The organism is Sphingobacterium puteale, from assembly GCF_003627955.1.
In the GTDB taxonomy this organism is placed as follows: domain Bacteria; phylum Bacteroidota; class Bacteroidia; order Sphingobacteriales; family Sphingobacteriaceae; genus Sphingobacterium; species Sphingobacterium puteale.
Genome location: NZ_RBWS01000001.1, coordinates 288358 through 519043, shown reverse-complemented (window position 1 = coordinate 519043; position 230686 = coordinate 288358). Strand labels below are relative to the sequence as shown.

Below are 230686 nucleotides of genomic sequence, written 5' to 3'. Positions count from 1 at the left end.
TCAAATAATTGCCTATCGGCGATTTCTTTCTGAATTAGCAATTTGTCTTCCAAAGAGACTTGTGTCAGGGGATGATTGATGAAGGTCTCAATGGTCTGATAGGAAAGCTTGCGTTTTTTTAACTGTGATATTTCTAGATGCACTTCCATCCATAAGTCCAATAGCCCATAGATCGGCGATTGGGTTAGGGGATATCCGGTCGTAATATTGGGATTAACATCGGGTAGGCTTTGGAGCAAAGGAACTAACAGGTTCTCATCAGCCAATAAGATGGCTGAAGTTTGATCTGTGTTATTTTGCTTTTCGAGGATATCATAAAGCAATTTTGTCTGACTTATTTTTCCTGTACTCGCATATAGGTTTACTGTTGAGGTTCTATTCCCGATAATATTCGGACTGTCGCCTAATGCATTGACAAGTCCGGTCTGAAAGATATTTCGACGAATAAATAGGCCCGCTTCTTGCATGTTGTCCTCCAGATAGTAGGCATCTGCATCGAAGTAGAACAGCGCTTTCCCTTCTTCCTGCCATTTGCGGAATAATTTAGCCTCGGCTTTATTTAATGCATTGAAACCAACGAATAGGATCCGCTGAAAAGATGATGTAAAGTCCTGATTTGACGCCCTGCCCTCAACCAGGTCTCGATAGATTGTAGGATAATTGGTTTGACCTTCTGCTTTAAGCTTTTCTTTGAATCTCGTGTATAATAGGGGAAGTCTTTTCCATAATTGTAAAAAGCGTTCTTGTACATCGCTATGCCCCGCTATGGAAAATGATTGCCAAAACTGACGGATGAACCCCTGTTGCTCTGGCGTAAGATGTTGAAAAGCAATGTCAATTTTAGTGTTGTCATAAAGTTCCAGGTAAACCTGGTCGATCGGAACCAGATCATAATCCAGTTGTCCAAAGTCACTCAATATAATCTCCGCAATGGGATAGAATTCTTCTAAAGTCTCCGGCTGTTTTCCTTCCGCGGCCAAAAGGTCGTTATGGATTTTAAAGAGCTGAAAGAATTGTGCTAAGGCATTCGCGTCGGTATCGTTAGTTGATAATTTAAAGAATTCTTGTATGGTGAAAAATTGAGGGGACCAGATTGCCTGTCCGTAGACATCGGCAAGATGTTTTTTGAGGTACGTAATCGGGCGTTTATTGTTAAACACGATGGCAATCTCACTCAAATCGTTTCCAAAACGTTTTTGAATATCCGCCGCTACTAATTTTAAAAAGGCTGTCTGCATCGCGATTGTTTATTTTACTTCAATTAATTGATTTGATTTGGCATAATATAGATAGGCTTTAACATTGGTGTAGCCTAGGTTCACCAAGTTTTTTTTATAGTTATCTACCTGATATTTATGTCCGATGTAGTCTGTTTGCGTAAACTTAAAATCCAGTACAATTGTTTCTTCTTCGGAGGTGAAGACTTTGTCGGGGCGGATGGTTTCGCCTTTAGCGGTAATGATACTGGCTTCATTCCAGATTTTATATTTCCCGGTGAGCCACTGATTGATGGTTGGGTGGTGCCAGATCTGGTTGATTTCCTGCATCAGAAAGGGTTCCTCCTCTTTTGAGAGTATACCTTCTTGAATTAGCTGCCGTACTAATCTGGAGATATCTTTTTCTTGAGAAATCTGGGACATGATCTCGTGGGCCAATATCCCATACTGCGCTGCTTTCTCCAGCATCATGATGTCGTTGATCGTACGTGTACTGGATTTTTCTAAGGCCATTTCCAGTTCTTTGGAAATAGGGTAGTAGCTGAGTGAAATGATGTTGTTCCCTCGGATTTGATGATCTTTTTGTTTGATGGTCTGGTCGATCTTAACAGAGGTGCCTTCCAATGTAAATGGAGCGGAAGTTGAATCTAATACTTGATAAAGTATATCACTTATATACTCATCCTTGATATCATAGCCCGTAATTTCCCCCGTCTTCTTATCAACGGACTCTTTAAATAAAGGAGCTGTAATATAGAGATGTTCAATAGCACGGGTTGTCGCTACATAGAAGGTATTGAGCGCATCCATATAATTGAATAGCATTTCCTCAAAATACTGTTTGAAAAACACAGATTTTCCAACTGTTGCTGTATACTTTATAGGAATTTTTCCCAATTGGGCAAATGGCGTTTCATGGGTATCTATCCAAAAATCCCCATTGATCATGCCATCCAGATCCCAGGAACAGAACGGGAGCATGACAACATCATAGGCGAGCCCTTTTGATTTATGGATTGTCGTTACCTCAATCGCATTGATTTCTCCATTGGATGGCAGTACTGCACGATGACCATCTTCTTCCCAAAACTCCAGGAATTGAATGATTCCGCGTTCACCGTTGGAAGAGAAGCCCGATATCATATCTTTGAATGCCAGCAGGTAGGGCAGATGGATGTTTTGCTCGGTTGTGAAGCCATAGATTTCGATCAGTTTTTCTATGAGGTGAACCAATGGCTGTTTCTGCCAGGTTTCCCAGGAGTCGATCAGGGGATGGGGAAGAAAATCTTTCAGCGCACGGATGTCATTTGAAGCAAATGCTAGCCAAGCATTTTGACTGACTGTATTTTTCTGTAGGGTCTGATAGAGATAGACCATTTTTGCTTTGTGTATACTGTGTTTGTCCGAATTGTAAACGAGTGCTTTTAATGTTTCTATCAGCAAAAGAACAGCATCGTTGCCGGCCAGAACAAGCGCGTCGCCAGAGATGACCTCGAAGGTAAGATTTTGCTCTTTTTTGAAATCCATCAATTTTTGGATGACCAATTTGGCCTGCGCATTACTGCGGACAAGGATACCAATCTGTTTGGCATGATATCTCCCAGTAATAAACCATTCTTCTATTTTTGTACATAAAAACAGAAGCGATTCCTCAACGACCTGATTTCTTCTAAAGCGACCATCTGACACAGGGATATATGTTATTTCAATGGAGCCCAACTTGTCGAGGCTCCCCTTTTTGTGTGCAGGAATTTCCTGCTGACTGTTTTCGTAGGCTTTGATAAGCATGTTATCATTGCCTGAAGCGGCCCACCAACGTTTCCCATCTTCGTCTAAGTTTTCATCGACCTTTTTATTAAGAACCTCTTGCAAATGTTGAGGAATACTGCTAAAAAGATAATTGTTTAGCAGGATGATATTTGGAAGACTCCGAAAATTGGTGTCAAGGCTTCCGTTTTCAATAAAAGTGGTTTTGGCAGTTTCATCGAGGTGGAATGCATGACCAATTTGTTGTTCGACCTGATGGAGCAATATACGCCAATCTCCGTTTCGCCAACGGTATATACTTTGTTTGACATCGCCAACAATCAGATGTTCACTCAGGGTACCATTTGCATCTGCAAGTGCATTGATCAGTAGAGGGCTATAGTTTTTCCATTGGATACGTGAGGTGTCCTGAAATTCGTCAAATAAAAAATAATTGAAGCGATTGCCTATTTTTTCCCAGATAAATGTCGGATCGCTGTTCTCATCGATACCGAGTTTATTTAACAGGATCTGCGAATCTGAGATTAACTGTGCGCCGTTCTCCTTGCGCCACTGGGTGAGCAGGTCGCTCATTTCTTTGAGCAGGCGCAAGTAATAGAGATTGTTCTGCACTGCTTGGTAGGCAATATAAGCCGGTAGATTCTCCTGTAGCGTCTGAAAAGATTTTAGGACGGGAGCAAGTGCTGACAGAAGATCATGGCGTATATTTTTGTCAGTAGCTGTAAATGCGTCTTCATTGTCTATTAGCTGTACGTATTTGTCCAATATCTTGGCAATTTCGGAAGAACTTAGCTTGTCGGTCTTTTTACTGGTCTTGCTCGCCGAGATAATCTTGTTGCGTGATTTTCCCTTGAGTTCATTTTCACTGATGTTGAAGCTCTTAAACGTTTCACTGAAAGCTTCAATGGTCAGCGAAAGTGCTTCTGTGAAAGAATTTATTTTTTGTTCGATTTCCTGGTTCAGGAGATTGAAAACTTCTCTCGGATTGGCGGAATTAATATAGCTGTCAAACTCCTGGAAATTTTCAGAGAAAATAAGGTTGGCCAGTCCCATCAATTGTTGTCGATAGTTCCAGTTCTCATTTTTGGCTATTTTTTTCTCCGCATAGGCGATAATCCAATCGAGTAGGTCAGGTCGTTCATCCAGTAGCTGATTGAGCATAACTGTCAACTCATTTTTGACTTTATTGACATTCATCTCGATCTTATAGGCCGCATCGAGATTAAGCTCATAAGTGAATGCACGGATGACTTTTTGGGAAAAACCATCTATTGTACTTATTGTGAAATGGCTATAGTCATGTAAGATCTGGCGGTAGACGCGATGAGATTTCTCCTGGATTAGATAGGTGGTCCAATCGGGCTGCTGCTGCAGTAACAATTTTCTAAAATCTTCGATTTTAGGACCGGAGTCTCCGATAGCCAGGCCATGGAGTACAGTGAGTATGCGCTCTTTCATTTCCGCGGTGGCCTTGTTGGTAAATGTCACAGCCAATATCTCTTTGTAGCTATTTTCATTGGATAATAGTAAAGTGAGATAATGCAGTGTCAGGCTGAAGGTTTTTCCGGAACCGGCCGAAGCTTTAAGTATTTTTAATGGCGCAACAGATTTCATGGAATGAAGGTAAAAAGTAAAATGTGAATTGGCAAAAATGCCGAAGATTATTTTAACTGAGAAAATATACTTAATTTGCTTCTCATTTATTGACCAAATTATTGTTTTATGAAATATATAGTGGGCCTCCTTCTGTTATCATGCGCCTTTAATTATTCCTGTAAAAAAGATGGATCTGAGAAGGATAATACTCGACTCGTCTTATTTAGAAGTGCGACGCAGTTTAACTCAAATACAAGTCAAAGTAGCTATGAGTTTCAATATGATGTCCAAGGGCGGGTAACAAAAGTGAATGAGCAACAGTTCCATTATGGCACAAATGGGCGTGTAGATTATTCGCGTATTGCGCTACAGGATAAAACGGGCGGAATTGAACGGGAGAAAATCGTGCGTTTAAGTTATCATTGGGATGAACAGAATCGTCTGAAAAGTGTATTTGTTGACAGTTTGTATAATAAGAACTCGCCGATTAAAGATGGAATAAGCACCGGCGGCGCTGAATCGCTTATTAAAGATAAATTATTGACAAGCTATTCTTATACTTCGAACATGCCTGTACCTTCCAAAGTTGTCTATCGGAAACTGGAGAAATTCTATGAGCAAATAGGAGATGAGCAGGAGTTGACTTTTGCCTATAATGGCGATAATATCCAAAAACTGAAAAGCTTTCTATATTTCTCGCCGCTTTTGAATATTCCTGGAGACTCTAAACTTGAATTTACTTTATTCTCCTTTTTTCAATATTCCACTACAATAAATCCTCTTTATCCTATTTACAAACAAATGGGTTTTAATCCGATTGATATTAATCAGGTTGTATCCAAAAATTTAGAAAATTCTTTTTTCTCTACCTTGGTTCAGGGAAAGGCCAATCAGGAAATTCAGCCAGATTGGACAAAGAAAACAGCTGTAAAGATTACCTTAGGTGGTGACGGCAAAGCTAGTGCAATGAGTTATGTTGTTAAAGGGGATTTTGAAGATGCTAAGGATGTCATTTTCAGCGAAGTTTTATTAAATTATGTCTATGAATAGAAAAAAATAACTATCTTTGCATCCCCTCTAGTATGAAGCTCGGGGGATATGTTGAATACATAAAATAAAATTAAGAAATGGCAACTAAAATCAGATTGCAAAGACATGGTAAAAAAGGACGTCCTTTTTACCACGTAGTCGTAGCGGATTCTCGCGCTCCACGTGATGGTAAATTCATCGAACGTATTGGTTCTTACAACCCAAACACAAATCCTGCAACTATCGTTTTGGATTTCGAAAAAGCGTTGGATTGGATGAATAAAGGTGCTCAACCTACTGACACAGCTCGTGCTATCCTTTCTTACAAAGGTGTTCTTTACAAAAAACACTTACAAGGTGGTGTGAAAAAAGGTGCTTTTGACGAAACTGCTGCTGAAGCTAAATTCACTGCTTGGACTGAAGCTCAAGAAGCTAGAATCTCTGGTAAAAAAGATGGTTTAGCTCAATCTAAAGCTGATGCTAAAAAAGCTGCTTTAGCTGCTGAGGCGAAGAAAAAAGAAGAAAAAGCTGCTGCTGTAGCTGCTAAAAATGCTCCTGTAGCAGAAGAACCTGCTGCTGAAGAGACTGAAGCTCCTGCATCAGAAGAAACTGAAGGTTAATTCTTTCATAAAGTATTCGAGAAAGCCGACTCAATCTTGAGCCGGCTTTTTTTAATAAACTTGTTTATGGGCTAAAATGTGATGCTGATTGCGCTATGCTTAACTAGGAAGTGGGCCATACCATCATACCTTCATGCAAAAAAGTGAAAATTAAATAGATGCTCGATATATAGCCAAGCTGATAAAAAAAGCATCTCAATACTAATATCTCAATACGCAATACTACCAAATGACTGTCGATCAAAGTTTTTATATAGGCTATATCAGCAAAACGAGGGGCCTTAAAGGGGAAATGCAATTGTTTTTCGAATTTGAAGACTACGAAAGCCTGGATATGGACGTCGTTTTTCTGGAGGTCAACAAAAAGCTTGTGCCCTATTTTATCGATGCTATAAAACTGCAGAAAAATAGTACGGCTTACGTGACATTTGAAGATGTCGATCACATCGACAAGGCACAGGCGCTTGTCCGCAAAAAGGTTTATCTGCCCAATGATAAAATGCCAGAGCGGGATCCAGATGATTTTAGATATACGGATTTAATTGGTTTTTTGGTGATCGACGAAACTCATGGTGAACTGGGAGAAATTACGGATGTACAGGAATTTCCACAGCAATTCGTCGCTACAGTTGATATGAATGGTAAAGAAATGATGTTTCCACTATCCGATGACTTAATTTTAGGAATAGATGGTGAAGAAGAAATTATTGAAGTTGCATTGCCTGAAGGGCTAGTCGATCTCTATAAAGAATAAGAGAGACGGTCTTAGCTACTAAATCCGTTGTCCAGATCGGGATTTAGCGTATTTCTTGATTCGCGTAAATATTAACAAAACAGGTTCAAATTCCTAAGCGAAGTTTTGAACCTATTTTTGTTTCATCAGGTTGGGTCACAACAGTATTTGATTTTATTGGTAGAACTCACTTGTTAAAATGATCTGGTATATCCTACTTTGAGGGATTTTGAGTATATTGGTACTAAATAATCAATATATTGACCATTACTAAATGAGCCGGTTTGAGACCATTATTGATCCTTATTTTAACGATATTTTTGTCCTCCTGCGGTTTTTGGGGAAAGGATAAGCAGTTTCCTGACGGAAATTACCAGGTTATCTGCGGTTATACCAATGAGGTTTATTTAAAAGCCAAAGCCGATAATCCGCTAAATGTTGAGCCTGATGTCCGTTGTGATCACCCGCTTTATTATCGTTCCTTTCTTTCCCTTCGGGATAAAGAACATTTTGTCTTCGCCATAGACGATATCCTGTTGTATGGTAAATATACATTTAACGGAAGTAAGCTTGAGCTTATAGATGCTACAAAGGGAAAACTCTCCTTGGATATTATCCAGGTGAAAAAGGATTTTGTGCAGTTGAAAGGTGATTTCTCCGCGTTTAATTCCGCCCATTTGCCAAATACCGAGCGACTGTACATCAATTTCGAATTGGACAAGACACCCATTCGCGAGCAGCCCAGTAAATTTGATAGTGGAATCAATCTTTGGCGTAATATTCCAACAAGAGCTGAGAATGACCGGGAGATAAAGGAGCGTGCATTGAATTTTTTAGATTATTCGATTGCTTATTTTCAGCACATTTCTAATTCTGGCGTTCATCATGATTACAAGATAGACGGAGTTGAGTCGCCGATTACCTATGCCCAAAATGGAATTGTATTAAAGGCATGGGAAGATGTTCCTGTCTCCTGGAAGGAGCTGTTTTACAATGAGGAAAATGCATTGGTCGCCTATCAATATTTGCTAGCTGGATTTAAGTACGGACAAAAGGAGAAGTATAGTGTGACGGGGTTGCTGTTGATTACATTTTATTTGAAGAATTTACGTAACTCACTATCAACTTTGGGATAAATTACATCGATAAAGCCGGAAGCAAGACAGCTTTATCGATGTAATTTATAGATTTTCGAAAAATATTTTTGTTGTTTGGTTTTTTAAAACGATATTAGCAACGCTTATAGAGAAAGGCCGAGGGACTAGACCCAATGAAGCCTTAGCAACCTGTATTGTTCAAGGTGCTAAATTCTACCCTGCTCCATGTGGGAAAGATAAGTTACATGCAGATAGACATATCCTCGACTTGTGCGTTTCGATGTAAGCCAACCCAAACTTAAAACAGTTTTTTAATGAAGATTACCGATCATATCCAGAATGCTAAAGGAAAAACATTGTTTTCTTTTGAGCTATTGCCTCCTGCAAAGGGACAGGGCATCCAAAGTATTTTTAAAACAATGGATGAGCTGATGGAATTTAAACCACCTTTTATAGATGTAACTTATCATCGTGAAGATTACATCTATAAGGAACATGCTAGCGGGTTATTGGAGCGAGTATCCTATCGCAAAAGACCGGGAACAGTGGCGATATGTGCTGCTATCATGAATAAGTATAAGGTGGACGCTGTCCCGCATCTGATATGTGGAGGCTTTACCAAAGAGGAAACAGAAAATGCTTTGATTGACCTGAATTTCTTGGGTATTGACAATGTGCTGGTGCTGCGAGGCGATGCGCGCAAAGGAGATGCTGATTTTATTCCAACTGAAGGTGGTCATGCTTTTGCTACGGACCTATTGGAACAGGTCACAGATATGAATAAAGGGAAGTATCTCCACGAAGATATTATTACATCTGAAAAAACTGATTTTTGTATCGGAGTTGCCGGATATCCGGAGAAACATTTTGAATCACCTAATTTCAATACGGACTTTAAATATCTGAAGCAAAAAGTCGATATGGGGGCTGAATTTATCGTGACGCAGATGTTCTTTAATGTAGAAAAATACAAGGAATTTGTGACCAAATGCCGCGACAACGGAATTCATGTGCCTATTATTCCGGGGCTCAAACCTTTGACGACAAAAAAACAGCTGGTCACATTGCCACGAATTTTCCATTTGGATATTCCAGAGGAATTGAGTGATGCAGTTGCATCATGTAAAACCAATGCCGATGTGAGACAAGTCGGTGAAGAATGGCTTGTACAACAATGTCAGGAACTGATCAAATTTGGCGCGCCAGTGCTGCATTTTTATACTATGAGTAATCCCGGCCCAACCAAAAAGATCGTTGAAAAATTGGTCTAAAAATATAAATAGAGCGAGGGAAGAGTCCCTCGCTTTTTTATTAAAACTATAGTAGAAATACGTCTACGTCTCTATGAAACGATTTCCTGTTCATTCAATTGTTGCCTGTTGTACATGGCCGACGGAGGATGACATTACTTTCCCTTTAAAAGACTGTATTTCTCTTTCCGTTATAGAAGCAGCTTCCTCAGAAAAATATTTTTATTAAATCATGATGTTAAATAGTGTTAATTAACATTTTTAAATCGAGATAACTGTTTAATTTAAAGTACTAAAAGGAATAAAGATTTAGACCAATTGACCCTATGACGTACAATAAATTAAATACTCTATTCGGTTTGACCTGTGGCGTTATTGCCACGCTTGTCTACATTGCTACTGTTGAAAGGACCGTAAGCTGGTGGGACTGTGGTGAATTTATTGCCTGTGCCTACAAACTTGAGGTGGCTCATCAGCCTGGTGCACCCTTATTTTTGCTTATCCAGAATGTTTTTTCCAATCTCGCATTCGGTAATATCGGGAAGATAGCCTACTGGATGAATATTGGTTCGGCAATCTGTAGTGGTTTGACCGTGGCATTTCTGTTTTGGACAATCACTGCTATAGCCAAGAAAATTTTGAAGAAGCCACAACAGCCTACTTTTCCCTACTACCTACAGCTTTTCGCTGCAGGGACAGTCGGGGCAATGGCTTTCAGCTTCAGTGATACATTTTGGTATTCTGCTGTGGAATCTGAGGTATACGCGATGTCCTCGCTTTGTACGGCAGTGGTTTTTTGGGCAATTTTCAAATGGGAAGCGCGGGCGGATCAGCATGGAAGCGACCGCTGGTTGATTTTTATTGCTTTTGTTATGGGACTTTCGATCGGAGTGCACCTATTGAATCTGTTGGCTATTCCGGCCATAGCCATGGTGGTCTATTTTAAAAGGACTTCGCAAATTAATCTGAAAGGTGTTTTAACGGCATTCTTATTGGGCTTGTTGGTTTTGGCAGCAATTCTTTGGGGTGTCATTCAGTGGTTGGTAGCTTTTGCTTCAAAAATAGACCTGTTGTTTGTGAATTCGCTCGGACTGGGGTTTGGGGCTGGAATTCTTTTCTTATGCATACTTATCGGCGGTACTATTATATATGGCCTTTTTTATTCACATAGAAACCGGAAGTATACGTTAAATACGGCCTTATTGGCCTTTTGTTTTATTCTGTTTGGCTATAGTTCCTATACCATGGTATTGATCCGCGGTAAAGCGAATCCATCCCTCAATAATAATGCACCAGATAATGTCTTTTCGTTTTTGGGTTACTTGGGAAGGGAACAATACACACGGGAACCTTTGGTGAAAGGACCTTATTACGATTCGAAACCTGTGGACGTAGAAAGTAAAACCAGTTATCGGAAAGATGAGTCCAATTATACGGCATTTACACAGGTGGATAAGTATGATTTTGATCGAGAAACATTTTTTCCCCGTATTTATAGTCAGGATGCAAATCATCAAGCTTACTATAGAAGTTATCTCAAGTTAAAAGACGGTGAAAAGCCGCAGTTCTCTGATAACTTTAAGTTTTTCTTTCATTTTCAATTGGGAGAAATGTATGCACGTTATTTCTTATGGAATTTTGCAGGAAGACAGAATGATAAACAAGGTTATGGAACATATACCGATGGGAATTGGCTTTCAGGATTGAAACCATTGGACAATTGGCGCCTTGGCGGACAATATGACCTTCCTGAATCGCAACAAAATGATCCTAGCCGAAATACGTATTTTTTCCTGCCTTTATTATTGGGTTTAGCAGGAGCGATTTGGTTATACCGACACAATAAGCCCTACACCTTGGTGGTAACTATGTTATTCGTTTTCACGGGGATAGCGATTGTCGTGTATCTCAATCAAACTCCCTTGCAACCCCGTGAACGTGATTATGCTTACGCTGGATCCTTTTATGCTTTTGCTATTTGGATCGGACTTGGCACAATAGCATTGGTGCGCCTTTTTAAACGTGTCCTTCATACCCGGTATGCTTTGGCTACAGGGGTATCTTTTGCACTTTTGGGAGGACCGATGATTCTGGTACATCAAAACTGGGATGATCATAATCGTTCCGAAAAATCCCTGGCGCGGGATATTGCCCGCAATTACCTTGAAACCTGCGCGCCTAATGCGATTTTGTTTACCTATGGCGATCACGATACCTTTCCGTTATGGTATTTGCAGGAGGTGGAAGGTGTTCGTCCCGACGTAAGAATAGTTGTACTGAGTTACTTAACGGGTGATTGGTATATGCAGCAGGTTAAGAAACCAACTTATCAGGCTGCGGGACTTCCAATAAAGATACCTGCAGAAAAAACAAAAAAGGGTATTCGGGATTATATCCCTTTCGTGGATCGACAGTTGAATGCTGCAGTTGATGTTCAACAATTATTGCAATTTGTTACTTCCGATAATCCAGATTATAAAGTTCAGCTGAATTCGGGAAATCTGGAGAATTACTTTCCGTCCAAGAAGGTCAGACTCACTATTGATAAAGCCGAGGTGTTGAGAAAGAACGCCGTACCGGCCTATTTACAGCATGCAGTTGTTTCAACGATGGAATGGGAAATCCCCAGTGATCACTTAAGTCGATCAGATTTGACTTTGCTTTCCCTTCTTGAAAATAATCATTGGGATCGGCCGATCTATTTTTCAAATATGCTGCCCGGTGATATTAAACTGGGGCTGGATAAATATCTTGTCAATGAAGGATTTGCTTCAAGGCTGATGCCGGTCGCTGCCACCGATGACCAGCAGGCGACTGTTGGTGAAATACCTGCTTTGGTCAACGTAGAAGCATTATATGATAATATCATGCATAAATATCAGTGGGGAAATGTCAAAAATGTAAGTTATTTGGATACAGACTCCTTTCGCTTTACCAGTATGTATGCCCGGGATATTTTTGGAAAGACGGCCCGTTTGTTGTTGGAAAAAGGGCAGGTAAAGCAGGCTGGGAAAGTAGCTAAGAAAGCATATGACCAATTGCCGGATCGTGTATATGCAATGTCGGATGCGATTAACTATGCGGATATCATTGACAGCTTATACCGTTCTGGACAAGGACACCTGGCCGGAAATATCGTAGACAGAAATTTGAACTATGTTTCACAAAATATGGACTATTTACACCAATTGGTATTAGATAAAAAAAATCTGGGTTTTGAATGGAGCGATATGCAGACGGCATTGGACTCAGTCGATCGTTATCGAGATATCTTATTGGCAGCCAAAGATAGCAAACGACTGGCGCGTGTTGAGGGGCTTAGAAAGAAGTATCAGCAATGGTATGGCATAGAATAGAAATTCAGAGGCACCTTTGGTCGTCAGAAGGTGCCTCATTTTATATAGGGAGTTTAAAGAAATGCTAGAACTTCATGCCGAATCCGATCCCCAAAAGAAAAGGGTTAATATCAACTTTCGCCGGTATTGATAAGTTCGGGGCCAAGTTGGAAGCATCCACTTGAACATCGGTCTTCAAGAGAATATACTTAGCATCTAAATTCAGGAAATACTTTTCTGAAAGCTTGACATCAATACCGAGCTGTGTGGCAAATCCAAAAGCATTGTCATACTTTACGTTCTTGACCGTGGGGCCATCATTTACACTATAGAAAATTGTATAATTTATCCCTGCACCTACATAGGGCCTGAGGTCTCCATCCGGAAGAAAATGATATTGCGCTGTCAAGGTCGGAGGCAGGAGCCATACACTACCTAAATCTACATTTGCTGAGGGGTTCCCTCCAATGGCACTTAAGTCGGAACCAACGGTTTTGACATTGTGTTTTGTTGTTCCTAAAATCAGCTCTGCGGCGATATTTTTGGTAAAGAAATAAGTGAAATCTAGTTCTGGGATAAATTTTGTGTTGATCGCAATGTCGCCACCAATAGTGCTGATATTGGCCGACTCGTTGGGCATTACCGCGACTCCTCTAAGACGCATCTGCCAGCGTTGCTCAGGACTGTTCTGTGCCTGTAAACTTGAAGCACCGAGTGTAAGTGCAAAAGCAAGAAATAGTAACTTTTTCATGTCGTTAATGGTATTTGTTTGCTGTAAAACTATTTGTTTTAGGGCATTGAGTGAATGACGATAATCAAGTTAAAAACTGAATAAAATAATTTACAGCTTGGCAGGAAAGATGTACCTTTATCATTTGCTATTCTTCCAAATGTGGACAAGCAGTGTTGTCTGTGTATGTTTAAAAAGAGAGAGGACAGATTGGGGGGTAGGTTATTGTAAGATATAAAAAGTAAAAGGTCGGAATTGTTTCCGACCTTTTACTTTTTAGCGCTTGGTTTACTTAACCATTTTTCTTTACTTCTTTTCCCCAGGAATCTTTCAACGTCACTGTACGGTTAAAGACCAGATGTGCTGGAGTCGAATGTGTGTCTAACGTAAAGTAACCTAAACGTATAAATTGATATCCTTTACCAGGAGTAGCGTTCGCTAAGTCTGGCTCGATATAGGCACGTTCTACCACATGTAAACTTGCTGGATTGATAGATTCTTTGAAATCTTCAGCTGCTGCTGGATTTTCATCATTGAACAACCTGTCGTACAATCTTACTTCGGCTTCCTTTGCATGAGGAACAGAAATCCAATGGATTGTTCCTTTTACTTTTAGTCCGGAAGTATCCTCACCGGATTTAGAATTAGGGACATAAGTACAATGTACTTCTGTTACCTTTCCATTTTCATCTTTGACGAAATCGTTACAAGTAACGATGTAAGCGTGTTTTAGACGAACCGAAAGCCCAGGACCAAGACGGAAGAATTTTTTTGGGGCATCTTCCATAAAATCTTCTCGCTCTATCCATAGTTCCTTGGAAAAAGGTATGATCCTGTGGCCTTCACCACCTTCAACTTCGGGGTTATTTTCACCGACTAAATCTTCTACTTGGCCATCTTGATAATTTGTGATCACTAATTTAATCGGATCGAGCACAGCCATTCTACGCCAGGCGGTTTTGTTGAGATCCTCACGGATGCAGAATTCCAATAGACTGACGTCAATCATGTTTTCACGCTTTTGAACGCCGATCTTATCGCAGAAGTTACGAATACTCGCGGGAGTATATCCTCTTCTTCTCAAGCCAGAGATTGTTGGCATACGGGGGTCATCCCAGCTTTCAACAAACTTATCATTGACCAATTGCAATAGTTTACGTTTGCTCATGACCGTATATGTCATGTTTAAGCGTGCAAATTCATATTGTTTGGACGGGAAAATTTCCAGCTTTTCAATACACCAATCGTAAAGTGGGCGATGTGGAATAAATTCAAGTGTACAGATCGAATGTGTGATTTTCTCAATGGAATCCGATTGACCATGGGCAAAATCATACATAGGATAGATGCACCATTGATTTCCTGTTCGATGATGGTGGGCATGTTTGATGCGGTACAACAATGGATCACGTAGGTGCATATTTGGACTGGCCAAATCTATTTTTGCACGGAGCACTTTCTCACCATCCTTATATTTTCCTGCGCGCATATCTGCGAATAAGTCCAGATTTTCTGTTATAGACCGGTCGCGGTACGGCGTTGGAATACCAGGTTCTGTCGGCGTACCTTTTGCTGCCGCAATTTCTTCCGCGGTGCTATCATCCACGTAAGCAAGTCCTTTTTTTATAAGTTCAACAGCGTAGCCGTAAAGTGTTTCAAAGTAATCTGAAGTATATAATTCTTCTGCCCACTGGAATCCTAACCATTGAATATCTTTTTTGATGCTTTCAACATACTCGGTATCCTCAGTGACAGGATTAGTGTCGTCAAAACGTAGATTAGTCTTGCCATTATACTGCTGTGCTAATCCAAAATTTAAACAGATGGATTTGGCGTGACCAATGTGGAGGTAACCATTTGGTTCAGGAGGAAAACGTGTCAATACACGTCCGCCATGTTTTCCTGTACGAAGATCTTCTTCGACAATTTCCTCGATAAAATTTAATGATTTTTCTTCACTCATAATACAAAGTTAATTATTAGAAGCGAGATATTAGCTAGGATATGATAGATATTCAGCTTAGTCTGAGCAGGTAATCAATCGAAAAATACCCGCTATACTCACGACTGCTGGCGCAACGATGATGTGAAATAAAAAAGGGACGATCTTCGTCCCTTTTTACCGATTTGTTACTATTTGAAAGCGAATACCTTTCCAAGGGATTCATTGCTTGTAAAAGTACAACTTTGATCAATCAATTGACCTGTTCCGATATTGATTACCATACCATGCACGGCAAGTGCCTGGCCATTTTTCCATGCATTTTGGATGATGGATGTAGAACAAAGATTAAAAACCTGTTCTTTGACATTGAGTTCAACTAAGCGGTCTACTTTCTTTTCATTATCTTCGATACCATCAATCTCTTCGCTATGCAAACGGTATACATCTTTGATGTGACCAAGCCAGTTATCAATGATACCGTATTGATTGCGGCTTAAAGATGCGGCCACACCACCACAGCCATAGTGTCCAGCTACGATAACATGTTTTACTTTTAACACGTTGACGGCATAATCCAGTACACTCAATAAACTCATGTCTGAGTGGATGACCATATTGGCAATGTTGCGGTGTACAAAGACCTCCCCGGGTTTTGTACCAGTCAGTTCATTGGCCGGTACACGGCTGTCTGCACAACCAATCCAAAGAATTTCGGGATTTTGACCTTTTGCAAGTTGTTGGAAACGTCCTGTGGTATCATTTTTTACAAAATCCATCCACTCTTTGTTCCCTTTAATAATATTGTCAAATCCTATTTTTAAATCTTTATTTTCCATATTCTTTATTTGCCCAAAGGCGTTTTTTCAATTTTATATTAATACAAATTTCTAAATCTATTGTTCATTTGGAACAAATTATTTTTTATATACGACCTGTAAAAGCTCGATTTCCTTGCCTTTACTTTTTGCGTTCTGTTCGAAGTCCTTGATGACTTCAATCACGTCCTTGTCGATAAATTTGCTGAATGTCCCATCGATACGGATCTTACTGACTGATTTTGGCAAACTATACAGTTTCTGTTGGATAGGTACCTTATTCAGAAATGACACTTCCTCAGCTAATGTGATCACTGCCTTATCTTCTTCGTTGTCTTTTTCGATCTTATACTTAAAGGCATTTTTCATATTGGCCCGTAGGATATAGAATGTAGCCACTACGATTCCGATCCCAACACCCATTAATAGATCTGTCATTACAATAGCTACAATAGTCACGAAAAATGGAATGAATTGGTCCAGCCCTTTTCGATACATTGAAGTAAATAGACTCGGCTTAGCCAATTTATAGCCTGTGTGCAATAGAATGGCAGCAAGACATGCCAAAGGAATCATATTTAACATAGTCGGAATAGCCAACATGGCAACAAGTAGCCAAATACCATGCATGATGGCTGACTGTCTTGTCTTTCCGCCCGCATTGACATTGGCTGATGAGCGTACAATAACAGAGGTCAATGGCAAACCGCCCAAAAGTCCACTGGTCATATTCCCGATTCCTTGTGCGACTAGTTCACGGTTAGTCGGCGTATTACGTTTATAGGGGTCAATCTTGTCGACTGCTTCAATACTCAATAATGTTTCGAGACTGGCGATGATCGCAATGGTAAATGCAGCTATCCAAACATCCTTGTTGACAATCTGCGTGAAATCAGGTAAAGTGAACAAGCCTGTAAATTCAGCAAATGAGCCAACAATCGGAACAAGAACAAACTGTTTGTCAAGTAGCTGAAAGGAAGAGCCCTGAAAAAGATAGGCTAAGCCTACGCCAACGATCACAACAACCAATGGTGCTGGCACCTTATTCAATTTCGGAATCGCTGGCCAAAAAATTAAGATCGCTAAGGATAGGGCACAGATAATCAATGCGCCAAAATTGATGGCTGAGGCAATGGTGTCAAAATATGCCCCTATACCGTGTCCATTGTCCAATTCAAAAGCGTGTGTTTCGATTAATCCCAATGCCAAAGGGATTTGTTTCATAATAATGGTAATACCGATAGCGGCCAACATACCGACAATAACGGCGGAGGGGAAATAATTTCCGATCATACCCGCCTTTAAAATGCCAAGGATCACCTGGACCACACCTGCGATGACAACCGCAAGAAGGAAGGTTTCATAAGCGCCTAAGCTCTGAATTGCACCTAGAACAATAACTGTGAGACCTGCAGCCGGTCCACTTACACTGAGTGGTGATTTACTGATTGAAGCAACAACGATTCCACCAATTACACCAGTCAATAATCCTGCAAACAATGGCGCACCTGAGGCCATTGCAATTCCCAAACATAATGGAAGTGCCACCAAAAACACCACAACACTAGCAGGGAAATCATATTTTAAGTCTCTTTTCGAAAGTTTCAGAAAAGCCGACGTACGAGTTCCAAACATAAAATTTGTGTTTATCTGTATAATAAATTTTCTCAAAGCCGCCTATTGCGATAGCAATGGGTACCGATTGAAGGGCACTCGATGCTTTTGCATTGGCGTTATCAGGAAAAATCAATAAGAGGCCGCATACTGGGATTCAGCATGTGGATAATTTGAATACATCCCATAAGGATGTATTTATTAACAGTTAGGAGGCGGCGTTGGAACCGTAGGATGGAAAGCTAAAATGCTTTTCTCGTTTTTTAGGTAATTCTTTTGTTTTCCTTGGTTCTCAACTAGGATTGTTTCGAATACAATGGGTTCGTCAGTTTTTGTATTGAAAAATTTTGAGGCAGTCTCAAGCGTATCTGTGCTTGCGCCATTGTTGTTCTCGATTTCTATTTGTAAAACAATTTGAAGGATCGTGTTTTGATCTAAACTATTGGAAAAAATAGGCGATATAGAGATGGCCATCTTCGTAAAAAAGATGATCGCACATAAGAATGCTGCCACAAATCTAAATCTCTTATTTAACATTTTTTAGTACCTTTAATGATATTGTTTTACATGGTAAAAATAACAATTCTATGTTAATTTCAAATTAAAAGTACATAAAAAATGAAATTTGGCACGAAATTGTGACGAAAAGATTATTTTTTGGAAAATTTTCAATAGTGTTTATAAATTATAAATGTTAAGCCTTTTCTATGGCAAATAAAGAACAATTTATCGAGAAGGTTCAAGCTTCTTATAACCCCAAGGGGGCTTTTATATATTTGGGAGCTGGTATTTTGAATGGTGAAATTTTAGCCGAAGCAAGGGTCAATCTGGCGCTGAAGATGATGAATCGCCATGGACTGATTGCCGGTGCCACAGGAACAGGGAAAACGCGGACGCTTCAACTGATTGCTGAGCAGTTATCGGATGCCTCCGTGCCTGTATTTATGCTGGATGTAAAAGGCGATCTTTCTGGTCTTGCCGTTCCCGGTGTTACCAATCAAGCCTTACTGGATCGCGGAAATGCGGTCGGGATACCCTTTGAACCGGCAAGTTTTCCGGTAGAACTGTATTCACTGTCGGGCAACAAAGGAATTCCGATGCGGATTACGATAGGTGATTTTGGACCGGTCTTGTTGGGCCGGATTCTGGAGCTGAATGAAACACAGACCGGAGTTTTGGCGGCCATGTTTAAGTATGCCCAAGATCATCAGATGCCATTGATAGACTTTAATGATACCAAGAAATTATTAACCTATCTTTCTGATGGTCCCGGAAGTGAAGAGATCAAGAATGATTATGGGAAGATCAGTTCAGCAAGTTCGGGGACGATCCTGCGTAAGATCGTCGCTTTGGAACAACAGGGACTTGCCCATATCTTTGGTGAGAAGGAATTTGATATCAATGACTTATTTCAGAAAGTTGATGGCAAAGGTATGATCAGTTTGCTCAATATTTCCGATGTACAGGATCAGCCCGTGCTTTATTCGACATTTTTATTGAGCTTACTCGCCCAGCTATTTAAGAATATGCCCGAAGTAGGAGATCTGGACAAGCCCAAATTGGTGTTTTTCTTTGATGAGGCACACCTACTTTTCAACGGGGCTTCCAAAGCCTTTTTAACGCAAGTTGATCAGATTATCCGCCTTATCCGCTCCAAGGGTATCGGTGTGTTTTTCTGTACACAGTCTCCGACAGATGTTCCGGAATCCGTATTGGCGCAACTGGGAAACCGTGTACAACACGCTTTGCGGGCCTTTACACCCAATGATGCCGAAAATCTGAAAAAAACAGTTAAAACCTATCCCAAATCAGACTTTTATGAGATTGATCAGATTTTGACGTCTTTGGGTACCGGTCAGGCCTTAATTACTGTGCTGAATGATAAGGGTATTCCCACAGAGGTAGTGGCGACCCATTTGGTACCTGCCCGTGCTGTGATGGGGCCTGCAGACGATGTGACAATCAATCAGATTATTAATCAGTCAGACCTGAAGGTAAAATATCAGCAAAGACAGGAAAATCGTTCGGCGGCTGAGATGATCGACGAAAAAATGCAGGTCGTGCAACAGGAGGAACAGCGCGCAGCAGCGGAGAAAGAATCCGCCAAAGCCGCCAGGCCGACATCAAGAAGACAAACACCGTTGGAAGCCGCGCAGCGTACCGCGACAACGACGCTTGCACGAGAAGGGGTCAAGCTTTTGGGTAAATTGGCAACAGGGCTATTGAACGCATTCTTAAAGAAGAAATAATACTAATTTTTTGATAATTTTCGTTCCGATAAGCTATTTTTAGAAACTGATTGGTACTTAGCTAAATTTGCTATTAAGGGCAAATTTAGCTAAGTTTGCGGACGAAAAGAAGTTCTATTAACACAATTTAAATATGAGTAAACCAACCCTTTTGATTTTGGCAGCAGGAATGGCTAGCCGGTATGGTTCTTTAAAACAAGTAGATGGTTTTGGCCCACACGGCGAGACAATTATTGACTATTCAATCTATGATGCCATTCGCGCAGGATTTGGAAAAGTGGTATTCATTATTCGGGAAGAATTCCTGGAGAAGATGAAAGACGTTTTTGATAAAAAATTGGAAGGTAAAATAGAAGTAGACTACGCTTTTCAAGATTTTGATTTATCGAAATTCGGCGTGAATCACGTCATTGAAAGAACGAAACCTTGGGGCACAGCACATGCTGTCATGAGCGCTAAGGATAAGGTGAACGAACCATTCTGTGTGATCAATGCAGATGATTTCTATGGTTCGGATTCTTTTGACAAAATGGCTAAGTTTTTAACGACTGAAGTTTCAGACGAGCAGATGTCATTGATGGGCTTCCAGGTCGGAAATACAATGTCTGATTACGGGTATGTATCTCGCGGTGTCTGCGAAGTTAGTGCTTCTGGACATATGGAAAGTGTTACCGAGCGTACCAATATCTATTACAAAGGTGAGGGCGATGATCGTAAAATTGTTTATGAGGAAAATGGCGTTGAATACGATTTGGATCCACAGACGCGCGTATCGATGAACTTTTGGGGCTTTACACCAAAAATATTTGAAGTCGCGCAAGCGATGTTCCCTGCTTTTGTTGAGGAAAACAAAGAGAATTTAAAGGCAGAGTTCTTTATTCCTTCGGTTCCAGATTATATGGTGAAACATAAACTGGCGGATTTTAAAGTAATCCCTACTTCATCAAAATGGTTTGGAGTGACCTATAAGGAGGATAAACCTATCGTGCAGGAATCAATTTCTAAATTGGTTGCCGATGGTGTATATCCTGAGAAGTTATTTTAAAAGCTAGCAGAAATAGCTTATATTGAACCTGTGTTGGCAACAATACAGGTTTTTTTGTGCCTAATCGAGCAGATGTTGCGAATGGCAGTCGTGTTGTAGGAAATGGAAGAATTGGGGTGGCCAAGATTATACCCACATGTTGGATTATGATAAAAAATGAATGATTTAAATGAAAAAAATACTTAAGGTGTTAGGATACATTATTTTAGGAATTATAGGGTTTTGTGTTTTATATATTGTTGCTGAGTATTGTCTGTCCCGACTCTCCGCATCATCTAAAGAGATTTCTACAGATCAGACCATTCAGGTGTTTGTCAAATCCAATGGTGTACACACGGATATTGTGTTGCCGGTCGTTATGAAAGAGCTGGATTGGTCCAATGTGTTTCCTTATGCCAATACGGTCAGTAAAAAAACAGGCTATCAGTATATGGGGATAGGTTGGGGGGATAAGGGTTTTTATTTAGATACACCAGAATGGAAAGACCTTAAGGCATCTACGGCTTTTGTGGCAGCCTTTGGATTGGGCCAATCAGCAATACATGTCACCTACTATAATGCCATGCAAGAAAATGAGTTGTGTTTTGGGTATAAAATAAGTGAGGAACAATATCGCGCATTGGTAAAGTACATCTATGGCTCTTTGGATTTTCGTGAAGGTAAACCCATATTGGTCGAGACAGATGCACAGTATGACGATGCAGATGCCTTTTACGAAGCGAAGGGTGCTTATAGCATGTTCTATTCCTGTAATACCTGGACAAACAATGCGTTGAAAAAAGCAGCTATGCCAGCGGGAATCTGGGCGACACTGGACAAAGGTATATTGAGCCATTATCGTAAATAGTAACAGTCCATTTTTTCAGAAAAATAGATAAGCAGTTCTTTATTTTTCTGAAAAAATGGACTGTTCTTAAAAGAAAAAAGCTCCGGACATGTACATGTCTGGAGCTTTTGTTTTATCAGGAAAAGTGATTATTTCACTTCTTCGTAATCTACGTCAGTTACGTCATCACCACCTTGTTGGCTTCCGCCTTGTGCTTGACCAGCATCTCCTTGAGGTTGTTGTGCACCACCTTGAGAAGCTGCATACATCTCTTCAGAAGCTGCGTTCCAAGCATTTTGCAATTCTTCAGAAGCTGCATCAATATCAGCGAAGTTTTTAGCTTCATAAGCTGCTTTTAATTTTGTTAAGCCAGCTTCGATAGGAGCTTTCTTATCTGCTGAAATTTTGTCTCCATATTCTTTCAATTGTTTTTCAGTTGAGAAGATCAGGGCATCAGCTGCATTTACTTTGTCAGCTTCTTCTTTCATTTTTTTGTCAGCATCCGCATTTGCTTCAGCTTCTTCTTTCATGCGTTTGATTTCGTCATCAGATAAACCTGAAGATGCTTCAATACGGATGTTTTGCTCTTTGCCAGTTGCTTTATCTTTTGCTGACACTTTGATGATACCGTTGGCATCAATGTCAAAAGTAACTTCAATTTGAGGCACTCCACGAGGTGCAGGCGGGATATCGTTCAAATGGAAACGACCGATCGTACGGTTTTGGTTTGCCATTGGACGCTCACCCTGTAAGATGTGGATTTCCACAGATGGCTGGTTGTCCGAAGCTGTCGAGAATGTTTCCGATTTTTTAGTCGGGATAGTCGTATTTGCTTCAATCAATTTGGTCATCACACCACCCATTGTTTCAATACCCAAGGAAAGTGGCGTTACGTCCAATAATAGTACATCTTTTACTTCACCAGTCAATACACCACCTTGGATTGCAGCACCTAAAGCAACAACTTCGTCAGGGTTTACGCCTTTAGAAGGCTCTTTTCCGAAGAAAGCTTTTACCGCGTCAACAATTGCCGGGATACGTGTAGAACCACCTACTAAGATAATTTCGTCGATATCTGATTTGCTGAAACCGGCATTTTTCAAAGCAGACTCACAAGGAGCAATTGTTCTCTTGATCAAGTCAGCTGCCAAAGCCTCAAATTTAGCACGGGATAAAGTACGAACTAAGTGTTTTGGACCAGTTGCATCTGCCGTGATATATGGCAAGTTGATTTCAGTGGAAGTTGCACTTGATAATTCAATTTTCGCTTTTTCAGCAGCTTCTTTCAAACGTTGCAAGGCCATTGGGTCTTTTTTCAAGTCAAAGCCATTGTTTTCGTTTTTGAATTCTTCATTTAACCAGTTGATGATCACGTTATCGAAGTCATCACCACCAAGGTGTGTATCACCGTCAGTAGATTTTACTTCAAATACACCATCACCTAACTCTAACACAGAAACGTCATGTGTACCACCACCACAGTCAAACACAACGATTTTCATATCTTTATGTGCTTTATCCAAACCGTAAGCTAAAGCAGCGGCAGTAGGTTCGTTGATGATACGTTTAACAGATAAACCAGCGATTTCACCAGCTTCTTTTGTTGCTTGACGTTGCGCATCGTTGAAGTATGCAGGTACTGTAATGACAGCTTCTGTTACTTCTTGACCTAAGAAATCTTCAGCAGTTTTCTTCATTTTTTGAAGAATCATTGCAGAGATCTCTTGTGGTGTGTATTTACGGTCGTCAATTTCTACGCGCGGTGTATTGTTGTCACCTTTAACGATTTTATAAGGTACGTGTTCAGCTTCTTTTACGGCCTCATCATATGAAAGTCCCATAAAACGTTTAATAGAATAAATAGTTTTATGTGGATTAGTAATTGCCTGACGTTTAGCTGGGTCACCAACTTTACGTTCGCCACCTTCTACGAAAGCTACAATGGAAGGAGTGGTACGCTTACCTTCGTTATTCGTAATTACTACAGGCTCGTTACCTTCCATTACGGCAACACATGAGTTTGTAGTACCTAAGTCAATTCCTATAATTTTAGACATATCTTGTATTTTAATTTTTTACTTAATAAATTCTATCACTCTATTATCAACCCTTATGCCAATCCGAGTGTTTTGTAAAAAAATCACTATTTGTCATCAATTTGTCCTTAGGTACTGCCAAACTGACATTTTCAATAGACAAGTTGCTCCAAGATCCGTTTTTTTGCAGACTCATTTTGACGATTACGTGGCATATATCTGCCAAAGAGCGCCGAAAATTCCTCCAATTTCATCTGCTTTGATTTTTTGTCCCGCCAATCTGTGGGAACAAGATTATTGGTATAAGCGATATTTGTTGCCCAGTATTGGATGTGCATCTCAGGTATGACCAGCCCCAATATCATGCCCGGAAGACCATGGCTCAGGGCAGGACCTGCAGAGACCGGTATTTCTTCGGCATAGTAGGCAATCAGATAAAGGGAGTCTTTGGTAGCCCCATTTACTCTTCGGCAGTTGATGCCAGCAATATTGCGAAATTCCTCAGTAAAGCGCCAGGTGATGCTATCCAAGGTTTCGGAAAGCAAATATTTCTCGTCAATATCCAATTGAATGTCTGCTCTCCCGGCTTTTAAATCCTGATAGAGTACTTTTCCATTTTTACTGGCTCCGCCTCTGAGCATACCTCGTTGGGTTCCGCCGCCTCCACCACGCGAGCCGCCTTGATTTCTGCTGCCTCGGCCACCTGTAGTAATGCTTGGAGCTCGCATTTTGCCATCACCGTTCTGCTTTTCGGTACTTGTGCTCTCTTCAGGCATGAGTACGGTAGCATTCTCATCAAAGTATAGGTTCATTCGATCCGTGTGCGAGTCCGGCATCTTATCGAGGTGCTCCATAAAGCCCATGCCCCGATCCATCATTTTGGAGCTCATGTCATTGGACATTTGTCGCATGCGGGCTTTTGTATACGTCACCTTGTCAAAACTAATGGTCCCCCTATTGCCAAAATAAGCGTATTGTGCCTGGAGAGATAACCCGCTAAGACAGCATATAATAATGGTTAAATATGTTTTAATCATTGCTTTTTCCTAAATATTTATTAAAATCCCATTTGACGCCAACTAAAAAATACTGCGTCAATACCTGTTGGGTGGATTCCGAGTAATTGGTATCACTGCCATTACGACGTGTATTGTTAAACGTATTAAAGAGGTCAAAGGCTTTCAGGCTGACTGTCAGACTTTCGTCTTTCAATACCTTTTTCTCTAGTTCCAGGTTGGTATAAAATTGATTAATTGATTTCTTGTACAGTTTAGTAGGCCCAGTATAGCTATAGTAAATGTTCGTCATGATGTTAAATTTCTTCGGTAGAAAATACTTGATATAACCCGAAGCCCCACCTTCAAAATTAGTTGCGTTATATTGTGTGTTTATTGAATTTTGTTGTGCATTGAGGCCTGCATTCACCGAGAGGTCAAAATCAAATCCTTCTGAATTTTGCTCATTTAAACTCGATCCAAGGCTGAAAGAGGTGTTTTTTGAATTGTTTAGTAGAAACTCATCTTGGGATTGGCCGCTTTCAAATTTAGTGTAGCTATAACTATTGTTATAGCTGATGTTTGCACTTTTATTGAAGTTAATGCGACGGTTGGCCAGAGGTTGCATGTGATTGATGTTCAATCTGCCGTTCCAGTTCGATTTGCCGGATAAATTTTCATAGCTACTGATCTGAGCTGAGTTCTCCATGACCGTTGTTTTGTTCACAATTGGATTATTGACAAAAGAGAAATTCCCGTTCACGTTAATGTTGGTTCCCTTCAATAAGCTGAAGGCATTATAATTTGCCGAAATATTGTTGTTGACAGCCCGTTTGAGGTCTGGATTACCAATCTGTTGAAACAATGGGTTTGTTTGGGGCTGCAGTGGCTGTAGCTGATCAAATGAAGGAATGATATTCGAACTCTGGTAGGCCAGCCGGATATTTTTACTGTTTGAAATCCGGTAATTGGCATCGAAGTTTAGATTGTTGTCCCAAAAATTCCTTGAAAGGTTTATACCCCGGTCACTATCGCTTAACTTTTGATTTTTGTAGAATGTCCGGTTGGAGAGATTGACCTCAAATTTATCCTTTCGATAAGACAAATGCACATTGACGCCCTGATTGGTATTGTTGTCGATCTGATTTTTAGAGTATAACGAATCTTTCACATCAGTGGCCATGTCTTTTGATATCTGTTCATTCCTGTTGTTTGACTGATTGAAGCTGTAGCCCAAAGCTAAATTCATGGCATCATTTAGTCTGTTGTTGAAATTCAGTGAGGTAGAAAAGTTATTGCCTTTATTGTTAATACGTCGATTTTGGTTAATATCTGTCGTGTCGCTACTTTTATAGAGAATAGTTTTAGAATTTATCTTGCTGTCCGAAGTTGATTCATTATAGTTGTTGCCGACCATTAAATTTAATGAACTGCCAGCTTTGAGTCTTTTTCTATAATTCAGGCGAAAATTATTGCTCTGGCTCGATGTATTTGATTCATTTTTCTCCTTGAAGGAGCTAACTGAATCTCTTGCAGCATCTGTCGTGAAACTTTCTGACTCGCTAAAACTGAAATTATTTGACCAATTTCCGTTGGCTTGAAGTTCTATATTTTGGGTTGAATCCAGTCGCATGGAGAGATTGGATCTGACACCATTGCTTCTTGCGCTATTTTCGTTGTAATTTTTGCTATTTCGTTCTAAGATCGAGTTATCAGGGAGAATGTTTTTGTTGTAATCTTCCGACTGATTTTTGTTGCTGCTGTTATTGTAATTATAATTGGCATTTACCTTTAAAGCCTTTTTGAGAAACTGGTTTTCGTAGTTAGCGCCGAGAGATGTGTTCAGTGGTTGGCCGGTAATCTGGTTGTTCATCCGTAAAGAGCCTTCACGGCTATTGGAGCTTCCCATATTATTGTGATTGGCGGTGATGCCAATGCGTTCAGTCTGGTTGAATTTAGCTGCGAACAAGTTTCCGGCGTAGAGTTCTTTTGTTCCGCCTAATACTTCCGCATTTCCAAAGATACCCTTTCTGGCCTTTTCTTTTAATACGACATTGACTGTCTGAATACGAACACCGTCATCTATGCCCGAAAGTTCGGCCTCTTCTGATTTTTTCTCGTACAATTGCACTTTATCCACTGCATCGGCGCGGACATTCCGGATGGCAATTTTAGGGTCATAGCCAAAAAACTCTTCGCCATCGATAAAGACTTTCTGTACTGTTTTGCCCTGAGCGGTTATATTGCCGTCACCCGACACCGTGAAACCGGGCAATCTTCGAAAAAGATCTTCGAGTTTTGCATTTTTCTCGGTAGCGAAACTCGCCGCATCATATTCTATTGTGTCCCCTTTAAGTGTTATGGGTAATCGGCGTGTTATAATAACTTCCTCCAATACATTTCTTTGCGAATTTATTTTAATGTCGTTGAGATCAATGTCCTGATCTCTGACATCAATAGTGTCATTATAAAGTTCAAATTTGGGATAAGTAGCCAGAATTATATAGCTTCCCGGCTTGATGTTTTTGATCTGAAATTTTCCTTCTTCATTGGCTCTGTTAAAATAACGGAGCACGGAGTCTCTGTTTAGCAAGATGACCGAGGCATTGGTCAAAGGCTTATTGTCAGCTTTATCTAAAATCTTCCCCTTGATGCTCGTTTGGGAATAAGCGGTGCTGATTATGAAAATTAATAGAAATAATGGAATTAATCTTTTCATTTACTGGTTGTATCTGCCAAAGATAATTTAGTTAATTGTTAATAAGTGTGAAATCTTATGGGGGAATGTAAAATCTTTGGTATATAGAATTTTTGAGAAAGTTGGATCTAAAAATTACCTTTGCACAAAATTGATGTTATGACGTTCGAAAATTATTTGCAACAATTCGAAGATATATTGAATCATCCTGAAAATCACCCGACCTACCAGGATGACGAATATTATCAATACACTAAAATGAACTGGACAAGAATGGGGCGTTGGTTAAAACGTTTTGAGCCAAGCGAGGCGTTTCAGCAGTTTGTCAACACGATTTCGGAAAAACAACAATGGATCATTATTACTGAACCTTGGTGCGGCGATGCAGCACATTCCGTACCAATGCTTACCAAAATGGCCGCTCAAAATCCCAATATTACTGTCGATATCCAATTGCGAGATAGTGCTCCTTTTTTAATAGATTCGTATTTAACAAACGGCGGAAAATCAATCCCGATTCTAATCATTCGAAATCAGGAGGGTGCAGATTTGGCAGTCTGGGGACCCCGACCAAAGGGCTGTCAAGACCTATTCTTGAGCTTGAAGGAACAAGGAAAAGATTTCTCTGATATTAAAGAAGAGATTCAAAAATGGTACAACACGGATAAGGGAGTGGAGATCCAAAAAGAGATTCAGGCACTTTTGCAGAAATAGAAGATTAGTGCCAAAAAAGGCGGTGCCGAAAATGCTTAGTCCAGGGAGTAAGCAGATACTTTATTGCCCGTTGCCTTTCGTTTCCAGTAAGGCAACAATTTTATTAAATCCTTTTTTTCTTGCGTGCTCAACCGGGGTTATGCCTTCATGGTCGGCGATATTTTTATCGCTGTTGGCGTCCAGTAGTATCTGGACAATATCCACATATTTTTGACTGCCATCCCCAAGTATGATTGCCTCCAACAATCCGGTCCAGCCTAATCTATTTATATGGTCTATAGGGAACCCTTTTGTATTAGCCAATAGTCTTACAGTCTCCACATGACCGCGTTCGCAGGCCGGAATAAGTGCTGTACCATTGTACCGATTGAAAATCTTGAAATCCGCACCGTGATCGAGGTAAAGTTTAACTAGTTCAGTATAGCCCGAAGCACCAGCATATAGGAATGGACTATTTAGGATATTGTCCTGAAGGTTGACGTTTGCTCCATGCGCAAGAAGCAATTTTGCCATGGCTAGATCTTTCTTTTCAGTTGCAACTAATAATAGCGGCTTGGAATCATTCCCTTTTTGGTTTGCATCGGCGCCAGCTTCCAATAGTTTTTTTGCTATGGTAAGCTGTCCCTTCGAAACAGCTTCAACGATGTTGTTCTGCGTCATGTTGTCCTGATTTGTACTGTCTATACTTTGACATTGTACCTGTAGTGTCGAAAAAGATATAATGGTGAGTAGGATTATCTTGATATACAGTTTTTTCATCTGCTAGCTGTCTTAATGATCTTTTTAGCCCTCTTAGACTCTTCATGTAATTTTACCTATTACAAATTTAATCACCAACTGAGCTGTTGTTTTGTTAGATTTATATTGATTATTGTCAAATTTATACATAAATAAGAGCGTTAATGGTTGATAATGTTTAAATCAAACGAATAAAACATGAATATTGAAGAGTTAAGGGATTATTGCCTGTCCATTGGTCCGGTGGCAGAGGAGACACCATTTGGTCCAGATACGTTGGTATTTAAGGTGGGCGGCAAGATATTTTTATTGGTGGGGTTGGATCAGATCGACGGGTTACGATTCAATGTGAAATGTGATCCGGAGAAAGCTGTTGAACTCAGAGAGCGGTATGATCAAACCGTCTTACCCGGCTATCACATGAACAAAAAGCACTGGAACACCGTGATTGCTAACCGGGAATTGAACGACGGCGCATTGGAAGAGCTTATTTTGCATAGTTATAGCCTCATTGTTGAGAGCTTGCCTGCTAAAGTTAGACAGGAGCTTAACGGCGGTTAATAGCCACCCTTTAGCTGTAAAGAATTAGTTGCTTAGAAAGAAAAGGTGATCGAAATGACTTTTCTTGGACGCTATAATGGTAGCTTTGCGGTCATTTCAATGCATAATCAACAGCATTGGAAATATATTTACACTAATACTATTTTTTATGAAACAAAGACGAATTTACCCTTGGGTAATTTGTTTTATGCTACTTTTTACTCTGGGAAGTTGCATAAAAGAGGAGGCTCTGAATATGGAAGCTGATATTGTTGGGGTTCGTGCAGAGGATGATATTTTTCTGTTAAATCCGGTAATTACGAATAATCAGGTCACTATTTATCTTCAGCCTAATATTCATGATCTTGCAAAGTTGGATATGAAGTTTGATTTAACTCCGGGTGCTACTATTGAACTGTTGCAAGATTCTTTGGAAATGCCGGCCGGTGAAAAGGATGTTAATAAAGCCATAATAGATCAAATATTGAAGAACGGAGTATATTACAAAGTAATTTCACAAGATCAGCAGTTTGCGAAGAATTACCTCGTTAAGCTTGTTAAAACAGATGGCGGCTTTGTCCCGACGGAATACGGATTTGAAGATGTTTCGATTGATAAAGATGAGAAATATACCATTTTCTTTAATAAAATAGACGGGCAGGATTTTTATAACTGGGGTTCGGGGAATCCGAGTTTCTCACTTACGTTGAGTTTCGGAGGTGGAGTGAAAGAGCCAGAATCCTATCCGACGAAGACCACTACAGAAGCGCATTCTGGAGCGAAAGCGGCCTTATTAGAAACAAAACTCACCGGATCTTTTGGGGCAATGGTTAAAAAACCTATCGCAGCTGGGAATCTGTTTATAGGGTCATTCGATACAGGTCCCGTATTGACGGATCCACTGTCTGCAACGCAATTCGGTCTTCCTTTCAATCAGATTCCTTTGGCTTTAGAAGGGTATTATAAATATGCTCCGGGAGCGAATGTAACGGATGAAAATTTGAAACCTGTTAACATGAAGGATTCATGTGATATTTATGCGGTTTTCTATAACCGAAAAAAGCTAATGGCCGCTGAGCCAGATCCTAAAAAAAGGGTATCCTATTTGACAGGACATAATATTTTGAACGACCCGAGCATCGTTGCTGTCGCCCGACTTGAAAATGGAGGAGGAACAGGTGATAACGGCTTTGTGAAGTTTGTTTTGCCCTTTAAATACTCGGGTCCGGTGGTCGAATCTGATGTCACCAATTTGGATTACAGCATTGCTATTGTGATGTCATCAAGTAAATATGGTGATAATTTTATCGGTGCTGTTGGTAGTAAGTTGATCGTGGACGATCTCAAAATTGTAACGAAGAAATAATGAAAATTAACATATATATAGTTTTATTAGCCGTAATGGCTTCTATTCCAGCATTTATTCAAGCGCAGGAGATAGATTCTAGGGATGGTAAATTAGATGTTCAGGTCATGTTGGGTACCAAGATCGGAGGAGCAGCCCCTTTATCCTTGCCGAGAGAAATTCGGAAGATTAAAAGTTACAGCCCGAACGTTCCATTTTTTGTGGGCGCGAAAGCGAACTATCATATTGATTCCAAATGGGGAGTCGCGCTAGGCCTTACCTTTGAAGGTAAGGGAATGGATACGAAAGCGACAGTAAAAGGATATAAAACAACTTTTAATGCCGTCAATAATTCAAAAGATGAATTGAGAGGGTATTACACAGGAGACATAACCACTAAAATACATAATCTTTATCTATCTGTGCCCATTCAGGCAACCTATCAGTTTTCAAGCCGTTGGAATGTTCAAGCCGGTCCGTATATTTCTTTTGCCATAAAAAAGGAGTTCTATGGGGAAGCCTATAATGGCTATCTACGACATGAGCAACCTACAGGTGACAAGATTATTGTCGACAATGCCGATTATGATTTTAAAGAAAGTGTACGGAATATTGACATTGGACTAAGCTTGGGTACTCAATATACAGTTAATCGTAAATTTTTTGCGCTGGCCCAACTTGATTATGGTTTCAACAATATTATGAAAACTGGTTTTGAAAGTATCAGTTTTGGATTACACAATATATTTATGAACGTGGGAGTTGGTTACAGATTGAAATAATTTACAGTATAAAAAAAGCAGATCAACCGATCTGCTTTTTTTATGAAAAAAATCCAGCATGGGTGGATTTTGTTTGCCTTACATTTTCAGACCGATTTCTCTCAATCTTTCATCCAGATATTCACCTGCGGTATAATCTTCGTAGGCCTTTGGATGAGCTGCGTCGATACATGAGTCCAATGATGCCAAGCTCATCGAAGATTTTGGATGCAAAAAGAATGGTATCGAAAAGCGGGAAGTGCCCATTTTTTCACGCGGAGGATTGACTACGCGATGCGTTGTTGATTTAAGTTTATTGTTGGTCAAACGCTGCAACATGTCGCCTACGTTAATGACAATATCTTCTCCCTTTGCTTTGATGGGAAACCATTCGCCATCTTTTGTCAGGACTTCCAGGCCATCTGCGCTAGCACCGATTAATAGTGTAATCAGGTTGATGTCCTCATGCGCACCTGCACGTACAGCGTCAGGAGCCAATGCATCAGGATCCGTAATTGGAAAATAATGGATCGCACGCAAGATCGAGTTTCCATTAATTACAAATTTCTCAAAATAATTTTCTTCAAGATCCAGGTAAGTCGCAATTGCTTTTAGTAATTCACGCCCTGTGTCTTCTAGTTTTTTATATACTTCGGCCGTCACACCATTAAAGCGAGGTATTTCCTCGACCTCAGGGTTATCTGGAAAGTCAGCTTTCGAATATTCTTCACCAACGATTGTTTGACCACGTTGCCAGAATTCTTTTAGGTCTGGAGTTTTCGCATCTTTTGCTTTTTCTCTTCCCTTAGCCGTGTATCCACGTTGACCTGCAAGCTCAGGAAATTCATACTTTTCTTTTGTCTCCGTTGGTAAACCAAAAAATTCTGGGACGACCTGATATAATTCCTCAATTAATTCTTTCGATAAACCATGATTCGCAATCGTTACAAAGCCCGTTTCGTTAAAAGCCTTGCCAATATCTTGAATAAATTGATTTCGTTGTTCTTGGGTTCCTTGTGTATAATGTAACAAGTCCAAGCGCGGTATGTTTACTAAAGCCATACGATGTCAATATTGTTTAGGACAAATTTAACGCAATTAATTTTGAATATTGCACATTGGTTGTTAATAAAAGTTTTGTGTTTTTCTTTATTTGATTGTATTTCAGCTGTTAAAAGTTTTCCACATTTAGTTTGGTCATAAAAAAGCAAGAAAATTTGTCTCAGGAGGTTGCGGAAATAGAATTAACAAAATTTGCATTTTCAGGTTTGTTATTCTAATTCTTAACTAGTATATTTGTTATGCAAGCATAATAATAAAATCGCTTGTGATTACGCTATGAACCAAAATCAGACAATCGACTATTTTTTAAAAACAGGCTGGCAGACAATCGCCAATAAATATAATCAAATTGCTTCACAGTATGGTTTTACCCAGGCAGCGGGTTATATTTTAATCAATATCCACAAAGAGGGTACCCCTGTTTCTCAGATTGCGAATTTGACCGGAGTTAAAACAACTAGTTTGTCCCGGGTGTTGAATAATTTAGAGTCTTTGGGATTTATCTACCGGGAGACCAGTACAACGGATAAACGCTCTGTCAAAGTATACCTGACGGAATTGGGACGCGAAAAGAGAAGGATTGCCAAAGATGTGGTGCGCAATTTTAATCAATATCTCGCTGATAATTTTTCGGAAAATGAACGTGATCAATTGATTGCTTCTCTGGCTAAGCTCAATGAGTTGGCAACAAGTTATAAGGAAGAAGTAATCGTATAGAAGTTAAACCAAATGTACGAATGTGCATGATAAATATGTTATGATGAACAGAAATATTAGAAAAGTGGCAGTTCTCGGTTCGGGTGTTATGGGCTCGCGAATTGCTTGTCATTTTGCTAACATTGGTGTCGAAGTGCTGTTGCTGGATATTGTTCCGCGTGAACTGCTGCCTGCAGAACAAGCAAAAGGTCTAACGTTGGAGAGTAAGGCTGTTCGGGATCGGATTGTCAATACTTCGTTAGAAACAGCTTTAAAGACAAATCCTTCACCAATTTACAGCAAATCATTTGTAAAACGTATCAAAACAGGCAACTTTGAGGATAACCTCAAAGATATTGCCCAGGCTGACTGGATTATTGAGGTTGTTGTAGAACGCTTAGACATTAAGAAGTCTGTTTTTGATCGTATCGAACAGTTCCGTAAACCGGGGACATTGATTACTTCCAATACTTCTGGTATTCCTATTCATCTCATGACCGAGGGACGTAGTGAAGACTTTAAAGATCATTTCTGCGGTACACACTTTTTCAACCCGCCACGCTATCTACCTTTGTTGGAAGTAATACCTACACCGCACACGAAACCAGAAGTTGTTGATTTTGTCCTTCATTTCGGAGATAAGATGTTAGGCAAGACGGTTGTCTTGTGTAAGGATACCCCCGCATTTATCGGTAACCGAATCGGTGTTTATTCGATGCTTGCAGTGACCCATCTGGTCGAGCCTTTGGGTCTATCAGTGGAGGAAGTGGATAAATATACAGGCCCTGCAATGGGACATCCAAAATCGGCTACCTTCCGTACCGCGGATGTTGTCGGTCTCGATACATTGGTCAATGTCGCTAACGGTCTGGCACAGAATGCGCCTGAAGACGAGGCAAAAGGTGTCTTCCAGCTTCCGGCCTTTATCAGTAAGATGGTTGAAAACAAGTGGCTTGGGGAAAAGACAAAAAAAGGGTTTTATGAAAAGGTAAAAGCCGCTGATGGTAATTCTGAAATTCTTTCCTTAGATCTTAAAACATTAACATTTGGCTCGCAACAAAAAGTTAAATCTTCCACTTTAGAGGCGACCAAGCCAGTTGAAGATATCCGTAAACGGATGAAAGTCTATGAACAGGGGACAGACAAGGCGGCGGAGCTCTTCCGTGCCATGCATTATCCTTTATTTGAATATGTTTCACGCCGTGTCCCTGAAATCACAGATGATTTCTTCCGTATAGATGATGCCATGCGCGCTGGCTTTGGCTGGGAGCTTGGCCCATTTGAAGTATGGGATGCTTTAGGGGTGCGTGATACCCTGGCTAGGATCAAAGCTGAAGAGAAGCGTTTGCCCGGACAAGATGGCGAAGTAGCATCCTGGGTGCATGAAATGTTGGATTCGGGACATGAATCTTTCTATAAGATAGAAAATGGTGTTCGTCATTATTATGATATCACATCCAAATCCTATAAACCTATTCCGGGAACCGAAGATTTGATTGTATTGGATCATATCCGTGAAAGTAAAACGATCTGGAAGAATACCGGAGTTTCCATTATTGATCTCGGTGATGGAATCATCAATTGTGAGTTTCATACCAAAATGAATACCATCGGTGGCGATGTGATCCAGGGATTGAATAAAGCGATAGATCTTGCCGAAAAAGAATACCGAGGATTAGTTGTTTCCAATGATGGGAAGAATTTTTCCGCAGGAGCCAATATCGGAATGATTTTCATGATGGCCGTAGAGCAGGATTTTGATGAGTTAAATATGGCCGTTCGAGCCTTCCAAAATACTTCCATGCGCTTGCGTTATTCATCTATTCCAGTTGTGGTAGCACCATTCCAGATGACTTTGGGCGGAGGCTGTGAATTTTCGATGCATGCAGATTTTGTGCAGGCTCATGCCGAAACCTATATGGGCTTAGTAGAGCTGGGGGTAGGTGTTATCCCGGGGGGAGGTGGAACCAAAGAATTTACATTACGTGCTTCCGAAGAATTTAAAGATGACCAGATCGTTCAGAATACTTTAAAGGATAAATTCCTGACCATTGGTCAGGCGAAAGTATCGACCTCTGCTTACGAGGCCTATGAGCTGGGTTATCTACAGAAAGATAAGTTTGCAATTACGATGAACCGTGCACGTTTACTTGCTGACGCCAAAGCAAAGGCATTGGAGTTGGCGGATGAAGGCTACGTACAGCCTGCACCACGAAACGATATCAAAGTGTTGGGTAATCAAGGTTTAGGTATTGTGTATGTAGGTGCATCTTCGATGCGTGAAGGAAATTATATCTCCGACTATGACCGCAAAATCTCAGAAAAACTGGGTTGGGTAATGTGTGGTGGCAACCTGTCATCGCCAACAGAAGTATCCGAGCAGTATTTGTTGGATCTTGAGCGAAAAACATTCCTCGAACTCTGTGCTGAACGTAAAACACTTGAAAGAATTCAGTACATGTTGACAAAAGGAAAGCCTTTGCGGAATTAGTATTGGGTATTGAGTAATGAGTATTGAGCAATGCATAGGTTCCAAGAATTAAAAGTATGGCAAAAAGCAATGGACATGACTGTTCGCATTTATAGCTGTACAGAAAATCTTCCTAACACGGAGAAATTCGGATTGATATCCCAAATCAGGAGAAGTACAATCTCTATTTGTTCAAATATTGCTGAAGGTGCAGGTAGAAATACAAAAGGTGAGTTTATACAATTTCTTGGAATAGCAAATGGCTCTGCTTATGAGTTACAGACACAGATTGAATTGGCTTATCGACTGACATTTTTAAATAAAGAAATTAAAGATGGATTGGTTGCGGAAATCGAAGAAATTGAAAAAATGCTATACAATCTTATCAAGTCTTTAAAATGAATGATAATTGAGTGGTGGTACTCAATACTGAATACCCACTACTCACTACTAAAATAAAAACAATGGAAGCATACATAGTAGCAGGATTTCGTACAGCAGTAGGTAAAGCGCCTCGAGGAGGATTTCGCTTTATGCGGGCTGATGATTTAGCATCAGATGTGATTAAACATCTTGTGTCCACTGTGCCGAATTTAAATAAAGAAGATATAGATGATGTCATTGTCGGTAATGCGATGCCCGAGGCAGAACAGGGGCTGAACATGGCACGTTTTATTTCCCTAATGGGTTTAGATACAGATAAAGTGCCAGGGGTCACTGTCAATCGGTATTGTGCCTCTGGATTGGAGACGATCGCTACGGCGGTTGCAAAGATCAAAACAGGTATGGCCGATGTTATTATCGCCGGAGGTGTTGAAGTGATGTCAGGAATGCCTTTCGGAGGCTGGAAGATTGTTCCCAACCCTGTTGTCGCTAAAGAGCATCCCGATTGGTATTGGGGTATGGGGCTCACAGCGGAGGCTGTAGCAAAAGATTATAATGTATCCCGTGAAGATCAAGATGCCTTTGCACTGAAGTCCAATCAAAAGGCTGTTGCTGCAATTCAAAATGGCCATCTTAAAGATGGTATTGTGCCGATCACAGTCAAAGAGAACTATCTGAAAGATGGGAAGATCGCAACACGTGAATATGTTGTGGATACCGATGAAGGGCCTCGTGCAGATACATCGCTAGACGCTTTGGGTAAGCTGAAGCCTGTCTTCGCTGCTAACGGCTCAGTAACGGCAGGAAACTCTTCACAGACATCGGATGGCGCAGCATTTGTGCTGGTGATGTCTGAGGCTAAAGTGAAAGAATTAGGTGTTAAACCCATTGCTAAGCTGATCAGTTTTGCTGTTGCAGGGGTGCCGCCGCGCATCATGGGAATCGGACCGATCTACGCGATACCTAAAGCATTGAAACAGGCAGGACTTAAAAAAGAAGATATTGATCTGTTTGAATTGAATGAAGCATTTGCTTCCCAATCTTTGGCTGTTATTCGTGAACTGGGACTTGACGAAGAAAAAGTCAATGTCAATGGCGGGGCGATAGCTTTAGGGCATCCGCTTGGCTGTACAGGAGCGAAGCTGACCGTGCAGGTTTTGCATGAGCTGAAACGTCGTGGTAAAAAGTATGGTATGGTGACGATGTGTGTGGGAACAGGTCAGGGTGCGGCAGGTATTTTTGAACTATTGGACTAAGGAGCGTGCCTTAAAAAATCGGATAAAAAATATTATTCGCGGGTCGTTTAGCGAATAAAAGTATTAAAAAATAGTGTAAATCGGAGCGATCAATAACCAGCTGTCGGATTACACCATAAATCTAAATTAACAATGAGCGAGAATAAAACAATCAAAGGCGGTGAGTTCGTTATTAGAGAGACTCCCTATACAGCTATTTTTATTCCTGAAGAGTTTGATGAAGAGGCGAAAATGATTCGTCAGACCTGTTTGGATTTCTTAGATACCGAAGTATTAAATAAGCTTGATCGTATTGACGCACAGGAGGAGGGATTGATGCCTAGCCTGATGGATAAAGCCGGTGAGCTGGGGATGCTGGGTGTGTCGATTCCGGAAGAGTATGGTGGTTTTGGCAAGAACTTCAATACGTCGATGCTTGTAGCAGAGGCTGTAGGTGGAGGTTTTTCTTTCGCCGTTGCCTTATCTGCTCATACAGGTATTGGTACCTTGCCAATCCTTTATTATGGTAATGCGGAACAAAAAGCGAAATATATTCCCAAGCTCGCCACAGGCGAATGGAAGGCTTCCTATTGTCTGACGGAGCCAAATGCCGGATCGGATGCCAATTCGGGACGCACTTCCGCAAAACTAAATGCCGAAGGAACCCACTATCTGATCAACGGTCAAAAAATGTGGATTACCAATGGTGGATTTGCAGATATCTTTATTGTATTTGCAAAAATCGATGACGATAAAAACTTAACAGCATTTATCGTCGAAAAAGATTTTGGCGGGATCTCCATGAATCCCGAAGAACATAAATTGGGCATCAAGGGATCCTCTACACGCCAGATATTCTTTAATGACTGTCCTGTGCCTGTTGAAAACATGCTTTCAGAACGTGAAAACGGATTTAAGATCGCCGTAAATATCCTGAATATCGGCAGGATCAAACTGGGTGCAGCGACAAATGGTTCAGCGCGTATGGTGATCAATCATGCGGTTCAATATGCCAATGAACGTGTGCAGTTTAACTTGCCGATTTCTAAATTTGGTGCTATTCGCTATAAGTTGGCAGAGATGGCGACACGTCTATTTGCGGTGGAATCCGCATCCTATCGTGCGGGCCAAAATATTGATGATGCCTATGATGCATTGATTGCGGGCGGTATGGATGAAGCGAAAGCAAAATTGAAATCCGTGGAACAATTTGCGATCGAATGTGCGATTATCAAAGTATGGTGTTCAGAGATGCTGGACTATGTGGTGGATGAAGGAGTGCAGATCTATGGTGGAATGGGGTATTCGGCCGATGCGCCGATGGAGCGTGCTTATCGTGATTCACGGATCAACCGGATTTTCGAAGGTACCAATGAGGTGAACAGGCTACTTGTCGTAGATATGCTGTTAAAACGGGCCATGAAAGGTGAACTGGATCTGATGGGACCTGCGCAGGCGGTGGCAAGTGAACTATTGGCTATTCCTGACTTTGGGGAGGAAGATGATGCGCCATTTGCTGCAGAGAAGAAGATTATCGCCAACCTCAAGAAAGCAGGCCTGCTGATCGCTGGAGCTGCGGTTCAAAAGCTGATGATGTCACTTTCGAAAGAAGAAGAGATCCTAATGAATATTGCAGACATTATCGGTTACGTTTACATTGCAGAATCTGTACTGTTACGTGCAGAAAAGCTTGTGCATAACGGTTCCGAAAAAGCGCCATATGCGACCGATATGGCGAAGATCTATCTGTATGGCGCGATCGATAAAATCAATGCTGCGGGTAAAGAGGCTTTGTACTCCTTTGGTGAAGGTGATGAGTTGAATATGATGCTCGTTGGATTACGCAGGTTCACCAAAGCGCAACCATTTAACATTAAGGATGCACGCCAGCGAATAGCAAAAAAATTAATAGAAGAAAATAAATATTGTTTTTGATTGATAATGATTATTGGTTTTGGTTGTATGGCCGGAGAGAAATCTTCGGCCATTTTTGTGTTACAATAACCAAAAGTATCCGCAATTATAGTAAATTTAGCCTTTTAATACTGACCAATATATGGCATCGTCAAGATCATTTGCATTTACAGAAGACTGGGTAGTCGTCATTTTGGGACTCGCTACCATTTTTTTAGCACTTTCGGGTATTTTTGCGCCTGTACCTAATTTTTCCTGGGCTAATTCTTCCGAACTGGCCTCCACAATTTTTGATCCGGCCAATCTCAATAAGATTTTTCAGCAGTTTATCTTCGTCTTTGTGACAGGTATGCTGGGGGCATTTTTGCTCGGTAAATCCGTCAAACATCTGCTGATCGTATTTCCGGTGGTGTTTATTCTGACTGTATTTGCGTTGATATTAGCCGGTAATTCGACAGTGAAAGAATACAATCTCGAAGCTGTTATTTTTAGCTTGACGATCGGTTTGATCATCAGTAATTGCTTTAAGTTACCTGCTTGGTTTAAAGAAGCCCTGAGTACGGAACTGTATGTTAAGATCGGTTTGATCTTGCTGGGGACTACCGTTATCTTTGGCGATATTCTTAAAGCGGGCTCGCTGGGCCTTATCCAGGCTTTGGCTGTTGTGTTGTCGGTATGGTATTTTGCCTTTTGGATCTGTAAAAAAATGAAGATAGACAAGGAAATGTCACTGATGCTGTCCAGTGCGGTTTCCATTTGCGGTGTCTCTGCAGCCATCGCTACTTCCGGTGCGATTAAAGGTGATAGCAAAAAGCTCTCCTACGTGATTTCCCTAGTCTTGATCACCGCAATTCCAATGATGATTTTTATGCCCTATATGGCTGAATGGATGGGGTTGTCACAAGAGGTAACCGGTGCATGGTTAGGAGGTAGTATAGATACCACGGGAGCTGTTGTCGCGTCAGGTTCGCTTGTTGGAGAAGAAGCGTTAAAAATCAGTACAATTGTTAAATTCTCGCAGAATGTATTGCTGGGCCTTGCAGCATTTGCAATCAGTATTTATTGGACCTATGCAAAATCTGTGGATGATGAAACAAAACGCGATAAACCTACGCTAAAGATTATCTGGGAACGCTTTCCTAAATTTGTGCTTGGGTTTGTGTTTGCATCGCTATTATTTTCCTTTGTGATCTCCCCGGAAAAAGTGGATGCCGTTAAGGGAAGTCTGAAAAATTTACAAGGGCTCTGGTTTACCTTGGCATTTACTTCGATTGGTCTGGAAACCAATTTCAAAGATCTTTTTGTGCAGGATAACAAGAAACCTCTTTATGCGTTTTTGATCGCGCAGACTTTTAATGTCTTAGTGACCCTGTTGATCGCGTTGATATTGTTTCGATAATTTATAGATGAAAAAAATGAGTCGAATACTTTCGGAATTAAACAATATTTGTGTAAAAGTCTGCCATCCTTGGCGGACTTTTTTTGTTCTAAGCCTTTTTCATTTGATCGCTTCCGTGGGCAGTCATGTCGAATTCTTTCGGAGAAAATGCAAAATCATAGTTTTCTCGCTAACAACACGACCCTGATATCTGAATAAGATTATGTCGATTGTTTTGAAAAAGTGAAGCTAGGTAGCTAAAAAACATCTCATGTGCAGATAGGTATAGGGACGGTTTTTTAATTTTTTTATGTGTTTAATTCGCTGTTTATAGCATTTAAAGTGCTGTTAATGAATGTTTAGCTAGGGTGTTTGAAAAAATATTTATAAAATCTATCAAATTAGTAGTCTTTTAAAAAATATTTCTATATTTGTACGGTCGTCCTGATTTACAGTGAGTCATGAGGACTGGCAAAAAATGAGAATACTTAATTATGGAAAGAATGAAAAAAGATTACTTTTTAAAAACAAGCTTACAGATTACTTTATTGGAAGTAGTTTTTACTACCCTAGGAAATAGTGAAAAACGAATGTGTTGTTAAAATTTCTCTCTTACACTCTCTTATATTAGGAAAGGGAAGCCGAGGCTTCCCTTTTTAAACAAAGTTTTAACAATGAAACAAGTTCTATTGGCGTTGGCACTTGTTTATTTTTCACTATTAAACTGAATAAATTTATGAAAAAAAATGCTATTTTTCGAATTAGCGTCATTTTTAGCTTGCTTTTAGCGGCATCTTATCAGACTTACGCGCAAGTAGAAAATCCTAAACCCATTATAAATGCTTCATTAACAGGTACTGTGGTAGATGCGGTGACAAAAGAACCCCTACAGGGCGTAACTGTACAGCTTGAAGCAGTCACCCACCAGGTGAAGACCGATAGCAAAGGCGTATTTCAATTTGTCACTGGACAGAAACTACCTTTTTCACTGATTGTCTCCATTGTGGGCTATCAGACCCGGCGGATTGTTGTGGACCAGTCGCCTACCGTGATCGAACTGACCCCACGTCTGGAGGCCTTAGACCAAGTGGTCGTAACTGCCCGTAGACGCAAAGAGCAGTTGCAGGATGTACCTATTCCTGTTTCTATCATCCGTGGTGCGGCGCTGGAAGATGCCGGAGCTTTTAATGTCAATCGACTAAAAGAACTTGTTCCAACAGTACAGCTGTACTCTTCCAATGCGCGTAATACAACCCTGAACATTCGGGGCCTCGGTTCAACTTACGGCCTGACCAACGATGGGATAGATCCAGGTGTCGGATTCTATCTTGACGGTGTGTACATCGCACGGCCTGCGGCGACTTGGCTGGACTTTATTGATATTGACCAGATCGAAGTATTGCGCGGGCCACAGGGGACACTTTTTGGTAAAAATACCACTGCGGGGGCCTTTAACATTACTTCGCGGCTACCCCAATTTACACCTGAAGCTAATGTTGAAGTTAGCTATGGCAATCAGGGCTTTATTCAGGCAAAGACATCTATCTCCGGACCTCTGGCAAAAAATCTGGCTGCCCGGGCTTCTTTTTCGGGTACACAAAGGGATGGCAATCTTTTCAACGTCCACACCAATCGTAAGATCAATGATATCAATAACCTCGGATTCAGGGGGCAATTGTTGTTTACACCGACGGAAAATATCAAATTGGTGCTTTCGGGGGACGTTTCCTCCCAAAAGCCGGATGGGTATGGTTGGGCAGTTGCCGGTGTGGTCAACACTCAGCGGGCTGATTACCGGCAGTTTGATGCCATTATCAAAGATTTAGGCTATGAGCTGCCTTATAAAAGTGCATTTGAACGTAAGATCGACCTCGATACACAATCCAAAGCCGACAACAAACTGGGCGGTGTAGCGCTGAATGCTGATGTGAAGATTGGCGGAGGTACCTTGACATCTACTTCAGCCTGGCGAAAATGGACCTGGGTGCCACTCAATGACCGGGATTACTTAGGTCTTCCTGTTTATACTGTTTCCGCAGGTAATTCGGTGCATAACCAATGGTCGCAAGAATTTAGGTATTCTGGCAAAATCAGTGAGAAAGTGAGTGGTGTGGTCGGCTTATTCGGGCTGTGGCAGGACCTTGGTACTGATCCTGTGCATACAGAAGAGACGGGATCCGCATTCTGGCGCTTCCAGAAAAGCTCTACGAGCGCCCTATGGGAGACTCCAGGGTTATTTGACAATTTCGGCATTAAGACTGTATATGGAATCAAAAGTACAAGTTTAGCCGCTTATACACAGATTGACTGGGAGGTGACCTCCAAACTTCATATTTTACCCGGACTGCGCTATAACTACGACAAAAAGAAAGCAAACTACGATAGACAGACCTATGGTGGGCTACAGACATCCGATCCAGCGCTGTTGGCACTTAAAAATGGGGTCTATACCAACCAAACTTTTGATATAAACGCGGACGCGGATAATTTTTCAGGACAACTGTCTGCGAAATACCGTTTCAACCCCAAAATCAATGCTTATGCAACTTACTCCATCAGCTATAAGCCAATTGGAATCAATGTCGGTGGATTGCCAACAGCAAATGGTGCTGTGCTGCTAGATCTAGCTGAAGTAAAACCAGAAGCGGTTCGTCACAAAGAGTTGGGTGTGAAAACTAACCCAACACGCAACTCGATCCTTAACTTATCCGTTTACCAGACTGATATCAAAGATTATCAAACACAGGTACAAACGCCTGAACCAGGAGTGAATCGGGGCTACTTGGCCAATGCTGAGAAAGTACGTGTCAAAGGAGTGGAACTCGACGGTAACATTAACATTGGCCACTTTCTGCGGCTGAATGCCGCGCTGGCCTATACAGATGCGAAATACGTGAAATTTACAAATGCACCAGTTCCGCTGGAAGAAGTTGGTGGGCCACAGGCTTTCAAAGATATTTCGGGCGGAGTGCTTCCCGGAGTATCCAAATGGTCTTGGTCATTGGGAGGAGAAGTTAATCAAAGCGGCAAACTGATCGGTATCAATGGCTCGTACTTTTTGGGTGCTGATCTTTTCCATCGCTCCAAATTCTCTTCAAGCTCATCCCCGTCGCAATACCTGAACATTGATGCTTATACACTGCTGAATGCAAGACTAGGTTTTAGAGGGTCAAATGGTGTTTCGGTTTTTGTTTGGAGCAGAAATTTGACAAACAAAGATTACTATGAGCAACTACTGGCTGCGCCAGGTAGTTATGGTCAATATGCTGGAGTTGTAGCTGATCCGAGAACCTATGGCGTAACACTTCGCTACAATTGGAAACAGGGGAATTAAATCCGTAATTCATAAATATATTTTCATTGACCGTCTTTAATAATTTGGGGACGGTTTTTTTTGTGTCCAAAACAGGAGATAATGTCAATAGAAATTTTATTGGCGATAATTCTTGGGCCATGCTTGCTTTATTTATGGAAAACCGTATCTTAATTCATCATTAAGGTGAAAGATTTGCGCATGAACGAAAAAGAGCTATTACAACATTATAAAACAACAGGGGACCTGTCTGCGCTGGGGAAATTATATTCACCTTACATGTCCTTGCTTTATGGTGTATGCTTCAAGTACTTACAGGATCCTGATCGTAGCCAGGATGCGGTGATGCAGATTTTTGAAGAATTGATTCAAAAACTGCGTCATTATGAGGTCGATAATTTTAAAAGCTGGTTGCACGTATACAGCAAAAATTACTGTTTGATGCAATTGCGCAAAGACAAAAGAACGACACAGGTGGATATTGAGGATAATTTGTTTGAGAGCGAGCAGAAACTCAATATTGATGATGAATCAAAATGGGAAGAAAGGGATTTTGAAAAACTAGAAGGCTGCATGGAGACCTTAAATGAGGAACAGAAAGAATGTGTACGTTTGTTTTATCTGGAACAAAAGTGCTATAAAGATATTGCAGATTTAACAGGGTATGACCTGAATAAAGTCAAGAGTGCCATCCAGAATGGAAAACGCAATCTGAGAATCTGTATGGAAAGGAAAGAAAATGGAAAATAATTATCAGTTATCGCGAATTCATAATTACATCCATGGTCTGATGAGTAAGGAGGAAATGTTTCAGCTGGAAAAAGAAGCATTGGAAGATCCTTTTTTGCAGGATGCCATTGATGGGTACCGATTACAGAATGGAGTGGATGCAAGGCAATTGAGCTTGTTACAACAGCGACTCAATCGTCGGATCGAGAACACCATAGCGACCAGACACGCACAGTATTATACTTGGCAGCGTTTGGCCATAGGTGCGGCAGCTGGTGTTTTGTTTGTTGTCTTATTGGCGCTTCTATATTTTAAACATTTCAATGGTAAAGCCGAGCGGACAACAGATGTCACATTGAGTGAACCAGAAAACCTAGTGGCTATCGAGCCACTGTTGGATGGTGGTGATGCGACTCCCGTCGATGGATGGAAAGCCTTTGAACAATATTTGAACAATCAGGTGAAGGATGCTGGAAATGGAGGGGAGATTATTATTAATTTCAGGATTGGTAAAGATGGATTGCCAGAGCAGATTCGCGCGGAAGGCGCTCCTGATCAGGCTCTTGTGGACGAGGCAGTACGGCTTCTTCAGTCGGGTGGCAAATGGCAGGGAACAAAAGGCCGCTTGAAAATCACTTTTCCGCTGAAAGAGATGAAGAATTCTATCCAGTCGAATATCATCAAGCCGCCACATTGTTTTGGGATAGAAAAGAAGGATAGCCTATAATAGGTTATCCTTCTTTTCTATTTCACCTATCTGTATATGGGCTTTATATGCTGATAGGCAGAAAATACTTAAGATAAATCCAGTAACCGATTTCGCATCAATAGACTCGAGCCGATTAAACCGGCGTCTTCCCCAAGTGTAGAAATCTTAAATGAAGTATCCGTATTGACCAGATTCAACGAAAACTTGTTAATGGAGGAAAGAATCGGGAGTAAGATAATAGACTCTGTCGTCGCTATTTTCCCTCCGAGAATAACCAGTTCCGGATTAAAGAGATTAAGCAGAATTGCTATGCCCTTTCCAATTTTTTCTCCTGCCTTTGAGAGCAATTCAATCGCTAAAATATCATCGTTTTTAGCAGCACTTATAATATGCTGTAATTTAATATCATCTATCGAATTGACTTTTTCAGTGATGGATGAGGAGATGCCTTTTAGCAAAGCTTCTTTCATCTGCAGTGTTAGGGCGACACCAGAAGCTTCAGTTTCCAGGCAGCCTTTTTTTCCACAATGGCAGATGATATCATTGTTTAAGAAAGGCATGTGGCCAAATTCTCCCGCAAAACCTGATTTTCCTGAATAGAGGGCGCCATTGATAATAATACCCATTCCGATACCATCATCCAAGTTGATAAAAAGGATATTCTTTTCGTTTTCAACCACACCTTTCGCGTATTCTCCGAAAGCCATTGCTCTGGTGTCGTTTTCTACATAACCCGGTACGCCAAAACGTTGGGTCAGTACCTCCCGAAGTGGGGTAGAATGAAAATTAAAATAACTATAACTATTTCCACTTACATGATCCACACGGCCGGTAAGGTTTAACCCGATACTGACGATCTTATGCCTGTCATTGGCGTGTTTTTCGATAAAGGTGTCAATATGATGACACAATGATTCGAAGCAAGCTGGTGTATTTTGTAAATAAAATGGGATATCCCGTTCAATATGAACGATCTCTTCAACGAAATTCAAGATCGCAATATTAATATTGTGCCGATTTACTTCAACAGATAGGAAATAAGCGCTATTAGGATTTAGACCATAGATATTCGGTTTTCTTCCGACACCATTGAGTATCTTTCCATGGTCGATAACCAAACCCTCCGTGATCAATTCGTTGATGGTCTCATTGATCTTTGGGATGCTTGTCTTGGTTGCTTGAGATAATTCCGCAATGGTGCCTTTATTTTGAATAATCAGAAACGATAATATATCCCTTTTTAGCAATGCTGTTTTATATAGAACAGCATTATTGGTAATTAAATCTGACTTTAGGGGAGAGAAAATATCAATAATCGATTTCATTCTGCACGTGTTATTTTTACAATTATAGTAATTAATCTATAGATATGCTATAATTAATAGTTGTGTTGCTGTAAATTGAGCTAATATGTTTTATATTTTTTTAACAAAAGTGTTTTTATTAAAATATTTTAATAAAAACACTTTTGTTAATTCTTTTTTTTATTAATTTGCTTTTCGCATAGGGAACTTGATTAGTCTCGGTCCTTATGATGGATATGGACGAATTATAAATTATTATGGAAAAATATATAGACATTTATAGAGAATACTTGTTGGAAAATGTGGTGCCGTTCTGGCTGCGGAATTCACGTGATACTGTACATGGTGGTTTTTTTACCTGTTTGTTGCGTGATGGGCAGGTATTTGATACCGACAAATTTGTTTGGCTTCAGGCTCGTGAAATATGGACTTTTGCGATGTTGTATAATGAAGTTTCGCCAAAAAATGAATGGCTAGAGATGGCGGTACAAGGCGGGGAGTTTTTGATAGAACATGGACGTAATCCTTTAGGACACTGGTATTTTTCCTTGCGACGTGATGGAAAGCCATTAACTGAGGCCTATAGTATTTTTTCGGATTGCTTTGCTGCTATGGCATTTGCGCAGCTCCATAGAGCGACTGATATTGATGCTTATGCAGATGTTGCTACCTCAACATTTAATCACATCTTACAGCGAAAAGATAATCCTAAAGGGCAGTTTTCCAAGGGAGTAGCTGGAAGCCGTGATTTAAAAGGGTTTGCGCTACCTATGATTTTATGTAATCTGGTGCTCGAAATAGAGCATCTATTGCCAAAGGAAGTCGTTGAGAAAGTTTTAGAGGAGGGTGTCGGCGAGGTGATGGACATATTTTACCAGAAAGATTTGAAACTCATACTGGAGAATGTTTCACCAGAAGGTGACTTTATAGATTGTTTTGAAGGGCGACTTGTCAATCCGGGGCATGGGCTGGAAGCGATGTGGTTTGTCATGGACATAGCCCGTAGATGGGAAGATAAAGCACTTATTGAAAAGTGTGTTGAGATCAGTTTGGATATATTGGAATATGGATGGGATACGGAACATGGTGGAATTTTCTATTTTCGTGATATCAAAAATTTTCCACCTCAGCAATTGGAATGGGATCAGAAGCTGTGGTGGGTGCATTTAGAAGCATTAGTGGCTGTTTTTAAAGGCTACGAACTGAGTGGGGAACCACGTTGTCTGGAATGGGTGGAGCGATTGCATCTTTACATTTGGGATCATTTTGTGGATAAAGAACATGGGGAGATGTTTGGTTATCTTCAACGGAATGGAGATCCCTTGTTATATGCAAAAGGAGGGAAGTGGAAAGGTTTTTTTCATGTGCCACGTGCACTTTTTCAATTGTGGAAAACAGCCGAACGGATCCAGATGAATAAAGAATATATATAAGAAATAGCCTACTGACCAATTTATACTATTTATGAATAACCAACGATTATACTTAGGGGCACTGATTTGTTTAGGCGTCCTTTATTTTATGATGGGATTTGTGACTGTATTGAATGATACATTGGTTCCCTATTTTAAACAGGGCTTTCATTTGAATTATGCGCAATCCTCATTGGTGCAATTTTACTTTTACCTAACTTATGGTTTAGTGTCCATTCCTGCGGGGAAAATGCTGATGCGTATTGGGTATAAAAAAGGAATGATCATTGGATTTCTTTTAGCTTCTGTTGGTGCAATACTTTTTTTTCCTTCGGCCTTGCTCCATGAATACCATTTGTTTTTGTGTGCATTATTTGTTGTGGCAATAGGGATTGTGCTGTTGCAGGTATCTGCAAACCCATATATTACAGCTTTGGGGGCGCCAGAAACGGCGGCGGCTAGATTGACACTAATTCAGGGGATTGGTTCGCTTGGTACGACATTGGCACCTTTGTTTGGGGCGCATTTTATCCTGTCTAAGATTGAGGGAGCTGTCGATTCTTCACAGGCTCTTGTTGTTCCCTATTTGATGATTGCTCTGGTGCTGCTGCTGATAGCGATTGTAATATGGAGGCTTAAGCTTCCAGATGCTCAAATTAATGAGAGGCAAGCCCGGCTTTCGTTAGGGGATACTTTACGGCTGTATCCCAAACTTAAATTCGGCGTATTGGCATTATTCCTTTATGTGGGTGCTGAAGTTGCGATTGGAACATTTCTAACAAATTATACAGCAGATAGATTGGGTGTGTCGGAGTCCAGTGCGAATTATTTTGTCTCGTATTATTGGGGCGGGATGTTAATTGGAAGGCTGGTAGGGGCATTTTATCTACGTTATATTCAAGTCTCTAAACTGCTGATGATATTATCAGCGCTCGGATGTATTGCTGTACTTTTTTCGATTGCTACAGCTGGATTATGGTCAGTTTTGCTTCTCCTGTGCTGCGGGTTCTGTAACTCTGTGATGTTTGCGTCGATTTTTAGTCTGTCAATTGAGGGAATGGGTGAAAACGCTGGACAGGCTTCCGGTATTTTGTCAACCGCTATTACTGGTGGAGCCATACTTACCTACCTCCAGGGGAGCCTCAAAGATAGCTTAGGCTGGGAGACGGCCTTTATAATACCTGCATTGTGCTATCTAGGTATTTTCATCTATGCCCGGTTTGCGCATAGATACCAGTCAAAGTAGATTTTATTGATAAATTATTTTATTACTTCCTTTTTTTATTTTAATAAAAACCTTTGTTTTCTTTTTAATTTTTAAAAAAAATTAAAAAATACTTGCTTGTTTAAAAAATATATCTTTTATTTGAGTAATAAAAACCAATTATGCCTTTTCTAGGCAAACCGTTATGTATATGAACAAACCTGAATTAAATCAAACTAAAAGAGTTCTTTTTCAAGACTTTGTGAAAACTGTTTGGGTATTGCTGTTCGTGATGTGGATAAGTGCTGTATGGGGACAAAGCAATCTCATCACGATCAAAGGGACGGTCAAAGACGGATCAACAGCGCTGGCCGGGGTCAGTGTGAAGGTCAAGGAGAAAAGCACTGTCGCTACGCAGACAGATGCTAATGGGCGTTACAGTATTTCTGCACCAGCCAACGGACATTTAGTTTTTTCTATTGTCGGTTATGAGACAAAAGAAATTGCGATCAATGGTGACGCAGAAATTAATGTTACACTCGAAATGAGTAGTGGACAACTGGATGAGGTGGCAGTGGTTGCATTTGGTAAACAACGTAAATCAACGATGGTTGGTGCTGTTACAACGATAAATCCGAAGGAACTCAAGGGGCCTACAAGTAACCTGACCACCATGTTGGCGGGACGTGTAGCCGGCATGATCGCCTATCAGCGTAGCGGTGAGCCGGGTAGAGACAATGCTGATTTTTTTATTCGTGGTGTTAATAGTTTCGGAACTGGTAAAAGAAATCCGCTGATCTTAGTCAATGGAATTGAAACCGAACCCTATGAATTTTCTCGTGTACAGCCTGACGATATAGCTAGTTTTTCAATTTTAAAGGATGCGACAGCGGCAGCGCTATTTGGTGCGCGTGGCGCGAATGGGGTCATCCTTGTGTCTACCAAATCGGGTTTTGAAGGAAAAACCAAGTTCAATATTCGATACGAAAACTCTCTTTCCTCGAATACCCGAAATTTCAAGTTCGCAGATAACGTGACTTACATGAAGTTAATGAATGAGGCAAGTCTGACAAGATACCCTCAGCAGGCACCGGTTTTTACAAGGGAGGAGATTGATAAACGTATTCAGGGAGCAGACCCTTCTCTATATCCCAGCAATGATTGGATGGGACTCATGATCAAAGACAATACACTCAATAGTAGGTTGAATGCTAATGTCTCGGGTGGTGGTTCAAAAGCTACTTATTATCTTTCAGGTACTGCGAACGTAGATAATGGGATTCTAAAAACAATTGATCTGAACGGTTTTAATACAAATGTTAAAGCCCGGAATTTTGAACTACGCAGTGACGTGACGTTCAAAGCAACACCTACAACAGATATTAAGGTGCGTACAACAGGGCAATTTAGTGACTACAACGGGCCTATAGGCGGCGGTGCTGAGATATTCAATCGGATCCTATATGCCAATCCAGTCATGTTCCCCGCAATTTATCCCAGAGAATTTTCACCAAACGTAAAGCACCCATTATTTGGGAATAAATTTGTTAACGGTCAACCGGGGGTTTTCTATAATCAGCCCTATGCCTATGCGCTTTCGGGCTATTCCCAGACAAATACTTCTTTTGTTTTAGCGCAGCTTGAAATAAACCAGGATCTGAATTTTATTACCGAAGGCCTGAAAGCAAGAGTGATGGCTTATACCAAACGGCAAAGTTATTTCGGACTGGGGCGTTCCAATAGACCTTTTTATTATTCAGCGATCATCGATCCTGAAGAAGGATTTAGAGGTCTTCAATATTTAAATGAGGGACAAGGAAGTGAATGGTTGGTGTATAATCCCGGTGATAAAACGATCAATACCTTTAATTGGATTGAAGGAGCGATAAATTATGATAAGACCATTGCCGAGAAACATAATATTGGAGCTATGCTGGTTGGCTATATGAGCAATTATCTTGAAGGAAATGCGACAAAAGATGGAGAGCCATCATTGGAAAGATCATTGCCACGGCGTAATCTGAGTTTATCCGGACGATTTACCTATGGCTACGATAGCCGTTATCTCTTGGAGTTCAACTTTGGTTACAATGGTTCAGAACGCTTCTATAAAACTAACCGTTTTGGTTTTTTTCCATCCATTGGTGTTGCTTGGAATGCTGCTGAGGAGAAATTTCTCCGAGGGTTGAAAGATTCAGGTGGGCGTTTGAAACTGCGGGCTTCCTATGGTCTTGTTGGAAATGATCAGATCGGAGATACTGACGAACGCTTCTATTATATGTCCATCGTGAATATGAATGATGCTGGAAGGGGATATTCTTTTGGAACTAATTTCGAAGAGTCCAGAAGCGGAATCAGCGTAAACCGCTTTGCTAATAACCAGATCACTTGGGAAAAAGCATATAAAACGAATTTAGGACTGGAATTGGGCTTATTTAATAGTTTCAATATGGAGCTTGATTTCTTCCGCGAACGTCGGACAAATATTCTGGAATTGAGGGAAACTATTCCAAATAGCATGGGCTTGCCTGCAGCGATGAAAGCCAATATTGGCGAAGTTCAGGGACAGGGGCTGGATGCCACACTCGATTATTCAAAATCTTTTATGAATAACAGTTTCCTGACGCTAAAAGGAACATTTACCTATGCAAAGAATAAAATTATCAAGCGCGAAGATATCAATTACCCAGCGGGAACATTTAAATCCCGGATCGGTTATCCGATCAATCAGCGATTTGGTCTTATCGCTGAGCGCTATTTTGTGGATGACGAGGAAGTATCCAATTCGCCCAAACAGGAATTCGGGAATAATTATGGCGCAGGTGATCTCAAATACAGGGATGTGAATGGAGATGGGCGGATTACGCTATTGGATGAGGTGCCTATCGGATATCCCGAGGTCCCGGAAATTATCTATGGGTTTGGCTTTACCTACGGATATAAAGGTTTTGATATAAGTGCTTTTGCACAGGGATCAGCGCGCTCTTCCTTTTGGATACGCCCCTTTGACATCGCTCCTTTTTTATTCAATACAAAAGAGAAAATTCCAAATGGACAAACGGGACTGTTGCAGGCAATTGCCGATAGTCATTGGTCCGAGGAAAACCGGGATCTTTATGCTTTTTACCCAAGGCTTTCTTTAGAATCTATCTCAAACAACTATCAGACATCTACCTGGTGGATGCGAAATGGTGCATTTCTACGGGTCAAAAGTGTTGAATTGGGGTATAGGTTGCCTGATAAGCTTATGCAGCGTTACAAGATCAATAATCTAAGAGTATATGCAAATGGGCTGAACCTGTTTGCGATTAGTAAGTTTAAAATGTGGGATGTCGAGATGGGGGGACAAGGTGTGGGATATCCAATCCAGCGCGTGTTTAATTTAGGTGTCCAAATTGGGTTTTAATCTACAAATAAACATCAAAATGAGAAAATCTATTAAAAATATAACGAATAAATTTGTGATTGCATCATCAAAGCTGTTGTATGTAGTGGGGTTATCAATGAGCCTATCACTTTCCGGCTGTGTCAAAGATTATTTAGATGTTGTACCAGACAATATTGCAACAATCGATCATGCCTTCGCAAACCGCTATGAAGCCGAGCGGTATTTATATACCTGCTACTCTTGGTTGCCTAAAATTGAAGGACAAAGCATCTATTTTTTTGGAGCAGATGATGTCTGGACTTGGAGTTTTAACCACGAAAGTTATCAATGGCCCTGGCAGATCGCCATGGGACGGCAAAATGCATCGAATCCCTTAGTTGATGCTTGGAATGGTCAACGGTCAGGATATAGTTTCTTTAAAGCAATCCGTGATTGTAACGTCTTTATTGAGAACGTCTCAGATACACAGAAGATTTTGGATTTAAATCCACAGATACGGAAGCGCTGGATTGCGGAGGCCAAGGTGCTGAAAGCATACTATCATTTTTTTCTATTCAGGATGTATGGCCCCATTCCGATTGTGGATATGAACTTGCCAATGGATTCCCCGACAGAAGTTGTTCGGGTCAAACGAGAACCCGTCGACAAGATTGTGAATTATATCGCCGCCCTGTTGGACGAAGCGGCTCCGGATTTACCGACTTCAATTGAAAAAATGACTACAGAGGCAGGTCGCTTGACGCGAGCAGCCTGCCTTATGCTAAAAGCAAGAGCGTTGACTACGGCTGCAAGTCCTTTATTCAATGGTAATACCGATTTTGCCACCTTTAAAAATAAGGACGGGCAGAATCTCTTTCCAACTAGTTATTCGGAAGAAAAGTGGAAAAAAGCTGCTGATGCATGTTCGAAAGCATTGGATGTAGCTGTAGGCGTAAAACTCTATGAGTATACAAAAGAGATGAGCAATATGAGTAGTCATACCAAGAAACAACTCAATATTCGCGGTGCAGTTACCGAAAAATGGAATAGTGAATTGATTTGGGGGCGTTCTGGTAATATAAATTCAGCGAACCTACAGGAGAAAGCTGCTATTGACATGATGGATCCGAGTATTGGTAAGATGACTTACCAGGGATCCTATTTTTCGGTGACTCTGAATATGGTGGAACGTTTCTATAGTAATAATGGTATTCCAATCGATGAGGATAAAACATGGGATTACGCTGGTCGTTATGAGTTAAAAAAGGCAACGGATAAAGAGAAAGATTACCTGGAAAAAGAATATACCACGTCAGCTATGAATTTCAGCCGTGAACCCCGATTTTATGGTTCACTGGGGTTTGATGGCGGTCTATGGTTGCAGGAAACGACAGGTTCTGGCTATAAAAATTGGATGATTCACGGCAAATTTGGACAAAACCAGGCTAAACAACGTGAGATGTATTACAATGAAACCGGTTATTGGATCAAGAAATTAGTTGGGCTCAAATTTACGCCTACGAATACCGGCTATACAACAGAAGCCTACCCCTGGCCAGAAATGCGGCTGGCGGATCTCTACTTGCTTTATGCCGAATGTTTAAATGAAATTGGCAATGGCGATGATGCAATATACTACCTAGATATTATTCGACAGCGCGCTGGATTGAAAGGAGTCAAGGAGTCTTGGCAGAATTATTCAACTCGTCCCAATAAATTTGCGAGCAAAGATGGACTGCGTGAAATTATTCATCAGGAAAGGGAAATCGAGCTTGCATTTGAGGGGTCACGTTTGTGGGATCTGCGTCGTTGGAAGGAAGCTGCTTTATTCCAAAATAAACCAGTCAAAGGCTGGACGATCACCGGAAAACAAGATGTTGAATATTATAGGGCAAGAACATTATTTAGCCAGCAATTTATTGCGCCCAGAGACTACTTCTGGCCGATTGAAGAACAGGAATTGTATCGGAATAACAACTTGGTACAGAACCCTGGATGGTAATCTTAAAACGTATTTAACATGAAAAAAATTTATATACTCGTGTTTGGACTGATCAGCTTGGTCGGACAGGCCTGTAAAGAGGAATTTAATAGACCGCTAGAAGAAAATGGCTCTGCGACAGCAACTGTCAGTAACGTAACGGTCAAGAATACACCCGGAGGAGCCATCTTGACTTACAATCTACCGGGAGACGCTAATTTACTTTATGCGGTGGCCGAGGTCGAAACGAAAAACGGAAAAATGAGTTATTTTAAATCTTCCGCCTATAAAGATAAAATCGAAATCATTGGACTTCCAGATGAAAAGCCAAGAACGATTAAAGTATTTACAGTCAACAAAAGCGAGGTCAAATCCGCACCAGTTGAAGTTACAATCAACCCCTTGACACCACCTTATCTTCATGTGCTCAGAAATCTCAAAATGGCAGCAGACTTCGGAGGGGTGAATATTCAGTTTAAAAACGAAACAGAAGCCGATCTGGCTTTTACCTTAGAACGGCTAGAGCCTGATGGCAATTATAGGCGGGAGAAAGATTATTATAGTCGTCTCAAAGCTGGAAGTTATACCTTTCGTGGAATCGAAGCTGAAGAAGCCAAATTTGCGCTGTATGTACGTGACAGATGGGAGAATATATCAGATACGTTATATGCAACCCTAACACCTCTGTATGAGATGAAACTAGACAAATCAAAATTCAGAGACTTGACATTAGACGGCGATTCTTTTATTTACACAGATCAATGGCATATCGCAAAGCGCTATGCCTGGGATGATACCTGGTCTTCGGATTTTAATAATCCTTATGGTAATTGGCTGAATGTAACGACAAATGAACCTAATAATGGTCAACCTACACATATAACAATCGACCTTGGGGTGAAAGCCAAATTGAGCCGTTTTCGAATTAATCATTATTATCGATTTATTGATCGTGGGATGAAACGTTATGAAATTTGGGGACGGTCAGATCAGCCAAAAGACGGTAGCTGGGACGGCTGGACAAAAATGATCAGTTATGAACAGAAAAAACCTTCGGGACTTTCTGGAGAAAGTTATACAGCAGCGGATAAAGAAGTTTGGTTGGCCGGAGATAATGGTGATTTCCCAGCGGAGATTCCAGCTGTTCGTTATATACGTGTTAAATGCCTAGAGAATTGGGTCGGAACAACTAACCTGAACTTCGCAGAAATAACTTTCTGGGGAAGTGATAAATACTAATCGAAATGAGAGAAAGATATGTTTTCATAATGATTGCCCTACTGTTGGTTGCAGTGGGATGTTCTAAAATGGACGAGTATAAGAAATTTACTGATGGTAAAGAGCTGAATTATGCTGCAAAAAATGATACTCTAAAAATATTACCGGGCAATAACCGTTTGAAATTGACCTGGTGGGTAATAACGGACCCTAATGTCGTCCGGACAGTAATCTATATGAATAATAGAGCCGATTCTATTGTTCTGCCTGTAAAGAGGGAACCTGGAAAACAGAAATTTGAATATCTGATGGATCCACTCCCAGAGGGCAATTATAGTTTTGAGGTTGTAAACTTCAATAATCTGGGAAGTAGGTCTGTAGCTAGTTTTGTTTCCGGCAGAAGCTACGGTAATCGTTATAAAGAAACACTCTTGAATCGTAGTCTCCTGAATCATGAAATTCAAAATGATGAGTCTGTAAAAATTAACTGGGGCACAGCCGATGTTCAGAGCTATGGCGTCGATATTGAGTACACAGATAATAAAGATAAGCTGGTTAAAGTACGTCTTAAATCCGAAGCTAAAGACATCCGCTTAACGAACTACAAAAAAGGTAGCACTTTCCGTTATCAAACACTCTTTTTACCGGATACACTGTGTATTGATACGTTTCGAACAGATTGGGCTGAGGTTAAGCCTCTTTTTGATAAGCCTATGGATAAAGCGCTATTTAAAGCCGTGGTGCTGCCCGGAGACGCACCCATGGTACCCGGAGACGGCTATCGGATAGAAAATGCCTGGGATGGCGTTTGGCCTACCGAATGGGGAGATTATGGCAATTGGAGGAGTTTATCTTCTGATTTGAGGAGTAAAACCGAACCTGCGCGTGTCACATTTGATTTGGGAGAATCAGTACAATTAAGTCGGTTCCGGATCAATCATTATTGGCCTTATGAAAATCGAATGATGAAGCGTTATGAAATTTATGGTCGGGCCGATAAACCAACCAATGGTGACATGGCTGGCTGGACCAAACTCTATAATTTCGAGCGGACAGATCAGAGTGAGGCCGCTTGGCTAGCTGGTGATAATGGCAGTTTTAATACTACCCTGCCAGGAGTCCGTTATATCAGGATTGTTTGTTATGAAAATTATATGAATCCTGTGGAAACGGATATGGGATTCGCAGAAATTACATTTTGGAAATATTATTAATCATGATTATGAAAAATCTTTTGACGAATATTTTAAGTGCAATAAGTATTTTTATTTTTCTAGTTAGTTGTGGCAAGGACAACCCGTCCTTGCCAACTAAAGAAGAAGAAAAACCGGTAAAAGAGGTCAATCTGCCAGTCGCTTCACGGATCTCGGATCTCGCTTTGATTTATCATGGTGGCAGTGGACGTATTCCCTATACTCCGGATCAGATGAAACACTACGTGTTTCGGAATAATGCTGGCAAACCCGAATTTTTGTACGATAGCTTTCTCTTCCTCGAGATTTATACAACAATTAATGGACAATTATTCGATTTTGGTGTAGAAGGTGAAGGGCGAAAGGTTCCCGGTAAATCAGAATGGACCTGGCTCCTCGACGAGACCTTTGCCAAAGATAGAGGACCGGATGCCATTGAACGTACCATTGACAGTCTAGTACAGTTAGGCTATGCCCCGCCCACAAAAAGAAAAGTGGTATTTGCAATCCCTAATCCAATTTTTGGAAATAAGTCCTGGGGCATGATTGATAATAGGTCCATGGATCTTTCCAAATTAGAGGATCGCTTTAAAACGGCATCTTGGTATGTTAATCAGGTCGAGGAACGTTGGAAAAAGAAAAATTATAAATATATCGAATTGGTGGGATATTATTGGTTGCACGAGACAATAGATACCTTCAATCAGGATGATTTATTGGTGGATCAGGTAGGAACGCTGGTAAAAGGAATGAAGCGCGATTTCATCTGGGTACCTTATTACGGTGCACAGCGTGCACATGAGTGGAAAGAACAGGGATTCACCAAAGCTTATCAGCAGCCGAATTACTTTTTTGATCTGAATTCCCCAATGTCAATCCTGACAGGGGCAATAGATTTTGCCTTAAGATATAATATGGAACTAGAGTTTGAATACGATGGTCGGGTGAATCAAGATAGTTATCGCCAGAAATACTATGATTATATCGAAAAATTCGAGGAGAAAGGTGTCTGGAAAGACAAGCAGGTGGCCTATTACGATGGGGGGGGAGCTTGGTACAGCATGAGTATAAGTAAAGATGCAAACATGAAAGGAATGGTCAAATCGCTAGGTGATATTATTGTCAAACGCCAAAAGGATTTAAAATAATATAATTCATCTATTAAAAATAGATCAAATGAAAAGATACGATATAAACAGAGAGTATTTTATTCCCTTTCTCTTGACAATGCTTATGGTCGGTTCCGCTATGCTTGGGCATGCTCAGTCAAAGAAAAGCCTTCCTTCAATAAAACAAAGCTCAGATGTGGCCTTGATCTATCATGGGGGAAATCATCGTATCCCATACAATACCGCACAGATGAAACATTATGTTTATAGGGATCTTCATGGCAAGCCCGAATATCTCTTTGATAGCTTTCTGTTTCTGGAAATTACAACAACTTTAGATGGAAAGCAATATGACTATGGATGTGAGGTGCCCGGAAGGTCTATTCCGGGGAGAACCGAATGGGAGTGGCTCTTAGCAGAGACATTTGCACAGGGGCGTGGACCTGATGCAGTAGAATTAACTATAGATAGCTTGGTTAAACTGGGCTATCCTCCGCCAGCAAAACGTAGAGTCTATTTTGCACTTTCCAATCCTATATATGGGAATAAAAGTTGGGGAAAACTCAACGGAAAACAATTAGATATGACGCAAGTTGAAGATCGCCTCAATGCTGCAAAATGGTATGTCGAACAAATTGAGGCGAGGTGGAAACAGAAGAAATATAAGTATCTCGAACTGGCAGGTTTCTATTGGCTTCATGAGACCATAGATGTCGTTAATAAAGATGATATACTGATAAAAAAGGTTAGCAATTTTCTGAAAACTAAACAACATGACCTGATATGGATACCCTACAACTGGGCGGAAGGTGCGGATAAATGGAAGGAAATAGGCTTTACCAAAGCTTATCAGCAACCGAATTATTTTTTTGATCTGAAATCTGAATTGTGGATTTTACAGCACGCCATAGATTTCGCAAAAAAACATGAATTGGATCTTGAAATGGAATTTGATGACCGTGTTTCTGAGGAGGGATATCGTAAACATTTTTACGAATATCTTGATAAGTTTGCTCAAGGCGGTGTCTGGGAGACAAAAGAAGTTGCTTATTATGAAGGCGGTGGAGCCTGGTATCGTATGGCGATCAGTCAGGATCCAGAAATAAAAAAAATGACAAAAGCATTGGGAGATATCATAGTAAAAAGACAGTTGAAGCTAACAAATAAAAAAAATAAATGATGTTGTTGAAGCCTATTGCTGGAGCTTGCGTATCTCTGTTTTTGTTGTTTTCCTGTAAAACTCGGGCTACTAGTACCCATATTGAAGTCACTGGGGCGCCAGAGCGACAAGGCCTGACTGAAAAGCAATATATAAAGGTGGTCGGAGATCAGGCATATATCGGAGCAAAATTTGATAAAACCCAAGACATCACCATCCTATTTAGAAAATGTATGTTCAACGACCTGATGACTTTTTTTCAGATTGGTTTAGCAAATAATTCCAGTGCATTACCATCCAAAACACCCGAGCGCAAGCCTGATCAAATTTTAAATCTGACTACCTCAGACAATATTGGGCCGGTACTTATTCAAGGAGGTAGCTGGATCGGAGGAAATCATAGTTATCAGGAGACTGGAAAGTCCAAAACGGCAAAAACATTGTCCTATGCCTTTTATGCAGATGGCGAATTATTAAAAGCAGGAGATGAACGGTGGGCACAAGTTGTTACTGTTCGTGTAAAAAATGCATTGTATGATCCATTGCGACCTGGCCCGCAGTCCGATGGCGAACAGACGAGCTTGGATCATACCCTTATTTTGGAAGATGTTATATATACCATTTTGGGCGGAAGTATTCAGGTTGAGCTATCTCATAAATATCAAAGTAATGAAAAGCGCATAGTTGAGCGTTATTACGGAATGCAAAGCATGTTTGTCGGAGAAACAGATCTGATGACACCCAATGGACCTTTCTCAGACTTTCAACGGATTCCGGAAGACACTACTTTTTCCAAACGGGCTGGCCAGGATTTTAACCGGATAATAGAATTAAATAGTGTTACAGGGATTTGTCAATCTACATTTTTATACCCTGAACCAAAGCGATTCTTAGGTAAGGACAATAAAGCATTTATCAGAGCTTACGGTAAGTCTTACCACAATCTTTTGGCTTCCAAAGAAATAAAAAAGGGAGAATTTTTTAGCTGGTCAGGATTATATACATGGTTTCGACCTTTGACTAATAATCATAACTACCTTGCTTATTGTGGTAAAATGGAGGGAGAACAATTAATTTTTATCGATTGTAAATGCCCTTTCCAAGGGGAAATCGTTTTACCCAATTCCCTATTGAATAAAAAATATAGAATCTTATTTCTAGATCAGGGAATTGGTATACAAAAGAGTAAACAAGGGTTGAAAATGAAAGCGAAGCGAAATGGAAGTTTAATTTTGGCCTATAAGTAAGTATTAAAATATAATAACTATGAAATCAGTACTACTAGGGATATTTGGGATGTTGTCTTTATCGCTTCGGGCGCAGGATTTCATGCCTCTCGTTTCCTCAAAGACAAATTATATTACCGATCTAGCCCTGATTTATCAGGGCGGTATACATCGGCCTGATTGGAATCCTGAGCAGATAGCACATTATGTCTATAGAAAAGAGCGGGGAAAAGTTGATTTTTTATTTGACGGTTTTCTTTTTATCGAATTCAAAGACGGTAAAGGGAAAGACTATTCAATAGGATATGAAAAGGAACATACCGGAAAAAAAGAATGGGCTTGGTTGCTTGACCGCAATTTTGAAAAGCAAAAGGCAGTACCAGCACTGAATGAAGTATTAAAGGATCTCAGTAAGCAGGGGATCCGTCCTACGCAACGTCGCAAAGTTGTACTGACCCTTCCAGAACCTATTTTTGGACAACAAGATTGGGGAGAGCTTAATGGCAGGAAACTTTCGTTTACCAATGAAGATGATCGTTTTGATGCCTGTAAATGGTATATCGATACCGCATTGGCCTATTGGAAAAAATCACAATTAGACCAGTTAGATTTCGCTGGATTTTACTGGGTAGCCGAACAGAATTCAGATGGTCAACATCTTATCCCGCGCATTGCAGCATATATTAAGCAGAAAGGATTGAAATTCTATTGGATCCCCTACTGGAAAGCTGAAGGTCATGGTGATTGGCAAAAAGTGGGCTTTGATGCAGCCTATCAGCAGCCTAACCACTTTTTTGAAGAAAATATTCCAGACAGCCGTTTGGATGAAGCCTGTGACTTTGCTAAAGCTCATGGTATGGGTATGGAAATGGAATTTGATAGCCGTGTAGAACAAACTAATTTCGAAAAAAGGCTACAGGCCTATATAGACGCTTTTGAGAAACATGGTGTCCTCCAACATGCAGCAATGGCCTACTATGAAGGTGGAGATGCGATGATGAAACTGGCCGCGAGTGCCGATCCCAAAAATAGAGCAATTTACAAGAAAGTCGGTGACCTGATTGTTGAAAGGCAGAAAAAAGCAGATGAAATAAGAAAAGTAAAACCGAGAAAAACCAAATAGATACAAAAAATGAAGAAGTTATTTAACACCACCCTAGCTGTTCTTGTAATCCTTATTGCAATGCAGAATCTATGCGTGGCTCAACAAGGTAGAACCGTAAAAACAGCTACTGGAAAGCAGATCTCAACGCTCAGTAAATCAGAAAAAAAAGAAGGTTTTACCATGCTCTTTGATGGACGGAATTTTGATCAATGGATTCCATCTGAAGCCTATGATATCACCGCAGATGGTTTTATCCGTTCCAATCCTGAAAAAAAAGCCGGGACCAACCTCTATACGAAAGAGGAGTATGATAATTTCATCTACCGTTTTGAATTTAAATTGACGCCAGCTGCCAATAATGGAATCGGGATTCATGCCCCCTTGGAAGGTGACGCGGCTTATGTTGGCAAGGAGATCCAAGTCTTGGACAATGATGCGGATGTATACAAAGAGTTAGCCCCTTATCAGTACCATGGATCTGTTTATGGTATCATTCCTGCAAAAAGGGGAGCATTAAAACCGCTTGGCGAATGGAATCAGGAGGAGATCCGTGTTGATGGCTCAAAAATCAAAATAACATTAAACGGGCAGGTGATCGTGGATGGAGACCTAAAGGAAGCAACCAAAAATGGAACAATGGATAAATTGGATCATCCGGGGCTGAAACGTAGCAATGGACACATCGGCTTTTTGGGGCATGGATCTGAGGTCTTTTTTCGCAATATTCGGATAAAACGTTTATAAATCTATTATTTGCATGATCAGTATGAGACAAACTAAATGGTTGAAACTTTATGTTATTTTATGTTTTTGTGCCGGAACAGTATTTAGTGCTGTGGCACAACAAACTAAAACATCCAAAGATATATTGCTGTCCAAGACAGCATTGCGGGATAAAATAAAGGGAGGCTGGGCTGGACAGGTGATCGGCTGTACCTATGGTGGCCCCACAGAATTTCAATACCTAGGGCGAATGATTCCAGATACTGTACCTATTCCGTGGAATGATCAGGTTGTGTCGGGCTATTACGATAAGTTTCCGGGACTTTATGATGATATATACATGGATCTCACCTTTGTTGAAGTGATCGATAAACATGGCGTGGAAGCCCCAGCTACATATTTTGCGGAAGCTTTTGCCAATAAAGGTTATCAATTGTGGGCGGCAAACCAGATGGGGCGTTACAATGTTCTACAAGGATTGAAACCACCGAAGTCGGGGCATTGGACCAACAATCCCCACGCGGACGATATAGACTTTCAGATTGAATCCGATTTTATAGGACTTATGTATCCCGGCATGCCCGCTTCAGCGGCAAAATTGGCCGACAAAGTAGGGCATATTATGAATTATGGTGATGGTTGGTATGGTGGTGTATTTATTTCCACAATGTATACTTTGGCTTTTACATCCGCAGATGTTCCCACAATAATTGATCAGGCACTTACGGCAGTTCCTGCACAGAGTGATTTTCACAAATGTATTGCGGATATTATTAAATGGCATAAGCGATATCCGAATGACTGGCGGAAGACCTGGCAGGAGTGTGAGCAAAAATGGAGCAACGAAGTTGGCTCACCAGATGGTGTATTGGCTCCATATAATATTGATGCGAAAATAAATAGCGCTTATGTCGTGATCGGACTACTATACGGTGATGGTGATTTTTTTAAGAGCATCGATATCGCGACCCGATGCGGGCAGGATTCAGACTGTAATCCTTCAACCGTTGCAGGCATCCTAGGTACACTGTATGGCTATGATCAGATTCCGGAAAAATGGAAGTCGCCACTTAGGCCGGTTTTGGCTCGCAATTTCGATTTTACAAGCATCTCGTTAAACAACATCTACGATATAAGCTATCAGCATGCTCTCGCGATGATCAAAAAGCAAGGTGGACAGATTCAGACAGATGATGTCCTCATAAAAAAACAGCAAATCAAACCTGTGCGCTACGAAAAATCTTTTGAAGGACATTATCCTGTCAAGGTGGAGTCGTTATTGGGACAGCAATTAAAAGATACATACGAATACAATTTTGAAGGTATTGGCCTAGTGTTTCGAGCAAATGTAGACGGCCCTGATGATTATGAAGCCAAAGTTGCCTTTTCCATAGATGATCAGCTGATCGAAACAGCAACATTGCCTGCCAAGGAAATTAAGAGACGTTACGAAATGTTTTATAAATATCAGTTGTCCAATAGAAAACATAAACTCACAGCCAAGTGGCTTAATCCGAAAGAAGGCGTGCATATTAACATACATAGTGCAATTACTTATGGGAATAAACCTTTGCCGCTGTAATCTACAATTAGAATATGCGCCGGAGCTTCGTACTTGAGCGACAGCAAGGTTCTTTATAATGGAGCCATAAAATGATAATTTGTTTAGTGTACTGAACGATATTGTGTGTTTTGTTCACCGTATTAAACAAAATAACTAGTAAGGGCCCGAATGATTCGAGCCCTTAATAATTTTATCGCATGTTGCGGTGCCTTATTCTTCCCAACGAATTTTTTCTTCGATAGGCGTACGTACAGGTTCGCGTGCATCTGATTGATGATGTCCTAAATAAAACAGGCCGATACATTTTTGGTTCTCTTCCAGATTAAGGAAACCGCCCAAATGATTGATTAAGCCCGGTGTTGCCCAATAGCCACCGATATTCAACGAATGTGCAGCGAGCCACATATTTTCTACAGCGGCAGCAGTACAAGCCAATTCCTCCCATTCAGGGACTTCGCCTGTGTAATTGACGATAAGTGCAATGGCAACATTTGATTGTGTTGCTTTTTTGCCCATGGTGATCTCCGTCGCTTCCGTATATTTCTCCGCTGGTGTAACCGATTTATAGATGCGCGATAATTCAGTACCCAAACGTTGAAGTCCTTCTTTACGGAAGATCACAAAACGCCAAGGCTGTGTCCGTTTATGTGTTGGCGCAGCATTAGCTGCTTCTAAAATGCTAAGGATATCCTCTTTGCTTACTTCTTCTTGTGTAAATGAAGCTTGAAATACCGATCTTCTGTAGTGTATTGCTTTTAAAACGTCGTTTTTCATTAAAAATATGTTGATTTTAGAATGTACTTATGCTTTTTCTTCCCATAAAGATACAACATGCAAAATTGTTTTGACGGCTTTTTCCATATCTTGTGCTGATACCCATTCTTGCTTTCCATGAAATGCATGTCCACCCGCAAAGATATTGGGACACGGAAGGCCCATAAACGAAAGCCGTGACCCGTCCGTACCACCACGGATGCTTCGTCTTTCTGCGACCATCCCCGCTCTTGTAATCGCTTCCATACCGATCTCCATAATTTCGGGATGTTGATCCAGGACCTCTTTCATGTTGCGGTATTGCTCTTTTACAGTGAATGTATAGGTGCAATTTGGATAACACTCGACAATAGATTTTGCAATAGCTTCCAGTTCATCTTCATGTTTTTTCAGATTAGCTGTTGCATGATCTCGGATGATAAATTGGATTTCCGCTTTTTCAACCGATCCACTGATATGCACAGGATGTACAAAACCATCCTTCTTATTGGTGCTTTCCGGAGAAAGTCTGTCTTTCGGTAATGCATCGATGATGGCGCTTGCGATTTTAATCGCACTTTGCATTTTCCCTTTGGCAAAACCCGGGTGCACCGAGACGCCATGGATGGTTAAGGTTGCTCCATCGGCAGAGAATGTCTCATCTTCGATCGTACCGGCTTTTTCACCGTCCATGGTGTAGGCAAAATCTGCCGCCAGACGCTTTAAGTCTGCCTTATCAACCCCACGTCCGATTTCTTCGTCTGGTGTGAACAAGATCTTGATATCTCCATGTTTGATCTCTGGATGTTTCATCAATAGACGGGCTGCATCCATTATTTCGGCAATTCCAGCCTTATCGTCTGCCCCCAATAATGTTGTTCCGCTCGCCGTAATGACATCGTTTCCGATTTGATTGGCCAAGTCGGGATGTTCTGCATATTTGATCACAATGCTTGTATCATCAGGAAGTACCAGATCTTGGCCTTGGTAATTGTAGTGTACCAAAGGTTTGACATCTTTGCCCGAAGAATCCGGAGAGGTGTCCATATGAGAACAGAAACAGATAACTGGAACTTTCTTGGACGTATTGGAAGGGATGGTTGCATAGATGTAACCATTTTCATCCATAGCAGCATCCGAAATACCCAATGATAAGAGTTCTTCTACCAATAATTTGCCCAGATTTTTCTGTTTTTCGGTAGACGGACATGTCGGTGAATTTACATCAGATTGTGTGTCAATCTGTACGTAGCGTTGAAATCTCTCCGAAACTGAAAAGTCACTTATGTTATTAATCTCAAATGTGCTCATTTTTATCGCCCTAATATGATAAGGGTGACCAAATTTACAAATTCTAACGGGCTTCGGCCAAAAACAAACAAGACTTGTCAATAAACTGACAAGTCTTGTTTACTATGAGGTCATATTTCGCTACCCTCTTTGATCTCTTTTTGGCACTAACCATGGATTTAGCTTATTTTTTGTCGTCGGCGTAGCCAAATACTTTCTGCAGGATATTTGTATTTCTGCTTCCGCCGATATTGTTTCTGATTTTCGATTCCTGATCCGCTACTTTGATAAACAGACCATCTATGGCCTTTTGTGTAACATAAGCAGTCAGATTTGTTTCCACCTTATTGCCTAATGGCAAGTTATTATAGGCGCTGGTCAGCTGTGTCCAATATTGGTCAACATTGTTCACGCCCATTGCCGATTGAATAACCGGACTAAACTTGTTCGTTAATTCGGTAGATGTATTTGTTTTGAAAAATGTTGTTGCGGCATCTTGCTTACTACCCAATAGAATATTGGTCGCATCAGTGATGGTCATTTTAGACAGTGCATTTACGAATACTGGAGCGGCTTCTTTTACTGCACCCTCAGCGGCTCTGTTCATGCTTTGAATAAATTGATCACAAAGCTTGCCCATACCGACTGCACGAAGTGTTTTTTCTACTTTTTGAGCCTCTGCAGGCATCAAAATCTTTACTGCTGCATCACCTAAGAAGCCATCTTTTTTTGCCAGCGATTCAATACTCAGATTAAGACCGTTGCTTAAAGCCTGTTTGATACCCAATGAAGCATCTTTATTTGATAATGAAGCTAAAGGGTTCGATTTATTTGAACTTGAAGTCGAAGACCCGGTAGTTGAAGTATTCGTTGTTTTTGTGCTATCGGTTTGACCTTGGCTTGCCTTGTTCAAAGCCTCATTAATCTTTTTAAAGATCTGTGCTTCGCTGTTGTTGGAGTACAAAAGCCCCGAAACAAATAGGGTGCAATATAGTAATGGGAATTTCATCATGATATGTTTTACTGTCAAAATTAAGGATATCGACCGTTAATTTTTGTAAAAGTTTAAATTGTCGGCTATTATTTCCATGAGATTGTCCGTATCCGTAGTAAATGCGCCACAATCCCACTCTGCAACGAAGGTCCTACATTGTCGCGGCGCCTATTATCGAAAGGGAAGGGGCTAAAAGTAAAAACGCCCCAAAAGGGCATTTTTATTTGTTGGATTAAAGCAATTTTAATTTTATAGGACCTACTTCCATGAAAGTGTTGTCACAACAGGGAAGTGGTCAGAAGGAAATTTACTCATGTAAGTATCTGTCAGGATACCATATTTTTTTACCTGGAAAGGCTTTGTGATAAAAATATGATCAATACGGCCAGATGCCCTAAGACTTTTTCCCCAGCCGTTAAAGGAAGAGTTCGGCTCATATTTAAGCGGAGACAGTTCGTGTACATCGGTGACCACTTTACTGTTGGCGAGTGTAAAATAGGCTTCGTCTTTTTCATCCACATTGAAATCACCTGTTAAGATTAGCGGAAGATCCTTTGCAAATTCTTTTGCTTTGGCCAAAATCAATTTCGCGCTTTCTGTTCTCGCTGTACGTCCGATATGGTCAAAATGTGTGTTCATAAAAATAAAGCGCTTTTTATTGGCTTTATCTTCAAAAATCCCCCAGGTACAGATTCGAGGTAAGGCTGCATCCCAGCCTTTATTCGGATGTTCGGTATCTGTCGCTGAAAGCCAGAACGTACCGCTTTTTATGGCTTTGAACCGATTGGTATTGTAGTAAATTGCGGAGTGTTCACCCTCCTGTGCGCCGTCGTCGCGACCTACACCAACATAGTCGAATCCCGGAAGCAATATTTTTAGATCCTGAACCTGATCATGAAAGGCTTCCTGAACACCAAATAAATCAAAACCATGATACTTGATCAAATTTGTCAGGGGCACTTTACGGTCGGTCCACATATTACCACTATCTACGGTATTTCGTTGTCTTATATTGTATGTGGCTGCGATAAAATCCTGAGCATAGGAAAGGTATGATAAGCATAATGCCGCAGCGAGTATAAATAATTTTTTCATCTATATTAATTTGTTCTTCAGTTGTGATGAGACTATCAGATTTTATAATGGAATAATTATTTTGGAATACCTGAGCTTATCGGTGTATGGCTGCGTGGTATTCCGATTTTGTCCGTTGTTTAATCCCGAAGTTCATTTATATTCCCCATCTTGGGTCTCGTATCAATAAGCCATAGGCTAAACTTGTTCTATTCGACTTGTAGGAAATAAAGCGATCTTCAGTTTGTAATGTTGCTGATGATTTCGGGGATAACTTTATTTTTTCAATACCTGAAGCAACAATTCGGGTTCATCCGTTGTAATGAAATCGATCTTTTGTCCAATGAGATTGCTCATTTCTTCTTCGGTATTGACGGTCCAGGCATTCACTTTCATACCTAATTGATGTGCGTCCTGTAACCAGCTCGTATTCTTTTTGAAGACCGAAAAATGGTAGTCTAGGCCATTGACTCCTGCAGCATTCACATCAGCAGGTGATTTATCCCCATTTAGGTATTGGATATTTGCTTTTGGGGCGAGCTCATGAATCTTTTGACAAGCCTCGAAACTGAATGCGATATAATCTGTTATTTTCTCTGCTTTTAGATTTTTTACCATTTCAACAGACTTTGTTGCAGCCTCAAGCGTTCGTTCTACACCGAGTTTGTTTGTTTTTAACTCCAAGATCAGACGTAAGCCTTTTAACTTTTTTCCTGCTTTAATATACTCTTCCAATGTTGGGATAGATTCCCCATTCGGATGTTTTTTTGCTAGTAGTTCGGTGTACGTTGCCGTTGCGATGTCGATACCATAAAAATCATTGTCATGATTGACGACAAGGACGTTATCTTTCGTAAGGTGTACATCAAACTCAGATCCAAAAAGTTTAAGTTCATGTGCGGCTTTTAAAGAGGCAATGGAATTTTGAGGAAGATGACTGTTTTTCCATACCCCACGATGTGCAATTGCTTTGGTCTGTGCAAATAATGTTGTCGATGAAATGACCATAGCCAACGTCAGACAGCTAAAAATGTGTTTTTTCATATGTGTTAGTTTGAAAGCTGATTTTTACAGCATAAAAAAAAGTGGTACTTTTTATCCTGATTCACAAGATCTAAAATACCACTTTTATATTTAGTTATTGTTAACTGTAATTTATTTTTTACCATTCCATTCTGCCATGAACTCATCAAGGAATTCGAGCATATACCGGTGGCGGTGTTCAGCAATTCTTTTTGCAGCCTGTGTATTCATTTTATCTTTCAACAAGAGTAGTTTTTCGTAGAAGTGATTGATTGTCGGAGCTTCAGAATGTTTATAGGCTTCCTTATCTTTATATTCCTGTACGGGAATATTGGGGTTGTACATTTCCCGGCCTTTATTTCCGCCGAAACTAAATGCACGTGCAATACCTATCGCTCCAATGGCGTCCAGACGGTCGGCATCCTGTACAATTTCCATCTCTTTGGAATGAAAGGAGACCTCACCCAAACTTGCCTTGAAAGACATGTTAAAGATGATTTTTTTGACATGGTCAATAATTTCCGGGGAAATTTCCAGACTTGCCAAAAACTCTCCGGCAACGCGAGGGCCAATTGTTTCGTCACCGTCATGGAATTTGCTGTCCGCGATGTCGTGCAAGAGCGCGGCTAATTCGCAGACCATGACATCAGCTTCTTCATCTTCTAAAATTAACTTCGTATTGTTCCATACGCGTTGAATATGCGACCAATCATGGCCTGCTTCTGCAAATTTCAAACGATCTTGCACAAATGCGACTGTGCGTTCAATAATGTTATTCATACAATACTTTTGTTTTTTCGCGAGTACCCTCGTATAATTCGTATTCTAATAATCTACAATCTAATTTACCGTTATAAAATTCTATACGTCTGGACGCACGGAGTCCAATTTTCTTTGCTAGATCCGGATTACCTGTAAATATATAGCCTCTATAACCTTTGCACTCCTGTTTCATAAAATCACCCATACGTTTGTAGGTAATTTCCAACTTGGTATGCGTACCCAAACGTTCACCGTACTCTGGATTGAATAGGATGACACCACCTTCTTTAGGAACGTGTGTTTCGGCAAAATCGCATACTTCAAATGAAATTAATTGTTCCACACCTGCCGTTCGGGCATTCATTTTGGAAACGTTGATCGCTTCTTCGGAGATATCCGAAGCAATAATTTGAGGCGTTGCTTTTTTATTGATCTGATCTTTTAACAAGCGACGCTCCTGAAAGAAAACAGTTTCGTCATAACCGATGAAATGCATGAACGAGTAATTCATGCGCAGAAGTCCGGGTTTCCTGTTGGTAGCGATCAATGCCGCTTCAATGGCCAGTGTTCCGGATCCACACATCGGATTGACAAAAGCGGATACGCCATCCCATTTTGAAGCAAAAATTGTTGAGGCTGCTAAGGCCTCCAACATGGGAGCCTTGCCCGGAATCTTGCGGTAACCATGTTTGGCTAGTGTCTCGCCTGAGGTATCAAGGAAAATTTCAGCACGGTCATCCTTCCAATAGAGGTGTACGACGGCTTTGTTGTTTTCCGGACCAGAATTCGGGCGCATGCCTTTTTTTTCTTTAATACGATCCACAATCGCATCTTTCACCTTTACATTTGCAAATAGAGGCGTACTGATTGTTTCATTGTCCACATTAGAGCTTACCGAGAAATAGCCATCGAATTGAATCAGTTCTTCCCAGGCAATCGTGCTGAGCTCTTCGTAAAGCTCCGTGGGATTGTTGGCCGAAAATTCCTTTAACGAATATAGAATCTGCGAAGCGGTACGCAAGTTCAGATTGAGCTTGATCGTATCATTTACACTGACTTTCAATTCGACTCCAGTAGGAAAAGCTCTGACGATGTCAAAACCTAACTCTTTAACTTCCTGTTGCAAATACGGCGATAAGCGTTTATTGCACGTAATGATAACTTTATTGGGGGTGTTGAAAACTTCCATCATATTTTGTACAAAGTTAATTAAACTCTTCCTCAAAAATTGCTTAATTTTACGCTTTAATATTTATTTTTTTGATTATGGAAATTAGAGGAAAAGTACACGAGATAGGAGCGACACAACAAGTGACAGAATCATTCAAAAAACGTGATATGATTGTAGCTTATGCCGAAAACCCACAATTTGTTGAGTATATCCGTTTTGAATCAACACAAGACAGAACTTCAATTTTTGATAACCTGGCTATTGGCGAAGAGGTAGAGGTATCTTTTAATCTTCGTGGCCGTCCTTGGACAAATAAAGACGGCGTGACGACATATTTCAATTCATTGGTGGCATGGCGTGTTACAAAATTAGGGAATGCTGCACCGGCACCATCTTCTCCGGGGTATGCGGATATGCCTGCTCCCGTAGATTTGTCTGGCTCATCAGATGATGATGATTTGCCATTCTAGTCTGAAATAAGACATGCAATTCCTGTAGGCACATTATGCTATAAATTGATGACGTTTATAGCATGTATAGTCGTACAGCATACCATATAACTCGGACTGTCCAACGATTGGGCGGTCCTTTTTATTTCCCTTTTTCAGGGTATCCTACAATTTTAGAAAAACGATACCATTCCTATCAGCTTCATTTTTACTTTTTGAATACCGCTTCTTTTATTTTAACCACAATGCATTTTTTAGATTCGGATAAACATTTTCTTGGCGCCGAAATTGCTTGTTATCCGGTAGATTTAACTCAAAATAGCAGAAATATGAAATCATCCGTATTATTTATTTGCCTCGCAGCACTTTCTTTGAGCGCCTGCAATCAGACAAAAAAGGAAAATCAACAAGCGGTAGCGTCAGATTCATCCGATCATACAACGATGACAGCAGATACCACCCATACGTCTCAGAATTCTTTGGATTGGCCGGGCAAATACGAAGCAACAATTCCCTGTGCTGACTGTGAAGGTATCAAAACCAACATTACGTTAAAGAATGACAACACTTTCTCGATCGTAAGTGAATATATCAATAAGAACAGCAAAGTTGAGGATTCGGGTAAGGTAATGTGGCATGATAACGGTTCGGTTGTACATCTGACCGGCAAAGAAACCAACATGAAGTTAAAAGTGGGTGAAAATAAATTGATCGGGTTGGATCAGGATGGGAAGGAGATCGACGGCCCCAGTGCACACCTTTATGTCTATAATAAAGTCGAAGGCGAAAAATAAACACCAGATCAAATTGAACTAGCCGCTGACGTATTTCCCAAATGGAATCTTTCGCAGACAATAAGTCAACAGAGCACTTGAGAGCAGTGTGAGAATTGCCGCAACCGGAATTTTCCATAGCGTGGCTAAGGGAATGAGCGGATGGATATAGTTCAAAAATAGGATATGGCTTAAATAAATGCCAAAACTATGGATGTCGATAAATTCCCAGAATGCATTTAACCTTTCTGGGAGTTTTAAACATTGAACAAATACAAATAAAAAACCTGCACTTAATGCAATATTCGGCGACAGATAATTATATAGTGTGGGGTCAAATTCTCCCTTTTCGAGACTTAAACAATAGGTGCCCCAACCTGTAATCAGACAGCAGGCTATAAAGAACAACGTGCTCGACCATCTTAACTGGGGGAGTGGATAATTGTAGAGATAGTAACCCAAGACGAGATAACCCATGTAGCCTGTAAAGAAGGTTAGGTCAAAATTCGGAAGGTATACATTAAACCATTTGTTGCTGAAAAACAGCGAAGCAAACCACAGGCATAAAAAAATCTCAATTTCTCTTTTTGAACAGTTTCGGATCATTTTTCGCAAAAAAGGGATTGCTAGATAGAGCCCGATCAGCATGTAGAGGTACCATAGGTGTGCGTTGCTTCCTGACTTTAAGCGAATTAACACAATGTTAATAACTTGTGGAAAACCCACATACTCGAAATCGATGTATCGGATAAAATAATAGACCAGGTAGACAATGGTCCAAAAGATAAACGGTGGAATAATTTTAAACAGGCGCTTTTTATAGCATGTACCTGTATCTTCGTCTCTCTGCAAAAGCAATGCGCCCGAGATGATGACAAAGAGGGGGACGGCAAAACGGGAGAAGCTGTTGATCCAATTGGCATAATTCCAATCGAAAGAATCGAAATCATTGCTGTTTAAATAGCCCGAAGAAGAATGGATCAGGATAATCAAAAAGATCGCTATGATACGCAGTACACTGATGTAACTACTTCGGGCCATTTGATTTTTTTTAGTTGTTAACGCTTATTGTCGTAAACCTTGAGATAAAGCAAGGTCAACAGGGCGCCAATACTTGCCATACCCACACCCACCAGCGAAGGGGTATTGTAACCCATTTTTAATGTAATGGGAATTCCCCCTAAAAACGCACCGAGTGTATTGCCGAGATTAAATGCTGCTTGTCCGCCTGCGGCAGCTAATGTTGCAGCCTCTTTGGAGGCCCGAATTAACATCAGTTGTGTCGGCGAGCCGATAGTGAAGGATACCAAACCTGTAATAAAGGCCAGTGGATAGGCTGTCCAGCCTATCGGTGAGATAAAATACACCATAACCAGGCACAGTGCCATAGCAGAAAAACTGGCGATTGCTGCTTTTGTTGGCGAAATGGTATCGGCTAGTTTCCCGCCGATCAGATTGCCAAAAAACATCCCAACCCCAATCAATATCATAATCAGCGGCACACGGTCAGCCGGAACGCCGGAAACCTGTGTGGCCAAAGGAGCAATATAGCTGATCCAGGCAAATAATCCACCGGTACCGATCGCGATAATCGCCATGAGCAGCCAGGCGATTTTTTTGTTGAAAAAATTCAGCTGACTGAAGATATTATTTCCTTTAGAAGCTTCAATTTTTGGCATCCAGGCATATATTGCCGCGAAAGTAATCAGGCCCAGTATACTGATAATGCCATAAGTCAGGCGCCAGGAATAGTGATGACCGAGATAGGTGCCCAAGGGTACCCCCGCCAGATTGGCGATTGTCATACCTGTAAACATGATCGAGATGGCCTGGGCTTCTTTTCCTTTAGGAGCGAGTTTTGCGGCCACAACAGACCCAACACCAAAAAATGCGCCATGTGGGAGTCCAGCCATAAAACGCGAGAGACTGATCAGAAACTGTCCCGGCGCTATGCTGAATAAACCGTTGAAAATAAAAAAAAGGAGCATTAAAAAGAGTAAGACCTTTTTGGGAGGATATTTACCCGTAAATAAGACCAATGTAGGAGCGCCCACAACCACGCCTAGCGCATATAGGGCAATAAGGTGGGCCGCAGTAGGGATTTCGATCTGCAAATCCTTAGCAATGTCGGGCAAGATTCCCATCATCGTGAACTCCGTCATTCCGATGGCAAGTCCTCCAAAAGCTAAGGCAATTATTCCTTTGTTCATATGGATGGTTGGAAGTTGATAGGCAAAAGTAAAAATAAAAAACGGTTTATTACATGTTGATTTATCCATCGATGTAATAATCGCCTTTAGATGAGCCGATCGATCAAGATAAAGTAGAAGTAGACCCGCCAAAGGCTTGCATAGAGAACACAGATTAAGGAGCAAGGATTAAAGACGGTGCTCGTAAGTCGCTGGCTTGAACAAATAAAGTCTAATATCTCAATACTAATATCTCTTCTTAGGCACACAGGTGATATCCTTGGTCTTTCTGAGCACAATAGGACGTTGGTCAAACCGGCTTTCCAGTACTACAGAGTCAGTAGAATGATAGACTACTTTAAAACGCGGGATATATTGCCCCGAAAGATAGCAGCCTGAAATCTTCTGCTTGCCATTTTCTTTGGTATAAATACCGTCTACAATAATCGAGTCACCGCGCAGGACATAAATCCCTTTGGCGTGTTCCGTCCAGGCACCATTTTTATAACAGCTATCCGGGATTGTTTGCACCTTATTGTTTACGTGCATGGTGGCATAAACCGAATCACAGGTAAACTTAAACTCGGCCAATGTATATTGCAGCATTTGACTTTGTCCCGGAATACTGTCCTGTATCCATTCGCCCTGTAAAAATGAAGCCCCTTCACCCTGCATATCCGAATTGAATTTGCAAGCAGTAAAAAAGAAAAACATACCTATGGCAAAAGCCAATAGGTATGTTTTTGATGATATATTTTTTGTTGAAATTATTGCCACAGCTTATTTTAAACTTCCAACCATTTCTTCAGGTTTCACCCAAGCGTCAAAATCTTCGGGAGTCACATACCCCAAGCGTACGGCCTCTTCTTTAAGTGTAGTACCGTTTTTATGCGCTGTTTGAGCAATTTCAGCAGCTTTGTAATAACCAATTTTCGTGTTTAATGCAGTTACCAACATCAGTGAGTTGTCAACCAATTCTTTGATGCGTTTGTAGTTCGGCTCGATACCGGCAGCACAGTGCTCTTCAAAAGAAACACAGGCATCACCCAATAAACGTGCAGACTGTAAAAAGTTTGCTGCCATTAATGGCTTGAACACGTTCAATTCATAATGTCCCTGTGTACCGCCAATGGTGATGGCAACATCATTACCCATTACTTGTGCAGCCACCATTGTTAAGGCCTCACATTGCGTAGGGTTCACTTTGCCCGGCATGATAGATGATCCCGGTTCATTCTCTGGAATAAGGATCTCACCGATACCTGAGCGTGGGCCTGAAGCCAACATCCGGATATCATTTGCAATTTTATTCAATGAAACTGCCAATTGTTTCAATGCACCATGTGTTTCGACAATAGCGTCATGCGCGGCCAAAGCTTCAAATTTGTTTTCAGCCGTGACAAATGGAAGACCTGTAAATTCAGCGATGTATTTCGCAACAACCACATCATAACCATTTGGTGTGTTTAAGCCAGTACCTACTGCAGTACCACCTAATGCCAATTCGGATAGGTGGGAAAGTGTATTTTTTAAAGCTTTTAAACCATGGTTTAATTGAGCTACATAACCAGAAATCTCCTGACCCAATGTCAATGGCGTCGCATCCATTAAGTGTGTACGACCAATTTTAACCACATTTTTGAACTCTTCAGCTTTTTTGGCCAATGTATCGCGCAGTTTTTCCACACCAGGTATAGTTATTTCGGCAACAGCTTTATAAGCTGCAATATGCATTCCGGTAGGGAAGGTATCATTTGATGACTGTGATTTATTGACGTCATCATTTGCTTTCAATACAGGTTCACCTTCACCAATCTTATATCCAGCTAATACTTGAGCACGGTTTGCAACAACTTCGTTTACATTCATGTTGGATTGTGTGCCCGAACCAGTTTGCCAGATCACCAATGGGAATTGGTCGTCTAGTTTACCTGCAAGAATCTCATCACATACAGCTGCAATGGCATCACGTTTTTCAACAGGTAAAACACCCAATTCGTGGTTTGCATAGGCCGCTGCTTTTTTCAGGTAAGCAAAACCTGCAACGATCTCATGTGGCATAGAAGCTGCCGGTCCGATTTTGAAGTTGTTGCGTGAACGTTCCGTTTGTGCACCCCAGTATTTATCTGCAGGTACCTGAACTTCACCCATCGTATCTTTTTCAATTCTGAATGACATATTGTTTTGTATAAGTAAAACGTAAAAATTAATCGGTATGCGTGCATGGCACACAACATATCGATCACAAAGTTAACGGATAATACAGTAAAAAGTAAAAATTAAAAGGTAAAAATCAAAAATTGAAACAATTAGTAAGCCATCGGCTTGCAAAACCAAAATCTAAATACGCATTACTAAATACTAAATACTCAAAAACCAAGGCGTTTTGTCAAGGATTCATTCACATGATGAAATACTTGTTTTGGTTTTAATGTGCGCCAGGATAGTTCATTGAGTGCTCCTCCAAAATTGATGTAATAGTCGATATTCTGCTGTTGAAACTCTTGGACGACATGATCACGGAAGCCCACACCCGCAATCCAGCCATCGTCAATATCCTGGAACCACTCCTCGTAATAGGAGTCATCCGAAGAATGGAAATTCAACACATTCTCACCGACAAGAATAAAATATTTTATCCCCTGACTGATCATAACATCGATAAGTTCTCTTTTCAGTAACATAATGTCATTGTATATGGCATCATTCCACTCGCCGATCAATTCGATAATGCAATATTGTTTATTATAATCGACAAATAATACTTTCAGATAGAGGGTGAGCGACCCGAATTCATCCCATTGGGGATGCAGCAAAAAGTTGTAAATCTGTTTGTCGAAATCGAACTCGCTGTAGACCGTACCATAGAATGGTGATTGTTCGTCTTCTGCGGCGACATAATAGTCGCGCCAATTATAATAAGGTTCGATTTCGTGCATATTTTAAATTCCTTTCCAAGTCCAAACTAAAATAAATTTAAGCTTATTTGCAAGTTTCATGCATGTTATTTCGTGTTTTCTGACAATGCAGAAAGCACTAGTTTTTAATGATGAACAGTCAACGACAATTTTTTGTTTTTAATGTAAAATTCTGCAGCTGTGTACGGGTAAAACCGAATAAACTTGTTACTTTTGGGGGTAATTTCATGAACACACAAACACAGTTTATCTGTTTATAAACACTGGATTTTTCCTATGCAAAAGAGTATTAAGCGAAATATTTTTGTAGCTGCTACATATGCTGCAGTATTGCTTCTTGGCTTGCTGTTGGGACAAAATTATGCCGAAGAACAAGGGAGCAACCAGAAAAAAACCTTTTCCAGTTTAGGTTCCAACGGCAACTCAGACAAACTACAATACTTGATTCAGCTGATTTCCGAAAACTACGTAGACAATATCAGCATTGATACCGTGCAGGACGAAGCAATAGAGCACGTCGTCTCCCGTTTGGATCCTTTCTCCACCTTTTTACGGCCTAATCAGGTACTCGCTAAACAGGAGACTTTGGAAGGTTCCTTTGATGGGATAGGTGTGGAGTATTTTCGTTTAAAGGATACACTGCTGGTGGTGGGTATGGTCTCTGCGGGACCTGCCGAGAAAAGTGGCATGCGGATCGGTGATCGTATTCTAAAAATCGGAAACAAAGATCTGGCGGGGAAAAAGGTGCCCGAGGCGGAAATCGAAAAATTGATCCGTGGGAAGAAAGGAACTGCGGTACTTATTTCGATCCAGCGCGATGGACGTACTCTCGTTAATCCGCTGAAAGTCATTCGTGACCAGGTCAACGTTACCAGCTTGGATGCGTCTTATATGATCGCGCCTAAGACTGCTTATATCAAGATCCGTCGCTTTGGGCATAAGACCGCAGATGAATTTAAACAGTCGCTGATTGATATGCGTAAAAGCGGTGCTCAGGACTTAATCTTGGATCTAAGGAATAACGGTGGCGGATTTGTGCATACGGCCATAGACTTAGCTGGACAGTTTTTCAAAGAAAAGAGGCTGTTGATGTATACTGAAGGAGCCAATGAACAACGTCAGGATTATTACTCAGAGAAACCGGGTGAGTTTGGTGACGGGCGTGTTGTCATATTGATCAACGAAAGCACAGCATCAGCGAGTGAGATTCTGAGCGGTGCTTTACAGGATTTGGATCGGGCCACTGTCGTTGGAAGACGATCCTATGGAAAAGGCCTAGTGCAGGAACAGTTTGATTTCTCCGATGGGTCGGCTGTTAATCTGACTGTGGCACGTTATTATACGCCGCTTGGTAGGTGTATTCAACGTAAATATAGCCGTGCTAATTTTGATGCCGCAAAATACATGACCGGATTTGATCTCTGGACACTGGATACGGAATTTCGTCAAAAGGAGATGTTTACAACCAGCAAAGGAAAATTGGTTTTTGGCGGTGGGGGGATTTTACCCGATGTGAATATCCCGATTGACACCAATGAAACAAGTGCTAAGTATCGCGAGATCTTTCATTCCAATGCAATTGAGGAATTTGTGTACGATCGTTTTACAAAACATCTGCCGGCATATTCTATCGAAAACTTTATCAGTGGTTACCATTTGCCGGCTGCAGAGTTTAATTTATTTATCACCTTTCTGAATGCGCAGAAAAGGATTTCAGTTAACGCAAGTGAAGCAAAAAGTCTACATGATCTGATCCAGTCGGATATAGAAGCTTTGGTCGGACGATATTATTTTGGTCGGGAAGCCTATTACAAAATAAAAAACAGAAGGGATAAATTTATAGAAATAGGTCTTAAATCGCTAGGCTATCAGATGCCTAAGGTTTAAGCCGTAGATCTGACCATACCGGATAATGATCAGATAGCTTTTGTTTCACGACCTGATAATTCATGACCTCAAATTTGGGGCTGGCAAAGATATAGTCGATCTGAAAAATCGGCAAAAGAGCATGGTGTGTCACGCCCCATCCATTTCCTTTTTCTTTAAAGGCATTATACATGCCGCCCCCAATTAAATTTACAGAATAACTCATGGGTGTATCGTTAAAATCACCAACAGCAATGTAAGGATATTGACAATCATTCATGTGTTTTTTTAAGGAATGCGCCTGCTCACTGCGGAGCTCAAAGGCATTTTTTAGTTTTCTGCTCAGTCGACGGGTTGCCCTATTGTCGTTCTCATTCTTATTGGACAGGTTTTGGATAAACTCCTTGTCTTCATTCTGAAGAGCAAAAGAACGTAGATGGATATTGTAAATGCGAATTAGCGTATCCTGTTTTTTGATGTCCACATAGCATATTCGATTGATGCCGTAATCATTGTCACGGATTGTTCCGGAATCATAGATAGGAAATCTGGACAATACAGCCATGCCATAGGCTTCATAGTCATTTTTGGAACTAGGCTCAAAGAAGAAATAGTCGTAACCTAGTTTGTCCTTGAACTCCTCTGAAAATACATGTTTTCCTTTTATTTTACTGATATATTCCTGAAAGCAGATGACATCCGGTGAGATGCTATCTATGATACGCACGACGTCAGCCTTAAAGCTTTTTTTTTCATCATCGACCTTTTTGAACAAATGTGCATTGAAGGTCATGATGCGGAGCGTCCTTGTCTCGGGAGGCACTGGCGGATTTTCTTTGCGGATGTTCCAATGTTTGGTTAGAAATGGCCAGCCGATTAATATTGCGAACAGCGAATAAAGCGCAATTTTTCGTTTGCGAAGCAGCCAGTAACAGATAAAACCAATATTAACGAGCAGAATGGGGAGATAACCTAACCCCAGAAATGCGATGGGCCAAAAAGATTTCGGATTGATGAAAGTCGCTGAATAACTCATGAGCAAAGCAATGATCGCAAGCATATTCGCCAGAAACATTGTTTTGCTTATAAATCCCAGTTTTCTTCTTAAAAAAGTCCTTCTATCCATCAACCTTGTCGCCACTATTGCTTGCTCGAAAGAGCGTTTCTTTTTCATGGTGTGTCAGACTTTCGTAACCAGATACTGAAATCTTATCCAAGATGGCATCAATTTCATCCTGATTGGGTAAGTCATAACGATGTTTCCGATTTGTCGGTATATTATTGCCTACAACAACTTTCATTTTTGCAGGTCTTTTTTGTTTTTTCTGAAAAAGTGTAGACCAGTCCATTCCTGATCTGAGGGCATAGGTAAAAGCCATACCAAATAATACGACCGCAAAATATGAGATCGCTGCAGGTCTATTGCCAAGGGTGAAAAATAAAAACTCCAGTGCAAAATAGACAATGGCTACTATTTTTAATTTAACCGTACCAAAAAGCAACAGCCGTAATTCGTAGTTTGGCACCAAGGTTACAATTGCCGCAAGAACAGCCGCCAACGGATGGGCTCCGCCCATTAAATGCAAGCTTGTGGGGGGCGGTATCAACGTACCAAAGCCAACATATAAGGAGCTGCTGAGGAGCCATGAAGCGATATAAACAAAGAAAAACTGTCTCTTGTTTAAGAAGGTGAAGAATATTTGGCCAACCCAATATAGCCAAAGACTGTCAAAAATCAAGTTTAAAAGCTGTACATAGACAAAGTTGGATGAAATCAGTGACCAAGGTTGTGCTAAGAAGATCGAAAAATTGCTGGGTAAACTCAAATGCTGTACAATCGGCTGTAAAAAGCTTTGTGAGACAAGTTTCAGCTCAAAAAGAAGGTCCAGAAAATAGATGAGGACAAATAAACAAACCTGTATACTGATCACAACCGGAATCGGTGAACCGGTCTTATACGTTTGTCTCCAAAAATCTTTTAAACCAATGTTATTCATTACACACGCTATTAATAGATTCCCTTTCTAACCTTCCAGAATTTGAGCAGCAAATAACCGAACAATGCCCCGCCGACATGAGCCAAGTGGGCTACTGAATCTCCCGGTCTGGACAAGCTCATATAGATTTCGATCAAGATAAAGCCTCCGATCATATATTTCGCTTTAACTGGTACAGGAATAAACAAAAATTGAAGCGGTATGTTTGGAAAAAGGTATGCAAAAGCAAGCAACACCCCATACACTGCACCAGAAGCACCCAACATCGGTATTCTATACGTAAGGGCTTCATAGTTACCAGTATTTGATAAGCTAAGGATTTCATTACCACTCATTCCATGGAGTGGAAAAAAAGATCCTGTTGCCTGATATAACTGGATTCCATTGACTGCAGTATACAAAAACCAAGCTCCAATTCCAGAAATTAAATAAAAATTCAAAAAACGTTTGGGGCCAAGGACATGCTCGATCATTGGGCCAAACATCACCAAGGAAAACATATTGAAAAAAATATGGCCAAGATCAGCATGCATAAACATATGCGTGATGACCTGCCAGATTTTGAAAAAGGGTGAATCAGGATAATAAACCGGAAGATAAGCATCTGCAATAGGTACAAATTGTGATCCTAAAAAGAATATAATATTTACGATCAGTAAATTCTTGATAACGGGTGTCAATTGTTGAAACATATAGTTTTATCTTCTAGTTTTTACCAAATTTTTCTGCCAATTCCTGTAAGGTAAATGTTACGATCACGGGGTTGCCATAGATGGAAATATTCGGTGATTGGCAGGCAAAGAGCTTGTCAACCAGCTCGGCCATGGCCGTATTATCAAGCTGTGTGCCCGGTTTGATCGCTGCATTGCGGGCAAGACTTTTCGCCAGATTCTCCCTTTTTGACAGCTTGTACTCGGATTGATTATTCTTATAATCTTCCAATATCTTTTCAATCATTTTTATCTCATCAAAACCTGTCCCCAAGTCTGCTGGAATTCCGTCAATAATATAGGAATTTTTTCCAAATTCACGAATCTGAAATCCTAACCCATTGATGTCGTCCAATAAATCTTTCATCAATTCATTATCCGAAGGATTGAGATCTATTGTTTGCGGGAATAGACTTTGCTGGCTTAGACCCTTATGCTGATCGAGTTGTGCCAGAAACTGCTCAAATAAAATGCGTTCGTGCGCAGCCTGTTGGTCAATAAGGATAAAGCCTGAATGAATCTGTGAAACAATATACTTGTTGTGCAGCTGAAAAAACAATTTGGAGGAAGTTTTATCTTCCACCTGAATAGCCTGTGGGCGGTCCGTCTCCTGTTCTGAATTCGTATGGAGGGGGAGCTGTACAGACTCTTCCTTTTCCACGATTTCATATAATGAATCCCAATTGCTTGGTATTCCCCCGGTTTTTTTGGCAAAGCCTTCGGCATAGCTATCCGATCTGGAATAGGAAGATGTGGATTTGTCCGTATCAAAAGGGTTGAAGTCAGGATTGAAGGTGACTGTCGGAATAATAATCTCATCCAATGATTTCTTTGTGATCAGATTGGAGAAGCTGGTCTCCTGTTCGAAATCCAAAGAAGGCATGATATTATATCGTCCCAATGATCTTTTCACTGCTGAACGGATGATGGCGTAAATTGCTTTATCATCCTCGTATTTGATTTCAGTCTTTGTTGGATGTACATTGATATCAATACGGGCAGGATCTATATCAATAAACAACACATAAAAAGGGAAGGTCTCCGCCTGCATGATATCCTCGTACGCATTCATCACCGCATGGTGCAGGTAAGGGTCGCGAACAAAGCGTTTATTGACAAAGAAAAACTGTTCACCACGCGTTTTCTTCGCAAATTCAGGTTTACCGACAAAGCCTTCTACCTTGATAATGGAAGTATCCTCTTCTACAGGGACAAGGCGCTGGTTGTAATTGTTCCCGAAGATATGGACAATCCGTTGTTTCAGTGTTTCGGCAGGTAAGTGATAGATTTCATTCCCATCACTATGCAGTGAAAGGAAAATCTGTGGATTGGACAAAGCGATACGTTGAAATTCGTCAATGATATGACGCATTTCAACGGAGTTGCTCTTTAAGAAGTTCCTGCGAGCAGGAATGTTGTAAAAGAGATTTTTAACTAAAATATTTGTTCCAGCAGCGACAGCTTCTGGATATTGGTTGATAACTTTTGATCCTTCTATTTCGACTACAGTACCAAGTTCATCTTCGATACGGCGTGTTTTTAGTTCGACTTGTGCGATCGCGGCAATGGAGGCCATTGCTTCTCCACGGAAGCCCATGGTACGGATGGCAAATAAATCTTCTGCTTTGCGGATCTTTGAGGTCGCATGGCGTTCAAAGCAAAGACGGGCATCCGTTACACTCATTCCACAGCCATTGTCAATGACCTGGATCAACGACTTGCCTGCATCTTTAACAATAAGTTTGATTTTGTCAGCTCCAGCATCAATGGCATTCTCAATCAATTCTTTTATGGCAGACGCTGGCCGCTGCACCACTTCTCCCGCCGCAATCTGATTGGCAACATTATCTGGAAGTAATTGAATAATATCCGACATATAATACAAAGTTACGAAAAACCTTTATGAAATCTGCTGCTTAGCTCGTGTACCAAATTCAGTCAAAGAAAGGCCCGATCAGGTGTTATTTAAAATCTGCGCTAGGAGGTCATCCTGAAGCAGAGCATAGGCCGGACCGGATAAATGCATAAGAGCAAAAAAATACACAGCCTCAATAATGAATGCCTATTGCATCTCTAATTTTAAGAAACGTGCGGTTTCGCTTTTCTTGTTTTTAATTAAATTTTCCGGGGTTCCCTCAAATAATACCTGACCGCCCTCTTTTCCGCCTTCAGGACCGATATCAATCACCCAGTCAGCCGACTTCACAACATCCAGGTTGTGTTCGATAATCAACACGGTATTTCCCCGGTCTACCAATCGGTTGATTACGCCCATAAGCACGTTAACGTCCTCAAAATGAAGTCCTGTGGTGGGCTCGTCAAGAATGTAAAATGTATTTCCCGTATCTTTCTTGGAGAGTTCAGTAGCAAGTTTCACCCGTTGAGCCTCTCCGCCGGACAAGGTTGTAGACGATTGACCTAAGGTAATATAACCTAAACCTACATCTTGTAATGTTTTGATTTTTCTGTAAATACTCGGTACGTTTTCAAAAAAATCGACCGCATCATTGATGCTCATGTCCAGTACATCTGAAATAGATTTACCCTTGTAGCGTACTTCCAAAGTTTCTCGGTTATAACGCTTTCCGTGGCATGTTTCACAAGGAACCTGTACATCGGGCAGGAAGTTCATTTCAATTACTTTTAAGCCTGCACCCTGACAGGTTTCACAACGTCCACCTTTGACATTGAACGAAAACCGACCTGGTTTATAGCCCCTGATTTTTGCTTCGGGGAGCTGTACGAACAAGGTTCGTATATCGGAGAATACACCCGTATACGTCGAAGGGTTGGAACGTGGTGTACGGCCTATAGGACTTTGATCAATTTCAATAACTTTATCAATATGTTCCAGGCCTTCAATCTTTTTGAATGGAAGCGGGGTTGCTTTGGCCCGGAAGAAATGTTTATTCAGGATCGGGTAGAGCGTACCAGTGATTAAGCTGGATTTACCAGACCCCGAAACACCCGATACAACAATCAATTTGCCAAGCGGAAACGCTACGGTCAAGTTCTTGAGATTATGCCCTGTAGCGCCATGAAGCGTCAGTGTTTTGTGATTGCCTTCACGACGTTTTTCGGGAATTTTAACTTCTTTTTTCCCATTGAGATAAGCCGCGGTCAATGAGTCTGATTTTAAAATCTCCTTGGGCTGGCCCTCCGCAACAACAGTGCCGCCATGGACGCCGGCAGCAGGGCCCATGTCAATCACATAGTCGGCATGAAGGATCATGTCCTTATCATGCTCAACCACTAAAACCGAATTGCCAATATCACGCAAGTTTTTAAGCGCGTTGATAAGACGTTCATTGTCCCGCTGGTGTAGTCCGATACTTGGTTCATCCAAAATATAAAGCACATTGACCAGCTGTGAGCCGATCTGGGTCGCTAAACGGATCCGTTGTGCTTCGCCGCCTGATAATGTTTTGGCCGTACGATCCAGTGTCAGATAGTTTAAGCCTACATCCAATAGAAAGCCCAGACGAGCCCTTATTTCTTTAAGTATTTCGGTCGCAATGACCAGCTGGCGTTCGTCCAGTTTGCTTTCCACCTGATCGAACCATTCTTTTAATGCAGAAATATCGAGGGTTGATAATTCATGGATATTCTTGTCTGCGATCTTAAAGTGTAGCGATTCTCTCTTTAACCGCGCTCCTTCACAGGTTGGGCAGGTAACTTTGGTTCTGAAATCATCCAACGAAGGGGCTTCATCCGAAGACTTTCCTGAAAATTCTTCCAGCATTTTGAAGATCCCCTCAAATTCCACACGATATTCACGGGCGCCGTAGCTTCCGTAGGATACGGTGACGATGATCGGTTCTTCTTTATTGCCAAACAAAAGCTGGTCGATCTGCTCATCATTAAGTTTCTCTAAGGGAGTTGTGACGGCAAAATCCAATTTTTTGGCTACGGCTTTAAGCACTTCAAACGTCCAGTTCTCCCGGGTGGGCCCCAACGGCGCCAGGCCTCCTTTTTGGATGCTGAGCTTCTTGTCGGGAATGACCGCATTTTTATCAATTTCAAAAATATAGCCCAACCCATCACATGTCGGACAGGCACCATAGGGCGAGTTAAAAGAGAATGTGTTTGGCTGCGGTTCATCATAAGAGATACCGGATTCAGCATCCATCAGGTAACGGCTATAAAATTGCTCCTGATTGTCTTTTGTAGATACTTTGATAATGCCTTTTGCCGTTTTCATGGCTTGCATCACCGAGGTCTGCAGGCGCTTCTTATCTTCACGTTCTATTTTCAGACGGTCAACGACAATTTCAATATCGTGAATCTTATAGCGGTCTACCTGCATTTTGGGGACCAAATCCAATATTTCGCCATCCACACGTACCTTGACATAGCCCTGCTTGCGAATTTGTTCAAAAAGCTCACGGTAATGACCTTTACGTCCCTTCACGACAGGAGCGAGGATATTGAGTGCTTGGCCTTCAAACTCATCCAAAATACGTTCGATCACCTGATCGTCAGACATACGCTCCATCTTTTTGCCAGTGACATAGGAGAATGCTTCCCCGGCACGGGCAAACAAAAGGCGCATAAAATCGTATACCTCTGTAATTGTTCCGACAGTAGACCTGGGATTTTTGCTCGTTGTTTTTTGTTCAATGGAAATCACAGGACTCAAACCCGATATCTTATCGACATCGGGACGTTCCATACCGCCCAGAAACTGCCGGCTATAGGCACTAAAAGTTTCCATGTACCGACGTTGGCCCTCCGCATAGATGGTATCAAAAGCCAAGGAAGATTTACCACTACCGCTTAAGCCGGTGATAACGACCAATTCATTTCTCGGAAAGGAAACATCTATATTTTTTAGATTGTGCGCACGCGCTCCAAATACTTGAACTTCATTCTGTTCGCCCAGATCTGGGCTTCTTTTTACTGCCATGAAAACTCCTTAAAACCCGTGTAAAGGGATAAAATGCAAAACATGCAAAATTACAGATTTTAAAGGAATTATACGAGCATATCTGACTTTTGGAATAAAATGTGATATAGATGTGATTTGGATATCCTGCGACAACCCGAGGCATCTAAGAAAGTTACGAAGGTAATTGTTATCTTGTGGCCGGCTAAGGTGGCTATAACAACTTGTAAGCCGTAAGTTTGTACAGGAACAAAAAAATAAAAATAAAACAAGGAGATACTTCGGTAAGTCGAAAATTTGCCGGATTAAATTATTTGTTACTTATTCTTTGTTCTACAATATCAATACAATAACAATGCGAAAATACGACGTCAGCAAACAGGAAAAGCAATCCATCGAAGATATTGTCCAATTTTGGAAGAAGGAAAATTTATTGGATGAACAAAAGGCCAATGAACTGATGGATAGCCTCGACGTCAAAAGTTTCGATTGGGGACAATTGGCCCGTTACGCCTTTTGGATTGCACTGGCCTCCCTGGTATTTGCTGTTTTTTCGTTGTTTACAGATGCTTCTTTCCTTGCTTTCGTCGATACCCTTTACGAAGCACCCAATATTTTATTCTGCTTCTTTTTTGCGGCGGTTGCTGTCCTGTTTTACACGCTCGGCTTTCGCTACAAAAAACGTTATCCCTACAAGAACCTGTCCACGGAGACCATGATGCTGATCGGCGTGTTCGGAACGGCAGCCTGCATTGGTTTTATGGGGAAGGTATTGGATAAGGATACCATGCATTATTCGCTCTTGTTTTTATTGTCCGTCGCGATCTACGGAATTCTCGCCGTAAAGCTCGATAGCAAGCTGATCTGGACGTTTATGTTATTGGCACTCGGTGTTTGGTTTGCTACTGAGACAGCTTACCATAGCAACTGGGGTTTTAAATTCTGGGGAATGAATTATCCCCTACGTTTTACGATTTTCGGCACTATAATCACGGCGGCAGCTGTTTGGTTACAGCCACGGTTTGAACGTTTGTGGATATTTCAACCAGTTAGTTATATCATTGGGTTGATTTACCTCATGGTTTCTTTGTGGACACTGTCTATTTTTGGCAACTATTCGGATTTTTATGAATGGACTACCGTACGCCAGTATCACATGTTTTATTGGGGTATGCTGTCCACTGCTGTATCGGCATTTCTTGTGATTTATGGATTAAAGGCAAAAGATAATGTCACCCGTGAGGTGGGCTTTGTCTTTTTGGTGTTGAATATCTACACCCGCTATGTGGAATATCTGTGGGATAATATCAATAGAGCCGTGTTTTTCTTGATCCTTGCAGTTTCTTTCTGGTTTGTCGGCCGTTGGGCAGAGAAACTATGGAACAGACGAAAGGAAGAGTTCAGAGGGTAATACTATTGAATGCATCGACGGAGCGCATCGAACAACTAAAATGCGCTATGCAGTGCAGGGGGTGATCGTCTTTGAGGCATCAAAAATGAATGGTAAATCCTACGCCCCGATTCGAACTGATGCGGAGATTGGGATCATGGCTCAGGTATTTTCGTATACGGGTGATAAAAACGTCCATGCTTCTGCCCGTAAAGAAATCAGCGCTCCCCCATACCTTTTCAAGGATATCTTCCCGTGTCACGAGCTGACCATTGTGCTGACAAAGAAATAAAAGTAATTGGGCTTCACGCTCAGTGAGCCGATATTGCTCCATAGCATGACTTAGCAACAGTTGATCGGGAAAAAATAGGTATGAACCAATTGGAAATGAACCCGCGGACACATTTTTTTGATTGCGTTTTAGTATATTCTGTATACGAAGTAACAATTCTTCGGGATCACAGGGTTTGGTAATATAATCGTCGGCACCGATTTTTAAACCGGTCAACTTATCGATCTTCTGCTCTTTGGCCGTTAAAAAGATAAAAGGAAGTGACGGAAAAAGTGTATTGATTTGTTTTGCCAGTGTAAAGCCACTCACCTGGGGAAGCATCACATCCAGAATAATTAAATCATACCTCACAAGCTGCTGAAAGTCTGCTTTGAGTTCATTTGGCTGTGAAATCCATTCCACCTGAAAGTCTGAAAGCTCCAGATATTGTCTGAGCATAAATCCAAAATCCGGATCATCTTCTACCAACAATAGTTTATTCTTCATTTCTTTGTTTCATCTAACGGATATCTGGTCCTTATTCCCTGATCCATTATAAAGTTAATAATACGATTTTTATTCAAGTGCTGCTTTGCGGCACTTCGTGTGGTAACCTCTGCCGCCGCTTGGCAATATTGGACAACGAACTGATAAATTAGCGGGGCAATTGCACCACAAAAGTTGTACCTTGCTGCAATTTACTCATCACGCTAATCTCTCCCGCATATTTTTTGACGATATTCCTAACCAAAAATAGTCCAATCCCTAATCCCTTTGTATCATGAATATTGTCTTTCTGGATACGGTAAAACTTTTCGAAAATATAGGGTAACTCGCTTTCTTCCATGCCTTGTCCGTTGTCTTTGACCTGAATGGATAGATAGTTCTTTTGTTCCTCAAAACGGATATTTAGTTGTGTGGCACCATATTTAACCGCATTATTCATCAAGTTTGAAAATAATGTCGCTGTATCTATTGGGTTAAGGCAAATTGGCAAGTTGGGACTTGGTTCCACAATGAGTTTGACAGTTGGATTACACAGCTGAAAATCACTAAAAATTGCCTGGAGTTCTTTCGCTGTTGTTGGGGCTAAACTCGTCGCGGTTTGATGTTCATTCAGCGGATCCAGTGTCTGTTCCAAGCGGCTTACCTGGCGTTCAATTACCGCTATGATATGATCATCCGGAGATTTTCGGAGTGTTTTGGCCGCAATTTTAAGAGTAGCGATAGGCGTTTTTAGCTCGTGCGAGATATTGTCCACTACATTGTGCAATACAGCGATCTGTTTATCCTGTTTCCTGAGGTTGTTAATTGTCCGGTAAAATAACCAGATACAAGCCGCTAGGATCAATATGGTGCTTAACAGCAGTGAGGTTAGCTCCTTAAATAGAATCCAGTTGAGATTGACCACCTCAAAAGAAGTCTTGCGCGGAACAGAAAAAACATATAGAATCTCTTTGCTTTGGATACTATCCTGAATCTTGTTCGTTTCAGTTTTTTCCGTAAGCCATTTACTGCTGGATAATTCTGTAGGGTTGTGAAAAGTGCCCTTTGTGGTATAAACAGTGATGGGCCCACGAACCAGTGGGGTTGTTGCATTTTTATAATAAATGCCTAATATTTCCTGCCTGAGGATGACATACATGCCCAGTGGCCGGAATATGCTGTCAACATATTTTGTTAACGCTGGGGATGTTTTCTGCGCGTGTGTTTTATATAAATTCTTTAGACCATCTGCTGTGATCTCCTTTTTAACCAGTTTAATGTAATAGTCACGGGCGATATCCTTGCTTAATAGGTTGTTGTCAAAAATAGAATCGGAGTCTTCTAGTTTGTCCAGGTTCTTTTTGACATCAGCGAATACTTCACGTTGTTTGAGTCGGTAGGTATTGTACAATTGATAACCTTGTATGCCAATGAGGATGGCAAAAAATAGGATGAAAAGGATAATGTAATTTTTAGGTTTCAATTCCATATACAAATATAACCTCTCCTAGCGAAGATCATAAACCTTAACGCAGCATTAACTCTTCATTAACCATGTTTAGCTGTATTAATGGACAATTTTGGAACATTAGATACCGAAATATGAAATGCTTATTATTTTTGCTTGCAGCACCATTGTTTGTGACGGCACAGACGAAACAGGTCGGAGGACAGATCCGGGATGGTAATAATGAGGTGCTGGCTGATGCATCCATTGTTTTGTTGGACAGTACCTATCAACAGATCAGCGAAACGAAAACAGATCGTGCCGGGAAATTTGAAGTGTCATTGCTGCAGCATAGCAAATACTATCTGAAAGCCTCGCATTTAAACTTCGGATTCCTTGAAATATTTTTTTACAGCGACACCATAAAAAGTCCCCTGATGTTGACACTCTTGCCAAAGGCGAAAGAACTTGCGGAAGTGAATGTGGTGGGGCGGCAACCGCGATTGATCCGTAAATTGGACCGCCTGGAATTTAATGTTCAAAATAGTAATCTCTCCGCACTCAACACCTGGGATATTCTCAAACGGACTCCCCTGGTAATGGCCAGCGGTTCGGACCTCATGGTGCGGGGAAGTAAAAAGATCATGCTGCTTATTAATGACCGTAAGGTAATGCTGAGTGGTGATGAACTGAAAACTTATTTGGAAAACACAGCCGGTAATGATGTACAATCCATTGAGGTGATTACCAATCCACCGGCAAAATATGAAGCGGAGGGAAGCACGGTCATTAACATCAAGCTGTCCAAATCTACATTATATGGTTATCGGGGTACCCTGTTGGCCCTGGCCGAAAGGAGTACAACCTGGAAACAGTTGTTTGGACTCACACAGTATTATAGAAACGAAAAGTTCAATCTACGGGGGACATACAATTTTGGGCGCGGTACCTATGCCCGTTATGAAACAAACTATGTGTATTATCCCAAGGAACAGACCTCTTGGGAAGGCACAATGGACCGTTTCGATACCAATAATAGCCAAAATAGCTATGTGCTTTCGATGGACTATACGCCAGACTCGACATGGTCCGTCAATGCAGGCTTAAACGGTTACTATGGACCGAAATCCTATGGTATTTATGAAGTGCCTACGGTGATCTATAACAAAGACCGGGTGCAGGAGTCCAGTTATTTTACAACAAACGACCACGAACGTTCCAATAAGACCAATAACTTCTATTTACAGGTGACGAAGAAACTCAGCCCCAAATGGAGCATCAATTGGTCTTCTTACTTTACGTCAAGCCATGCCAGCAATGATCAAGATGTATTGACGGCATTGGATTTTAAAGGCGAACAGCCGTCGAGCACACGTTTTATCAGTGATAATGATAGCAAAAATCGTCTTTTTTCCTCGCAGCTGGACGTTACGGGAAAGATAAAGGGGCTGGAAGTAGAATTTGGGGGAAAATTTAGTGCCGTTAAGACCACAAGCGACCTGCTGTTTTCAGATGATGAATCCGGTACACTACAGCACCGACCGGACAAGAGCAGTCTGTTTGATTATAAAGAACGCAATGTGGCCTTGTACACATCGTTTAGCTATGGGTGGAAGAAATGGAGCTGGAAAGCAGGATTAAGAGGGGAGTATACCAATTTGGAAGGTATTGTCTCAGAGCCTAAGGATATCAACAAGAAGGATTATTTTGTGCTATTCCCTACGTTCTATATGCAATATGCATTGGCAGACCAACAGCAATTTGGGTTTTCCTACGGTAAGCGCATCAGCCGTCCCACTTACTCATGGCTCAATCCGGCGAAATCTTATTATAACCTGTTCTCCTATTTTCAGGGCGACCCGCGTTTAAGGGCTACCATTGTACATAACCTCAACCTCACCTGGACAAAGAATAGCTGGAATGTAGATCTATTTTACCGGTTTGAGAAATGGCCTAATATGGAAATCGCCTTGCAGGATAATGTCAATCATCAGCTGATCTTTCAATATACCAATATTAAGAAAGGGCAGGGAGCGGGGATAGATCTGGGCAAGAGTGTTCAGCTGACCTCCCGCTGGGGATTAAATCTTCAGCTGGAAGGAATGTACAATGAGAATTATTTTATGGGATCTGATGCCGTGCTTCACAAGAATGACGTTTACATCGGCAATGGGAATATAAGTTCAAGCTATGTGCTGGACAAAAATGCCGGCTGGAATGTAGAACTCGGAAACAGCTTTACTTCGCCGACTATTCAGGGGCCATTTCGGATTACAGGCTATTCCAGTACTTACTTGACGACTAACCGTAAATTTTTTAATAAGAAGCTGGAAGTGAATCTGGCGTTTATGGATATTTTCAGAACTGAAAAAATGAGAATCTCGTCAAAGTATGCCGATCAGGACAATTATTTTGACGATTACCAAGATACAAGAAAGGTCAATGTAACGCTGCGGTATCACTTCGGAAACCAAAAAATCAAGAGCAGTAATCAGCCGACCAAGACTGAAGAGCAAAAAAGACTTTAGCCCACAAAAAATGCCTACGCTTAAACCCATAGATGGAATTAAAATCTGTAGATGTAAGCGTAGGCATTATAAAAGTATTAGTTTATTTTTAGCGAATAAGTGATATTGATACCACCTGCTGCAAGCATGTCATGTACCGAACAATATTTTTTCACGGCCAATTCAGCGGCTTTTGCGGCTTTCACTTCATCAATATCCCCCTTTAGGAAAAAGTTGATGTGGATATCGGTGAATATCTGCGGGATTTCTTCGCGACGTTTTCCTTCTACTTCCACTTGGATATCGTCAATTTGCTGGCGTTGTTTGACCAATATACTGTGTAGATCAAAAACGCTACAAGAACCCAATGCCATCAAGACTAATTCCATGGGGCGGACACCTTTGCCTTCGCCGCCGATGGCTTCAGAACCATCGATATTCACTTTGACAGTAGATAATTCACTGCTGGCTTCGAAATGCACAGCTTGATTGACACGGTTTAATTTGACTTTCATAAGAATAATTATTTACGCGTATTGTATTTGTTTTTGCATCTCTATTGCCATAAGTACTGGTTTTCATTGTGTTGTCTTCTTATACAGATTTGTCTGACCCAGCTTTTGAAGCGAATGAATGTTAAACAAACATAAAACTTTTTGAAGTCGATGAATGACTTCGTATAACAAAAATACGCATTGTTTTACAAAAAAAGGTCATCTGAATGTTCAATTCAAATGACCTTTTTTAGATCCTTTTGGCTAATTTATAGCACTAAGGTAAGGCAACACCGCCATACTGGCTGACATTTACTTTTCCTAATTTAGTGCTATATTTCGCATTGATGGCATCAACAAAAACATTAGCCATAATGGCATAACCCATAGGCGTTAAGTGGACCCCATCCAAAGAGAATATATTACCGGTGATATATTTATTGCTAATGGCTATACCATTAATCTGATAGCCCGATTTTACTTTGTTCAAGAAACTGTAGATATCCGCCACAGCAAGCTTTTTACTGTCTGCAACCTGTTTGATTGTTGTGTTTAGCGCAACAATACGATCTTGGACCATTTTTGCCTCAGATTCATCCAGGACAAAATTGTCACCAACAGGATTTTGTATAAATAAACCATAAGGGTACGGATTTACAATACCTGTTGCTGGGTCTTTGAGGTCTTGTCGGCCCAATAAACCTGCCGATGAAAACGGTAAGATAAACATGTCTTTATCGGTTGCTGCCCTTGTAACTGTCTTTGTTTTGATATAAATATCACTAAAAGGATCTTTCCCCTGTTCCTTTAAGGCAGCGTTCACCCCCGCCAGTAACGCTTGACGTGTTACTGTCGTGAAATAAGGCACTGCCGTCACGTCCGGAATGGTAGCGACAACCCCTTTCTGTTCTTTGCTTGTCAATTTGGTTATGAATTCGGTATAAAGCCCTGCAAATGTTTGCTCGGAAATCAGGGTATTTGTGGCGTCGGTCGTCACAGCACCATTTGTGGCATAGCCCAGCACGTCGTTATTTCCTAATGAGAAGGAAAAGAACGTATGGTCTTTGGTCGTTGCAAAATCCACATACTTTTTGGTTCCCGTTTCATTGTCCGGTAGCAAACGCTCAAAATAGGGATTTAATGCACCCATACCCTGAACAAATGCTAGATCCAATCGCATGCCCGGGACACCTAGATTATTAATGGGGCCGGTGTATTTGATGTAAAGTGGTTTTTTGTCTTCGGTCTGACCACGGATGGCAAGATGGTCAGTTACGGTGCCTAATTCAGGTTGACCATTGACCAGTGCTTTTAAATATAAAAACCCGCTGCCATTATAGTTTTCCGCAGGAAAATAAGGCTGTAGAAACTCTCCTCCGCCTACTTTTTTCATCTCTTGCGCGAGCATATTTGGGAAAGATTGTTCCTGCCCCTTCAGACTAAGGCCACTGTTGGCGTAACCAGCAGTCAGGGAGTTACCGACAGCAATATATTTGCTGAAATCCACATTTTCAGGATTTCCACCTTTGGTATCTAGGTCGATAGATGGCTTACAGGACGCAGCCAATGCCAGCGCCACAAAACCAATATAAAGCTTAATATTTTTTTGAAATCTTTTCATAATATATTACCATTTATAGGTGAATGAAATTGAAGGGGCGTGAATGTTTGTCTTGTAAGCGCCCTCGATTTGTGTGACGGGGCTTGTGACAGTGCGCTCTTTCAATTTTTGTAAAACATAAGCTGCGTGAAGACTGAATTTGTCGTTGATGGCGTAAGACAAGCCCAGCGCACCCATGAGCCGGTCGTTGTCCGGAGTCTCTGCATAAACATAGTCTTTGCCAACCGGTGTTTTTACATAACCCACTCCGGCACGTACAGCCAACTTTTCGTTTGCTTTATAATTCACCCCAACTTTCCCTGAAAATGCATTTTTATAATTTTTTATCTGTTCAGTATCCTGCAGCAGCGGGGTATTGTCTGCATAATCAAAGACCAGTTTTTTATAAATGTTGTATTGAATAAAAGTTCCGTCGGCAACAATATCTACCTTGTCACTCACCGGAACGGAGAGGCCGAGGTTAAGTGATGCCGGTAAAGGAAGTTCTGCGCTGAATTTGGTATCGGAAAACGAGGCTGCAACAGCATCAGGCACCGTAAATTCGGCATCACCCTTTTTCAGCTTTGTAACGACTTTTGAACGGTAAGATAAAGAGATCGCGACGTTGTTGTCAAAGTTGTAATGCGCACCGACGTTGTAACCTATACCCGTACCCGTACCCGTTAATTTGGCATGTGCAGAGGATCCGTCAGGTAAAAACAGAGGTAGCGACCGTGCAAGATCGACCATGCCAATGTTGTAAACAAAACCAGCACCTACGCTGAAGTTATCCGTAAGTTTATAACTGATGGTAGGCTGGATATAAATCGCGCGCAATTTTAGGTGGTTGAGCTCGTATTTTCCAGGCCAACTGTCTCCCCAGTCCACTGCTCCGCCGTAAGGTGTATATACACCAAGACCAGCCTTCCAACGGGCGTTGTCTGGCCCAAATGTAGCAAAAACAGAAAAAGGAGGAGTCACTTGCGAGCGCGTGTTATACACTTGATTGCTTCCTGATTCTTTGAAGGCTGATCGATACATTACTGCGGATATGCCTGCAGAAACTGCATTGTGGTCCATTTTTGCCAGACCTCCCGGATTGTAGAATATACTTGTTTCGTCTGTGAAAAGCGCAGATCCGGCACCAGCCATGCCTAATGCCCGTACGCCCTGTGTATTCACTTGAGACCCTTGTGCAAAGAGCAGTGATGGTGATGCACAAAGTATTGAGAATAATAATTTCTTCATACTAGTGTTTATTGTTGGTTAACGTTCCTCTTTAAAATACAATGCTAACATAGTAAATGTTTGGCTAATATTAATAAATGTTGTGTAATATTTTTTTTGCTCGTACCTTTAAGTGCAAGGAAACTAAAATTAAACAATCATATTTTATGGCTACAATCACTTTTAAGGGCAATCCAGTGAATACTAAAGGCAACTTACCACAAGTTGGTGAGCAGGCGCCTGATTTTAAATTAACTGCAGGCGATCTTTCCGATAAATCTTTAGCAGACTTTAAGGGGAAAAAAATTGTGTTAAATATTTTTCCAAGTGTGGACACCGGGACCTGTGCGGCTTCTGTACGTGCATTTAATAAAGAAGCATCGCAATTGGACAATACGGTTGTACTATGTATCTCGAAAGATCTACCCTTTGCACAGGGGCGTTTTTGTGCCGCTGAGGGCTTGAACAATGTGGTGACATTATCCGAATATAAAGATTCGAATTTCTCTGATGCCTATCAATTGGCAATTGCTGATGGACCTTTAGCAGGTCTATTGAGCCGTGTCGTGATTACCTTGGACGAGAATGGAAAAGTATTGTATGAAGAACAGGTAGCGGAAATCGCTGACGAACCGAACTATGCGGCTGCTATTGCTTCATTGAACTAAATAGGAGAATATTGGATATGAGGAATGAGTCTCATATCTTGATACCAAAAACCAAATAAGCAAAAAAAGCGTGCTTCAGCACGCTTTTTTTGCTTATTTGGTTTTCTCTAAAGCCTGTAAGATATCATTGATAATATCTTCCTGATCCTCCAAGCCAACAGATAAACGGATGCTGCCCGGTTGTATGCCCAGGTTTAAACGCTCGTCTTCTGATAATTTGGAATGCGTCGTAGACGCTGGGTGCGTAGCGATTGATCGCGAGTCGCCTAAGTTGGATGTATATAATATCATTTCCAGCTGGTCAACAAAAGCTTTCGCACGCTCAAAACCACCTTTGACAACCAGGGTAACTATGCCGCCACCGGCTTTCATCTGCTTTTTGGCAAGTTCATATTGTGGATGGCTTGGCAAGAAAGGATATTTTACATCTTCAATCTCGGGATGATTTTCCAATGCTTGCGCCAGTGCAAGTGCATTTGAGCAATGACGGTCCATGCGGATACCCAAGGTATCCAAACTTTTGGAAATAATCCATGCATTAAATGGTGACAATGCTGGGCCGGTGTGACGGATAAAAAACATCAATTTATCGATCAATTCCTGTTTCCCAACCACGATACCCCCTAAAACACGACCCTGTCCGTCCATATATTTGGTGGCCGAATGGATCACCAAATCAAAACCATATTGAATCGGTTTTTGAAGATATGGTGTCGCAAAACAGTTGTCGATCGAAAGAATGATATTCGGATATTTTTCTTTGAATTTGCCCAACCATTCCAAATCTACTAATTCAAGTCCTGGATTAGATGGCGATTCCAGAAATATAATCTTCGTATTAGGCTGTATGGCCTTCTCCCACTCCTCCGGATTAGCCGCATCTACGTAAGTTGTGGTAACACCCCAACGTGGAAAAAGCTCTGTAAACAACTGATGGGTAGATCCGAATATTGCTCGTGAAGAAACGATATGGTCGCCACTTTCAATAATTGCAGCAAAGGAAGCAAATACTGCAGCCATACCCGATGCAAAGGATAAACCTGCTTCAGCACCTTCCATAATACAGACCTTGTTGATAAATTCGGAAGTATTGGGGTTGGCATAGCGGGAATAAATCATTGCATCTTCTTCTCCAGCAAAGACCGCCCGACCTTGTTCAGCGCTGTCGAAGATAAAACTTGATGTGAGGTATAAAGGAGTCGAATGTTCGCGAAGTGCTGAACGATCGACCTGTTCACGTATGATTTTAGATTGATCTTTTTTCATGATGTGTAAAGTTACGAGATGAAATTTTTAAATTCGTATAATTCGCAATGAAATGCCCTATTTTATGAAAAAAATATATTTGTTTTATTTCCTTGGAATCTTCCTTTTTGTTTCCTGTTCAAAAGATGAAGAAATGAATTTAGGCCAAGGGATTAAGGAAATTCCGATTTATTATTTGGAGTTACCTATAATTCCTACCCCTACAGTAAACGAAATAAAGTTGAGTTATAAGGGGCGACAACTGACCAGCATTATTGGTGGGTTTGCATTTATGCCTAGCGCTGGTGTACCCAGAACAGTTTTTACAGATAATGTTTATTGGGATGTTGTTGTAAAAGGAAATCGAGTGACGCTAGAAAAGAAGAGTTTTGATAAGGCGATCACCTTTTCAAATAGACAAGAACTGCACTATCAGGGAAATAAAATCGTTGAACGAAAAATTTTCGAAAATACCAATACGCCCATAATCCACAAGTATGAATATAATGATGATTTATTGAAAGAAGAGCAAATGTTTAGGGACAGTCAATTCTTATCCAGCAGAACATTTTATTATAATACAGCAGGAAATCTTGATAGTTTGGTTGTAAGTCATGGTTTTTACACACATAAGTCTGTTGAGATATTTAGTGACTATGATCAAAAGCCGAATAGAATAAAAGGGCTCATGGTGTTGGAAGAACTTTTACCAAGAGCCCTTTCTAAAAATAATTACCTAAAAAAGTCGGTCATATCTATTGCTGAATCTGGCGAGCGGGTGCTAAGACAAGAACGGACATGGGAACCACAGCTTTTTTAATAATCTCGCATCGTGTTTCACTGGGGAAGACTACCCAAAAAGTAAAATCAGTTGTAGATTGGATCGTTAAAGAAGAAATTATAAGCGGTATAGGTAACATTAACGGAAAAAGGGATGATCATTAGACATCCCTTTTCTCACTTTTCAATGGATAAAATCTTATTTTTTTACAAATTGCATCACGACAATATCGCCTGAGATAAATGTCAATTCATTATCTCTGACATCGAAGTTTGTCGTAGATTTTAAGCCATTCATAAATTCATTGTAAGCCGCATTTTCACAGTGCATCATCGTAGAGATCAATTTATCCCCGATTTTAATGGAATTGCCTTTCTCACTTTCATAAGTACCACCGATGCCGTTGCATCCGTTGTTACCTTCTACTTTGTGGTCTTTGGTTGTGAATGTCAATGAGGGAACTTTGTCTTTGAAGAGGTCTTTGAGTCCTTTTCCTGCTGTTTCGGGTGTCGTAAGTGACTTAAGCTCCCAAGTTCCCTCCAGCGATGCATTATCGACCACGCTTGGTTTTTGAACCGTGGTCGCGGTGTCGCTGGTTCCTGTCACTTCAGATTTTTTTCCTGTTGTGTTGCATGCAACAGTTGAAAACGCCAATGCAACTGTTAAAATCATTAAATTTACTTTCATAATTATTTTTAATACTATATAAACATTCCTTGTATGCCCCAGATCGTGTAATTATCATGCCAATCTTGCCCAAATGACATGCAGCCACCTGCTGTAATACAGCTAACTTCTTTATCCTCTATAAATAACAGATCGGTATTTTTTGTTTTCACCTCAACGCTGAAATAAGTTCAGTTTGATGGATCATACTAAAAAAAAGCACAACGATAATACTGTGAGATATTATTTTACTCTTTTAAGGAAATGTTTTATATCAATCGATTGATATGATTCAATAAGGGCAATTTTTTGCCCAGCATGCTTTTGGGCTGTTTTTTCGCCCGCTTTGAGTACGCAAATGTTACACGGATAATTTTATGAAACTTCTTATATTAGGACTTTACAACCTAATTTTCGAGTACTTATAATAAAGAATATGTTCACAATCTTATTATCCTCCATCTTACTTTCCGGCGGTCATGTCGCAAAACCGGATACCTTAAAGCCTTATGGGGCTTTACCGACCGAACGTCAATTAAAATGGCAGGAGATGGAAACCTACTGCTTGATCCATTATACCCCGACAACTTTTCAAAATAAAGAATGGGGCTATGGTGATGCACAGCCGGCTTTATTTAATCCTTCGGCATTTAATGCAAATCAGATTGCCAAAGCTGCAGCAGATGGTGGTTTTAAAGGTTTGATCAGCGTCGCAAAACACCATGACGGATTTTGTTTATGGCCCACAAAAACGACCTCCTATAGTATTGCCTCCTCACCATGGAAAAATGGGAAGGGCGATATGGTCAAAGATTTTATGGAAGCGACACATCGCAATGGGATGAAATTCGGCGTGTACCTGTCCGCGTGGGACCGTCATGATGAACATTATGGTACACCAGCTTATGCAGATGCCTACAGGCAGCAGCTGACCGAATTGATGAGCAATTACGGTCCTTTGTTTACTTCTTGGCATGACGGTGCAAATGGCGGCGATGGTTACTACGGTGGACATGAAGGGAAACGGATCATTGACCGCACAACGTATTATGAATGGCATGAAAAGACTTGGCCAATTGTGCGCAAGCTTCAGCCTAATGCGGTGATATTCTCCGATATCGGTCCTGATATGCGTTGGGTAGGTAATGAACATGGCTTTGCCGCCGAAACTTCGTGGGCGACGTTTACTCCCATAGGACTCAATGGAAAGGTCGCGGTACCCGGTGCGACCGAATCGCATAATGCGGAATCGGGTGACCGGAATGGAAAATATTGGATCCCTGCAGAATGTGATGTGCCCCAACGGCCGGGCTGGTTCTACCATCAAGAGCAGAATAGCCGTGTGAAGACACCTGATCAGCTGTTTGAAATTTACCTTAAATCCGTTGGTCGAGGGGCCTGCATGAATCTTGGACTTGCGCCAATGCCTTCAGGTACACTTCATGAAAATGACGTGAAATCCCTACAGGCTTTTGGTAAAAAGATCAAAGAAACTTTCCGTACAAATCTGGCAAAAGGTGCAACCATTACAGCTTCAAATACCCGTAATGGTGAGTCCAAAACATATGCGACATCGTTGATTACCGATAATGACCGCTATAGCTATTGGGCAACAGACGATGCGAAAACATCGGCTACACTTGAAATCAAACTAAAGTCTGCTGCGACATTTGATCTTATTCAATTGCGTGAAAACATCAAATTGGGGCAACGGATCGACAGTGTTGTTATCGAGCAGTGGGCTGATAATACCTGGAAACCATTGGGCAGAGCGACCAGTATCGGTGCGAACCGCCTGATAAAACTTGAGCAGCCAACCACAGCGACACGCCTACGCTTACATATTTATGCTCCGGTAGCAATTACCTTGAGCGATTTCGGACTATTTAAGGAATATAATGAACCATTCGCTTTTGATACAAAAGAGCTTAAAAAACAAATGGACTTTAAATTGCAGGTAGGGACGGCGACCGATAAGGCCTATATTACCGACGGCAACCCAAATACCTTTGCAACGGTAGGGAATCAAGGTGTCCTGATCATTGAAACGAATGATGCTACCTCGGGTATCGGTTTCCTTCCACGTCAGGATAAAAAGAATGGCGGTATTCCGACAAAGTATGTCATATCTACCAGTACGGATGGCAAAAAGTGGACAAGCCTTAAGGAAGGCGAATTCTCCAATATCAAAGCAAATCCAATTTTGCAACAGGTGTTTTTTGAAACAAACAACAATACCAAGTTTATCAAATTTGAACCAAAGCAATTTATTGAAGGTAATGAGCTGACAATTGCGGAGCTTGAACTATATGCGAAATAGAATTTTAATGCTTCTCGTGGTCTGCGTCTCGCAGACCACGCTTTTGTTTGCACAGCAAAATCCACTCGGTCTTTGGTATAATAAACCGGCCAAAATATGGGAAGAGACCCTGGCCCTGGGCAATGGGTTGATCGGGATGATGCCTGATGGTAATCCAACGAAGGAAAAAATTGTACTGAATGAGATCAGTATGTGGTCCGGGAGTCCAGAGGATCCCAATAACTACGACGCATATAAAAATGTTAGTGCCATACAGGCTTTATTGAAAGAAGGTAAAAATGACGAAGCCGAAAAATTGGTTAATGAAACCTTTGTTACCAATGGGAAAGGTTCAGGCTTGGGAAATGGCGCTAATGTTCCTTATGGTTGTTATCAGTTATTCGGAGATCTACTTTTGCAATATCAACTGCCATCTTCTTCTATTGAAGACTATACAAGATCATTGGATCTGGCCACGGCGACAGCACAGACTACTTTTCGTATTGGAAAGACAAAAATTCAACGTACCTACTACACCTCCTTTGACAAGAATGTCGGTGTGATTCAATTGAATCAGAACAGCAATTCAAGACAGACGGTCGGTATTTCTTTCCAGCGGAAGGAAAATATAGACCGTTACACCCTGTTGGACGATGGGATTTTGGTTGAAGGGTCGCTGCCGGATGGAAAAGGGGACAAAAACCTCAAATTTTCCGGCCTGCTGAAAGTGCAGGGTAAAAATCTGAAAGTCAGTAAAAGAGATCAGGCCCTGGAAGTTTCTGCGGAGGGTAATCTCTCTATTTATTTCACGGCAAGTACCTCTTATTATGGGCAAGATCCAAACGTTACCGTGCGGACGACTCTTGCTGCCTTGCAGTTATCCAATGTGGATAAAATGTACAGTAATCATGTGAATGCGTACCAAAAGATTTTTAACAGGGTTGAACTTAACCTCTTTGGGAATAAATCAAATACGCGTGTTCCGACCAATGAACGAATCGCAAATTTTTATAAAGATCCAACGCAGGATCCGGATTTGGCGGCCATTTATTATCAGTATGGCCGTTATTTGAATATTTCGAGTTCGGCACCGAAAATTTCAAACGCCCTTCCGCCAAATTTGCAAGGGTTATGGGCTCATCAGATCCAGACGCCCTGGAATGGTGATTATCATCTGAATATCAATGCGCAGATGAATCACTGGGGTGTGGAGGTGAACAATCTCAGTGAATACCATCAGCCTTTTATTGAGTTGATCAAGCGGATAGCGAAAACAGGTGAGCAAACGGCGAAAGCTTATTATAATGCCCCCGGATGGGTCGTGTATATGATGACCAATGTTTGGGGCTATTCTGCTCCGGGCGAACAGGCTTCCTGGGGAGCTAGTACAGCCTCAGGCTGGTTATGCAACCACCTCTGGGAGCACTATCTTTTTACCGGCGACCAAAGATATCTGAAAGAGATCTACCCGATACTCAAAGGGGCAGCACAATTTTATGACCATACCTTGGTCCAGGATCCAAAAACAGGTTGGTGGGTGACTTCACCATCCGTGTCACCGGAAAATGCGTTTCGGTTGCCCAACGGGAAGGTAGCTGCGGTAGTGATGGGACCGACGATCGACAATCAGATTGTACGCGAACTGTATCAGGCAGTGATCCAGGCAGATTCTATTCTATCGATCAAAGATAGCTTTGCCGCCAGTTTGAAGGAAAAATTAAAAGAGATTCCCCCGCCAGTAGTGGTCGGTCAATCTGGGCGTGTGATGGAATGGCTCGAAGACTATCTGGAGATTGAGCCCAAACACCGTCATGTGTCGCATCTCTATGGCCTGTATCCTGCGGCATTTATTTCTCCTCAAACGACCCCGGCCTGGGCTGAAGCTGCACGCAAGACGCTGGCGGTAAGGGGAGATGAAGGGACAGGGTGGTCCCGAGCCTGGAAAATCTTGTTCTGGGCAAGATTACAAGATGGCGATCATGCCCTGGAAATTCTTCGTCAGTTGCTCAAACCTGCTTTTGCCAATGAAACAACATATCAGAGTGTCGGAGCGGGAACCTATCCTAACTTATTCTGTGCCCACCCGCCATTTCAGATTGATGGCAATTTTGGTGGTGCTGCCGGTATCGCAGAGATGCTGATGCAAAGCCACAATGGCTACATTCACCTGCTACCAGCCCTGCCTAAAGCCTGGTCTAAGGGACAGATCAAAGGACTGAAGGCCAGAGGAAATTACACGGTTGATATGAGCTGGGAAAATGGAAAAATTATCGCGCTTAGAATAAAAGGAAAAAAAGGAAATGTTCGCATATTTGAAAATGGAGTCTATAAGGACTATCAGGTTCGTTAACTATCTTTGTTTTCTACTTATTGTTCCGGGAGCAGCTGCTTGTTCCAGGAACGCAAACAAGCCAAAAAAGAAGCGCTGTTGAAACCATTCGCTTATAAAATCACTGCACAGATAAAGGCCGCCAAAGGAAGGCCGGTGGCTGTTGATCAATCCACAGTCCTTCAAAATTTTGTCGCTCACTGGCGAAGTCCCCACTTTATAGCAGTTCATTGGTCAGGTCTAGGAGTTTTTTGGATAAAAATTAACAATTATTGTCTTAAAAAATGGTATATTTGAATTAACTGTTTAATATTTGTTATTTCAATAGACGATGAAAGTTGTTCAATTTACGGTTCCGGTGGTTTATCAAGGATCTATTTGTGTGCAGGAAGATATCTTGCCCTCCTTCTATAGTAATTACCATCGGCATAAAGAAATCCAATTGACCTATATCTTAAAAGGGCGGGGGACCTTTATGATCGGCAACTTTACACACAGTTTTGAAGAGGATGAAATCTATATCGTTGATGCAGATGAGCCGCATATGTTTAAAACCGGAGAGGATGTCAAGGATGGTATTCATGCCATACATATTTTCTTCGATTATGAACATTTTAAATCTTTTCTGGATTTCCCTGAATTTGATGATGTCAAATATTTTTTGGAACATATCAATGTCAGTAAGAAATTGGATGCCGAACATGCTGTCGCATTAAAAGATAAATTTGTCCAGATCAATACAAGTGCCGGAATAGATCGCTTGTTATCCTTTGTCAAGCTGATTAATTTTTTGAGCAAAAAGGTCGATCAATGGACCTCGTTATATACAGGTATCCCCCAAAGGAAATTTTCTGATGCCGAAGGTTTGCGGATCAATGAGATATTTCAATACACCTTTCAGCATTTTGGCGATAAAATCTCCCTTGAAGATATTGCCGCAGTCGCGCACATGACACCACATGCATTCTGTAAGTACTTTAAAAAACATACCCGAAAGACTTACGTCACTTTTCTGAATGAGATCCGGATTGAACGAGCCTGTAAGATGCTGATTGACGAATCATCTGAAAGCGTTTCCAATATTGCATTTAAAACAGGCTTCAACAACGTGGTCAATTTTAACAGGGTGTTTAAAAAGATTACAAAACTTTCACCTAGTGAATATGTTCATGAACATCGTATGCGCGATTAGACGCCGTGGCTGTTAAATCTGAATGTATTTTAAGTAGAATGGGCAGAAAATTGCTGGTGAAACTCTGGGCAGTGGACAATATCGGAGAAGCACTCGGCAATAAAATTTAAAAATTAAGGGAGTGAAAACGCTAATTTTGAAGTCTAACGATTGTTACTCCGATGAATAAAAAATTAATTTTTATCCTGCTTGCGTTATTAGGCTATCTGATCCCGGCAACAGCCCAATCTCAAAATTTCAAGATTGACACCTTACAATATCAAGGAACAGCAAACAATATCGTGAACCTGGTTATTTTGGGCGACGGCTACACAAAAGATCAGCTAGAGGATTACGCGGCAGATTCCAAACAGTTCACAAACTATTTCTTCTCAATAGAGCCTTTTAAACAATACAGCAGTTTCTTTAATGTGTTTGCTATTCGGACGATATCCGAGGAATCCGGCGCCACCCATGACTGTAAAGCGAGTGACTGCGTACAGGGAGATACCGATCTCGGTAAATTTCCAAAACGCTATAATAAATTCACCAGAGATCATGCGGTACCGATTACGCATCCCAAAACAATTTTCGGCAGCAGCTTTGACAACGGCGGATTGCACCGTCTCGTGGTACCTCAAAAGAATGACCGTATTGAAGAAGTATTAAAAACACATATCCCAAACTTTACACAGGTGGTCATATTGGTCAACTCGCCATTTTATGGCGGATCGGGCGGAAAGTGGGCAACTTCAACGGTCAATTTCAAAAGTAATGATATTGCAGTCCATGAGATCGGACACTCCTTCGCCCAGCTGGCTGATGAGTATTGGGCAGGCAACCAATACGCCATCGAATCTGTCAATCGTTCCCAAACGGCTGATGTAAATGCTGTTCCCTGGAAATATTGGCTTGGAAAAGACGGCGTAGGTATCTATTCTTATGGCGGGAAAGGAGCTCCGTCAACTTGGTTCAGACCGCATGAATACTGCAAAATGCAATACCTTGTGGTCCCGTTTGTCAAGAACAGTTCGTGGCTTCAATCAAGCGAAAATCGAGTCCCTTTATTGCTGTAAAACCAATATTAAATAATGTGCTGACCTTAGATAGTGTGCAGAAATTTACTTTGCGCTTAGCTAAACCTTCACCAAATACATTTAAGCTGATATGGTCTCTAAATAATGAAGCCATTGCCCAAAATATAGATTCGATCTACCTGGATCCCGGAATGCTGCATAGCGGCGCAAATGAGCTGAAAGTAATTATTCAGGATACGACAGATCTGCTTCGGAACCCGAGCTATCTAAACTATAAAGATTCTATTGTATGGAAACTTAATCAGCTTCAATCCAATGCACTTGCCAAACCCATCAATCGCTGGACAGATACATTGGAAACCTGTTTTGGGGGCGATCAGGTACTTACAGTCAAAAAGCCCATCGCAGGACTTGAATATTGCTGGTATGAGACAGCGACCGGTACACCTATCGGGACCGGAACAAATGTCTTCATCCGAAATCTTTCGCAATCAAAAAAATATCATGTTGTCGCACATTGGAAAGACAAAGCCTCACAACCATCGGAAATCCTACTGAAAACACTGGCCAAAGTAGAAAGACCCAAGGACGTCCGTATCAGGATTGACAAAAAGAAAAATAAGGTGCAGTTGACCGTACAGGAAAAACCGGATACACGTTATAACTATATCTGGTTGAATGCAGATGGTAGCCCGATTTACGAATGGGATGCGTTCAATGGAGAATATGTGCGCCCAACGGGTGCAAATAATAAACTTGTTCTCGATCGCTCCGCGACTGTCCGAAAAGTTTTTGTCCAAAAAGTAGATAAGGTGACGACCTGCAAGAGTGATCGAACGGAAGTAATTTTTTAGTTACAATGATGATGACTAATGATTTATAAGTTAATTTTAATCTGCCGGTTAGTTAACTTATAAATCATTCATATTATGAAAACGAAAACCCAGTCTACATGGGGAATTTTTTCGTGCCTATTCATCGTGATTCTAGCCGTAACATCCTCCTGTAAGAAAAATGCAAAACTTCCTCCTGAAGAAAGCAATGAAAAAACACACGCAGTAACATTCAAAATCAAAGATTTTGAAACGATTGTAAGCCCCTTGAAAGCGCATTCGCCCAGGTCCAAAAGTGCGTTGGCCACCGGAAGTGTCACAGAAAATCAACTCCTCTACCATTGGAATTTTGATAATGGTAACGCTGACCCAACTATAGCGCTTGAGGATGCAGTCGCCATCGATTACAATAATGGTAAAACCGACTATAGCTATGTCGCCGGTTGGCCAACGTCCGGAAAAGGCATTAGCTTCAAAGGAGCCAGGGAGATTCTGATCAAGATACCGGCGTCGGGAATTGCTACTTTGGCAAATCTGACTTTTGATGCCAATAGTTCGGGCACTGGGCCCCGAGCTTTAGTGTTGAGCTATTCGACCAATCAAGGTGTTACATTTACCAACTTAGCCGATACCATTCATTACCCGTCAGATCTTGCTATTTCAGGTAAGCTAGCAGTGGAGCAATCGCTCCATTCGGTTACGCTAACTGCAGCTAAGGAATGCTGGTTAAAATTAACGCTATTTGCGGGAAATAGAAACGGCGGAAGTAACTACAACGAAAGTACGGGGACTTTTAAAATGGACAATGTCAAAATTATGGGAACGACCGATCAATCTGTTTTGCCTGATAAATTGTACTACCACATCTTTGACGCCAATACCAAACTGCTGGTGAAGACGGGGACACTCAATGCAAAAGAAAAGTTTAATGTCGCTTTGTCCAAAGGAACTTATTACCTGAGCCTGCTATCCAAAAATTCAGGTACACCGCTAATGATTCCGGCTTCGGTGACAGACCTGAGGAGTCTTTCGGTTTCAAATACTTTCAGTGAGCAGTCAGCTGTAGTATTTGCGGTACGGGATACTTTTGACGTGACGGAATCCCTTGAAAGGGTATTGACTATGGGCCGGATCTATAGTGAAGTTAAATTTGAATGTACGGATACCGAGGGTTTGGATCTTGTTGACAGTATTCAAATTAAACAACAGCATAATGCTTTCCTATATTATCCTTTCGCAACGGTGGTGGATGAAAAATCAGATAATACCACGTTGAGCGTCATACCTAATTTTGCTAATAATTCAAAAACCTTTGTATTTAATCAGTTCATGGGCGATGTCCCGGAAAATAAGATGGTTAAGTACGAGCTGCGTATTTTCAGAAAGGGGGAACTTGCGCGTACATTTGCGCTGAGCAGTGAGATTCGGAATAACGTACAGCTTCTATTCAAAGGAAAACTGCTCGATGGAATAAGTGAAAATCCGGGTTTTCAGGTGATTAAAAATGAAAAGTGGCGTGATAATGTCGTGGTAGAATACTGACCTTAAAAAATCAAACCAATAGGCCAATTTGAATAGATATAAAAAATAGGTGTGTCCGATCTTTTTGGATACACCTATTTTTTGTTGTTTCCCAATGTTGTCTCTTATCAAAATTCAACTCTCGGGATTTTGCTGTTTGCTTTTTGGACCGCTTTTTTCTGTCAGTGGGCAAATTAAATTTATAGCAATTTTTTTAGCAAGGTATTCCAGCCCGCTAAATCATTTAAGATCCGTTCAAGATCAGCGATTGCTACGCGTTCCTGTTCCATGCTATCGCGGTGGCGGATCGTAACGGTATTGTCTTCCAAAGAATCGTAATCAACAGTAATACAGATTGGTGTTCCGATTGCATCCTGGCGGCGGTAGCGTTTTCCGATTGCATCTTTTTCGTCGTATTGAACATTGTAATCCAATTTCAACGTATTTAAGATCTCGCGTGCTTTCTCTGGCAAACCATCTTTTTTGGTCAATGGTAAGATTGCCGCTTTCACTGGTGCCAATGCTGGCGGGAATTTCAATACCACACGAGAATCTTGTTTTTCTGCTGTAGAAAGATCCTCTGTTACCAATGAATTACATAAAACCGTTAAAAATAGACGATCCAATCCGATGGAAGTTTCGATAACATAAGGAATGTAATTTTGATTGATCTCTGGATCAAAATATTGCATTTTCTTTTTGGAATATTCCTGATGCTGTTTCAGGTCAAAATCTGTACGGGAGTGAATACCCTCCACTTCTTTAAATCCAAAAGGGAAGTTAAACTCGATATCCACAGCGGCATTGGCATAATGTGCCAATTTATCGTGGTCATGGTAACGGTAGTTAGCAGGATCAAATCCTAACGCTAAATGCCATTTTAGACGTGTCTCTTTCCATTTGTTGTACCATTCCAATTCGGTGCCTGGACGGCAGAAGAATTGCATCTCCATTTGTTCAAACTCACGCATACGCATGATAAACTGGCGCGCGATGACTTCATTACGGAAAGCTTTTCCGATCTGGGCAATACCAAAAGGAATTTTCATACGACCCGTCTTCTGAACATTCAGGAAGTTAACAAAAATACCTTGCGCAGTTTCCGGACGAAGATAAACCTGATCTGCTCCATCTGCCATGGCACCCATTTGTGTGGCAAACATCAAATTGAATTGACGCACTTCAGTCCAATTCTTGGTGCCTGAAACCGGACAAACGATATTGTGTTCTTCAATGATTGATTTTAATCCCGCAAGATCATCGGCGTTTAATGCAGTATTCAACGCTTCCAAAAGCCCTGCTGCTTCTGCCGTTTTTCCATCTGCTTCATAACGTGCAATCTTATCTTCGATCAATTGGTCGGCACGGTAACGCTTTTTTGAATCTTTATTATCGATCATAGGGTCATTGAACCCATCCACGTGACCGGATGCTTTCCAGGTTGTCGGGTGCATGAAAATTGCGGCATCGATACCGACAATATTTTCGTGCAATTGAACCATAGATTTCCACCAATAAGTCTTTAGGTTGTTTTTAAGTTCAGAACCTAATTGACCGTAATCGTAGACGGCACTTAATCCGTCATATATTTCGCTCGATTGGAATACAAAACCGTATTCCTTCGCGTGTGATACTACACTTTTGAAAAAATCGTCTGTCTGTTTGCTCATAAGTGGCAAATATAGATATTAGTATTTAGATTTTAGATATAAGATTCTAGATATGAGATATTAGATCCAGATTGCCATCCAGATGAAGGTGACGTCATAAAATGGCATTCGAACCCCGACATCAACATAGCCCACTAAATGTTCAAATCACGTATCTGTTGGGATGCATTCTTGTTGTCCACTTTTTTGATGATGTGCTGAATGATACCCTGCTCATCAATCACAAAGGTCGTCCGTGCCGTACCCATATATTTTTTTCCGTACATGTTTTTTTCTACCCATACGCCATATGCCTCAACAAGGCTTTTGTCTTCATCTACAAGAAGTTGAAATGGTAACTCGTGTTTTGTGATAAACTTTTTATGAGAAGTCTCATTATCCACACTTACACCAATAATTTCAAAGCCCTCTTTTTTCAACGATTGATAGTTGTCCCTAAAATTGCAAGCCTCCGTTGTACATCCTGGCGTATTGTCTTTGGGGTAAAAGTAGAGAATTACTTTTTTACCTCTGAAATCCGAGAGATGGACCGTTTCACCATTTTGATTTTTTGCACTGAAATCCGGTGCTTGTTGTCCTATTTCTAGTGTTGCCATATATATAATCTATTTAGTCCATTAAGATACGATATTATCCGATAAAAATCCTTCATGGGCGCTATACTTGATCACAAAAAGATCAGGGAATAAAAGCCCATGGCGGAGGCAGCTCCCCGCAGGAATTAAACTATCTGCTGAATGAGGCTTCGTATGTTTTTAAATTTCCTTTATTGTCTTTCACTTCCAGTTTGAAGCTGTGGATGCCACTGCCGAGATTAGATTCGAAGTCATGCCACAGATGTCTTGTTTTGGGATCATATTTCATTAAAGCCCACTTTCCGTCTATATAGGCATCGAAGGTATCTATGCCCGAGAGATTATCGCTGATGGTAAAATCTATGGAGCGTTGACTGGATACATTCTTGCCGTCGGTCAGATTCCGCGCAGTGATAGTAGGTGCAATCGTATCCACGGCAACATAGAACCCGCCAAATTCACGCACATTGGCGACAACCCAGCCATTTTCATATTTACCACCTTGCGCTCCGCCGTCCGTGGAGACGATCAGTGCCTTACTGTATAAACTTTCCGGTAAGCTATAGTCCGGCTTGATCATGAGTTTGTAATAGCCAAATACCGGTGTATAGCCATTGTGGATGTAATGCGTTGCCGAATAACCCTTAGCTGGTTTGCTCCCTTGGGAATAATTAAAATAAAGATCATTGTAAAGAATGTTTTTGCCCATATAGACGCGTGCATTTTCAGCCTCATATTTGTTTTCATCGGCATAATGAAACATTTTTAGCCCTTCAGCCGGCTTACGGCTGATCGCTAAAGACGGGTTGTTCTGTACTTTAAAATTGAGTTCGCTTTTATTGCCCTGCACATCCTTGACGACATATTTTATGTCATGGACTTCATTGTCCTTCAACTCGATCATACCCAAGTTGTCCAGGTGTTTATAGATCGTAATAGGATTATTGGGATCTTTGAAGCTTTTCTGTACGCGGACGCCCGATTTCTTGAGGTAGGGGTAGTCGACATAAGATTGAATCGCCCGGGTCTGGTCAAACGGGATGGCTTCGAATAGTACGGTACTGATATTTTTGTTGTCAAGAAATAATTCGATCGAATAAACGCCGTACGTAAAAGAAATACCGCGGCGTCTGTCTACGGTGTTGATGCCTAGTCCAAAGTTGCCATTGACCGGAATAGGGGAGCTAGATGCTAAACTATAATTGCCGTCACCAACTGATCGGATGGTCTGATGCCTACGTGGCGTATTCTCGTCAAAAATTTCGCGGCCGAGATCATAAACAGTTATACCACGGATCAATGGTTTGACACCATCGGGAAACAACAGTCCAAATAATTGTGGATTTAGAGGCAGTTGCGCTTTGGTATCCCGGATTTCAAAATGTAGGTGCGGTCCTGCTGAACCGCCTGTGTTTCCGGAATTGGCGATAAATTCACCTTTTTTGACGGGGACTTGGTCTGGTTTTAGAAATACATCGACATCAAAGCGTTTTTGTTTGTACTGCTCATCTTTTATAATGTTGGCAAGATCTGAATTAAAGCTTTCCAGATGCATATATACCGAAGTATACCCATTTGGATGATCAATATAAACATAGTTGCCACCACCGCCAATTTGTACCCGTACGCGTGAAACAAAACCTTCTGCCGCTGCATGGACGGGGATATTGATGCGTTGTTGCGTTCGGTAATCATCTCCACCATGGAAGTGTGTTGCACGTAACTCTCCAAATGATCCCGATGCCTGTGGAGCAATATTCATCGGACGTACGAAATAATTTTGCGGGTAGTTGCGACTTTTGATAATATCCTGTGCCTGGACAATGTTAGCGCACAAAGTCAATACACCTAATAAATATGCCGTTTTTTTTATCATGTCTACTTCCTCTATTTGATTTTGCAGCTAAACATTTTTTGTTGTCCGATATATCCTTCCAATAGATCCCCTATTGCCACAGGGCCAACACCAACAGGTGTGCCTGTAAAAATCAAGTCACCTTTGCGGAGCGTGATAAACTTTGATGTATAAACAATCAGCTCTTCATATGAAAAAATCATGTCCTTGGTGTTGCCCTGTTGCACCGTTTGTCCATTTTGTTGCAGAGAGAAATCAATCGCATAGACATCCGCTAGATCTTCCTTTGGGACCATGTTGCTAATTACAGCGGAGTGGTCAAAGGCTTTTGCCAATTCCCAAGGAAGGCTTTTTGCTTTAAGTTCCTGCTGTACATCTCTTGCGGTGAAGTCGATTCCAAGACCAATGGCATCGTAATAAGTTGACGCAAATTTTGGCGTGACATGTTTACCTTCTTTACAAACGCGGAGCACCACCTCAGTTTCGAACTGGATGTTTTTGGAAAATTCGGGGTAATAGAAATCTTTGTTGTCCTTTAAGACCGCGGTGTCGGGTTTTAAAAATATGATGGGATTTTCAGGGACTGGATTATTGAGCTCTTTCGCGTGGTCGATGTAATTTCGGCCGATGGCAATTATTTTCATTTTGTAAGTCTTTTAAGGCGATGAAGCTTTCAGATTTTTTGCGCTATATTATGATGGTAATTATTCATCGTCTACTTTTTAGTCATTGATGAATTTATCATACTCACGCCGAATAAATCATTAAGATTTCATGCGTGTCTATTTTCTGAATGATATCGGAACATTTCTCAAGAGAACAACGAATTTATGGGCATAATATGCTCGCTCGGTTTCTTGAAAAAACAAACTTAGCAAATGTCCTAAGCTTATCCAAAAATGATCGACAACAACTGAGGATATCAGGCTTATAAGCTTATTTATTAATATAGGTTTTACTTAGGGTTTGTTTAGGTTTTAGTTAGGTTTAGTTTAGGTATTTTCTAACTAAAACCTAAATTAAATCTAAGCTAATATTAACTTAAATCTAGACTAATAAAAACTATAATACGAATTATTTGTTAAGCTGAAAACAGAGAAATGACAATTAAACCAAGAACTTAACAAATGGCAATATTAGAGGACGGCCCCAACGGTGGTTTTCGGGGCAAAGTAGGATCGGTATATGGATATAATCTCAAAGGACAATGGATTATTCGAGGTGCAAGGAGGAAAAGTAATAAACCTCCGACTGAAGGACAGCGATTACATCGCCAAAAACTAAAATTGGTAGGTGAGTTTTGTAGGGAAAATAAGCCTGTCTTCGATTTTGGTTATCGGTTAAAAAAAGACAAAGAATCTAGATATGGAGCATTTCAACTTGCTCAAAAACATGTTTTCAACGAGGTCGTGGCATTTGATGCTGATAATAATCCGGTTGTGAATTTTGAAAACCTAAAGGTATTTGCAGGAGAACTACTATCTCCAAAGCATGCAAAGGTAAGTTTGAATAATGGTCTTATAGATTTGGAATGGACGCCAAACTCCGCTTATAATGATGAAATCTATAAGTTGAATCTGGCATTCGTTAGCTTAAGAGATTTGAGTTCACTAAAGTTGGCAATTGCAAATGCAGCTGATGGGCATTGTTCAATGGAGGTGCCAATTGAGCTGAATTTGAACGCAGAGTATCATGTGTATATCGGTTTTTGGAATACATTTTACAATGAAATATCTGATTCCACTTATTGCGGGTTGCTTCGATAGGATTTTTCAGCCGACTTGTGTATCTTTAACACTATGAATAAACTACAAGCGGTATTGTTTGACTTGGACGGTACTTTAATTGATTCGGAATATTTCTATTTTAAAAACTGGGCGCCAATCCTAAAACAAGAATTTGATCTGGAGATCACTTATGATGATTGGATTCGTGATTTTGCGGGACATACCTTGGCGCATAACGTAAAACGTCTGGTCGAAGACTATGGATACGATACGACAGAGGAACACATGTGGAAAAGGACGCGTGCTGCTTATGCAGATTCCAATATGAGCGATATTGAGTTAATGCCTTTTGCGAGGGATATTTTAGTTTATCTAAAAGAGAATAACATCCGGATAGGTTTGGTGACCTCGAGTTACCGTAGTACGGTGGATACTGTTTTGGGAAAACATGAGCTGCTGGATTACTTTGAGTTTTTTGTGACAAGAGAATGTGTGGAGTTCCCGAAGCCAAATCCGGAACCTTATCGTTTGGCGTTGACGAAATTGGGCTTAACAGGATACTCCTGTGTTGCGATCGAAGATACCATAACTGGAAGTAGATCTGCTTTAGATGCTGGTTTACAGCTTATTGCTGTAACCAAACAGGAGGTGGAACGTGCTAGATTAACAGATGTTGATAACATTGTGGAAAACTTAGAGGGGGTAAAACGGCTTTTATCGGTCTGGATTAAAGGGTAAACATATAATTTAATCGTTTTAGCATTTGTAATTTTATTCGGATATATGTAATATTACCGAATTGTAAAGGGAACTCAGATTATGAACCGTAGAACCGCAATAAAGCAATTTTTCATTATCGCAGGCGGACTGACAATTTTGTCATCCTGTCTAAATGATGGTGGGGCATCGATTGTGTTGAATAAGCTGAAATTATCAGCAGAGGATGAACAATTTTTAGGAGATCTTGTGGATGTGCTTATCCCAAAATCGGATACTCCGGGCGGGAAGGAGCTAAACCTGCACCTGTTTGTGGTCAAGATGGTGGATGACTGTGAGTCGCCAGAAAATCAGGAGAAATTTGTCTCTGGTTTTAATAAACTAAGAAAGCAACTTAATCTGGCCAATGCTAAGGAAACGGAAAATACCTTGGCCAACCTGACCGATAAGACGGATGAAAAGACTTTTTTTGAGATCTTTAAATCACGTGCGATCCAAGGTTATATGAATTCAGAATATGTGATGAAGAATAAGGTGATTTATAAGCTTATTCCGGGACCGTACAACGGTGCGGTCAAAATTAATGGATAAATCCAACATGGCGAATCTAAATATTGACAGTGAAAAAAATAGAACCTATGACGCGATAGTGATCGGTTCGGGAATTAGTGGTGGCTGGTCCGCAAAGGAATTGTGTGAGAAAGGACTCAAGACCCTGGTATTGGAACGTGGACGTGATGTGCAACATATTAAGGATTATCCAACGACAAATATGATGCCCTGGGAGTTTGAACATCGCAATGAGATGCCTTATAAAGTGAAAGAGGAGAACCCTATTGTCAGCAAGTGTTATGCTTTTCATGAAGATGCCGCACATTTCTTTGTAAAAGATAAAGAGCATCCCTATATACAGGAAAAACCTTTCGACTGGATCAGAGGCTATCAGGTGGGTGGTAAATCCTTGTTGTGGGCAAGGCAGACCCAACGCTGGTCTGACTTTGACTTTGAAGGGCCAGCACGGGATGGTTTCGCGGTAGATTGGCCTATTCGTTATGCAGATTTAGCGCCTTGGTATGCTTATGTGGAAAAATTTGCCGGTATCGCCGGCGATCATGATGGACTTCCGGAATTGCCTGATGGTGAATTCCTGCCAGGATATCCGTTGAATATCGTTGAGAAATATTTTAAGGAAAAGGTACAAAAGAAGTTTCCGGAACGGAAGGTGATTTCCGCACGTTGTGCGCACCTTTCCAAACCCAACCAGATTCATATCGAACAAGGTCGTGTGCAATGTCAAAATCGGGTGCTCTGCCAGAGAGGATGTCCTTTTGGGGGATATTTTAGTTCCAATGCAACCACGATTCCATGGGCGGCGAAGACTGGAAATATGACCCTTCGTCCACATTCGGTGGTTCACTCTATCCTATACGATGAGCAAAAAGGAAAAGCGGTAGGCGTTCGGGTAATCGATACCAATACGAAAGAAGAGATTGATTTCTATGCAAAATTGATTTTTGTCAATGCAGCTGCGATCAATACCAATCTGATCTTATTGAATTCCAAATCCAACCGTTTTCCAAATGGCTTAGGTAACGATAGTGGGGTACTGGGAAAATATGTTGCTTTCCATAATTATAGTGCGCGTATCTATGCGGAATACGAGGGACTATTGGATTATACCGCAGAAGGCAGAAACCCTGCTGGAGGTGGATACATCCCTCGTTTTCGTAACCTGCATAAACAGGAGACAGACTTCTTACGGGGCTATGCAGCAGGTTTCGGTGCATCCCGCAGCAAAGAGTCTGATCGCTCAGGCCTGGGCTTGGGACTTAAAGAGAATCTGTTAAATCCGAAGCTTGGGATCTGGCAGGTAGGTTCGCACATGATGGGCGAGACCATACCAAAAGAGTCGGGTATGGTGTCCCTGGATGGCAGTAAAACAGATGATTGGGGCATCCCTTTGTTAAAGATTGCGGTGGATTATGATGAGAACGACGAAAAAATGAAAAAAGATTACATCGCCGTCATGACGGAGATGTTTACCGATGCAGGTTTCACGAATATTCGCCCAGATACACATTGGCAGGCTCCAGGGCTCGATATCCATGAGATGGGTGGTGCACGTATGGGACATGATCCGAAAACATCCGTCCTGAACAAATGGAATCAGATGCATGCGGTGAAAAATGTATTTGTGACAGATGGTGCCTGCATGACTTCGACATCAACACAAAATCCTTCATTGACCTATATGGCTTTTTCAGCGCGTTCAGTTGATTATGCGGTCAGCGAAATGAAGAAAGGAAACATATAATTTTAACGGAGAAAGATTTTGCAAATAAATCTTTCTCTGTTTGAATTTTTAATACTATCTTACAACCTAAACTAAAATTTTAAAACGCAAAAACATAATCAAGAAAGAAAAGAAATAACATAAACCAAACGAATAAATCAAACTAACATACCAATTTTTTTTGCAAGAAAAGCAAAAGCGATTTAGCATTTCTTGTGCCTATAGGAGCTTGATAAAATGGATTATAACCGACATTTTTGAGGCGATACTGTTAAATTGGAAGAATTCATAAGGGAAGGGCTAATCCCTAAAACCTTTTATTATAATCGATTACAGGGAAAACTAAATTAAACTAGACGTTTAGAGTATTTTTGCTAAAACGTTTTTATAAACCAAATCACTATTAATATGAGCACAGTTGACGTAAAATCATTTGTGCAGCTTGGGAAAAAATCGAAATTATTTTTCTCATTGGCTGTCATTGCTGGTACATTTCAACAAGTCAATGCTGCTGTAGTTACTTCAGCGAATTACGAAGGTAAAGCCTTGGTAAAAGAAGTTCGTAAGCTGCAACAGCAATTGAAAGGAAAAGTACTGGATGCTACCGGAAAACCTCTTGTAGGAGCATCTGTAGCAGTTAAGGGGACCTCAAATGGGGCCCAATCGGATGCACAGGGAAATTTCTCTGTGGAAGCTAAATCCGGTGACGTATTGGTGGTCTCTTCTGTCGGTTATAAGCCGAAAGAGGTGACTGTCGCTGGTACTACCATCACCGTGCAATTGGAAGAAGATCAGAGCCAATTGGAAGAAGTCGTTGTGGTCGGTTACGGTACGATGCGCAAATCAGATGTAACCGGTTCCATTGCCATGGTCAAAGGTTCGGATATGATGAAAGACCAAAGCTTTAGTGCTCTGGATGCGCTAAGAGGAAAAGCCTCAGGTGTCAATATCTTTTCTAATTCCAGCCAGCCGGGTGCTAACGCGAATAGAGTCGTTATCCGGGGTGTGGCGACGATCAATTCTTCCTCCAACCCACTGTATGTCGTGGACGGAGTAGTCATGGAAGATTTTAATTTGCTGAATCCAAATGATATCGAAAGTATTGAGGTGCTAAAAGACGCTTCTTCGGCGGCGATCTACGGTGCGCGTGGTGCCAATGGTGTGATCTTGGTGACAACAAAACGCGGAAACAAAGATGGGTCCAGAACAATCAGTTACCAGGGATCAGCAGGCGTAAGTTCTGCGCAACGCTACATGGATCTACTGAATGCACAGGAATGGATAGATGCCTTTATGATCGGTCTTGAAAATGAAAATAAATATCAGGGCAAGTCTTGGTCCTTAGACAAGAAGAGCTGGTTCAATGATCCAGATTACTTTGACGCAAATGGCAATCCCTTGTATGATACAGATTGGCAGCGCGAGGCAACTCGGACGGCTATTTCGCATAATCACCAATTGAATGTACAACAAGGTGATGAAAAGTCATCCGTCGGCGCATTTTTGAATTATACGGATCAGCAGGGAATCATGAACAATACCTGGAATAAACGGATAAATGCAAAAATGGCTTATGATGCAAAACCGACTACATGGCTCTCTACAGCAATCAACTTGACGGTCAATCATACCTGGGGTCGATATACACCGGAAGACGGCGGTGGGCAGGAAGCGCGTCGTACCATGATCGAGATGATTCCTTGGTATCCTGTTTATGATAAAAATGGACTCTATACAAACTCTGCTTCATCTACGGTAGCCGAAAAATTAAGTTTTGAAGGAATGGCAAATCCGGTTTCCATTCTGGATTTGCAAAAACGCTTGCGTTATAATACGCAGATTTTTGGAAATGCGGCACTGACATTTCATCTGGCCGATGGGTTGGACCTGAAAACACAATTAGGGATTGATCACCATAGGAAAGATTATAAGGGATACTCTTCAAAGCTCTTGAATAATATTTCCAGGCCGAATGGATGGGCGGAACGCACGCATACAAATACCTTGTATTGGCAGGAAGAGACCTATTTGACCTATAATAAGCAATTCGATAAACATCGGATCAATGCAATGGCAGGTCTTTCGTGGCAAAAGAAGACCTATGACTATGACAAAATGAGGACGGAAGGTCTTCCGGATGATTTCTATGAGTATAATAGAATGAATTTAGGTGTGACACCAGCTACACCTGAATCTTTCTACAATAATTGGGCGATGAATTCGTATTTCTTAAGGGCCGCCTATTCGTATGATAATCGCTATTCAGCCACTGTAACTAGTCGCTATGACGGTTCCTCTAAATTTGGTAAAAACAATAAATATGCATTTTTTCCTTCACTAGGTTTAGCGTGGAATGTGTCCAATGAGGAGTTTTTGAAAGGGAATCAAACCATTAGTAATCTGAAATTACATACCAGTTATGGATTAACTGGTAACTCTGAAATTGATCCCTATAGGTCGTTGGCAATCGTAGATGCCGGTACGATTTTATTGAATAATACACGCGCGCCCTGGTCTTATGTCAGCACGATTGAAAATGAAGATCTAAAGTGGGAGAAAACAGCACAGTTTGATGTTGGTGTGGAATTGGGGTTACTTCAAAATCGCCTAAATTTTGATGTTTCTTATTACCGTCGAAAAACAACAGATCTACTGTTGGAGACTCCGCTACCGAGAGCCACCGGTTTTAAATCCGTTATGAAGAATATTGGCTCCGTTCAAAATCAGGGGCTGGATATGATGATCACCGGTACGATTGTGACCAATGAGAATTTTGATTGGAAAGCATCGTTGAACGCCAACTACAACAAAAATAAAGTATTGAAATTGGGTGAGAACAATGCAGATATTTTAAAGAACGATTGGGTCGGTGGTGCAAATAGTGTTATCCGTGTTGGTGAAAACTTAAATAGCTTTTACGGTTACAGAAGATTGGGGGTATATACTCAAGCTGATGTGGATGCCGGAAATGCTACGCTAAGTCAAATCGGACGTGCAAAACGTACAACCGAGAAAGAAATCATCGGTAAAGGTCTGCCAGATTGGACAGGTAGTTTTGTGAATAACTTACGTTATAAGAATTTCGATTTTACGTTGGATCTACAATTTGTTAAGGGGGTAGATGTCATGCAACAGTTCTTCCATTCAACGTATGACCGTTTTGGCATTACCAATGGCCTGAAGGAAATTTTAACCGATGCGTATAACGGTTCAAATCCAAATACCATGCAACAGGCAATTTATTTGACTAATGGAGGACATGCCGGTCAGGATACCAATGTGGACGATGCCTGGGTTGCGGACGGTTCTTATGTGCGTGTAAATTTAATACAATTTGGCTATACATTTAATGCGGACGTACTAAAACGGATGGGCTTGTCCAGGCTACGTATCTATGCGAATGCGAATAATCCATTTTTATTCACGTCAAAAGATTTTAAAGGTTACGACCCGGAAAGTACTTCTCAGTATGATCCAGAAATGACTTCTCAATTTACTGCACAGGGGAATGGAAAATTTGGACAGAACATGACCTTTTTCTCCTATCCTAGAGCGAAAACATTCTCTTTGGGTGTTAATGTTACATTTTAATGCATAGAATTTAAAAGATGAAGACTAAATTAATTATGTTGTTATTGGCTGGAATGGCGGTAGCAACATCCTGTAATAAATTTTTAGAAGAAAATCCTCGATCAAACCTTTCATTAGTAAGTTATTATGAAAATGAAGGACAGGCCGAAGCAACTGTAAATGCACTTTACCGTCGGGGTTCACCATTACGTTATTCTACAACAGGTTCCTATCTAGGTTCTACGGCATCCATTAATACCATTTTGACTGGGTATTTTACGAATAGTTATGAGGGGCAAGAGCGTGTCACCTTGTTTGCGCGTGAGCTGACCCGGCAGCAAAATGCCAACGTAATATCGCCAACCATGAATACCATTTGGGATGAGGCTTATGAAGCCATCAATATTGCCAATGCTGGCGTAAAATATATCCCGCAAATAAACATGGTCAATGAGACTAAGAAAAATACCTTGTTGGCTGAGGCGAAATTCTTTAGGGCCTACAATTACTTTTATCTTGTCAAAACATTTGGAGCACTCCCTTTGTATACACTTCCAAATGAGAAACTCACTGATCCACTTTATTTAGAACGTACAGAGGCGGCGAAAGTCTATGAATTGATAGAGGCAGACCTAAAAAGTGCTGTAGAAGTGCTACCAGCTAAAAAATTTGCGGATGGCCATCGCATTACAAAATATGCAGCAGCAATGCTTTTGGCCGATGTTTATTTGCAGCAAAGTAAATTTGCTGATGCGGCTACAGCAGCTAAAATTGTGGTGAATTCGCCGCATAAAATGACACAAAATATTGATCTTGACCAAAATAGCGCATACAACTTACTTCGTAAGACAGATGACCTGGATGAGGTAATTTATGCACAAGAATTTGATGACCTTGTTGCTAATAGCGGAGCGCGCACAGCTACTGCTTTTAGCTCGTCCGCAGTTTCCGTATTTACCACTTATTCGATATTTGAACGTGTTTTTGGTCCTACCAAACAGTTTTTGAATGTGTATAGTAAGGATGACTTAAGAATCCAGCCAAATCAGTTCTACCACTGGTCTTATACCAATCCGATTAACGGTAAGAAATGGACTTCGGAGGATGCGGGGATATGGTACTATGTTGATGAGCAGGCATTGCTGACTACAGGACGGGGCACCAAGGACTGGAATTTTTACCGCTATCCGGAGGCATTGTTGACTGCTGCTGAGGGTATTGCTAAATCGACAGGCGTAAGTGCTGAAGCTGCGGGATATTTAGCACAGGTAAAAGCACGTGCGAATACTGCTGGTAAAACAGTTGCACAGTTTACTTCTGAATTGCAGGTATTGTCCGCAGATGACTTTGTGAAAGAATGTTGGAAAGAACGTCTGCGCGAGCTGCCTTTAGAGTACAAAATGTGGGATGATATTGTACGGACAAGGATGTTCCCTGTGATTTCTACTACTGAGGCAGGGAAAGTGGACTTTGTTCCATTAATCGGAGCGAAGAACGCATCTGGAGCCGTATTTAAAGAATCCGATCTATTATGGCCGATTTCTCCCGATGAAATACAGCGTAACAATAAATTGACCCAGAATCCGGGGTATCAATAGACACATATACCAAAAGAATGGCCATCGTCGCGATGGTCATTCTTTTTTAAGTTGCACTATCAATGTCTACTGCATGCCAAATCCAGGAGATAGGATTCAAACAGGATGACAGGTCGAGAAACTGGCCCAGTATCAACCAAAAATATTATCTTCAAAAAGCCGCTAGAAGGATTTCTAGCGGCTTTTTATGTGTCTTAAATTTAATGTAACATATTGGATAGATATATTAAATAATGTTTACTTAACATAATTAATAAAATAAAGTTTCTATTTTTAAGTCTTTAAGTCTTTGCAAGTGCAACAATTATGAAAATTAGAAATTTATTATTGCCATTACTCATGGTAGGTTTGACTACAAATGCGGTTTTGGCACAAAGCAAAAAGATCAAGCATGTCGTTTTGGTGGGATTCGATGGGTTTGGAGCTTATGCCCTTCCAAAAGCGGAGATGCCCAATCTTAAAAAGATGATGCAGGAAGGAACGTATAGCACACATGTTCGTACGGTTTTACCTTCGTCTAGCGCGGTGAACTGGGCTTCCATGCTGATGGGGGCCGGACCGACAACACATGGTTATACGGAATGGGATAGCAAAACACCTGAAATCCCTTCAACTGTCAAAACTGAAAATGGGATGTTTCCTTCTTTGTTCAATGCGGTGGCACAGATGAATCCCAAAGCGCAATTTGCTGTGGTTCACAGTTGGCCGGGAATAGGGTATCTGATTGATAATAAAGTCGTGCAAAAGATTATTAATACCAAGGATGATGACGAAGCAGCATTGAATACGACTGTGGATATTATCAAAAAAGAAAGACCGGTAGTCACTTTTGTGCATTTCGATCAGCCTGACGGTGTCGGTCACAACATAGGCCATGATACACCTGAATATTATGCCGAACTAAAGCAGGTGGACAGACGGATCGGAACATTGCAGCAGGCTGTTAAGGATGCGGGTATTGCAGATGAAACGATCTTTGTTGTCGCTGCGGATCATGGTGGTACGGGTAAAGGACATGGTGGCAAATCATTGGCAGAAGTTGAGATTCCATGGGTAATGACCGGACCGGGAGTACCCAAAGGTAAGGAGATCAAAGGAACAGTGATGATTTATGATATCGCGCCCACATTGACCTGGTTGCTTGGCGCTCCGCTTGATGCTGCTTGGCGCGGTCAGGCCATTAAAGCTTTTCAGCAACAATAGAATACGTTCACCCTAATAAAAAACCCGGAAGTTTTAACTTCCGGGTTTTTTAGATCTATTGAAAATCCTTATATATCGACAAGCACATCCATTTTGAAGTCATCATCCTTTAGGTGGACGATTTCTGTCGCTTTTTCGTAGTTTGTCGATTTCTTAGAGAAGAAGTCGTGTTGTGTCGTTTCTGTATTCAAGCCATTTAAGACAATTGGGTTGACTTGTTTTACTTCAAAGATCGGATCAAAACCTAAGTTCATCAATGCTTTGTTCGCATTGTAACGAACATATTCTTTCACCTCCGCAGTTAAACCAACTTCCGTGTAGATTTCTTCAGTATATTTCAACTCGTTTTCATACAAGTTATAAAGTAAAGCCAGGAAGCGTGCTTTTACCTGATCTTGATTCTTTAATTTTTTGAATTGATCCTGTGCCATCAATCCGACGAATACACCGTGAATAGATTCGTCAGCGACGATTTTCTTGATGATATCTGCGGAAGCAACCATTTCACCTTGACCACATAACCACAAAGGCAGGAAGAATCCTGAATAGAACAGGAAGGATTCCAACAATACGGAAGCAGCCATAGCCATGTAGATCTCCTCATCGGAAGCATCTTCTTTATCGATAGCGCGGTAATAACCGTCGATCATCTGCGCTTTGTACTGTAGGTATTTATTTTGTTGAACCCACTCGAAGATATCATTGATTTCAGCTGTCGTTGAAACCGTTGTGAAAATAGTGGAATAGGATTTTGCGTGAATGGCTTCCATCATACACATATAGGACAATACAGCTTTATTTTGTAAAGTATCTATGTGGTCGATAATTTTTGGCATACCCGTATGACTCTGCAAGGTATCTAATAGGGTCAAACCACCTAATGCTTTTTTATAGGCATCTTTCATTTCTGGGCTGATACGTTTCCAACTATCGATATCTTTTGATGGAATGTATTCGGTGTCAATCCAGAATTGACGAATGTTTTGTTCCCAGAACATCAATACATAATCGTTCTCGGGAGTATTCCAATTGACAGCTTTATATGTTTTACTCATTTTTATTTTAAAGTATTAGGCATTTATTATCATGTATTTGAAATTCTGATCTGTTGATTAAGCCAAAAGTTGCCGATAACTTGGCAACTTTTGACCTATTCACATTATATATCCAAATACTAAAATCTCAAGATTAGGCTGAACAAGAGACACATTCGTCGATGGTCGATTTTCTTGTCCGTGTGTAATAAAGGGATTTTAATCCCAATTTATGTGCATAGATATAATATCTAGACAAATCTCTTGTGGAGTCTTTCGAATTGGTATGCAAAATTGTAGATACCCCTTGGTCGATATGACGTTGGATGACCGAAATCAATTTCAATACTTTGAACTGATCCATATCATAAGCCGATTTGAAGTAGAAATAGTTATCGTTTGTCAAATATGGCATTGGGTAGTAAGTTGTACTATCACCATATTCACGCACTTCAATAATATCCACAATTGGCATGACCGACGCTGTTGCATTCATGATATAGGATGTAGATTGATTTGGAGCAATCGCCAAACGGTACGCATGGTAGATGCCATGTTCTTTGATTTTTGCTTTTAATTCTAACCAATCTTCAACAGTTGGAACATGTATACCTTCGAACAATTCTTGTACCTTAGCTGTTTTTGGAAGGTAGTCACGGTTCACGTAATTATTGAAATAAGTGCCATCTGCATAGGCTGATTTTTCAAATCCAACAAATGTTTTTCCACGTTCTTTGGCAATTTCCATGGATGCTTCCAATGAATAGTAGTTCATCATCATGAAGAACGTATTGGCAAAATCCAAGGCTTCATTAGATTCGTACATAATAAAGCTTTTCGCAAGGTAACCGTGTAGGTTCATCGCACCAAGTCCTACAGAGTGCAATTCGCGGTTTGCTTTTGCAATTGAAGGTACCATATCTATGTTGGTTACATCAGTGACCACTGTTAGCGCTCGCATCGCTGTTTTCACTGTTTCTTTGATGCGTTTGTTGTCCATCACCGTAGCGATATTCAACGAACCAAGGTTACAGGAGATGCCGTAACGGATCGTATCTTGTTTACCGTAGATCTCGATATCGGATACTTGTGATACCTGCATGATCTCAGTACATAGATTGGAGAATTTCACCTGACCAATTTCATTCAAAGCGTGTACACGATTGGTATTTTCTTTGAAGAAGATATAAGGGTAACCTGATTCTTTTTGTGTCTGTGCGATCTTAACCAACAGGTGACGTGCGTTGATTTTTTTCTTTTTGACATTTGGATTGGTGATCAACTCATCGTACATCTTGTCCATATCCATTTCATCCAAGAATTGTCCATACTCTTGCATCACTGTATGTGGGTAGATCAAATAACAAGGTTCGTCTTTCTCCGCTAGTTCCATGAACTTATCCGGAACAATAATACCGATTGAAAGTGACTTGATACGTACTTTTTCGTCCACATTGATCTTTTTACAATCAAGGAATTCTTCAATATCAGAGTGGAAGATATTTAAGTATACTGCTCCAGCACCAGGACGTTGTCCTAATTGGTTTGCATAAGAGAAGGTATCTTCCATGATTTTCATGATCGGAAGTACACCACCTGCACGGCCTTCAACACCTTTGATCGCTTCGCCACGTGCACGGATTTTGGAGATATTGAAAGACACCCCGCCACCGATAGAGGATAATTTCATGGCTGAATCAACCGCATAACCAATACCGTTCAGGTTGTCCCCAATTTCATCCAAGAAACAGGATACCAATTCCCCAGAGCGTTTTTTACCCGCATTCAAGAATGTTGGCGTTGCAGGTTGGTATTCTTGGTTGATCATGATCTCCGCATATTCAATCGCTTTTTTTACACCTTCTTCACGTGCTAGGAACAGGGATACCGCAACAACGCGGTCCTCGTAGCGCTCCAGGAATTTTTCACCGGAGTCATCACGAAGTGCATAGCTCTGGAAGAATTTGAAGGCTGCCATAAAGGATTCGAAACGGAATTTTTTGGCATACACATAGTTGAATACTTCTTCAATTTCTTCAAATGTAAACCATTGATAAAAATCAATATAATAATTGTTTTCTATCAAATAGTCTATTTTTTCTTTCAGTGTATAAAAGAACACCGTGTTCTTATTTACATATTCCAGGAAATATGCACGAACAGCTTCCTTATCTTTATGTAAGCTGAATTCGTCATCATGCTTAATCATGATTTCATTATTAAGCAATATCCAGTTTTTTGCTACTTCGTTTGCTACCATCGCAAAAGTTCTTTAAGATGTCAATAAATTGGTTTATATCTTCCATTGTTCCGGACAATTCAAATTTGAATGCCAGTGGAATGTCGAAATCCTGTGAAATACGATCAGCTGCCAAACCGAAATTTGGCCCCCAGTTGCGGTTGCCACTTGAGGTTACAGAATAAATGTTTTTAGCTTCTCGTTTCATGAATTCTTTTGTGTTTTCGGGCACTTGTCCAAAATTCGTGGTAAATGTGACCAAATGGCCGGGATGATTTACCTGAAGGTCAGCGCTAATTTTATGGATCTGCCAGCCAGTGATCTGTGCGACTTTGTCCATAAAACGCTGTACGTTACCCGTTCTGGAATCGTAATAAATGTGTATCATGTTGTCGTGTTTGTTTTAATGATACTTCGATTTATTAAAGTGCAATGGCTGCCAATTCTTCTGGTTTAAAGCCAATGATACGGTGTTGAATTTCTTCATCTTCCAATACGATTACTGTTGGTACCGTACGGATTTTGAATTTTGCGGCCAAGTCAGGTTCATCAAAAGGATTAACTGTTTCATATTGGATACCTTTTTGATCCAAATAAGCCGATACTTGCGCACAAGGAGCACAATCGTTTTTCTCAAATTTGATAATTCTTGCCATGTTTGTATGTTTATTTTTTTAATCCAATCTTCGTAGAAAAAGAAAGGTCGTTACTTCGTTGAATTGCCAATTCTTTCATTAGCTTAACAAATATCACATATTTTCTTGCGAAGCGCTAGTTTGACTTTTCCACATTTTGGGTAAAAGTTTGTCATAGGATGCGTTTACTGCTTGTTGGTACTAATAAGTGCTTGATATACTGATGTATATAAATGTGGATAACTTTAAATTATGAAATTTAGCCTGTTTTTTATGAAACTATTCAAGTTTAATTTTAGTGTCATAAAACGACTACAATGCTTGATTTTTTTTCATAAATTTATTACTTTTTATTGCCCTAATTTGCAAAATAAATTTATGAAGAAGCTATACTATGGTCTCTTGCTATTATTGTCTCTAAAAACACATGCGCAAGAGAATATTACCTTTCAAAAACCGACTTCCGAAATTTTGGCCCTGGCCGATTTTGTCCGCCCGCCTCAAATAAAAATGTCAAGTGACAACAAATGGTTGTTATTCACTTATCGGTCAACTTATAAGAGTCTGGAGGAACTGGGGCAGGAAGAAATGAAATTGGCTGGACTACGGATCAATCCACGCACAAATATGGAAAGTTCGACAGTCTTTTACAATAAGATCGGTTTGAAGAAAATCGGACAACAGGTAGAGGATACAGATTTTGTGGGGATGCCGAACACACCCTCCTTATCCAATTTTATATTCTCACCGGACAATAGCCATTTGGCATTTACCAATACAAACGATAATGGGACGGCTTTGTTTGTTCTGGATCTGACAACGAAAACAGTAAAACAATTGACCGCCTACAATTTAAATGCGACGCTGGATGCGCCTTTTCAATGGCTTGGTAATTCAAAGAGATTAATCATTACGGCGTTGCCAAAAGAAAAAAAACCATTACTGGATCCGTCCAGAGATCTGCCCACTGGACCAGTTGTATCAACAAGCGACGGGAAGATATCACAATTGAGAACCTATCAGGATCTATTGAAAAACCCGCAGGACGAACAGAATTTTGAAACCTTGGTACAGTCCAATTTGCAGTTTGTGGATCTGGACGGAACAATTTCCAATTTTAAAGACAAAGGTATCTACACAGGGGTTTCCTTTTCGCCTAACGGTGCCTATGTGATGGTAACAACAATAGCAAAACCTTATTCTTATGTGGTGCCAGCCTCACGTTTTCCGCAACAGACACGGATCTATGATCTATCCGGAAAAGAGATTGCACTGGTTAACGAGGTGCCCTTAACGGAGGTTATGCCCAAAGGGTTTTCTTCGACACGTCCAGGAAGACGGTCTTTGCACTGGCGGGACGATCGGCCGGCAACCTTAGCCTATGTTGAAGCCCTGGATGGTGGCGATGCCAACAAAGCGGCAGAATTTCGTGATGCCCTTTATACGTTGGACTTCCCTTATACGGGTGCAGGAAAGCTGATCTTCAAAACGAAGGACCGCTATGCAGGAGTTGTGTGGGGGAATGATAAGTATGCGTTGGTTTATTCGCAATGGTACGATACGCGTAATGCCAAGACTTTTGTTGTCAATCCTTCGACCGGTGAATCCAAATTGCTGCATGACAGAAATAGTCAGGATGTCTATAACGATCCGGGGAACGTATATCAACAGAAAAATGCGCTCGGAAACTACAGCATGTATATCGATAAAGACAAAGCCTTATTTGTAGGAAAAGGCTTTACAAAAGAAGGTGAGTTCCCATTTGTTGAAGAATTGGACCTACAAACGTTAAAGAAAAAACGATTATATACAGCTGCTGCATCTGAGCTACAAGAGCGGATCGGAGAGATTATAAATCCAAAAACGGGTGAATTACTGATTTCACTTCAATCCGCATCAGTCTATCCGAATTATTACCTAAAAAATATAAAATCGGGTAAACAAGTTGCATTGACAACATTAGAAAACCCATTTAAATCACTTGAAAAAGTTCATAAAGAAATCTTAAGCTATAAACGTAAGGATGGTGTGGAGCTTTCGGGGACGTTATATCTACCAGCCGGCTATGACCTGAATAAAAAGGAAAAATTACCCCTGTTGATGTGGGCGTATCCGAGGGAATATAAAGACAAGAATACTGCAGGGCAAAGTACGGCGAATCCGAAGGAATTTACCTTCCCAAGTTATGGCTCATTTATCTATTGGGTATCCAAAGGCTATGCTGTACTGGATAATGCGGCCTTCCCGATTGTAGGTGAAGGAAAGAAGGAACCGAATGATACATTTATTGAGCAACTGGTCGCCAATGCCGAGGCAGCGATTAATGCGGTAGATAAACTGGGCTATATTGACCGCAAAAAAGTTGCGGTTGGCGGACATTCGTACGGGGCTTTTATGACTGCACATCTGCTTTCCAACTCAAAGCTTTTTGCTGCCGGAATTGCCCGTTCAGGGGCTTATAATAGGACATTAACACCGTTTGGTTTCCAAAGCGAACAACGTAACTTTTGGGATGATCCAAAGTTGTATATGACCATGTCCCCATTTGTCAGTGCAGACCGGATGAAGACACCTTTATTGCTTGTTCATGGCGGAGCCGATAATAATCCGGGAACATTTACTCTACAGACAGAACGTTATTTTCAGGCCTTAAAGAATTTGGGCGCGCCTGTGCGCATGGTGATTTTGCCACGTGAAGCCCATGGCTACGTCGCGAAGGAGAATATCTTTCACCTCCTATGGGAGCAGGATCAATTCCTGGAAAAATACTTAAAGAATTAATTGTTGTGTCTAAATGAAAAATAGGCTGTCTAAAACGCAGCCTATTTTCTTCTTATCTTATAAGAAGAATAAAGTCCCATCAGGTATTTTTCCACTGTACAAAATGAATGGTGATGCATTTTGTACAGTGGAAAATGATGACCGACGCTTGAGTGGCGGGGAGGCAGCAGCTCAAATTAACGGACTGTCGCTGAGTTGAAATGTTTTTTGATAAGAAGGTGGCATTGGTTATGCGTATAATTTTAGTTAAGTTTGAGTAATTTACCAAAGGGAATAAGAACTGATTATGAGACCTGATATATTTCGAGAGAAATCACCATTGTCCGCTGATGACTGCTTTGTGGTCTTTGACAGGCGAAAATCTTCTTTCACTTTTCCGGTACATATCCATCCCGAATACGAGCTCAACTATGTGGAAGGGGCTCCCGGCGCACAACGTATCATTGGTAATTCCATAGAAACGATCGGTGAACAGGACCTGGTACTGATTGCAAGCCCTGAGCTTGAACATGCCTGGAAAGATGGCGAATGCCAATCGAACGATATTCATGAAATCACCATACAGTTTCATCCTTCTCTCATCGAACAATATCTGGATAAAAAGCAATTTACAAGTATACAACAACTTTTGTCAAAAGCATCCCGCGGGGTTGTATTTGGAAAAAATACTGTCGATCGTGTGCTTCCTTTGCTCCGTATATTGACATTAGAGCGCGACGGTTTCTATTCGGTGATGAAGCTGCTTGTCTTGCTCTATGAACTCTCAAAGGGCGAGGATATCCGTGTATTATCCACAGCAACAAATACTGTTTTGAGCAATAGCGAACTGCTTATGGGGCGTCTGCAGGAATATGTCATTGCTAATATCAACAAAGAATTGAGCCTGCCTATGGTGGCGGCGATTATGAACATGAGCAAATCGACCTTCTCTCGCTTTTTGAAATCGGCTACAACATTGAATTTTACAGATTACTTACTTGACTTTCGGATCAACATGGCTGTAAGGCTATTAAAAGAGGAGACTCCAATTGCCGATATCGTCGAGCAATGTGGTTTTAATAGTGTTTCTTATTTCTACCGTGTATTCAAGAAGAAAAAAGGGATAACACCAATTGAATACAGAAATAGCCTGCGGAAACAGCAGATGATTATCTAGCAATCTGGCTGTTACATCTTCTCTTATACGCAGATTCTGCGTACATTCTTTCATACTTACGACAGCAATGGCTGAGTACCGGAAACTTGTCGGGTAGTAACCATACTGTTTGAAAAACGATCACACAGCATTGTCCAATGCTGCGAAATAATTCAATAAAAATGGACTTAGAGTTCAATGAATTGCTGCTGATTTCTTTTTAATGTGTTGTTTTTCAGTGTTTTGATTTTTGTTTTAAGCTGGTGTGTATTTTCATTAACCTCTTTAAATTTTTGGAGTGCGCAATCGTTTGTGTTTATATTTCTTGAGATGCCTTTATCGGAAATATGAATTAAAAGTACAATACAAATGACCTGATCTTGCTATTCCTGACTTCTCCTTTTCTCTAATTTCGTCCTGTAGACCAATAATAGCATACCAATTAAGTATAAACATATTATATACAATCTATCTATTTATTGTAAACCTTAAATACACAAAATATGAAAAAAACAGCTTTACTGCTTTTATTTTCGGCTTATGGCACGTTTGCTTGGGCACAACAATCCCAAAAAGTAAGGGGAAAAGTCCTTGATGCGGATAATAGGCCAGTGGCGGGTGCTACTGTAAACATCAAAGGTGGTGTCGGAGGGACAAAAACTGATGCTGATGGTTCGTTCGTGCTTGATGTTGAGAAAGGGAAGACCTTAAAAATTACCTATGTAGGTATGAAGGAACAGGAGGTTCTTGTTAATGAAGCATCGGCATATAGTATTATACTTCAGTCGGGCACCGACTTGGAGGAAGTTGTTGTTATCGGGTATGGTACGGTAAAAAGAGGTGATTTAACAGGTGCTGTAGCATCTGTTACAGGAAAGGACCTGCAGTCTAATCTAGCTAAGAGTGCTGCTGGCGCATTACAGGGGCGTGTTGCCGGGGTAACGGTATCTAACGCTAGTGGAACGCCGGGGGCAGGTATGAGCATTAATGTCCGTGGGCTAAGTTCTATGGGGAATAATACGCCTCTTTACGTCATTGATGGCGTATTTGGCGATATCAATATGGTGGATCCCAATGATATTTCTTCACTGGAAGTTTTGAAAGATGCTTCAGCTGCTGCGATCTATGGATCTCGGGCGGCCAATGGTGTTGTTATCATTACCACAAAAGGCGGTAGAAAAGCAACTCCAGCGACTTTAAGCGTAAATGCATACACGGGTATTCAAAGCCTTCCTAAAAAAATGGATTTGATGGATGGCCCACAATGGAAACAGTTTCAACAGGATAACGGGTATCTACCAAAAGAAGCACAAAATCTGAATACAAATACGAATTGGCAGGACGAGGTGTTTCATACAGCCCCAGTTAATAAGGTCAATCTCGATATTTCTGGTGGGGGAGAACAGTCTACTTATAGTGTGTCCGGAGGTTACTTAAATCAACAAGGTATCTTGAAGACTACCGGTTATAAAGCTTTCAATCTGCGTACAAAAAATACCTTTAGTTTTTTTAACAACCACTTACGGGTAGGAAATACCTTTTTGATAAAATCAGGTGACCGAAAATTTTCAGACCTGACTATCACAGATATCTTAAGGCAAAACGCCTTGGTACCTATTTATGATGCCAATTTAGTTGGTGGATATGCTACTTATGCGCCGTGGATGAAGAACTTGGACAATCCAGTGGGGATTTTGAACTTATTTAACCGACATGTATATCAGACGGATCTTATGCTCAATGGATACGCCGAAGTAGATTTGTTTGTTAAGGGGCTAAAATATAAATTAAATGTCGGGGTCAACAAGACAACTGGCAGGAATTATAATAAAGGGGATGCCTATACCTATGGTACCGATGTGCGTAAATCTTTTCTCAATGAAAGCGCATTTTTTAACAATCAATGGTTAGTTGAAAATACATTGCATTACGATAACACGTTTGACAAACACAGCATTTCATTATTAGCGGGTTATTCCGCGCAGGAAAACACCAATCGGGGTTTTGGTGCGGGGAGAAATAATCTTCCATTGGGAACTGATGCTATTGATGCTGCCTCTCCGACGGAACAAACGACTTCAGGTAGTCTAAATGAAGCGGCATTGATCTCCCAGTTTGGACGCTTAATATATAGTTATGATAGTCGTTACCTACTTACAGCGACAATACGTCGCGATGGTTCTTCCAAATTCGCAGATGGAGCACGATATGGGGTATTTCCGTCTATCGCTCTCGGCTGGAATGTGATGAATGAGAAATTTTTTGAAACAGCAAAAGGTACAGTAAATGAATTTAAACTCCGTGCCAGTTATGGTCGACTGGGTAATCAGGAAATTGCAAATTACACCACACAAAGGATAACTACTTATGGCATCAATTATTTGCAAGGTGGTACCTGGTGGCAGGGAGCAAGTACCGGTATCAATTGGGTTTCACCGCAAAATCTGACTTGGGAAGAAACAGCGACAAGCAATATTGGATTGGATTTGGCATTTATGCAAAAGAAATTGAACATCAGCGCAGATTATTATGTACGCGAGACAAAAGATATTCTTTTAGGGATCAATCAACCTCCTTCGGCTGGGCTTAAGGGAACTCCGGTGATGAATGCGGGTACAATTAGCAACAAGGGTTTTGAGTTATTAGCGACATACAAGAATTCTGTTGGAGAATTGAACTATAGCATTGGTGTGAACGCTTCCACGGTAAAAAATAAAGTGAAAGCTGTTACAATAGGTAACGTTCAGGAATTTGGTGGTTACAACCCGCAGGGTGAGGGTACAATTACCTGGGCTAAAGTTGGTTATCCAATTGGAGGGTTTTGGGTGATCCAAACCGATGGACTTTTCCAGTCAGATGCAGAAGCACAAGGCTATAAATCTGTGGATGGTAAAGTAATTCAACCAAATGCCGCTGCAGGGGATATCAAATTTGTAGATTATAACAAAGATGGTCGTATTGATAATAATGACCGTCAGTATGTTGGTAGCCCTTTCCCAAGTCTTGCTTATGGTATTCGAGGAGGACTAGACTATAAAGGATTCGATATGACTGTCTTCTTTGATGGCATGTATGGTAATAAGGTTTATAACTATACCCGGGCACGCATGGAACAAACCAATGAAGTGAATAATCATTCTGCCCGTTTATTAGATTCATGGACGCCAAGCAAACCAAATACTGATATTCCGCGGTACACACGGGAGGATCCAAATGACAATAAGCGTCGGGTGAGTGACCGTTGGATTGAGAGCGGAGCTTTCTTCCGTTTAAAAACTATTGAAGTTGGGTATACACTACCTGCAGAATGGCTAAGTAAGGCTACTTTGAAAAACGCACGCGTATTTCTGGCTGGGGACAATCTGTTTACCGTGACAAAATATAAAGGCTATACCCCGGATCTAGGTCAGAGCAACGGTGATAATGGAACGCCATCTGGTGTATTAACAGCTGGTACGGATCATGGTCGGTTCCCATTGGCACGGACTATTATGTTTGGCTTTCAGGCTAACTTTTAATGGATATCGATCTGTTAAATAGATAAATTTTATTTTTTAAATACGATATAGATGAACTTTTCAATAAAAAAATATACAGTTATAGCAGCATCCTTGTTGTTCTTAGGAGGCTGTAAGTCAGATTTTTTGGATCGAACCAATCCGAATTTACCAGTTGAAGAGACTTATTGGGCAATTGAATCCGATGCGCAGTCTGCGATGGCTACGATTTATTCACCAATTCGTTCACAAATGTCAGGCTACTATGGGGCGTACGGTGGTTATCAAACGATGAACAGAGCGGATGATATGTGGTTTCTAAGTGGAGAGGAAGCATTTACATGGGAATATGTCAACTTCCTCAATTCCGCAGGTACCCCAGAAAATGATTTTGGTAGCTTGTATAGCGGAATAAATAGAGCAAATGTGTTTTTAAAAAATATACCGCGTGTTTCAATGGATGAAAACCGAAAAAAAGAGCTGGTCGGAGAAGCTAGCTTTTTAAGGGGAATGTATTATTTTCTGCTTGCGGCTAATTATGGTGATGTGCCGTTAAGAGTATTGCCGACAGACGATGATCCAGATGGTGCGAGCAAACCTGCGTCACCTGAAGCTGAAATATGGAAACAGGTCATTGCAGATTTTAAAATAGCGAAGGACAATCTGCCAATAACACGATCTGCAGCCGAGGCTGGCCGGGTTACGAAAGGGGCTGCGGTCGCCTATCTGGGGAAGGCATTGGTATATACCAAACAATATACCGAGGCCGAAACAGAATTGAAGGCCTTATTGACTGCCCCCTATGCTTATGAGCTGATGACTAATTTTGAAGATAATTTCAAGGAAACAACTAAGCTTAATAAGGAGTCGGTTTGGGAAATAGTTTATGACAGTAAGTTCGGTGGGGATGGAAATTGGGGGGTAGACTGTGCTTCTTGCGCGATGGGGTTTGTGCTGCCTAACTTTGCTGGACCAGATGGTACAGGTGCCTGGTTTAAATTAATGCCCGGGGCAGCTGTTGTTCGTGATTTTATTTCAGAAGAACGTCCCGCAGGTTCAGATACCCGCTTTGATAAACGGATGTACACAAGTTTCTTTTGGAAATATTCAGATTATGAAACAGGTCTTACTGATGGTGCCTGGTTTGGCAATCAGTCTTTTGACCTTATGTGGAGTAATGCTGGACCGAAGCGGCAACGTGGGGAGCCAACTTACCCAACAATTGACGGTAAAACCGGTCGTTTCCTGATTAAGAAATATACCAATTTTTATAGAAATATCGCTGGAGCAAATAGTATGTACGATGCTGCAAACCGGAATAATAACCTTCGTGTATTTCGATTTGCTGAGGTCTTGTTATTGCATGCTGAAGCCTGTGCCAAAAATGGAAATATCGCTGGAGCCGCATCTAGCTTGAAGCGCGTTCGTGACCGCGCAGGTTTAGCAAATAGAACCTGGGCCAATGCCGATGAGTTGATGAAAGAAATCATAAAACAAAATGAATTGGAATTTTTCTTTGAGGGACATCGCTTTTTTGATCTAAAACGGTGGTATACACCAACACAAATGAAACAGATTTTTGTAGATAACAAAAAGCAAGGTGCGAATAATTTCCAGCCCAAACATTATTATCTTCCTATTCCGGAAGGTGAAATCAATACAAATTCAAAAATTCAGCAACATCCATTGTGGCGATAAACGCAGAAAATGCTTACGGTTTTAGTTCATCTGAAACTGTAAGCATTTCAGCTTAAATTTGTCCCCAACCGTAGTAATGGTATTGCGGAATTTTCGCTGTTGGAATATAATAGAAGTTCCATTTTTATAACATATGGGTATGATAACAACAAGAATAGCTAGGACCTTTGCAAATTTGGCTTTATATACCACAACCTTGTTTATACTGTTTGTTTCGTGTAATAAAGATCGGGAGACATCGGAAGCATCAACGGCAAAGCTATCCCTAAATGCAAAAATTGAGGCTGGTGAATTGCTCCTCAACGTCGAGGAGAAAGCAGAAGAGTATGTTTTCAATTTTGAAAAGAGCCGTGTCCATATTCCACAGCAAGAGGTTTCTAACATCAAAGCTGAGCTCGAACGCTGGCGCACCAATCTAACCTTCAGAAATGGGGATAAATTAATCGTTCCGACAAAAGGTACTGCGCTGGATTATATTGTTGAAAAAATTAAGCTCAATCCTTCGGGCTGCAATCCACTCGCGGCTTTGGTTGATGTTTGGCTACCTACTTACGGTCGTGTAAAAGTAACTGTGCAGGGCAAAAATGGTTCCGCAGGAGCAATTACACATTTGTGCTATACCGATATTCCGCGACAAAGCGTGCCTGTGCTGGGCTTATATCCTGATCACGACAATATTGTCGATTTGATTTTTACCGATCGCGAAGGAAACGAAAGAGGGAAAACGACCATACATATCCAGACTGCGGCATTGAATATGCAGGACTTTCCAAGGTGGAAAATAGTAAAAGCCCAAGCCGGTAAAATGGAGCCGGGCGTCAATCTTGTGCATTATCCAGGGCGAAGCGAAGCTGATGTTTCACTTCCATATATGGTTGATCAGGAGGGTGAATTGCGTTGGCTTCTGCAGTTTAAATCATCCCCGGAACTGCAACGGCTCTCTTATTCCATTGGTCTCAAGCGTACTAAAAGCGGAACTTTTATTGCTGGTGACCAATCCCAGCAAAGAGTAGTGGAAATTGATATGTTCGGTAATTTGAAACGTGAATGGGATCTCGCTAAATCAGGATTCGGATTTCACCATGAAATTACAGAGGCTGCCAATGGCAATTTTTTAATAACAGTCACAAAAACGGCCGCGCGTTTAGTTAATGGTGAACCGCGTGTGAATGATCATATCATCGAACTGAATCCCCAGACAGGGAGTTTGGTCATGGAATGGGATCTTGCCAAACAACTGGACACAGCTCGCTATATAAAACCTGATGGTATTACACCACCTGCATTTTCACAGACGCCCAATAATTGGGCCCACAATAATTCTATTGCCGAAATCGGAAATGACTTATTGGCGACTTTAAGATATCAGGGAATCCTATGTTTTAACCAATCTGGGCAACCACAATGGATGATATCTCCACATAAGTTTTGGGGAGCTAAATATCAATCCTTGCTTTTAAAACCTATTGCAGAAGATGGGACACTCATTACTGACCCTGCTGTTATCAATGGGGATGCCAGCACCGCAGGATTTGACTGGCCTTGGGGCCCTCATACTCCGGTTGCACTTGCGGAAGATCGTATTTTGGTCTTTGATAATGGCTATAACCGGAATTGGATTCCCAATTTTGGAAGCGGTACAAATAATTATAGCCGGGTTGTTGAGTATAAAATTGACGCAACTAAAAGAACAGTACAACAACTTTGGTGTTATGGAAAGGAAAGGGGAGTCGAGGCTTTTTCTCAGGCTTTGTCCGGTGTGCAATACCTCCCGCAGACAGGTAATATACTATTCTTTCCGGGCATGGGCGTCAAAACAAGTACCGGGACGGGAGGACGTGTCATTGAGATTAGCCCTAAAACGAAAGAGGTTGTATTTGAGCTGGAGATCACTGCCGGTAGTGGTACCGCATTTCACCGCGTAACACGTATACCACTATATCCCGCGAATTTATAAATAAACTTTTTGAACTTACGTAATTTTATGTCCGAATCCTTTGAACGTCAACAAACTTATATTATCGAAACGCAACGCTTATTATTGGAAAAAACGAATGTCGGTCTGTTGGATATGGGAAAGATTGTCACCCGTTATTTAAATCCTGTTGTTACCAAAGAACATATTCCACTCAGCTGGCGCTATGATTTCAATCCATTGACAAACCCTCATTTTTTGGAGCGAATCGCATTCAACTCAACGATGAACGCTGGTGCACTGCATTGGAAAGGTAAATACCTGTTATTCGTCCGTGTGGAGGGTGTTGACCGGAAATCTATTTTTGCGGTCGCTGAAAGCGATAATGGTGTTGACAATTTTCATTTTTGGGAGTATCCGCTATTGTTGCCTGATTTGGACGAAGCGGAAACAAATGTCTATGATCTGCGGCTCACAGCTCACGAGGATGGTTGGGTATATGGTATTTTCTGCAGTGAGAAGCATGTTCCTGATGCTGCTCCCGGTGATCTTTCAAGTGCGGTTGCTTCGGCAGGAATCATCAGGTCGAAAGATCTGATTCATTGGGACCGTCTACCAAATCTAACGGCAAATAGCCAGCAGCGTAATGTGGTATTGCACCCAGAGTTTGTGGAAGGTAAGTATGCATTTTATACACGCCCTCAGGATGATTTTATTTTGGCAAAAAGTGGTGGCGGTATCGGGTGGGCTCTTGTGAACGATATCAGCAATGCCGTAATCGGTCAGGAAAAGATTATTAATAAGCGTTTTTACCATACCATCAAAGAACTCAAAAACGGGGAGGGACCAGCGCCATTAAAGACGGATCAAGGCTGGTTACACCTCGCGCACGGGGTAAGGGGGACTGCCGCCGGCTTACGCTATGTGTTATACCTTTATCTCACGAGCCTGGAGGATCCAAGCGAATTAATTGCGGAACCGGCGGGTTATCTGATGGCTCCCGAGGGGGAGGAAAGAGTAGGCGATGTCTCCAATGTATTGTTTTCCAATGGTTGGATCATGGACGCGGATGGTACCGTATATATTTATTATGCCTCCAGTGATACGCGGACACATGTTGCGGTTTCTTCGGTGACCAAACTGCTGGATTATTGCCTGAATACACCGGAGGACGGGCTACGCTCTGCGGAATCATTGCGCAAAGTGATTCATCTGATTGATCATAATGCCGCCTACGTGGGTAATAAAAGCAATGGAACGATCGATCGCCTGACAAAATAGGGATAGATGAAGCTGGCCTAGAGGGCATATTTGATCCGGTATCGAGCTCAACTGCCCGGTATAAATGAAATCTTGTGGATTCATGAAAGTTATGGCTGTATGAAATGCAGTAAAAAATGTACGTTGAACAAACTCGTGATATGTTAAAGAAAGATAATATTAAAATCCTGACTCTGATTGGTCTTCTGTGTCTGACATCCTTTTTGTATGCCCAGGAACGGGCGAAGTTGAAAATTATTTCCTATAATATTTGGAACGGTTTTGAAAAGCAGCAGGATCGAAAGGATAAATTTAGTGCGTGGATGAAGAAGGAGCAACCTGATGTTGTGGCATTGCAGGAACTGGTGGACTTTAAGCGGGCCGACTTACTACAATTGGCCAAGACATACGCCCACAACTACGCTGTTTTATTAAAGGAGGAAGGCTATCCTGTCGGTATTTCCTCCCGGTATCCGATCACTGTTGTCAACGCCCGGCTAGATAAATTTTGGCATGGTATGCTGCATGTGAAGATTAAAAACTTAGACTTTATTGTCACGCATCTTAGTCCCTTTTCCTGGCAATATCGGCTGGGGGAAGCAAAACAAATCGCAGAATATTTAAAAAATAATCACCTGGATAGCTGTATTATTCTGGGGGATCTGAATGCCTATTCCCCATTGGATGCCATTTGGCTGGAAAAGCAGTCCTCTTTGAAGGACAATCTCATAAAATGGGACACGGAGCATCCCCAATATGGCAATATGAGAGGGGGGCGATTTGATTATAGTGTACTATCGACTTTTTTGGCCATGGGTTTTGAAGATTGTATCGGACGATCTATATTTCCCGAAATCAAACGTACCAGCTATCCTTCAGCTACGCTTTACAATTGGAAATGGGGAGACCCCAGGATAGCCACGGTTTCTGAACGACTTGATTATATTTTGCTGTCTGAACCCTTAGCATCTCATGCCAAGCAGGTGGAGGTACATAATGGTCCCGCACTTGAGGGGATATCTGATCACTATCCTGTTTCGGTCGTGATTGATCAATTGGAGAAATAGAAATATAATTGTAGATTGCGGATGACCACGAAAAGAATATTCATGGAAATTTCCGTAATAGATATAGTTATCATCGTCAGTTATTTGCTTGCGATGATTGTCATCGGTTTGATCCTTAAAAAGCGAGCCGGCAAGAATCTTGATTCGTATTTTTTAGGCGGAAAAACGCTTCCCTATTATATGCTCGGTATTTCTGATGCATCGGGTATGTTCGACATCTCGGGAACCATGTGGATGGTCTATCTTGCTTTTGTATATGGCTTAAAAAGCATGTGGATCCCTTGGTTATGGCCTGTTTTTAATCAGATTTTTTTGATGGTCTATCTGTCGGTCTGGCTGCGGCGATCCAATGTCCTGACCGGAGCAGAATGGATCCGTACACGTTTTGGTCATGGTCGGGGAGCTGATGGAGCTTATACCATCGTTATTCTATATGCCATAGTTGCGGTAATGGGGTTTTTATGTTATGGCTTTATCGGTATAGGGAAGTTCATGGAAGTTTTTTTTCCGTGGGAACAGGTATCCCGCTTTATTCCCTTGACGATTGACCCAGCAATGGCTCCGCAACTGTATGGTATTCTCTTTACAGCGATAACGACATTTTATGTCATGCTTGGTGGAATGCACAGTATTGTGTGGGCGGATATGGTCAAGTTTGGCATTATGATTATTTCGGGAATTGCCATCGCTGTTATTGCCATGCAGGAGGTTAGCCCCGAGCTATTGGCAGCAAACACACCTGAAGGTTGGGACTCCCCCTTCTTCGGTTGGCACTTGGATTTGGACTGGAGTACTTTACTTCCTTCCATCATGGACCGGATTGCCGATGATCAATACAGTCTTTTTGCGGTATTTGTGATGATGATGCTATTTAAAGGTATATTTATGAGCATGGCAGGACCGGCGGCCAACTATGACATGCAGAAGATATTGGCCTGCAGAACCCCTAAAGAGGCCGCTTTAATGAGTGGTTCGGTGTCGGTAATCCTACTTATCCCGCGTTATCTGATGATTATGGGTTTCACGGTATTAGCTCTGGTATTTTTTCGGGATGAATTTGCACATATGGGCAATCAGATGGATTTTGAAATTATACTGCCCAAGGCAATTAGCCGCTTCGGAAAGATAGGATTAACCGGGCTGTTGCTGGCGGGCCTATTGGCCGCATTTATGTCTTCTTTCGCTTCAACAGTCAATGCCGCACAGGCTTATTTGGTAAATGATGTACTATTGAAGTTTATGTACCGGTCTGCTTCGCCAAAGAAGCAGATCCGTTTGAGTTATGTGGTTTCTATTGCTGTGGTCGTTTGTAGTACCATTATTGGCTTATATGTGCAGAATATCAATTCGGTATTACAATGGATTGTCTCCGCTTTATATGGTGGTTATATTGCGGCAAATGTATTGAAATGGCACTGGTGGCGTTTTAATGGTGCCGGATTTTTCTGGGGAATGCTGGCGGGTATATTTGGGGCAGTGATACTCCCGCAGTTTTTTCCGGATACCCTTCCGCTCTATTTTTTTCCTTTGCTTTTTGTCCTATCTCTATTGGGCTGTTTTGCAGGTACATGGTTATCCCGGCCTACCGAGGAGGAAGTGCTGATTGATTTTTATGTACGTGTACGGCCTTGGGGATTTTGGGGACCCATTCATCAGAAAGCACTAGAAAAATACCCGGATCTCAAAAAGAACGATCATTTTAAGCGGGATATGGCCAATGTGGCCGTTGGTATTGTATGGCAATGCTGCCTGACCTTGGTTCCCATGTATATTGTGATCAAACAGGGACAGGGTTTGTTGACAACAGTCTTGCTATTGGGTATTACCACACTTATACTTAAAAAGAACTGGTATGATAAAATGACCCGCGAGGAGGAAGAGTATAATGCCTTTATGTTAAAGTACGGGTTAAATAAAACAGATAATACCGTTAGCGAAGAAACGACTATTTATTAACCATACCAACTGCTTTCCGACAATACAAAAATAGGCTACCCGTCGTACGTCGACGAGTGTCCTATTTTGTAAATGGACTGATCGGATCAGTTAATTACTCGCTTTAACTTTGAAGGGAACCACATATTCTCCCCATTCTAAGGATACAGTGCCTTCTGGTGTGGCACTTATCTTAAACTGCTCTTGCGCATTGCTGCTTGTGCCGTTGCTGACCGAAACACGTAGGGCATCGTCTTTTGCATCATATTTTGTTCCCCATTGGTCCCATACTTTGCTGAACATAAGGGTTGTTTCATGTTCTCCGGGGATACTGTAAAGGCCATATTTTCCCGCCGCTAGTTTTTTGCCTTCGACCAGTACATCTTTATTGAATTCGATGGTGGTTGCTTCATTGGCACCTGTACGCCAGACTTTTCCTACGGGAGCGATATCAACACCAAGCTTACGGCCTTTAAGTGAAGGACGGCTATAATTGATGTCGATCGTAACCCCATCTGTCGTGGTTACCTTGGTGTTGTCTGGAGGACTCGGGCGTTTACTTTTGTCTGTCTGGGCGAAGCTAAGTTGACCGATTAAGGTCAAAATTGTTAAAATTAGTACTCTCATGTGTGCTTATTTTTTTGATTAAACACTTAAATATAAGATTTTTATGTGATGAAAATTTTCTGTTTTTTTAGAACTTGACGAAATCGTGACTGGGTGGCATCAAGCTATATGAAAAAAAATGAGAGTGTATAAAAATAAAAGCCAGCGTTTTAATCACTGGCTTTTATTCTTATACCAAATATTCGAACAATGTTTGGTCTTTGTTGATTTCAATGACATCAAACTTATACTCTTTCATTCTTGCGATCAGTGTTTCGTAATCTTCAGGTTTGTTGAGCTCAATCCCAACTAAGGCCGGACCTCTTTCCCGTTCTGTTTTTTTGATAAACTCGAAACGGGTAATATCATCTTTCGGACCCAACACTTCAGAAACGAAGAGTTTTAATGCTCCCGGGCGCTGAGGAAAACGGACAATGAAATAATGTTTATAACCTTCATAAAGTAACGATAGTTCTTTGATCTCGCTCATGCGGTCGATATCATTGTTTCCGCCTGATATAATACAAACGACCTTCTTGCCTTTTATTTCTTCTTTGTGAAATTCCAAAGCTGCAACAGAAAGTGCTCCCGCTGGTTCGACCACGATGGCGTCTTTATTATATAGTTCCAAGATACAAGTACAGATTTTGCCCTCTGGAATGGAGCGCGTATCGTCCAGCAATTGTTTGGCAATCTCAAAGGTGGTCGCGCCAATTTTCTTTACAGCAGCGCCATCAACAAATTTGTTAATATGCTCCAATTCGATCGGTGCTCCGTTTTCCAGCGCAGCCTGCATGGAAGGTGCTCCTTCCGGTTCGACTCCGTAACACTTGATCGCTTTATTTTTGCTTTTCAGGTAGTAACTTGCTCCTGCCGCAAGACCGCCACCACCGATCGGAATAAAGATGGCATCCATATCAGGAAGATCCTGTAATGCTTCTACGGCCACGGTGCCTTGTCCCTCCACAACCTTGAGATCGTCAAATGGAGGAATAAAGGTCATGCCATGCTCTTCCGTGTAAGCCAGTGCCGCTTTTTGGCAATCGTCAAACGTATCTCCGGTCAATACAATTTCAACATTTCCATTGCCCCACATTTCAGTTTGGGAGATTTTCTGACGCGGCGTCGGGCCGGGCATAAAGATAACGCCTTTAATGTCCAGTTTTTTGCATGAAAAGGCGACACCCTGAGCATGGTTACCAGCACTTGCACAGACGACGCCCCGTTGGCGCTCTTCCTCTGTCAGGGAAATAATCTTGTTGTAGGCACCACGCAGTTTATAGGAACGGACGACCTGTAAGTCTTCCCGTTTGAGATAAACTTCTGCGCCATATTTTTCGGATAAATAGCGGTTATATTGTAAAGGCGTACGATTGACCACCGATTTGATGCGCTCAAGCGTAGCTTCTGAGTTGATGTTTAAGGTTGATAGATCCATTTTTTTAATAGGATGATTAAGGTTGTCTTTTGATAAAAAAAGGCTGCATCTGCAGCCTTCCATTTTCTATATCTTTTCTTGGATGAGGCTTTTTAAGTCATCATCACAAATATTTTTCTTTGCGTCGGCCAATACCAAAAAGCGTTGATAGCAATCTGCCAGATCATCTTTTTCAAGATGGAAACCAAGGCGCTCCAAATGGTGTTTAAGTGCATGTCTTCCTGAACGGGCCGTCAAAATGATATCTGCTTCATCAAGGCCTACATCTTCCGGTCTGATGATCTCGTAGTTTTCGCGGTGCTTCAGGAAACCATCTTGATGGATGCCTGAACTATGGGCAAAGGCATTCCGGCCAACAATCGCTTTATTTGGTTGCACGGGCATGTTCATCATATCGCTCACTTTACGGGATAGATAGGTAAACATGCGGCTATCAATATTCGAAGTTAGGCTTCCGAAAGCTTGATTATGCACTTTAAGAATCATTGCAACTTCTTCCAATGAGGTATTACCGGCACGTTCGCCTATACCATTGATGGTACATTCTACCTGACGGGCACCGTTTTGTATCGCGGCGATAGAGTTGGCCGTAGCAAGCCCCAGATCATTATGGCAGTGTGCAGAAATAATGGCTTGATCGATATTACGTACATTTTCCTTAAGGTACTTGATTTTTGAACCATATTGGTCTGGTAAGCAGTAGCCATTGGTATCGGGAATATTGACAACTGTTGCACCAGCAGCAATAACTGATTCAATCATTTTAGCCAAAAACTCCAAGTCAGCACGACCGGCATCCTCAGCGTAAAACTCGACATCTTCCACGTAAGATTTAGCGTGTTTTACAGCTGCAACGGCACGTTCTAAAATTTCTTCACGTGTACTATTGAATTTATACTTGATATGCATATCTGAAGAGCCAATGCCGGTATGAATACGTGGACGTTTGGCATATTTCAATGCTTCCGCAGCTACGTCGATATCATTTTGATTGGCACGGGTCAATGCACATATAATAACATCATTCACCGCCTTGGACAATTCTACGACAGATTGGAAATCTCCGGGACTGGAAACAGGAAAACCAGCTTCGATAATATCAACCCCCAGTTTTTCTAAGTCCTTTGCGATCTCAATTTTCTCTGGAGTAGTTAATTGGCAACCCGGTACCTGTTCGCCATCACGCAATGTGGTGTCGAAGATGTAAAGATGATTAGGATCGTGTAACATAATTTCTTAATTCAAAAGATTTATAACTAAAGAAGTATGGGGCAAAGAGTGTAAGTGCAGCGATCTTTTTTGGTTTGTGGCACCCAAATCTCATTACTCCATACGCATATCTCATTACTATTTAATAAACTCCAACACTTTCTCTCCCATTTCCTGAGTACCCAAGATTTTAGAAGCTTCTGTATTGGCATTCGCAATATCACCGGTTCTCCAGCCTGCTTTGAGCGTTTGCGCAACCGCATTAGTAACCGCTTTTGCTTCTTCCTGTAGACCAAAGCTAATGTCAAGCATCAATGCAGCGGATAAAATTGAAGCAAGCGGATTCGCTTTATTCTGGCCCGCGATATCATGTGCCGAGCCGTGGATAGGTTCGAAGAAACCTGTGCCATCGCCAACGGAAGCTGAGGCCAACATGCCCATTGATCCCGCAATCTGAGATGCTTCATCAGTCAAAATATCACCAAAAAGATTCGCTGTTAATACCACGTCAAATTTCTTTGGATTCTTGACTAATTGCATTGCTGCATTGTCAATAAACATGTGTTCAGTTTCAACATCTGGATATTCTTTTGCAATTTCTTGTACAACTTCTCTCCACAGGCGGGATGTTTCCAATACATTGGCTTTATCTACAGAGCATAATCTTTTGTTGCGGGTGCGTGCTGCATCATAAGCTTTACGTGCGATACGTTCTACTTCATAACGGTGGTAGTTCATCAAATCCGAAGCGAAGGTATTGTCTTCATTACGGTTTTTCTCACCGAAATACACATCACCCGTCAACTCACGGAAAAAAAGGATATCTGTGCCTTGGAGAATTTCAGGTTTTAAACTCGATGCATCCAATAATTCATCAAATAAAAGGATAGGACGGAGATTGGCATATAACCCCAATTCTTTACGGATTTTCAACAAACCCTGTTCTGGTCTAACCTTGGCCGAAGGATCATTATCGTACTTGATATGTCCGATCGCGCCAAAAAGGATGGCATCTGATGCTTTGGCTTTTGCTAACGTCTCGTCAGGAAGTGGATTGCCAGTAGCTTCAATCGCCGTATGGCCCATGATTGCTTCATCAAAACTGAATTCATGACCATAATTTTCACCGATCTTTTCTAAAACTTTTTTACCCCATGTGGTTACTTCTTGGCCGATGCCGTCTCCAGGTATGATTAAAATATTTTTTTTCATTGTTTTATTCGTATTGAGATATGAGTCTTGAGGTGCTATTTTTATCAAATTTGAATATCCACCCGCTCATGTCCATTGTCTAATATCTATTATCTTTCGTCTAAATATCTATTGTTAATTGTCGTTTTCAACAATTTTTATGTTGATAAAGTCTCTTTTTTGTGGATAACTCGTTCTACAGACTTAATTTCACCTTTTTCCAGTACCATCTTGTTGTCTATACAGGTAGGTAATTGGGATTGGAAATGACCGACATAAATAAGGGTCTGGCCATTCTTGCTCAGGTCATCGATCACATCATTAAAATATTGTGATTGTTCCTTATCCAATCCTTGGCAAGGTTCATCTAATATAAGCAATTCCGGATGTTTTACAATTGTACGCGCCAGCAATGCTAATCGCTGTTGGCCTAAAGGTAAAGATCCTAATGTTTTATGTTTCGCGTCTTTGAGATCAAAAAAATGGAGTACCTGATCAAGCTTCTGCTGTTGTTCATAGCCCAATTTTTGATACAGGCTCATCGAGTCAAAGAATCCCGAAGCAATGGTCTGTCCAACATTGGCATTCATATCGTAGTACCAATGTAATTCGGGAGAAATAATGCCCAGATGCTCTTTGATTTCCCATATACTTTCTCCTGATCCTCTCTTTTTACCAAAAAGATGGATGTCATTTGCGTAAGCCTGGGGATGATCCCCGTTGATCAGACTTAATAAAGTCGATTTTCCCGATCCATTATGTCCTTGCAGCAGCCATTTTTCTCCTGCTTTTACTTCCCAATCAATGTTTTTCAAGACCTGCTTTTCACCGTATGAAATGTTGATCTGCCGCATCTTGACCATCGTTGGGTCGGAGATTTTGGGTGGTTGCTGTAAGAAATACGGTAATTCCTTGCGTTTTCGTGGTATTCCCCTTGAAATTTCTCTGCTATGATGACGGAGAACAATTTTTCCATTTTGGATTTCGGCAAAACGATTAATACAATCCGGTTGTTCGTCATCATTGCTGATTAGTAAGAGGGATACGCCCTTGTCCGCAAGCTGATCGAAGATCTGGTTCAGGTCTTTTCGGGATTGTACATCAAGTCCGGTATAAGGCTGGTCGATAACCAAGACCTGCGGCTGAAGCCAAAGAGCTTTGACCAATTGTAAGCGTTTATGTTCGCCGCTGGAAAGTTCGATCAATTGCTGGTCTTTGAAATTTTCAAATCCAAAGATGGTAAGGTAAGGTGCCACATCTTCGAAGGCCAGCTGTTCGTCCTTCGCAAAATGTTTCAATTCAGCAAAAACCGTTAAGGTATCGTTTTTTGCAAACTTGTTGTAGCGTTGTTGGTAATAGAAGTTGCGATCACCTTCAAGATTGGTAAACTGAAACCAATTGGATACGTAATGGACAACTGGAGGAAGGGAACTATTGTTATCCAGATGGAAGGATATGGTGCCCTCATATTTTAATTGCCCTACAATTGCTTTTGCGAGCGTTGTTTTTCCTGTGCCACTGGGACCACCTAAGATCCATTGTTCTCCAGGAAAAATTTGCCAATTTAAATCTTGCAGTACGGAATCTTTACCGTGCTGAATCGTTAAATTGGCAATATGGACGACAGGGTCTACCATTTTTTTGTTGTTTCAAATGATTCAATTAAATCTTTTTGATTAAGGATAAAATCGATGTCATCGTATCCATTGATCAAGCATGATTTTTTGTATGGATTGATTTCAAATTCAAATTGATCGCCGGTCTCGGTTAACATCACCGTTTGTTTTTCGAGATCAACGATGATTTGGGTATTTGGGTTTTGGTGGACCAATTCGAAGATTTTCTCTAAAAATTCTTCGGGAACCTGAATAGGCAATACACCATTATTAAGCGCATTACCTTTAAAGATATCCGCAAAAAACGAACTGATAACGACATCGAAGCCGTAGTCCTGGATTGCCCAAGCAGCATGTTCACGACTGGAACCGCAACCGAAGTTCTTGCCGGCAACCAATATTTTTCCTGAATAGATGGGGCTGTTCAATACGAAATCTGCTTTTGGCTGATTATCGCTATCAAAGCGCCAGTCACGGAATAAATTATTGCCAAATCCCTCACGAGTGGTCGCTTTTAGAAAACGTGCTGGAATAATTTGGTCAGTATCAATATTTTCAATAGGTAATGGAACTACCTGTGATGTTAAAGTTTCAAATTTTTTCATGTCAAAAATTTAGTAAGTCAGAATTAAAAATTAAAAAATGGAGCTAGTTATAAGCTGAAAGCTTGGACAATCAGGGTCTCAATACTCAATTCTCTCATCTCAATACTATATTAACTCTCTTACATCTGTTACTTTACCCGTTACTGCTGCTGCTGCTGCTGTCAGTGGAGATACCAGCATGGTACGTGCATTGGGCCCCTGACGTCCTTCGAAATTTCTGTTTGAAGTCGAAACACAGTATTTGCCCGCAGGGATTTTATCCTCGTTCATGCCTAAACATGCGGAACATCCCGGTTCGCGTAGTTGGAATCCAGCCGCTTCAAAGATTTTATCCAAGCCTTCTTCTTTGGCTTGTTTTTCTACCTGTTTTGAGCCCGGAACAATCCATACTTCGACGTCCTGTGCCTTTTGTTTTCCTTTCACGAATGAAGCTACCTCACGTAAATCTTCGATACGGGAGTTGGTGCAGCTTCCGATGAAAACGTAATCCACGCGGTTACCTAAGACCGTGGAATCATCTTTAAAGCCCATGTAGTCCAGCGCTTTTTGATAGGATGGTCTTTCGGATTCCGGTTGTGCATTTGTTGCCGGGATATGCTCTGTGATACCCATACCCATGCCGGGGTTTGTACCATAGGTAATCATAGGAGCGATGTCAGCTGCATCAAATGTCAATACTTTATCAAAGATCGCATCTTCGTCTGAATATAATGTTTTCCAATATGCTAAGGCTTGGTCCCATTCTTCTCCTTTTGGTGCGAATTCGCGGCCTTCCACATAATCAAATGTGATTTGATCCGGTGCAATAAGTCCGCCGCGTGCCCCCATTTCGATACTCATATTACAGATGGTCATCCGCGCTTCCATGCTCAAAGAGCGGATGGCTGAACCAGCATATTCGATAAAATACCCTGTACCTCCTGCAGCAGAAATCTTGGCGATAATATAGAGGATAATATCTTTTGCGCCAACACCCTTTTGTAAAGTACCATTGACTTCAATTTTCATGGTTTTAGGCTTGGACTGCAATAAACATTGTGTCGCAAAGACCTGTTCTACCTGAGAGGTTCCGATACCAAAAGCAATAGCTCCAAAGGCTCCATGCGTTGACGTATGGCTATCACCACAGACCATTGTTTTACCAGGTAGTGTGATACCCAACTCAGGACCGATCACGTGTACGATTCCTTGGTAAGGATGTCCCAAACCATATAATTCAATGCCAAATTCAGCACAATTTTTGGTCAGCATATCGACTTGATAGCGCGATAGCTCTTCTTTGATCGGCAAATGTTGGTTGAGTGTCGGTACGTTATGGTCGGCAGTTGCTACCGTTTGCTTTGGACGAAAAACTGGGATTCCTCTTTTGCGTAGGCCATCAAAAGCTTGCGGTGAAGTAACCTCATGAATCAAGTGGGTATCGATATATATAATATCCGGAAACCCTTCTTCACGCTTGACGACGTGAGCATCCCAAATCTTTTCTACTAATGTTTTTGACATTTTTTAATCTCTCTTATGTTATTTTTATTTTAATCAGGGCGATATTGTAAATGTCTCAATATCACCCTGATTTCAATATACTAAATTACGAAATATTCATGATTTTGGAGCATATCTGGGGATTGAATTCACCCGGATATGCTATCCGTTTTTAAAAAGAACAAATAATTCGTATCAATTTTTAAACAGTTTTGATCGCTTTCATTGCCGTCATCGCCTTACGCAATTTACGACCAACGATTTCCACAGGATGGTCACGCAAAATTTCATTGATAACAACCAACTGTGCGTTATCAACAGCAGCATCTTTACCTTCATTAAAGTTTTTACCTACTAGATCGGTATCAACAGTTTTCATGAAATCAGCCAATAAAGGTTTACAAGCCTGATCAAATAGGTAACAGCCATATTCCGCTGTATCAGAAATAACACGGTTCATTTCAAACAATTTTTTACGGGCGATTGTGTTGGCAATCAATGGCGTTTCGTGCAATGATTCGTAGTATGCTGATTCTGGTTTGATACCTGCTTCAACCATTGTTTCGAAAGCCAATTCAACGCCTGCTCGGATGAAAGCAACCATTAGAGTATAATTGTCGAAGTATTCCTGCTCGTTGATTTTAATATCACCTGCAGGCGTTTTCTCGAATGCAGTTTCGCCTGTTTCAGCTCTCCATTTCAATAAGTTAGCATCACCATTTGCCCAATCTTCCATCATCGTCTTGCTAAAGTGACCGGACATGATATCGTCTTGGTGTTTTTGGAACAAAGGACGCATGATATCTTTTAGCTCTTCTGAGATCTCAAAAGCTTTCACTTTTGCAGGGTTGCTCAAACGATCCATCATACCGCTTACACCACCATGTTTCAAGGCTTCAGTGATCACTTCTACACCGTATTGTACCAATTTGGATGCATAACCAGCCTCAATTCCTTTTTCGATCATTTTGTCGAAAGATAAGATCGAACCTGTTTGTAACAAACCACAAAGGATTGTCTGTTCACCCATTAAATCTGATTTTACCTCGGCTACAAATGAAGATTTCAATACACCGGCTTTGTGACCACCTGTTCCTACACAGTATGCTTTTGCCTCAGCCCAACCTTTTCCTTGTGGATCATTCTCTGGGTGAACAGCGATCAAAGTAGGGACACCGAAACCACGAAGGTATTCTGCACGAACCTCAGAACCCGGACATTTTGGAGCAACCATGATCACAGTGATATCTTTACGGATTTGCATACCTTCTTCAACGATGTTGAAACCGTGTGAATAAGATAATGTTGCACCTTCTTTCATCAAAGGCATGACCGCGTTGATCACTGAGGTATGTTGTTTATCAGGAGTCAGGTTAATGACCAAATCTGCTGTTGGGATTAATTCTTCGTAAGTGCCTACGTTAAAGTTATTGTCCGTAGCATTTTTCCAAGAATCTCTTTTTTGTTCAATAGCTTCTTTACGTAAAGCATAAGAAACGTCCAGTCCGCTATCTCTTAAGTTTAAACCTTGGTTCAAGCCTTGTGCACCGCATCCTACGATTACGATTTTTTTACCTTTTAAAGCATTTACTCCATCCGTAAATTCGGTGTTGTCCATGAATTCAGCGTGACTTAATTGTTCTAACTGCTCTCTAAGCGGTAAGGTGTTGAAATAATTTGCCATTGTTTTACTTTCTTTCTGTTATTGGTTGTTGATTATTTATTTTTTTATTGTACTAATTTACGTTGCGCCAAAGCATAACCATAATGAACATTATCATGTCCTGAGGTTAAAGCGATAACATCTTCGACTGTGCCCATTGGATAACCATAAGTTGCTGTTGAAAACGAGGTAATCTCTTCAAAAACGCCATTCTCATAGTCTTTGGCGATTTGTTCGATGCTTTGGATAGCGATTGTCTTTAATTCATCCACCTCAGCCTGCTCGACAAAACGTGTGGGCTTGGTATCTTTTCTATAATCTTCATTGTATTTTACCCAGGCGGTATCCGCTTTGATACCGGTACGCACATAGACCAAAGTCTGTGTACTTACAACGATATGTCCAAAATTCCAGATAATATTGTTGTTAAATCCAGCAGGGATTTTGTTGAGTTGTTCTATGGAAAGGTTATCCACCAATTCAATGAATTTTTGGCGGGCCTGTAAGATAAATTTAAATGTCTCTTGCATCTGATTACATGGTAAATACATCATCCCGTTTGTCGAGATATTCATTTTCAACGATTTCTATCGACGGTTCCTGTGCTTCAAACTGAACCAATTTGGAGTGGAAGCCAGCACTATCTTTAATGATGGCGATACGGGCACCACGGACAAATTCGATTAACCCGTATTTTGTCAATTCCTCCGTCAGCTTATCAATTTCTTCACGGTGACCTGCGGTTTCGAACACGATGTAATCGTTGCGGATCACAACCACATTGGCTCCATATTGACGTAGCAAACGCTCCACATATACTTTTTCATTGACAACGTCTGCCGGTACTTTATACAAGGCCTGTTCTTGCCAGATCACTTCGTCATTGGTATTGTAATAGGCTTTAAGGATATCTATCTGTTTTTCTAACTGACGGCAAAGCTTACGCAGTACATCCTCTGCCTCTGTAATGACAATGGTGAAGCGATGTATACCTTCTACTTCAGAAGGCGATGTGTTTAAACTTTCGATATTGATTTTTCTTCTTGAAAAAATCGTTGAGATCCTTCCGATAAGGCCGATAGAATTCTCTGTATATAGGGTAATGGTATATTCTTGTTTTTCCATTTTGACTTTTTACTTTAATCGAATCTCCGATACGGATGTTCCTTGTGCAACCATCGGGAATACATTGTTTTCCTTTCCTACCATAACTTCCAATAGATAAGCACCATCGTGGTCAAGCATGGTCTGAAGGGCATTGCGGAGATCCTTCCGCTCCGAAATTTTCTGTCCATCGATATAATAACCTTTGGCAACTGCAACAAAGTCAGGGCTGGTGATATTCACGAATGAATAGCGTTTGTCATGAAACAGTTGTTGCCATTGACGTACCATACCTAAGAACTCGTTGTTCAAGATCAAGATTTTTACCTTTGCGCCAAATTGCATGATGGTCCCCAGTTCCTGAATGGTCATTTGGATACCACCGTCACCGATGATGGCTACGACAGTTTTCTCAGGGGCTCCATACCAGGCGCCAATAGCTGCAGGAAGACCAAAGCCCATGGTTCCCAATCCGCCTGATGTGACGTTTGACTTGCTCTTGTTAAATTTTGCATAGCGACATGTGACCATCTGATGCTGACCAACGTCTGTGGTTATGATTGCGTCCCCACCGGTTAATTCATTCAACACATTGATCACCTCGCCCATGGTCATGATATCCGTTTTTGGATGCAATTCATCTGTGATGACTTCTTTGATTTCTTCTTTTTCGAGTTCGCGGAACTGAGCTAACCATGCGGAATGATCCACGGTTTTAACCAATTCAGTCAACATTGGAAGTGATTCTTTGCAATCGCCCCATACAGGTACAGTTGTTTGTACATTTTTGTCAATCTCGGCTGGATCGATATCCAAATGGATCACTTTTGCCTGTTTGGCATATTTGTCCAATCGGCCTGTGACACGGTCATCGAAACGCATGCCAATAGCAATTAAGACATCGCATTCATTGGTCATGACGTTTGGCGCATAGTTTCCGTGCATCCCCAACATACCGACATGAAGTTTGTGGTCTGTAGGAAGTGCGCTCAATCCCATGACAGTGGCGGCAGAAGGAATGCCTGTTTTTTCGATAAAAGCTTTGAATTCCTCTTCTGCCTTTCCTAAGATAATCCCCTGACCAAAAAGTACAAATGGCTTTTTTGCATTATTGATCAACTCAGCAGCTTGTTCGATATACTCTTTACGGACTTGCGGAGCAGGTCTATAACTACGCACATGATTGCATTTTTCGTAACCGAAGTAATCGAACAATTGTATTTGTGCATTCTTGGTAATATCGATCAATACGGGACCCGGACGACCCGTGCTGGCAATATAAAATGCTTTAGCGAGTGCGGCTGGAATTTCAGTAGCGTCAGTGACTTGATAGTTCCACTTGGTGACCGGTGCGGTAATATTGATGACATCCGTTTCCTGAAATGCATCGGTTCCCAATAGTGAAGCAAAGACCTGCCCTGTAATACAGACGATCGGGTTACTGTCGATCATGGCATCTGCCAGCCCGGTAACTAGGTTTGTTGCTCCGGGACCACTCGTCGCGAAGACGACACCTGTACGACCGGAAGTTCTTGCATAACCTTGGGCCGCATGGATTCCTCCTTGCTCATGGCGCACCAAGATATGTTTCAAACGATCCGTATAATCATAAAGGGCATCATAAATGGGCATGATCGCACCACCCGGATAGCCAAATACGGTATCAACTCCTTCGCTCAATAAGGCCTCCATAACAGCTTTCGATCCCGAAATTTGTGTCGGAGTTTCCTGCTTGGTAGCAGCCTTATTTTCTGTTATTTCCAGTGTACTCATTACGTTGATTTTTTAGTTTTGTTGATTATTCAGTCTTTTTTAATATTTAGATATTAGATCTAGAGACATTAGATCGGAAGTTCCGTTTGTTTAAACCTTCAGCACACGAAGTGTCTCCATTTTTTGATTTTTTATAGATCAGTTACACAACCTTCTGAGGCGTCGGCTACAGTCTTAGCGTATTTGTATAATACGCCTTTACTGACTTTCAAAGCCGGCTGTACCCATGCTGCACGACGTTGTGCAATCTCCTCATCGGAAAGGTTCACATTGATCGTATTGTTGACAGCATCAATCTCGATGATATCGTCATCATGAACTAAACCAATTAACCCGCCTTTGTAAGATTCTGGTGTAATGTGGCCTACAACAAAACCGTGTGTGCCGCCGGAGAAACGCCCATCTGTAATAAGCGCCACAGATTTACCTAAGCCGGCACCGATGATTAATGATGTTGGTTTAAGCATTTCCGGCATGCCTGGGGCACCTACCGGGCCTTCGTTTTTAATAACGACAACATCTCCGGGCTTAATTCTGCCTGAGGCAATTCCTGCTACTAAGTCATGTTCGCCATCGAACACACGTGCAGGACCAGTGAATTTTTCGCCTTCTTTGCCTGATATCTTTGCCACGGAACCTTTTTCAGCCAGATTTCCGTAAAGGATCTGTAAGTGTCCTGTTGCTTTGATAGGGTTGCTCAATGGTTTGATAATAGGCTGATCATATTCCATAATGGATTTGACATCAGCTAAGTTTTCAGCAACAGTTTTTCCAGTTACGGTGATACAATCACCATGTAATAAACCTTCGTCCAAAAGGTATTTCATTACAGCGGGAGTTCCACCATATTGTTGAAGATCTTGCATCAGGTATTTGCCCGAAGGTTTAAAATCTGCCAATACAGGTGTTTCATCACTCATGCGCTGGAAGTCATCTTGTGAGATGTCAACGCCTACGGCCTTACCGATCGCAATAAAGTGAAGTACGGCATTGGTACTACCCCCTAAAATCACGATGGTACGTAATGCATTTTCGAATGCTTTGCGCGTCATGATATCTGAAGGTTTGATATCTTTTTCAAGTAGGGTACGGATATGTTTACCCGCTTCTAGACATTCATTTTTCTTTTCTTCGGAGATCGCAGGGTTGGAAGATGAGTAAGGTAGACTCATTCCCAAAGCTTCGATGGCAGAAGCCATGGTGTTGGCTGTATACATACCACCACACGCACCAGCGCCAGGACAAGTATGTTTGATGATGCCTTCATAATCTTCGTCAGAAAGATTTCCGCAGATGCGTTGTCCCAATGCTTCAAAGGCAGACACAATATTTAATTCTTCGCCTTTGTAGTGGCCTGGAGCAATAGTACCTCCATATACCATCAAAGAAGGGCGGTCCAAACGGGCCATTGCCATAATTGCACCAGGCATGTTTTTGTCACAGCCAGGAATAGAGATCAAGCCATCATAATATTGTCCGCCACAGATTGTTTCGATGCTATCAGCGATTACATCACGGCTGACCAGTGAGTAACGCATACCATCCGTACCGTTGCTCATACCGTCGCTGACGCCAATGGTTCCAAAGGTCAAACCCACTAAATCATTGTTCCAAACGCCCTTTTTGACGATTTGTGCCAAATCATTTAAGTGCATATTACACGTATTACCATCATATCCCATGCTGGCAATACCGACCTGTGCTTTCTCCATGTCGGCATCCGTAAGACCGATACCGTAAAGCATTGCTTTTGCAGCAGGTTGCGTTTCGTCTTGTGTAAATGTACGGCTGTATTTGTTCATTGTGTTTTCGCCGTTAGATGATGACTTCATAATTTTCGTTCTCTAATACTAAATTTTTATATCTTCTTTGGATCGATGCACCGATGCTGTGTTCCCACGCTTCTTGATAGATGACATCGTCGACTTGTTTGATTCCGATAATTTCAGCCGCTGTACCGCATAAGAATGCACTATCAGCTGTATAGATATCTTCTACTGTCAATTGTTTTTCAATGACTTCGAAATTCAGTTTTTTACAGATGTTTTTAACGGTCTGCCGTGTAATGCCGGGAAAAATGTTTTTCGCTGGCGGTGTATAAATTTTGAAATCTTTCTCAATAAAAATATTCTCGCTGGAAGCCTGGGCCACGAAGCCTTCATGATCAAGCATAAGTGCCTCATCAAAACCCCTTTTAATGGCTTCTGTCGTCGCTAGAATAGAGTTTACATATTGACCTGATATTTTCGAGTCTGTTTTAAAAGATTTTGGATTAGGTCTTTTGATATCAGAGATGCATACACGCAAAAGGTTCTGACCGAGATAAGGTCCCCATTCCCAGGCGGCAATCATCAGATTAGCCTCCGTGGAAGAAGTCAGGTGCATATTCGAGCCGGTGAGTACCAATGGACGGATGTAAGCCTCCCGTAAGTTGTTGATGGCCAAAAGCTCATAACATTTGTCAATTAGCTCCCTGTTACTCCATTGATAAGGGATATTCACCGCTTCGCAGGATTTCTTCAATCGGTCAAAATGTTTGTCCGCTTTAAAGATGCGCGGACCATTGTGGGTATTGTACGCGCGTAAACCATCGAATACAGCGTAGCCATAGTGAAGCGATTGTGCAAAGGGATTCAATGCAGCCTCGGAGGCTTTTACAAAGGCTCCATCCAAATAAATCAATGTGTTCTTGTCGTAGTATTTCATAACCCAAAATTTACCTATATAAATAATTTCCCTTTTTGGTTTTTGCTGGTAAATCATGCTATCTCAGGCCGCTGTAAAAACCTTCGATTTTCATCTCCTCAAGGTAGCAGGAATTACAATAATTGGCAATAGGTAAAGTGCTAATTTTCTATTTAGAATAAAATTTTAAAATTTTATATTTTAAAAAATTTTAAACTGTATTTTAAGTTGTTTTTCGGTTTTAAATTTTGTTAGTCGTATACCGTATTTAAAATTGGTCTACCCTGTCAAAAAATTATTTTTTGTTACAAAGGGCAAATTTCTTCCTAAAATGAAGAAATTGTCAAAAAAACTTTAAAAAAAAAGCTTCCGATATTTCTATCGGAAGCTTTTCAATATTTTAAAACCAATTGATTTAATCTCCGATAATTCCTTCAGCAAGCACGGTAATGACATTGTCTTTTGCTTCCACGACGCCACCTTTAATGAACACTTCTTGTCCACCTTTACCTTGTTGAATAATTACTTTTCCATCTTCCAAAGTAGAAACAATTGCCGCGTGGTCTTTCAAAATTTGAAAAGAGCCCGCAGAGCCAGGGACCGTAACAGATGTTACTTCGCCTTCGTATACTAATTTGTCGGGAGTGATAATTGTTAATTTCATTATTCTTAGATATAATCTAAATTAAACGGCTTCTGCTAATAATTTCTTACCTTTTTCGATAGCATCATCAATGTTACCTACCAAGTTGAAGGCAGCTTCTGGATATTCATCAACCTCGCCATCAATGATCATGTTAAATCCTTTGATGGTATCTTTGATGTCTACCAATACACCTTTTAAACCTGTAAATTGCTCTGCTACGTGGAAAGGTTGTGATAAGAAACGTTGTACGCGACGTGCGCGGTGAACGGTTAACTTATCCTCTTCGGATAACTCGTCCATACCTAAGATGGCGATAATATCTTGTAGTTCTTTATAACGTTGAAGAATTTCTTTTACACGTTGTGCAGTATCGTAATGTTCAGCACCTAAAACAGCAGGAGAAAGGATACGTGATGTAGAATCCAAAGGATCCACCGCAGGATAGATACCTAACTCAGCAATTTTACGGGACAATACTGTCGTTGCGTCCAAGTGAGCAAATGTTGTCGCTGGAGCAGGGTCAGTTAAGTCATCGGCAGGTACATATACTGCTTGTACTGAAGTGATTGAACCGTTTTTAGTTGATGTAATACGCTCTTGCATCAAACCCATCTCTGTAGCTAATGTCGGTTGGTAACCTACTGCTGATGGCATACGGCCTAACAACGCGGATACTTCAGAACCAGCTTGTGTAAAACGAAAGATGTTATCGATGAAGAAAAGGACGTCACGACCTTGACCTTCGCCATCACCGTCACGGAAATATTCTGCCACAGTCAAACCGGATAAAGCAACACGTGCACGTGCACCGGGAGGCTCATTCATCTGACCGAATACGAAAGTACATTTAGAGTCTTTCATTAATTCGTGGTCAACAGTGTCCAAAGGCCATTCACCTTTTTCCATGCCTTCCATAAAATGCTCACCATATTTGATGATACCTGATTCCAACATCTCACGCAATAAGTCGTTACCTTCACGTGTACGTTCACCTACACCGGCAAACACGGAAAGACCACCGTGACCTTTAGCGATGTTGTTGATCAATTCTTGGATTAATACAGTTTTACCTACACCGGCACCACCGAATAAACCAATTTTACCACCTTTAGCATATGGCTCTAAAAGGTCAATAACTTTGATACCAGTAAAAAGTACTTCGGATTCAGTAGATAAATCTTCGAATTTAGGAGGGACGTTGTGGATAGGACGACCATTCTCTTTGCTCAAATTTTGGATACCATCTATGGCATCACCAACTACGTTGAATACACGACCTTTGATTTCTTCACCAACAGGCATTTTGATAGGAGCACCAGTATCGACAACTTCCATTCCGCGAACCAAACCTTCAGTTGCGTCCATGGCAATTGTACGTACACGATCCTGACCTAAGTGTTGTTGAACTTCCAATACAACACGTTGTCCATTTTCTTTTTGAATGTACAATGCATCGTAAATTTTAGGTAGATTTTCACTGTCGGCGAAGTTGACGTCAACAACTGGGCCGATAATCTGCGCTATTTTACCAATCTTGGGCATATTATAGGGACTAAATATTTATTAATCAATTTTATATAAGAGACATAAAAGGCCTCTTTTTTGGTCAGCAAAAATAAGGTTATTCGTTTTTAAAAACAAATAGAATTTGCAATTAAATTATATTTTCATTAATGTAGGTCAAAATGTTATCTCTTGTAATTCTGTGAGTTTCGACTCTTGTTGTTGCAAATATACTATTTCGGTGTATTGGTGACACTATTTTTTTTGAACTGCTGTTCGTTTCCGACGTTCGTAAGGTGAAGCTCAGAGGGTATACAAATGTGATCGACCTGAAGCGGGGCCGTCATGAAGGCCCCGCTTCAGGTCGATAAGAATCCTGTATAATATAGTCTTATGACGACCTGACTAGATCTTTTTATTTAATTCATCTTGCAATTGACGTTTCAGCAGTTGTTCTTTTTCCATGGCCTTTTTACGGAATGTCGCAAATTCCTCTTGTGATTGTTCTGCTGTCTTTTGAAATTCTACCGTATCGACTTTTGCTTTTCTATAAGAGATTAAAAAGATGAAAGTCGCTACAGCCAAGACGGCGATGATGGTCCAAACGACCGTACTGTATAAGCTCTTGGATGTATTGATACCCAAGAATGAAAAGCTATCTGTCTTTTGTTGCTCCTGTGCGAGTTGATCCTTTAATGTCTGAATAGAATCCTGTAAATTCTTGGTGTTGGATGAATAATTGCTGGATGAGGATTTTAGGGAATTAATTTCCTTATGCAGCTTTGCAACAGTATCAACAACATTTCTTTTGACGATGTCAAGGTTGGTTTTGCGCACCATCTTGAAGTCATAATTGTTTTTTGATATATAATTTAAGTGATCAAATTGATTTGCCAAGCTCCCTTTTTTTAGTCCATCCGGGCTGTATTTATAAGCGTTATTTGCCTGCTGGGTGGCGGTAACCGGTGCTGCTGCAGGAGTTTGAGCCTGTAATAAAGTGTACGATGAAATAAATAAAATCGTAAAGAATACAAATGCTAATCTCAATTTGCTCATGTTGTCTATCGTTATTATAATAAGTTTAATCAGAATATTCCAGCTACAAAGCTAGCATATGCCTGTGATAAATATAAGGAAATATTGAAAAAACGAAAATTGAAAGTGAAATATATTCCGATTATAGTCTATTCTTTTGATAGATATCTTTATGTTTCGAGGCCCCAGCTGGGCAGATAACGGAGAAATGACATAATTTTCTCTTTATAGATCGCTGTATTTAGCTTAAAATAGAAAGCCCCCTTTTTGGAATTTTCTTTGTCTTTTTCCTGTAGTTTGATGATTAAGCCTGATGAGAGTAGTTTTCGACTAAAGTTGCGCTTGTCAAGCTCGATATTATAGACACCTTCATATAAGGCTGCGATTTGCGGAATCGTGAATTTTTCCGGTAGCAGTTCGAACAAAATAGGATATAGTGCTGCTTTCATACGTAGGCGGTGTTGTGCCGATGCTATCATTTGCTCGTGATCGAATATCAGTGTAGGATGCTGCTGTAATGGAAACCATTTTGCTTCATAATCGTCGCTCAGGATATGCTTATACTGTTGGGTGTCGATCAATGCAAAATAGCAGATACTTATCACTCGGTCATTAGGCTCGCGCTTGGGTTCGCCGAAGACACTGCATTGCTCCATATAGACATTTTCAAGACCGGTTAATTTTTTCAACACCCGACTGGCAGATTCTTCTGGACTTTCGTTGGGTTGAACAAAACCACCCATCAAACTCCATTTATTTCTTTCAGGTTCAAAATCACGCTTAATCAACAATACTTCTAGGGATTCCCCATTGAAGCCAAATATAATACAGTCTACAGCTAAAAGAATCCCTGAATCTTTTTTATAATATTCCATTGTCTATTGTTTTTTATCTCTTTTTTTGACTTCCTCCCGTTTTCATGATCAAAACTATAGTGACTAGCTAAAAATAAATACAATACTTGGTCGGTAACTGATTTAAAAATGTTTCAATACAACATACACAGGCATTTAAACTCATCATGATTAACGGGATGAAGTTAATTCATTTTTTTAAATATGAAAATTTTCTTTCAAATTCAAAAAAATAAATGTTTATTTGACACTAATTATTTTAGAATGCTTATCTTCGATTGAGGGCATTGAAAAATAATGTTTGAAACAATTATAAGTTATAAACCAAATTCAGCAAAAATGAATGAATCATATGTCATCGGGATAGATTACGGAAGCGATTCGGTCCGTTCTGTATTGGTCGATGCGATTAATGGAGAAGAAATATCATCTTCAGTATTTTATTATCCACGATGGAAAAGAGGGGAATACTGCGATGCTGCATCCAGTCAGTTTAGACAACATCCCTTAGATTACATCGAAGGTCTGGAGGCGACAGTAAAGGATTGTTTACAAAAATCGGGAATAGCGAATATTGGACAGGCCGTAAGAGCAATTTCGGTAGATACCACCGGATCAACCCCTATTGCTGTCAATGAGCAAGGGGTTCCTTTGGCTTTGCTGGATGAATTTAAGGATAATCCGAATGCGATGTTTGTCCTGTGGAAAGATCATACCGCCGTTAAGGAAGCCAAGGAAATCAATGACTACAACGAAACAAGCGCTGTTGATTATTTGAAATACGTTGGTGGTGTTTATTCTTCGGAATGGTTTTGGGCTAAGTTACTTCATATTTTTAGAGTTGACGGGCAAGTTCGTAAAGCGACATTTAGCTGGGTTGAGCATTGTGATTATATTCCTTTCTTATTGACGGGAGGCACGCATGCATCTGCGATTAAGCGGGGTGTATGTTCTGCCGGGCATAAGTCTCTCTGGGCGGCAGCATTCGGTGGCCTGCCTCCAAATGCTTTCTTTACGGATATTGACCCGCTATTGGATGGTGTTGTGGATCGTTTATTTTCAGAAACTTATACGGCAGATAAACCTGCAGGGAATCTCTCAACGGAATGGGCCGAACGTTTGGGGCTTTCGACATCGGTGATAGTTGGTATCGGTGCTTTTGATTGTCACATGGGGGCTGTGGGTGGACAGATCGAACCTTATTACCTCAGTAAAGTCATGGGCACATCGACTTGTGATATGCTTGTTGCACCAAAAGAAGAGGTTCAAGATACACTTGTGAAGGGAATCTGCGGTCAGGTGGATGGTTCGATCATTCCGGGAATGATCGGTATGGAAGCTGGGCAATCCGCCTTTGGCGATGCTTATGCTTGGTTGAAACAGGTCTTGTTATGGCCTGCTAAACAGGCGTTACAAGATGTAGAAGGTCTGAATGATGACGTTCGTGAGCAAGTTGTGAATGGTTTGGAAGAGACATTGTTGGTCAGTTTGAGTAAAAAGGCAGCGGAGTTGTCAGTGACCGCAACTTCGGAGTTGGCGATAGATTGGTTGAATGGTCGAAGAACACCTGATGCGGATCAATCATTGAAGGGTGCAATTACAGGATTGCATTTAGGAACCGATGCGCCACGGATATTTAGAGCTATTGTTGAAGCAACCTGTTTCGGAGCAAAAGCCATTGTGGACCGTTTTGTTGATCAGGGAATTCCTGTTAAAGGGCTGATCGGTCTTGGTGGCGTAGCCAAAAAATCCCCTTTTATTATGCAGATGATGGCTAATGTCATGAACATGCCAATTCGTATACACAAGAGTGAGCAAACTTGTGCCATCGGTGCGGCAATGTTCGCGGCTACTGCGGCGGGGTTGTATGACCGTGTTGAGGATGCCATGAAAACCATGGGGCAAGGTTTCGAATGTACCTATGTACCCGAAGAAAAGTGGGTGCCAATCTATGCTGAACGTTATGAACGCTACAAGGCGCTCGGAGCTTTCATCGAAGGGAAAGAATCGTTAGCCATTACTGTTTAATCGATGAATATTTATTATGTATAATTCAATTAAAGAAGAAGCATACCGTTGCAATATGCAACTGCCCCAATTGGGTCTTGTACTTTTCACATTTGGAAATGTCAGTGTTGTGGACCGGCAGCATGAAGTTTTTGCCATTAAACCCAGTGGGGTACCTTATGAGGAGCTTTCTCCCGAGCAAATGGTCATTGTTGATTTTGACGGTAATGTGGTTGAAGGAGATCTTAGACCTTCATCGGATACAAAAACGCATGCTGTTTTATATAAACACTGGAAAGAAATTGGCGGTATTACACATACGCATTCAACTTATGCGACAGCATGGGCGCAAAGTCAACGCGATATTCCGATTTTCGGAACGACACATGCCGATCATTTAACAACAGATATTCCCTGTGCTCCACCCATGAGTGATGAGATGATCGCCGGAAACTACGAGCATGAAACCGGTTTTCAGATTATCAATCACTTTACCGAAAATAAGCTTGATTATAAAGAAGTGGAAATGATTCTAGTTGGCAACCACGCGCCTTTTGCCTGGGGTAAAAATGGAATGAAGTCTGTTTATAATAGCGCGGTACTGGAACAAGTTGCCAAGATGGCTTTGTTGACAGAGCAGATTAACCCCAATGCGCCGAGGTTAAAGTCCGCATTAATCAAAAAACATTATGAAAGGAAGCATGGAACCAATGCCTACTATGGTCAGTAATTCGTGATGATAAAAAACAATAGCAAAAAAACTACTATTTAAAAATGAATATTAATTTAAAAGAACTTGAGGTCTGGTTTATCGTTGGAAGCCAAGATCTATATGGAGAAGAGACCTTACGCCAAGTTGCAATACATGCCGAGGAAATCGCAAACTATTTAAATGCACATACGGTGATTCCTGTGGCAGTGAGATATAAACCGATCGTCAAAAATACAGATGAAATTTATGCAACGTTAACAGCTGCCAATAGCGAAAAAAATTGTATCGGTATCATTACATGGATGCATACATTCTCGCCTGCTAAAATGTGGATCAGAGGATTAAAAGCTTTACAAAAACCATTATTGCATTTACATACCCAGTATAATCAGGATATTCCTTGGAGCAGTATTGACATGGATTTTATGAATCTCAATCAAAGCGCACATGGCGACCGTGAATTTGGCCACATTGTAAGCCGATTGAAAATAGGCCGTAAAGTGGTGACCGGACATTGGCAAGACCCTGAAGTATTGGAGCGTATTAATGTATGGTCACGTGCCGCAGCAGGCTGGCATGACTGGCAAGGCGCCAAATTTGCGCGGTTCGGCGACAATATGCGTTATGTAGCTGTTACGGATGGCGACAAGGTGGAAGCGGAATCTCAATTTGGTTTTTCTGTAAATACCTATGCCATTGGTGATTTGGTTCAGGTTATTAACGCGAGCACTAATGAAGAAATAGAGGCTTTATTGACCGAGTATGAAGCTACGTATGAACTGGCAGAAAACGTAAAGGTCGGTGGTGAATTTCATGACAATCTGATTGAAGCTGCTAAAATTGAAATCGGGTTACGCAAATTCTTAGCGCAAGGCAATTTTAAAGGTTTTACAGATACTTTCGAAGACCTGCATGGCATGGTGCAGCTTCCGGGCTTGGCGGTACAGCGCTTAATGGCCGAAGGATACGGTTTTGCCGGTGAGGGGGACTGGAAAACGCCGGCCTTGGTCAGAGCATGTAAAGTCATGGGAGCTGGTCTGGCAGGAACGACAGCATTTATGGAGGACTATACCTATCATTTTGATCCGCAAAATGCCATGGTTTTGGGTTCACACATGTTGGAAGTCGATCCAGCCTTGGCTACTGACAAACCGCGAATTGAGGTACATCCATTGGGAATAGGCGGCAAAGCGGATCCGGCTCGTCTCGTCTTTAACGGGCAGAGCGGAGATGCACTCAATGCTTCGCTGGTTGATATGGGGACACGTTTTCGATTGATCGTCAATAAGGTTGAAGGGGTTTCTGTCGAAGAAGAGTTACCAAAACTTCCAGTTGCCCGGGTATTATGGAAACCGCTTCCAGATATGAAAACAGGTTGTAGTGCCTGGATCGTTGCTGGCGGTGCTCACCATACCGCTTATAGCTTGAGTTTGACACCTGAATATCTTGAAGATTTTGCGCGCATAGCAGGGTTAGAATATGTGTTGATTGATGAGAAGACTACGGTTGCAAACCTCGAAGATCAATTGAAATGGAATGAACTTTATTATTTACTGAGTAAGTAATAGTTTGTAAGCCATTTATGTACCCAATCTTCGGGGCATAAATGGCTTATTTGATAAATAACCAATTTGGAAAATATGGAAAAATTTGCAACGGTAGATTACGTTATATTCGTGATTTACTTCTTTATCGTGGCAGGCTATGGCTACTGGATTTATCGCAAGAAGACGAATAGTCTAAGCAGCAGCAAGGATTATTTTTTGGCGGAAGGGTCACTGACCTGGTGGGCGATCGGCTCCTCATTGATTGCATCCAATATTTCTGCGGAGCAGTTTATAGGAATGAGCGGTAATGGATTTGAAGTTGGAATTGCTGTAGCAGCGTATGAACTTATTGCTGCGGTGGCGCTTATCATTGTTGCGGTTTGGTTTATCCCGGTGTATCTAAAAAATAAGATTTTCACCATGCCACAGTTTTTAAATAACCGATACAATGAAACAACAAGCCTTATCATGGCTATTTTTTGGCTGTTTTTGTATGTATTTGTCAACCTGACGTCGATTCTATATTTAGGAGCCATTGCCATTTCTAGTATGGCAGGTGGTGGAGATAGCTTCCATACGATCACGGTGGCTTTGGCCGTGTTTGCTGTGGTTATCACATTGGGAGGAATGCGGGTGATCGGTTTTACGGATGTTATCCAAGTTGTGGTACTGATTATTGGTGGTATTGCTACAACGTATGTTGCGTTAACTTTAGTAAGTGAGCATTTTGGATTAGGCAAGGATGTATTGGCTGGTTTTAATAAGTTGATGGAAGATTCGCCGGAACACTTTAATTTGTTTGTTTCCAAACCTGGGCCGGGGGCTAGTCAGGAAGAAATTAATAAGTATCTGATGTTGCCAGGAATAGGGATGTATCTTGCAGGAATCTGGATTGTCAACCTAAATTACTGGGGCTGTAATCAATATATCACGCAGCGAGCTTTGGGAGCTGATTTAAAAACGGCGCGTACTGGAATTCTTTTTGCCGGTTTTCTTAAATTGTTTATGCCAATTATCGTGATGCTACCGGGGATTGCTGCTTATGTGTTATATAAAAATGGAGCCTTGCAACAGGAAATGGCTCCGGGAGGTGTGTTTCATGCCGATAATGCTTATTCGGCGATATTGGGTTATCTGCCAAATGGCATGAAGGGGCTTGCGCTGGCAGCACTTACAGCTGCTATTGTGGCGGGATTGGCCGGAAAGGCCAACAGTATTGCAACAATCTTTACATTGGATATCTTTAAAAAATATATCAATAAAGATGCGAGCGAAGCAAAAATGGTATGGGTTGGCAAGATAACTATTGTTATCTCTATTTTACTTTCCGTATTGTTTACCTGGAATGATGCTTTGGGCATCGGTGGCGCCGGCGGGTTTACTTTTATCCAGAAATATACTGGATTTATCAGCCCTGGTGTTTTTGCGATGTTTTTATTGGGCATGTTTTGGAAAAGAACGACGGGGGCTGCCGCCATTACAGGGCTTGTCACGGGCTTTGCTTTGTCCGTATTTTTTAACGAGTTTGCAACAAAAGTTTTCGGACCGGAAACATGGATCTATACAGCTTATCCAAATAAAGCTGGGGTTTATGAGATTCCATTCCAGATCTGTATGGGACTGGCGTTTGTTTTTACCATGATAGCCATGATAGGCGTAAGCTTATTTGGGCCAAAAATTAATCCAAAAGCTTTTGTCTTGGATAAATCGATGTTCAAGGTTGAACCATCCGTATTGGCATTAATTGTTGTAACCTTATTGTTGGTGACCGCGATTTATGTTCGTTTTTGGTAAAATGGCCACTTTTGAATGCTAGAAATTATTATGAACCCTTCCTAATGTAACTAGGAAACTCCATCTTGGATGATGGAATAAAAACTTAAATACAGATGAATAAGAAAATTATTATTGGTTTGTTGACTTGTGCTTCTTTAGCGTATGGATGTCAGTCCTCTTCGACTCAAAATAAGCAAGCGGCAACTTCGGCTGATTCTACGTCGAATCAGGCCTTCGACAGTCAGATTGATGGTAAAGAGGTTAAATTGTTTCAACTAAAGAATGATAAATTAGCTGTCACACTCACGAATTATGGCGCGCGATTGGTGACATTAAAAGTTCCGAATAAAGACGGCGGTGTTACGGATGTAATTTTGGGTTATGATTCAGCGAAGGAATACAAGGAAAACTATAATAATTTTTACGGAGCAATTGTGGGACGTTATGGTAACCGTATAGGTAAAGCTTCTTTCACTCTGAATGGGGAGTCTTATTCCCTGGAAAAAAATGATGGTGAGAATTCGCTTCATGGTGGGACAAATGGCGTATACAACAAAGTCTGGGATGTAATCAATCATACGGCTACCTCGATAACACTGGCGTATACCTCACCCGATAAAGAGGCCGGTTATCCCGGAACAGTCAAAATGGAGGTTACTTACACACTCGAAGAAAATGGTGGGTTGGCCATTGATTATCTAGCAACGACGGACAAAGAAACTGTTTTAAATCTGACAAATCACGCCTATTTTAATCTTAATGGTGCCGGCGATTCTTCTATTTTAGATCATGAACTTCAAATTGATGCAAAGGCGATAACAGAGGTTGATCATACGTTAATTCCGACAGGAAAGAGTTTGCCTGTTGCAGGTACAGCATTTGATTTTACAGAACCACAGCTTGTGGGAGCCCATATTGAAGATGAAAATGCACAATTGAAGATCGGAAAAGGCTATGATCATAATTTTGAACTTAACAAGAAGGATGGTTTCCAGAAAGTAGCTGCGGTATATGCTTCGAAAACGGGCATTGAAATGCAGGTCTACACAACAGAGCCCGGCCTGCAATTTTACAGCGGTAATTTTATGAAGGATTCAGATCCAAAAGGAAAAGAAGGAAAAGTTTATCCCTTCCGTTCGGCATTCTGTCTGGAAACACAACATTTTCCGGACGCACCGAACCATCCCAATTTTGCATCAACGGTATTGAAACCCGGAGAAAAATATAGTTCAAAAACAACTTACCGATTCCGTGTTAAATAATGAAGTTTAGATCATGAAACTAAGATTAAAATTAGGCGTTGCTTTTACGCTGGCCACTGGATTACTGTATGGACAGAGTAGTGTAAGATTAGAAACGCCGCAGCAGGAGCAGATTATAAGCCGACATATCTATGGACATTTTGCCGAACATTTGGGGCGCTGTATTTATGATGGATTTTATGTCGGTGAGAAAAATGACTCGATTCCCCATGCTGATGGCGTCCGGAAAGATGTTATCGAAGCCCTTAAGAATTTGAACATTCCCAATTTACGTTGGCCGGGGGGATGTTTTGCGGATACCTATCATTGGAAAGACGGGGTCGGCCCCAAAGCACAGCGCCCTGCTATTGTTAATAATTGGTGGGGTGGAGTGACAGAGGATAACTCCTTTGGTACACACGATTTTCTCAATATGTGTGAATTACTTGGTGCAGAACCTTATCTGGCGGGTAATGTGGGGAGCGGTGAGGTGCAAGAGCTTGCCGACTGGGTCCAATATGTGAATTTTAAGGGAGAAAGCCCCATGTCGGATTGGCGACGAAAAAATGGTCGACAAGAACCTTGGAAGGTAAAGTTTTGGGGTGTGGGAAACGAAGCCTGGGGCTGTGGTGGAAACATGACTGCTGATTACTACACGGATATTTACCGTAAATACGCCACATTTATGTCGGATTGGACAAATGGAAGCGGCTTATATCGAATTGCTTCTGGAGCCAATAGCGCAGACTACAACTGGACCGAGACCTTAATGAAGAAAATACCGAGTGGTCTGATGAAGGGTATGGGTCTGCATCATTATGCCGTGATCAACTGGGACAAGAAAGGATCAGCGACCGAGTATTCGGAAGAACAATATTTTAGGACGATGAAGTCGGCTTGGTTCATGAATGAACTGGTGGAAAAGAATATTGCCATTATGGACAAGTATGATCCAAAAGGAAAAGTAGACCTGATCGTTGATGAGTGGGGCGGCTGGTATGAGGTTGAACCAGGTACAAACCCCGGCTTCCTTTATCAGCAGAATACGATGCGTGATGCCATGATTGCGGGGATGACGTTGAATATTTTCAATAATCATGCCCGCCGTGTTAAAATGGCTAATCTGGCACAAGCCGTAAATGTTTTGCAGGCTGTTATTTTGACCGAGGGTAAGAATATGATCCTAACACCCACTTATCATGTGATGGAAATGTATAAGGTGCATCAGGATGCGAAATTAATCCCCATTTCTCTTCAATCAACAGATTTTGAATTTAATAACGAAAAGATTCCGGCGGTGTCTGTTTCTGCATCACAAGACAAACAAGGGCGCACACATATTTCTTTAGTGAATATAGATCCAAAAAGGAAAAATAAAGTACGCGTGGACCTTGGCTCGGTCAAAGCGGCAAAAGTCACCGGTCGGATCCTTACTTCTAAGAATCTAAGAGATTACAATTCATTTAAAAAACCTACGGTGATTACACCTGTGGTTTATAAAGATGCAAAAATTGTGGATGGAACTATTGAGGTTGATATTCCTGCGTTTTCTGTTATTGTACTGGAGTTAATGTAGCATTTTGTAAAGACCTGATAAATGAAGGATTGATCAGTATGTAACCGAGTGGAACGAGTTCATTTACCATTAAACATAATAGAAAAGATAAATAATTCTAATAGATGAAGAAAATTGTGTCAATGATGCTATTGCTGGCGGGTTTAGGCTCTTCGGCAGTGGCGCAGTCCCCAATTGAACTGAATATACAGTTGGACAAACCTACGGGCAAAATATCGCCGCACATGTGGGGTGTCTTTTTCGAAGATATCAATTTGGGCGCCGATGGAGGGATCTATGCCGAATTGGTGAAAAATAGATCGTTTGAATTCGATCAGCCATGGATGGCCTGGAAGAAGCTGGAAAATGGACCTGAAGGCACTTATTTACTGTTAAACGACAGTAAGCGCAAAGGGAACAAACGTTATCTAAGACTAAATAATACGACCAATCTGAAATTGGGACTGCAAAATGAAGGTTTTAGAGGTATGGGCGTTAAATCAGGGGAAGCTTACGAGTTTTCTCTGCAGTATCAGCGTGCTGCGACTGGCATGAAAATCCATGTCGAAGTTTTAAACGAACAGAATAAAGTAATTGGTGAAGCTGAATTTCCATTAAATGCGGCTACATCATGGTCCGAAGCCGCTGTTAAATTTTCAGTATCGGAAACGACAGCTAAGGCTAAATTAAACGTTTGGTTTACAGGATCAGGTACTTTAGATATTGATATGCTGTCGTTATTCCCGGTAGATACATGGAAAGGAAGACCAAAGGGCTTGCGAAAGGATATGGTTCAGATGCTCGCAGACATGAAGCCTGGTTTTATCCGTTTTCCTGGCGGCTGTATTGTGGAAGGTAAAGATCTTGCCAATAGATTCCAATGGAAGAAAACGGTTGGCCCAATTACCGAAAGGGAGTTGATCATCAACCGTTGGAACACCGAATTTAAACATCGTTTGACGCCGGATTATTTTCAGACGTTTGGTTTAGGATTTTTTGAGTATTTCTTATTGGCAGAAGATATCGGTGCAACGCCGGTCCCCATCCTCAATTGTGGAATGGCATGCCAGTTTAATACCGGTGAAGTCGTGCCCTTAGAGGAGTTAGATGAATATGTTCAGGATGCGTTGGATCTGATCGAATTTGCCAATGGGTCTATAGATACAAAATGGGGTAAATTGCGTGCTGAAATGGGACATCCCGAGCCCTTTCATCTCAAGATGTTGGGGGTTGGAAACGAAAATTGGGGACCTCAATATATTGAACGGTTGGCTGTTTTTAAGAAAGCGTTGAACGAAAAGCATCCCGAAATTTCACTTATCGCCAGTTCAGGAACTGATCCGGAGGGAGACCGGTTTGATTTCCTTAATGAAAAACTTCGCGCGATGAATATAAATATCATAGATGAACATTATTACCGTCCACCATCCTGGTTTCTTTCGAGTGCAAGCCGCTATGACAATTATGATCGAAATGGCGTAAAGATTTTCGCGGGTGAGTACGCTTCACATACAACACGGCCAAACGGCCCGGGGAAAAGTACCTGGGAGGCCGCACTTTCCGAAGCCGCTTTTATGACTGGGCTTGAACGTAATGCTGATGTTGTCGAGATGGCGTCTTATGCACCTTTATTTGGCCATGTAGATGGATGGCAATGGTCGCCCGACTTAATTTGGGTTGACAATTTGAAGGTATATGGAACGCCTAGCTACCAAGTACAAAAATTGTATGCCACCAATAAAGGGACGTCTATTATTCCGATCAAACGTGAGGGCGAACCCGTTGCCGGACGAGATAGCCTATATGCTTCTGCTGTCTATGACGATCTTTCGCAGCAGTTGGTTTTGAAAGTGGTCAATTACAACAGTAAGCCCATAAAGGTGAGTCTAGACATCGTTTCGAGAAAAAAGCTCTTGGCGACGGCTCAAAAGATCACGTTGGCAAATGCCGACCTCAATGTGAGTAACAGTTTGGAAGAGCCATTAATTATTAGCCCAAAGGAAGATACCGTGACTTATAAGGGAAAGAAGCTCGTTGAAACATTTGAGCCTTATTCATTTACCTTGATTAAAATGTCCACGAAATAGGATGATTATCTGCAGGCACTTTATTATGAATACAAAAAAGTTGATGTCCATCATTGGGGCTGTTTGTTCAATCATTGGGTCCTTATCCGGCGTAGTTGCTCAGGAATATAAATTTGGTCCATCGGAAAAAGATTTTGCCGCTTACTTATTTACCTATTTTAAAGGAAATGCCGTTGCAGACGAGGCAGTTTGTTTTGCGATTAGTACTGACGGTTATACATTCAGGGCACTGAACAATAATCAGCCCATATTGGATTCTAAACGCATCAGCAGTACAGGTGGTGTAAGGGATCCTCATATTCTACGTGCGCAAGATGGAAAATCATTTTATATGGTATTAACAGATATGACTTCATCAAAAGGGTGGGATTCTAACCGGGCCATGGTTTTGTTAAAATCTACAGATTTGATTCACTGGGATCATCATGTGATTAACATCCAACAACGTTATCAAGGGCAGAAAGACTTAAAACGGGTTTGGGCGCCCCAGACTATATTTGATCCAAGCGTAGGTAAATATATGGTTTACTGGTCCATGAAATATGGAGATCAACCCGATGTGATTTATTATGCTTATGCTAATCGTGATTTTACGGATCTGGAGGGCGAACCTAAGGTGTTGTTTTTGCCTAAAAATGGTCAATCCTGTATAGATGGGGATATTATTGTTAAAAATGGATTATATCATTTGTTTTATAAAACGGAGGGCGATGGAAAAGGCATAAAACAAGCCATTACAGATTCCTTGACCTCTGGAAAATGGGTGGAACAACCGGGTTATAAACAGGTAACTGCAGACGATGTGGAAGGATCTGGGATTTTTAAACGTAATCAATCCGATACTTATGTCCTCATGTATGATGTTTATAAAAAAGGGAAGTACCAGTTTTGTGAATCTCAGGATCTACATCATTTTAAAGCGATAGATCAACAGATTGATATGGATTTTCATCCGCGGCATGGCTCTGTTTTGCCTATTTCAAAAAATGAATTAAACAGATTAGTGGAACATTGGGGCAAACCGCTAGATATTGCTTTAAATAAGACGAAAAACCCTGTATTGGAAGGCTTTTACGCAGATCCAGATGTATTGTATTCCAATAATACAAAGAAATATTATATCTATCCAACGAGTGATGGCTTTGACGGTTGGGGTGGATATTACTTCAAAACTTTTTCCTCTACGAACCTCAAGGAATGGAAAGATGAGGGTGTGATATTAGATTTAAAAAAAGATGTTCTGTGGGGTACGCACCATGCCTGGGCACCGACAATCATAGAAAAGAAAGTAAAAGGGGGGTATAAGTATTATTTTTATTTTACAGCAGCCCAGAAAATAGGTGTTGCCGTAGCTGACTCACCGACAGGACCATTTAAAGATTCAGGTAAACCGTTGATAGACTTTAAGCCGAATGGTGTGAAAGGCGGCCAAGAAATCGATCCCGCGGTTTTTACTGATCCTAAGACAGGTAAAAGTTATCTGTATTGGGGGAATGGACATCTTGCTGTGGCCGAGCTCAATAAAGATATGATCACGATCAAGGAAAATTCGATTAAACTAATAACACCGGATCGCACCTTTCGCGAAGGTACTTATGTTTTCTTCCGAAAGGGAACTTATTACTTTTTATGGTCTGAAAACGATACCCGTAGTGAAAATTATCGGGTTCGATACGGTACTTCAACATCTCCTTTGGGACCAATTCAAGTTCCTGATGATAACCTCATTTTGCAGAAAGATGCGGCGCTCGGAATTTTTGGTACTGGGCACAACTCCATACTTCAGGTACCGGGAAAAGATGAGTGGCATATTATTTACCATCGATTTAATTACCCCAACGGAATAACAATGGGGGATGCTGCCGGTTATAATCGGGAGGTCTGTATGGACAAATTGCAGTTTGGTCCAGATGGGAAAATTCTTCCAGTTGTACCGAGTCATTAAAATGGGCCATTACCCAAAGAGGTTACTGGTGAATTTTACTTTAATCCCCAGCTGAAAGTTATTGATCGTTTTAAATATTTCTTTAATGGTTGCCTTCTCAATATTTGTCAGACTGTCCATAGGTACATAATTGTTTGGACTTAATTTGGCTATCCGAATTTGATTCGCTTGATTTTTCAGGCGAATCGACATCAGATAGTAGTAAGATTGATGCAATTCCTCATATTGTTCCTGCGTAAAAACCCCCAAATCAAGCAGTTGTTTGAGCCTGCCGCCGGTGTTTTCTTCATAAATACGGTTTTTCAGGGCATAAACACGAACCAAGTCTACGATAGGTGTCATCGCTTTTTTTATGTTGAAGACTTCCGATGAACCGATGGTTTGTGTTTTGATTGCTTTAAAAAATGTTAACGGCGGCTCATATTGTAAGGCATTTTTGGCGATAAACGCGAAAAAGCGATCATTAGGGCGCTGTAACTCGATATTGAGAAATTCTTTAAGCTGATCAATAATTTCCGGGGCGCCGTATAGCCGTCTGCAGTCAAAAAATGTTGAAAACTTAATGGCATTTTCCGGAACACTCTCTTCAATCCATTTTTTGTAGCTGTTTTTCCAATGGGAAAGGGAGTGTGTCCATTCGGGATTGCTAGCCATATAACCACCTGTGCAGTAGCTAAAACCTATTGTATTCAAATGATCGGATACATGAGTAGCGAAACGGAGAAAATAATCACGCACCAATTCACGCTGTTCGTTGGCTTTATCTTCATAGATAATTGCGTTGTCCTGATCCGTCATCAGCGTTTGTTCTTTTCTTCCTTCGCTGCCCGTGACCATGAAAACAAATTTTGCCGGAGGTTCACCTATTTCCCCGATTACTTTTTCGATTACTTTGAGCGCAATACTATCTGCCACCGTCGTGATCACCTGATTGGCAATTTCGGCATTTACACCTCTACCAAGCAATTGGTGGATAATTTCCGGAACATTGTTCCATTTCTCGCGCAATTCATCCAGCGTCTCTGCTAGTTTTACCGATTGAATGAATACAAGTGGCGATTGTCCTTGTTCGCTCAACAGGCGATTACGACTTAGGAAGCCAACATAGTTTCCTTCTTTTTCCACAAGCAGGTACCTTGATTTTGTACGGAACATTTTTAATACAGCCTCATAAAGATAAGACTGATCAGAAATACTAACAATAGGATTGTCCATGACTTCCACAATCGGATGGTCGACCGGTATTTGTTGAGCAACTACATTATCCCGCAAAGTCATATCGGTCACATAACCAATAATGCTATTGTCGTCTTTGATAAATAAGCAACTTACCTTTTGGTTTGCCATTGTCTTTGCAACCTCATAGATGGGCGTTTCTGGGGCAGAGGAAACGATATCTTTGTAGGTGATGTGTTCGATCTTTCTTGAGTATAATTGATCTGCTGCAAAATAGCTTTCTTCGAAAGAAGCTGGGGATTTGACAAAATGAGAAAATTCTTCATCCAGCATTCTCCTGCCAAAAGAATTGGTGAAAAAATGGAAAAACTCTTCATTTGCGTTGCATAGCTCAATAAAGTTTTTCCGGGGCAAACGATAAATGACGGTGCCTTTCTTGGCAATTACAGATTTTAATGCTTTTGTTCGATTCAAAAGGACGGATATTCCGCCGAAACAATAGGGTTTATGGTGAATTTCCGTCAATCTTTTGTTATCTAGGTCATCCAAGAAGAACGTTTCGTATTCGCCTTCAAAGATTAAGTCGACTCCATCCATGTCGGTAATGTTCTGTCGATAGACAAGCGTGTCTTTGGAGAAGCGGTATTCATGGAATATATCTATAATACTGAGCTGTAGGGAATCGGGCAGTGCCTGAAAAGGGGGAGTAGATTTCAGTATGGAAAGAATAACCTCGGGATTTTTCATGAGGACAGCATTAGAATATGTTATCAAACTCTGTTTGTTGGTTTAGGATATCTTGATGGGTCAGATCTTTTCGTTGAATCATTTCAAAATAGCATTTTGCCGTAATCTCAGCATCCTTTTCTGCATCGTGCATATATTCCGGCGGAGCCGAGAAAAAGGATTCATGTAATAGAGAAAGCGGAAGATGGACCATATTGGGGTTTCTTACGTATCTTTTGCTATATAACAGTGTGCAAAAATAATCTAAGTCACCAAATGGGAGAGCCAGGTTCGATCGGTAGAACTCTGCTGATAAAACTTGGAGATCGAAGGAAAGAAAATGTCCGACAATTTGCGGTTTATATTTTTTAATGTCATGACTGAGCTTGCGCAACACATCTTTTTTCTTCTCACCATATTGCCTTAAGAATGGGGGCGTCAACCCATGGATTTGCTCTGATGCCGGACTGATTGGAATGAGTGGTTCGTAGATATATTTATTGCTCCGTTTGATCTCATTTTGGGCTTCGTCAAAAATGATCCAAGCCAATTGCAGTACATGTGGCCAATTATCGCTTTCTGTGTACCTTTTATTCCATTTTTTCGGTAGGCCAGACGTTTCTGTATCTAGAAATAGCAAATATTTTTTCAATGAATTATTGTTGAGTATCCTCTAAAATACTAAAATATTCTTGTTAATAATAGGTAAATCTGTATTTGTAAGGGATAGCTTTTGTAAAAAACGAGATACGTATTTCAATGTTTGGAAATTTATGTGTAAAATTGACATTTATTAGTAAATTATAAATGACCAATTATGTACAAAAGGCTACTATGCATGGTATTTTGTGTCTGTTCTCTCCTTGGTGAACTTTATGCAGGAAATAAAAAAGGGGCCGTTTTTTATACCATGGAGCGCATCGTAAATCGAGAGCGATTTCAATATGCAATAGATCTGCTACAAGAAGAACTGTCCAAATCGATTGCCATCCACACTTCAGGTATTGAGGTGAGTACGCTGGTGCAAAAGAAGTCTTTACCGGATTCAATTAAAGTTCAGTTGATCGAGAAGGAACATTTTGTTTTATATCGAAATACCGAAAATGGGGCCATCTCATTAATCGGCGCTGATGAGTCAGGTGTGTTATATGGTTGTATGGCATTGCTTGCACATAAACAATGGTTGAATGGTGGACGGTTCTTTTTTGCCGATGGCCCAAAAATGGTTATGCGTGGGACAAGCATCGGCCTTCAGAAAACGACTTACTTGCCGGGACATGACATTTACGAATACCCTTATACACCTGAATCTTTTTCTTGGTTTTATGATAAAAAATTATGGTTGAAGTATTTAGATATGATGGCCGAAAATAAGTATAATGCCTTGTATTTATGGAATGGACATCCTTTTTCTTCTTTAGTAAAACTAAAGGATTATCCATATGCGCTTGAAGTGGATGAGACAACATTCCAAAAAAACGAGGAGATGTATACATTCTTGACCAAAGAAGCCAACAAGAGAGGAATTTGGATTATCCAGATGTTTTACAACATTATCCTGCCTAAGCCTTTTGCCGATCGTCATGGTTTAAAGACCCAGGAACGCAATCGGATTATTACACCTTTAATTTCTGATTACACACGAAAAAGTATTGCCGCTTTTGTGGCTAAATATCCAAATGTAGGGCTCTTGATTACTTTGGGTGAAGCAATGGAAGGGGTGGGACAAGATGATATCAATTGGTTTACGAAGACCATTATACCCGGAGTACAGGACGGATTACATGCATCGCGCGCCAAGGGTGAGCCCCCTATCATTCTAAGGGCTCATGATACCGACGCTCCGGCAGTGATGCAAGCAGCACTACCAATTTATAAGAATCTGTATACAATGGCTAAATATAATGGCGAGGCACTGACGACCTATACTCCTCGTGGTAAATGGGCCGAATTGCATCGCTCATTAAGTGATATCGGAACCGTACATATTCAGAATGTACATATTTTGGCCAATTTGGAACCCTTCCGTTATGGCTCGCCTGATTTCATCCAAAAATCGGTCAAAGCTATGCATGAAGTCCATCATTCGAATGGCATTCATATTTATCCACAGGCTTCGTATTGGGATTGGCCATATGCAGCTGATAAGGTCGATAATAGACTGCTTCAAGTAGACCGGGACTGGATGTGGTACAAAGCTTGGGCGCGGTACGCATGGAATGAAAATCGAGACTCGTCACAAGAGCAATCTTATTGGTCGAAGGAGCTTGTACAATATTATGGTGTTCCTGAGCAGGATGCGCAAAAATTACTGTTGGCCATTGAAGAAATTGGTGAGATATCACCTAAAATCCTACGACGATTTGGTATTACAGACGGCAACAGACAGACCTCTTCTTTGGGAATGTTGATGACGCAATTGATTAATCCTTATCGTTATGGCTTATTTACCCTACTTTATGAATCCGAGGCTCCAGAAGGAGAAATGATTATAGATTATGTAGAGAAGGATTACCACCATGAAGGCCATATCGGAGAAACACCTGCCCAGGTGGCAAGGGAAATTGTGCAGCATGGGGAACGCGCAGCAACGTTGATCAAGGGATTGGGAAAGCCAACTAAAAATGTGGCTGAATTTGATCGATGGGTCAATGATATTCGAATCCATCAATTGTTAGCAAATCATTATAGTTATAAGGTCAAGGCTGCCATTGAACTTTTGCGATATAAATATGATCGCGATATTCACGCGCTCGAGAAAGCCCTGCCTGATTTGGAAAGAAGTGTGGAGGAATACCGTAAACTCACGGACCTTACTACTGCATCATATTTATATGCAAACAGCATGCAGACCAAACAACGTAAAATACCGATGCGTGGTGCAGATGCGACATTCATTCACTGGAAAGAGATGCTTCCTGTCTTTGAAACTGAATTGAACAACTTTAAACATGCGATAGATTCCTTATCAACGATGAACGATAATCCTACGCATTCAAAAGCGGGATTAATGTCCCAACAGATCACCTTTTTTGATCATCAGCAATTGGTCCCTTTAAAAAGAGGAGCAAAGTTATATGTGGACCAGGAACTTGTAGTTACACATTTAGCCCAGGAATTAGAAGGACTGATGGCTGTACAGATAGACGCAGGCAAACAAAAGTTAACTGGTACACAGCTCCGGTTTAAAACCCAGAAGCCTGTAAAAATATTGGTTGGCTATTTCAATAGTACAGATAAGGTGTTTGCCCCTAGGCCCGTCCTGGAAATTGATGCGAGTGCCAACGATTTTGGCCAGGCAGAGGCAAAAGTGCGTAATGCGATCCGAATTCAGTACATGCCTGTGGTAGATATTCATACTTACTCCTTTCCTGCGGGAACAAACGAACTGAAAATTCCGAAAGGAGAGGCTCTAATTTTAGGTGTCGTGGACGACAGCCAGCTCGTATATCCCTATAATGCTGATGTGGATAATCAAGGAGATGACCTTGATGACCTATTTGGCTATTTTAAGGGTACAAAATTGTAAATGAGCATGTATGCTCAGGATAGTACAGGATAAATAACATAAATGAAGTGGGTATTTTACGGCAAACTCAATCAAATCTAATATCCACTTTTTGATATAACCAGGGAAATGAAAATTAATATCGTTGCGCTCGCTTTTCTATTATACTCGCTACATGGGAATGCGCAGGAAAAGTTAGCTGAAAAACTTCAAACTTACGTTCAGAGATTCAATGCCAATGATAACGAGTCTGTTATCAATAATATTCCCAATAAAGCTGCTTATGGGTGGATGCAGAAAAATATTCCCTTATTGGACTGTCCCGATAAGGAGATTGAACAAACGTATTATTTCCGATGGTGGTCTTATCGAAAACATATCAAGTCGAGTCCAGAAGGTACCTTGGTGACAGAATTTATTGAACCAGTAAAGCATGCCGGAAAATATAATTCAATCAGTTGTGCACTCGGCCACCATTTATATGAGGGACGATGGTTGAAGAACAATGCATTTTTAAAAGAATACATGGATTTTTGGCTCTATCATGCTGATAAGGGGCAATCCAAGCCTAGATTCCATCAATTTAGTTCATGGCTACCGGATGCTTTATTAGCTTATTATAAAGTCAATCCTGATACGCAATATTTAAAAGATCGACTATCGGACCTGGATCTCGACTTTGAAAAGTGGGAGAAAGAGAGGAAAAGCAAAAATGGTCTTTTTTGGCAATATGATGTTCAAGATGGCATGGAGGAATCCGTCTCCGGTGGCCGTAAAGTGCATAATATGCGGCCATCAATCAATAGTTATATGTATGGCAACGCTGTGGCAATAGCAGTAATTGCCAAATTGGTGTCAAATCCAGCATTGGAGAAAAAGTACAGCGCCTATGCACAATCTCTACGTCAATTGGTATTGGATTCACTCTGGGACAAAGATGATAAGTTTTTTAAAACAAAACTGGAAAAAGGACCACTACATCCCACACGTGAAGCAATCGGTTTTATCCCTTGGTACTTTCATTTACCACCGGACAAAACGACTTATGGAAAAGCTTGGCTCCAGTTGCCTGATACGGCAGGATTTAATGCTCCTTGGGGAACAACGACTGCCGAGCGACGAGAACCGACCTTTAGAACACGCGGGACAGGGCATAGTTGTGAATGGGATGGTGCGATTTGGCCTTTCACAAGTTCGCAGACGATCCGTGGAATGGCTAATTACTTAAGCGATTACAAGCGGAATAACGCGATAAATGCGAATGATTTATACGAGCAGATTCACAAATATGCAAAATCGCATGTGATGAACGGTAACCCTTATATTGGTGAATACCAAGATGAGCGGACAGGAGCATGGTTGAAAGGCGACAATCCGAGAAGTAAATTTTATAACCACTCTACATTTGCGGATATCATTATCCAGGATTTAATCGGAATAAAACCGCGAACTGATTCTATGCTCGAGATAAAACCATTGATTTCGAAAGATAAGTGGGACTATTTTGCGCTAACTCAATTGACGTATCACAATAGGAACATCGACATCTATTGGGATGCTACCGGTGAAAGATACCACAAAGGAAAGGGATTGACCATCTATGTGGATGGAACGATGTCTTTGCAACAAAAGGATTTAAAAAATTGTAAGATTAACTTAAATTAATATGATCAGAAAGCACTATCGTCGCGGAATAATAACTGTTTTCCTTTGTTTATCCATGTTGGGTTTGCAGGCGCAAGCTTGGCTAAATGTGATGGATTTTGGTGCACGGAAAGACAGTACCGAAAGTAATACATTGGCTATCAAGAAAGCTATTGCAGCAGCTGTAAATAAAGGCGGAGGAACCATCTATTTCCCGGCGGGAAAATATATAACAGGTCCAATTCACCTGAAAAGTAATATCACCATTTATATTGATGCTGGCGCTGAGTTGCATTTTAGCGATAATTTTGATGATTATTTACCCATGGTAGAATCCCGTTGGGAGGGAACTGCTGTAACCAATTTTTCGCCATTATTTTATGGCAATAACCTTGAAAATATTAGTATTCAAGGCCGTGGTACGATCGACGGACATGGTAAAAAGTGGTGGGGCTATTCAGAGGTCGAAGTTAAAAAGCAGACTGAAGACAGTAAATGGCAAAAAGAGTTTAAACGTCTCAACAAGGCTGTTTTGGCTCCGGACCTTCCGGGATGGATCGAAAGAGGATTTCTACGCCCGCCCTTTATACAGTTCTTGAATTGTAAAAATGTACAGATCAAAGATATTAAAATTCAGAATTCGCCATTTTGGACAATTAATCCACAATATTGTGATAATGTTACTGTGGATGGTGTGACCATCGATAACCCGCCCTCGCCTAATACCGATGGTATTAACCCCGAATCATGTTCTAATGTTCGGATCGCTAATTGCCACATCAGTGTGGGGGACGACTGCATTACCATAAAATCAGGCAAAGATCGCTCAGGAAGAAAGATCAATATTCCCGCGGAGAATTATACGATCACAAACTGCACAATGCTTCGTGGACATGGCGGTGTAGTGATTGGAAGCGAGATGTCGGGTGGCGTGAAAAATATTGTGATTTCCAATTGTATTTTTGATGGAACGGATCGCGGTATACGTTTAAAGACTGCGAGAGGTAGAGGAGGTATTGTGGAAAATATTCAAGTATCCAATATTGTCATGCGCGATATTAGAGATCAAGCAATCGTCATGGATATGGAATATGCCAAAAGTGAACCAGGGCCTATTAGTGAACGCACGCCTAAGTTCAGGAATATCTATATTAACAATTTATCTGGCACAACAAACCGTATTGGCTATATCCGTGGCTTGGAAGAAATGCCCATAGAGAATGTGGCTTTTTCGGATATCAACATGCAAGGAAGTACCGGTTTTTTAGTACTCAATGTCAATGGTTTGACATTGAGTAACGTCAACGTAGCGGTCAAACAAGGCTCATTATTGTCTGTCAATAATGGGAAAGAACTGAATATATTAAATGTAAAAAACACGACACCGGCGGTAGATAAATCGCTCATCGAGCTGGAAAACTGTCAGTCAGTCGATGTGCAGAGCTGTTTTCCTACAATAGGTACAGCGCTATTTTTAGACATGGTAGGCTCTGCGAATGAGTCTATTTATGTCCATGGTAATAATCTAGCAAGAGTAAAGCAAATTCTCCGTGGTACCTACAAAACTGGTCAGCTCTCATCAAATATAAATCCTTTAGAAATTAAATAATGCGTTTATACCTGTATCTCATCGTGTCTGTTTTATCGATATGCCCCTTGGGTTCTGCTTTGGCACAAGCACGTGTGTGGTTTGATCGTCCTGCCCAACAGTGGCAGGAGGCTTTACCTATTGGTAATGGACGGCTGGGAGCCATGGTTTATGGAGGAGTTGGGAATGAAGAGTTACAGTTTAATGAAGAGACATTATGGACCGATGGGCCACGGAATTACAATAAAAAAGGAGCATCAAAGTATCTTCAAAAAATCCGCGAATTGCTGGATCAAGGCCAACAGAAAGAAGCAGAATCTTTGGCGATGCAGGAGTTTATGGGAGTTAAAAGTGAATCAGAGGACCCTACCGCTTGGTTAGACAAAATTGGTCGCATCCGAAAACAAAAACATGGTCCTTTTGAATTCTCTTTTGATGATAGTAAATGGCCACTTATTACCGTTCCGCATTACGAGGGTTGGGAAACTGAGGGGCTGGAAGGCTTGGACGGAGCAGTGTGGTTTCGTTATGATTTTAACCTGTCAAAAAATGATCTAGCTGAGCACTGGTCGTTGGATTTAAATAAAATACGAACCAATGATTACACCTATATCAATGGTGAGCTCGTCGGCCAATCTGCGGGAGATGAAACCAGGAGACACTATCAAATTCCGATGGGATTATTGCGTACAGGGCGGAATAGTATCGCTATTCAGGTGATCAATTTAGAAGGAAAAGGAGGTGTAGCTGGATATAAGGATACAAAGCAGTCAATAGGATTAAAAAGTTCCACCGGAAAACTAATCTCGCTAAATGGAGAGTGGAAATACCATATTCAAGATCAAAGCAGTCCGAAAATAGGGAGTTATCAAGCATCCTATCAACCTTTTGGTTCATTGAGACTGCAGTTTGATCACGATGTCGCTGAAAACTATAGCCGTATACTCGATTTGGATAAAGGCGAAGTCCGGGTCAATTATGCTTTCAAGGGAGTACAATACACAAGAACCTATTTTGCGAGCCAGCCTAACAATTTTATTGGTGTGCGACTGCAGGCTGATCAGAAGAAAAAAGTTAGTTTTAGGCTTGCTCTAAAGACCAAACATCAGCGTAATGAACTTAATCACATCGCTGATTCGTCTATCTGCTTGGAAGCATGGGTGAAGAATGGGTCGATGCGTGGAACAGTCTTCGTAAAGCTCAAATTGAAAGGGGGCCAATTATCCTATGATGGTGATGAACTTTTGGTGAACCAAGCAGATGAAGCTCAGCTTTATTTGAGTGCGGCAACAAATTTTAAATCTTATCAACAATTGGATGAGAAGTACGCTGCTGTTGCATTGGAAAGATTTAAGAAATTAACAAAGCTAAACTTTGATCAATTGTATCAAATCCATCAAAAAGATTACCAGCGTTTATATCATCGCTTCGTTGTAGAATTTGGCGGGGTAAACCAGTTAGATACAATCCCGATAGATAGGAGATTACAACGTGCTGTGGAGCATGCTGATCCTGGGCTTGTGGCACTTTATGTACAATTTGCACGTTACTTACAGATTGCTGCATCAAGAGAAGGAAGCCAACCCATGAACCTTCAAGGAATCTGGAATCCATTTTTGGAACCATCTTGGGGAAGTAAATATACAACCAACATCAATCTAGAGATGAACTACTGGCCGACGGAAGCATTGAATCTTTCTGAGCTGCAGCAACCTTTATTCCAAATGATTCGAGACCTTCACGTAGCGGGTGCAGAAACGGCCAAAGAATATTATGCTGCCCGGGGGTGGGTGTTACATCACAATACGGATTTATGGCGGGGTACAGCTCCCATTAATAATTCCAACCATGGTATATGGCCCACAGGTGGAGCTTGGTTGGTGCGACATCTTTGGGAGCATTATCTTTACACGCAAGATTTACACTTTTTAAAAGAATATTATCCAATTATTAAGGATGCTACCTTATTTTTCAAGGACTTTCTTGTCAAGGACAAAGTAACGGGATGGTTGGTCAGCTCGCCTTCAAATTCTCCAGAAAATGGAGGTTTGGTCAAAGGACCTACAATGGATCATCAGATTATTCGTTCGTTGTTTGATATTTTCGATCAAAGTTCCAAGTTATTGGTGAAAGATGTTCAATTGCGGGATTCAATTATGGAGATGCGAGATCAAATAGCACCAAATCAAATTGGGCAACATGGACAGCTCCAGGAATGGTTGATGGATTTGGACGATCCAGAAAATAAACATCGTCATGTATCCCACTTATGGGGGTTATTTCCAGGAGACGAAATCAATACGACCCATACGCCACAATTGGTCGAAGCTGCAAAACGTTCGTTGATACTACGTGGTGATGAGGGAACGGGTTGGAGCCTGGCCTGGAAAATTAATTTTTGGGCTAGATTAAAAGATGCTCAGCATGCTTATCACATGGTTAAAATGCTATTGCGGCCGGCGGGTCAAGGAGGCGGCTCCTATCCGAATCTATTCGATGCCCATCCACCATTTCAAATCGATGGCAACTTTGGTGGAGCTTCAGGAATTACCGAGATGTTGCTTCAGAGCCATATCAACGGGATTGAATTATTACCAGCATTGCCAGAGGAAATGAGCACGGGTAAAGTTAGGGGACTCATAGCACGGGGGGCTTTTCAGGTTAATATGGAATGGAAAGACAATCAGTTATTGGAGGTGACTGTTGAATCGCTTGCTGGAGAAGAACTCCATTTGCGGTATGCTAGTCGCGAAGTAAAAATCAAAACAAAGAAGGGCAGGTCCTATGCCTTCGATCAAGAATTGAAGTTAAAGAAATAATGAAAACCAGATTGATGCTGTTGAGTAGGCTGTTTTGCTGTGCCTGTATATTATTATTCGGAATGTTTTCCTATGGTCAAAAAATCCGTAAAACGATTGCACTGGATACAGACTGGTTGACGATAATGGACCAAAAAGATTCTGCTAGGTACGGTGGATTTCACCGTTTGTCTTTTAAGACAGATAAAGATTGGCGGAAAGTAAATGTCCCACATAACTGGGATGGCTACGAAGGATATCGCAGATTGCTGCATGGCAATTTACACGGTTACTCATGGTATCGAAAAACTTTCTCTCTTAAACAGCAAAGGAATAAAAATAGGTTCTATTTATTTTTTGAGGGAGTAGGATCCTATGCAACAGTTTGGTTAAACGGCATACGGGTAGGATATCATGCTGGGGGAAGAACCACATTTACACTGGATGTCACTGATGCGATCAAATTGGATGGGGGTCCCAATCTTTTGGCCGTTCGGGCAGATCATCCGGCACATATTATGGATCTTCCTTGGGTGGATGGAGGCTGTTCGACAGAGCGGGGATTTTCTGAAGGATCGCAGCCTATGGGAATTTTTCGTCCAGTGAGTCTATTGATCAAAAATGAAGTGTCTATTACGCCTTTTGGTGAACATTATTGGAATGATGAAACCGTTGATCATAAGAAGGCGGTCGTACACCAAGTCGTGGAAGTGAGTAATAAAAGCCAAGTTAATAAAGATCTGGAGCTTATAACGGAGGTTTTGGACCAAAAGGGAAAATTAATCGTTCGATCTACATCAAAAGACCAGATTAAAGGAAATGCTATAAAGGAAATTAGATTGAAAGATCTTGTTTTTAGCAATCCACAATTATGGTCTGTGACCTCACCCTATTTGTATCGCATAAAAATAAAGTTAAAAATAGGTCGACAGATCATAGACGAGATAGAAACACCTTACGGAATTCGCGCTGTTCGTTGGTCAAAAGGGTTAAAACCATCCGGTGATCCACGTCTTTTAGTTAATGGAGCACCGGTATTTATAAACGGTATTGCGGAGTATGAACATAAATTCGGGCAATCACACGCTTTCGAAAAAGAAGAGATCGATTCCCGGATTAAGCAGATCAGAGCACTCGGGTTCAACTCCTTTCGTGATGCGCATCAGCCACATAACCTGCGTTATCAACAGGCATGGGACCAACATGGTATTTTGTTATGGACACAGCTTGCGGCACACATCTGGTTTGATACGCCCGCATTTCGAGCGAACTTTAAGAGATTGCTGACGGATTGGGTGCGCGAACGTCGAAATAGTCCGTCAGTAATATTATGGGGACTGGAAAATGAAAGTACGCTTCCGGAAGATTTTGCACGTGAATGTACTGCGTTGATTCGCAAATTAGATCCAACAGCATCTATACAACGTTTAGTAACCACATGTAATGGCGGTAGTGGGACTGATTGGGACGTACCGCAAAATTGGACGGGTACTTATGGGGGAGATCAAAAAACCTATGGCGACGATCTAAAAAAGCAACAGCTCGTGGGTGAATATGGTGCTTGGCGCAGTCTGGGGATGCATGCCGAACCGCCCTATCTACCCAACGAAAATAATTATAATGAAGAACGTTTTGCTGATATTTTACAGACCAAGGTACGTTTGGCAGAGTCTGTGAAAGATAGCGCTGTAGGCCATTATCTATGGCTTTGGAACTCACATGATAATCCTGGCCGTATCCAGGGGGGAGAGGGAAATCGTGAGATTGATCGGATTGGACCGGTTAATTATAAAGGGTTGTTGACACCCTGGGGGGAACCCACAGATGCTTATTATATGTATTTATCGCATTATGGTAAGAAAGAGCAGCCTATGGTGTACATCGCCATGCATTCTTGGCCGAATCGTTGGTTGACCCCTGGGATAAAAGATAATATTCGTGTTTTTTCGAATTGTGATGAAGTAGAACTTTTCAATGATCTCGGTTCGTTATCGCTTGGAAAAAAGCAACATCCAGGGTTTGGACAGCATATTAATTTTGATAGTGTCAAGGTAAATTACAATGTACTTTATGCTGAAGGACGAAATGCTGGAAAAGTGGTTTCCCGTGATACCATTATATTACAAAACTTTCCTGAAAGTCCACATTTTGCTGCCTTGCAGCAGCAATCCAAGATTTTAAAACCAGATCAGGGATATCATTATATCTATCGCGTCAATTGTGGCGGAGATACTTATATCGATGAATATGGGGGATACTGGCAGGCTGACCAGCCTTATAGGCCCATGCTCGCCTGGGGAAGTAGGTCATGGGCGGACAAATTCAATGGGATGAGCACGAATTTTGCCAGTCAACGGATAATTTCTGACCCTATCAAAGGAACAAAGGACTGGCCTCTTTTTCAGACGTTCCGCTACGGGCTTGATAACTTGGGGTATCAATTTGACTTACCGAATGGAGATTATTTCGTCGAACTGTATTTTGCCGAACCCTGGTACGGGAAGTTTTCATCGGGAAAAGGCGATCGTGTTTTTGATATTGCCATTAATGGTCAAGTTGTGGAACATCAGTTTGATATTTATAAAAATGCTGGGTTCCAGCGGGCCTTAAAAAAAAGCTATCCTATTAAAGTCATGAATGGAAAGATTGTTATTAATTTTCCACGTATTTATGCTGGTCAGGCGGTGATACAGGCCATTGCTATTGCATCAAAAGAAAACAGGAAAACCTTATCGCTTGATCAAAAGCATTATAATCTTGAATTAGGGAATCAAGATATTAAGCTCCACAGCTGGTTGGATATAGGTAGCTGCCTGAAAAGGGAAGGGATTACTGAAACAACATTTTTCTCCTTACCATCTTCCTTGTTTGGTTCAGATTATTTTGAGCTTGATAGCAATAGAACCTATCGCCTACACTTTAAAGAGCCTACCAATGTTTTCTTATTGGGGAGTAATCAGCCTGATGATTTTGAACAGACCAAAGACAGTGTGCAATTGAATACAGGGAAATATCTGGCCGTATTCCGTAAGGTATTGCAGGCAGGGGAAGAGCTTTCCATAACGACCAAGACGCAAGGGGAAATTCTGGTATTTCAGCAGCAAAGTGGGATGCTGCCCGTGTATGACCTTAAAGAGGTGAAAAACTATAAGGCCTATCAAAGTAGCTGGCGTGATGGTGTTTCCGAAATCGAGTTTGCAGGACAAAAGCGTGTGGCATTCAACAAAAATGAAGGTTATATCGGTTGGCAGTTTCAGGTTGGCGCGGCAGATGTGTATGCGTTATCGATTAAGTATCATAATCCATTTAAGGAAGCACGTCGTGGTTATTATGAAATTTTGGACAAAGATAAGCATGTGCTGGTGCCTAAAACTACAATACAATTGGAGCCTACACGTGTAGGCAAATGGAATTATATCAATACTGATACAAAGACAATGATTAATGCGGGCACCTATTTTGTTAAGCTGTACTCTTCTGATTTAGAAGGTGTTATTATTGATAATTTAGAGGTTAAATAGCGTAAATGTCAGCATAGTGCATGACGGTTGTCAATAAAATTTTCAGTTATATTGAAGACTCAAAAATTCTTTATATCATTTTGAAGTTTGTTTGAGAATTTATAGAAAAAAAATAAAGGTAAGGGACTTTATTTAATGTTTAATAATAACCAAAAAAGGGATAAACTATTCATGCCTATGAAACGTTTTGCATTACTTATGTTTTTATTTTTAAGTGTATCTATGACATTTAGTCAGACAGAAGACACTTATTGGAAAACCATCACCGATCGGTCAGAAAAAATTGTCGCGAAATTAGCGTTACAAGATCAGGCCAAACAAGAAAAAGCAGCTCACATTATCCGTGACCAGTATTATCTTTTAAACGCTTGTTATACACTTCGTGATTTAAAAATCAAGGAGAATACCGATAAGAGTCTAAAAGAGCAAATCACGCAGGAGACGCTGCAGGAAACCAGCAATTTAAATCAGGCGTTTGTAAAACGGCTAAAAGAGGTTTTAACAGAGCCGGAAGTTGAGGCGGTTAAAAACGGCATGACCTATAATGTCTATCCAAATACGGTGAGAGCCTACCAGGATATGATTCCGCGGCTTACAAAAGACGAAGTGCATATGATCGACAGTTTGCTGTATGAAGCACGGGATTTTGCAATGCAGGCTGAATCTTCAGAAAAAAAGCACGCTTGGTTCGGTAAATATAAAGGCAAAATCAATAACTATTTAGCGTCCCATGGCTATAACCTAAAGGAAGAAGGCGATAAATGGGCCGCGAGATTAAAAAAATAACCCAATAAAACAAATTAATACCCAAATTATGAATCAGCTCATATTCCCGAGTAAATCCTCTAAAAGGTTAGCACAACTGCTGGCTATTGGAATAATGACTGGCGGGATCATTCCGTCATACTCCTATGGAGTAAATCTAAGTGAACACAATTTAAACTTTTTTAAAAATATAACAGGAAAGGTTGTTGATCAAAATGGAAAACCGCTTGCCGGAGTAACGATTTCCATTAAAGGATCAAAGACGGCGACTTCAACAGATGCAGATGGTACATTTAGGCTGAACCTGCCTGTTGGAAACGAGATTTTGGTACTCAATTTTGTTGGTTATAAAAGACTGGAAATCCCCGTTGGAAACCAGAATGTATTGAATATACGCATGGAAGCCGAAAGTCAGGAACTCGAAGAGGTAGTTGCTGTTGGTTACACCACGCAGAAAAAAGCACATTTAACAGGCTCTGTCGTGGCAATTAAAGCGGAAGAGATAGAAGATCTGCCATCTACGAATGTGGCAGCTGGATTAGCTGGTCGGCTATTGGGGGTAAATGTCAGTGGCGGTGTATCGAGACCTGGCTCAAAAGCTACCCTGGGGGTAAGAAGAAGTATGGCCGCCGGTAAAGATGGAGGAACTTCTGAACCACTGTATGTTATCGACGGAGTAATTCAGGTCAATGGACAAAATCAGCCTGACGCTACGCAATTCAATAACTTGGATCCGTCTGAAATTGAGAGTATCTCTGTATTGAAGGATGGTGCAGCAGCTGTGTACGGGGTACGCGCTGCCGATGGTGTCATCCTAATCACAACCAAACGAGGCAAAATTGGTGCGCCGAGAATTAGTTATAACGGTTCTTATGCCATCAATGATGAGGCTTATCGGACAAAAGTCATGAATGCCTATCAGTATGGGATGTATTTTAATATTATGAATGGGCCGAACGGAAATAATACCGATCCTTCAAGGCCTGGTTTTGAAAAAGCATTTTTCTCACAAGATGAATTGGATTATTTCAAAAATCATTCCTACAACTGGCTCGATGATGCTTGGAAGTCCAGCTATTTGACCAAACATTCCCTGAATATTTCGGGCGGAGCAGATAAAGCTACCTATTTTGCAAATGTTGCTTATAACAAACAGAATGGTAATCTATCCACTTTAGACTATGATCGCTGGAATTTTAGGGCTGGAAGCGATATTCAAGTGGCTAGTAATTTCAAGGCTGCTATTCAGGTTTTTGGAAACGTGGGAGACTTACAAAAAACCTTTAATAAAATTGGTGGGGAAAATGATGATAACGATTATCGAAACTTATTATTGGCTTCTCCTTATGTTCCTGCCTATGTAAATGGACTCCCTGCAAGATTGCCCGGAACCTCGGGGGATTTATCTGCTTACCATTTCTTTGAGTTACAGAAATTAAATAACTTGGCAACCTCGGATTCTAGACAGTTTGGCGTTAACTTGAGTGGAGAATATCAGGCACCATGGTTAAAAGGTTTGGTATTACGTGGATCTTATGCTAGAAACTTTACAAGTTCACGCGGTACGCAGGTCGGAACCAAATATCAAACATATACATTTACCAATGGAGGAGATAATAGTCATATTTACGACCTCGGTACCAATCCCGTTGCTGCAACTTTTAGCAATGGTAATCGTGTTTATTTTTCAAATTCGAATGGTAATAATTATCAGGCAAATTTTACTGCAATATATGATAAGAAATGGAAACAACACACTTTTTCGGGCTTGTTTTCGATAGAAAAAGGAGAAGCTAATAGTTCGCAGGAAGATGTTTGGAAAGATGATCCACTTGCGAACACGAATGGACAATTTGGTACTGCGTTTGGAGCTGTCGATGGGCGTACAGCCGCTTACGAGTCCGGTACTTTAGGCTATGTAGGCCGTCTTAACTATCGGTATGGAGAAAAGTATTTAGCAGAAGTGTTGTTTCGTTCGGATGCCTCTACAAAATTTGCTCCAGAAAACTATTGGGCAAATTTTTATAATATCTCTGCAGGTTGGGTCATTAGTGAAGAAGACTTCTTTAAAGTGAATGGTGTGGATTTCTTGAAATTACGATTTTCGCATGGAAAATTGGGTAGTGATAAAATCCCACTTTGGAATTGGTTACAACGCTATAGCTATCAGACAGGTAAAGGTGCTGTGTTTGGCGGAAATAGCGGTGCAACGACTGGTATGAAAATGGAGAAAAGTCCTAATCGCGACGCTACTTGGAGCGCGGAGTATAAAAACAATGTTGGAATTGATGCTCGTTTTTTACGTAGCCGCCTATCAGCGACTATCGAAGGATTTTATTACAAAGGTCATGATGCTTTGATCGAACGTACAGGTAATATCCCAATTACAGTAGGGGGATCGGTTGCTGCTGAAAATTTTGGGAAAGAGAATAATTATGGAATAGAGTTTGAATTGGGCTGGCAAGATAAAGTTAATGACTTTAGCTACGGAATTAGCACACGTTTTTCTTGGTCTGATGGAAGGGTAATTCAGGGTAATTTTAATGATATCGATATGTTATATCCTTGGAAACCGAGACCTAATGCATCTTCTGACCTCGGGGCTTGGGGATACGATTATTTAGGAATGTTCAAGACTCAAGCGGATATCGACAACTATGTAAGTCAGTATAATATTACGCAAGTATTTGATCAATCTGTTGATAAATTGAGACCGGGAATGCTATATTATCGAGATGTGCGAGGAGCTCTTCAGGCAGATGGTACTTTTGCAGAGCCTGATGGTATCATTAACGATAATGATCTGATTCAATTGGCTAAGCGTAAAGATAATCATTATACATTAGGTACAACCTTAAGGGTTGGTTATAAGGGGCTTACTGCAGAGGCTGTTATTACAGGGTCATTCGGAGGTTATTCAGAGATCACAGAGCGTAATAAACTTAATAATGATATTTCCCGTGTGTATACCAATCTTCCTGTCATTTGGGGAGATGTATACGACCCTGTTTTGAACCCGACAGGAACTATGCCGAATCCGCAATGGTCAAGTATTTACAATCAGCCTTCCAGTTTCTGGACTGTTTCAGCCTTTCGCATGCGCATGGCGAGCTTTAATGTAGGCTACAAGTTACCTGAGAGAATTACACAGTACTTGCGAGTGTCAAATGCTAGAGTATACTTAAGTGCAATGAATCCAATGTCTATCTATAATCCATACAGTTATAAAGATGGGAATGGATCGGCTTGGGATGTTTATCCGAATTTGAGGACTTATTCTTTTGGTGTTAACGTGACTTTATAAGATTACGATGAAAAAAATAACGATTTTAAATATAATGCTGGCTTGTTTAGTTTTAACAAACCAGAGCTGTAGGGACAATTTCTTAGAGGATAAAAAAGACTTTACAGCAGTAAACGGCGATGATGTGTTTAAGGATCCGGTATTGGCTCAAGCGTATGTAGATTACGTATACGGATTATTTTTGCCAGCAAATAATTCACAATCTTTCGTGGCAACAATGGATGCTGCAGAAAACGGTACATATAACAATGTTTTCACACAAACGACTGACGAGTTAGCTGGTGAGACTGATTTCAATAAGCAGTGGAATTCTATTTCTTATATCAATAATCATGCTAATAAGTATTTTGGTCAACGAATGAGTGCCAATATCGGCAATAACGTGTGGACTCGAATGAAAGAAATTAATCTTTTTTTAAGCAAGATCGATCTTTATGGTATTGATGAGGCTAGCCGTAATAAGATGAAGGGGCAGCTCTATTTTTGGCGCGCTTTCCAATATTTTCAACTTGTAAGGATGTATGGAGGTGTTCCTCTGATATTGGAACCGCAAGTACCAATTGTAGGTGAAAATGAAACAAATTCTATTCCGCGTAGTACGACATCGGAATGTATTGCACAGATTGTAAAAGATTTAGATTTGGCGAAAAGCCTATTGCCCGGGAAGTGGGACGCTGGAAATTGGGGTCGGATTACTAGTGGCGCAGCGGCGGCTTTGAAAGGACGGGTTTTGTTAACTTATGCTAGCCCACAATTTAATCCGAATGATTCGCGTGATCGCTGGGAAGCAGCATATTCAGCAAATACTGAAGCAAAAGCCCTATTAGAACAGAATGGTTTTGGGTTGTTCAAAACTGGTGGAGAAGCTAATGGTAAAGCTTGGGGAGACATGTTTTTGAAAGAGGTGGACAATCCTGAGGCGGTAATAGTTTATGGATTTAATAATGCGGCAGCGACATCCACCGCTGTAAAGAATAATGGTTGGGAGCAGGCGATCAGACCTAGGGAACTTTCTGGTGGGGGATCAATTTCTCCAACTAAGCAGATCTTTGATGCTTTTCCTATGTTGGATGGTAAAAATATTGATGATCCAACCTCAAGTTACCCATACGATGCGAAGAAATTTTATAAAAATAGAGATCCGCGGTTTACAAAGACTTTCGTGTATAATGGCGCTTTATTCCCGTATGCGAACGGAACAAACTATCGCCAATGGACCTACTATTGGAAAAATGATAAGGGGGCGTATGTCTCCACGGAAACGAGAGGCTCTAACTCAAGTGGTATCTATTTGCGTAAAGGATCTGATCCTGCAGCGTCGGGTACATCAAATGCCGCAGCCGGATTTCAGCAAAGTGGTACAGATTATATGGAAATGCGTTTTGCGGAAGTAGTATTGAATTTAGCGGAATCGGCTATTGGTGCGGACAAATTGATGGAAGGTTTGAAAGGTATTACTGATATCAGGGCACGTGCAGGTCTGGAAAATAAGGATGGATCTTATGGTTTAAGTAGTATCAGCGGAAACCGAAATAAACTTTTCGGCGCAGTGCTTAATGAACGTAAATTAGAATTAGCGTATGAAGGTAAACGATTTTATGACCTGAGACGTTGGAAGCTTTTTGAAGAGGATTCACCTACCGCCCAACGTATTGGTGTAAAACCATTAAATGGAACAAGAAGAACAGGCTTATTAATTACAGTGAAAAACAATGGCATGGAATATACCGGTGCTTCAGATCCGTTGGTTCGAAATGGCTCAAGTGTTCCTGTCGTCGAACGCCAACCCGCAACTTATCCTGATGGGATTGCAAATCAGGACCAGTATTTGGATTACCTGTATGATAATTATTTTGTAATTGCCGAAAAAGATGATTTAGATCCGACAAATATTCCTTGGAAATTTAGATGGTATACGGAATATTACTTCTTCGGATTAAATCAAACAATCTTATCTACTTCACCTTATTTACAACAAACTACTGGTTGGGATAGCATGAATGGAGCAGGAACTTTTGATCCTTTAAAATAGTTTTTTTGTAAAAAATATTAAGGCAATGTATGTGAATTGTGACATACATTGCTTTTGATAAATGTACTATTGACATATATTTGAAATAGAAATTATAAATCCTACTAACTAGATAAACATGTTACATAAAATAACGCTGACAGCATTGTTGAGTCTCATTACATCAATCGCATTTTGTCAGTATCCCAAAATTCCAGAAGACGTTAAGAAGAATACAGATGAGCTGATGCGTAAAGCGACCAAACAATCGGATGAAGCTTGGCAAAAAGCCCTGCCTGTCATAGAAGAATACGCAAAACAAGGTAAACCTTATATTCCATGGGCAGGACGGCCTGATGATCTCCCACAAGCTAAGATTTTGGCTTTCCCAGAAGCTGAAGGTGGCGGTAAATTTACCTTTGGTGGCCGTGGCGGTAAAGTGTATGTGGTCACAAGCTTAGAAGACAATGGCCCCGGCTCATTACGGGAAGCTTGCGAAAAAGGCGGCCCACGTATTATTGTATTTAACGTTTCAGGCATTATTCGTTTAAAGACCCCCTTAATTATTCGTGCTCCTTATGTGACCATTGCAGGACAGTCTGCTCCGGGCGATGGTGTGTGCGTAGCTGGTGAATCTGTTTGGATCAATACACACGATGTCTTGATCCGTCATATGCGATTTAGACGCGGTGAAACTTATGTCGGACGTCGAGACGATGCGATCGGTGGTAATCCGGTAGGAAATATTATGATAGACCACGTGTCGGCAAGTTGGGGATTGGATGAAAATATGTCCATGTACCGTCATATGTATAATGATAGCACCGGTAAAGCAGAAGAAAAACGTGGTACCGTAAATATTACCATTCAAAATTCTATTTTCTCAGAAGCACTGGATACATGGAACCATGCGTTTGGGAGTACTTTAGGTGGAGAGAATTGTACCTTTATGCGCAATCTCTGGGCGAATAACGCAGCCCGTAACCCATCTATTGGTTGGAATGGTTTGTTCAACTTTTACAATAATGTTGTCTACAACTGGGTGCACCGCTCAATTGATGGTGGTGATTACCAAGCGACATACAATATTGTCAACAATTACTTTAAGCCAGGCCCTGCAACTCCGTTGGGTCAACCTGTCAGCTACCGTATTTTAAAGCCTGAATCAGGTAGAAGTAAATTATCCTATGTTGTATTTGGTCGTGCGCATGTTAAAGGCAATATTGTGGAAGGCAATGCGAAAGTAACTTCAAATAACTGGGATGGGGGAATACAGTTGGAAAATAAAAAAGGCGATGCGATGACTTACGAAGAAGCTCAACCATACTTTGCGGCAATGAGTGCCAAGGAAGCTTTTCCGCATGCTAATTTCCCAGTGATGACTGCACAAGAGACCTATGGTTATGTACTTGATCACGCAGGTGCGACCTTACCAAAAAGAGATCCTGTCGATACACGTGTTATTGGTGATGTGAAAAATGGTAAACCGGTGAAGTTATTAAGCAACGTGAAGCTGCCTGAAAAAGATTTTGAACATAGACGATTACCAAAAGACTCCTATAAGATTGGCATTATTACGGATATTTCCCAAGTAGGCGGTTATCCCGTCTACAAAGGTACACCATATAAGGATTCGGACAATGATGGTATTCCGGATGCGGTAGAAAAAGAAATGGGATTGAATCCAAATGATCCAAGTGATTCAGCAAAAATTACCGAATCAGGTTACGCAAACATCGAAATATATCTTAATAAACTCGCTGCAAAGTAATTGCCCTGGAATGCCACTGGTTAGGTGACAGATAAAGAATCAAATAAGCTAGGGTATTTATATATAAAAATAACTGAGCTTGCGGGCTTAGGTTAACCATTTACATATGAAATCATTATTTAATCGGAATACCGTGTTACTATTGGGCCTAATAAGCCCAATAGCTACATTGGCGCAATATCCAGTTATTCCAGATTCGCTAAAGAAAATGGCTGCTGAGCGGGAAAATGAGGAAAATATACGTTTAGAGAAAGTTTGGGCGGAAGCACAGCAAGTTATTAAGAAAGAAGGTAAACCCTATATTCCTTGGGCTGCTAAACCTGAAGATCTACCGCAGTCAAAAATAAAAGCTTTCCCCGGTGCTGAAGGCGGCGGTGCTTTTACTGCTGGAGGGCGAGGCGGAAAAGTTTTTGTGGTCACAAGTTTAGCTGATAGCGGTCCAGGTACACTGAGAGAGGCCTGTGAGGCCGGTGGCGCACGCATTGTCGTATTTAATGTTGCCGGAATTATTCAACTCGAGAAACCGATTGTCGTTAAGGCTCCCTATATCACGATTGCTGGACAAACAGCCCCTGGCGATGGGGTATGTGTGGCCGGAGAATCTTTTCTAATTGATACGCATGATGTTATCCTGCGGTTTTTGCGTTTACGTCGTGGGCAAACCGATGTAACACGCCGTGACGATGCTGTAGGAGGAAATGTAGTCGGCAATATTATGATTGACCATGTATCTGCAAGCTGGGGCTTGGATGAAAATATGTCGATCTATCGGCATGTATACGACCGGGAAGGTAAGAACCTCAAATTACCTACCGTCAATATTACGATACAAAATTCTATTTTTTCTGAAGCATTGGATGCGTACAACCACGCTTTTGGAAGTACAATAGGCGGCTTGAATAGCACCTTTATGCGTAATCTCTGGGCCTCAAATATCAGCCGGAATCCTTCCATAGGAATGTATGGCGATTTCGGGTTTGTCAATAATGTTATTTGGAATTGGTGGAATAGAAGTGCTGATGGTGGTGATAATAGGTCGTTATTTAATTTTATCAATAATTACTATAAACCTGGCCCCATTACACCAAAAGATAAGCCGATTGCATACCGGATTTTAAAACCAGAGTCTGGAAGAGATAAGGCGTTTAAAGATCAGTATGGGAAGGTGTATGCGCATGGAAATGTAGTAGAGGGTTTCTCAAAAGTAACTAAAGACAATTGGGCTGGAGGTATCCAGATTGAAGATCTACCGAATGTTGGCGGCCGCGAAAAAGAAATTCGGGTGGATAAACCTTTTCCAATGGCACCCGTTACAACACTATCCGCACAAGATGCTTACAACTATGTACTTAAAAATGTAGGCGCATTTTTGCCAAAGCAAGATGCAGTGGATACACGGATTATAAAGCAAGTTGCTGAGAATAAGGTTTACTACAATCAAGATAAGACGCAGCATGGATTTGTATCGGCTTATGTGAAACGACGTTTGCCAGCGGATTCTTACAAGCAGGGGATTATATCTGATATCGCACAGGTAGGTGGCTATCCGGCTTATCAGGGAGTACCTTACCAGGACGCAGACAATGATGGTATTCCGGATGATGTAGAGAAAAAGATGGGATTGAATCCAAATGATCCAAGTGATTCAAGAAAAATAGCTAAAAATGGCTATGCCAATATTGAGAATTATTTAAATGGGGTTGTTGCACTAGATGCAGTCGTGCCCAAAAAGTAAGAAATAACCATGAGAAAAAGAATGCTGTTCTTTTCTTGTCTCGGACTATATGCCTTTATCTGTACTGCACATGCACAACAAATGAAGGCATATACTCCTTTGGTATGGGATGAGTCAAAGTTCGTTTACCATGCAGATTCGCTTGGAAACCAAATTCCTGACTTTTCCTATGCAGGATACAAAGGGGGGAACGAAGCTATTCCTACAGCGCAGATTGCTGTTGTCGTTCCTGTAAAAACAGGAGATGCGACACAACGTATACAAGCTGCAATCGACTATGTCGCATCCTTGCCTTTAGGTAAAGATGGGCTGCGCGGTGCAGTTCTCTTACAAGCCGGAACTTATGCTGTTTCCGGTTCCCTTAAATTAAGTGCCTCAGGTGTAATTCTGCGTGGCAGCGGCTTCACAAAAAATGGAACCGCCATCGTTGGTGAGGGGACAACAAGAGAAACACTCATCCGTATTCTTGGAAAAGACGATATCACATTTGCGAAAAAGACAAACGTAACAAGTTCTTATGTCCCTGTCAACGCGCGGGTATTGGATATTGATCATGCAGCTTCCTATAAAGCTGGAGATAAAATTAGGATTACAAGACCTTCTACCCAAGACTGGATTAATCAGCTTGGTACCGATCATTTTGGTGGTGGCATTACCTCCTTAGGCTGGAAGCCCGGGCAACGCGATGTTACCTGGGATAGAACGATTGTTGCTGTGAAAGGTAATCGTATCGAGATCGATGCGCCAATTACAACAGCATTGGATAGACGTTATGGCCAAGCTACAGTTGAACAATATACTTGGAAAGGAAGAATCGAAAATGTAGGTATAGAAAACATTGCACTTAGATCTTCCTTCGATGCGAATAACCCAAAAGACGAAGACCATCGCTGGATGGCAATTACGATTGAAAATGCAGAAAACGTTTGGGTTCGTCGCATGGAGTTCCGGCATTTTGCAGGATCAGCTGTTTACGCTTTGGCAAGCACGAAGAAATTAACCGTTGAAGATTGTATTTCCCGGGATCCGGTTTCGGAAATTGGTGGGCAAAGAAGATATACTTTTTTTACAAAGGGTCAGCAGACTTTGTTTCAACGGCTCTATTCCGAACATGGATATCACGATTTCGCGGTAGGCTACCTGGCAGCAGGCCCAAATGCTTTTGTCCAATGTCAAGCAGTAGAGCCTTTCAGTTTCAGTGGTGGAATAGACAGCTGGGCGTCGGGAGTTCTTTTTGACAATGCAGATATAGATGCGCAGGCACTAAGTTATAAAAACCGAGGTCAAGATGGTCAAGGCGCGGGCTGGTCAGCGGCAAATAGCGTATTTTGGCAATCTACAGCGGGGCTTGTTGAGTGTTACCAACCGCCAACGGCGCAGAACTGGGCCTTTGGCATTTGGTCCCAGTTTCAGGGAAACGGCTATTGGGAGCAATCTAACGAATACATCAAGCCCAAAAGCTTGTATTATGCGCAGCTACGGGAAAGAATTGGCCTAGCTGCTGATGAACGCGCAGTACTGTTGCCAGTGCTGACCGAAGCATCCAGTAGCCCTCCTGTCAGTGTTGCCATGGAGCTGACACGTCAGTCTGAAAACCCCATGGCAAAACTGGTTGACTTTATTGTAGAAGCCGGTAATCGTTATTCCTTAAATACGACAGCAAATGTAAAAACCATCGATCAGATCGGCTATAAAGAGACTACCCCAGCAAAAAAACAAGCCGATATGCGTGTCGAAAACGGTTGGTTGGTACGTGGTGATGAAATACTCGTAGGGACCAAATCGGATGTTCCCTGGTGGAGTGGTAGCGCTCGACCGCATGGTGCTGAAAAAGCTAAACCACATATCACGCGCTATGTGCCTGGAGAGGTTGGCGCGGGGTTGACGGACGATCTTGAGGAGATGACGGATTCATTAAAAAAAGATAATATTATCGCTATTGATCATAATTACGGACTTTGGTACGATCGGAGACGTGATGATCACGAACGTATTCGTCGGATCAATGGGGAAGTGTGGCCGCCGTTTTATGAACTGCCCTTTGCGCGTAGTGGCCAAGGGCTAGCCTATGACGGCCTATCTAAGTATGATTTGACCAAGTATAACAAATTTTATTGGGAACGCCTGAAACAATATGCAGATCTAGCCGACCAAAAAGGTTTAGTCTTGATTCACCAAAATTATTTCCAGCATAATATTATCGAAGCCGGTGCGCATTATGCGGACTTTCCATGGCGGACCGCCAATAATATTAACAATGTGGGATTTCCAGAGCCTGTTCCTTATGCCGGAAACAAACGTATTTTCATGGCCGAGCAGTTCTATGATATCAGTAATCCTGTTCGTCGGGCATTACACCGCGCATACATCCGTCAATGTTTAGATAACTTTAAAGACAACTCAGGAGTTATTCAGATGATCAGTGCCGAATATACTGGACCGTTGCATTTCGTTCAGTTTTGGATCGATGTGATCAAAGAATGGAAGGCTGAGACGGGCAAAAATCCAATTATTGGTTTGAGTGCAACGAAAGATGTGCAGGATGCAATACTCGCCGATTCAGAGCGGTCCAAAGAAATTCAGATCATTGACATCCGCTACTGGCACTACCAAGCCGATGGAAAGACCTATGCACCTCAAGGGGGACAAAATCTGGCACCACGTCAGCATGCACGATTGTTGAAGCCAAAGAAAACATCGATGGAGGCCGTTTATAAAGCAGTATCCGAGTACCGTACAAGATATCCAGATAAAGCAGTGTTATACTTTGCGGACAACTACCCAACGATGGCCTGGGCCTCGTTTATGGCCGGCGGTTCTATGGCCAACTTACCTAAAATAGGGAACAATGATTTCTACCGTGCGGCATCGACTATGAAAGCTGTACAAATCAACAAAGGTACGTGGCTATTAAAGAGCGCACAAGGATTGATTATTTATAGCGAGCAAGCTATAGGTGAAGACATTGACTTATCTGATTATAAAGGACGTTTTGAAATGACACATATTAATCCGAAAAACGGAGCGATTACCAAAATCGAGCAGATCAATTTGGGCAAGCACATTAATTTAAGCAATTATACAAAAGGGCCAGAAATTATTTGGCTAAATAAGAAATAACAACATGTCTATTCGTAAGAAACTTATACTATTTACAGTCGTAGGAGCGCTTTTTTCATGTGCGTCCAATAAGGAGTCAAAGCATACTACATTATTGAAGATATCGGAAAATGGCAGATATATGATGACCAAAGACGGACAACCCTTTTTTTGGTTGGGTGATACAGGTTGGTTATTGTTTAATAAACTCAACCGATCCGAAGCTGATCAATACCTGGAAGATCGAAAACAAAAAGGTTTCAATGTCATCCAGGCCATGGTCCTGCATACGGTTCCTTCGGTAAATAGTTATGGTGATTCTTCGCTTGTCAACAAAGATATTTCGAGACCGCTGGTGACCGAAGGGAACAATCCGGATAATGCAACAGCGTATGATTATTGGGATCATGTCGATTACATTATTGATAAGGCAGCTGAAAAAGGACTCTACGTTGCTTTGGTCCCGGTTTGGGGATCACCGGTGAAGGATGGAAAAGTGTCAGTTGAGCAAGCAGAAAAATATGCCACGTTTCTTGCGGAAAGGTGGAAAGACCGTCCGAATATCATTTGGTTGAATGGGGGTGATATCAAGGGATCCGATAAGATGGAAGTGTGGGAGAAAATCGGCCAAACAATAAAATCCATCGATCATAACCATTTAATGACTTTTCATCCTAGAGGACGAACGGCTTCTTCGGATTGGTTCCACGATAGACCTTGGCTAGATTTCAACATGGTACAATCGGGACACCGTACTTATGCTCAGGACACTTCCGCGAATGAACAGAAACATTATGGTGAGGATAACTGGAAGTTTATGGCAGCCGACTGGGATATGAAGCCCTTCAAGCCAACGATAGACGGCGAACCCTCTTATGAAGACATCCCACAGGGATTACACGACATTACTCAGCCACGCTGGAGCGATGCCGACGTAAGACGATACGGATACTGGTCTGTATTTGCTGGGGCATTTGGGTATACCTACGGACAGAACTCGGTCATGCAGATGCATGGAAAGCAAGACTCCACTTCGGCCTATGGTTCGGATGAAGTATGGAGTTCGGCTATCAATGCACCTGGTGCTGCTCAGATGAAGTACTTAAAAGAACTTATGCTTTCCAAAGACAATTACTTTGATCGTGTTCCAGATCAGTCTTTAATTGCGGATAATGGCGAGAAATACAATCGTTTACTCGCAACAAGAACATCGGAATATGCATTTATCTACAATTACAATGGTAGGGAAATGAAAATTAATATGGGAAAAATCAACGGGTACAAAGTAAAAGCTTCCTGGTTTGACCCTCGGAATGGATCGACCAAGGTAATCGGGGAATTTGAAAACAAGGGTATACAAACTTTTGTGCCTGAGGGAGGACAAAAGGACGGAAACGACTGGGTATTGATCTTAGATAGCATTTAATGAGGAATTTGGTCAAATTGTTTATTTTATTTAGTGTGGTATCGCTCTTGGCTTCCTGTCAGCGGGATGTTTACCTATTTACCTCGTTCCACGAACCGGCCAATGAAGGTTTGCGCTATCTGTATAGCAAAGATGGATACCATTGGAATGCGATTAACGGGGTGTATTTAAAGCCGGAATTAGGAAAACAGAAAATCATGCGCGATCCGTCGATGATCCGGGATAAAAAAGGAATTTATCATCTGGTATGGACTATTGGCTGGCAGGGAAATGAGGGCATTGGTTATGCCCGTTCGAAAGACCTGATCCATTGGGAAAATCAACAGATCGTTCCAGTGATGCAACAAGAAGCAAATACCGTCAATGTCTGGGCGCCTGAGTTATTTTATGATGATGTAGAAGACCGATTTATTATTATTTGGGCCTCCACCATTCCTTACCGCTTTGCGAAAGGTGTGGAAGAGGAGAAAAACAATCACCGCATGTACTATACGACAACCAAGGATTTTAAATCCTTTACAGAGACGAAATTATTTAGCGATCCGGGCTTTAGTATCATTGATGCGGTCATTGTCAAGAAGGCGGAAAATGATTATGTGCTTGTATTAAAGGATAATACGCGGCCCAACCGGAATCTAAAGGTGGCCTTTGCGAAAAATCCGTTGGGGCCATTTAAGCAGATCTCTGAGCCTTTCTCCCCGTATTTAAGTGAGGGACCTGCGGTGCTTAAAGTCAAGGATCAGTGGTTGATCTATTTCGACTCTTATGGCACTAAAAGCTATGAGGCTGTGTCCACCAAAGATTTCAAGGTCTTCGAAAAAATCAACGACATGATTTCCCTGCCAGAAGGGCATAAACATGGAACGATCTTCAAAGCGTCCAATAAAGATTTAAAAAATTTGCTTCGGGAGGAAGCCAAAAAGAAATAATATGATGATCAAATCAGTATTAGTCAGTCTATCGTTGGCTGCTGTCGTGCAACAGGTGGTAGCACAGCAAGATACGGTAAGGTATATAGGAAAGACATTATCCAATGTAGACTATCACCACGGGCAGCTTACACCTGCTGTGGGTACGCACAATATCCAGGTGTTTCGAGCAAATAGGGAATTCCCTGAATTAGCAGGCGGACACAACTTTACGTATAACCACCAACCTTTTTTGGCGTATTGGAACAATACTTATTATTTACAGTTTCTGAGCAATCCCGTGGGCGAGCATATCGCGGAAGGAAAAACATTGTTGCTGACGTCAAAAGATGGCCGCAATTGGTCTAATCCAACGGATTTATTCCCGACTTATCTGGTTCCGGAAGGTTTTACCAAGCCGGGACGTACCGATAAAGCCGGAAAAAACCTGTATGCGATCATGCACCAACGTATGGGTTTTTATCATGCAAAGAATGATAAACTGTTGACGCTTGCTTATTACGGTGTCGCACTGGATGCCAAGGACGATCCAAATGATGGGAATGGTCTTGGACGTGTCGTCCGGGAGATCCACAAAGATGGTAGCTTTGGGCCAATCTATTTTATTCACTTCAATGCCTCTTTCGACGAGAAGGGTGCCAAATATCCTTTTTATAAAAAGAGCCAGGATAAGGCCTTTGTACAAGCTTGTGACGAGTTGCTAGGCACGCCGCTAATGATGCAACAATGGGTAGAGGAGTCCGACCGAAACGATCCGTTAATTCCTTTGCAACGTCCGGTAAAAGCGTTTTCCTTTTATCATCTCAATGATGGAAGGGTCGTCGGTTTATGGAAGCATGCGTTGACATCGATGAGCAAGGACAATGGAAAGACCTGGCAATATTCACCGTTGCGCGCGCCGGGTTTCGTGAACAGCAATGCAAAGATCTGGGGGCAAAAGACCGCTGATGGACGTTATGCAACGGTGTATAATCCTTCCGAATTCAGATGGCCTTTGGCCGTATCAACCAGTAATGATGGCTTGAATTACACTGATTTGTTATTGGTCAACGGAGAGATCACCACGATGCGTTATGGCGGTAACTATAAGTCTTATGGACCGCAATATGTCCGTGGTATTGTCGAAGGCAATGGCGTGGCTCCCGATAACAACATGTGGTTGACCTACAGCATGAATAAAGAAGATATTTGGACTGCTGTTGTACCCGTTCCGATCAAGTCTACCGTAGATGAGGCCGTGAATGATAATTTCGCGAAAAATGCAGGACAAGCCTATAACAACTGGAACATTTATAGTCCATTGTGGGCAAGTGCCAAGGTTGAAGGAAAAGCGTTGGTTTTGCGTGATAAAGATCCTTTCGACTATGCGAAGGCAGATCGTGTGATTCAATCGGCGCAAAAAGGCACCATTGAATTTACCGTAACGCCACAACAAAATGATCACGGCTCTTTACAGATTGAGTTAGTGAATAATAGGGGGGTAGCAGCCGCGAGAATTATCATGGATAAAGATGGCATTATAAAAAATAAAGCCGGGTACCGAAATGCTTCGTTGACGAAATATGAGGAGGGAAAAACTTATCACTTTGCATTGACTTTCGATGTGAGCACCCGCTCTTATCAAGTTGCCATTAACGGAGAGGATAAAGGGACAAAGTTATTTTTCCAACCGGTAAGTAATGTGAGCAAAGTGTCGTTCCGTACGGGCGATGTCAGAAGGTTTCCCAATGCGGATACGGAAACAGATCAGGACTTTGATGTCGAAAATGCGGGAGCTTCGGTAAAAGAAGCCATTTATCAGATTACTTCGCTGAAAGCGGAAAAAGTAAAATAAATGAGAGGGTTTATTGTACATATTGTTTTATTGGCGGCCAGTTTTTCGGCAAAGGCGAATGTTATATTGCCCAATATTTTTGCCAATCACATGGTTTTGCAACGCAACCAGCCAGTCGCCATTTTTGGTTCAGCGAGCCCTGGCGAGCAGGTAAGCGTAGCTTTTCAAAACCAGTTGAAGAGGACAGAAGCCGATCAAAATGGTCGTTGGAAAGTTGAACTAAAAGCCATGCCGGCTAATGCGGTTGGACAGACGTTGACCATCAGGGGAAACAATACGATCGAACTTAAAGATGTTTTGGTCGGTGAAGTATGGTTGTGCTCGGGCCAATCGAATATGGAATACCAAATGCGTAAAATTGAGAAGGTAAAAACTCCGTTGAGAGGTACCTATTTCCCTAAAAACGAAGTTTCCGAAGCAAACAATCCCAATATCCGATTATTTTTAGTACGCCGAAAATTTCTGGCCAAACCGGATGGCCAATATCAGGGCTGGGCTGTAGCACGGGATTCGGCACTGCGTCAATTTTCTGCACCGGCCTATTTCTTCGGGAAAACGCTACAGCAAGAATTAGGTGTTCCTGTAGGCATTATTTCATCAGCTGTGAGCGGCAGCAGAATCGAGCCCTGGTTCTCCGAAGAATATTGGGCAAGTTCACCTTATCTGAAAGATAAAAAGAAAGAAGGCGATCCCGGTAAATTCTTTCATACGATGATTGCACCATTAGCGCCTTATACCTTAAAAGGATTTGTTTGGTACCAAGGTGAATCCAATACCTTTTTAAAAGAGAATATTAGTTATAGTTATAAAATGAAGGCGCTGATCGAAAATTGGCGGACTCTTTGGGAGAACCCCAAATTACCGTTTTATTTTACCGAGATCGCACCTTTTTATTATTCTCTGGACGAAAAAGGTCATGTACGTATGCCGAGAACGGTGTTGCCAGAATTTCGGGAAGCCCAAGATCTGGTTTTACAATTGCCGCATACAGCACGTATCATTACGACGGATTTGGTCGATGATCCACACGATCTCCATCCAAGTTATAAATGGGAAATTGGTCGTCGTCATGCCCTTAAGGCTTTAAAATATGTCTATCATAAAAATATTGTAGCCGATAGTCCTGAACTAGAGGCCGTAAAATATCAAGGCAAACAAGCAAGGGTAAAATTGAAACATGCTGCCGGATTAAAGTCCGTAGACGGTAAGCCCTTAACATCATTTGAAGTTGCGGGTGAGGATGGCATCTTTTATCCAGCACAGGCTGCTATCAACGGACAGACAGTCGTACTTGAAAGTGACCAGGTACAACAGGTCCGTCAGATCCGGTTCGGATGGGACGAAGCTGCCCAGCCCAACCTGGTGAATACCGCTGACCTGCCGGCCGCACCTTTTAGAACAAATAATCCATTACAACATATTAAATTGAAATAGTCTTTAGCGATCATGAACTTGAAAACAAAAATAGCGTTATCCTTACTTTTTTTGGGGACTATGGGATTGCAGGTATCTGCCCAAAAAACAGCGAGCCAGTACCTCTCTGGAACAGGAAAGGATGATGGTGTATTATGGGATTTTTATGTGAGCGAAGGCATGAATGCCGGGAAATGGACGAAAATACCAGTTCCCTCCAACTGGGAACAACAAGGCTTCGGGAAATATAATTACGGGTTCAATAAAGAGGCTGATAAAGGGAAAGAGGTCGGTCACTATAAATATAGCTTTCAAGTATCCGATGCCTGGAAAGATAAGCAGGTGCGTATTGTTTTTGAAGGATCTATGACTGATACCGAAGTCAAGATCAATGGTAAGCTGGCCGGCGCCATCCATCAGGGATCATATTATGTTTTCAAATACGATATTACGAAACTATTGAAGTTTGGCGAAGAAAATCTATTGGAAGTCAATGTCGCTAAACATTCGGCAAACAAGTCGGTGAATGCGGCGGAACGGGAAGGTGACTTCTGGATTTTCGGTGGGATTTTTAGACCGGTCTATTTAGAGGCCCTGCCCCAGCATCATATTGAACGTGTTTCGTTGGACGCAAAGGCTGACGGAACATTCCTAGCCAAAATAAAGACGGTGGGAGAAGCCGATGAAATTACCGTTCAACTATTTGACGCCAAAGGAAGGAAATTTGGAAAACAGCTGAAAAAAAAGTTGTCAGACAAAAATAACTGGCTCGAGGGACAATTTTCAGCGCCGCAATTATGGTCTGCCGAATTTCCAAACTTATATACAGCACAATTTACCTTGTCGAAAAATGGTAAGGTAGAGCATCAGTTGGAGCAAAAATTTGGTTTTCGAACCATAGAAGTGAAAGAACGTGATGGCGTTTACGTTAATGGCGCAAAGGTTCGATTCAAAGGTGTCAATCGACATGCGTTCGTCCCGGAATCGGGGCGGACGACGAGTAAAGAAGTTAGTATTGCCGATGTCAAGCTCATGAAGGAAATGAATATGAATGCTGTTCGGATGGCCCATTATCCGCCAGACAATCATTTTTTGGCTGTTTGTGATTCATTGGGCTTATATGTCATGAACGAGTTAGCGGGTTGGCACGGACATTACGATAAGGAAGTCGGTACCAAATTATTGCGGGAGATGATGGCGGTATCCGAAAATAATCCGTCCGTTGTTTTCTGGGCAAATGGCAATGAAGGTGGGCATAATCCGGATTTCGATCCCATCTTCGCAGAGGAGGATGTTCAAAAACGTGCCGTGATTTATCCTTGGGCCGTACATAATGGTTTTGAAACAACTCATTACCGGGAATATAATTATGGTATTGGTACCTATGATCATGGGCACAATATTATTATGCCGACTGAGTTTTTGCATGGCATGTACGATGGCGGGCATGGTGCCGGATTGGAGGATTATTGGAAAGCGATGCTTGCCAATCCCCTTGCTGCGGGCGGTTTTCTTTGGGATTTTCGTGATCAGGGCATCGTCAGGACGGATAAAGGTGGTATCATAGATACTGACGGAAATCGTGGCCCAGATGGTATTATTGGTCCACACGGCGAAAAGGAAGGAAGCTTCTTTACCATTAAAGAAGTATGGAGTCCTATCTTCTTTGAAAAACGAGAAATGACCAAAGGATTTGACGGTGCATTCCATATTGAAAATAGATATTCTTTTACCAATATTAATCAGTGTTCATTTTCTTACGAACTCAAAAAGTTAGGCGGTTATGATGAAGTAAAAGCAACAAAAAGCGGAACGATTGTCGCACCCAATATCCGCCCTGGTGAGAAAGGGATCTTAAAAGTTGATTTCCCTGCAGGTTGGGAGGACTTCGATGTTTTATATATTACTGCAAAAGATGTGCATCAACAGGAACTTTTTACCTGGAGTTTTCCAATTACATTGCCGAATCAGGTGGCAGGTAGTCTCCTGAAACCAAATGGAACAGGGGAGATTGTAGTACAGGAGACCCCGAATACGTATCTGGTAAAAGCAAATGGCATTAGCTATCAGGTCAATAAGACGAGCGGGTTGCTCGAGCAGGTGCAAAATGCAAAAGGAATTATTCCTTTCAAAAACGGACCGGTTTTGCAGGAAGCGGCGACAAATTATAAGAATTTCAAATTGAGCCGTGAAGATGGAAAGGTGATTATCGCATCTACTTTTGATAAAAAAGATAGTTATAATACCTTGCGTTGGGAAATCCTTGCTTCGGGACAGTTGAAAATGCATGTCCAATATTTTCCTGAGAGTTATTTTACGCGCTTTGTCGGAGTGAATTTCGATTTTCCAGAAGATCAAATCGAAGGTGTTGAATATCGGGGAATGGGCCCTTATCGGGTTTGGAAAAACCGGATGAAAGGGAATCAGTTTGGCGTGTGGAAAAAGAAGTACAATAACACGGCAACGGGCGAATCGCCATTTGAATATCCCGAATTTAAAGGGTACCATGCCAATATGTACTGGACCAAATTTATCGGAAAAGATCAAAGTTTCCGCGTGTTTACCGATCGGGAGGATGTGTTTCTGCGTTTATATACGCCAAAAGAACAGCAAGATACCGAATGGAAAAACATGGAACCCACTTTCCCGAAAGGGGATATTTCTTTTATGAATGGTATTTCAGCCATCGGCACGAAAACACAAAAGCCAGAAACGACCGGGCCTATGGGCATGAAGCACGTTTACTACGATTTTGAGAAGGAACCGAGTCGGGCGCTGCATATGGTCCTCTATCTTGATTTTGAAAACTAATGAAAGCAGGAACTGTCATATCTATTGTATCGGTCTTCTTGTCGATCTTGTGGCATCAAGCTACAGCGCAGATCACTGTTGCAAACCTGCGGACTGAATTACGGTCGAATCCGATCGGTATAGATGTCATTGCTCCAAGACTGAGCTGGCAATTGCAGGGCAGTGAGCGGTCTATCCGACAAGAAGCCTATCAGATACTCGTCGCTTCCTCACAAGAAAAACTGGACCAGGATATCGGCGATTTTTGGGATTCTGGGAAACAGCTTTCGAATAATTCCACGCATGTTATTTATGCAGGAAGAGCGCTGCAGAGCCGTATGGAAGTGTTCTGGAAAGTAAAAGTATATACAAATAAAGGTGAGAGTAAATGGTCTGATGTTGCAAGCTGGACCATGGGACTACTCCATTACAAGGATTGGATAGGACGCTGGATTGGTTTTGATCGGTACTTCCCGTTAGACAATGAACAGACCGGGCAATTGGCTGCGCGTTATTTCAGAAAGGAATTTACAACAACCAAGCAGATTAAGCAGGCTACAGCCTATGTGATGGGCCTAGGACTTTATGAGTTATATATCGACGGCAAGAAGATAGGGGATCAAGTCCTGGCTCCAGTGCCTACGGATTATACCAAGAACATTAAGTATAATGTTTTGGATGTAACAAAATCACTTTCGCAGGGTAAACATGCGCTTGGTGTCATTTTGGGAAATGGCCGCTTTTATGCCATGCGTCAAGCAAAACCTTATAAAGTAAAAACCTTTGGATTCCCCAAATTGCAGATGCAGCTTATGTTGACCTATACGGATGGCTCAACGGAAGTCATTAAGACCGATGATTCGTGGAAAGGAACGACCGAAGGACCCATAACGGCAAATAACGAATATGACGGTGAGAATTATGATGCCAGAAAGGAGCTAACGGGCTGGGCAAATCCGGATTATGACGATAAAACATGGTTAAAGGCTGCTTTTGTGCAGGAGCCCGGTGGCAATTATGAAGCGCAGTCGGAAGGTATGAAGGTTATGCAAGATATTGCACCAGTTTCGATTGTCAAAAAGTCCGAAGGAAAATACATCCTTGATTTCGGACAGAATTTCTCGGGTTGGATAAAGATGACGGTGACTGGTACGCGTGGAACAGCGGTAACACTCCGTTTTGCAGAATCTTTGACGGAAGACGGCGAGTTATTTACAACCAATCTACGGGATGCCAAAGCAACGGATCATTATATATTAAAAGGTGGCGGAAAAGAAACCTGGGAGCCGCGGTTTACCTATCATGGATTTCGTTATGTGGAAGTAAGCGGTTATCCTGGGGTAGCTTCAAAAAGTAATTTTGTTGGTCGTTTTGTCTACGACGATATACCTGATGCGGGAACCTTTGTGTCTTCCAACACACTCATCAATCAGATCCATCAAAATGCATGGTGGGGGATTGCTTCAAACTACAAAGGTATACCGGTGGATTGTCCACAACGAAACGAGCGTCAGCCCTGGCTGGGTGATCGTCCGATAAGTGCCTACGGCGAGAATTTCCTCTTTGATAATGCTAATTTTTATAATAAATGGCTCGAAGATATTCGGCTGTCCCAAAAGGAGGATGGTGCGTTACCAGATGTTGCACCAGCTTTCTGGCGCTACTATAGTGATAATGTCAGCTGGCCAGGAACATACCTATTTATCGCCGATATGCTCTATCAACAGATCGGCGACCTGCGCATTTTGGAAAAACACTATCCGGCCATGAAAAAATGGATGGATTATATGCAGGCCCGTTATACAGGCCCGGGCGGTATCATTACCAAAGATAGTTATGGAGATTGGTGTTTCCCACCGATAACCATTGAAGCCGGAAGAGGAAAGATTGCGGATAAAAAATATCCAAGTACATTGATCGCAACATCTTATTACTATCATTTGCTGCAGACGATGGCCCGCTTTAGTGCCCTTATTGGCAACGAACGAGATCAAACTGACTTTTTGGACCGCGCAGCAAAGATGAAAGCAAATTTTAATACGGCATTCTATCATGATGCAGGTTATTATGGCAGTAATTCATTGACCGATAACCTACTACCAATGTCTTTGGGATTGGTAGAGGATGCGAATAGAGAAAAGCTCAGTAATCGGATCGTTGAGATTGTCGAAAAAGAAAATCGGGGGCATCTGAGTACAGGACTTATCGGAACACAATGGATTATGCGTACGCTAACCAAAATCGGTCGTGCAGATCTTGCCTATAAAATTGCCACAAATACGACCTATCCCTCTTGGGGTTATATGGTCGAAAATGGGGCAACAACAATTTGGGAGTTGTGGAATGGCAATACAGCCCACCCCAAAATGAATTCACAAAACCATGTGATGATGTTGGGCGACCTCTTGGTATGGCTCTATGAGGATCTGGCGGGCATCAAATCAAAGGAGCATGCTTTTCAGACTGTTGTGATGAAACCGCAGGTCGTAGCAGGGTTGGATCATGTGGATGCAAGCTATAAAAGTGTTTATGGAACCATTCAATCCAATTGGAGCAAAAGCAAATCGGCTTTTGAATGGAAGATTTCTATTCCGGCCAATACCAAAGCAGAGATCTATCTGCCCACAACGGTACTGTCATCTATCCTGGAAAGCAATCGAAAATTAAAAAACGATAAAGATATTCAAATCCTACGACAGGAAAAATCAGGCACTTGGTTCGCTATCGGATCTGGAGATTACCAATTCAAAATTAAACTATAAGCAGTATTTAGTATACATGTATAATATTAAAAATACATTTATGAAGATAAAGATTAAATTAGCAACAGCCCTATTTTTTTTATATTCCTTGTGTTCTTACGGGCAAAATCCGACGTTAAAAGAATGGCAAAAAGGAGTAAAAAAAGACGAATTTATTTATGATACGGCATCTTTCCCTTCCTGTCATTCCGCTACCATGGCAGAGACGGACCACGGTCTGGTATATGCCTTTTTTGGTGGAACGAAAGAACGTCATCCCGATGTTGAAATCTATGTGAGTAGATACGAAAATGGACACTGGACGGCTCCTGCGTCAGCCGCAGATGGTATACAACCGGATGGGAAGCGTTTGCCGACCTGGAACCCAGTTTTGTATCAAATACCCAACGGAGATCTCTTGTTATTCTATAAAATTGGGCCCAAACCATCGGAATGGTGGGGCATGCTCAAACGCTCCAAAGATGGCGGTAAGACCTGGTCTGCTGCTGAAAAGTTGCCTGAGGGCTTTATTGGACCGGTGAAAAATAAGCCTGTTCTTTTGCAAAATGGTACCTTGCTGAGTCCTTCCAGTACGGAAGGAAATGGCTGGAATGTACATTTTGAAGCGAGTTCGGATTTTGGTAAGACCTGGCGTAAAATAGGGCCGATTGCCCGTGGTGCGGATAATCTGGACGCCATACAACCGAGCATACTTGACCACGGAAATGGTCAGTTGCAAATATTAGCGCGCACACGCAACCGTGCGGTCGTAACATCTTGGTCTAAGGACTGGGGCGAACATTGGACTCCATTGGAAAAAACGACGCTCCCCAATAATAATTCGGGTACAGATGCCGTAACGCTAAAAGACGGACGGCATGTATTGGTGTATAACCACGTGCTTCCGGAAGGTAACTTAGCCAAAGGGGCGCGTACGCCATTGAATGTTGCTTTTTCCAAAGATGGCAAGCAGTGGCAGGCCGCACTTATTCTTGAGGATTCGCCAATCAGTCAGTATTCTTATCCCGCAGTGATTCAAACCAAAGATGGGCTATTGCATTTTGGCTACACCTGGCGTAGAAAGAAAATGAAACATGTCGTCGTAGATCCGAAGAAAGTGAAGTTAATCCCGATTGAGAATGGCATCTGGCCAACAAAACAAGGATATAAAAAACCAGACCCTAATGCATATGTTAAGGAAGAAGATTAAGTTCGTTTGTGCAGTCTGCTTGTTTTTTGTCTCGCTTGTTGTCAAGGGGCAGGACAGCTTACTCAATTATGAACATAAATTTAAGCAGCCCCTGGAAAAAGTGCTGGAAATGATGCAAGTACGGTATCAAGTCAAGATTAAATATGATCCACGCAATGTCAAAGACATTATGGTGGACTACGCACCCTGGAAGTTTAGGGCAGATCTTGTGGGCACAGAAATCAATTTGCTGTATCCCTTGGGTTTTAAACTGCAGGAGGAAGCCAAGCCCGATACCTATAAATTAAAATCATACGAATATAACCGCTGGAAACCACAGGAAGGCTGGGATTTTCTGAACCTATTGTCTAAAAAATATACGGATCAGGCAAGTTGGGAAAAGAGAAAATATCAATTGCGAGCTGCTGTTAGGCAAGCGATGTACTGGGATAAACTGAAAAGTATACCGGATCAACCCATTCGCTTGGGCAAGGTACGCCGCTATGCGGACTACCAAGTTCAGAATTTTGCCTTAGAAATTATACCAGGGGTCTATATCAATGGCAGTATCTATTCTCCGCTCAAACAGAAGAAAAATATCCCTGTCGTACTTTCTCCTGATGGTCATTGGCCGCAGCAGCGTTATCGTTCGGACGCGCAGAAGAGATTTATCACCTTAGCTCGACTGGGCTGTATGGCTGTAAGCTATGATCTATTTGCCTGGGGGGAGTCTTTATTGCAGTTCGCTGGTTCAGATCATCGCAGCAGTGAGGCGATGTTAATGCAGACCTGGGGCGCGGAGCGCATTTTAGACTATGTTATGAGCCTGCCACAAGTCGATCGAAGCAGGGTAGGCATTAGTGGTGGATCGGGTGGAGGTAGTCACAGTATTTTAATGGCCGCCTTGGACGATCGTTTTACTTTGGTCGCCCCTGTTGTGGCGATGTCATCCTACTTCTTTGGAGGTTGCCCCTGTGAAAGTGGACTACCCGTGCATTTTGTCTGTGGGGGGACCAATAATGTCGAACTGGCAGCGATGACAGCCCCCAAACCACAACTGATCATCTCCGATGGACAGGATTGGACGAAGGAGACCGCTATCAACGATTTTCCATACCTGCAACATATTTATGGTTATTATGGGCAGCAAAATCAGGTGCAACACGCACATTTTCCCGATGAAGGTCATGATTTTGGCTATAACAAAAGACAGGCACTCTACACATTCCTCCTGGATCATTTTCATTTAGATCAGGCTAACGCTGCCGATATCATCGCGGAGACCGGTATTCAGATCGAGCCGGAGGAGTTGTTATACAGTTTTGGAAAGGAGGGTGAAAACTTACCAAAGAACGCGATTCGCGGGATGGAACAATTGAAAGTAGTATTAAAATCATATCAGATTGAACTATGATGAACCGAAAAAAATTTATATGCGATACCCTGGCCTTGATTGGCGCAGCAGCCCTGCCTTCCGCTGTCTTTGCTGCACCTAAGCGACGCTACAATGTCGCTGTAATTGATCTGATGATCTTAAAGCGACAAAAACTAAGTGCATTTGACCTGGCAAAAGAAATAGGAGCGGATGGGTTGGAGGTAGATATGGGCGGACTGGGCAACCGGGTTACTTTTGACAGTAAGTTAGGCGATCCTGCGCAACGGAAGGCCTTTCTTGACAAAGCAAAGGAAACCGGAATAACGATCTGTTCGTTGGCCATGACTGGCTTTTATGCACAGTCTTTTGCCACACGGCCGACTTATCAGCAGATGGTAGGGGATTGTTTGGACACTTGTCAGAAAATGGGCGTTAAAGTGGCTTTTTTGCCTTTGGGCGTAACGTGCGATTTGGTTAAGTATCCTGAGTTGCGACCTGCTATCGTGGAGCGTCTTCGTGTGGTTGGCGAGATGGCAAAAAAGGCGGGTGTGGTGATCGGAATTGAAACAGCTTTGGACGCGAAAGGCGAAGTCGGTCTTTTAAAAGAAGTTGGTTCCAAACATATCCAAATCTATTTTAATTTTTCCAATCCGTTGAAAGAAGGACGTGATCTGATTCAGGAGCTGACTATTTTGGGGAAGAAGCGGATCTGTCAGATACATTGTACGGATGAGGACGGTGTCTGGCTCGAAAATAATAAACGACTAAATATGCCCCTGGTAAAACAAACCTTAGATCGTATGGGCTGGCGCGGTTGGCTCGTGATCGAGCGATCTCGCGATGCTAATCTATCACCACGTGCCGTCAAAGAAAATTTTGGTGCAAATACACGTTACGTAAAACAGGTGTTTCAATGAAATTAAACTGGATAATATCGCTTGTAGTGGTAGTAATGGGCATGCAGGGATGTCGAAGTATTCCGGTTGAAAAGCAGCTGGATAAGATCCTGTTGCGTGCTGATCAGGTAGGTGCTGGACAGATGCCCGCTGAGCCAGAGAAAGTGCGATCCCCTTTTATGGCATGGGATGTCCAACGGCCAACATTTCCGACGCGACAAGATACCGTATGGCCCGCTGAAAATATACAAACTAAGCTCGACCAGCTTGCGGCACAGGGGGGCGGTACGCTAGTATTGAAAGGACATCATCATACGGGACGGATTACGCTGAGATCCCATATTAATCTACAGCTGGATGCGGGCTCAGTACTAGAATTTGAAAGTGAAATTGAGGACTTTCTTCCCGTAGTGTTTACACGAAATGAAGGTGTAGAATTATATAGTTTGGGCGCGTGTATTTATGCCAATGGAGCCGAAAATATTGCTGTCACAGGATGGGGTAAGGTTATTGGCCCCGGTGATGGAAGTATTCGAAGCAAAACCATGACGCACGATGTCATTGAAAAGATTGTGGACAGTAATACGCCTGTTGAGCGGCGAATCTATGATGGAAAGACCGCAGATTTCATCTTTCCACCCGCACTCATTGCGCCTATTAACTGCAAAAAAGTTTGGATCGAAGGTGTATCACTGGAGCGTACGGTTTTTTGGAATATCGTTCCCACGTACTGTGAGGATGTCGTGATCCGTGGGGTACGTATACAGTCAATTGGTATACCACGGGGTGATGGGATAGATATTGAATCGTGCAACCGCGTGCTTGTGGAGTATTGCACCCTGAATACTGGCGACGATTGTATCGCCGTAAAAGCAGGACGTGGATATGATGGACTACGGGTGAACAGACCTTCTGAAAATATTGTAGTCCGCTATTGCTTTTCGGAAAAAGGTCATGGTGGATTTACGATCGGTAGCGAGACTGCGGGCATGGCCAAGCAGGTGTATGTCCATGATTGTGTGTTTGGAAAAACCAATGTTGGTATCCGTTTTAAAACTAGAAGGCCGCGGGGCGGCGGCGGATCTGCCATGCGTTTTGAACGTATTCGCATGCGGGATGTTGAGTCGGCATTGCGTTGGGATATGCTGGGACAGGCCCAGCACGTTGGAAACCAAGCCAACCGTGATTTCGAAGTTCAGAAGAACGCCCTGACACCACGTTTCTCAAATATCCAAATAAAGGATATATATATTGATGCAGCTAAAGATTGTATTAAGATCGAAGGTATTCCAGAATCAGTCTTGGATGATGTTAGAATTGATCGCGTCTTTGGCCGTGGGGACCGGTATCTGTCAGTTAAAGATGCTAAAAATATCAAAATTAAAAATAGTGTGTTTGTGTGTAAAGATACCAGTGTCTCAACAACCAATGTTTCGGGGCTGATACAGGATCGTGTCCGTGTAATGACAGAAGCGCCTTAATAGTTGGATATGAATACAACCGGGGAAAAAAGAAAAAAAGAATGAAAAATATTGGAAAGCAGGGAATCGTTTTAGGAAGCATTTTCCTGTTATTACTTGCTATACCCATGGTTGGTATGGCTAAGTTAGCGGTGACTCGTGTTTTAATCGAAGGACGCGAAAACCCATTGGGCACAAATACTTTAACACCCGCGTTTAGTTGGCAATTGAGCAGCGATAAATCTGATGTACGACAACAGGCTTATCGTATTGAAGTCAGTAAAAGCGCTCGTTTTGCAAAGCAGGACATGCTTTGGGATTCCCAATGGGTAGCGACAGAACAATCCCTAAATTTGTTATACCAGGGAACCCCTTTAGCTACAGGTACAAGTTATTACATACGTGTGCAGGTACGTGATAATAAAAAGGAGACAGCTACAAGCGCGGTACAACGTTTTCATACGGGATTGTTGAATGCAGAAGATTGGGGGAATGCACGATGGATTGCTAAAGATATATTGCCGGATTCGTTGATCAACCCACTACCTCTAAGTTCCAGCAAGCTCCGCCTGGATAAAAGTTATGAGCTTCCGGTTTTCAGGAAATCAGTTCATGTGAAAAAGAAGATCAGTTCTTCAATCGCTTATGTGGCAGGTCTGGGACATTACGAATTGCTCTTGAACGGCAAGCGGGTAGATGATGCAGTGCTACAGCCGGGCTGGACGAAATATGATAAAGAAGCCTATTATGTGGTTTACGATCTTACCCAAGCCTGGCAACAAGGTAAAAATACGATTGCTGCCCTATTAGGAAATGGATTTTATTATATTCCACCAATTAAAGGTCGATTCCAAAAACATAAAGTTGCTTTTGGTCTACCAAAACTCAAACTTAAGATTGTCAATACTTTTACGGACGGAACGCAGGAATTCATCGTGAGTGATGCAGGCTGGAAAACACACCGGTCACCAATTACTTTTTCCAGCATGTATGGAGGCGAGGACTACAATGCACAAATTTTGCCTGATCATTGGTCAGCTCCCAACTACGATGACAGGAGCTGGCAGCAAGCGGTCATAACGGATGGACCGCATCTACGGGCACAGGATATCGATCCGGTAAAAATTATGCAGCGCTTCGCACCTGTTAGATTTCAGCAAGCTGATGGGGGGAAACGGATCACCTATGATTTTGGACAGAATGCATCAGGTATTGTCACCATGCAAATGACCGGACAAGCGGGAGATACCGTACGGGTGTATCCGGCTGAATTGCTGACCGCGGATGGACGTCCTAGTCAAAAGCATTCGGGAAGCCCTTATTATTACCAATATATTTTTGCAAAAGATGAGACGGTGTCTTGGCAGCCACGTTTTACGTATTATGGATTTCGCTACGCCGAGGTTCAATTGCGTTCTGCAGGTGGCAAACCAATTCGAATCGATGCGATACAATTGGCCCATATTAGAAATAGCACGACACAGTTAGGAAGCTTTCAAAGCTCCGATACGCTATTTAATCAGATCCATAAATTGATCAATTGGGCTATTAAAAGTAATATGGTCAGTGTCTTTACCGATTGTCCGCACCGCGAAAAATTAGGATGGCTGGAGCAGTTACATTTAATGGGGCCGTCGGTACAATTTAACTTTGATGCTGAACGCCTGTTTGCCAAGTCGCTGCGGGATATGCGCCAATCTCAGACAAAGGATGGGTTGGTTCCTGAAATAGCGCCCGAATATGTGCAATTTGACTGGGGCGGAGATATGTTCAGGGATTCACCCGAGTGGGGAAGCAGCTCGATTATCCTGGCATGGTATGCCTACTGCTGGTATGGAAACAAGGCCTTTCTAACTGATAATTATGCCATGATGATCCGTTATATTGATTATTTGGGCACAAAGGCGAAGGATCATATTTTGACACAGGGTTTGGGTGACTGGTATGATTTGGGGCCTGAGCGTCCGGGTGTTTCCCAGCTGACTACTCCAGGAATCACGGCTACAGCAATTTATTACTACGACCTCAAACTGATGAAAGAGATTGCTACGCTGCTTGGAAAGAAAGAAGATGCTAACAAGTTTGAGAATTTACAGCAGGCCGTATTCGATGCGTTCAATCAGCAATTTTATCGGCCTCAGGAGCATAGCTATGGTTCCGGTAGTCAGACGGCGTTGGCTATGCCGCTCTACGTTGGTTTAGTACCCCAGGAGGCCGAACAGGCAGTCTTTAACAGATTAACAAAAACGGTCTGTCAAAACGATACGGCGTTGACCGCCGGAGATATCGGTCATCGTTATTTGTTACAGGTGTTGCAAGCCAACAAGCGTGATGATCTGATCTATGCCATGCATCACCGTGATGACAGGCCCGGATATGGTTATCAGCTGCGAAAAGGTGCCACGGCACTGACCGAGTCCTGGGCGGGCCTTCCAAACGTCTCCAATAATCATTTTATGCTCGGACACCTGATGGAATGGTTTCATACCGGTTTGGGTGGGATACAGCAAGATGCAGGATCGACTGCATTTAAACATTTTCGGATCGAGCCCAAATTGCTAAACGCACTGAAAGACTGTGAAATAAGTTTTAGAAGTCCATATGGGAAAATTTATTTTAACCGGGAGCAATCGAAAGGAAATTATCAACTGGAAATTCCTGTCAATAGCCAATGTACGTTGATTTTGCCTAAAGGAAGCTATTTGGTCAATGGAAAGCAGCTGGATCGCGATGCTGTGGTTTCTACCAAGGAGCAGGTGGAACTGAAATTGGGCTCGGGAAAATATACCATTACGAAGTAAAAGCAAGCAAGCTCCCCGTCGTTAAAAGTAGCATGGACAATGGTCTGGCTGTCACATGAGGGACTTGAAAGCAACGATGAAAGAATAACGATTACAGATGAGACGACTGAAAAGAATACTACTATTGCTGTTTTTTGCATTGCCAGGCTGGACATCTTGGGCACATGCTCAACGAATTTCCAGTGCGGAAATGACAAAAATTTATGAAGAGGTAAAGACACCTTACAAGTACGGGCTCGTGTTGGTTCCGCAGCATAAAGGTGAACTGATAGACTGTCCAACGCTATACAAAGCCGGAAAATATTGGTATATGACCTATATTGTGTTTGATGGAAGTGGTTATGAGACCTGGCTGGCGCAGAGCTCGGATCTCCTGCATTGGGAGACCCTGGGGAAACAGCTTGCTGTGGCACCCGATGGTAACTGGGATGCCAAGCAGCGAGCAGGATACAATGCTTTGGTTGATACAAAATGGGGTGGAACATATAAACTCAATACCTATGCTGGAAAATATTGGATGTCTTATTTCGGCGGTTCTACCGCAGGCTATGAGCCTGAACCATTATCTATCGGGATCGCTTATACCAATATGAAGCCCATCAAACCCGTCCAGTGGCAGCAGCTGCCCAATCCTGTCCTGAACAGTACAGACCCAGATGTTTCCTGGTGGGAAAACCGTCATAAGCTATTTAAAAGCTATGTCATTGAAGACCCGGATAAAAATACAGGACATCGTTTTGTGATGTATTACAATGCCGTGGGCGATTCTTTGGTGAATAATAAGGCAACCCGCTGGTATGAACGGATTGGTATGGCCGTATCTGACGATATGAAAACCTGGAAGCGTTTTCAAAAAGATCCGGTGGTTCATCATCCTATCGGCATCACGGGTGACCCCATGATCCAACGTATTCATGATACCTGGGTTATGTTCTATTTTGGGGCATTTTGGAAAGATCGTAAAGGGGCATTTAACCGTTTTGCCGCTTCCAAAGACCTGATCCATTGGACGGATTGGGAAGGCACCAACCTGATTGAATCAAGTGAGAGCTTTGATCAGCAATATGCGCACAAGTCTTTTGTGCTGAAAACGGAGGGTATCGTCTATCACTTTTATTGTGCCGTAGATAGCAAAGGTAACCGTGGTATAGCCTTGGCGACCTCTAAAGATCTAGGCCGGAGTAACCTGCATTTTTAAGATCTTAAACCAGAAGCATGAATTGTCCTTGGTAAATGATCGACCATGCTGGGCTATTCCAACAGAGTTTTTAAACCGAAGGCAGCATGAATGCCTCAACATTGATTAATGAATAAAGAAACAAGCACAATAATATCATTGATGGCAGTGATAACAGTGCTTATAAATCATCATTTAATATGAAGTTACATTATTTTATTTCTGTTCTCTTTCTGTTGCAGCTACAACTTGTATCTGGGCAGGGACGCGCCAAAATCCACTTTAATGAAAACTGGCATTTCACGTTGCAGGATCAGCTGGGTTACCGCCTGCATGATATCGATCCTCAGGCTTGGGAATCGGTCGAACTCCCTCATGACTGGAGTATTAAAGCTGATTTTGGCGCTTCCTATCCTGCTGGAAACGCCGGTGGAGCATTGCCCGGCGGAATTGGCTGGTACAGTAAGCAGTTTAAGTTGCCGACCGCAGATCAAGGCAAAAATATACAATTGTACTTTGGCGGAGTTTACCGCTATGCTGAAATATGGATCAATGGGGTTTATTTGGGGAAAAAGCCCAATGGTTACCTCTCTTTTACACTGGATCTGACTCCGCATCTTAAATTTGGGAACCAGCCCAACCGGATCGCTGTTCGTGTGGATAATAGTAAACAGCCAAACTCCAGATGGTATTCAGGTTCCGGAATCTACCGGGATGTTTATCTGATCAAGACCGGTCCAGTACGCCTCGATGAGCAGGAGACTTTTATCACCACGCCCGAAATCCATGGTGAACTGGGACAGCTGAAAATACTTTCCAAGTTGAATAAGCGTTCCCGTTCTAATGGAGTTGCAGGGAAGAAATATCAGATTACGATATGGGATCCCAATGGCAATCTGCTGCTGAAAAAAACAGGGCTGGAGAAAGATGGTCATATAGATGCATCCCTTCAAGTGGAAAAACCACAACGTTGGAGTCCCCTTGCGCCGAATTTATATCGCGTGCAACTGGCTCTTTTAACTGAAAATAATACAATCGAAGATCAAATCGAAAAGCGAATTGGATTCCGGACAATTCGGTTTGATGCAAAAACAGGTTTTTACTTAAACGGCGAGGCTTTGAAGATTTATGGAGTCTGCATGCATCATGATTTGGGCATTTTAGGGGCGGCTTTCAATAAGTCCGCTGCAAAAAGGCAGCTTGTTATGATGAAAGAAATGGGCGCCAATGCCATTCGCACTGCGCATAATCCACCCGCAGAAGAGTTACTCGATCTCTGCGACGAAATGGGAATTTTGGTTTACAATGAAGCCTTTGACATGTGGAAAAAGCGAAAAAATAAGTTCGACTACCACATTGACTTTCCTACGGAACACCTCAAGGATATTGAGGCATGGGTGCGTCGAGATCGTAATCATGCTTCGGTTATCCTATGGAGCATCGGAAATGAAATTCGAGAACAATTTGACTCCACGGGTATTGCCTTAACGCAAGAAATGGCCAAATTGGTAAAATCTCTGGATCCAACACGCCCCGTTACTGCTGCCTTGACCGAAAATAATTATGTAAAGAATTTTATCGCACAGGCAGAGGCTTTGGATGTACTGGGCTTCAACTACAAGCATGAAGATTATGATAAATTACCTGTAGAATTCAAAAATATACCGCTGTTGGCATCAGAAACCGTGTCTGCCTTACAGACCAGAGGGGTATATGACAGGCTGCACGACACGATTCAGCTTTGGCCTGCATCATCGAAGGACAAATATGTCGTCAATGGCAATCCTGATTTTACGGTATCGGCCTATGATAATGTTGCCGCCTACTGGGGCACAAGCCATGAGAAAGCTTGGTTGGCGGTCAAGAATCGTCCTTTCCTGGCCGGAACGTTTGTATGGACAGGTTTCGATTATCTGGGCGAGCCAGTGCCTTACCCTTATCCCGCAAGGAGCTCTTACTATGGCATTGTTGATCTTGCCGGTATTCCCAAAGACGTGTACTATATGTATCAGTCTGAATGGACTGACAAGGATGTCCTGCATCTTTTACCGCATTGGAATTGGAAAACCGGCGATAGTGTGGACGTGTGGGCTTATTATAACAAGGCTGAGGCGGTCGAACTGTTTCTCAATGGTAAGAGTTTGGGAACTTCAGCAAAGACAGCAGATCGTTTGCACGCTAGCTGGAAGGTGCCTTTTGAAAAAGGCGAACTGAAGGTGGTTAAAAAGCGGGCTGGTAAAATTGTTCAGGAAGCAAGTGTCCGCACGGCCACAGAAGCATATGCAGTAAAAGTTTCTGTGGAACATGAAAAATATGCCACAGGAGAATCTCGGGACCTTTATTTTGTGACCGCAGAACTGGTGGATCAAGCAGGACAGTCCGTGTTGCACAATGATCAGGAAATTGAGTTTATTGTAAAGGGAAATGCGAAAGTGCTTGGAACCGATAACGGATTTCAGGCCGACCTAAGGGGCTTACATCAGCCCAAAAGAAGAACATTTAAGGGAAAAGCATTGGGAATGATTCAAAAAATGGCCGACACACCCTGTACTGTGATTATCAGCTCGGCTTTAGGTGACCAACAAATATCGATCTAGGTACAGCGAGATATAGTTTTTATCGTTTTTTGGTGAAATTTAATTCAGGTTCGTTATTCAGTCCTAAGGTAAACAGCTTTACGAATGGCGTTTATGCCCTTCGGCCTATTCCGCAGGGACAGATGGATGCTATTAGCAACCTCGGTGAATTTCTTTAGAACAGTGGCTATTGATAGCCATTGTTCTGAGTCTATAAGTACGGCTGAAACCGAATAGTATCATATTTAAATTATTTTACAGATGAAGCAGACAATTCTCATATGGTTTTTTATTTTTTTTTCGCTCGGTAGTCTGTCGGCGCAGACAGGTGAAATCCATGTGGGTAAACAAAGCCGCAAGGAACAACGGGATGGCAGCCCGCGAGCTCCATTTTCATGTTTGGAGGATGCCCTGCGTGAGGCTCGGGAATGGCGACGATTAAACGATCCGCGCATGCAGCATGGAATCACAATCTGGATTCAGGATGGACAGTATGTGCCTACTCAGACTATTTTTATACGTCCTGAAGACAGCGGAACAGCCGAAAGTCCGACCTGGATAAAAGCGCTAGGCGACGAAGCCATATTTTCGGGTGGAATTTCTATTGAGGGCTGGCAGCCAGTAAAAGGTGAAAAGAGACTGGATCCTGCTATAGCTAAGCATATCGTGGTGGCAGATGCCCCTCAGGCCGGAGGAAAGTATTTCCCTTTCCGCCAATTGTGGGTTGGCTCACGTAAGGCGATTCGTGCGGAAAGCCATGATGATGCCCACTTGCCACGGATTATTAATTGGGACTTTAAGCAGCAGGCTGCTATTATTCCTAATGTATTCCCTAAAAAGTTTGTCTATAAAGCTGGAATGGAGTTTTTCATCCATCAGTGGTGGGCAATAGCGCAGCTCCGGGTTCGTGAGGCGGTAGTCACAAAAGATAGTACCACACTATTTTTTCATGAACCGGAAGGTAAATTACAGAATGAACACCCTTGGCCTAAGCCTTGGTTGTCTAAGGAATATGGCAATTCGGCATTTCGTCTGGTCAATGCCCTTGAATTTTTGGATGAGCCGGGAGAATGGTTTTTGGATGAAGAAAACCATAAAGTATATTATTATAAAAGACCTGATGAAAACTTAAGCAAGTTACATGTTGTAGCGCCTTATCTTGAAACGATCCTGAGGATGCAAGGGACTTTGGAATCACCTGTTCGTCATGTATATATCGAAGGGCTTCAATTTCAGCACAGCTCCTGGTTAAGACCCCACTATGCTGGACATGTTGCGCTACAGGCAGGTATGTATTTTTTGGATGCGTATAAATTAGCTAAGCCGGGGACTGTTGATAAAGCTGGGCTGGAAAATCAGGCTTGGCTGGGACGGCCTCAAGCTGCAGTACTACTTAATCATACCGCATTTACTAAAATCTCATCTTGCCGGTTCGCCCATTTAGCCGCGACAGGTATAGACTATCGAGCTGGCAATCTAAAAGATAGTTTAAATGGAAATCTATTTCAGGATATCGGCGGATCTGGGATATTACTCGGTCAGTTTTCGGACGAACAAGTGGAAGCACATCTGCCTTTTCAGCCCAGCGATGAGCGTATCTTGACCGATGGTGTTGTGGTCAACAATAATCTAATCCAAGATATTGGGAATGAGGATTGGGGAACAGTAGGGATTGGTGCCGGTTTTGTCCGCAATGTAGCTATTACAAATAATGAATTGCTTGATCTTCCGTACACAGGCATTAGTTTGGGCTGGGGCTGGACATCTACAATCAATGCGATGCGTAATAACCGTGTTTTAAAAAATAAGATCACACGTTATGGCAAACACATGTATGATGTAGCCGGTATCTACACCTTATCGGCACAGCCCGGAACAAAAATTCAGGAAAATTATATCGACAGCATCTATGTGTCGCCTTATGCGCATATTCCTGAACATTGGTTTTATCTCTATACCGATGAAGGTTCAGCCTATATGAATGTCAGCAACAACTGGTTTCCATCCAATAAAATATTGCGAAATGCTAATGGACCAAGTGTTGAGTGGATAAATAACGGCCCCGAGGCAGGTGCAAGGGTGAAAGAAGAAGCAGGCATCAGTCCGCGTTATAACTTTTTATTGTCCGAAAAACGATCAATTCCTAAAAATGTATCTTTCAATACCTATGTTCCTTTTAACAAACCTGTGTTTTTTCAGATTCATGATGTAAAAAAGCAGCTTAAACTGACTGAAATCAAAGATTTTTTTGCTAAACAAGGAGCCGATAGCAGCCAGGTATATCGCTGGAAGGATTATATCTTGCTGATGACAGACGATGAAATCGGTAAGAAAATATCGAGTGCTTGGGTAGCCAATTACCCGGCAATTTCTTCTAAGTTGTTCAATGATCTATTTTATACGTTCGATCGGAGCAACTGTGGAACCGAGAACGTGAAAGACATCGATTTTGTATTACTTACCGCACAACTGGTGGACGATAAATCGAAACAGGAGGCTTATTTTGAGGCCCATAAAAATCAATCTAACGAATGGCCCGAAGTTGCAGCAGGGTTCTGCAGAGCAGGCTTTGACGAGGTATTGGTCTACCGCAATGGACGTCAGCTGATGTTATATATTTCTTTTCCAAAAGGACAGGATTTTCAAACAATCGATCAGCTAACGACCAAGGACAATCCACGGGTTATGGAATGGAACAAACTTATGGGGACCTATCAGGAAGGTATTCCCGGAACGGGCGTGAATGAAACATGGATTTTTTATAAACAATAAAATGGAACAGATACAACAGTTAAAATTAGGAATATTAGGACTTGGTGAAGGACGTAGCACGATGTCTGCGGCACTACAAAGTCCATATATCGATTTGGTCAAAGTCTGCGACCTGAACGAAGACCTAGGGCGCAAACGCATGAAAGAATTTGACTTTCATGATTATACCAATGATTATCAAGTAATGCTTAATGATAAAAGCATTGAAGCTATTGCAATTTATACCCCGGATCATCTTCACGCACAGCATATCCGATTGGCGCTAGCGCACGATAAACACGTGATCTGCACCAAGCCATTTATTGATAATCTGGCCGATGCCAACGCTTTATTGGAACTCGCAGCTCAGAAAAATAAGCGTGTATTTGTTGGGCAGAGCTCCCGTTTTTTTGAACCGGTGAAAAAGCAAAGAGAAGATTTTGAAGCCGGACTGATTGGTGAGTTGATTACCATCGAAGGCTATTATCATGCTGATCACCGCTGGTTTCTGGAGAAGCCTTGGTCTTTACAGTCTTCCTTCAAATGGCTTTACGGTGGATTGAGTCATCCGGTCGATTTTATCCGCTGGTATCTGCCGAATATTGAAGAAGTGATGGGATATGGCATGCTGAGCGCCAACGGAAAAAAAGGAGGGCTGCAAAATCCAGACACCATGCATTTTATCTTCAAAGCCGAAGATGGCCGTGTAGCCCGAGTAAGTGGTGCATATACCGGACCTGTGCAGCCTGTCACACGGGATAGTGAGATGAGCTGTATTTTACGGGGGACCGAAGGTGCTAGTCAGGCAGATTATATGGACCTAAGGTATGCAATTACGGATAAAACTGGCGAAGAACGCATGCTGACTTGGGAGCATAAACTAAAATATTACTTCCGTTTTGAAGGAAAAAGCCATCATGCCGGTGAATATCAAAATTACCTGGAGCACTTCGCAAAAGCCATCCGTACTGGAGCGGAAGCCTCCCCAGATATGAAAGAGGGTATAGGCACTATAGCCTTATTGCAAGCTATGGATGAATCATTAACAACAGGAAAGCCCGTCCGTCCAAAGGAACTGCTGGAAAGATATGGTGTCGACTTGAACCTAGGAAGATGAATAGTATCTTAGACAAGTTAACCATTTACGACTATTGCATCGTCGTAGTCTATTTGGTCGCATTACTGACGATCGGTCTCTTGTCATCCCGTAAAAAGGTAGAAGGGGCAGAACACTTCCTGGCCAGCAAATCCTTAAGCTGGTACAGTATTGGATTCAATATGTGGGCGACGAACGTCGGACCGTCCATGTTGCTGGCTTTTGCTACAGTAGGCTATACAACAGGCATCGTTGCGGTCAATTTTGACTGGTATGCTTTTATCTATCTTTTCCTATTGGCGGTGGTGTTTGCACCGCGCTATATTTCTACCGGAGTACGCACCTTACCTGAGTTTATGGGTAAGAGGTTCGGTTCAAATACGCAAACTATTCTGGCTTGGTATTCACTGGTAAAAATGCTTATTTCATGGTTGTCGTTGGGGCTGTTTGCTGGCGGATTTTTAGTGCGGCAGATTTTGGGAATTCCCATGTGGCAATCGGTTACTGTTTTAGTCTCTCTAGCTGGTCTGTTTGCGTATACGGGTGGATTAAAGACAGTTGCTAAAATCAATATCTTTCAGATGATCTTGCTGATCGCCGTGTCGGCCTTTCTGACTTTCCTTGGGCTTTCCAAAATCGGTGGCATAAGTTCTTTAATACAACAGACTCCCGCCAATTATTGGTCGTTGATCAGACCGGCAAGCGATCCAGATTACCCCTGGTATGCGATCGCTTTAGGCTATCCAGTGGCAGCAATCGCTTTTTTCTGTACGGATCAAGCCATGGTACAATCAGTTTTGGGTGCAAAGAATCTCGAACAGGGGCAACTGGGAATTAATTTTATTGCTTGGCTCAAGATACTTTCCTTGCCGCTGTTTATACTCACCGGTATCATCTGTTCGGTTTTATTTCCGGGACTTAATGAT

General features: G+C 41.5%; 164 protein-coding genes and 1 riboswitch (2 of these 165 running past the window's edge). Of the genes, 99 read left to right on the top strand and 65 right to left on the bottom strand.

All coding sequences use genetic code 11. The annotated features are described in order from the left end of the window. Both D7322_RS01880 and D7322_RS01875 read right to left on the bottom strand, forming a co-directional pair. On the bottom strand, nt 1-1238 hold the 5' portion of the coding sequence (locus tag D7322_RS01880; RefSeq protein WP_121120767.1) for a PD-(D/E)XK nuclease family protein. 1648 nt of this gene lie to the left of the window's left edge; only the first 1238 of its 2886 coding nucleotides appear in the window; its start codon is at nt 1236-1238; its stop codon lies off the left edge, out of view. Nucleotides 1239-1247: 9 nt separating this feature from the next. Next, nucleotides 1248-4598, bottom strand: coding sequence for a UvrD-helicase domain-containing protein (locus D7322_RS01875; protein WP_121120765.1), 3351 nt, complete (start codon nt 4596-4598; stop codon nt 1248-1250). 108 nt (nt 4599-4706) lie between these two features. Between D7322_RS01875 and D7322_RS01870 the strand changes: the two genes are divergently transcribed. The 6 genes from D7322_RS01870 to D7322_RS01845 all read left to right on the top strand — a co-directional run bounded on the left by D7322_RS01870 (nt 4707) and on the right by D7322_RS01845 (nt 12665). Continuing rightward, nucleotides 4707-5630, top strand: a complete 924-nt coding sequence (locus D7322_RS01870) for a hypothetical protein (protein ID WP_121120763.1) — start codon at nt 4707-4709, stop codon at nt 5628-5630. 77 nt (nt 5631-5707) lie between these two features. Then, entirely contained in the window at nt 5708-6229 is a 522-nt protein-coding gene (locus tag D7322_RS01865) for a 30S ribosomal protein S16 (protein WP_077437135.1), read from the top strand. A 229-nt stretch (nt 6230-6458) separates the two neighbouring features. After that, entirely contained in the window at nt 6459-6983 is a 525-nt protein-coding gene (rimM, locus tag D7322_RS01860) for a ribosome maturation factor RimM (RefSeq protein ID WP_121120761.1), read from the top strand. 263 nt (nt 6984-7246) lie between these two features. Further along, on the top strand, nt 7247-8098 hold the full coding sequence (locus D7322_RS01855) for a hypothetical protein (RefSeq protein WP_147430279.1): 852 nt from the start codon (nt 7247-7249) through the stop codon (nt 8096-8098). Between the two features lie 101 nt (nt 8099-8199). Further along, a riboswitch (SAM riboswitch) is annotated at nt 8200-8302 on the top strand. Between the two features lie 71 nt (nt 8303-8373). Then, nucleotides 8374-9330 carry a methylenetetrahydrofolate reductase gene (locus tag D7322_RS01850; protein ID WP_121120757.1) on the top strand — a complete coding sequence of 319 codons (957 nt, stop codon included), beginning with the start codon at nt 8374-8376 and terminating at the stop codon, nt 9328-9330. 305 nt (nt 9331-9635) lie between these two features. Further along, complete coding sequence (locus D7322_RS01845) at nt 9636-12665, top strand: protein O-mannosyl-transferase family (RefSeq protein ID WP_121120755.1); 3030 nt, start codon at nt 9636-9638, stop codon at nt 12663-12665. Between the two features lie 64 nt (nt 12666-12729). On the opposite strand, the gene D7322_RS01840 is transcribed toward D7322_RS01845, so the two are convergent. The 5 genes from D7322_RS01840 to D7322_RS01820 form a co-directional block, all read right to left on the bottom strand. Further along, on the bottom strand, nt 12730-13395 hold the full coding sequence (locus D7322_RS01840) for an OmpW/AlkL family protein (RefSeq protein WP_121120753.1): 666 nt from the start codon (nt 13393-13395) through the stop codon (nt 12730-12732). Between the two features lie 271 nt (nt 13396-13666). Beyond that, nucleotides 13667-15337 carry a glutamine--tRNA ligase/YqeY domain fusion protein gene (locus tag D7322_RS01835; protein WP_183078582.1) on the bottom strand — a complete coding sequence of 557 codons (1671 nt, stop codon included), beginning with the start codon at nt 15335-15337 and terminating at the stop codon, nt 13667-13669. A 170-nt stretch (nt 15338-15507) separates the two neighbouring features. Then, nucleotides 15508-16155 (bottom strand): carbonic anhydrase, encoded by a 648-nt coding sequence (locus D7322_RS01830; protein ID WP_121120749.1) that lies wholly within the window; start codon nt 16153-16155, stop codon nt 15508-15510. 78 nt (nt 16156-16233) lie between these two features. Next, entirely contained in the window at nt 16234-17769 is a 1536-nt protein-coding gene (locus D7322_RS01825) for a SulP family inorganic anion transporter (protein ID WP_121120748.1), read from the bottom strand. Between the two features lie 180 nt (nt 17770-17949). Then, nucleotides 17950-18285 (bottom strand): hypothetical protein, encoded by a 336-nt coding sequence (locus tag D7322_RS01820; RefSeq protein WP_245971225.1) that lies wholly within the window; start codon nt 18283-18285, stop codon nt 17950-17952. Between the two features lie 170 nt (nt 18286-18455). On the opposite strand from D7322_RS01820, the gene D7322_RS01815 reads away from it, so the two are divergent. From D7322_RS01815 to D7322_RS01805, 3 genes are all read left to right on the top strand, one after another. Continuing rightward, on the top strand, nt 18456-19997 hold the full coding sequence (locus D7322_RS01815) for a helicase HerA-like domain-containing protein (RefSeq protein WP_121120747.1): 1542 nt from the start codon (nt 18456-18458) through the stop codon (nt 19995-19997). Between the two features lie 133 nt (nt 19998-20130). Next, nucleotides 20131-21042, top strand: a complete 912-nt coding sequence (locus tag D7322_RS01810; RefSeq protein ID WP_121120746.1) for a sugar phosphate nucleotidyltransferase — start codon at nt 20131-20133, stop codon at nt 21040-21042. Between the two features lie 169 nt (nt 21043-21211). Beyond that, nucleotides 21212-21889 carry a TIGR02117 family protein gene (locus tag D7322_RS01805; protein WP_121120745.1) on the top strand — a complete coding sequence of 226 codons (678 nt, stop codon included), beginning with the start codon at nt 21212-21214 and terminating at the stop codon, nt 21887-21889. A gap of 128 nt (nt 21890-22017) precedes the next feature. Here the strand turns inward: D7322_RS01805 and dnaK are convergent, their stop codons facing one another. From dnaK to D7322_RS01790, 3 genes are all read right to left on the bottom strand, one after another. Then, nucleotides 22018-23925, bottom strand: coding sequence for a molecular chaperone DnaK (gene dnaK, locus D7322_RS01800; protein ID WP_121120744.1), 1908 nt, complete (start codon nt 23923-23925; stop codon nt 22018-22020). Between the two features lie 131 nt (nt 23926-24056). Then, nucleotides 24057-24941, bottom strand: coding sequence for a GLPGLI family protein (locus D7322_RS01795; RefSeq protein WP_121120743.1), 885 nt, complete (start codon nt 24939-24941; stop codon nt 24057-24059). After that, nucleotides 24934-27618 (bottom strand): TonB-dependent receptor, encoded by a 2685-nt coding sequence (locus D7322_RS01790; protein WP_121120742.1) that lies wholly within the window; start codon nt 27616-27618, stop codon nt 24934-24936. Before D7322_RS01790 ends, D7322_RS01795 begins: the two co-directional genes overlap by 8 nt. A gap of 138 nt (nt 27619-27756) precedes the next feature. Here D7322_RS01790 and D7322_RS01785 point away from each other — a divergent pair, with 138 nt between their 5' ends. Further along, nucleotides 27757-28311 (top strand): thioredoxin family protein, encoded by a 555-nt coding sequence (locus tag D7322_RS01785; RefSeq protein WP_121120741.1) that lies wholly within the window; start codon nt 27757-27759, stop codon nt 28309-28311. 60 nt (nt 28312-28371) lie between these two features. Here the strand turns inward: D7322_RS01785 and D7322_RS01780 are convergent, their stop codons facing one another. Continuing rightward, nucleotides 28372-29070 (bottom strand): ankyrin repeat domain-containing protein, encoded by a 699-nt coding sequence (locus D7322_RS01780; protein ID WP_121120740.1) that lies wholly within the window; start codon nt 29068-29070, stop codon nt 28372-28374. Nucleotides 29071-29247: 177 nt separating this feature from the next. Here D7322_RS01780 and D7322_RS01775 point away from each other — a divergent pair, with 177 nt between their 5' ends. The 3 genes from D7322_RS01775 to D7322_RS01765 all read left to right on the top strand — a co-directional run bounded on the left by D7322_RS01775 (nt 29248) and on the right by D7322_RS01765 (nt 31716). After that, nucleotides 29248-29610, top strand: coding sequence for an MmcQ/YjbR family DNA-binding protein (locus D7322_RS01775; protein WP_121120739.1), 363 nt, complete (start codon nt 29248-29250; stop codon nt 29608-29610). Nucleotides 29611-29758: 148 nt separating this feature from the next. Beyond that, entirely contained in the window at nt 29759-30955 is a 1197-nt protein-coding gene (locus D7322_RS01770) for a PCMD domain-containing protein (RefSeq protein ID WP_121120738.1), read from the top strand. Beyond that, entirely contained in the window at nt 30955-31716 is a 762-nt protein-coding gene (locus D7322_RS01765; protein WP_121120737.1) for a porin family protein, read from the top strand. Before D7322_RS01770 ends, D7322_RS01765 begins: the two co-directional genes overlap by 1 nt. Nucleotides 31717-31794: 78 nt before the next feature. Here D7322_RS01765 and D7322_RS01760 read toward each other — a convergent pair whose 3' ends face one another. Then, entirely contained in the window at nt 31795-32757 is a 963-nt protein-coding gene (locus D7322_RS01760) for an isopenicillin N synthase family dioxygenase (protein ID WP_121120736.1), read from the bottom strand. Nucleotides 32758-33033: 276 nt separating this feature from the next. On the opposite strand from D7322_RS01760, the gene D7322_RS01755 reads away from it, so the two are divergent. From D7322_RS01755 to D7322_RS01715, 9 genes are all read left to right on the top strand, one after another. Then, the gene (locus D7322_RS01755) at nt 33034-33474 is read left to right on the top strand and encodes a MarR family winged helix-turn-helix transcriptional regulator (protein ID WP_104383719.1); all 441 of its coding nucleotides are present in this window, start codon (nt 33034-33036) and stop codon (nt 33472-33474) included. A 40-nt stretch (nt 33475-33514) separates the two neighbouring features. Continuing rightward, on the top strand, nt 33515-35944 hold the full coding sequence (locus D7322_RS01750; protein WP_121121255.1) for a 3-hydroxyacyl-CoA dehydrogenase/enoyl-CoA hydratase family protein: 2430 nt from the start codon (nt 33515-33517) through the stop codon (nt 35942-35944). Between the two features lie 30 nt (nt 35945-35974). Then, nucleotides 35975-36325 (top strand): four helix bundle protein, encoded by a 351-nt coding sequence (locus D7322_RS01745; protein ID WP_121120735.1) that lies wholly within the window; start codon nt 35975-35977, stop codon nt 36323-36325. 62 nt (nt 36326-36387) lie between these two features. Beyond that, a complete protein-coding gene (locus tag D7322_RS01740) occupies nt 36388-37563 on the top strand; it encodes an acetyl-CoA C-acyltransferase (RefSeq protein WP_121120734.1) in 1176 nt (391 codons plus the stop codon). 132 nt (nt 37564-37695) lie between these two features. Further along, nucleotides 37696-39477: an acyl-CoA dehydrogenase family protein gene (locus D7322_RS01735; protein WP_121120733.1), complete on the top strand. Its 1782-nt coding sequence runs from the start codon at nt 37696-37698 to the stop codon at nt 39475-39477. 121 nt (nt 39478-39598) lie between these two features. Beyond that, nucleotides 39599-40855 carry a YeiH family protein gene (locus D7322_RS01730; protein WP_121120732.1) on the top strand — a complete coding sequence of 419 codons (1257 nt, stop codon included), beginning with the start codon at nt 39599-39601 and terminating at the stop codon, nt 40853-40855. Nucleotides 40856-41570: 715 nt separating this feature from the next. Next, nucleotides 41571-44168 carry a TonB-dependent receptor gene (locus D7322_RS01725; protein ID WP_121120731.1) on the top strand — a complete coding sequence of 866 codons (2598 nt, stop codon included), beginning with the start codon at nt 41571-41573 and terminating at the stop codon, nt 44166-44168. 180 nt (nt 44169-44348) lie between these two features. Then, complete coding sequence (locus tag D7322_RS01720) at nt 44349-44897, top strand: RNA polymerase sigma factor (RefSeq protein WP_121121253.1); 549 nt, start codon at nt 44349-44351, stop codon at nt 44895-44897. After that, complete coding sequence (locus D7322_RS01715) at nt 44887-45603, top strand: energy transducer TonB (protein WP_183078581.1); 717 nt, start codon at nt 44887-44889, stop codon at nt 45601-45603. The genes D7322_RS01720 and D7322_RS01715 overlap by 11 nt, the downstream gene beginning before the upstream one ends. Nucleotides 45604-45671: 68 nt before the next feature. Here the strand turns inward: D7322_RS01715 and D7322_RS01710 are convergent, their stop codons facing one another. Beyond that, nucleotides 45672-46910, bottom strand: a complete 1239-nt coding sequence (locus D7322_RS01710) for an ROK family protein (protein WP_121120730.1) — start codon at nt 46908-46910, stop codon at nt 45672-45674. Nucleotides 46911-47146: 236 nt separating this feature from the next. On the opposite strand from D7322_RS01710, the gene D7322_RS01705 reads away from it, so the two are divergent. The 12 genes from D7322_RS01705 to D7322_RS01650 all read left to right on the top strand — a co-directional run bounded on the left by D7322_RS01705 (nt 47147) and on the right by D7322_RS01650 (nt 64168). Further along, a complete protein-coding gene (locus D7322_RS01705) occupies nt 47147-48322 on the top strand; it encodes an AGE family epimerase/isomerase (RefSeq protein ID WP_121120729.1) in 1176 nt (391 codons plus the stop codon). Between the two features lie 31 nt (nt 48323-48353). Beyond that, a complete protein-coding gene (locus D7322_RS01700; RefSeq protein ID WP_121120728.1) occupies nt 48354-49547 on the top strand; it encodes a sugar MFS transporter in 1194 nt (397 codons plus the stop codon). Nucleotides 49548-49716: 169 nt separating this feature from the next. Then, a complete protein-coding gene (locus D7322_RS01695) occupies nt 49717-52911 on the top strand; it encodes a SusC/RagA family TonB-linked outer membrane protein (protein ID WP_220700005.1) in 3195 nt (1064 codons plus the stop codon). A gap of 19 nt (nt 52912-52930) precedes the next feature. Next, the gene (locus D7322_RS01690; protein WP_121120727.1) at nt 52931-54874 is read left to right on the top strand and encodes a RagB/SusD family nutrient uptake outer membrane protein; all 1944 of its coding nucleotides are present in this window, start codon (nt 52931-52933) and stop codon (nt 54872-54874) included. Nucleotides 54875-54892: 18 nt separating this feature from the next. Next, nucleotides 54893-56092: a DUF5000 domain-containing lipoprotein gene (locus D7322_RS01685; RefSeq protein WP_121120726.1), complete on the top strand. Its 1200-nt coding sequence runs from the start codon at nt 54893-54895 to the stop codon at nt 56090-56092. A 5-nt stretch (nt 56093-56097) separates the two neighbouring features. Beyond that, nucleotides 56098-57285 carry a DUF4998 domain-containing protein gene (locus D7322_RS01680; protein WP_121120725.1) on the top strand — a complete coding sequence of 396 codons (1188 nt, stop codon included), beginning with the start codon at nt 56098-56100 and terminating at the stop codon, nt 57283-57285. A gap of 8 nt (nt 57286-57293) precedes the next feature. After that, the gene (locus D7322_RS01675) at nt 57294-58412 is read left to right on the top strand and encodes a DUF4855 domain-containing protein (RefSeq protein WP_183078580.1); all 1119 of its coding nucleotides are present in this window, start codon (nt 57294-57296) and stop codon (nt 58410-58412) included. A 28-nt stretch (nt 58413-58440) separates the two neighbouring features. Further along, a complete protein-coding gene (locus D7322_RS01670) occupies nt 58441-59553 on the top strand; it encodes a DUF4855 domain-containing protein (protein WP_121120723.1) in 1113 nt (370 codons plus the stop codon). Continuing rightward, complete coding sequence (locus tag D7322_RS01665; protein ID WP_147430278.1) at nt 59550-60779, top strand: hypothetical protein; 1230 nt, start codon at nt 59550-59552, stop codon at nt 60777-60779. Before D7322_RS01670 ends, D7322_RS01665 begins: the two co-directional genes overlap by 4 nt. Nucleotides 60780-60798: 19 nt before the next feature. Then, a complete protein-coding gene (locus tag D7322_RS01660; RefSeq protein ID WP_121120721.1) occupies nt 60799-61881 on the top strand; it encodes a DUF4855 domain-containing protein in 1083 nt (360 codons plus the stop codon). Nucleotides 61882-61890: 9 nt separating this feature from the next. After that, nucleotides 61891-62607 (top strand): 3-keto-disaccharide hydrolase, encoded by a 717-nt coding sequence (locus D7322_RS01655; RefSeq protein ID WP_121120720.1) that lies wholly within the window; start codon nt 61891-61893, stop codon nt 62605-62607. A gap of 22 nt (nt 62608-62629) precedes the next feature. Next, nucleotides 62630-64168, top strand: a complete 1539-nt coding sequence (locus D7322_RS01650; RefSeq protein ID WP_183078579.1) for an ADP-ribosylglycohydrolase family protein — start codon at nt 62630-62632, stop codon at nt 64166-64168. Nucleotides 64169-64360: 192 nt separating this feature from the next. Here the strand turns inward: D7322_RS01650 and D7322_RS01645 are convergent, their stop codons facing one another. From D7322_RS01645 to D7322_RS01615, 7 genes are all read right to left on the bottom strand, one after another. Then, nucleotides 64361-64924, bottom strand: coding sequence for a nitroreductase family protein (locus D7322_RS01645; protein WP_121120718.1), 564 nt, complete (start codon nt 64922-64924; stop codon nt 64361-64363). A 27-nt stretch (nt 64925-64951) separates the two neighbouring features. After that, nucleotides 64952-66214, bottom strand: coding sequence for a peptidase T (gene pepT / locus D7322_RS01640; RefSeq protein ID WP_121120717.1), 1263 nt, complete (start codon nt 66212-66214; stop codon nt 64952-64954). Nucleotides 66215-66377: 163 nt separating this feature from the next. Then, complete coding sequence (locus D7322_RS01635; RefSeq protein WP_121120716.1) at nt 66378-67205, bottom strand: DUF4197 domain-containing protein; 828 nt, start codon at nt 67203-67205, stop codon at nt 66378-66380. 240 nt (nt 67206-67445) lie between these two features. Continuing rightward, nucleotides 67446-68282, bottom strand: a complete 837-nt coding sequence (locus D7322_RS01630) for an endonuclease/exonuclease/phosphatase family protein (RefSeq protein WP_121120715.1) — start codon at nt 68280-68282, stop codon at nt 67446-67448. A gap of 255 nt (nt 68283-68537) precedes the next feature. Then, on the bottom strand, nt 68538-69305 hold the full coding sequence (locus D7322_RS01625; protein WP_121120714.1) for a glycerophosphodiester phosphodiesterase: 768 nt from the start codon (nt 69303-69305) through the stop codon (nt 68538-68540). A 111-nt stretch (nt 69306-69416) separates the two neighbouring features. Next, complete coding sequence (locus D7322_RS01620) at nt 69417-70064, bottom strand: HD domain-containing protein (RefSeq protein ID WP_121120713.1); 648 nt, start codon at nt 70062-70064, stop codon at nt 69417-69419. Next, the gene (locus D7322_RS01615; RefSeq protein ID WP_121121248.1) at nt 70057-71235 is read right to left on the bottom strand and encodes a THUMP domain-containing class I SAM-dependent RNA methyltransferase; all 1179 of its coding nucleotides are present in this window, start codon (nt 71233-71235) and stop codon (nt 70057-70059) included. The genes D7322_RS01620 and D7322_RS01615 overlap by 8 nt, the downstream gene beginning before the upstream one ends. A 77-nt stretch (nt 71236-71312) precedes the next feature. On the opposite strand from D7322_RS01615, the gene D7322_RS01610 reads away from it, so the two are divergent. Further along, nucleotides 71313-71687, top strand: a complete 375-nt coding sequence (locus D7322_RS01610) for a DUF3127 domain-containing protein (RefSeq protein WP_077437102.1) — start codon at nt 71313-71315, stop codon at nt 71685-71687. 308 nt (nt 71688-71995) lie between these two features. After that, nucleotides 71996-72460 (top strand): copper resistance protein NlpE, encoded by a 465-nt coding sequence (locus tag D7322_RS01605; RefSeq protein WP_121121246.1) that lies wholly within the window; start codon nt 71996-71998, stop codon nt 72458-72460. Between the two features lie 18 nt (nt 72461-72478). Here D7322_RS01605 and D7322_RS01600 read toward each other — a convergent pair whose 3' ends face one another. The 5 genes from D7322_RS01600 to D7322_RS01580 all read right to left on the bottom strand — a co-directional run bounded on the left by D7322_RS01600 (nt 72479) and on the right by D7322_RS01580 (nt 77567). Continuing rightward, nucleotides 72479-73480, bottom strand: a complete 1002-nt coding sequence (locus D7322_RS01600) for an acyltransferase (protein WP_121120712.1) — start codon at nt 73478-73480, stop codon at nt 72479-72481. Between the two features lie 17 nt (nt 73481-73497). Further along, entirely contained in the window at nt 73498-74649 is a 1152-nt protein-coding gene (locus D7322_RS01595) for an MFS transporter (RefSeq protein ID WP_121121244.1), read from the bottom strand. Nucleotides 74650-74874: 225 nt separating this feature from the next. Next, nucleotides 74875-75405: a fumarate hydratase gene (locus tag D7322_RS01590; RefSeq protein WP_121120711.1), complete on the bottom strand. Its 531-nt coding sequence runs from the start codon at nt 75403-75405 to the stop codon at nt 74875-74877. 3 nt (nt 75406-75408) lie between these two features. Continuing rightward, nucleotides 75409-76806 (bottom strand): class II fumarate hydratase, encoded by a 1398-nt coding sequence (gene fumC, locus D7322_RS01585; RefSeq protein WP_121120710.1) that lies wholly within the window; start codon nt 76804-76806, stop codon nt 75409-75411. A gap of 191 nt (nt 76807-76997) precedes the next feature. Further along, complete coding sequence (locus D7322_RS01580; protein ID WP_121120709.1) at nt 76998-77567, bottom strand: hypothetical protein; 570 nt, start codon at nt 77565-77567, stop codon at nt 76998-77000. Between the two features lie 255 nt (nt 77568-77822). Between D7322_RS01580 and D7322_RS01575 the strand changes: the two genes are divergently transcribed. Next, nucleotides 77823-79433: a S41 family peptidase gene (locus D7322_RS01575; RefSeq protein ID WP_121120708.1), complete on the top strand. Its 1611-nt coding sequence runs from the start codon at nt 77823-77825 to the stop codon at nt 79431-79433. On the opposite strand, the gene D7322_RS01570 is transcribed toward D7322_RS01575, so the two are convergent. The 5 genes from D7322_RS01570 to uvrA form a co-directional block, all read right to left on the bottom strand. Then, nucleotides 79423-80586, bottom strand: a complete 1164-nt coding sequence (locus D7322_RS01570) for an endonuclease/exonuclease/phosphatase family protein (RefSeq protein ID WP_245971224.1) — start codon at nt 80584-80586, stop codon at nt 79423-79425. The two genes, D7322_RS01575 and D7322_RS01570, sit on opposite strands and share 11 nt — an antisense overlap. Then, nucleotides 80531-81409 (bottom strand): rhomboid family intramembrane serine protease, encoded by an 879-nt coding sequence (locus D7322_RS01565; protein WP_121120706.1) that lies wholly within the window; start codon nt 81407-81409, stop codon nt 80531-80533. Before D7322_RS01565 ends, D7322_RS01570 begins: the two co-directional genes overlap by 56 nt. A gap of 11 nt (nt 81410-81420) precedes the next feature. Beyond that, nucleotides 81421-82101 (bottom strand): rhomboid family intramembrane serine protease, encoded by a 681-nt coding sequence (locus tag D7322_RS01560; RefSeq protein ID WP_121120705.1) that lies wholly within the window; start codon nt 82099-82101, stop codon nt 81421-81423. Nucleotides 82102-82114: 13 nt separating this feature from the next. Continuing rightward, nucleotides 82115-83995, bottom strand: coding sequence for a DNA mismatch repair endonuclease MutL (gene mutL, locus D7322_RS01555; protein ID WP_121120704.1), 1881 nt, complete (start codon nt 83993-83995; stop codon nt 82115-82117). Between the two features lie 186 nt (nt 83996-84181). Then, nucleotides 84182-87025: an excinuclease ABC subunit UvrA gene (gene uvrA, locus D7322_RS01550; protein WP_121120703.1), complete on the bottom strand. Its 2844-nt coding sequence runs from the start codon at nt 87023-87025 to the stop codon at nt 84182-84184. A 334-nt stretch (nt 87026-87359) separates the two neighbouring features. Here uvrA and D7322_RS01545 point away from each other — a divergent pair, with 334 nt between their 5' ends. Then, nucleotides 87360-88415: a DUF2157 domain-containing protein gene (locus D7322_RS01545; RefSeq protein ID WP_121120702.1), complete on the top strand. Its 1056-nt coding sequence runs from the start codon at nt 87360-87362 to the stop codon at nt 88413-88415. 79 nt (nt 88416-88494) lie between these two features. Here D7322_RS01545 and D7322_RS01540 read toward each other — a convergent pair whose 3' ends face one another. Next, a complete protein-coding gene (locus D7322_RS01540) occupies nt 88495-89172 on the bottom strand; it encodes a response regulator transcription factor (RefSeq protein ID WP_121120701.1) in 678 nt (225 codons plus the stop codon). Nucleotides 89173-89320: 148 nt separating this feature from the next. Beyond that, complete coding sequence (locus tag D7322_RS01535) at nt 89321-90640, bottom strand: sensor histidine kinase (protein ID WP_121120700.1); 1320 nt, start codon at nt 90638-90640, stop codon at nt 89321-89323. A gap of 113 nt (nt 90641-90753) precedes the next feature. On the opposite strand from D7322_RS01535, the gene D7322_RS01530 reads away from it, so the two are divergent. Continuing rightward, a complete protein-coding gene (locus D7322_RS01530; protein ID WP_121120699.1) occupies nt 90754-93126 on the top strand; it encodes an outer membrane beta-barrel family protein in 2373 nt (790 codons plus the stop codon). A 77-nt stretch (nt 93127-93203) separates the two neighbouring features. Here the strand turns inward: D7322_RS01530 and D7322_RS01525 are convergent, their stop codons facing one another. From D7322_RS01525 to D7322_RS01515, 3 genes are all read right to left on the bottom strand, one after another. Then, nucleotides 93204-93620 carry an OsmC family protein gene (locus D7322_RS01525; RefSeq protein ID WP_121120698.1) on the bottom strand — a complete coding sequence of 139 codons (417 nt, stop codon included), beginning with the start codon at nt 93618-93620 and terminating at the stop codon, nt 93204-93206. A gap of 256 nt (nt 93621-93876) precedes the next feature. After that, the gene (locus D7322_RS01520; RefSeq protein WP_121120697.1) at nt 93877-95220 is read right to left on the bottom strand and encodes an SGNH/GDSL hydrolase family protein; all 1344 of its coding nucleotides are present in this window, start codon (nt 95218-95220) and stop codon (nt 93877-93879) included. Between the two features lie 6 nt (nt 95221-95226). Continuing rightward, nucleotides 95227-96447, bottom strand: coding sequence for an OmpP1/FadL family transporter (locus tag D7322_RS01515; protein WP_121120696.1), 1221 nt, complete (start codon nt 96445-96447; stop codon nt 95227-95229). Nucleotides 96448-96593: 146 nt separating this feature from the next. Here D7322_RS01515 and tpx point away from each other — a divergent pair, with 146 nt between their 5' ends. After that, nucleotides 96594-97094 (top strand): thiol peroxidase, encoded by a 501-nt coding sequence (gene tpx, locus D7322_RS01510; protein ID WP_108634842.1) that lies wholly within the window; start codon nt 96594-96596, stop codon nt 97092-97094. A 93-nt stretch (nt 97095-97187) separates the two neighbouring features. Here the strand turns inward: tpx and D7322_RS01505 are convergent, their stop codons facing one another. After that, nucleotides 97188-98360, bottom strand: coding sequence for a trans-sulfuration enzyme family protein (locus D7322_RS01505; protein WP_108634843.1), 1173 nt, complete (start codon nt 98358-98360; stop codon nt 97188-97190). 64 nt (nt 98361-98424) lie between these two features. Here D7322_RS01505 and D7322_RS01500 point away from each other — a divergent pair, with 64 nt between their 5' ends. After that, nucleotides 98425-99159, top strand: coding sequence for a hypothetical protein (locus tag D7322_RS01500; protein ID WP_147430277.1), 735 nt, complete (start codon nt 98425-98427; stop codon nt 99157-99159). A gap of 159 nt (nt 99160-99318) precedes the next feature. Here D7322_RS01500 and D7322_RS01495 read toward each other — a convergent pair whose 3' ends face one another. Continuing rightward, on the bottom strand, nt 99319-99807 hold the full coding sequence (locus D7322_RS01495) for an META domain-containing protein (protein WP_121120694.1): 489 nt from the start codon (nt 99805-99807) through the stop codon (nt 99319-99321). A 415-nt stretch (nt 99808-100222) separates the two neighbouring features. Between D7322_RS01495 and D7322_RS01490 the strand changes: the two genes are divergently transcribed. Both D7322_RS01490 and D7322_RS01485 read left to right on the top strand, forming a co-directional pair. Beyond that, nucleotides 100223-102106: an alpha-L-fucosidase gene (locus D7322_RS01490; RefSeq protein ID WP_121120693.1), complete on the top strand. Its 1884-nt coding sequence runs from the start codon at nt 100223-100225 to the stop codon at nt 102104-102106. After that, on the top strand, nt 102096-104435 hold the full coding sequence (locus D7322_RS01485) for a glycoside hydrolase family 95 protein (RefSeq protein ID WP_121120692.1): 2340 nt from the start codon (nt 102096-102098) through the stop codon (nt 104433-104435). The genes D7322_RS01490 and D7322_RS01485 overlap by 11 nt, the downstream gene beginning before the upstream one ends. Here D7322_RS01485 and D7322_RS28280 read toward each other — a convergent pair whose 3' ends face one another. After that, on the bottom strand, nt 104436-104645 hold the full coding sequence (locus D7322_RS28280; RefSeq protein WP_147430276.1) for a hypothetical protein: 210 nt from the start codon (nt 104643-104645) through the stop codon (nt 104436-104438). 100 nt (nt 104646-104745) lie between these two features. On the opposite strand from D7322_RS28280, the gene D7322_RS01475 reads away from it, so the two are divergent. The 4 genes from D7322_RS01475 to D7322_RS01465 all read left to right on the top strand — a co-directional run bounded on the left by D7322_RS01475 (nt 104746) and on the right by D7322_RS01465 (nt 108997). Further along, the gene (locus D7322_RS01475; RefSeq protein ID WP_121120690.1) at nt 104746-105606 is read left to right on the top strand and encodes a helix-turn-helix domain-containing protein; all 861 of its coding nucleotides are present in this window, start codon (nt 104746-104748) and stop codon (nt 105604-105606) included. A gap of 161 nt (nt 105607-105767) precedes the next feature. Further along, nucleotides 105768-106661: a M64 family metallopeptidase gene (locus D7322_RS28865; RefSeq protein WP_245971223.1), complete on the top strand. Its 894-nt coding sequence runs from the start codon at nt 105768-105770 to the stop codon at nt 106659-106661. Further along, nucleotides 106619-107476: an immunoglobulin domain-containing protein gene (locus D7322_RS28860; RefSeq protein ID WP_245971222.1), complete on the top strand. Its 858-nt coding sequence runs from the start codon at nt 106619-106621 to the stop codon at nt 107474-107476. Before D7322_RS28865 ends, D7322_RS28860 begins: the two co-directional genes overlap by 43 nt. A 75-nt stretch (nt 107477-107551) precedes the next feature. After that, the gene (locus D7322_RS01465) at nt 107552-108997 is read left to right on the top strand and encodes a hypothetical protein (RefSeq protein WP_121120689.1); all 1446 of its coding nucleotides are present in this window, start codon (nt 107552-107554) and stop codon (nt 108995-108997) included. Between the two features lie 179 nt (nt 108998-109176). Here D7322_RS01465 and D7322_RS01460 read toward each other — a convergent pair whose 3' ends face one another. The 4 genes from D7322_RS01460 to D7322_RS01445 form a co-directional block, all read right to left on the bottom strand. Then, nucleotides 109177-110646: a glycine--tRNA ligase gene (locus tag D7322_RS01460; protein WP_121120688.1), complete on the bottom strand. Its 1470-nt coding sequence runs from the start codon at nt 110644-110646 to the stop codon at nt 109177-109179. A 134-nt stretch (nt 110647-110780) separates the two neighbouring features. After that, nucleotides 110781-111242: a thioredoxin-dependent thiol peroxidase gene (bcp, locus tag D7322_RS01455; protein ID WP_121120687.1), complete on the bottom strand. Its 462-nt coding sequence runs from the start codon at nt 111240-111242 to the stop codon at nt 110781-110783. 130 nt (nt 111243-111372) lie between these two features. Next, complete coding sequence (locus D7322_RS01450; RefSeq protein WP_121120686.1) at nt 111373-113097, bottom strand: M23 family metallopeptidase; 1725 nt, start codon at nt 113095-113097, stop codon at nt 111373-111375. A gap of 11 nt (nt 113098-113108) precedes the next feature. Beyond that, nucleotides 113109-113720, bottom strand: coding sequence for a fumarylacetoacetate hydrolase family protein (locus D7322_RS01445; RefSeq protein WP_121120685.1), 612 nt, complete (start codon nt 113718-113720; stop codon nt 113109-113111). A gap of 483 nt (nt 113721-114203) precedes the next feature. Between D7322_RS01445 and D7322_RS01440 the strand changes: the two genes are divergently transcribed. The 7 genes from D7322_RS01440 (at nt 114204) to D7322_RS01410 (ending at nt 124184) form a co-directional block, all read left to right on the top strand. Continuing rightward, a complete protein-coding gene (locus tag D7322_RS01440) occupies nt 114204-114842 on the top strand; it encodes a DUF6266 family protein (protein WP_121120684.1) in 639 nt (212 codons plus the stop codon). A gap of 33 nt (nt 114843-114875) precedes the next feature. After that, nucleotides 114876-115541, top strand: a complete 666-nt coding sequence (locus D7322_RS01435) for an HAD family hydrolase (protein WP_121120683.1) — start codon at nt 114876-114878, stop codon at nt 115539-115541. 81 nt (nt 115542-115622) lie between these two features. Further along, complete coding sequence (locus tag D7322_RS01430) at nt 115623-116111, top strand: gluconate 2-dehydrogenase subunit 3 family protein (protein WP_121120682.1); 489 nt, start codon at nt 115623-115625, stop codon at nt 116109-116111. A gap of 7 nt (nt 116112-116118) precedes the next feature. After that, nucleotides 116119-117834 carry a GMC oxidoreductase gene (locus tag D7322_RS01425; protein ID WP_121121242.1) on the top strand — a complete coding sequence of 572 codons (1716 nt, stop codon included), beginning with the start codon at nt 116119-116121 and terminating at the stop codon, nt 117832-117834. Nucleotides 117835-118221: 387 nt separating this feature from the next. Then, entirely contained in the window at nt 118222-121404 is a 3183-nt protein-coding gene (locus tag D7322_RS01420) for a SusC/RagA family TonB-linked outer membrane protein (RefSeq protein WP_121120681.1), read from the top strand. A gap of 17 nt (nt 121405-121421) precedes the next feature. Next, complete coding sequence (locus D7322_RS01415; RefSeq protein WP_121120680.1) at nt 121422-122981, top strand: RagB/SusD family nutrient uptake outer membrane protein; 1560 nt, start codon at nt 121422-121424, stop codon at nt 122979-122981. Nucleotides 122982-123287: 306 nt separating this feature from the next. Next, nucleotides 123288-124184, top strand: a complete 897-nt coding sequence (locus D7322_RS01410) for an alkaline phosphatase (RefSeq protein ID WP_121120679.1) — start codon at nt 123288-123290, stop codon at nt 124182-124184. A gap of 68 nt (nt 124185-124252) precedes the next feature. Here D7322_RS01410 and nrdF read toward each other — a convergent pair whose 3' ends face one another. The 4 genes from nrdF to D7322_RS01390 form a co-directional block, all read right to left on the bottom strand. Next, the gene (gene nrdF, locus D7322_RS01405; protein WP_121120678.1) at nt 124253-125239 is read right to left on the bottom strand and encodes a class 1b ribonucleoside-diphosphate reductase subunit beta; all 987 of its coding nucleotides are present in this window, start codon (nt 125237-125239) and stop codon (nt 124253-124255) included. A 133-nt stretch (nt 125240-125372) separates the two neighbouring features. Then, entirely contained in the window at nt 125373-127478 is a 2106-nt protein-coding gene (nrdE, locus tag D7322_RS01400) for a class 1b ribonucleoside-diphosphate reductase subunit alpha (protein ID WP_108634861.1), read from the bottom strand. Further along, complete coding sequence (gene nrdI, locus D7322_RS01395) at nt 127438-127845, bottom strand: class Ib ribonucleoside-diphosphate reductase assembly flavoprotein NrdI (RefSeq protein WP_104383772.1); 408 nt, start codon at nt 127843-127845, stop codon at nt 127438-127440. Before nrdI ends, nrdE begins: the two co-directional genes overlap by 41 nt. Before the next feature lie 34 nt (nt 127846-127879). Then, a complete protein-coding gene (locus D7322_RS01390; protein ID WP_077437059.1) occupies nt 127880-128113 on the bottom strand; it encodes a thioredoxin family protein in 234 nt (77 codons plus the stop codon). Between the two features lie 357 nt (nt 128114-128470). On the opposite strand from D7322_RS01390, the gene D7322_RS01385 reads away from it, so the two are divergent. From D7322_RS01385 to D7322_RS01345, 9 genes are all read left to right on the top strand, one after another. Beyond that, nucleotides 128471-130873 carry a S9 family peptidase gene (locus D7322_RS01385; protein ID WP_121121240.1) on the top strand — a complete coding sequence of 801 codons (2403 nt, stop codon included), beginning with the start codon at nt 128471-128473 and terminating at the stop codon, nt 130871-130873. A gap of 13 nt (nt 130874-130886) precedes the next feature. Beyond that, nucleotides 130887-131072 carry a hypothetical protein gene (locus D7322_RS01380; RefSeq protein ID WP_121120677.1) on the top strand — a complete coding sequence of 62 codons (186 nt, stop codon included), beginning with the start codon at nt 130887-130889 and terminating at the stop codon, nt 131070-131072. 87 nt (nt 131073-131159) lie between these two features. Next, the gene (locus D7322_RS01375) at nt 131160-132029 is read left to right on the top strand and encodes an AraC family transcriptional regulator (RefSeq protein WP_121120676.1); all 870 of its coding nucleotides are present in this window, start codon (nt 131160-131162) and stop codon (nt 132027-132029) included. Nucleotides 132030-132511: 482 nt separating this feature from the next. Further along, complete coding sequence (locus D7322_RS01370) at nt 132512-135526, top strand: SusC/RagA family TonB-linked outer membrane protein (RefSeq protein ID WP_121120675.1); 3015 nt, start codon at nt 132512-132514, stop codon at nt 135524-135526. Between the two features lie 51 nt (nt 135527-135577). Next, nucleotides 135578-137203, top strand: a complete 1626-nt coding sequence (locus tag D7322_RS01365) for a RagB/SusD family nutrient uptake outer membrane protein (RefSeq protein ID WP_121120674.1) — start codon at nt 135578-135580, stop codon at nt 137201-137203. A 139-nt stretch (nt 137204-137342) separates the two neighbouring features. Next, a complete protein-coding gene (locus D7322_RS01360; RefSeq protein ID WP_121121238.1) occupies nt 137343-139160 on the top strand; it encodes an aryl-sulfate sulfotransferase in 1818 nt (605 codons plus the stop codon). 27 nt (nt 139161-139187) lie between these two features. Then, nucleotides 139188-140399 (top strand): glycoside hydrolase family 130 protein, encoded by a 1212-nt coding sequence (locus tag D7322_RS01355; protein WP_121120673.1) that lies wholly within the window; start codon nt 139188-139190, stop codon nt 140397-140399. A 140-nt stretch (nt 140400-140539) separates the two neighbouring features. Next, on the top strand, nt 140540-141445 hold the full coding sequence (locus D7322_RS01350) for an endonuclease/exonuclease/phosphatase family protein (RefSeq protein ID WP_183078578.1): 906 nt from the start codon (nt 140540-140542) through the stop codon (nt 141443-141445). A gap of 42 nt (nt 141446-141487) precedes the next feature. After that, entirely contained in the window at nt 141488-143401 is a 1914-nt protein-coding gene (locus tag D7322_RS01345; protein WP_121120671.1) for a sodium:solute symporter family protein, read from the top strand. A 90-nt stretch (nt 143402-143491) separates the two neighbouring features. On the opposite strand, the gene D7322_RS01340 is transcribed toward D7322_RS01345, so the two are convergent. From D7322_RS01340 to D7322_RS01260, 17 genes are all read right to left on the bottom strand, one after another. Beyond that, on the bottom strand, nt 143492-144007 hold the full coding sequence (locus tag D7322_RS01340) for a DUF2911 domain-containing protein (RefSeq protein ID WP_121120670.1): 516 nt from the start codon (nt 144005-144007) through the stop codon (nt 143492-143494). Nucleotides 144008-144176: 169 nt separating this feature from the next. Beyond that, entirely contained in the window at nt 144177-145424 is a 1248-nt protein-coding gene (ilvA, locus tag D7322_RS01335) for a threonine ammonia-lyase IlvA (protein WP_121120669.1), read from the bottom strand. A gap of 66 nt (nt 145425-145490) precedes the next feature. Next, entirely contained in the window at nt 145491-146654 is a 1164-nt protein-coding gene (locus D7322_RS01330; RefSeq protein ID WP_104383780.1) for a 2-isopropylmalate synthase, read from the bottom strand. A gap of 117 nt (nt 146655-146771) precedes the next feature. Continuing rightward, nucleotides 146772-147845, bottom strand: coding sequence for a 3-isopropylmalate dehydrogenase (gene leuB / locus D7322_RS01325; RefSeq protein ID WP_121120668.1), 1074 nt, complete (start codon nt 147843-147845; stop codon nt 146772-146774). Between the two features lie 137 nt (nt 147846-147982). Beyond that, complete coding sequence (locus tag D7322_RS01320) at nt 147983-149461, bottom strand: ATP-binding cassette domain-containing protein (RefSeq protein ID WP_121120667.1); 1479 nt, start codon at nt 149459-149461, stop codon at nt 147983-147985. After that, nucleotides 149455-150045: a 3-isopropylmalate dehydratase small subunit gene (gene leuD / locus D7322_RS01315; RefSeq protein WP_121120666.1), complete on the bottom strand. Its 591-nt coding sequence runs from the start codon at nt 150043-150045 to the stop codon at nt 149455-149457. The genes D7322_RS01320 and leuD overlap by 7 nt, the downstream gene beginning before the upstream one ends. Nucleotides 150046-150150: 105 nt before the next feature. Then, on the bottom strand, nt 150151-151548 hold the full coding sequence (gene leuC / locus D7322_RS01310) for a 3-isopropylmalate dehydratase large subunit (protein ID WP_121120665.1): 1398 nt from the start codon (nt 151546-151548) through the stop codon (nt 150151-150153). 181 nt (nt 151549-151729) lie between these two features. Further along, nucleotides 151730-153211, bottom strand: coding sequence for a ketol-acid reductoisomerase (gene ilvC, locus D7322_RS01305; protein ID WP_121120664.1), 1482 nt, complete (start codon nt 153209-153211; stop codon nt 151730-151732). 44 nt (nt 153212-153255) lie between these two features. Then, complete coding sequence (locus D7322_RS01300) at nt 153256-153720, bottom strand: DinB family protein (protein WP_121121236.1); 465 nt, start codon at nt 153718-153720, stop codon at nt 153256-153258. Nucleotides 153721-153724: 4 nt separating this feature from the next. Next, nucleotides 153725-154315, bottom strand: coding sequence for an acetolactate synthase small subunit (gene ilvN / locus D7322_RS01295; protein ID WP_108634875.1), 591 nt, complete (start codon nt 154313-154315; stop codon nt 153725-153727). 9 nt (nt 154316-154324) lie between these two features. Continuing rightward, the gene (gene ilvB, locus D7322_RS01290; protein ID WP_121120663.1) at nt 154325-156067 is read right to left on the bottom strand and encodes a biosynthetic-type acetolactate synthase large subunit; all 1743 of its coding nucleotides are present in this window, start codon (nt 156065-156067) and stop codon (nt 154325-154327) included. Nucleotides 156068-156198: 131 nt separating this feature from the next. After that, nucleotides 156199-157899: a dihydroxy-acid dehydratase gene (gene ilvD / locus D7322_RS01285; RefSeq protein ID WP_121120662.1), complete on the bottom strand. Its 1701-nt coding sequence runs from the start codon at nt 157897-157899 to the stop codon at nt 156199-156201. Further along, the gene (locus tag D7322_RS01280; RefSeq protein WP_121121234.1) at nt 157883-158773 is read right to left on the bottom strand and encodes a branched-chain amino acid transaminase; all 891 of its coding nucleotides are present in this window, start codon (nt 158771-158773) and stop codon (nt 157883-157885) included. The genes ilvD and D7322_RS01280 overlap by 17 nt, the downstream gene beginning before the upstream one ends. A 394-nt stretch (nt 158774-159167) precedes the next feature. After that, nucleotides 159168-159416, bottom strand: a complete 249-nt coding sequence (gene atpC / locus D7322_RS01275; RefSeq protein WP_028071934.1) for an ATP synthase F1 subunit epsilon — start codon at nt 159414-159416, stop codon at nt 159168-159170. A 21-nt stretch (nt 159417-159437) separates the two neighbouring features. Next, complete coding sequence (gene atpD / locus D7322_RS01270; protein ID WP_108634878.1) at nt 159438-160940, bottom strand: F0F1 ATP synthase subunit beta; 1503 nt, start codon at nt 160938-160940, stop codon at nt 159438-159440. A 366-nt stretch (nt 160941-161306) separates the two neighbouring features. Then, a complete protein-coding gene (locus D7322_RS01265) occupies nt 161307-161957 on the bottom strand; it encodes a hypothetical protein (protein WP_108634879.1) in 651 nt (216 codons plus the stop codon). Between the two features lie 149 nt (nt 161958-162106). Then, nucleotides 162107-162811, bottom strand: coding sequence for an NUDIX hydrolase (locus D7322_RS01260; RefSeq protein ID WP_121120661.1), 705 nt, complete (start codon nt 162809-162811; stop codon nt 162107-162109). 318 nt (nt 162812-163129) lie between these two features. Between D7322_RS01260 and D7322_RS01255 the strand changes: the two genes are divergently transcribed. The 8 genes from D7322_RS01255 (at nt 163130) to D7322_RS01220 (ending at nt 175660) form a co-directional block, all read left to right on the top strand. Next, nucleotides 163130-164818, top strand: coding sequence for a ribulokinase (locus tag D7322_RS01255; RefSeq protein ID WP_121121232.1), 1689 nt, complete (start codon nt 163130-163132; stop codon nt 164816-164818). A 16-nt stretch (nt 164819-164834) separates the two neighbouring features. Continuing rightward, a complete protein-coding gene (locus tag D7322_RS01250) occupies nt 164835-165527 on the top strand; it encodes an L-ribulose-5-phosphate 4-epimerase (RefSeq protein ID WP_121120660.1) in 693 nt (230 codons plus the stop codon). Between the two features lie 44 nt (nt 165528-165571). Continuing rightward, nucleotides 165572-167074 carry an L-arabinose isomerase gene (gene araA / locus D7322_RS01245; protein WP_121120659.1) on the top strand — a complete coding sequence of 501 codons (1503 nt, stop codon included), beginning with the start codon at nt 165572-165574 and terminating at the stop codon, nt 167072-167074. A 75-nt stretch (nt 167075-167149) separates the two neighbouring features. Next, a complete protein-coding gene (locus tag D7322_RS01240) occupies nt 167150-168850 on the top strand; it encodes a sodium:solute symporter family transporter (protein WP_121120658.1) in 1701 nt (566 codons plus the stop codon). 95 nt (nt 168851-168945) lie between these two features. Beyond that, nucleotides 168946-170094 carry an aldose epimerase family protein gene (locus tag D7322_RS01235; RefSeq protein WP_121120657.1) on the top strand — a complete coding sequence of 383 codons (1149 nt, stop codon included), beginning with the start codon at nt 168946-168948 and terminating at the stop codon, nt 170092-170094. Nucleotides 170095-170107: 13 nt separating this feature from the next. Further along, on the top strand, nt 170108-171649 hold the full coding sequence (locus tag D7322_RS01230; RefSeq protein WP_121120656.1) for an alpha-N-arabinofuranosidase: 1542 nt from the start codon (nt 170108-170110) through the stop codon (nt 171647-171649). Between the two features lie 104 nt (nt 171650-171753). Next, nucleotides 171754-173715, top strand: a complete 1962-nt coding sequence (locus tag D7322_RS01225) for an alpha-L-arabinofuranosidase C-terminal domain-containing protein (protein WP_121120655.1) — start codon at nt 171754-171756, stop codon at nt 173713-173715. Between the two features lie 25 nt (nt 173716-173740). After that, nucleotides 173741-175660 (top strand): family 43 glycosylhydrolase, encoded by a 1920-nt coding sequence (locus D7322_RS01220; protein ID WP_121120654.1) that lies wholly within the window; start codon nt 173741-173743, stop codon nt 175658-175660. 9 nt (nt 175661-175669) lie between these two features. Here the strand turns inward: D7322_RS01220 and D7322_RS01215 are convergent, their stop codons facing one another. Further along, entirely contained in the window at nt 175670-177583 is a 1914-nt protein-coding gene (locus tag D7322_RS01215) for a DUF294 nucleotidyltransferase-like domain-containing protein (protein WP_121120653.1), read from the bottom strand. A gap of 10 nt (nt 177584-177593) precedes the next feature. Continuing rightward, nucleotides 177594-178214, bottom strand: a complete 621-nt coding sequence (locus tag D7322_RS01210) for a 3'-5' exonuclease (protein WP_183078577.1) — start codon at nt 178212-178214, stop codon at nt 177594-177596. Nucleotides 178215-178379: 165 nt separating this feature from the next. Here D7322_RS01210 and D7322_RS01205 point away from each other — a divergent pair, with 165 nt between their 5' ends. The 28 genes from D7322_RS01205 to D7322_RS01075 all read left to right on the top strand — a co-directional run. Next, the gene (locus tag D7322_RS01205; protein ID WP_147430275.1) at nt 178380-181091 is read left to right on the top strand and encodes an alpha-d-galacturonidase; all 2712 of its coding nucleotides are present in this window, start codon (nt 178380-178382) and stop codon (nt 181089-181091) included. Nucleotides 181092-181199: 108 nt separating this feature from the next. After that, nucleotides 181200-182735, top strand: coding sequence for an MGH1-like glycoside hydrolase domain-containing protein (locus tag D7322_RS01200; RefSeq protein ID WP_121120650.1), 1536 nt, complete (start codon nt 181200-181202; stop codon nt 182733-182735). 1 nt (nt 182736) lies between these two features. Next, nucleotides 182737-184323 (top strand): glycoside hydrolase family 28 protein, encoded by a 1587-nt coding sequence (locus tag D7322_RS01195; protein WP_183078576.1) that lies wholly within the window; start codon nt 182737-182739, stop codon nt 184321-184323. Then, entirely contained in the window at nt 184323-187121 is a 2799-nt protein-coding gene (locus D7322_RS01190) for a glycoside hydrolase family 95 protein (protein WP_121120648.1), read from the top strand. The genes D7322_RS01195 and D7322_RS01190 overlap by 1 nt, the downstream gene beginning before the upstream one ends. Further along, on the top strand, nt 187121-190621 hold the full coding sequence (locus D7322_RS01185; RefSeq protein ID WP_245971221.1) for a malectin domain-containing carbohydrate-binding protein: 3501 nt from the start codon (nt 187121-187123) through the stop codon (nt 190619-190621). Before D7322_RS01190 ends, D7322_RS01185 begins: the two co-directional genes overlap by 1 nt. 177 nt (nt 190622-190798) lie before the next feature. Beyond that, complete coding sequence (locus D7322_RS01180) at nt 190799-191407, top strand: DUF3826 domain-containing protein (protein ID WP_183078575.1); 609 nt, start codon at nt 190799-190801, stop codon at nt 191405-191407. Between the two features lie 28 nt (nt 191408-191435). Continuing rightward, nucleotides 191436-194690, top strand: coding sequence for a SusC/RagA family TonB-linked outer membrane protein (locus tag D7322_RS01175; RefSeq protein ID WP_121120646.1), 3255 nt, complete (start codon nt 191436-191438; stop codon nt 194688-194690). A 7-nt stretch (nt 194691-194697) separates the two neighbouring features. Beyond that, nucleotides 194698-196722 (top strand): RagB/SusD family nutrient uptake outer membrane protein, encoded by a 2025-nt coding sequence (locus tag D7322_RS01170; RefSeq protein WP_121120645.1) that lies wholly within the window; start codon nt 194698-194700, stop codon nt 196720-196722. A gap of 118 nt (nt 196723-196840) precedes the next feature. Then, nucleotides 196841-198472, top strand: coding sequence for a polysaccharide lyase (locus tag D7322_RS01165; protein WP_121120644.1), 1632 nt, complete (start codon nt 196841-196843; stop codon nt 198470-198472). 106 nt (nt 198473-198578) lie between these two features. Further along, nucleotides 198579-200207 carry a polysaccharide lyase gene (locus D7322_RS01160; RefSeq protein ID WP_121120643.1) on the top strand — a complete coding sequence of 543 codons (1629 nt, stop codon included), beginning with the start codon at nt 198579-198581 and terminating at the stop codon, nt 200205-200207. Nucleotides 200208-200216: 9 nt separating this feature from the next. Then, the gene (locus D7322_RS01155; RefSeq protein WP_183078574.1) at nt 200217-203327 is read left to right on the top strand and encodes a DUF6298 domain-containing protein; all 3111 of its coding nucleotides are present in this window, start codon (nt 200217-200219) and stop codon (nt 203325-203327) included. 4 nt (nt 203328-203331) lie between these two features. Beyond that, nucleotides 203332-204732: a glycoside hydrolase family 140 protein gene (locus tag D7322_RS01150; RefSeq protein ID WP_121120642.1), complete on the top strand. Its 1401-nt coding sequence runs from the start codon at nt 203332-203334 to the stop codon at nt 204730-204732. Continuing rightward, nucleotides 204732-205661, top strand: coding sequence for a glycoside hydrolase family 43 protein (locus D7322_RS01145; protein WP_121120641.1), 930 nt, complete (start codon nt 204732-204734; stop codon nt 205659-205661). The genes D7322_RS01150 and D7322_RS01145 overlap by 1 nt, the downstream gene beginning before the upstream one ends. A gap of 1 nt (nt 205662) precedes the next feature. Beyond that, nucleotides 205663-207495, top strand: a complete 1833-nt coding sequence (locus D7322_RS01140) for an exo-alpha-sialidase (protein ID WP_121120640.1) — start codon at nt 205663-205665, stop codon at nt 207493-207495. Next, nucleotides 207496-208929, top strand: coding sequence for a sialate O-acetylesterase (locus D7322_RS01135; protein ID WP_121120639.1), 1434 nt, complete (start codon nt 207496-207498; stop codon nt 208927-208929). A gap of 12 nt (nt 208930-208941) precedes the next feature. Further along, nucleotides 208942-211719, top strand: a complete 2778-nt coding sequence (locus tag D7322_RS01130; protein WP_121120638.1) for a glycoside hydrolase family 2 protein — start codon at nt 208942-208944, stop codon at nt 211717-211719. Then, nucleotides 211719-214460 (top strand): alpha-L-rhamnosidase, encoded by a 2742-nt coding sequence (locus D7322_RS01125; protein WP_121120637.1) that lies wholly within the window; start codon nt 211719-211721, stop codon nt 214458-214460. The genes D7322_RS01130 and D7322_RS01125 overlap by 1 nt, the downstream gene beginning before the upstream one ends. Before the next feature lie 40 nt (nt 214461-214500). Further along, on the top strand, nt 214501-215649 hold the full coding sequence (locus D7322_RS01120; protein WP_121121228.1) for a sialidase family protein: 1149 nt from the start codon (nt 214501-214503) through the stop codon (nt 215647-215649). Beyond that, entirely contained in the window at nt 215624-217042 is a 1419-nt protein-coding gene (locus D7322_RS01115; RefSeq protein WP_245971220.1) for a glucuronyl esterase domain-containing protein, read from the top strand. The genes D7322_RS01120 and D7322_RS01115 overlap by 26 nt, the downstream gene beginning before the upstream one ends. After that, nucleotides 217039-217920: a sugar phosphate isomerase/epimerase family protein gene (locus D7322_RS01110; protein ID WP_121120636.1), complete on the top strand. Its 882-nt coding sequence runs from the start codon at nt 217039-217041 to the stop codon at nt 217918-217920. Before D7322_RS01115 ends, D7322_RS01110 begins: the two co-directional genes overlap by 4 nt. Further along, complete coding sequence (locus D7322_RS01105; RefSeq protein ID WP_121120635.1) at nt 217917-219380, top strand: glycoside hydrolase family 28 protein; 1464 nt, start codon at nt 217917-217919, stop codon at nt 219378-219380. Before D7322_RS01110 ends, D7322_RS01105 begins: the two co-directional genes overlap by 4 nt. Before the next feature lie 41 nt (nt 219381-219421). After that, nucleotides 219422-222160, top strand: a complete 2739-nt coding sequence (locus D7322_RS01100; RefSeq protein WP_121120634.1) for a family 78 glycoside hydrolase catalytic domain — start codon at nt 219422-219424, stop codon at nt 222158-222160. Nucleotides 222161-222257: 97 nt separating this feature from the next. Next, entirely contained in the window at nt 222258-223358 is a 1101-nt protein-coding gene (locus D7322_RS01095) for a glycoside hydrolase family protein (protein ID WP_121120633.1), read from the top strand. Between the two features lie 179 nt (nt 223359-223537). Next, the gene (locus tag D7322_RS01090) at nt 223538-225934 is read left to right on the top strand and encodes a glycoside hydrolase family 2 TIM barrel-domain containing protein (RefSeq protein WP_121120632.1); all 2397 of its coding nucleotides are present in this window, start codon (nt 223538-223540) and stop codon (nt 225932-225934) included. 32 nt (nt 225935-225966) lie between these two features. Next, nucleotides 225967-226092 (top strand): hypothetical protein, encoded by a 126-nt coding sequence (locus D7322_RS29055; protein WP_262707614.1) that lies wholly within the window; start codon nt 225967-225969, stop codon nt 226090-226092. Nucleotides 226093-226174: 82 nt separating this feature from the next. Then, a complete protein-coding gene (locus tag D7322_RS01085) occupies nt 226175-228685 on the top strand; it encodes an L-rhamnose mutarotase (RefSeq protein WP_121120631.1) in 2511 nt (836 codons plus the stop codon). A 1-nt stretch (nt 228686) separates the two neighbouring features. Further along, on the top strand, nt 228687-229781 hold the full coding sequence (locus D7322_RS01080) for a Gfo/Idh/MocA family protein (RefSeq protein ID WP_121121223.1): 1095 nt from the start codon (nt 228687-228689) through the stop codon (nt 229779-229781). Then, nucleotides 229778-230686 carry the 5' portion of a sodium:solute symporter family transporter gene (locus tag D7322_RS01075; RefSeq protein ID WP_121120630.1) on the top strand. The gene runs 672 nt beyond the window's last position, so only the first 909 of its 1581 coding nucleotides appear in the window; the start codon lies at nt 229778-229780; its stop codon lies beyond the right edge, outside the window. Before D7322_RS01080 ends, D7322_RS01075 begins: the two co-directional genes overlap by 4 nt.

Excerpts from the sequence above, each read along its gene's own strand:
- D7322_RS01875 (WP_121120765.1), bottom strand. The coding sequence starts at position 4,598 with ATGAAATCTGTTGCGCCATTAAAAATACTTAAAGCTTCGGCCGGTTCC.
- D7322_RS01870 (WP_121120763.1), top strand. The coding sequence starts at position 4,707 with ATGAAATATATAGTGGGCCTCCTTCTGTTATCATGCGCCTTTAATTAT.
- D7322_RS01865 (WP_077437135.1), top strand. The coding sequence starts at position 5,708 with ATGGCAACTAAAATCAGATTGCAAAGACATGGTAAAAAAGGACGTCCT.
- rimM (WP_121120761.1), top strand. The coding sequence starts at position 6,459 with ATGACTGTCGATCAAAGTTTTTATATAGGCTATATCAGCAAAACGAGG.
- D7322_RS01850 (WP_121120757.1), top strand. The coding sequence starts at position 8,374 with ATGAAGATTACCGATCATATCCAGAATGCTAAAGGAAAAACATTGTTT.
- D7322_RS01845 (WP_121120755.1), top strand. The coding sequence starts at position 9,636 with ATGACGTACAATAAATTAAATACTCTATTCGGTTTGACCTGTGGCGTT.
- D7322_RS01840 (WP_121120753.1), bottom strand. The coding sequence starts at position 13,395 with ATGAAAAAGTTACTATTTCTTGCTTTTGCACTTACACTCGGTGCTTCA.
- D7322_RS01835 (WP_183078582.1), bottom strand. The coding sequence starts at position 15,337 with ATGAGTGAAGAAAAATCATTAAATTTTATCGAGGAAATTGTCGAAGAA.
- D7322_RS01830 (WP_121120749.1), bottom strand. The coding sequence starts at position 16,155 with ATGGAAAATAAAGATTTAAAAATAGGATTTGACAATATTATTAAAGGG.
- D7322_RS01825 (WP_121120748.1), bottom strand. The coding sequence starts at position 17,769 with ATGTTTGGAACTCGTACGTCGGCTTTTCTGAAACTTTCGAAAAGAGAC.
- D7322_RS01820 (WP_245971225.1), bottom strand. The coding sequence starts at position 18,285 with ATGTTAAATAAGAGATTTAGATTTGTGGCAGCATTCTTATGTGCGATC.
- D7322_RS01815 (WP_121120747.1), top strand. The coding sequence starts at position 18,456 with ATGGCAAATAAAGAACAATTTATCGAGAAGGTTCAAGCTTCTTATAAC.
- D7322_RS01810 (WP_121120746.1), top strand. The coding sequence starts at position 20,131 with ATGAGTAAACCAACCCTTTTGATTTTGGCAGCAGGAATGGCTAGCCGG.
- D7322_RS01805 (WP_121120745.1), top strand. The coding sequence starts at position 21,212 with ATGAAAAAAATACTTAAGGTGTTAGGATACATTATTTTAGGAATTATA.
- dnaK (WP_121120744.1), bottom strand. The coding sequence starts at position 23,925 with ATGTCTAAAATTATAGGAATTGACTTAGGTACTACAAACTCATGTGTT.
- D7322_RS01795 (WP_121120743.1), bottom strand. The coding sequence starts at position 24,941 with ATGATTAAAACATATTTAACCATTATTATATGCTGTCTTAGCGGGTTA.
- D7322_RS01790 (WP_121120742.1), bottom strand. The coding sequence starts at position 27,618 with ATGAAAAGATTAATTCCATTATTTCTATTAATTTTCATAATCAGCACC.
- D7322_RS01785 (WP_121120741.1), top strand. The coding sequence starts at position 27,757 with ATGACGTTCGAAAATTATTTGCAACAATTCGAAGATATATTGAATCAT.
- D7322_RS01780 (WP_121120740.1), bottom strand. The coding sequence starts at position 29,070 with ATGAAAAAACTGTATATCAAGATAATCCTACTCACCATTATATCTTTT.
- D7322_RS01775 (WP_121120739.1), top strand. The coding sequence starts at position 29,248 with ATGAATATTGAAGAGTTAAGGGATTATTGCCTGTCCATTGGTCCGGTG.
- D7322_RS01770 (WP_121120738.1), top strand. The coding sequence starts at position 29,759 with ATGAAACAAAGACGAATTTACCCTTGGGTAATTTGTTTTATGCTACTT.
- D7322_RS01765 (WP_121120737.1), top strand. The coding sequence starts at position 30,955 with ATGAAAATTAACATATATATAGTTTTATTAGCCGTAATGGCTTCTATT.
- D7322_RS01760 (WP_121120736.1), bottom strand. The coding sequence starts at position 32,757 with ATGGCTTTAGTAAACATACCGCGCTTGGACTTGTTACATTATACACAA.
- D7322_RS01755 (WP_104383719.1), top strand. The coding sequence starts at position 33,034 with ATGAACCAAAATCAGACAATCGACTATTTTTTAAAAACAGGCTGGCAG.
- D7322_RS01750 (WP_121121255.1), top strand. The coding sequence starts at position 33,515 with ATGATGAACAGAAATATTAGAAAAGTGGCAGTTCTCGGTTCGGGTGTT.
- D7322_RS01745 (WP_121120735.1), top strand. The coding sequence starts at position 35,975 with ATGCATAGGTTCCAAGAATTAAAAGTATGGCAAAAAGCAATGGACATG.
- D7322_RS01740 (WP_121120734.1), top strand. The coding sequence starts at position 36,388 with ATGGAAGCATACATAGTAGCAGGATTTCGTACAGCAGTAGGTAAAGCG.
- D7322_RS01735 (WP_121120733.1), top strand. The coding sequence starts at position 37,696 with ATGAGCGAGAATAAAACAATCAAAGGCGGTGAGTTCGTTATTAGAGAG.
- D7322_RS01730 (WP_121120732.1), top strand. The coding sequence starts at position 39,599 with ATGGCATCGTCAAGATCATTTGCATTTACAGAAGACTGGGTAGTCGTC.
- D7322_RS01725 (WP_121120731.1), top strand. The coding sequence starts at position 41,571 with ATGAAAAAAAATGCTATTTTTCGAATTAGCGTCATTTTTAGCTTGCTT.
- D7322_RS01720 (WP_121121253.1), top strand. The coding sequence starts at position 44,349 with ATGAACGAAAAAGAGCTATTACAACATTATAAAACAACAGGGGACCTG.
- D7322_RS01715 (WP_183078581.1), top strand. The coding sequence starts at position 44,887 with ATGGAAAATAATTATCAGTTATCGCGAATTCATAATTACATCCATGGT.
- D7322_RS01710 (WP_121120730.1), bottom strand. The coding sequence starts at position 46,910 with ATGAAATCGATTATTGATATTTTCTCTCCCCTAAAGTCAGATTTAATT.
- D7322_RS01705 (WP_121120729.1), top strand. The coding sequence starts at position 47,147 with ATGGAAAAATATATAGACATTTATAGAGAATACTTGTTGGAAAATGTG.
- D7322_RS01700 (WP_121120728.1), top strand. The coding sequence starts at position 48,354 with ATGAATAACCAACGATTATACTTAGGGGCACTGATTTGTTTAGGCGTC.
- D7322_RS01695 (WP_220700005.1), top strand. The coding sequence starts at position 49,717 with ATGAACAAACCTGAATTAAATCAAACTAAAAGAGTTCTTTTTCAAGAC.
- D7322_RS01690 (WP_121120727.1), top strand. The coding sequence starts at position 52,931 with ATGAGAAAATCTATTAAAAATATAACGAATAAATTTGTGATTGCATCA.
- D7322_RS01685 (WP_121120726.1), top strand. The coding sequence starts at position 54,893 with ATGAAAAAAATTTATATACTCGTGTTTGGACTGATCAGCTTGGTCGGA.
- D7322_RS01680 (WP_121120725.1), top strand. The coding sequence starts at position 56,098 with ATGAGAGAAAGATATGTTTTCATAATGATTGCCCTACTGTTGGTTGCA.
- D7322_RS01675 (WP_183078580.1), top strand. The coding sequence starts at position 57,294 with ATGAAAAATCTTTTGACGAATATTTTAAGTGCAATAAGTATTTTTATT.
- D7322_RS01670 (WP_121120723.1), top strand. The coding sequence starts at position 58,441 with ATGAAAAGATACGATATAAACAGAGAGTATTTTATTCCCTTTCTCTTG.
- D7322_RS01665 (WP_147430278.1), top strand. The coding sequence starts at position 59,550 with ATGATGTTGTTGAAGCCTATTGCTGGAGCTTGCGTATCTCTGTTTTTG.
- D7322_RS01660 (WP_121120721.1), top strand. The coding sequence starts at position 60,799 with ATGAAATCAGTACTACTAGGGATATTTGGGATGTTGTCTTTATCGCTT.
- D7322_RS01655 (WP_121120720.1), top strand. The coding sequence starts at position 61,891 with ATGAAGAAGTTATTTAACACCACCCTAGCTGTTCTTGTAATCCTTATT.
- D7322_RS01650 (WP_183078579.1), top strand. The coding sequence starts at position 62,630 with ATGAGACAAACTAAATGGTTGAAACTTTATGTTATTTTATGTTTTTGT.
- D7322_RS01645 (WP_121120718.1), bottom strand. The coding sequence starts at position 64,924 with ATGAAAAACGACGTTTTAAAAGCAATACACTACAGAAGATCGGTATTT.
- pepT (WP_121120717.1), bottom strand. The coding sequence starts at position 66,214 with ATGAGCACATTTGAGATTAATAACATAAGTGACTTTTCAGTTTCGGAG.
- D7322_RS01635 (WP_121120716.1), bottom strand. The coding sequence starts at position 67,205 with ATGATGAAATTCCCATTACTATATTGCACCCTATTTGTTTCGGGGCTT.
- D7322_RS01630 (WP_121120715.1), bottom strand. The coding sequence starts at position 68,282 with ATGAAAAAATTATTTATACTCGCTGCGGCATTATGCTTATCATACCTT.
- D7322_RS01625 (WP_121120714.1), bottom strand. The coding sequence starts at position 69,305 with ATGAAAAAACACATTTTTAGCTGTCTGACGTTGGCTATGGTCATTTCA.
- D7322_RS01620 (WP_121120713.1), bottom strand. The coding sequence starts at position 70,064 with ATGAATAACATTATTGAACGCACAGTCGCATTTGTGCAAGATCGTTTG.
- D7322_RS01615 (WP_121121248.1), bottom strand. The coding sequence starts at position 71,235 with ATGGAAGTTTTCAACACCCCCAATAAAGTTATCATTACGTGCAATAAA.
- D7322_RS01610 (WP_077437102.1), top strand. The coding sequence starts at position 71,313 with ATGGAAATTAGAGGAAAAGTACACGAGATAGGAGCGACACAACAAGTG.
- D7322_RS01605 (WP_121121246.1), top strand. The coding sequence starts at position 71,996 with ATGAAATCATCCGTATTATTTATTTGCCTCGCAGCACTTTCTTTGAGC.
- D7322_RS01600 (WP_121120712.1), bottom strand. The coding sequence starts at position 73,480 with ATGGCCCGAAGTAGTTACATCAGTGTACTGCGTATCATAGCGATCTTT.
- D7322_RS01595 (WP_121121244.1), bottom strand. The coding sequence starts at position 74,649 with ATGAACAAAGGAATAATTGCCTTAGCTTTTGGAGGACTTGCCATCGGA.
- fumC (WP_121120710.1), bottom strand. The coding sequence starts at position 76,806 with ATGTCATTCAGAATTGAAAAAGATACGATGGGTGAAGTTCAGGTACCT.
- D7322_RS01580 (WP_121120709.1), bottom strand. The coding sequence starts at position 77,567 with ATGCACGAAATCGAACCTTATTATAATTGGCGCGACTATTATGTCGCC.
- D7322_RS01575 (WP_121120708.1), top strand. The coding sequence starts at position 77,823 with ATGCAAAAGAGTATTAAGCGAAATATTTTTGTAGCTGCTACATATGCT.
- D7322_RS01570 (WP_245971224.1), bottom strand. The coding sequence starts at position 80,586 with ATGAAAAAGAAACGCTCTTTCGAGCAAGCAATAGTGGCGACAAGGTTG.
- D7322_RS01565 (WP_121120706.1), bottom strand. The coding sequence starts at position 81,409 with ATGAATAACATTGGTTTAAAAGATTTTTGGAGACAAACGTATAAGACC.
- D7322_RS01560 (WP_121120705.1), bottom strand. The coding sequence starts at position 82,101 with ATGTTTCAACAATTGACACCCGTTATCAAGAATTTACTGATCGTAAAT.
- mutL (WP_121120704.1), bottom strand. The coding sequence starts at position 83,995 with ATGTCGGATATTATTCAATTACTTCCAGATAATGTTGCCAATCAGATT.
- uvrA (WP_121120703.1), bottom strand. The coding sequence starts at position 87,025 with ATGGCAGTAAAAAGAAGCCCAGATCTGGGCGAACAGAATGAAGTTCAA.
- D7322_RS01545 (WP_121120702.1), top strand. The coding sequence starts at position 87,360 with ATGCGAAAATACGACGTCAGCAAACAGGAAAAGCAATCCATCGAAGAT.
- D7322_RS01540 (WP_121120701.1), bottom strand. The coding sequence starts at position 89,172 with ATGAAGAATAAACTATTGTTGGTAGAAGATGATCCGGATTTTGGATTT.
- D7322_RS01535 (WP_121120700.1), bottom strand. The coding sequence starts at position 90,640 with ATGGAATTGAAACCTAAAAATTACATTATCCTTTTCATCCTATTTTTT.
- D7322_RS01530 (WP_121120699.1), top strand. The coding sequence starts at position 90,754 with ATGAAATGCTTATTATTTTTGCTTGCAGCACCATTGTTTGTGACGGCA.
- D7322_RS01525 (WP_121120698.1), bottom strand. The coding sequence starts at position 93,620 with ATGAAAGTCAAATTAAACCGTGTCAATCAAGCTGTGCATTTCGAAGCC.
- D7322_RS01520 (WP_121120697.1), bottom strand. The coding sequence starts at position 95,220 with ATGAAAAGATTTCAAAAAAATATTAAGCTTTATATTGGTTTTGTGGCG.
- D7322_RS01515 (WP_121120696.1), bottom strand. The coding sequence starts at position 96,447 with ATGAAGAAATTATTATTCTCAATACTTTGTGCATCACCATCACTGCTC.
- tpx (WP_108634842.1), top strand. The coding sequence starts at position 96,594 with ATGGCTACAATCACTTTTAAGGGCAATCCAGTGAATACTAAAGGCAAC.
- D7322_RS01505 (WP_108634843.1), bottom strand. The coding sequence starts at position 98,360 with ATGAAAAAAGATCAATCTAAAATCATACGTGAACAGGTCGATCGTTCA.
- D7322_RS01500 (WP_147430277.1), top strand. The coding sequence starts at position 98,425 with ATGAAAAAAATATATTTGTTTTATTTCCTTGGAATCTTCCTTTTTGTT.
- D7322_RS01495 (WP_121120694.1), bottom strand. The coding sequence starts at position 99,807 with ATGAAAGTAAATTTAATGATTTTAACAGTTGCATTGGCGTTTTCAACT.
- D7322_RS01490 (WP_121120693.1), top strand. The coding sequence starts at position 100,223 with ATGTTCACAATCTTATTATCCTCCATCTTACTTTCCGGCGGTCATGTC.
- D7322_RS01485 (WP_121120692.1), top strand. The coding sequence starts at position 102,096 with ATGCGAAATAGAATTTTAATGCTTCTCGTGGTCTGCGTCTCGCAGACC.
- D7322_RS28280 (WP_147430276.1), bottom strand. The coding sequence starts at position 104,645 with ATGAACTGCTATAAAGTGGGGACTTCGCCAGTGAGCGACAAAATTTTG.
- D7322_RS01475 (WP_121120690.1), top strand. The coding sequence starts at position 104,746 with ATGAAAGTTGTTCAATTTACGGTTCCGGTGGTTTATCAAGGATCTATT.
- D7322_RS28865 (WP_245971223.1), top strand. The coding sequence starts at position 105,768 with ATGAATAAAAAATTAATTTTTATCCTGCTTGCGTTATTAGGCTATCTG.
- D7322_RS01465 (WP_121120689.1), top strand. The coding sequence starts at position 107,552 with ATGAAAACGAAAACCCAGTCTACATGGGGAATTTTTTCGTGCCTATTC.
- D7322_RS01460 (WP_121120688.1), bottom strand. The coding sequence starts at position 110,646 with ATGAGCAAACAGACAGACGATTTTTTCAAAAGTGTAGTATCACACGCG.
- bcp (WP_121120687.1), bottom strand. The coding sequence starts at position 111,242 with ATGGCAACACTAGAAATAGGACAACAAGCACCGGATTTCAGTGCAAAA.
- D7322_RS01450 (WP_121120686.1), bottom strand. The coding sequence starts at position 113,097 with ATGATAAAAAAAACGGCATATTTATTAGGTGTATTGACTTTGTGCGCT.
- D7322_RS01445 (WP_121120685.1), bottom strand. The coding sequence starts at position 113,720 with ATGAAAATAATTGCCATCGGCCGAAATTACATCGACCACGCGAAAGAG.
- D7322_RS01440 (WP_121120684.1), top strand. The coding sequence starts at position 114,204 with ATGGCAATATTAGAGGACGGCCCCAACGGTGGTTTTCGGGGCAAAGTA.
- D7322_RS01435 (WP_121120683.1), top strand. The coding sequence starts at position 114,876 with ATGAATAAACTACAAGCGGTATTGTTTGACTTGGACGGTACTTTAATT.
- D7322_RS01430 (WP_121120682.1), top strand. The coding sequence starts at position 115,623 with ATGAACCGTAGAACCGCAATAAAGCAATTTTTCATTATCGCAGGCGGA.
- D7322_RS01425 (WP_121121242.1), top strand. The coding sequence starts at position 116,119 with ATGGCGAATCTAAATATTGACAGTGAAAAAAATAGAACCTATGACGCG.
- D7322_RS01420 (WP_121120681.1), top strand. The coding sequence starts at position 118,222 with ATGAGCACAGTTGACGTAAAATCATTTGTGCAGCTTGGGAAAAAATCG.
- D7322_RS01415 (WP_121120680.1), top strand. The coding sequence starts at position 121,422 with ATGAAGACTAAATTAATTATGTTGTTATTGGCTGGAATGGCGGTAGCA.
- D7322_RS01410 (WP_121120679.1), top strand. The coding sequence starts at position 123,288 with ATGAAAATTAGAAATTTATTATTGCCATTACTCATGGTAGGTTTGACT.
- nrdF (WP_121120678.1), bottom strand. The coding sequence starts at position 125,239 with ATGAGTAAAACATATAAAGCTGTCAATTGGAATACTCCCGAGAACGAT.
- nrdE (WP_108634861.1), bottom strand. The coding sequence starts at position 127,478 with ATGGTAGCAAACGAAGTAGCAAAAAACTGGATATTGCTTAATAATGAA.
- nrdI (WP_104383772.1), bottom strand. The coding sequence starts at position 127,845 with ATGATACACATTTATTACGATTCCAGAACGGGTAACGTACAGCGTTTT.
- D7322_RS01390 (WP_077437059.1), bottom strand. The coding sequence starts at position 128,113 with ATGGCAAGAATTATCAAATTTGAGAAAAACGATTGTGCTCCTTGTGCG.
- D7322_RS01385 (WP_121121240.1), top strand. The coding sequence starts at position 128,471 with ATGAAGAAGCTATACTATGGTCTCTTGCTATTATTGTCTCTAAAAACA.
- D7322_RS01380 (WP_121120677.1), top strand. The coding sequence starts at position 130,887 with ATGAAAAATAGGCTGTCTAAAACGCAGCCTATTTTCTTCTTATCTTAT.
- D7322_RS01375 (WP_121120676.1), top strand. The coding sequence starts at position 131,160 with ATGAGACCTGATATATTTCGAGAGAAATCACCATTGTCCGCTGATGAC.
- D7322_RS01370 (WP_121120675.1), top strand. The coding sequence starts at position 132,512 with ATGAAAAAAACAGCTTTACTGCTTTTATTTTCGGCTTATGGCACGTTT.
- D7322_RS01365 (WP_121120674.1), top strand. The coding sequence starts at position 135,578 with ATGAACTTTTCAATAAAAAAATATACAGTTATAGCAGCATCCTTGTTG.
- D7322_RS01360 (WP_121121238.1), top strand. The coding sequence starts at position 137,343 with ATGATAACAACAAGAATAGCTAGGACCTTTGCAAATTTGGCTTTATAT.
- D7322_RS01355 (WP_121120673.1), top strand. The coding sequence starts at position 139,188 with ATGTCCGAATCCTTTGAACGTCAACAAACTTATATTATCGAAACGCAA.
- D7322_RS01350 (WP_183078578.1), top strand. The coding sequence starts at position 140,540 with ATGTTAAAGAAAGATAATATTAAAATCCTGACTCTGATTGGTCTTCTG.
- D7322_RS01345 (WP_121120671.1), top strand. The coding sequence starts at position 141,488 with ATGGAAATTTCCGTAATAGATATAGTTATCATCGTCAGTTATTTGCTT.
- D7322_RS01340 (WP_121120670.1), bottom strand. The coding sequence starts at position 144,007 with ATGAGAGTACTAATTTTAACAATTTTGACCTTAATCGGTCAACTTAGC.
- ilvA (WP_121120669.1), bottom strand. The coding sequence starts at position 145,424 with ATGGATCTATCAACCTTAAACATCAACTCAGAAGCTACGCTTGAGCGC.
- D7322_RS01330 (WP_104383780.1), bottom strand. The coding sequence starts at position 146,654 with ATGTTACACGATCCTAATCATCTTTACATCTTCGACACCACATTGCGT.
- leuB (WP_121120668.1), bottom strand. The coding sequence starts at position 147,845 with ATGAAAAAAAATATTTTAATCATACCTGGAGACGGCATCGGCCAAGAA.
- D7322_RS01320 (WP_121120667.1), bottom strand. The coding sequence starts at position 149,461 with ATGGTAGACCCTGTCGTCCATATTGCCAATTTAACGATTCAGCACGGT.
- leuD (WP_121120666.1), bottom strand. The coding sequence starts at position 150,045 with ATGAAAAAATTTGAAACTTTAACATCACAGGTAGTTCCATTACCTATT.
- leuC (WP_121120665.1), bottom strand. The coding sequence starts at position 151,548 with ATGTCAAAAACATTAGTAGAAAAGATTTGGGATGCTCACGTCGTCAAG.
- ilvC (WP_121120664.1), bottom strand. The coding sequence starts at position 153,211 with ATGGCAAATTATTTCAACACCTTACCGCTTAGAGAGCAGTTAGAACAA.
- D7322_RS01300 (WP_121121236.1), bottom strand. The coding sequence starts at position 153,720 with ATGCAAGAGACATTTAAATTTATCTTACAGGCCCGCCAAAAATTCATT.
- ilvN (WP_108634875.1), bottom strand. The coding sequence starts at position 154,315 with ATGGAAAAACAAGAATATACCATTACCCTATATACAGAGAATTCTATC.
- ilvB (WP_121120663.1), bottom strand. The coding sequence starts at position 156,067 with ATGAGTACACTGGAAATAACAGAAAATAAGGCTGCTACCAAGCAGGAA.
- ilvD (WP_121120662.1), bottom strand. The coding sequence starts at position 157,899 with ATGAAGTCATCATCTAACGGCGAAAACACAATGAACAAATACAGCCGT.
- D7322_RS01280 (WP_121121234.1), bottom strand. The coding sequence starts at position 158,773 with ATGAAATACTACGACAAGAACACATTGATTTATTTGGATGGAGCCTTT.
- atpC (WP_028071934.1), bottom strand. The coding sequence starts at position 159,416 with ATGAAATTAACAATTATCACTCCCGACAAATTAGTATACGAAGGCGAA.
- atpD (WP_108634878.1), bottom strand. The coding sequence starts at position 160,940 with ATGCCCAAGATTGGTAAAATAGCGCAGATTATCGGCCCAGTTGTTGAC.
- D7322_RS01265 (WP_108634879.1), bottom strand. The coding sequence starts at position 161,957 with ATGAGCAAATTGAGATTAGCATTTGTATTCTTTACGATTTTATTTATT.
- D7322_RS01260 (WP_121120661.1), bottom strand. The coding sequence starts at position 162,811 with ATGGAATATTATAAAAAAGATTCAGGGATTCTTTTAGCTGTAGACTGT.
- D7322_RS01255 (WP_121121232.1), top strand. The coding sequence starts at position 163,130 with ATGAATGAATCATATGTCATCGGGATAGATTACGGAAGCGATTCGGTC.
- D7322_RS01250 (WP_121120660.1), top strand. The coding sequence starts at position 164,835 with ATGTATAATTCAATTAAAGAAGAAGCATACCGTTGCAATATGCAACTG.
- araA (WP_121120659.1), top strand. The coding sequence starts at position 165,572 with ATGAATATTAATTTAAAAGAACTTGAGGTCTGGTTTATCGTTGGAAGC.
- D7322_RS01240 (WP_121120658.1), top strand. The coding sequence starts at position 167,150 with ATGGAAAAATTTGCAACGGTAGATTACGTTATATTCGTGATTTACTTC.
- D7322_RS01235 (WP_121120657.1), top strand. The coding sequence starts at position 168,946 with ATGAATAAGAAAATTATTATTGGTTTGTTGACTTGTGCTTCTTTAGCG.
- D7322_RS01230 (WP_121120656.1), top strand. The coding sequence starts at position 170,108 with ATGAAACTAAGATTAAAATTAGGCGTTGCTTTTACGCTGGCCACTGGA.
- D7322_RS01225 (WP_121120655.1), top strand. The coding sequence starts at position 171,754 with ATGAAGAAAATTGTGTCAATGATGCTATTGCTGGCGGGTTTAGGCTCT.
- D7322_RS01220 (WP_121120654.1), top strand. The coding sequence starts at position 173,741 with ATGAATACAAAAAAGTTGATGTCCATCATTGGGGCTGTTTGTTCAATC.
- D7322_RS01215 (WP_121120653.1), bottom strand. The coding sequence starts at position 177,583 with ATGAAAAATCCCGAGGTTATTCTTTCCATACTGAAATCTACTCCCCCT.
- D7322_RS01205 (WP_147430275.1), top strand. The coding sequence starts at position 178,380 with ATGTACAAAAGGCTACTATGCATGGTATTTTGTGTCTGTTCTCTCCTT.
- D7322_RS01200 (WP_121120650.1), top strand. The coding sequence starts at position 181,200 with ATGAAAATTAATATCGTTGCGCTCGCTTTTCTATTATACTCGCTACAT.
- D7322_RS01195 (WP_183078576.1), top strand. The coding sequence starts at position 182,737 with ATGATCAGAAAGCACTATCGTCGCGGAATAATAACTGTTTTCCTTTGT.
- D7322_RS01190 (WP_121120648.1), top strand. The coding sequence starts at position 184,323 with ATGCGTTTATACCTGTATCTCATCGTGTCTGTTTTATCGATATGCCCC.
- D7322_RS01185 (WP_245971221.1), top strand. The coding sequence starts at position 187,121 with ATGAAAACCAGATTGATGCTGTTGAGTAGGCTGTTTTGCTGTGCCTGT.
- D7322_RS01180 (WP_183078575.1), top strand. The coding sequence starts at position 190,799 with ATGAAACGTTTTGCATTACTTATGTTTTTATTTTTAAGTGTATCTATG.
- D7322_RS01175 (WP_121120646.1), top strand. The coding sequence starts at position 191,436 with ATGAATCAGCTCATATTCCCGAGTAAATCCTCTAAAAGGTTAGCACAA.
- D7322_RS01170 (WP_121120645.1), top strand. The coding sequence starts at position 194,698 with ATGAAAAAAATAACGATTTTAAATATAATGCTGGCTTGTTTAGTTTTA.
- D7322_RS01165 (WP_121120644.1), top strand. The coding sequence starts at position 196,841 with ATGTTACATAAAATAACGCTGACAGCATTGTTGAGTCTCATTACATCA.
- D7322_RS01160 (WP_121120643.1), top strand. The coding sequence starts at position 198,579 with ATGAAATCATTATTTAATCGGAATACCGTGTTACTATTGGGCCTAATA.
- D7322_RS01155 (WP_183078574.1), top strand. The coding sequence starts at position 200,217 with ATGAGAAAAAGAATGCTGTTCTTTTCTTGTCTCGGACTATATGCCTTT.
- D7322_RS01150 (WP_121120642.1), top strand. The coding sequence starts at position 203,332 with ATGTCTATTCGTAAGAAACTTATACTATTTACAGTCGTAGGAGCGCTT.
- D7322_RS01145 (WP_121120641.1), top strand. The coding sequence starts at position 204,732 with ATGAGGAATTTGGTCAAATTGTTTATTTTATTTAGTGTGGTATCGCTC.
- D7322_RS01140 (WP_121120640.1), top strand. The coding sequence starts at position 205,663 with ATGATGATCAAATCAGTATTAGTCAGTCTATCGTTGGCTGCTGTCGTG.
- D7322_RS01135 (WP_121120639.1), top strand. The coding sequence starts at position 207,496 with ATGAGAGGGTTTATTGTACATATTGTTTTATTGGCGGCCAGTTTTTCG.
- D7322_RS01130 (WP_121120638.1), top strand. The coding sequence starts at position 208,942 with ATGAACTTGAAAACAAAAATAGCGTTATCCTTACTTTTTTTGGGGACT.
- D7322_RS01125 (WP_121120637.1), top strand. The coding sequence starts at position 211,719 with ATGAAAGCAGGAACTGTCATATCTATTGTATCGGTCTTCTTGTCGATC.
- D7322_RS01120 (WP_121121228.1), top strand. The coding sequence starts at position 214,501 with ATGAAGATAAAGATTAAATTAGCAACAGCCCTATTTTTTTTATATTCC.
- D7322_RS01115 (WP_245971220.1), top strand. The coding sequence starts at position 215,624 with ATGCATATGTTAAGGAAGAAGATTAAGTTCGTTTGTGCAGTCTGCTTG.
- D7322_RS01110 (WP_121120636.1), top strand. The coding sequence starts at position 217,039 with ATGATGAACCGAAAAAAATTTATATGCGATACCCTGGCCTTGATTGGC.
- D7322_RS01105 (WP_121120635.1), top strand. The coding sequence starts at position 217,917 with ATGAAATTAAACTGGATAATATCGCTTGTAGTGGTAGTAATGGGCATG.
- D7322_RS01100 (WP_121120634.1), top strand. The coding sequence starts at position 219,422 with ATGAAAAATATTGGAAAGCAGGGAATCGTTTTAGGAAGCATTTTCCTG.
- D7322_RS01095 (WP_121120633.1), top strand. The coding sequence starts at position 222,258 with ATGAGACGACTGAAAAGAATACTACTATTGCTGTTTTTTGCATTGCCA.
- D7322_RS01090 (WP_121120632.1), top strand. The coding sequence starts at position 223,538 with ATGAAGTTACATTATTTTATTTCTGTTCTCTTTCTGTTGCAGCTACAA.
- D7322_RS01085 (WP_121120631.1), top strand. The coding sequence starts at position 226,175 with ATGAAGCAGACAATTCTCATATGGTTTTTTATTTTTTTTTCGCTCGGT.
- D7322_RS01080 (WP_121121223.1), top strand. The coding sequence starts at position 228,687 with ATGGAACAGATACAACAGTTAAAATTAGGAATATTAGGACTTGGTGAA.